At 72.6% G+C, this 223,039-nt stretch carries 212 protein-coding genes, 6 tRNA genes, 2 pseudogenes and 4 riboswitches (2 of these 224 only partly in view); of the genes and pseudogenes, 112 read left to right on the plus strand and 108 right to left on the minus strand.

Features of this window, described 5'->3' with window-relative positions:
• The 9 genes from ACF3NS_RS06300 to ACF3NS_RS06340 all read right to left on the minus strand — a co-directional run.
• Positions 1-185, minus strand: partial view of a VWA domain-containing protein gene (locus ACF3NS_RS06300; RefSeq protein WP_392468627.1) — the 5' portion only. Its footprint begins 724 nt before the window's first position; 185 of the gene's 909 nt are visible here — the first part of the coding sequence; the start codon lies at positions 183-185; its stop codon lies beyond the left edge, outside the window.
• Positions 186-274: 89 nt separating this feature from the next.
• On the minus strand, positions 275-964 hold the full coding sequence (locus tag ACF3NS_RS06305; protein ID WP_392468629.1) for a hypothetical protein: 690 nt from the start codon (positions 962-964) through the stop codon (positions 275-277).
• A 149-nt stretch (positions 965-1,113) separates the two neighbouring features.
• Positions 1,114-1,884, minus strand: coding sequence for a carbon-nitrogen hydrolase family protein (locus ACF3NS_RS06310; RefSeq protein WP_392468631.1), 771 nt, complete (start codon positions 1,882-1,884; stop codon positions 1,114-1,116).
• The gene (locus ACF3NS_RS06315) at positions 1,881-2,408 is read right to left on the minus strand and encodes an O-acetyl-ADP-ribose deacetylase (RefSeq protein WP_154593739.1); all 528 of its coding nucleotides are present in this window, start codon (positions 2,406-2,408) and stop codon (positions 1,881-1,883) included. Before ACF3NS_RS06315 ends, ACF3NS_RS06310 begins: the two co-directional genes overlap by 4 nt.
• A gap of 162 nt (positions 2,409-2,570) precedes the next feature.
• Entirely contained in the window at positions 2,571-4,067 is a 1,497-nt protein-coding gene (gene cls / locus ACF3NS_RS06320; RefSeq protein ID WP_392468633.1) for a cardiolipin synthase, read from the minus strand.
• A gap of 84 nt (positions 4,068-4,151) precedes the next feature.
• Entirely contained in the window at positions 4,152-4,463 is a 312-nt protein-coding gene (locus ACF3NS_RS06325) for a DUF3349 domain-containing protein (protein ID WP_288798636.1), read from the minus strand.
• A gap of 41 nt (positions 4,464-4,504) precedes the next feature.
• Positions 4,505-4,900 carry a DUF3349 domain-containing protein gene (locus ACF3NS_RS06330; RefSeq protein WP_392468637.1) on the minus strand — a complete coding sequence of 132 codons (396 nt, stop codon included), beginning with the start codon at positions 4,898-4,900 and terminating at the stop codon, positions 4,505-4,507.
• A 5-nt stretch (positions 4,901-4,905) separates the two neighbouring features.
• On the minus strand, positions 4,906-5,211 hold the full coding sequence (locus tag ACF3NS_RS06335) for a hypothetical protein (protein ID WP_154593735.1): 306 nt from the start codon (positions 5,209-5,211) through the stop codon (positions 4,906-4,908).
• Between the two features lie 13 nt (positions 5,212-5,224).
• On the minus strand, positions 5,225-6,472 hold the full coding sequence (locus ACF3NS_RS06340; RefSeq protein WP_154593734.1) for an inorganic phosphate transporter: 1,248 nt from the start codon (positions 6,470-6,472) through the stop codon (positions 5,225-5,227).
• 309 nt (positions 6,473-6,781) lie between these two features.
• Between ACF3NS_RS06340 and clpB the strand changes: the two genes are divergently transcribed.
• On the plus strand, positions 6,782-9,346 hold the full coding sequence (clpB, locus tag ACF3NS_RS06345) for an ATP-dependent chaperone ClpB (protein ID WP_392468640.1): 2,565 nt from the start codon (positions 6,782-6,784) through the stop codon (positions 9,344-9,346).
• A gap of 174 nt (positions 9,347-9,520) precedes the next feature.
• Here clpB and bioD read toward each other — a convergent pair whose 3' ends face one another.
• The 6 genes from bioD to thiM all read right to left on the minus strand — a co-directional run bounded on the left by bioD (position 9,521) and on the right by thiM (position 13,749).
• Entirely contained in the window at positions 9,521-10,228 is a 708-nt protein-coding gene (gene bioD, locus ACF3NS_RS06350) for a dethiobiotin synthase (RefSeq protein WP_154593732.1), read from the minus strand.
• 156 nt (positions 10,229-10,384) lie between these two features.
• Positions 10,385-10,543, minus strand: coding sequence for a hypothetical protein (locus ACF3NS_RS06355; RefSeq protein WP_392468643.1), 159 nt, complete (start codon positions 10,541-10,543; stop codon positions 10,385-10,387).
• Positions 10,544-10,707: 164 nt separating this feature from the next.
• Positions 10,708-11,355: a thiaminase II gene (tenA, locus tag ACF3NS_RS06360; RefSeq protein ID WP_154593731.1), complete on the minus strand. Its 648-nt coding sequence runs from the start codon at positions 11,353-11,355 to the stop codon at positions 10,708-10,710.
• Positions 11,352-12,191, minus strand: a complete 840-nt coding sequence (gene thiD / locus ACF3NS_RS06365; RefSeq protein WP_392468646.1) for a bifunctional hydroxymethylpyrimidine kinase/phosphomethylpyrimidine kinase — start codon at positions 12,189-12,191, stop codon at positions 11,352-11,354. Before thiD ends, tenA begins: the two co-directional genes overlap by 4 nt.
• On the minus strand, positions 12,188-12,928 hold the full coding sequence (gene thiE / locus ACF3NS_RS06370) for a thiamine phosphate synthase (RefSeq protein WP_288798944.1): 741 nt from the start codon (positions 12,926-12,928) through the stop codon (positions 12,188-12,190). The genes thiD and thiE overlap by 4 nt, the downstream gene beginning before the upstream one ends.
• A complete protein-coding gene (thiM, locus tag ACF3NS_RS06375; protein ID WP_392468650.1) occupies positions 12,925-13,749 on the minus strand; it encodes a hydroxyethylthiazole kinase in 825 nt (274 codons plus the stop codon). Before thiM ends, thiE begins: the two co-directional genes overlap by 4 nt.
• Positions 13,739-13,837: riboswitch (TPP riboswitch) on the minus strand. (Overlaps the previous gene by 11 nt.)
• 275 nt (positions 13,838-14,112) lie before the next feature.
• On the opposite strand from thiM, the gene ACF3NS_RS06380 reads away from it, so the two are divergent.
• Positions 14,113-14,457 carry a hypothetical protein gene (locus ACF3NS_RS06380; RefSeq protein WP_392468653.1) on the plus strand — a complete coding sequence of 115 codons (345 nt, stop codon included), beginning with the start codon at positions 14,113-14,115 and terminating at the stop codon, positions 14,455-14,457.
• Here the strand turns inward: ACF3NS_RS06380 and ACF3NS_RS06385 are convergent.
• Positions 14,454-15,248 carry an exodeoxyribonuclease III gene (locus tag ACF3NS_RS06385; protein WP_288798941.1) on the minus strand — a complete coding sequence of 265 codons (795 nt, stop codon included), beginning with the start codon at positions 15,246-15,248 and terminating at the stop codon, positions 14,454-14,456. The two genes, ACF3NS_RS06380 and ACF3NS_RS06385, sit on opposite strands and share 4 nt — an antisense overlap.
• A 48-nt stretch (positions 15,249-15,296) precedes the next feature.
• On the opposite strand from ACF3NS_RS06385, the gene ACF3NS_RS06390 reads away from it, so the two are divergent.
• The 3 genes from ACF3NS_RS06390 (at position 15,297) to ACF3NS_RS06400 (ending at position 17,692) form a co-directional block, all read left to right on the plus strand.
• A complete protein-coding gene (locus ACF3NS_RS06390; protein ID WP_392468655.1) occupies positions 15,297-16,073 on the plus strand; it encodes an SDR family NAD(P)-dependent oxidoreductase in 777 nt (258 codons plus the stop codon).
• A gap of 37 nt (positions 16,074-16,110) precedes the next feature.
• Positions 16,111-16,680 carry an orotate phosphoribosyltransferase gene (gene pyrE, locus ACF3NS_RS06395; RefSeq protein ID WP_154593725.1) on the plus strand — a complete coding sequence of 190 codons (570 nt, stop codon included), beginning with the start codon at positions 16,111-16,113 and terminating at the stop codon, positions 16,678-16,680.
• Positions 16,681-16,810: 130 nt separating this feature from the next.
• The gene (locus ACF3NS_RS06400) at positions 16,811-17,692 is read left to right on the plus strand and encodes a LemA family protein (RefSeq protein ID WP_392468659.1); all 882 of its coding nucleotides are present in this window, start codon (positions 16,811-16,813) and stop codon (positions 17,690-17,692) included.
• A 101-nt stretch (positions 17,693-17,793) separates the two neighbouring features.
• Here ACF3NS_RS06400 and ACF3NS_RS06405 read toward each other — a convergent pair whose 3' ends face one another.
• Positions 17,794-18,459 (minus strand): DedA family protein, encoded by a 666-nt coding sequence (locus ACF3NS_RS06405; protein ID WP_154593948.1) that lies wholly within the window; start codon positions 18,457-18,459, stop codon positions 17,794-17,796.
• A gap of 122 nt (positions 18,460-18,581) precedes the next feature.
• Between ACF3NS_RS06405 and ACF3NS_RS06410 the strand changes: the two genes are divergently transcribed.
• The 5 genes from ACF3NS_RS06410 (at position 18,582) to ACF3NS_RS06430 (ending at position 23,793) form a co-directional block, all read left to right on the plus strand.
• Positions 18,582-19,367 carry a TrmH family RNA methyltransferase gene (locus ACF3NS_RS06410; protein WP_392468661.1) on the plus strand — a complete coding sequence of 262 codons (786 nt, stop codon included), beginning with the start codon at positions 18,582-18,584 and terminating at the stop codon, positions 19,365-19,367.
• A 308-nt stretch (positions 19,368-19,675) separates the two neighbouring features.
• Positions 19,676-20,704 carry a class II fructose-bisphosphate aldolase gene (fbaA, locus tag ACF3NS_RS06415; RefSeq protein WP_154593724.1) on the plus strand — a complete coding sequence of 343 codons (1,029 nt, stop codon included), beginning with the start codon at positions 19,676-19,678 and terminating at the stop codon, positions 20,702-20,704.
• Between the two features lie 12 nt (positions 20,705-20,716).
• Complete coding sequence (locus ACF3NS_RS06420) at positions 20,717-21,139, plus strand: DUF3151 domain-containing protein (RefSeq protein ID WP_154593723.1); 423 nt, start codon at positions 20,717-20,719, stop codon at positions 21,137-21,139.
• Between the two features lie 284 nt (positions 21,140-21,423).
• On the plus strand, positions 21,424-22,422 hold the full coding sequence (locus ACF3NS_RS06425) for a helix-turn-helix domain-containing protein (RefSeq protein WP_154593722.1): 999 nt from the start codon (positions 21,424-21,426) through the stop codon (positions 22,420-22,422).
• Between the two features lie 78 nt (positions 22,423-22,500).
• A complete protein-coding gene (locus ACF3NS_RS06430) occupies positions 22,501-23,793 on the plus strand; it encodes an adenylosuccinate synthase (RefSeq protein WP_154593721.1) in 1,293 nt (430 codons plus the stop codon).
• A gap of 12 nt (positions 23,794-23,805) precedes the next feature.
• Here the strand turns inward: ACF3NS_RS06430 and ACF3NS_RS06435 are convergent, their stop codons facing one another.
• Complete coding sequence (locus ACF3NS_RS06435; protein ID WP_154593720.1) at positions 23,806-24,138, minus strand: chorismate mutase; 333 nt, start codon at positions 24,136-24,138, stop codon at positions 23,806-23,808.
• A 45-nt stretch (positions 24,139-24,183) separates the two neighbouring features.
• A complete protein-coding gene (locus tag ACF3NS_RS06440) occupies positions 24,184-26,418 on the minus strand; it encodes a HelD family protein (RefSeq protein ID WP_392468665.1) in 2,235 nt (744 codons plus the stop codon).
• 145 nt (positions 26,419-26,563) lie between these two features.
• Here ACF3NS_RS06440 and purD point away from each other — a divergent pair, with 145 nt between their 5' ends.
• The 4 genes from purD to purL all read left to right on the plus strand — a co-directional run bounded on the left by purD (position 26,564) and on the right by purL (position 33,280).
• Positions 26,564-27,844 carry a phosphoribosylamine--glycine ligase gene (gene purD / locus ACF3NS_RS06445; RefSeq protein WP_392468667.1) on the plus strand — a complete coding sequence of 427 codons (1,281 nt, stop codon included), beginning with the start codon at positions 26,564-26,566 and terminating at the stop codon, positions 27,842-27,844.
• A gap of 46 nt (positions 27,845-27,890) precedes the next feature.
• On the plus strand, positions 27,891-28,799 hold the full coding sequence (locus ACF3NS_RS06450) for a phosphoribosylaminoimidazolesuccinocarboxamide synthase (RefSeq protein ID WP_392468669.1): 909 nt from the start codon (positions 27,891-27,893) through the stop codon (positions 28,797-28,799).
• Positions 28,800-28,900: 101 nt separating this feature from the next.
• The gene (locus ACF3NS_RS06455) at positions 28,901-29,326 is read left to right on the plus strand and encodes a hypothetical protein (RefSeq protein WP_392468671.1); all 426 of its coding nucleotides are present in this window, start codon (positions 28,901-28,903) and stop codon (positions 29,324-29,326) included.
• 54 nt (positions 29,327-29,380) lie between these two features.
• Complete coding sequence (purL, locus tag ACF3NS_RS06460) at positions 29,381-33,280, plus strand: phosphoribosylformylglycinamidine synthase (RefSeq protein WP_392468674.1); 3,900 nt, start codon at positions 29,381-29,383, stop codon at positions 33,278-33,280.
• 122 nt (positions 33,281-33,402) lie between these two features.
• Here purL and ACF3NS_RS06465 read toward each other — a convergent pair whose 3' ends face one another.
• Together ACF3NS_RS06465 and ACF3NS_RS06470 are read right to left on the minus strand one after the other, a co-directional pair.
• Positions 33,403-34,257, minus strand: a complete 855-nt coding sequence (locus tag ACF3NS_RS06465; RefSeq protein WP_392468676.1) for a spermidine synthase — start codon at positions 34,255-34,257, stop codon at positions 33,403-33,405.
• A gap of 19 nt (positions 34,258-34,276) precedes the next feature.
• Entirely contained in the window at positions 34,277-35,323 is a 1,047-nt protein-coding gene (locus tag ACF3NS_RS06470; protein ID WP_154593716.1) for a zinc-dependent alcohol dehydrogenase family protein, read from the minus strand.
• Between the two features lie 14 nt (positions 35,324-35,337).
• Here ACF3NS_RS06470 and ACF3NS_RS06475 point away from each other — a divergent pair, with 14 nt between their 5' ends.
• From ACF3NS_RS06475 to purM, 6 genes are all read left to right on the plus strand, one after another.
• Positions 35,338-35,712 (plus strand): sterol carrier family protein, encoded by a 375-nt coding sequence (locus ACF3NS_RS06475; RefSeq protein ID WP_288799751.1) that lies wholly within the window; start codon positions 35,338-35,340, stop codon positions 35,710-35,712.
• On the plus strand, positions 35,709-36,581 hold the full coding sequence (locus tag ACF3NS_RS06480; RefSeq protein WP_392468680.1) for an LLM class flavin-dependent oxidoreductase: 873 nt from the start codon (positions 35,709-35,711) through the stop codon (positions 36,579-36,581). Before ACF3NS_RS06475 ends, ACF3NS_RS06480 begins: the two co-directional genes overlap by 4 nt.
• Before the next feature lie 96 nt (positions 36,582-36,677).
• Positions 36,678-37,715, plus strand: coding sequence for a hypothetical protein (locus ACF3NS_RS06485; RefSeq protein WP_289033629.1), 1,038 nt, complete (start codon positions 36,678-36,680; stop codon positions 37,713-37,715).
• 9 nt (positions 37,716-37,724) lie between these two features.
• Positions 37,725-38,027, plus strand: coding sequence for a hypothetical protein (locus tag ACF3NS_RS06490; RefSeq protein WP_154593712.1), 303 nt, complete (start codon positions 37,725-37,727; stop codon positions 38,025-38,027).
• Between the two features lie 39 nt (positions 38,028-38,066).
• Entirely contained in the window at positions 38,067-39,539 is a 1,473-nt protein-coding gene (purF, locus tag ACF3NS_RS06495) for an amidophosphoribosyltransferase (protein WP_288799757.1), read from the plus strand.
• A gap of 41 nt (positions 39,540-39,580) precedes the next feature.
• A complete protein-coding gene (gene purM, locus ACF3NS_RS06500; protein WP_311966602.1) occupies positions 39,581-40,693 on the plus strand; it encodes a phosphoribosylformylglycinamidine cyclo-ligase in 1,113 nt (370 codons plus the stop codon).
• Between the two features lie 185 nt (positions 40,694-40,878).
• Here purM and ACF3NS_RS06505 read toward each other — a convergent pair whose 3' ends face one another.
• Positions 40,879-41,076, minus strand: a complete 198-nt coding sequence (locus ACF3NS_RS06505) for a DUF3073 domain-containing protein (protein ID WP_154593710.1) — start codon at positions 41,074-41,076, stop codon at positions 40,879-40,881.
• A gap of 422 nt (positions 41,077-41,498) precedes the next feature.
• Here ACF3NS_RS06505 and ACF3NS_RS06510 point away from each other — a divergent pair, with 422 nt between their 5' ends.
• The 4 genes from ACF3NS_RS06510 (at position 41,499) to ACF3NS_RS06525 (ending at position 44,864) form a co-directional block, all read left to right on the plus strand.
• Positions 41,499-41,714 (plus strand): BldC family transcriptional regulator, encoded by a 216-nt coding sequence (locus ACF3NS_RS06510; protein ID WP_154593709.1) that lies wholly within the window; start codon positions 41,499-41,501, stop codon positions 41,712-41,714.
• 75 nt (positions 41,715-41,789) lie between these two features.
• Entirely contained in the window at positions 41,790-42,461 is a 672-nt protein-coding gene (locus ACF3NS_RS06515; protein WP_288797930.1) for a SatD family protein, read from the plus strand.
• Positions 42,462-42,469: 8 nt separating this feature from the next.
• Positions 42,470-43,243, plus strand: coding sequence for a hypothetical protein (locus ACF3NS_RS06520; RefSeq protein ID WP_154593708.1), 774 nt, complete (start codon positions 42,470-42,472; stop codon positions 43,241-43,243).
• 58 nt (positions 43,244-43,301) lie between these two features.
• Positions 43,302-44,864: a protein kinase gene (locus ACF3NS_RS06525; protein WP_288797932.1), complete on the plus strand. Its 1,563-nt coding sequence runs from the start codon at positions 43,302-43,304 to the stop codon at positions 44,862-44,864.
• A 61-nt stretch (positions 44,865-44,925) separates the two neighbouring features.
• Here the strand turns inward: ACF3NS_RS06525 and ACF3NS_RS06530 are convergent.
• From ACF3NS_RS06530 to ACF3NS_RS06545, 4 genes are all read right to left on the minus strand, one after another.
• Positions 44,926-45,002 (minus strand) — tRNA-Phe (locus ACF3NS_RS06530).
• 46 nt (positions 45,003-45,048) lie between these two features.
• A tRNA-Asp gene (locus ACF3NS_RS06535) sits at positions 45,049-45,125 on the minus strand.
• Between the two features lie 77 nt (positions 45,126-45,202).
• Positions 45,203-45,275, minus strand: a tRNA-Glu gene (locus ACF3NS_RS06540).
• A gap of 115 nt (positions 45,276-45,390) precedes the next feature.
• Complete coding sequence (locus ACF3NS_RS06545; protein WP_392468685.1) at positions 45,391-46,494, minus strand: PHP domain-containing protein; 1,104 nt, start codon at positions 46,492-46,494, stop codon at positions 45,391-45,393.
• Between the two features lie 65 nt (positions 46,495-46,559).
• On the opposite strand from ACF3NS_RS06545, the gene ACF3NS_RS06550 reads away from it, so the two are divergent.
• The 6 genes from ACF3NS_RS06550 (at position 46,560) to ACF3NS_RS06575 (ending at position 53,109) form a co-directional block, all read left to right on the plus strand.
• On the plus strand, positions 46,560-47,933 hold the full coding sequence (locus ACF3NS_RS06550) for an L-serine ammonia-lyase (protein ID WP_154593705.1): 1,374 nt from the start codon (positions 46,560-46,562) through the stop codon (positions 47,931-47,933).
• Between the two features lie 37 nt (positions 47,934-47,970).
• Complete coding sequence (gene mgrA, locus ACF3NS_RS06555) at positions 47,971-49,011, plus strand: L-glyceraldehyde 3-phosphate reductase (RefSeq protein ID WP_392468688.1); 1,041 nt, start codon at positions 47,971-47,973, stop codon at positions 49,009-49,011.
• A 316-nt stretch (positions 49,012-49,327) separates the two neighbouring features.
• Positions 49,328-50,182, plus strand: a complete 855-nt coding sequence (locus ACF3NS_RS06560; RefSeq protein ID WP_154593703.1) for a sugar phosphate nucleotidyltransferase — start codon at positions 49,328-49,330, stop codon at positions 50,180-50,182.
• A 10-nt stretch (positions 50,183-50,192) separates the two neighbouring features.
• Complete coding sequence (locus ACF3NS_RS06565) at positions 50,193-51,233, plus strand: NAD(P)-dependent oxidoreductase (protein WP_288797936.1); 1,041 nt, start codon at positions 50,193-50,195, stop codon at positions 51,231-51,233.
• Entirely contained in the window at positions 51,233-51,829 is a 597-nt protein-coding gene (gene rfbC / locus ACF3NS_RS06570) for a dTDP-4-dehydrorhamnose 3,5-epimerase (protein ID WP_392468691.1), read from the plus strand. The genes ACF3NS_RS06565 and rfbC overlap by 1 nt, the downstream gene beginning before the upstream one ends.
• Positions 51,826-53,109, plus strand: coding sequence for an NAD(P)H-dependent oxidoreductase (locus ACF3NS_RS06575; RefSeq protein ID WP_154593700.1), 1,284 nt, complete (start codon positions 51,826-51,828; stop codon positions 53,107-53,109). The genes rfbC and ACF3NS_RS06575 overlap by 4 nt, the downstream gene beginning before the upstream one ends.
• Positions 53,110-53,193: 84 nt before the next feature.
• Here ACF3NS_RS06575 and ACF3NS_RS06580 read toward each other — a convergent pair whose 3' ends face one another.
• The gene (locus ACF3NS_RS06580; protein ID WP_392468692.1) at positions 53,194-53,814 is read right to left on the minus strand and encodes a hypothetical protein; all 621 of its coding nucleotides are present in this window, start codon (positions 53,812-53,814) and stop codon (positions 53,194-53,196) included.
• Between the two features lie 154 nt (positions 53,815-53,968).
• Between ACF3NS_RS06580 and ACF3NS_RS06585 the strand changes: the two genes are divergently transcribed.
• Positions 53,969-54,151 (plus strand): hypothetical protein, encoded by a 183-nt coding sequence (locus ACF3NS_RS06585; RefSeq protein WP_154593698.1) that lies wholly within the window; start codon positions 53,969-53,971, stop codon positions 54,149-54,151.
• A gap of 5 nt (positions 54,152-54,156) precedes the next feature.
• Here the strand turns inward: ACF3NS_RS06585 and ACF3NS_RS06590 are convergent, their stop codons facing one another.
• A complete protein-coding gene (locus tag ACF3NS_RS06590) occupies positions 54,157-54,450 on the minus strand; it encodes a hypothetical protein (RefSeq protein WP_288797942.1) in 294 nt (97 codons plus the stop codon).
• 59 nt (positions 54,451-54,509) lie between these two features.
• Between ACF3NS_RS06590 and ACF3NS_RS06595 the strand changes: the two genes are divergently transcribed.
• A complete protein-coding gene (locus ACF3NS_RS06595; protein ID WP_392468695.1) occupies positions 54,510-55,193 on the plus strand; it encodes a hypothetical protein in 684 nt (227 codons plus the stop codon).
• A gap of 3 nt (positions 55,194-55,196) precedes the next feature.
• On the opposite strand, the gene ACF3NS_RS06600 is transcribed toward ACF3NS_RS06595, so the two are convergent.
• Positions 55,197-55,589, minus strand: a complete 393-nt coding sequence (locus ACF3NS_RS06600; protein WP_392468697.1) for a DUF952 domain-containing protein — start codon at positions 55,587-55,589, stop codon at positions 55,197-55,199.
• A 26-nt stretch (positions 55,590-55,615) separates the two neighbouring features.
• Between ACF3NS_RS06600 and ACF3NS_RS06605 the strand changes: the two genes are divergently transcribed.
• Genes ACF3NS_RS06605 through ribA form a run of 3 tightly spaced genes read left to right on the plus strand, consistent with a single transcriptional unit; the run spans position 55,616 to position 57,849 of the window.
• Complete coding sequence (locus tag ACF3NS_RS06605) at positions 55,616-55,819, plus strand: hypothetical protein (protein WP_392468699.1); 204 nt, start codon at positions 55,616-55,618, stop codon at positions 55,817-55,819.
• Between the two features lie 9 nt (positions 55,820-55,828).
• Positions 55,829-56,497: an HAD family hydrolase gene (locus ACF3NS_RS06610; RefSeq protein ID WP_154593694.1), complete on the plus strand. Its 669-nt coding sequence runs from the start codon at positions 55,829-55,831 to the stop codon at positions 56,495-56,497.
• A complete protein-coding gene (gene ribA, locus ACF3NS_RS06615) occupies positions 56,491-57,849 on the plus strand; it encodes a GTP cyclohydrolase II (RefSeq protein WP_288797948.1) in 1,359 nt (452 codons plus the stop codon). The genes ACF3NS_RS06610 and ribA overlap by 7 nt, the downstream gene beginning before the upstream one ends.
• Here ribA and ACF3NS_RS06620 read toward each other — a convergent pair.
• From ACF3NS_RS06620 to ACF3NS_RS06640, 5 genes are all read right to left on the minus strand, one after another.
• A complete protein-coding gene (locus tag ACF3NS_RS06620) occupies positions 57,789-58,859 on the minus strand; it encodes a glycosyltransferase family 4 protein (RefSeq protein ID WP_392468702.1) in 1,071 nt (356 codons plus the stop codon). The two genes, ribA and ACF3NS_RS06620, sit on opposite strands and share 61 nt — an antisense overlap.
• Positions 58,856-59,239, minus strand: a complete 384-nt coding sequence (locus ACF3NS_RS06625; RefSeq protein WP_154593692.1) for a 6-carboxytetrahydropterin synthase — start codon at positions 59,237-59,239, stop codon at positions 58,856-58,858. The genes ACF3NS_RS06620 and ACF3NS_RS06625 overlap by 4 nt, the downstream gene beginning before the upstream one ends.
• A 2-nt stretch (positions 59,240-59,241) precedes the next feature.
• Complete coding sequence (locus ACF3NS_RS06630) at positions 59,242-60,144, minus strand: zinc-binding alcohol dehydrogenase (protein ID WP_288797951.1); 903 nt, start codon at positions 60,142-60,144, stop codon at positions 59,242-59,244.
• 141 nt (positions 60,145-60,285) lie between these two features.
• Positions 60,286-60,359 (minus strand) — tRNA-Lys (locus tag ACF3NS_RS06635).
• A gap of 76 nt (positions 60,360-60,435) precedes the next feature.
• A complete protein-coding gene (locus tag ACF3NS_RS06640) occupies positions 60,436-61,140 on the minus strand; it encodes a GAF and ANTAR domain-containing protein (protein ID WP_154593690.1) in 705 nt (234 codons plus the stop codon).
• 212 nt (positions 61,141-61,352) lie between these two features.
• Here ACF3NS_RS06640 and ACF3NS_RS06645 point away from each other — a divergent pair, with 212 nt between their 5' ends.
• Positions 61,353-62,222, plus strand: coding sequence for an SDR family oxidoreductase (locus ACF3NS_RS06645; RefSeq protein ID WP_392468705.1), 870 nt, complete (start codon positions 61,353-61,355; stop codon positions 62,220-62,222).
• A gap of 52 nt (positions 62,223-62,274) precedes the next feature.
• Here ACF3NS_RS06645 and ACF3NS_RS06650 read toward each other — a convergent pair whose 3' ends face one another.
• The gene (locus ACF3NS_RS06650; RefSeq protein WP_288797954.1) at positions 62,275-62,778 is read right to left on the minus strand and encodes a MarR family winged helix-turn-helix transcriptional regulator; all 504 of its coding nucleotides are present in this window, start codon (positions 62,776-62,778) and stop codon (positions 62,275-62,277) included.
• A gap of 109 nt (positions 62,779-62,887) precedes the next feature.
• Here ACF3NS_RS06650 and ACF3NS_RS06655 point away from each other — a divergent pair, with 109 nt between their 5' ends.
• Genes ACF3NS_RS06655 through ACF3NS_RS06675 form a run of 5 tightly spaced genes read left to right on the plus strand, consistent with a single transcriptional unit; the run spans position 62,888 to position 66,774 of the window.
• Entirely contained in the window at positions 62,888-64,387 is a 1,500-nt protein-coding gene (locus ACF3NS_RS06655; RefSeq protein ID WP_392468707.1) for a phytoene desaturase family protein, read from the plus strand.
• Positions 64,384-65,274: a phytoene/squalene synthase family protein gene (locus ACF3NS_RS06660; protein ID WP_154593686.1), complete on the plus strand. Its 891-nt coding sequence runs from the start codon at positions 64,384-64,386 to the stop codon at positions 65,272-65,274. Before ACF3NS_RS06655 ends, ACF3NS_RS06660 begins: the two co-directional genes overlap by 4 nt.
• Complete coding sequence (locus ACF3NS_RS06665; protein WP_288797958.1) at positions 65,271-65,600, plus strand: lycopene cyclase domain-containing protein; 330 nt, start codon at positions 65,271-65,273, stop codon at positions 65,598-65,600. The genes ACF3NS_RS06660 and ACF3NS_RS06665 overlap by 4 nt, the downstream gene beginning before the upstream one ends.
• Complete coding sequence (locus tag ACF3NS_RS06670; protein ID WP_392468710.1) at positions 65,597-65,914, plus strand: lycopene cyclase domain-containing protein; 318 nt, start codon at positions 65,597-65,599, stop codon at positions 65,912-65,914. Before ACF3NS_RS06665 ends, ACF3NS_RS06670 begins: the two co-directional genes overlap by 4 nt.
• Positions 65,911-66,774, plus strand: coding sequence for a prenyltransferase (locus tag ACF3NS_RS06675; protein ID WP_392468712.1), 864 nt, complete (start codon positions 65,911-65,913; stop codon positions 66,772-66,774). The genes ACF3NS_RS06670 and ACF3NS_RS06675 overlap by 4 nt, the downstream gene beginning before the upstream one ends.
• Here the strand turns inward: ACF3NS_RS06675 and ACF3NS_RS06680 are convergent.
• Entirely contained in the window at positions 66,713-67,321 is a 609-nt protein-coding gene (locus ACF3NS_RS06680; protein WP_392468714.1) for a hypothetical protein, read from the minus strand. The genes ACF3NS_RS06675 and ACF3NS_RS06680 overlap by 62 nt on opposite strands.
• A complete protein-coding gene (gene idi / locus ACF3NS_RS06685) occupies positions 67,318-68,706 on the minus strand; it encodes an isopentenyl-diphosphate Delta-isomerase (RefSeq protein ID WP_353956149.1) in 1,389 nt (462 codons plus the stop codon). Before idi ends, ACF3NS_RS06680 begins: the two co-directional genes overlap by 4 nt.
• 30 nt (positions 68,707-68,736) lie before the next feature.
• On the opposite strand from idi, the gene ACF3NS_RS06690 reads away from it, so the two are divergent.
• Positions 68,737-69,453, plus strand: coding sequence for a CPBP family intramembrane glutamic endopeptidase (locus ACF3NS_RS06690; protein ID WP_154593682.1), 717 nt, complete (start codon positions 68,737-68,739; stop codon positions 69,451-69,453).
• A 12-nt stretch (positions 69,454-69,465) separates the two neighbouring features.
• Positions 69,466-70,905: a tryptophan-rich sensory protein gene (locus ACF3NS_RS06695; RefSeq protein WP_392469088.1), complete on the plus strand. Its 1,440-nt coding sequence runs from the start codon at positions 69,466-69,468 to the stop codon at positions 70,903-70,905.
• A 36-nt stretch (positions 70,906-70,941) separates the two neighbouring features.
• Here the strand turns inward: ACF3NS_RS06695 and ACF3NS_RS06700 are convergent, their stop codons facing one another.
• The 13 genes from ACF3NS_RS06700 to ACF3NS_RS06760 form a co-directional block, all read right to left on the minus strand.
• Entirely contained in the window at positions 70,942-72,297 is a 1,356-nt protein-coding gene (locus ACF3NS_RS06700) for a deoxyribodipyrimidine photo-lyase (protein ID WP_311966599.1), read from the minus strand.
• A gap of 40 nt (positions 72,298-72,337) precedes the next feature.
• Positions 72,338-72,568 carry a hypothetical protein gene (locus tag ACF3NS_RS06705; RefSeq protein WP_154593680.1) on the minus strand — a complete coding sequence of 77 codons (231 nt, stop codon included), beginning with the start codon at positions 72,566-72,568 and terminating at the stop codon, positions 72,338-72,340.
• 49 nt (positions 72,569-72,617) lie between these two features.
• Positions 72,618-73,097 carry a pyridoxamine 5'-phosphate oxidase family protein gene (locus tag ACF3NS_RS06710; protein WP_154593679.1) on the minus strand — a complete coding sequence of 160 codons (480 nt, stop codon included), beginning with the start codon at positions 73,095-73,097 and terminating at the stop codon, positions 72,618-72,620.
• Positions 73,094-73,801, minus strand: a complete 708-nt coding sequence (locus tag ACF3NS_RS06715) for a phosphodiesterase (RefSeq protein ID WP_288799680.1) — start codon at positions 73,799-73,801, stop codon at positions 73,094-73,096. Before ACF3NS_RS06715 ends, ACF3NS_RS06710 begins: the two co-directional genes overlap by 4 nt.
• Positions 73,798-75,336 carry an ATP-dependent DNA ligase gene (locus ACF3NS_RS06720; protein ID WP_392468718.1) on the minus strand — a complete coding sequence of 513 codons (1,539 nt, stop codon included), beginning with the start codon at positions 75,334-75,336 and terminating at the stop codon, positions 73,798-73,800. Before ACF3NS_RS06720 ends, ACF3NS_RS06715 begins: the two co-directional genes overlap by 4 nt.
• Entirely contained in the window at positions 75,333-76,334 is a 1,002-nt protein-coding gene (locus tag ACF3NS_RS06725; RefSeq protein ID WP_392468720.1) for an SDR family NAD(P)-dependent oxidoreductase, read from the minus strand. Before ACF3NS_RS06725 ends, ACF3NS_RS06720 begins: the two co-directional genes overlap by 4 nt.
• A gap of 370 nt (positions 76,335-76,704) precedes the next feature.
• Positions 76,705-77,442, minus strand: a complete 738-nt coding sequence (locus ACF3NS_RS06730) for a glycosyltransferase (protein WP_392468722.1) — start codon at positions 77,440-77,442, stop codon at positions 76,705-76,707.
• A complete protein-coding gene (locus tag ACF3NS_RS06735) occupies positions 77,426-78,415 on the minus strand; it encodes a hypothetical protein (RefSeq protein ID WP_392468724.1) in 990 nt (329 codons plus the stop codon). The genes ACF3NS_RS06730 and ACF3NS_RS06735 overlap by 17 nt, the downstream gene beginning before the upstream one ends.
• Positions 78,412-79,059, minus strand: a complete 648-nt coding sequence (locus ACF3NS_RS06740) for a bifunctional 2-polyprenyl-6-hydroxyphenol methylase/3-demethylubiquinol 3-O-methyltransferase UbiG (RefSeq protein ID WP_195849203.1) — start codon at positions 79,057-79,059, stop codon at positions 78,412-78,414. The genes ACF3NS_RS06735 and ACF3NS_RS06740 overlap by 4 nt, the downstream gene beginning before the upstream one ends.
• Complete coding sequence (locus ACF3NS_RS06745; RefSeq protein WP_392468727.1) at positions 79,056-79,904, minus strand: glycosyltransferase family 2 protein; 849 nt, start codon at positions 79,902-79,904, stop codon at positions 79,056-79,058. The genes ACF3NS_RS06740 and ACF3NS_RS06745 overlap by 4 nt, the downstream gene beginning before the upstream one ends.
• Positions 79,905-79,915: 11 nt before the next feature.
• On the minus strand, positions 79,916-80,968 hold the full coding sequence (locus ACF3NS_RS06750) for a hypothetical protein (protein ID WP_392468729.1): 1,053 nt from the start codon (positions 80,966-80,968) through the stop codon (positions 79,916-79,918).
• Positions 80,965-82,110, minus strand: a complete 1,146-nt coding sequence (locus ACF3NS_RS06755; protein ID WP_392468730.1) for a glycosyltransferase family 4 protein — start codon at positions 82,108-82,110, stop codon at positions 80,965-80,967. The genes ACF3NS_RS06750 and ACF3NS_RS06755 overlap by 4 nt, the downstream gene beginning before the upstream one ends.
• Positions 82,107-83,426, minus strand: coding sequence for a glycosyltransferase (locus tag ACF3NS_RS06760; RefSeq protein WP_392468732.1), 1,320 nt, complete (start codon positions 83,424-83,426; stop codon positions 82,107-82,109). Before ACF3NS_RS06760 ends, ACF3NS_RS06755 begins: the two co-directional genes overlap by 4 nt.
• Before the next feature lie 89 nt (positions 83,427-83,515).
• On the opposite strand from ACF3NS_RS06760, the gene ACF3NS_RS06765 reads away from it, so the two are divergent.
• The gene (locus ACF3NS_RS06765; protein ID WP_392468735.1) at positions 83,516-84,457 is read left to right on the plus strand and encodes a WcbI family polysaccharide biosynthesis putative acetyltransferase; all 942 of its coding nucleotides are present in this window, start codon (positions 83,516-83,518) and stop codon (positions 84,455-84,457) included.
• A gap of 4 nt (positions 84,458-84,461) precedes the next feature.
• Positions 84,462-86,840 (plus strand): glycosyltransferase, encoded by a 2,379-nt coding sequence (locus tag ACF3NS_RS06770; RefSeq protein WP_392468738.1) that lies wholly within the window; start codon positions 84,462-84,464, stop codon positions 86,838-86,840.
• A 64-nt stretch (positions 86,841-86,904) separates the two neighbouring features.
• Here the strand turns inward: ACF3NS_RS06770 and ACF3NS_RS06775 are convergent, their stop codons facing one another.
• Positions 86,905-89,079, minus strand: a complete 2,175-nt coding sequence (locus ACF3NS_RS06775; RefSeq protein ID WP_392468740.1) for a catalase — start codon at positions 89,077-89,079, stop codon at positions 86,905-86,907.
• A 254-nt stretch (positions 89,080-89,333) separates the two neighbouring features.
• Here ACF3NS_RS06775 and ACF3NS_RS06780 point away from each other — a divergent pair, with 254 nt between their 5' ends.
• Together ACF3NS_RS06780 and ilvA are read left to right on the plus strand one after the other, a co-directional pair.
• Positions 89,334-90,524: a zinc-dependent alcohol dehydrogenase gene (locus tag ACF3NS_RS06780; RefSeq protein WP_392468742.1), complete on the plus strand. Its 1,191-nt coding sequence runs from the start codon at positions 89,334-89,336 to the stop codon at positions 90,522-90,524.
• 281 nt (positions 90,525-90,805) lie between these two features.
• On the plus strand, positions 90,806-92,092 hold the full coding sequence (gene ilvA, locus ACF3NS_RS06785) for a threonine ammonia-lyase IlvA (protein ID WP_392468745.1): 1,287 nt from the start codon (positions 90,806-90,808) through the stop codon (positions 92,090-92,092).
• A 218-nt stretch (positions 92,093-92,310) separates the two neighbouring features.
• On the opposite strand, the gene ACF3NS_RS06790 is transcribed toward ilvA, so the two are convergent.
• Positions 92,311-93,273 (minus strand): L-lactate dehydrogenase, encoded by a 963-nt coding sequence (locus ACF3NS_RS06790; protein ID WP_392468746.1) that lies wholly within the window; start codon positions 93,271-93,273, stop codon positions 92,311-92,313.
• A gap of 169 nt (positions 93,274-93,442) precedes the next feature.
• On the opposite strand from ACF3NS_RS06790, the gene ACF3NS_RS06795 reads away from it, so the two are divergent.
• The 4 genes from ACF3NS_RS06795 to ACF3NS_RS06810 all read left to right on the plus strand — a co-directional run bounded on the left by ACF3NS_RS06795 (position 93,443) and on the right by ACF3NS_RS06810 (position 101,043).
• The gene (locus tag ACF3NS_RS06795; RefSeq protein WP_392469091.1) at positions 93,443-96,046 is read left to right on the plus strand and encodes a DEAD/DEAH box helicase; all 2,604 of its coding nucleotides are present in this window, start codon (positions 93,443-93,445) and stop codon (positions 96,044-96,046) included.
• A gap of 136 nt (positions 96,047-96,182) precedes the next feature.
• Positions 96,183-98,552: a malto-oligosyltrehalose synthase gene (gene treY / locus ACF3NS_RS06800; RefSeq protein ID WP_392468749.1), complete on the plus strand. Its 2,370-nt coding sequence runs from the start codon at positions 96,183-96,185 to the stop codon at positions 98,550-98,552.
• A gap of 122 nt (positions 98,553-98,674) precedes the next feature.
• On the plus strand, positions 98,675-100,417 hold the full coding sequence (gene treZ, locus ACF3NS_RS06805; RefSeq protein ID WP_311966391.1) for a malto-oligosyltrehalose trehalohydrolase: 1,743 nt from the start codon (positions 98,675-98,677) through the stop codon (positions 100,415-100,417).
• Positions 100,414-101,043 carry a hypothetical protein gene (locus tag ACF3NS_RS06810; protein ID WP_154592364.1) on the plus strand — a complete coding sequence of 210 codons (630 nt, stop codon included), beginning with the start codon at positions 100,414-100,416 and terminating at the stop codon, positions 101,041-101,043. The genes treZ and ACF3NS_RS06810 overlap by 4 nt, the downstream gene beginning before the upstream one ends.
• 249 nt (positions 101,044-101,292) lie before the next feature.
• Here ACF3NS_RS06810 and ACF3NS_RS06815 read toward each other — a convergent pair whose 3' ends face one another.
• The 9 genes from ACF3NS_RS06815 to ACF3NS_RS06855 form a co-directional block, all read right to left on the minus strand.
• Positions 101,293-102,639 (minus strand): GntP family permease, encoded by a 1,347-nt coding sequence (locus tag ACF3NS_RS06815; protein ID WP_392468752.1) that lies wholly within the window; start codon positions 102,637-102,639, stop codon positions 101,293-101,295.
• Positions 102,640-102,783: 144 nt separating this feature from the next.
• Positions 102,784-103,068: a DUF6349 family protein gene (locus ACF3NS_RS06820; protein ID WP_392468753.1), complete on the minus strand. Its 285-nt coding sequence runs from the start codon at positions 103,066-103,068 to the stop codon at positions 102,784-102,786.
• 232 nt (positions 103,069-103,300) lie between these two features.
• Positions 103,301-104,077, minus strand: a complete 777-nt coding sequence (pstB, locus tag ACF3NS_RS06825; protein ID WP_154592363.1) for a phosphate ABC transporter ATP-binding protein PstB — start codon at positions 104,075-104,077, stop codon at positions 103,301-103,303.
• A gap of 27 nt (positions 104,078-104,104) precedes the next feature.
• Entirely contained in the window at positions 104,105-105,004 is a 900-nt protein-coding gene (pstA, locus tag ACF3NS_RS06830; RefSeq protein ID WP_392468755.1) for a phosphate ABC transporter permease PstA, read from the minus strand.
• Positions 105,001-106,005, minus strand: a complete 1,005-nt coding sequence (pstC, locus tag ACF3NS_RS06835; protein WP_288799554.1) for a phosphate ABC transporter permease subunit PstC — start codon at positions 106,003-106,005, stop codon at positions 105,001-105,003. The genes pstA and pstC overlap by 4 nt, the downstream gene beginning before the upstream one ends.
• A gap of 115 nt (positions 106,006-106,120) precedes the next feature.
• Positions 106,121-107,263: a phosphate ABC transporter substrate-binding protein PstS gene (gene pstS, locus ACF3NS_RS06840; protein WP_392468757.1), complete on the minus strand. Its 1,143-nt coding sequence runs from the start codon at positions 107,261-107,263 to the stop codon at positions 106,121-106,123.
• 245 nt (positions 107,264-107,508) lie between these two features.
• Complete coding sequence (locus tag ACF3NS_RS06845) at positions 107,509-108,513, minus strand: NUDIX domain-containing protein (protein ID WP_392468758.1); 1,005 nt, start codon at positions 108,511-108,513, stop codon at positions 107,509-107,511.
• A gap of 44 nt (positions 108,514-108,557) precedes the next feature.
• Positions 108,558-111,773: an RNA degradosome polyphosphate kinase gene (locus ACF3NS_RS06850; protein ID WP_392468759.1), complete on the minus strand. Its 3,216-nt coding sequence runs from the start codon at positions 111,771-111,773 to the stop codon at positions 108,558-108,560.
• 24 nt (positions 111,774-111,797) lie between these two features.
• Positions 111,798-112,559: a DNA-binding response regulator gene (locus ACF3NS_RS06855; RefSeq protein WP_392468761.1), complete on the minus strand. Its 762-nt coding sequence runs from the start codon at positions 112,557-112,559 to the stop codon at positions 111,798-111,800.
• A gap of 84 nt (positions 112,560-112,643) precedes the next feature.
• On the opposite strand from ACF3NS_RS06855, the gene ACF3NS_RS06860 reads away from it, so the two are divergent.
• The 11 genes from ACF3NS_RS06860 (at position 112,644) to ACF3NS_RS06910 (ending at position 120,040) form a co-directional block, all read left to right on the plus strand.
• Entirely contained in the window at positions 112,644-112,934 is a 291-nt protein-coding gene (locus ACF3NS_RS06860) for a MoaD/ThiS family protein (protein WP_154592358.1), read from the plus strand.
• Positions 112,935-112,949: 15 nt separating this feature from the next.
• A complete protein-coding gene (locus tag ACF3NS_RS06865) occupies positions 112,950-113,873 on the plus strand; it encodes a hypothetical protein (RefSeq protein WP_392468763.1) in 924 nt (307 codons plus the stop codon).
• Between the two features lie 107 nt (positions 113,874-113,980).
• Positions 113,981-114,484: an FABP family protein gene (locus ACF3NS_RS06870; protein ID WP_392468765.1), complete on the plus strand. Its 504-nt coding sequence runs from the start codon at positions 113,981-113,983 to the stop codon at positions 114,482-114,484.
• On the plus strand, positions 114,481-115,041 hold the full coding sequence (locus tag ACF3NS_RS06875) for a Fur family transcriptional regulator (protein ID WP_392468767.1): 561 nt from the start codon (positions 114,481-114,483) through the stop codon (positions 115,039-115,041). Before ACF3NS_RS06870 ends, ACF3NS_RS06875 begins: the two co-directional genes overlap by 4 nt.
• Positions 115,013-116,056: a YgfZ/GcvT domain-containing protein gene (locus tag ACF3NS_RS06880; RefSeq protein WP_392468769.1), complete on the plus strand. Its 1,044-nt coding sequence runs from the start codon at positions 115,013-115,015 to the stop codon at positions 116,054-116,056. Before ACF3NS_RS06875 ends, ACF3NS_RS06880 begins: the two co-directional genes overlap by 29 nt.
• Before the next feature lie 46 nt (positions 116,057-116,102).
• A complete protein-coding gene (locus tag ACF3NS_RS06885; protein ID WP_392468772.1) occupies positions 116,103-116,927 on the plus strand; it encodes a 3-keto-5-aminohexanoate cleavage protein in 825 nt (274 codons plus the stop codon).
• 53 nt (positions 116,928-116,980) lie between these two features.
• Entirely contained in the window at positions 116,981-117,481 is a 501-nt protein-coding gene (locus ACF3NS_RS06890) for a helix-turn-helix domain-containing protein (RefSeq protein ID WP_392468774.1), read from the plus strand.
• A complete protein-coding gene (locus tag ACF3NS_RS06895; protein WP_392468776.1) occupies positions 117,478-118,416 on the plus strand; it encodes a hypothetical protein in 939 nt (312 codons plus the stop codon). Before ACF3NS_RS06890 ends, ACF3NS_RS06895 begins: the two co-directional genes overlap by 4 nt.
• Positions 118,417-118,467: 51 nt before the next feature.
• The gene (gene dtd / locus ACF3NS_RS06900) at positions 118,468-118,893 is read left to right on the plus strand and encodes a D-aminoacyl-tRNA deacylase (RefSeq protein WP_392468779.1); all 426 of its coding nucleotides are present in this window, start codon (positions 118,468-118,470) and stop codon (positions 118,891-118,893) included.
• A 17-nt stretch (positions 118,894-118,910) separates the two neighbouring features.
• Complete coding sequence (locus ACF3NS_RS06905; protein ID WP_392468781.1) at positions 118,911-119,228, plus strand: DUF2516 family protein; 318 nt, start codon at positions 118,911-118,913, stop codon at positions 119,226-119,228.
• Positions 119,222-120,040 (plus strand): alpha/beta fold hydrolase, encoded by an 819-nt coding sequence (locus ACF3NS_RS06910; RefSeq protein WP_392468783.1) that lies wholly within the window; start codon positions 119,222-119,224, stop codon positions 120,038-120,040. Before ACF3NS_RS06905 ends, ACF3NS_RS06910 begins: the two co-directional genes overlap by 7 nt.
• Positions 120,041-120,073: 33 nt before the next feature.
• Here ACF3NS_RS06910 and ACF3NS_RS06915 read toward each other — a convergent pair whose 3' ends face one another.
• The gene (locus ACF3NS_RS06915; protein WP_392468785.1) at positions 120,074-121,267 is read right to left on the minus strand and encodes an MFS transporter; all 1,194 of its coding nucleotides are present in this window, start codon (positions 121,265-121,267) and stop codon (positions 120,074-120,076) included.
• Between the two features lie 93 nt (positions 121,268-121,360).
• Here ACF3NS_RS06915 and ACF3NS_RS06920 point away from each other — a divergent pair, with 93 nt between their 5' ends.
• The gene (locus ACF3NS_RS06920) at positions 121,361-122,440 is read left to right on the plus strand and encodes a LacI family DNA-binding transcriptional regulator (protein ID WP_392468788.1); all 1,080 of its coding nucleotides are present in this window, start codon (positions 121,361-121,363) and stop codon (positions 122,438-122,440) included.
• A gap of 60 nt (positions 122,441-122,500) precedes the next feature.
• Here the strand turns inward: ACF3NS_RS06920 and ACF3NS_RS06925 are convergent, their stop codons facing one another.
• Complete coding sequence (locus ACF3NS_RS06925) at positions 122,501-123,301, minus strand: class I SAM-dependent methyltransferase (protein ID WP_288798558.1); 801 nt, start codon at positions 123,299-123,301, stop codon at positions 122,501-122,503.
• Between the two features lie 149 nt (positions 123,302-123,450).
• On the opposite strand from ACF3NS_RS06925, the gene mshA reads away from it, so the two are divergent.
• The 3 genes from mshA to ACF3NS_RS06940 are packed head-to-tail and all read left to right on the plus strand — an operon-like array spanning position 123,451 to position 126,023.
• Positions 123,451-124,701 (plus strand): D-inositol-3-phosphate glycosyltransferase, encoded by a 1,251-nt coding sequence (gene mshA / locus ACF3NS_RS06930; RefSeq protein WP_392468791.1) that lies wholly within the window; start codon positions 123,451-123,453, stop codon positions 124,699-124,701.
• Positions 124,698-125,270, plus strand: a complete 573-nt coding sequence (locus ACF3NS_RS06935; protein WP_392468793.1) for a YbjN domain-containing protein — start codon at positions 124,698-124,700, stop codon at positions 125,268-125,270. The genes mshA and ACF3NS_RS06935 overlap by 4 nt, the downstream gene beginning before the upstream one ends.
• A gap of 9 nt (positions 125,271-125,279) precedes the next feature.
• On the plus strand, positions 125,280-126,023 hold the full coding sequence (locus ACF3NS_RS06940) for a phosphoglyceromutase (protein ID WP_392468794.1): 744 nt from the start codon (positions 125,280-125,282) through the stop codon (positions 126,021-126,023).
• 89 nt (positions 126,024-126,112) lie between these two features.
• Here the strand turns inward: ACF3NS_RS06940 and phoU are convergent, their stop codons facing one another.
• Entirely contained in the window at positions 126,113-126,799 is a 687-nt protein-coding gene (gene phoU / locus ACF3NS_RS06945; protein WP_392468796.1) for a phosphate signaling complex protein PhoU, read from the minus strand.
• Positions 126,800-127,062: 263 nt separating this feature from the next.
• Between phoU and ACF3NS_RS06950 the strand changes: the two genes are divergently transcribed.
• The gene (locus ACF3NS_RS06950; protein ID WP_288798562.1) at positions 127,063-128,235 is read left to right on the plus strand and encodes a cell wall metabolism sensor histidine kinase WalK; all 1,173 of its coding nucleotides are present in this window, start codon (positions 127,063-127,065) and stop codon (positions 128,233-128,235) included.
• 45 nt (positions 128,236-128,280) lie between these two features.
• Positions 128,281-128,961 (plus strand): response regulator transcription factor, encoded by a 681-nt coding sequence (locus ACF3NS_RS06955; protein WP_154592344.1) that lies wholly within the window; start codon positions 128,281-128,283, stop codon positions 128,959-128,961.
• A 61-nt stretch (positions 128,962-129,022) separates the two neighbouring features.
• Here ACF3NS_RS06955 and ACF3NS_RS06960 read toward each other — a convergent pair whose 3' ends face one another.
• Positions 129,023-129,589 (minus strand): hypothetical protein, encoded by a 567-nt coding sequence (locus tag ACF3NS_RS06960; RefSeq protein ID WP_392468800.1) that lies wholly within the window; start codon positions 129,587-129,589, stop codon positions 129,023-129,025.
• 241 nt (positions 129,590-129,830) lie between these two features.
• Here ACF3NS_RS06960 and ACF3NS_RS06965 point away from each other — a divergent pair, with 241 nt between their 5' ends.
• The 3 genes from ACF3NS_RS06965 (at position 129,831) to ispF (ending at position 131,679) form a co-directional block, all read left to right on the plus strand.
• Positions 129,831-130,313, plus strand: coding sequence for a CarD family transcriptional regulator (locus ACF3NS_RS06965; RefSeq protein ID WP_019286970.1), 483 nt, complete (start codon positions 129,831-129,833; stop codon positions 130,311-130,313).
• Positions 130,314-130,390: 77 nt separating this feature from the next.
• Entirely contained in the window at positions 130,391-131,194 is an 804-nt protein-coding gene (locus ACF3NS_RS06970) for an IspD/TarI family cytidylyltransferase (RefSeq protein ID WP_311966385.1), read from the plus strand.
• Positions 131,191-131,679, plus strand: coding sequence for a 2-C-methyl-D-erythritol 2,4-cyclodiphosphate synthase (gene ispF / locus ACF3NS_RS06975; RefSeq protein ID WP_154592342.1), 489 nt, complete (start codon positions 131,191-131,193; stop codon positions 131,677-131,679). Before ACF3NS_RS06970 ends, ispF begins: the two co-directional genes overlap by 4 nt.
• 249 nt (positions 131,680-131,928) lie before the next feature.
• Here ispF and ACF3NS_RS06980 read toward each other — a convergent pair whose 3' ends face one another.
• The gene (locus ACF3NS_RS06980) at positions 131,929-133,131 is read right to left on the minus strand and encodes a serine hydrolase domain-containing protein (RefSeq protein WP_392468803.1); all 1,203 of its coding nucleotides are present in this window, start codon (positions 133,129-133,131) and stop codon (positions 131,929-131,931) included.
• A gap of 162 nt (positions 133,132-133,293) precedes the next feature.
• Between ACF3NS_RS06980 and ACF3NS_RS06985 the strand changes: the two genes are divergently transcribed.
• Entirely contained in the window at positions 133,294-134,262 is a 969-nt protein-coding gene (locus ACF3NS_RS06985) for an alpha/beta hydrolase (RefSeq protein ID WP_392468806.1), read from the plus strand.
• Between the two features lie 32 nt (positions 134,263-134,294).
• Positions 134,295-135,389: a helix-turn-helix domain-containing protein gene (locus ACF3NS_RS06990; protein WP_392468808.1), complete on the plus strand. Its 1,095-nt coding sequence runs from the start codon at positions 134,295-134,297 to the stop codon at positions 135,387-135,389.
• Here the strand turns inward: ACF3NS_RS06990 and ACF3NS_RS06995 are convergent.
• A complete protein-coding gene (locus tag ACF3NS_RS06995; RefSeq protein WP_392468810.1) occupies positions 135,368-135,583 on the minus strand; it encodes a TRIC cation channel family protein in 216 nt (71 codons plus the stop codon). The two genes, ACF3NS_RS06990 and ACF3NS_RS06995, sit on opposite strands and share 22 nt — an antisense overlap.
• Positions 135,584-135,756: 173 nt before the next feature.
• Here ACF3NS_RS06995 and cysS point away from each other — a divergent pair, with 173 nt between their 5' ends.
• Together cysS and rlmB are read left to right on the plus strand one after the other, a co-directional pair.
• On the plus strand, positions 135,757-137,229 hold the full coding sequence (cysS, locus tag ACF3NS_RS07000) for a cysteine--tRNA ligase (RefSeq protein WP_392468812.1): 1,473 nt from the start codon (positions 135,757-135,759) through the stop codon (positions 137,227-137,229).
• Between the two features lie 4 nt (positions 137,230-137,233).
• Positions 137,234-138,238, plus strand: a complete 1,005-nt coding sequence (gene rlmB / locus ACF3NS_RS07005; protein WP_392468815.1) for a 23S rRNA (guanosine(2251)-2'-O)-methyltransferase RlmB — start codon at positions 137,234-137,236, stop codon at positions 138,236-138,238.
• Between the two features lie 104 nt (positions 138,239-138,342).
• Here the strand turns inward: rlmB and ACF3NS_RS07010 are convergent, their stop codons facing one another.
• The 3 genes from ACF3NS_RS07010 to ACF3NS_RS07020 all read right to left on the minus strand — a co-directional run bounded on the left by ACF3NS_RS07010 (position 138,343) and on the right by ACF3NS_RS07020 (position 141,598).
• Positions 138,343-138,999, minus strand: coding sequence for an RDD family protein (locus tag ACF3NS_RS07010; RefSeq protein ID WP_195849094.1), 657 nt, complete (start codon positions 138,997-138,999; stop codon positions 138,343-138,345).
• Positions 139,000-139,093: 94 nt separating this feature from the next.
• The gene (locus ACF3NS_RS07015; protein WP_154592338.1) at positions 139,094-140,341 is read right to left on the minus strand and encodes a DUF4032 domain-containing protein; all 1,248 of its coding nucleotides are present in this window, start codon (positions 140,339-140,341) and stop codon (positions 139,094-139,096) included.
• A gap of 183 nt (positions 140,342-140,524) precedes the next feature.
• Positions 140,525-141,598 (minus strand): ABC transporter ATP-binding protein, encoded by a 1,074-nt coding sequence (locus ACF3NS_RS07020; RefSeq protein ID WP_154592337.1) that lies wholly within the window; start codon positions 141,596-141,598, stop codon positions 140,525-140,527.
• Between the two features lie 302 nt (positions 141,599-141,900).
• On the opposite strand from ACF3NS_RS07020, the gene ACF3NS_RS07025 reads away from it, so the two are divergent.
• From ACF3NS_RS07025 to ACF3NS_RS07045, 5 genes are all read left to right on the plus strand, one after another.
• Entirely contained in the window at positions 141,901-143,241 is a 1,341-nt protein-coding gene (locus ACF3NS_RS07025; protein WP_154592336.1) for a maltose ABC transporter substrate-binding protein, read from the plus strand.
• Between the two features lie 95 nt (positions 143,242-143,336).
• Positions 143,337-144,881 (plus strand): ABC transporter permease subunit, encoded by a 1,545-nt coding sequence (locus tag ACF3NS_RS07030; protein ID WP_392468817.1) that lies wholly within the window; start codon positions 143,337-143,339, stop codon positions 144,879-144,881.
• Complete coding sequence (locus tag ACF3NS_RS07035; protein ID WP_392468818.1) at positions 144,881-145,840, plus strand: sugar ABC transporter permease; 960 nt, start codon at positions 144,881-144,883, stop codon at positions 145,838-145,840. The genes ACF3NS_RS07030 and ACF3NS_RS07035 overlap by 1 nt, the downstream gene beginning before the upstream one ends.
• Positions 145,837-147,726, plus strand: coding sequence for a glycoside hydrolase family 13 protein (locus ACF3NS_RS07040; RefSeq protein WP_392468819.1), 1,890 nt, complete (start codon positions 145,837-145,839; stop codon positions 147,724-147,726). Before ACF3NS_RS07035 ends, ACF3NS_RS07040 begins: the two co-directional genes overlap by 4 nt.
• A gap of 53 nt (positions 147,727-147,779) precedes the next feature.
• Positions 147,780-148,847, plus strand: coding sequence for a LacI family DNA-binding transcriptional regulator (locus ACF3NS_RS07045; RefSeq protein ID WP_392468821.1), 1,068 nt, complete (start codon positions 147,780-147,782; stop codon positions 148,845-148,847).
• Between the two features lie 64 nt (positions 148,848-148,911).
• Here ACF3NS_RS07045 and otsB read toward each other — a convergent pair whose 3' ends face one another.
• Together otsB and ACF3NS_RS07055 are read right to left on the minus strand one after the other, a co-directional pair.
• Entirely contained in the window at positions 148,912-149,694 is a 783-nt protein-coding gene (gene otsB, locus ACF3NS_RS07050) for a trehalose-phosphatase (RefSeq protein ID WP_392468823.1), read from the minus strand.
• Positions 149,694-151,172 carry a trehalose-6-phosphate synthase gene (locus tag ACF3NS_RS07055; protein WP_392468826.1) on the minus strand — a complete coding sequence of 493 codons (1,479 nt, stop codon included), beginning with the start codon at positions 151,170-151,172 and terminating at the stop codon, positions 149,694-149,696. Before ACF3NS_RS07055 ends, otsB begins: the two co-directional genes overlap by 1 nt.
• 180 nt (positions 151,173-151,352) lie before the next feature.
• On the opposite strand from ACF3NS_RS07055, the gene ACF3NS_RS07060 reads away from it, so the two are divergent.
• From ACF3NS_RS07060 to ACF3NS_RS07080, 5 genes are all read left to right on the plus strand, one after another.
• Entirely contained in the window at positions 151,353-151,781 is a 429-nt protein-coding gene (locus ACF3NS_RS07060; protein WP_154592330.1) for a CBS domain-containing protein, read from the plus strand.
• A gap of 98 nt (positions 151,782-151,879) precedes the next feature.
• Positions 151,880-153,646 carry a protein kinase gene (locus tag ACF3NS_RS07065; RefSeq protein WP_392468829.1) on the plus strand — a complete coding sequence of 589 codons (1,767 nt, stop codon included), beginning with the start codon at positions 151,880-151,882 and terminating at the stop codon, positions 153,644-153,646.
• A 261-nt stretch (positions 153,647-153,907) separates the two neighbouring features.
• A riboswitch (cyclic di-AMP (ydaO/yuaA leader) is annotated at positions 153,908-154,097 on the plus strand.
• A gap of 2 nt (positions 154,098-154,099) precedes the next feature.
• Positions 154,100-154,888 (plus strand): transglycosylase family protein, encoded by a 789-nt coding sequence (locus ACF3NS_RS07070; RefSeq protein ID WP_392468832.1) that lies wholly within the window; start codon positions 154,100-154,102, stop codon positions 154,886-154,888.
• A gap of 433 nt (positions 154,889-155,321) precedes the next feature.
• A riboswitch (cyclic di-AMP (ydaO/yuaA leader) is annotated at positions 155,322-155,460 on the plus strand.
• 9 nt (positions 155,461-155,469) lie between these two features.
• The gene (locus ACF3NS_RS07075; RefSeq protein WP_392468834.1) at positions 155,470-156,024 is read left to right on the plus strand and encodes a transglycosylase family protein; all 555 of its coding nucleotides are present in this window, start codon (positions 155,470-155,472) and stop codon (positions 156,022-156,024) included.
• Between the two features lie 264 nt (positions 156,025-156,288).
• Positions 156,289-156,361: transfer RNA gene (locus ACF3NS_RS07080), tRNA-Thr, on the plus strand.
• 28 nt (positions 156,362-156,389) lie between these two features.
• Here the strand turns inward: ACF3NS_RS07080 and ACF3NS_RS07085 are convergent.
• The 3 genes and pseudogenes from ACF3NS_RS07085 to ACF3NS_RS07095 all read right to left on the minus strand — a co-directional run.
• A pseudogene (locus tag ACF3NS_RS07085) lies at positions 156,390-156,752 on the minus strand (transposase); the annotation flags it as partial.
• 114 nt (positions 156,753-156,866) lie between these two features.
• The gene (locus ACF3NS_RS07090) at positions 156,867-157,322 is read right to left on the minus strand and encodes a GNAT family N-acetyltransferase (protein ID WP_392468836.1); all 456 of its coding nucleotides are present in this window, start codon (positions 157,320-157,322) and stop codon (positions 156,867-156,869) included.
• A gap of 555 nt (positions 157,323-157,877) precedes the next feature.
• On the minus strand, positions 157,878-158,816 hold the full coding sequence (locus ACF3NS_RS07095) for an aminoglycoside phosphotransferase family protein (RefSeq protein WP_392468838.1): 939 nt from the start codon (positions 158,814-158,816) through the stop codon (positions 157,878-157,880).
• Positions 158,817-158,946: 130 nt separating this feature from the next.
• On the opposite strand from ACF3NS_RS07095, the gene ACF3NS_RS07100 reads away from it, so the two are divergent.
• Positions 158,947-159,522, plus strand: a complete 576-nt coding sequence (locus ACF3NS_RS07100; protein ID WP_392468840.1) for a nucleotidyltransferase family protein — start codon at positions 158,947-158,949, stop codon at positions 159,520-159,522.
• A 29-nt stretch (positions 159,523-159,551) separates the two neighbouring features.
• Positions 159,552-160,682, plus strand: a complete 1,131-nt coding sequence (locus ACF3NS_RS07105) for an FGGY-family carbohydrate kinase (RefSeq protein ID WP_392468843.1) — start codon at positions 159,552-159,554, stop codon at positions 160,680-160,682.
• An 18-nt stretch (positions 160,683-160,700) separates the two neighbouring features.
• Here the strand turns inward: ACF3NS_RS07105 and ACF3NS_RS07110 are convergent, their stop codons facing one another.
• The 5 genes from ACF3NS_RS07110 to ACF3NS_RS07130 all read right to left on the minus strand — a co-directional run bounded on the left by ACF3NS_RS07110 (position 160,701) and on the right by ACF3NS_RS07130 (position 165,246).
• Positions 160,701-162,482 (minus strand): ABC transporter ATP-binding protein, encoded by a 1,782-nt coding sequence (locus ACF3NS_RS07110; RefSeq protein WP_392469094.1) that lies wholly within the window; start codon positions 162,480-162,482, stop codon positions 160,701-160,703.
• Positions 162,483-162,658: 176 nt separating this feature from the next.
• On the minus strand, positions 162,659-163,069 hold the full coding sequence (locus tag ACF3NS_RS07115; protein ID WP_392468845.1) for a hypothetical protein: 411 nt from the start codon (positions 163,067-163,069) through the stop codon (positions 162,659-162,661).
• 121 nt (positions 163,070-163,190) lie between these two features.
• Positions 163,191-163,697 (minus strand): YbaK/EbsC family protein, encoded by a 507-nt coding sequence (locus ACF3NS_RS07120; protein ID WP_392468848.1) that lies wholly within the window; start codon positions 163,695-163,697, stop codon positions 163,191-163,193.
• A gap of 79 nt (positions 163,698-163,776) precedes the next feature.
• Positions 163,777-164,241, minus strand: a complete 465-nt coding sequence (locus ACF3NS_RS07125) for a DoxX family protein (RefSeq protein WP_392468849.1) — start codon at positions 164,239-164,241, stop codon at positions 163,777-163,779.
• 30 nt (positions 164,242-164,271) lie between these two features.
• Positions 164,272-165,246, minus strand: a complete 975-nt coding sequence (locus ACF3NS_RS07130; protein ID WP_154592322.1) for a PLP-dependent cysteine synthase family protein — start codon at positions 165,244-165,246, stop codon at positions 164,272-164,274.
• 91 nt (positions 165,247-165,337) lie between these two features.
• Between ACF3NS_RS07130 and fgd the strand changes: the two genes are divergently transcribed.
• Positions 165,338-166,399, plus strand: coding sequence for a glucose-6-phosphate dehydrogenase (coenzyme-F420) (fgd, locus tag ACF3NS_RS07135; protein WP_154592321.1), 1,062 nt, complete (start codon positions 165,338-165,340; stop codon positions 166,397-166,399).
• 179 nt (positions 166,400-166,578) lie between these two features.
• Here fgd and ACF3NS_RS07140 read toward each other — a convergent pair whose 3' ends face one another.
• The 9 genes from ACF3NS_RS07140 to ACF3NS_RS07180 form a co-directional block, all read right to left on the minus strand.
• On the minus strand, positions 166,579-167,196 hold the full coding sequence (locus ACF3NS_RS07140) for a thiamine phosphate synthase (RefSeq protein ID WP_154592320.1): 618 nt from the start codon (positions 167,194-167,196) through the stop codon (positions 166,579-166,581).
• Complete coding sequence (locus tag ACF3NS_RS07145; protein ID WP_154592319.1) at positions 167,196-168,005, minus strand: thiazole synthase; 810 nt, start codon at positions 168,003-168,005, stop codon at positions 167,196-167,198. The genes ACF3NS_RS07140 and ACF3NS_RS07145 overlap by 1 nt, the downstream gene beginning before the upstream one ends.
• Positions 168,006-168,011: 6 nt before the next feature.
• On the minus strand, positions 168,012-168,212 hold the full coding sequence (gene thiS, locus ACF3NS_RS07150) for a sulfur carrier protein ThiS (RefSeq protein WP_154592318.1): 201 nt from the start codon (positions 168,210-168,212) through the stop codon (positions 168,012-168,014).
• Positions 168,213-168,221: 9 nt separating this feature from the next.
• Entirely contained in the window at positions 168,222-169,451 is a 1,230-nt protein-coding gene (thiO, locus tag ACF3NS_RS07155) for a glycine oxidase ThiO (RefSeq protein ID WP_392468854.1), read from the minus strand.
• Positions 169,452-169,602: 151 nt separating this feature from the next.
• Positions 169,603-170,367 carry an SDR family NAD(P)-dependent oxidoreductase gene (locus ACF3NS_RS07160; protein WP_392468856.1) on the minus strand — a complete coding sequence of 255 codons (765 nt, stop codon included), beginning with the start codon at positions 170,365-170,367 and terminating at the stop codon, positions 169,603-169,605.
• A gap of 75 nt (positions 170,368-170,442) precedes the next feature.
• Positions 170,443-171,594, minus strand: a complete 1,152-nt coding sequence (locus ACF3NS_RS07165) for an acyl-CoA dehydrogenase family protein (RefSeq protein WP_392468858.1) — start codon at positions 171,592-171,594, stop codon at positions 170,443-170,445.
• Between the two features lie 74 nt (positions 171,595-171,668).
• Positions 171,669-172,685, minus strand: coding sequence for an LLM class F420-dependent oxidoreductase (locus ACF3NS_RS07170; RefSeq protein WP_392468862.1), 1,017 nt, complete (start codon positions 172,683-172,685; stop codon positions 171,669-171,671).
• 174 nt (positions 172,686-172,859) lie between these two features.
• Positions 172,860-173,696, minus strand: coding sequence for an SGNH/GDSL hydrolase family protein (locus ACF3NS_RS07175; protein ID WP_392468863.1), 837 nt, complete (start codon positions 173,694-173,696; stop codon positions 172,860-172,862).
• Positions 173,693-174,373, minus strand: coding sequence for a uracil-DNA glycosylase (locus ACF3NS_RS07180; RefSeq protein ID WP_288798861.1), 681 nt, complete (start codon positions 174,371-174,373; stop codon positions 173,693-173,695). The genes ACF3NS_RS07175 and ACF3NS_RS07180 overlap by 4 nt, the downstream gene beginning before the upstream one ends.
• Positions 174,374-174,647: 274 nt before the next feature.
• Between ACF3NS_RS07180 and ACF3NS_RS07185 the strand changes: the two genes are divergently transcribed.
• The 7 genes and pseudogenes from ACF3NS_RS07185 (at position 174,648) to ACF3NS_RS07215 (ending at position 183,456) form a co-directional block, all read left to right on the plus strand.
• Complete coding sequence (locus tag ACF3NS_RS07185) at positions 174,648-175,484, plus strand: ABC transporter ATP-binding protein (protein WP_392468866.1); 837 nt, start codon at positions 174,648-174,650, stop codon at positions 175,482-175,484.
• Between the two features lie 3 nt (positions 175,485-175,487).
• A complete protein-coding gene (locus ACF3NS_RS07190; protein ID WP_392468868.1) occupies positions 175,488-178,037 on the plus strand; it encodes an ABC transporter permease in 2,550 nt (849 codons plus the stop codon).
• 73 nt (positions 178,038-178,110) lie between these two features.
• On the plus strand, positions 178,111-178,404 hold the full coding sequence (locus tag ACF3NS_RS07195) for a DUF3263 domain-containing protein (protein WP_154592311.1): 294 nt from the start codon (positions 178,111-178,113) through the stop codon (positions 178,402-178,404).
• 93 nt (positions 178,405-178,497) lie between these two features.
• Entirely contained in the window at positions 178,498-179,559 is a 1,062-nt protein-coding gene (locus ACF3NS_RS07200) for a P1 family peptidase (protein ID WP_392468871.1), read from the plus strand.
• 51 nt (positions 179,560-179,610) lie between these two features.
• Positions 179,611-180,048, plus strand: a complete 438-nt coding sequence (locus ACF3NS_RS07205) for a hypothetical protein (protein WP_019284358.1) — start codon at positions 179,611-179,613, stop codon at positions 180,046-180,048.
• Between the two features lie 467 nt (positions 180,049-180,515).
• Positions 180,516-182,140: pseudogene (gene groL, locus ACF3NS_RS07210) on the plus strand (chaperonin GroEL).
• Positions 182,141-182,613: 473 nt separating this feature from the next.
• On the plus strand, positions 182,614-183,456 hold the full coding sequence (locus tag ACF3NS_RS07215; protein ID WP_392469096.1) for an EamA family transporter: 843 nt from the start codon (positions 182,614-182,616) through the stop codon (positions 183,454-183,456).
• 92 nt (positions 183,457-183,548) lie between these two features.
• On the opposite strand, the gene ACF3NS_RS07220 is transcribed toward ACF3NS_RS07215, so the two are convergent.
• Positions 183,549-183,839 (minus strand): WXG100 family type VII secretion target, encoded by a 291-nt coding sequence (locus tag ACF3NS_RS07220; protein WP_392468874.1) that lies wholly within the window; start codon positions 183,837-183,839, stop codon positions 183,549-183,551.
• 155 nt (positions 183,840-183,994) lie between these two features.
• Between ACF3NS_RS07220 and ACF3NS_RS07225 the strand changes: the two genes are divergently transcribed.
• Positions 183,995-184,768 carry a DUF4031 domain-containing protein gene (locus tag ACF3NS_RS07225; protein ID WP_392468876.1) on the plus strand — a complete coding sequence of 258 codons (774 nt, stop codon included), beginning with the start codon at positions 183,995-183,997 and terminating at the stop codon, positions 184,766-184,768.
• 213 nt (positions 184,769-184,981) lie between these two features.
• Here ACF3NS_RS07225 and ACF3NS_RS07230 read toward each other — a convergent pair whose 3' ends face one another.
• The 5 genes from ACF3NS_RS07230 to ACF3NS_RS07250 all read right to left on the minus strand — a co-directional run bounded on the left by ACF3NS_RS07230 (position 184,982) and on the right by ACF3NS_RS07250 (position 191,483).
• A complete protein-coding gene (locus ACF3NS_RS07230) occupies positions 184,982-185,629 on the minus strand; it encodes a hypothetical protein (protein WP_230082625.1) in 648 nt (215 codons plus the stop codon).
• A gap of 4 nt (positions 185,630-185,633) precedes the next feature.
• A complete protein-coding gene (locus ACF3NS_RS07235; RefSeq protein ID WP_392468879.1) occupies positions 185,634-187,706 on the minus strand; it encodes a HelD family protein in 2,073 nt (690 codons plus the stop codon).
• A 67-nt stretch (positions 187,707-187,773) separates the two neighbouring features.
• Positions 187,774-189,213, minus strand: coding sequence for a S1C family serine protease (locus tag ACF3NS_RS07240; protein WP_392468882.1), 1,440 nt, complete (start codon positions 189,211-189,213; stop codon positions 187,774-187,776).
• A gap of 45 nt (positions 189,214-189,258) precedes the next feature.
• On the minus strand, positions 189,259-190,782 hold the full coding sequence (locus ACF3NS_RS07245; RefSeq protein WP_288799288.1) for a cell wall metabolism sensor histidine kinase WalK: 1,524 nt from the start codon (positions 190,780-190,782) through the stop codon (positions 189,259-189,261).
• On the minus strand, positions 190,779-191,483 hold the full coding sequence (locus tag ACF3NS_RS07250) for a response regulator transcription factor (protein WP_288799287.1): 705 nt from the start codon (positions 191,481-191,483) through the stop codon (positions 190,779-190,781). The genes ACF3NS_RS07245 and ACF3NS_RS07250 overlap by 4 nt, the downstream gene beginning before the upstream one ends.
• 381 nt (positions 191,484-191,864) lie before the next feature.
• Between ACF3NS_RS07250 and ACF3NS_RS07255 the strand changes: the two genes are divergently transcribed.
• On the plus strand, positions 191,865-192,791 hold the full coding sequence (locus ACF3NS_RS07255; RefSeq protein ID WP_154592303.1) for a hypothetical protein: 927 nt from the start codon (positions 191,865-191,867) through the stop codon (positions 192,789-192,791).
• A 123-nt stretch (positions 192,792-192,914) separates the two neighbouring features.
• Here ACF3NS_RS07255 and ACF3NS_RS07260 read toward each other — a convergent pair whose 3' ends face one another.
• On the minus strand, positions 192,915-194,552 hold the full coding sequence (locus ACF3NS_RS07260; protein WP_392468884.1) for a DNA repair helicase XPB: 1,638 nt from the start codon (positions 194,550-194,552) through the stop codon (positions 192,915-192,917).
• The gene (locus ACF3NS_RS07265) at positions 194,552-195,055 is read right to left on the minus strand and encodes a hypothetical protein (protein ID WP_392468887.1); all 504 of its coding nucleotides are present in this window, start codon (positions 195,053-195,055) and stop codon (positions 194,552-194,554) included. Before ACF3NS_RS07265 ends, ACF3NS_RS07260 begins: the two co-directional genes overlap by 1 nt.
• Positions 195,056-195,187: 132 nt before the next feature.
• Between ACF3NS_RS07265 and ACF3NS_RS07270 the strand changes: the two genes are divergently transcribed.
• On the plus strand, positions 195,188-196,120 hold the full coding sequence (locus ACF3NS_RS07270) for a hydroxymethylglutaryl-CoA lyase (protein WP_392468890.1): 933 nt from the start codon (positions 195,188-195,190) through the stop codon (positions 196,118-196,120).
• Between the two features lie 91 nt (positions 196,121-196,211).
• Here ACF3NS_RS07270 and ACF3NS_RS07275 read toward each other — a convergent pair whose 3' ends face one another.
• Positions 196,212-197,657, minus strand: coding sequence for a carboxyl transferase domain-containing protein (locus ACF3NS_RS07275; protein ID WP_392468892.1), 1,446 nt, complete (start codon positions 197,655-197,657; stop codon positions 196,212-196,214).
• Positions 197,658-197,706: 49 nt separating this feature from the next.
• Positions 197,707-199,761, minus strand: a complete 2,055-nt coding sequence (locus ACF3NS_RS07280) for a helicase-associated domain-containing protein (RefSeq protein ID WP_392468895.1) — start codon at positions 199,759-199,761, stop codon at positions 197,707-197,709.
• 175 nt (positions 199,762-199,936) lie between these two features.
• Between ACF3NS_RS07280 and ACF3NS_RS07285 the strand changes: the two genes are divergently transcribed.
• The 4 genes from ACF3NS_RS07285 to ACF3NS_RS07300 all read left to right on the plus strand — a co-directional run bounded on the left by ACF3NS_RS07285 (position 199,937) and on the right by ACF3NS_RS07300 (position 204,092).
• Positions 199,937-201,595: an AMP-binding protein gene (locus ACF3NS_RS07285; protein ID WP_392468898.1), complete on the plus strand. Its 1,659-nt coding sequence runs from the start codon at positions 199,937-199,939 to the stop codon at positions 201,593-201,595.
• 10 nt (positions 201,596-201,605) lie between these two features.
• Entirely contained in the window at positions 201,606-202,544 is a 939-nt protein-coding gene (locus ACF3NS_RS07290; RefSeq protein WP_392468900.1) for an aldose 1-epimerase family protein, read from the plus strand.
• Between the two features lie 105 nt (positions 202,545-202,649).
• Complete coding sequence (locus ACF3NS_RS07295; protein ID WP_288799737.1) at positions 202,650-203,048, plus strand: cold-shock protein; 399 nt, start codon at positions 202,650-202,652, stop codon at positions 203,046-203,048.
• Positions 203,049-203,051: 3 nt separating this feature from the next.
• Positions 203,052-204,092, plus strand: coding sequence for a DUF3027 domain-containing protein (locus tag ACF3NS_RS07300; protein WP_392468901.1), 1,041 nt, complete (start codon positions 203,052-203,054; stop codon positions 204,090-204,092).
• Positions 204,093-204,249: 157 nt separating this feature from the next.
• Here the strand turns inward: ACF3NS_RS07300 and ACF3NS_RS07305 are convergent, their stop codons facing one another.
• Positions 204,250-204,492 carry a DUF2530 domain-containing protein gene (locus ACF3NS_RS07305; protein WP_288800186.1) on the minus strand — a complete coding sequence of 81 codons (243 nt, stop codon included), beginning with the start codon at positions 204,490-204,492 and terminating at the stop codon, positions 204,250-204,252.
• A 224-nt stretch (positions 204,493-204,716) separates the two neighbouring features.
• Between ACF3NS_RS07305 and ACF3NS_RS07310 the strand changes: the two genes are divergently transcribed.
• The 4 genes from ACF3NS_RS07310 (at position 204,717) to ACF3NS_RS07325 (ending at position 208,799) form a co-directional block, all read left to right on the plus strand.
• Positions 204,717-206,213 (plus strand): NCS2 family permease, encoded by a 1,497-nt coding sequence (locus tag ACF3NS_RS07310; RefSeq protein WP_392468904.1) that lies wholly within the window; start codon positions 204,717-204,719, stop codon positions 206,211-206,213.
• A gap of 79 nt (positions 206,214-206,292) precedes the next feature.
• Complete coding sequence (gene deoC / locus ACF3NS_RS07315) at positions 206,293-206,946, plus strand: deoxyribose-phosphate aldolase (RefSeq protein ID WP_154592293.1); 654 nt, start codon at positions 206,293-206,295, stop codon at positions 206,944-206,946.
• Positions 206,947-207,045: 99 nt separating this feature from the next.
• Positions 207,046-207,504 carry a MarR family winged helix-turn-helix transcriptional regulator gene (locus ACF3NS_RS07320; protein WP_289032721.1) on the plus strand — a complete coding sequence of 153 codons (459 nt, stop codon included), beginning with the start codon at positions 207,046-207,048 and terminating at the stop codon, positions 207,502-207,504.
• On the plus strand, positions 207,501-208,799 hold the full coding sequence (locus tag ACF3NS_RS07325; RefSeq protein WP_392468908.1) for an MFS transporter: 1,299 nt from the start codon (positions 207,501-207,503) through the stop codon (positions 208,797-208,799). The genes ACF3NS_RS07320 and ACF3NS_RS07325 overlap by 4 nt, the downstream gene beginning before the upstream one ends.
• A 102-nt stretch (positions 208,800-208,901) precedes the next feature.
• Here ACF3NS_RS07325 and serC read toward each other — a convergent pair whose 3' ends face one another.
• From serC to ACF3NS_RS07340, 3 genes are all read right to left on the minus strand, one after another.
• A complete protein-coding gene (serC, locus tag ACF3NS_RS07330; protein ID WP_392468910.1) occupies positions 208,902-210,023 on the minus strand; it encodes a phosphoserine transaminase in 1,122 nt (373 codons plus the stop codon).
• Positions 210,024-210,170: 147 nt separating this feature from the next.
• Positions 210,171-211,244 carry a citrate synthase 2 gene (locus tag ACF3NS_RS07335; RefSeq protein ID WP_392468913.1) on the minus strand — a complete coding sequence of 358 codons (1,074 nt, stop codon included), beginning with the start codon at positions 211,242-211,244 and terminating at the stop codon, positions 210,171-210,173.
• A 7-nt stretch (positions 211,245-211,251) separates the two neighbouring features.
• Complete coding sequence (locus ACF3NS_RS07340) at positions 211,252-211,626, minus strand: hypothetical protein (protein ID WP_392468916.1); 375 nt, start codon at positions 211,624-211,626, stop codon at positions 211,252-211,254.
• Positions 211,627-211,674: 48 nt separating this feature from the next.
• On the opposite strand from ACF3NS_RS07340, the gene ACF3NS_RS07345 reads away from it, so the two are divergent.
• The 4 genes from ACF3NS_RS07345 to ACF3NS_RS07360 all read left to right on the plus strand — a co-directional run bounded on the left by ACF3NS_RS07345 (position 211,675) and on the right by ACF3NS_RS07360 (position 215,197).
• The gene (locus ACF3NS_RS07345) at positions 211,675-212,394 is read left to right on the plus strand and encodes a pyridoxal 5'-phosphate synthase (RefSeq protein ID WP_392468917.1); all 720 of its coding nucleotides are present in this window, start codon (positions 211,675-211,677) and stop codon (positions 212,392-212,394) included.
• Between the two features lie 98 nt (positions 212,395-212,492).
• Complete coding sequence (locus tag ACF3NS_RS07350) at positions 212,493-213,215, plus strand: metal-dependent transcriptional regulator (protein WP_392468919.1); 723 nt, start codon at positions 212,493-212,495, stop codon at positions 213,213-213,215.
• Positions 213,216-213,394: 179 nt separating this feature from the next.
• Positions 213,395-213,542: riboswitch (cyclic di-AMP (ydaO/yuaA leader) on the plus strand.
• Positions 213,543-214,376 (plus strand): NlpC/P60 family protein, encoded by an 834-nt coding sequence (locus ACF3NS_RS07355; RefSeq protein WP_311966378.1) that lies wholly within the window; start codon positions 213,543-213,545, stop codon positions 214,374-214,376.
• A gap of 482 nt (positions 214,377-214,858) precedes the next feature.
• The gene (locus ACF3NS_RS07360; RefSeq protein WP_392468921.1) at positions 214,859-215,197 is read left to right on the plus strand and encodes a tyrosine-type recombinase/integrase; all 339 of its coding nucleotides are present in this window, start codon (positions 214,859-214,861) and stop codon (positions 215,195-215,197) included.
• A 17-nt stretch (positions 215,198-215,214) separates the two neighbouring features.
• On the opposite strand, the gene ACF3NS_RS07365 is transcribed toward ACF3NS_RS07360, so the two are convergent.
• Positions 215,215-215,287: transfer RNA gene (locus ACF3NS_RS07365), tRNA-Arg, on the minus strand.
• Positions 215,288-215,618: 331 nt separating this feature from the next.
• On the opposite strand from ACF3NS_RS07365, the gene ACF3NS_RS07370 reads away from it, so the two are divergent.
• Positions 215,619-219,242: a DUF4011 domain-containing protein gene (locus ACF3NS_RS07370; protein WP_392468923.1), complete on the plus strand. Its 3,624-nt coding sequence runs from the start codon at positions 215,619-215,621 to the stop codon at positions 219,240-219,242.
• Between the two features lie 301 nt (positions 219,243-219,543).
• On the opposite strand, the gene mscL is transcribed toward ACF3NS_RS07370, so the two are convergent.
• The 4 genes from mscL to ACF3NS_RS07390 all read right to left on the minus strand — a co-directional run bounded on the left by mscL (position 219,544) and on the right by ACF3NS_RS07390 (position 222,917).
• Positions 219,544-219,906, minus strand: a complete 363-nt coding sequence (gene mscL / locus ACF3NS_RS07375; protein WP_019284302.1) for a large conductance mechanosensitive channel protein MscL — start codon at positions 219,904-219,906, stop codon at positions 219,544-219,546.
• 151 nt (positions 219,907-220,057) lie between these two features.
• Positions 220,058-220,765, minus strand: coding sequence for an SAF domain-containing protein (locus ACF3NS_RS07380; protein WP_392468925.1), 708 nt, complete (start codon positions 220,763-220,765; stop codon positions 220,058-220,060).
• Positions 220,766-220,932: 167 nt separating this feature from the next.
• Positions 220,933-221,271, minus strand: a complete 339-nt coding sequence (locus ACF3NS_RS07385) for an FmdB family zinc ribbon protein (RefSeq protein ID WP_392468927.1) — start codon at positions 221,269-221,271, stop codon at positions 220,933-220,935.
• A gap of 68 nt (positions 221,272-221,339) precedes the next feature.
• Positions 221,340-222,917: a potassium/proton antiporter gene (locus ACF3NS_RS07390; RefSeq protein WP_392468929.1), complete on the minus strand. Its 1,578-nt coding sequence runs from the start codon at positions 222,915-222,917 to the stop codon at positions 221,340-221,342.
• Between the two features lie 79 nt (positions 222,918-222,996).
• Here ACF3NS_RS07390 and ACF3NS_RS07395 point away from each other — a divergent pair, with 79 nt between their 5' ends.
• Positions 222,997-223,039, plus strand: the start of a protein-coding gene (locus ACF3NS_RS07395; RefSeq protein WP_392468932.1) for a penicillin acylase family protein. The gene runs 2,555 nt beyond the window's last position; only the first 43 of its 2,598 coding nucleotides appear in the window; it begins with the start codon at positions 222,997-222,999; its stop codon lies beyond the right edge, outside the window.

Consider the following 223,039-nt stretch of genomic DNA (forward strand, 5'->3'; position numbering starts at 1 on the left):
ACGCCCTGAAGGTCCGGGCCCTCGGACGCGCCGATCCGGAAGCCCGCCCTGCGCAGGGCATCGACGGACTGGGCGTCCGCGAGGGCGTCGCGCAGCTTGGCGACAGAGTCGTCCGACGGCGCGTTGGCGCCGGCGACCGTCACGACCCGGTAGTCCAGCTGGGGGGTGGCGTCGCTGGGTGTCATCGCCCGGAGCGGAGTCTTGGGGTTGGTCTGGTTGAGGTGCGCGAGCTGCTGCTCGGAGGTGGGGAAGGCCGGCGCGGCGACCGCTTGCGTCAGGGCCTGGCGCCGCAGGCTTCCTCGTCGGTCGTGCTGCGGGACAGGGTGAGCAGCAGGCCCTGCAGGGCCCGGGTGTCCTGCGGCGAGGAGGCGACGGCCTGCTTGGCGCCGAGCAGCGCCAGCAGGGACGAGGTGCTGCGCTCGGGGCTCGCGACCTTGAGCGGCACGGCGTTCTGGGAGATGAGCTGGGACCAGGTGAGCGGCCCGGGGCGGGCCGCGCTGGCGGCGGCTCGAGGTATGGCGAACACGACCGGCGACGTCGCGACGACCGGCCCCAGGTCGAGTTTGGTGCTGGGCGCCGCGGACGTGACGCGCTCGGCCCACAGGGTGGAGTCGGGGATCCACACCTGCGTGCGGTCGTCGGCCCCGCTCATGAGGGCGGACGCGGTCACCGACGAGCTCTGCACGTCCACGGTGTAGTCGATGCAGTCGTCGCCGCGGGTCTCCTCCCGCTGGACCACCTGACCGAGGACGGGCGCGAGGTCCTCGGTGGTGGTGATGCGCATGGGCGTGACCGAGGAGCAGGCGGACAGGCCGGTCCGCGGCGACGTCGAGCCAGCCGCGTCATTGCCCCGGGAGTCGTCGTCGACCAGCGCCGCGACGCCCGCGATGCCGACGACGGCAGCGAGGGGGAGCGCGAGGACCGCGGCCTTGGGGATGGTGCGAGGGGCAGAGTGGCGTCCCATGGCCGCAATGTAGCGGAGGGGAGAGGCGACGCCCGGGTTGTGAGGGCTCCGTCACCTGGGTGAAAACCCGTGCGCCGTAACCAAATACTGTGAGTGGCCGACAAAGAGGAATCCGTCACCGTCAGTGACCCGCCGGTCGGTTCGCGACGCTAGAGGATCGGCACCTGGGCGCGGGTGCGCTCCACCAGGTCGAGGTCGAGGTCGGCCACCAGCAGGTCGGGTGCCCCGCCGAGCCTGGCCCGCACCGCGCCCGTCGGGTCCACGACCGCGCTGCGCCCGATCCCGAGCGGCTTGCGGATCGAGTCGGGGCGCCAGGCCTGCCCCGCGGCGACCAGCCAGGCCTGGGAGTCGTGGGCCCGGGCCGCCGTGAGCAGGTCCCACTGCTGCGCCTTGCCCGGGCCGTCGCCCCAGGACGCGGTGAGCGCCACGACCTCCACGCCCGCGCGGCCGAGCTCGGTGAACTGGTCGGGGAAGCGCACGTCGAAGCAGGTCGCCAGACCCACGCGGACCCCGTCCACGTCGACGCTGACGTAGTCGGACCCCGGGGCCACCGTCTCGGACTCCGTCGTGGTGTAGGCGTCGAACAGGTGCACCTTGCGGTAGGTGGCCTCCGCGTGCGGACCCGTGAGCAGCAGGGTGTTGTGGACCCGCCCGTCGTCGGCGGGCTCGAACATCCCTGCCACGACGGTGATCTCGTGCAGACGGGCCGCCTCGCGCAGGGCCTCGGCGAACGGCCCGTCGAGGGGCTCGGCGTGGGGACCCACCGGCACCGCGAAGGTCACCATGGTCGCCTCGGGGAGGACCACCAGCCGGGCACCGGCCTCCGCCGCCTCGGCCACCAGGCGGCAGGCCTGCTCGAGGTTGTGCTGCACGTCGTCGGTGCTGGCGAGCTGGCCGGCCGCGACGCGCCAGCGCCTCACGACGCCGCCAGCCCGGCGAACGCGGCCTCGAAGGCGACGCACGACGTGGGGTCGTAGGGCACGAAACGCACCAGGTCGATGCCGTCCCTGGGGTGGGCCGCGACCGTGCCGAGGGCGATGCGTGCGACGTCGGCGACCTTCCATCCGTAGGCGCCGGCGCTGACCGCCGGGAAGGCGATGGTGCGGACGCCGAGCTGCTGCGCGACGTCCAGCGCGCGGGTGTAGCAGGAGGCCAGGAGCCGAGGATCGATCTGCCCCTCGTGCCTGTTGGGCCCGACCGTGTGGATGACATAGCGGCACGGCAGGTCACCCGCACCGGTGGCGACGGCATCGCCGACGGGCAGCCCCTCGGGGTAGTCGGTGGCCCGCAGGTGGCGGCACTCCTCCCGCAGGGTCGGCCCCGCGGCGCGGTGGATCGCCCCGTCCACGCCACCACCCCCCATGAGGGAGGAGTTCGCGGCGTTGACGATCGCGTCGACGGCCTGGGTGGTGATGTCGCCCTGGACGATCTCGATGCCAGCCATGCCGCCCAGCCTACGACGCGGGCCGTGCGCCGGCCCTGGAACCACCCGGCCCGCCGGGTGCCGTGACGGCAGTCGCCAGGGCGTTCGTCGCCGTCGTCTGGCACCGGCCTTCGCGCACCAGGCCGTATGCCGGGGAGGGCCGGCGCCCCGGCATGCGGCTGGTCACATGAGCGCGGAGGCGAGCCGGCAGAACCCGTCCGCCACCTGCTCGTGCCAGGGCCGGCGCTTCCACTCGGTGAGCTCCAGCCGGCGCGAGCGGGACCGTAGCTGGTCCTCGAACGCCTCCAGGTCCTCGGCGAACTCGCGACCCTCGACGAGGGCGGACACCTCCAGGTTGAGGGTGAACGACCTCATGTCCAGGTTGGACGACCCGATCACCGAGGTCTGGCCGTCCACGGTGAGGGTCTTGGCGTGCAGGACATAGGGCTGGGGATACATCCAGATCACGACGCCGGCGCCGAGGAGGATCTCGTAGTAGGACCGCTGGGCGTGGTGCACCAGGAACTGGTCCCCCTGCTCGGACACGAACAGCTCCACCTCGAGGCCCTGCTGGGCGGCCGTGGTGACGGCCATCAGCAGCGACTCGTCCGGCACGAAGTAGGGGCTGATCATCCGCACCGACCGCAAGGCGTTGTAGATGAGGGAGTTGAAGAGCTTGAGGTTGTTCTCGGCGTCGAAGCCCGGGCCGCTCGGCACGCACTGGGCGTAGAGGTCGCCGGTGACCCGGGCCTGCGGGAGGCCCTGCGCCGCGCCGACGTCGAGGAGCTCGTCCGTCTCGGAGTACCAGTCCGTGCGGAAGACGGCGTCCAGCTCGAGGACCACCGGGCCGGTGAAGCGCGCCATGATGTCGATCCACTCGCGCCCCAGGCGGCGGTTGCGCCGCTTGCCGTAGCGCGCGTCGATGAGGTTCTGCGAGCCGATGTAGCCCGCGACGCCGTCGATGATGAGCAGCTTGCGGTGGTTGCGCAGGTCGGGTCGCAGGATCTCGCGCTTGAACGGGGTGAACGGCAGCATGCGCGCCCACTGCGCGCCTATGGCGTCGAGCCGCTTGATGGTCCGGCGGTAGCCGGGAATCCGCAGGGACGCGAGGTGGTCGAACAGGACGCGCACCTCCACGCCGCGGGCGACGGCTCGTTCGAGGGCGTCGAAGACCGGGGCGGTGGTCCGGTCCAGGCTCAGGATGTAGAACTCCGCGTGGACGTACTCGCGGGCCAGGTCGATCTCCTCGGCCATCATGGCCAGCGAGCGGACGTAGTCCGTCTCGACGGTGGCGTCCGACCCCGCGACCATCGGCATGGCCCCGAGCCGGCGGTTCATGCGGGCGACGGGCTCGAGCCAGGGGGGCGCGGAGTCCGGCCCCTGCGTATCCATGTCGGCCGTCCGCTGCAGGATCACCTCCGACACCCGGCGCTGCTTGTTGCGGCGACGGCGCGGCAGCTTGGGCGACCCGATCACGATGAACGCGATCAGGCCGAGGAAGGGGATGAAGAAGATCGCGAGGAGCCAGGCGACGGCGCTGGACGGGCGCCGGTTGTTGGAGACCACGGAGGCCGCCACGACGCGGAACGCGAGGTCGAGCAGGATCAGCAGCTCGACGCCCACGTTGCCCCAGGTCGGGGGCCAGTCGAACCACCCGAACCAGCCGAACCACCAGTCCATGCTCACCTCCTCCCGGCGCGCGGCCACCTCCTGTGCCGAGTCTGGCACGCGTGGTGGCGGGAGGTGGGGGACGGCCTCAGCGCGTCACGGCTCGCGGTGGTGACGGGCCTCGTCGAGGTCGACGGGCCAGCCGCCCTCGCGCAGGCGCTCCCCGACGCGGGTCATCTCCTCGTCGGTGGGCAGGTCGTCGGTGACCTTGATGATGCCGACGCCGACGTCGACCTTGTCCGCGGGCACCAGCCCGCTGCGGACCAGCTCCTGCCCGAGCTCGTCCACTTCCTCGTCGGTGAGGCGACGGCGCAGGAGGGCGAGCAGGGGCTGGTAGTCGGTGTCGGGAACGCCGTTGGGGTAGCCGGCGCGCAGCCAGTTGAGCGTGCGCTCGATGAAGGAGTTCATGGACCTGGTCCTCGGGGCTCGGAGGGACCTCCAGTATGACTTCAGGCGCCGCTCGGGGTGGGGTTGTCGGCATCCCTCGTCGCCGCCTCGTCCGGGCTGGTGACATCGCCGGCGGAGGCCGCCGGCTCGACGGGCGCGGACGCCGTCGCCAGCGGCCACCCGCCGGCGGCCAGACGCCCGGCGACCCGGGCGACGTCCTCCTCGGAGGGCCTCTCCAGGGCCGAGCGGCGGATCTGGTCCGCGATCTGATCGCGGCTGATCTCGTCCTCCGGCACCCCGCGCGAGCGGCGCAGGGCGACCGCGATCTCGGTGACCTCGGTCTCGGTGAGGTCGCGGTGCAGGATGCCGTAGAGGGCGACGTAGTCGCTCTGCGGCACCCCGTGGGGGTAGCCGCCGCGCAGCCAGGTCAGCAGACGGGCGAAGGGGTTGTCCGTCATGGCCGTCAGTGCTTGTCGACGATGGTCGGGTAGACGTGCTCGAAGCTGACGGCCTTGCCGAAGCCCGACGCCACGATGATCGTGATGCCGAGCAGGATGGCCGCCGCCACCAGAGCGAAGCACAGGATGCCGATGACGCGCCCCGCCGGGTGCGGGCGGGCCGTGCTGTCGATCTCGGCGGATCCCCCGACACCGTAGGCCATGGACCTGATGCCCAGGGCGAACAGCGCGGGCAGGCCGGCGCCGAGGACGAGACCGACGGCGAGGACCTTCCAGGCCGCGTCGATCAGGAGGGTGAGGTTCTGGGTCATCTGGGCAGTCCTCTCAGCGGCCGGACCGCGACGAGGCGGCCATGGCGTCGGCGGTCTCGGCGGGGACCCCCGAGGCGTCCCAGTCGTCGTTGACGTTGTTGTGGTCGACCGGGGCCTGGCGAGAGCGGTGGTACATGTAGCCGGACAGCAGGCACAGGACCGCAAAGATCGTGATGACCCCGGCCAGCCCGCCGACCGTGTGGCCGACGAACCACATGACGGCACCAACCAGCGCAGCGGCGGGCAGCGTGATGAACCAGGCCGCGACCATACGGGCGGCGACGCCCCAGCGGACCTCGGCGCCCTTCTTGCCGATGCCGGTGCCGAGGATCGAGCCCGTGGCGACGTGGGTCGTCGACAGCGCGAAGCCGAGGTGGCTGGAGGTGAGGATGACGGCGGCCGAGGCGGACTCGGCGGCCATGCCCTGCGGGGAGGCGATCTCGACCAGGCCCTTGCCGAGCGTGCGGATGATCCGCCAGCCGCCGAGGTAGGTGCCGAGGGCGATGGCCAGGGCGCACGAGAGCTTGACCCAGAACGGCACGGAGTGGGTGTCGGTGTGGGAGCCGTAGGCGATGAGGGCGAGGGTGATGACACCCATCGTCTTCTGCGCGTCGTTGGTGCCGTGGGCCAGGGAGACCAGCGAGGCGGAGCCGATCTGGCCCCAGCGGAAGCCGGACTCCTTCCACCGCTCGTTGACGCCCTCGGTGATCTTGTAGATCAGCCAGGTGCCGGCCGCGGCGACGACGGCGGCGATCACGGGCGACAGGAGCGCGGGCATGATCACCTTGCCGAGGACGCCGTCCAGCTTGCTGCCGTCGCCGTTCCACTTGACGCCGGCCCAGCCGATGCCGGCGATCGTCGACCCGATCAGGCCGCCGAAGAGCGCGTGCGACGAGCTGGACGGCAGGCCGAGGAGCCAGGTCAGGAGGTTCCAGACGATGCCGCCGATGAGTCCGGCCAGCACGATCAGCAGGAGCGCCTGGCCGTGGTCGGACACGAGTGACGTGATCGGGGAGCCGTCCTTGTTCTGGATCTTGATGACGGCGTTGGTGACGGTGAGGGCGACCTCCACGCTGAGGAAGGCGCCGATGAGGTTGAGCAGGCCCGAGAGGGCGACCGCGGTCTTGGGCTTGAGGGCGCCGGTCGCGATGGACGTCGCCATCGCGTTGCCGGTGTCGTGGAAGCCGTTGGTGAAGTCGAAGGCGAGGGCCGTCACGACCACCAGCACGAGGAGGATGAGGGATACGTCCACGACAACCATTGTGAGGTGCGCGCGAGGGGTGGGGAACGCCGACGATGGATCTCCGTCACCGCGTCGCCGACTGTTAACCCGGGCGTCGTCCGTCGTTGCCCCCAAAGGGACGATTGGTGATGGACCGGTCACGGAAAGCATCTCTGGGAGGTGATCCAGTGTGGTGCATCTCACAGCTGTGAACGTTCATGATGGGGTCGGGCCCAGGTCGACCACGTGGGTTGAGCGGAATAGACTCAACTTTGCTGAGGTTGATATCTGTGAGGCCGGGCCGTCCGGCATACATGCTGTCTATCTCACCACCCGAGGAGTCGCCCCATGGAGCTGACCACCAAGTCGGCCGAGGCCGTCAACGCGGCCGTGCACGACGCCACCGCAGCGCACCACGCGCAGGTGGAGCCCGCCCACCTCCTGCTCGCCCTGCTGGGCCAGCAGGAGACGACCACCGCGCCGCTGATCTCCGCGTCCGGCGCAGACCCCCAGGAGGTGGGCCGGGCCGCCGCCCAGGCGCTCGCCGGCCTGCCGACCGTGTCCGGGTCCACCAGCACACCCGGTGCCTCGCAGGCCACCGCGTCCGTCCTGCAGCAGGCCGGTAACGCCGCCGCCGCGATGGGGGACACCTACATCTCGACCGACCACCTGCTCGCCGCGCTGGCACGCGCGGGCCGGTTCGGCCTCGACCCGGACGCCATCGAGGCGCAGATCCCGCAGGTCCGCGGCGGCCGCAAGGTCACGTCCGCGACCCCCGAGGGCACCTTCGAGGCGCTCGACAAGTACGGCACCGACCTCACCGCGATCGCGCGTGACGGCAAGCTCGACCCGGTCATCGGCCGCGACTCCGAGATCCGCCGCGTGGTGCAGGTGCTGTCCCGCCGCACCAAGAACAACCCCGTCCTCATCGGCGAGCCCGGCGTCGGCAAGACCGCCGTCGTCGAGGGCCTGGCCCAGCGGATCGTGGCGGGCGACGTGCCCGAGAGCCTGCGCGGCAAGCGGCTGATCTCCTTGGACCTCGGGGCCATGGTCGCCGGCGCGAAGTACCGCGGCGAGTTCGAGGAGCGCCTCAAGGCCGTCCTGGACGAGATCCGCTCCGCCGAGGGCGAGGTCGTCACGTTCATCGACGAGATCCACACCATCGTGGGCGCGGGTGCGTCCGGCGACTCCTCCATGGACGCCGGCAACATGCTGAAGCCCCTCCTGGCCCGTGGCGAGCTGCGCCTGATCGGCGCGACCACCCTGGACGAGTACCGCGAGAACATCGAGAAGGACTCGGCCCTGGAGCGTCGCTTCCAGCAGGTCTTCGTCGGGGAGCCCTCCGTCGAGGACACCATCGCCATCCTGCGCGGCCTCAAGGAGCGCTACGAGGCGCACCACAAGGTCGCCATCGCCGACTCCGCCCTCGTCGCCGCCGCCAGCCTGTCCGACCGCTACATCACCGGCCGGCAGCTGCCCGACAAGGCCATCGACCTCGTCGACGAGGCCGCGTCCCGGCTGCGCATGGAGATCGACTCCTCCCCGGTCGAGATCGACGAGCTGCGCCGTCAGGTCGACCGGCTGCGCATGGAGGAGCTGCACCTCGCCAAGGAGTCCGACGAGGCGTCGCGCGAGCGGCTCGACCGCCTGCAGCGCGAGATCGCGGACCGCAGCGAGGAGCTCGACGCCCTGACCGCGCGGTGGGAGGCCGAGAAGGCCGGCCTCAACAAGGTCGGTGACCTCAAGGCCCGCCTCGACGAGGCCCGTTCGCGGGCCGAGGTGCTCGTGCGCGAGGGACGTCTCGACGAGGCCGCGCCGATCATGTATGGCGAGATCCCCGCCCTCCAGCGCGAGGTCGAGGCCGCCCAGGCCGCCGAGTCCGAGGCCGCGTCCTCCGCGCCCGCCGTCGGCGCGCCGATGGTCCAGGAGCAGGTCGACGCCGACGCCATCGCCGACGTCATCTCCGCCTGGACCGGCATCCCCGCCGGGCGCCTGCTCGAGGGTGAGACCGACAAGCTCCTGCACATGGAGGAGGTCATCGGACGCCGCCTGATCGGTCAGACCGCCGCCGTCCAGGCCGTCTCCGACGCGGTGCGGCGCTCGCGGGCCGGGGTCGCCGACCCCAATCGCCCGACCGGGTCCTTCCTCTTCCTCGGGCCCACCGGTGTGGGCAAGACCGAGCTCGCCAAGTCGCTCGCGGACTTCCTCTTCGACGACGAGCGCGCCATGGTGCGGATCGACATGTCGGAGTACTCCGAGCGGCACTCCGTCGCCCGGCTGGTCGGCGCCCCTCCCGGCTACGTCGGCTACGAGGAGGGCGGGCAGCTCACGGAGGCCGTCCGGCGTCGCCCCTACAGCGTCGTCCTGCTCGACGAGGTCGAGAAGGCCCACCCGGAGACCTTCGACATCCTGCTGCAGGTCCTCGACGACGGTCGGCTGACCGACGGCCAGGGCCGGACGGTGGACTTCCGCAACGTGATCCTGGTGATGACCTCCAACCTCGGCTCGCAGTTCCTCGTCGACCCGACGATGGACGACGCCGCCAAGCGCGATGCGGTCATGCAGACGGTCCGCTCGGCGTTCAAGCCGGAGTTCCTCAACCGCCTGGACGAGACCGTCATCTTCGACCCGCTGTCGATGGACGAGCTCGGCCACATCGTCGGCCTGCAGGTCGACGAGATGGCGCGTCGCCTCTCCGACCGCCGGATCACCCTCGAGGTGACCGACGCGGCCCGCGAGTGGCTCGCGCTCACCGGCTATGACCCGGCGTACGGCGCCCGACCGCTGCGCCGGCTCGTGCAGCGCGAGATCGGCGACCGGCTGGCCAAGGCTCTGCTGGCGGGGGAGATCCGCGACGGCCAGACCGTCGTGGTCGACCGCGACGGTGACGCCGACGCGCTGACCCTGCGCTGACGTCTCGCACTGGACAGGCCCCGGACCCCCGGTCCGGGGCCTGTCGGCGCGCGGCGGTGGCGCTGCTGGCGGGCACTCGTGGCGAGGGGCGCTGACGGTGGGTGAGGGTCCTGGCGGATGGGCGTCGTGGAACGGCACCCTCGAGCCACCGCTGCGTGGCGGCCCCTGGGGAGCTCAAAAGATCGGCAGCCAGGCGCCCGCCCGGTCCTGGAAGGTCTGGGGATCCCACGACCCCGCGCCCTCGGGGATGCGACCGAGGAGAGGGGCACCGGTCACCTCGGGGAGGTCCTCGAGGTTGAACGTCATCGCCAGGTCGGGGTCCTCGGGCCATGACCCGATGACGAAGCCCAGGCAGTCCAGGCCTCGCAGCTGCAGCGCCTCGGCCGTCAGGGCCGAGTGGTTGAGCGTGCCGAGGCCGGCGGCGGCCACCACGACGACGCCCACCCGCAGGCCGAGCTCCTGCACGGACAGGGCGAGGTCGGCGAGGGTGCCGCCCGCGAGGTCGAGCCGCACGAGCAGCCCACCGGTGCCCTCGACCAGGACGAGGTCGACGTCCTCGCGCCGCGCCACCTGGGCGGCCTGCGAGGCCAGCACGGGCACGGGCGGGATCGAGACCCCGGCCCGACGCGCGGCGGCGTCCGGCGCGAGCGGATCGGGCAGCCGCACCAGCTCGTGGGTCTGGACGTCCCCGGCCAGCTGGCGCACCTGCGCGAGGTCTCCGTCCTCGCCTGGACCGACGCCCGTCTGGCAGGGCTTGACCACGGCGACGCGCAGCCCCTGGTCGCGGAAGCCGACGGCGAGGGCGGCGGTCGCGACGGTCTTGCCGACGTCGGGGCCCGTGCCCGTGACGACGATGACGGGTGCGGTGGTCTCGGTGCTCATGTCCCCAGCCTCTCAGCCGTGGACCAGGGCGGGGGGACTCCACCAGGGCGCGCGTGATGGTGGCGACGTCGGCGTCGGTGCACGCGTACGGCGGCATCGTGTAGGCGAGGTCGCGGAACGGCCGCACCCACAAACCCCGGTCGAGGGCCGCGCGGGTCACCTCGGCCACCCGGACGGGCTCGTCCAGCTGTATGACGCCCACCCGCGGGCCTCGAGCAGGTCCCACGAGGCGAGGGCGATCGCGCAGGCCAGGGGGTTGCCCATGAACGTCGGCCCGTGCATCAGCGTTCGTGGGGCCGAGTCCTTGACTGCCACCGAGTGCGTCGAGCTCGTCCGGCTCTCCCGGGTGAGCGTTCGTCGTCATCTCGAGCACCTCGCAGACTCCGGCCAGGCGACGGTCGCACTCCGCTACGGCTCGACAGGCAGACCGGAGCGGCGATACACCTGGGCTCTCTGAGCGTCCTTCCCGCAGCCTCGACTCAGACCGGCCAGGTCTCCCGGCGCCAGGCGGCGTCCCAGAACATCCACTCGTAGCGCGCCGCCGTGGAGTACGCCTCGTGCATCCGCTGCACGGTGGAGTCGTCAGCGCCCTCGGCGCAGCGGTCCACGATCGCCTTGGCCCGCTCCACCGAGGCGGCGAACTCCGCGTCGGAGTACATCCCGATCCAGTCGCCGTAGGCGTGCCCGTCGAGCGCCCCGGCCTGCCGCAGCAGGTGGTCGCCCACGTCCTGGTAGATCCAGAAGCAGGGGAGCACGCCGGCCGCGGCCACGGCATACGAACCCTGGGTGGTGAGCGAGGCGAGATAGGACGTGTAGGCCAGGCACGTGGGGGAGCGGCGCGCCGCGGCGAGGTCGGCGACGTGGGCGCCGTGCAGCTCCCGCTCGACGACGACGGTGGTGCGCGCGGACTCGGCCCAGAAGAGCATCTCGTCCGGGTCGGTCGCCTGGCTCGCGAGCGCGGCCAGCACCCGGCCGTAGTCCGCGAGGTAGAGCGCGTCCTGGGCCATGTAGTAGGTGAAGCGCTCGCGGTCGAGGGTCCCGTCGGCCAGCCCCTGCACGAAGGGCAGCTCGTCGATGGCGGTCCGGACGCCCGCCGTGCGGGTCCAGGCGTCGGTGGTGAAGGTCATGCTCGGCTCCAGACGTCGTGGAAGTGGTGGACCGGTCCGTGCCCGTGGCCGACGTGCAGCTCGTCGGCGTGGCGCAACGCCTCGGTGAGCCAGGACTTGGCGTCCCGGCAGGTCGTCTCCCAGTCGGGGCGGCGGGGGCGCAGCGCCGCCAGGGCGGAGGACAGCGTGCAGCCGGTGCCGTGGGTGTGCCGGGTCGGCACCCGCTCGGCCGTGATCAGCACGTGACCGTGGGTGTTGGCGAGGACGTCGGTGGCCTGCTCGGTGCCGGTGTGGTGACCGCCCTTGACGTAGGCGCGGCGCGCCCCGGCGGTGACGAGGGCCCGCGCCTGCTCGACCATCTCGTCGACGGTGGTCGCCGGCTCGGCGTCCAGGAGCACCGCGGCCTCGGGCAGGTTGGGGGTGATGATGCTCGCGAGTGGCACGAGCTCGCGGACGGCGGCGACGGCGGACTCGTCGAGCAGCCGGTCCCCGCTGGTGGCCACCATGACGGGGTCGAGGACGATCGGCAGCTCGTCGTCCTCCTCGGCCCTCAGCCGCCCCAGCACGCGACCGACCGCCCGGGTGACGTCCGCGTCGGCGAGCATGCCGATCTTGACGGCGTCGGGGGTGATGTCGCCGAGCAGGGTCTCCAGCTGCTGCGTCACGAAGTCGGCGGGCACCGCGTGCACCCCCGTCACGCCCTGGGTGGACTGGGCGGTCAGGGCGGTGATGACGCACATGCCGTAGGCGCCGAGCGCGCTGAAGGTCTTGAGGTCGGCCTGGATCCCGGCGCCCCCGGAGGGGTCGCTCCCGGCGATGGACAGGGCCGTGGGGGGCGGGCTGGGGGGCGTGGTCATCGGGCCTCCTCGTCGGTCGGCTCGGGCGGGTCGGTCGGCTCGGTCGGCTCGGTCGTATGCCGTTCCGCCGCCTCCCGCCACCGGGCCAGCAGCGTAGCCGCAGCCTCGCGGGGGTCGGGCGCGGCGCAGATGGCGCTGACCACCGCGGCGCCGTCGACGCCGGTGGCGGGCAGCTGGTGGATGCGGTCGATGCCGATCCCGCCGATGGCCACCGTCGGCCACGGGCTCGCCGCGACGAGGGCGGCGATGCCCTCTGGCCCCGCGGGCGTGGCGGCGTCGGGCTTGGTGCTCTGCTCCCACACCGGCCCCAGCCCGAGGTAGTCCAGCGTGCCCGCGGGCAGGGACCGGGCTGCCTCCACGTGGGCGAGGGTCTGGCAGGACAGGCCGAGGACCTTGTCGGGGCCGAGGAGCGCGCGGGCTCGCTCGGGCGGCAGGTCGCCCTGGCCGACGTGGGCTCCCGCGGCGCCTGCCGCCTCGACGAGGTCGACGCGGTCGTTGATGACGACGGGGACGCCGGTGCCCTCGAGCGCCCGGACGACCGATCGGGTCAGGCGCAGGATGCGCTCGTCGTCGGCGTCCGGATCACGGACCTGCACGAGCGTCGCGCCGCCGTCGACGGCAGCGCGGGCGACCCGCCCGACCTCGTCGTCGCCGCCGCACAGGGTGGTGTCGGTGACGAGGTAGAGCGTGAGGTCGAGGTCCCGACCGTCGAGCGCGGCGCGCAGGGGTCCCGTCATGACAGCACCAGGGCGCCGGCCAGCTCGTCCGGGGTGACCAGGCTCAGCTCGTCGAGCAGCCCCACGGCGAAGCTGCCGGGGCCGCGCGACGCCCGGGCCGCTCGCTCGGCCGCCACCGTCAGCAGGGCGGTGGCGCTCGTGGCGGCGAGCAGGGCGTCGTCGCACCCGGCCGCGAAGCCCGCCATCAGGGCACCGAGGGCGCAGCCCACGCCGGTGACCTTGGTCATCACGGGGTCACCGTTGTGCACTCGGACCAGGCGCTCGCCGTCCGTGAGGTGGTCGACGGCGCCGCTGACCGCGACGACGGTGCCGCGGGAGGTGGCGAGCTCGCGGGCGCGGTCCAGCACCTCCTCGGGCGAGTCGGCGCTGTCGACCCCGCGGCCACCGAGCCCGCCCAGCAGCCCAGCGATCTCGGAGGCGTTGCCGCGCACGATCGTCGGTGGGTGCACGTCCATGAGCGAGACCGCGACCTCGGTGCGCCAGGCCAGGCCCCCGGCGGCGACCGGGTCGAGGACCCAGGGCTTGCCGGCGGCCTGCGCGCCCGTGACGGCGGCCCGCATGCCGACGGTCGTGTCGTCGTACGGCGTACCGGTGTTGACCAGCACGCCGCCCGCGACCCGGGCGAAGGCCTCGGCCTCGTGCGGGTTGTCCACCATGGCGGGGGCGGCGCCCGCGGCCAGCAGGACGTTGGCCGTCCACTGAGCCACGACGATGTTGGTGAGGCTCTGGACCAGAGGCGTGGTGTCCCTGAGCCGGGCGAGCGCCTCGCCCACCTGGTCGGGGGTGACTGCGGTCACCGGGTCCACGGATGCGTCCGTCATACGACGTCCCTTCGCTAGCACGACCTAGATCAGGTGCGACGAGTGTGATCTCAGCCCGGCCGACGGCCAGGCACCCCGCGTCTGCCTGCACCCTAACGGACCGCGCAAGCGGGGTGATCGCGGGACCCGTCCCGAGGTTGTCCACAGCCCTCGCCGCGGGCACGTGGATCCGCGTCGTCGTCCACAGGACGCCGGGAGGGGGTGGTGGGCGCGGGTGGCCGGTGGCGACGATCGCCGCATGGACATCACACCCAGCACGCACACCCCCGGCACCACCGCCGACGTCCCGCTCAGGCTCGACGAGCTGCTCGACGGTCACTCGATTCGCGGATCGCCCGCCTTCGGCGGGCGATCCGCGAGACCATGCCCCCTCCCGGACCGCGCGAGCACGACGTCGCGGTCCTCGTCGGGGACCTCAACGGGCACCTCGTCGCCCCGATGTACTTCCGCGACCTGCCGTGGCCCGGCGACCCCGCCCGCATGCACGTGCTCCTCGACGCCGTCGCCGAGGTGGTCGGCGAGCACGGATCGGTCGTCGTGCTCCTCGTGCGCCCCGGACCGGCGCACGCCACCGCGGCCGACCGCACGTGGCAGGAGGTGGCGCAGCGCTGCTGGCAGGCCGGGGGCGTGCTCGACCTGGGGTGCTACGCCGCGGCGTGGAGCTGCTCCCGAGGCTGGAGGTGGTGGCCTGAGGCTCCCGGTGCCTAGGCGTCGAGGTCGACGATGACGGGGGCATGGTCGCTGGCGCCCTTGCCCTTGCGCTCCTCGCGGTCGATGGAGGCGCCGGTGACGCGCCGCGCCAGCGCGGGGCTGGCCAGGCAGAAGTCGATGCGCATGCCCTGCTTCTTGGGGAAGCGCAGCTGGGTGTAGTCCCAGTAGGTGTAGGTGCGGGGCTCGGAGGTGTAGGGCCGGACCACGTCGGCGAAGCCCGCGTCCACCACGGCCGCAAAGGCATCGCGCTCCGGCCCCGAGACGTGCGTCTTGCCCTCGAAGAAGGCCATGTCCCAGACGTCCTCGTCCTGCGGGGCGACGTTCCAGTCACCCATGAGCGCGACCTGGGCCGCCGGGTCCTCGGCCAGCCAGCGCTCGCCGTCCGCCCGGAGCCGGGCGAGCCAGTCGAGCTTGTAGGCGTAGTGGGCGTGCCCGACCTCGCGCCCGTTGGGGACGTAGAGCGACCAGACGCGGACCCCGTCGCAGGTCGCCCCGAGCGCGCGTGCCTCGGCGACCGCGTCCGGCTCCCCGTAGGTCGGCATCTGCTCGAAGCCGACCTGCACGTCGGCGAGCCCGACGCGGGAGGCGATGGCGACGCCGTTCCACTGGTTGAGGCCGTGGTGGGCCACCTCGTAGCCCCCCTGCTCGAACGGCAGCATCGGGAACTGCGCGTCCTTGCACTTGGTCTCCTGCATGGCCAGCACGTCCACGTCGTGGCGCTCGAGGAAGGCGACGACGCGGTCGACGCGGGTCCGGATGCTGTTGACGTTCCAGGTTGCGATGCGCACCTCGCCAACCTACCGGAGCCGTCGGACCGAGCCCCTACGCTGTCGTCCATGGCAACCGCACTCGTCACCGGCGCGTCCGCCGGCATCGGCCTGGCCTTCGTCCGTGAGCTGGCCTGCCGCGGCCACGACCTCGTCCTGGTGGCCCGCAACCATGACCGGCTGCAGGAGGTCGCCGATGACCTGCGCGACCTGCACGGGACGCGCTGCGAGGTGCTGGTCGCCGACGTCGCCGAGCGCGACCAGCTGCAGCGTGTGGCCGATCGCGTCGCCGACCGGGAGCGTCCCGTGGACCTCGTGGTCAACAACGCCGGCTACGGCCTGCGGACCGACTTCCTGCGCACCCCGATCGACCAGGAGGAGCACCACCTGATGATCCACACCCGCGCGGTGCTCGTCGTGTCGCAGGCGGCGGCGCTGGCGATGCGCGAGCGGGGGCGCGGGGCGATCGTCAACGTCTCGTCGGTGGCGTCGTTCGTGCAGATGGGGACCTACTCCGCCGCCAAGGCGTGGTGCACGACGTTCACCGAGGGTCTCGCCAACGAGCTGCAGGGCACGGGGGTCACCGCCACGGCGCTCTGCCCGGGCTTCACCCGCACGGAGTTCCACCAGCGGGCCGCCATGAACATGTCGCACCTGCCCGACGTCGCGTGGCTCGACGCCGACCGGCTCGTGCAGGACTGCCTGGACGACGTCGCACGAGGTCGTGCGGTGAGCGTGCCCGGCGGCGTCTACAAGACGCTCGTGGGCCTCGTCCAGGTGGCGCCGCGAGGCCTCGTCCGGCGCGTGAGCGGGGGCCTCGCCTCGGGGCGGCGCACCGCCCGCTGAGGGCGCTGCCCGCGAGCCGCAACTACGCTGGGGCCCCATGAACCCCGCGCCCACGAACCCCGCCGACGCCCGCGCCCGCCTGCTCGAGATCATCAAGGACAAGGCCGTCGTGCACGGCCGCGTCACCCTCTCCTCCGGCACGGAGGCCGACTACTACGTCGACCTGCGGCGCATCACCCTCGACGGCGAGGCGGCCCCGCTGGTCGGGATCGTGATGCGGGACCTCACCAGGGACCTCGCGTATGACGCGGTGGGTGGTCTCACGCTCGGGGCCGACCCCGTCGCCACGTCGATGCTGCACGCCTCGGCCGCTGCGGGCGAGCGTCTCGACGCGTTCGTCGTCCGCAAGGCCGGCAAGGCGCACGGCCTGCAGCAGCGCATCGAGGGACCGTCCGTCCGGGGCCGCCGGGTGCTGGTGGTCGAGGACACCACGACCACCGGCGGGTCGCCGCTCGACGCCGTGGCCGCCGCCCGCGAGGACGGCGCCGAGGTCGTCGCGGTCGCCACGATCGCCGACCGGGCGACGGGCGCCGGGGAGCGCATCCAGGACGAGGCGGGCGTGCCCTACCTCCACGTCTACTCCCTCGAGGAGCTCGGCCTGGCCTGACCGGTCCGGCAGCACACCCGCCGCCCGCCCCGAGGGAACGTCCGGGGCGGGCGGGTCGTCATACGGGCAACCGCCGTGACCGTCCGACTAGGCTGGTCACGACCTCAGTCCCGCTCTGGAGGGAGCCGACGTGACACCCGTCCTCATCACGCTGATCGTCCTGCTCGTCATCATCGCCCTGATCGTCATGTGGCTCGTCGGCATGCACAACAGCCTCATCGGGCTGCGCAACCGTACGCAGGAGTCCTGGCGGCAGATCGACGTCGAGCTCAAGCGGCGGCACGACCTGATCCCCAACCTCGTCGAGACCGTCAAGGGCTTCGCGACGCACGAGCGCGGCACGCTCGACGACGTGATGCGGGCGCGGTCCGCGGCCGTCAGCGCCGGCGGCAGCCCCGCTGAGACCGCCGCCGCCGAGCAGCAGCTCACCGGCGCCGTGGGGCGCCTGATGGCCGTCGCCGAGGCCTACCCGCAGCTCCAGGCCAACTCGAGCTTCCTGGCCCTGCAGCAGGAGCTCGCCTCCACCGAGGACCGCATCGCGTCCGGTCGCCGCTACTACAACGCGACGGTGCGCGAGCTCAACACCAAGGTCGAGTCCTTCCCGAGCAACATGATCGCCAAGCAGTTCGGGATCCACCAGGAGCAGTACTTCGAGGCCGAGGCGCAGGCCCGCAGCACCCCGCAGGTCAACTTCGACACGGGGTCGCCGCGCACCTACGAGTCCGCTCCCGAGCCCCAGCAGGGCGGCCCCTCGCAAGGGCCGACCCCCGTCGCCCCGGCCCAGCCCGCCACCCCGGCTCCTGCCCCCGGCCAGGCCGGCTCCGGCCAGCCGGGTCTCGGCCAGCCCGGCACCGCGGAGGGCGCGCACGCCCCGGCCGGCGGCCTGCCCCCCGGTGCCGCCGACAACGCCCAGGGCGCCGGTCGCCAGGGCGGCGTCGCCGACGTCAACCCGCACCAGGAGGGCGGCGCGCTGAGCTGGCCGTCCACCCAGCCGGACAAGCCCCAGCAGTAGGCGACGGCAACAGGTCCCCAGCACGCAAGACGCCCACCCCGATCCTCGGGGTGGGCGTCCTGCGTGGTGCTCAGCTGCTGTGCTGAGCCGGGCGGCGAGACTCAGGCCTCGTGGTGGGTGCTGCCCGCGCCGGGGGTGGGGTCGACGGTGGCGCGGGCTCGGCGGCGCCGGTGCATCCACCACTCGAAGACCATGGGGAGCATCGAGATGGCGACGATCAGCAGGATCGCGGCCTCGAGGTTGTCGTGCACCGCGGGGATGGCGCCGAGGAAGTAGCCGAGCAGGGTCACACCGCACGCCCACAGCACCGCGCCCACGGCCGACCAGGTGAAGAACCGGCGGCGGTCCATCTGGCCCACGCCCGCCACGACGGTGATGAAGGTCCGCACGATCGGCACGAACCGGCCGATCACCAGCGCCTTGTTGCCGTACTGGTCGAAGAAGGCGATGGTCTGGTCGAAGTACTTCTTCTTGAGCAGACGCCCGTCCCGGTGGTAGAGCGGGGTGCCGATGGCCCGACCGATCTCGTAGCCCACGACGTTGCCCGCGAACGCCGCGACCGACAGCAGCAGCAGGGCCAGGCCGAGGCTGATGTCCACGTCGCCGCGCTTGATGAACATGCCGATGGCGAAGAGCAGCGAGTCACCCGGCAGGATCGGGAACAGCAGGCCGCACTCGACGAAGACGATCGCCATGGACAGCCAGAAGAAGGCGTTGCCGTAGTGGTCGAGCAGGTACTGCGGGTCCATCCAGCTCAGGGAGGACATCAGGTGGGGGGTGATCACGCCGACCAGGGTACGGGGGATTCCTGTCCACCCGCTGTCGCACCGCTGAGGCGGTGGCGGGCGGTGGTGCAGGACCCACCTCGTATGCCGGTAGCCTGCCGCGCGTGGGCGAGCAGGCATCCGGCGGAGGAGCCGCGACGACGAGGGAGGTCCCTGGCGCGACGGTCGGTGTCGGGCCGTGGCCGGGGCCGTGGCCCACGCGGGCGGACGGGTCGCCGGACCCGCGCTACGACCCGACCCTGCTGCGGGAGGGTGACCGCCGCAACGTCGAGGACCGGTTCCGCTACCTGACGATGGAGGCGATCGTGGCCGCGCTCGACGAGACGCGGCACGAGCTCCACGTCGCCGTCGAGAACTGGGAGCACGACCTCAACATCGGGTCCGTGATCCGCACGGCCAATGCGTTCAACGTCGCGGCCTTCCACGTTGTGGGCCGCCGCCGCTGGAACCGCCGCGGGGCGATGGTCACCGACCGCTACCAGCACGAGATCCACCACCCCGACGTGGCGGACCTGGTGGGCTGGTGCCGCGCGCAGGAGGGTGACGAGGTGCCGGGCGGGCGCCCCGGCATACGGCCGGGGGCGGGTCCGGGGCAGGGCGGAGGTATGCCGCTGATCGCGGTGGACAACGTGCCGGGGAGCGTGCCGCTGGAGACCTTCGAGCTGCCGCGGCGGTGCGTGCTGGCGTTCGGCCAGGAGGGGCCGGGGCTCACGCGCGAGCTGCTGGACGCGGCGGACGCGGTCGTGCACATCACGCAGTTCGGGTCGACGCGGTCGATCAACGCCGGGGCCGCGGCCGCGATCGCGATGCACGCGTGGGTCCGGCGGCACGCGTTCGGACCTACCGGGGGTAGGGGCATCAGCCTGGCGGACGAAGGCCGGTTGATGTGACTGCCGGGGGTAGGGGCATCAGCCTGGCGGACGAAGGCCGGTCGATGTGACTACCGGGGGTAGGTACGGATACCCATGTGCGAGCCCGTGGGGTGCTCCTAGCCTGGTCGTGCGCGATGCACCAGGGGGGAGGTGCATCGCGCACCATCGTCCCGGCCCTCGCCGGCGTCCAGCCCGTGGCCTTTCGCGCCCACCAGCTGGACCCCTGCGGGGGCCGGTCGCCGTCCTGGGCCTGGTGATGGAAGGATGGGAACGTGCCTCCGGCCGTGCGCCGGTCACCGACAGCCCAACCGAAGGAGAACTCGCACATGCCCATCGCAACCCCTGAGGTCTACCGCGACATGCTCGACCGCGCGAAGGCTGGCTCCTTCGCGTACCCGGCCATCAACGTCACCTCCTCCCAGACCGCGACGGCCGCGATCCGCGGTTTCGCCGAGGCTGGCAGCGACGGCATCATCCAGGTGTCGACCGGCGGCGCGGAGTACCTCTCCGGCTCGACCATCAAGGACATGGTGACCGGGTCCCTGGCCCTCGCCGCGTACGCCACCGAGGTCGCCAAGAACTACGACGTCAACATCGCCCTGCACACCGACCACTGCCCCGAGAACAAGCTGGACGGGTTCGTCCGGCCGCTCCTCGAGGCGTCCAGGGCCAACTACGACAAGTACGGCGTCCCGATCTTCCAGTCCCACATGTGGGACGGCTCGGCGGTGCCGCTCGACCGCAACCTCGAGATCGCCCAGGAGCTGCTGGAGATCTGCAACAAGCTCGACGTGGTCCTCGAGGTCGAGATCGGTGTCGTCGGCGGCGAGGAGGACGGTGTCGCCAACGAGATCAACGAGCAGCTGTACACCACCACCGACGACGCGCTGAAGACTGTCGAGGCCCTCGGCCTCGGCGACAAGGGCCGCTACATGGCCGCCCTCACCTTCGGCAACGTGCACGGCGTCTACAAGCCCGGCAACGTCAAGCTGCGCCCCGAGATCCTCAAGCAGTGCCAGGACGCGATCGTCGCCAAGTACGGCAGCGACAAGGGCGACAAGCCGCTCGACCTCGTCTTCCACGGCGGCTCGGGCTCGCTGCCGCAGGAGATCTCCGACGCGGTCGACTACGGCGTCATCAAGATGAACGTCGACACCGACACGCAGTACGCCTTCACCCGCCCGGTCGCCGACTGGATGCTCAAGAACTACGACGGCGTCCTCAAGATCGACGGCGAGGTCGGCAACAAGAAGCAGTACGACCCTCGTGCGTGGGGCAAGGAGGCGGAGGCCGGCATGGCCCGCCGCGTCGTCGAGGCCTGCGAGAACCTCCGTTCCGCCGGCACCCACCAGTGAGTCGAGGACGACATGACTGAGCGCCCCAACCTGCTGGGGCCCGAGCCGACGCGGCTGCCGGTGGACCCGGCGGCCGCGTCGCTCGCGTCCGGGCAGGACGCCACGGCCGTCGCGGCGGCCAACCCCACCTCGTCGCTGGCCTGGGCCACCCTCGCCGAGTCCGCGCTGCAGGGCGGCCGCCCGGTCGAGGCCTATGCCTATGCCCGCACGGGATACCACCGCGGGCTCGACGCGTTGCGGCGCGCCGGGTGGCGTGGCCAGGGCGAGGTGCCCTGGGAGCACGAGCCCAACCGCGGATTCCTCTGTGCCGTCGCGGCGCTCGCCTACGCGGCCGACGCCATCGGTGAGGAGGACGAGCGGGAGCGCTGCGCCCAGCTGCTGCGCGACTCCTCCATGGAGGCCGCCCGTCAGATGGGCCTGGTCCCGCCGGCCTGACCGGCCCCGCCCGGCGGGGGTCGCCATGCCCGACCCTCCCCGGACATGGGTGGTGCCGGGGCATCCCCTGCCCCGGCACCCGTTTCCCCCTGTGAGGCTGGCGCCGCCATCAAGCGCGTGGCCTCGTTCGGCGGACGAGAGCGATGTGGTGCTCAGTCACATCGCATGTTCCTCGTTCGCGTTGTCCCCAGTATGTCGCAACGGAACGTGCCCGGGTGTCGCTTTTTGGCCAATGGCACTAACCTGCCAGGGATGATCTGTAACACCCCCTCTGAGCAGGTGCGATGACGTCTTTCCTCAGTTCCTTGGACATCGACCGCGATGCCGAGCGACTCTACCGGCGGGTGCTCCGCAGCGCCCCCGTCAGCGTTGACGAGCTCGCCGCCAGGCTCGGCTGGTCGGAGGACGCGGTGCGCTCGGCCGCGGTGCACCTGATCGACCGAGGCCTGGTCAGCGAGAACCCCGACGGGACCCTGGACGCCGACGACCCGCGGGCGGCGATCGGCAGGCTGGTGGAGTCCGGGCTGCATGACGTGCGCCGACGCCAGGGCAACCTCGAGCGCACCCGCAACGCCATCGCTCACTTCGCGGTCGACCACGCCGGCGTGCGGGCGGGGGTGCGCCGCCCCACCTGGGAGGTCGTGCCGTCGGACCTCATGACGGGGGTCGTGCTGGAGGGCATCCAGACCACCTCGGGCGTGATCCGGTCCTCCGCCATCAGCGCCGAGTGGAGCCCGGACGGCATCGAGCAGGTCCTCGACCTGTCGCGGCGCACGATCGAGTCCGGCCGGTCGATGCGCTCGCTGTACCCCATGGCCGCCATCGCGTCGGCCTCCTCCCGGATGTGGATGGCTCGGTTCGCCAAGGTGGGGGAGGAGCAACGCCTGGTGCGCGAGCCCCTCAGCGAGTTCGTCGTCTTCGGCGATGACCTGGTGCTCGCCACCACGGACTGGGGCAGTCTCGAGGCCGACTACGTCAAGGTGCGCGACCCCATGCTGGTCGCGGCCTTCCAGCGGCTCTTCGACCTGGCCTGGGAGGCGGGGCAACCCCCGCCGGACGCCGCGGCCGACGACGGGGACACGCGCCGGCTGCTGACCCTGCTCGCGGCCGGGCACAAGGACGAGGTGATCGCCCGCCACCTGGGGGTCTCGCTGCGGACCGTGCGCCGGCGGGTGGCGCTGCTCATGGACGAGGCGGGCGTCGAGACGCGGTTCCAGCTGGGCATGGCGGTGGCCCGGCGTGCGGCCGGCAGCGGCGGCATACCGGGTCGGCAGCGCCCCTGATCAGGCCCGTCCCGTAAACTCGGGGGGCACGGGCGCCTGTCTCGTGCGCACTGACGCAGGGAAGGGCGAATATCTGACATGCCAGGCATCGTGCTGGTCGGGGCGCAGTGGGGCGACGAGGGCAAGGGCAAGGCGACGGACCTGCTCGGCCCCGACATCGACTACGTCGTGAAGTTCAACGGCGGCAACAACGCCGGCCACACGGTGGTGATCGACGGCGAGAAGTACGCCCTGCACCTGCTGCCCTCCGGCATCCTCACCCCCGGGGTCACGCCGGTCATCGGCAACGGCGTGGTCGTGGACCTGTCGGTGCTCATGGAGGAGCTCGACGGTCTCGACGCCCGCGGCATCGACACCTCCCGGCTGCGGATCAGCGCCAACGCCCACGTCATCGCGTCCTACAACACGACGATGGACAAGGTCGGTGAGCGCTTCCTCGGCAAGCGCAAGATCGGCACGACCGGCCGCGGCATCGGCCCCACCTACGCCGACAAGATGAACCGCGTGGGCATCCGCGTCCAGGACCTCTTCGACGAGTCGATCCTGCGGCAGAAGGTCGAGGCCGCCCTGGTCTCCAAGAACCAGGTCCTCACCAAGCTCTACAACCGCCGGGCCATCGAGGCCGAGGAGGTCGTGCAGGAGCTCCTGTCGTATGTCGACCGCCTGCGTCCCATGGTCGCGGACACGTCGTTGGAGATCTCCGAGGCGCTCGACGCCGGCAAGGTCGTGCTGTGCGAGGCGGGGCAGGCGACGCTGCTCGACGTCGACCACGGGACCTATCCCTACGTCACGTCCTCCAACGCCACGGCGGGTGGGGCGTGCACCGGCGCCGGGATCCCGCCCACCCGCGTCGACCGGGTCATCGCGATCCTCAAGGCGTTCACCACGCGCGTGGGGGAGGGGCCCTTCCCGACCGAGCTGCACGACGAGGTGGGGGACCGGCTGCGCGAGATCGGCCACGAGTTCGGGACGACGACGGGCCGCCCGCGGCGCATCGGCTGGCTGGACGTGGTGATCGGCCGCTACGCGACGCGCATCAACGGGGTCACGGACTTCGTCATCACCAAGCTCGACAACCTCGACACCTTCGAGCAGATCCCGGTCTGCGTGGCCTACGAGATCAACGGCGAGCGGGTCGAGGAGATGCCGGTGTCGCAGAGCGACTTCCACCACGCCACGCCGGTCTACGAGGTGCTACCGGGCTGGCAGGAGGACATCACCGGCTGCCGCACCTTCGACGAGCTGCCCGACAACGCCCGCCGCTACGTCGAGTTCGTCGAGCAGCAGATCGGCGCGCGGGTCTCGGTGATCGGCGTCGGGCCGGGCCGCGACGAGGTGATCGTGCGGCACGACATGCTCGGCCGCGACTGACGGCACGGCGCCTCAGCCGTCGGCGTGCTCGCGCTCGCGGATCCGCTCGTGGTGGTGGATCACCTCGTCGATGACGAAGCGCAGGAACTTCTCGCTGAACTCGGGGTCGAGCTGGGCGGCCTCGGCGAGGCGCCGGAGCCGGGCGATCTGCCGCTCCTCGCGCTGCGGGTCGGCCGGGGGCAGCTCGGCGGTCGCCTTGTACTCCCCGACCTTCTGCGTGACCTTGAACCGCTCGGCCAGCATGTGGATCAGGGCGGCGTCGATGTTGTCGATGCTCTGGCGGTAGGCCGCCAGGACCGGGTCGTCGCCGGCGGCCTCGGTCGACCGGTGGTCCTGCTCGCTCATGGGGCCCGAGTCTGTCCTGTCCCCTCGCGAGCGGGTAGGTCCGTCTCAGCGTGTGTCGGGTCGGCGTGCGTCAGGACGGACCACCGTCATGCGGTGGGCTGCGCGCGTCAGCACGACATACAGGGTCCGTATGCCGCCCGCGGTCTCGGCCACGATCGCGTCCGGGTCGACGACCACCGTCGCGTCGTACTCCAGGCCCTTGGTGGACAGCGGGTCGATGGCGACCACCCGGTCGCCGAGCGGCCCCAGGGCCGGCCGCAGCGCGTCCCAGGACGCCGGCAGGATGACGGTCACCAGGCCGTCGACCTCGTGCAGCAGCTCGCCGGCCGCCGCGACGACGCGCTCGGCGAGCTCGGCGCGGGGGACGGTCAGGTCCAGGGGGTCGACGCCGGTCTCGCGGACGGCCTGCGGGATGTCGGCGTCGGGCACCGCCGCCCGGATGACGCGCGAGGCGTAGTCGAAGATCTCGGCGGCGTTGCGGTAGTTGGTCGTCATGTGGAAGCGCGCGGGCTCCTTGCCGCCCCAGGCCTCGTCGCGGGCGGCGGCCGCCTCGACCGGGTCCGGCCAGGAGGCCTGGGCCGCGTCGCCGACCACGGTCCAGGACCCCCACCGGCCGCGTCGGCCGAGGGAGCGCCACTGCATGGGCGAGACGTCCTGGGCCTCGTCGACGAGGACGTGGGCGTACTCGTCGACCTCGCCGATCCGCCCGGCCAGCAGGCGCTCTCGGGCCGTGGCGGGGGTGAGCTCGGCGCGCGGCTCGACGGCGGCGAGGCGCTGCCGACCGACGGTGACCTCCTGGACGCCGTGCCGCTCGGTCGCGTCCAGCTCCTCGATCTCGTAGAAGCCGCGCTCCTCCTGCTCGAGCTCGACGAGCGGCCCGAGCCGGGCCGCCAGGTCGTCGACCAGCGCGACGTCGGCGACCGACCAGGTGCCGGTCCGCAGGGCGACCTCGAGGGAGGCGACGACCTCGGCCTGCTCGGCGTCCGAGAGGATGCCCCGCGCGTGCCGGGCGAGGACCTCGGGGTCGGCGAGCCACAGCAGCACCTCGCGGGGGTCGAGCGGCCGCCACCACTCGCGCAGGAAGGCGTCGACCTCGAGGTGGTCGTCGTAGGCGTCGAAGAACTCCTCGCGGTCCCCGCCGTGCACGGTGCCCCAGGCGGCCTCGCCGAGCGCCTCCCCGGCGGCGTCCCAGGAGCCGTTGCGGCGCTGGCGGCGCAGGACCTGGCGGCGGACGCGGTCGAGCGCGCCGGCGTCGAGACGCACCGGGTGACCGGCGATCATGGCACGAAACTCCTTGGGCGCCAACGGGTCTCGTCCGCGGACCGCGCGGGACAGGACCGAGCGCATGCGCATCGACCCCTTGACGGCCGCCGCGGCGGGTGCGTCGACCCGGTCGGTCGAGATGCCGTCGACGAGGTCGCCGAGGGCCCGCAGCGACACCGAGTCCTCGCCCAGCGAGGGCAGCACCCGCTCGATGTAGGCCGTGTAGGCGGCGCTCGGCCCCACCACGAGCACCCCGCCGCTCTCGAAGCGACGACGGTCGGAGTAGAGGAGGTAGGCCGCGCGGTGCAGCGCGACGACGGTCTTGCCGGTGCCGGGACCGCCCGTGATCTCGGTGACGCCCGAGGCCTTGGCGCGGATCGCCTCGTCCTGGTGCTGCTGGATGGTCGCGACGATGTCCCGCATGCGGGCCCCGCGCGAGCGGGTGAGGGCGGCCATGAGCGCGCCGTCACCGATCACGACGATGTCCTCGGGCGCCTCGGGGACCAACAGGTCGTCCTCCACGCCGACGACCCGCGGTCCGCGGCACCGCAGCACCCGACGGCGCAGGACGTCGAGGGGCTCGACAGGGGTGGAGCGGTAGAAGGGGGCGGCGGCCGGCGCGCGCCAGTCGATGACGAGCGGCTCGTAGTCCTCGTCCCGCACGCCCAGCCGACCGACGTAGCGCACCTCGCGCCCCTCCCCGGGGCCCGGCGGGTGGTCGAGGTCGAGCCGGCCGAAGACCAGGCCCTCGTGCTGGCTGTCGAGGGAGGCCCGGCGGCGAGCCGCGTTGAACATCAGGGCGTCCCGCTCGAAGAGCGCGGACGCCTCCTCGTCGCGGACGTCCCCGACGCGGTCGGTGCGGCCCCGGCTCAGGCCCTCGGCCTCCAGCAGGCGGGCGCGCACGGACGCCCGCTCGAGCTCGGCGTAGACGCGGTCCACGTGCTCCTGCTCGACGGCCAGCTCGGCACGCAGGGCGTCCTCCGCCGCGGTGGCGGGGGTCTGCTCGGCATCCGTCACGTGTGCTCTCACCTGCTGGTCTCGCGTCGGGGCGGGTCGCGGGGCGCGACCACGCAACCATCCACTCTAGTCGCGTCGACCAGCGCGTGCGCGGCACTCGCGCCACCTGGGGGAGGCGGACGGAGGACCAACTAGGGTTGGGCGCGTGAAGGTACTCGTCATCGGCACCGGTGCCCGTGAGCACGCCATCGTCCACGCGCTGACCCGGGACCCCACCGTCGAGGCGGTCGTCGCCGCGCCCGGCAACCCGGGCATCGACCAGGTGGCGCTGTGCCGCGACCTGCCCGGCGGCATCACCGACGGGGCCGCGATCGCCGACCTCGCCGAGGAGCTGGGCGCCGACCTGGTCGTGGTGGGGCCCGAGGCGCCGCTCGTGGCGGGGGTGGCGGACGTGGTGCGGGAGCGCGGCATCGCGTGCTTCGGACCCTCCGCCGAGGCGGCCCGGCTGGAGGGCTCCAAGGCCTTCGCCAAGGAGGTCATGGCGGCTGCGGGCGTCCCCACCGCGATGGCCCATGTGTGCAGCACCGTCGACGAGGTGGCGGCTGCGATCGACGGTGTCGGGGCGCCCTACGTGGTCAAGGACGACGGGCTCGCGGCGGGCAAGGGCGTCGTGGTCACCGACGACCGGGCGGCCGCCCTCCGGCACGCGCAGGACTGCCTGGACAAGCCGGGCGGTCAGGTGCTCGTGGAGGAGTTCCTCGACGGCCCCGAGGTCTCGCTCTTCTGCCTCTGCGACGGCACGACCGTCGTCCCGCTCGCCCCGGCCCAGGACTTCAAGCGGGTGGGCGACGGCGACAGCGGCCCCAACACCGGTGGGATGGGCGCCTACTCGCCCCTCGCCTGGGCTCCCACCGGGCTGGTCGACGAGGTGCTCGCGCGGGTCGCGCAGCCGACGATCGACGAGATGGCGCGCCGGGGCACGCCCTTCGTCGGCGTGCTGTACGTCGGGCTGGCCCTCACCGCGCGCGGACTGCGGGTCGTGGAGTTCAACGCCCGGTTCGGCGACCCCGAGACGCAGGTCGTGCTGGCCCGCCTGGACGCCCCCCTCGGCGCGCTGCTGCGGGCTGCCGCCATCGGGCAGCTCGACGAACAGCCCGTCCTGCGCTGGCGCGACGAGCACGCCGTCACCGTCGTGATCGCCTCCGAGGGCTATCCGGCGGCGCCGGTCACCGGCGGCCCCATCAGCGGCGTCGAGGAGGTCGGCACCGGACCCGAGGCCTATGTCCTGCATGCCGGCACCCGCCTCGACGACGAGGGCCTGCTCGTCTCCGCCGGTGGCCGCGTGCTGTCCGTCGTGGCCCTCGGGGCCGACCTCGCGCAGGCCCGCAAGCGGGCGTACGCCGCCGTCGACCGGATCGACCTGCCCGGCTCGCACCACCGCACCGACATCGCCCTCGCCGCCCAGCGCGGCGAGGTCGTCGTCTGACACCCGCACGCCCGACCACCTGTCCGACCCCCACGAGAGGCCTGTTGTGGCACCCACGCTCGCGCTCCCCGGCTACACGCACGTCTACTCCGGCAAGGTGCGTGACCTCTACGCGCCGATCGACCCGGCCACGGGCGAGGCGCGCCCCGACCAGCTGCTGCTGGTGGCGAGCGACCGACTGTCGGCCTACGACCACGTGCTCGAGACGCCCATCCCCGACAAGGGTGCGGTCCTCACCCAGCTGAGCCTGTGGTGGTTCGACCAGCTTGCCGACCTCGTGCCCCACCACGTCGTCTCGACCGACGTGCCGGCCGCCGTGGCCGGGCGTGCGGTGTTGTGCGAGCGGCTCGAGATGCTCCCGGTGGAGTGCATCGGGCGCGCCTACCTCACGGGAGGCGGGCTCGACGACTACCGCAGCACCGGCGGCGTGTGCGGCGTCCCCCTCCCCGAGGGGCTGCAGGACGGGTCCGCCCTGCCCGAGCCGATCTTCACCCCCACGACCAAGGCGCCCGTCGGCGAGCACGACCTGCCCATGACGGTGGCCGAGGTCGAGGCCGAGATCGGCGCCGACCTCACGGCCCGCGTCAGCGACCTGACCCGGCGGATCCTGGCCCGGGGCAACGCGATCGCCGAGGACCGTGGCATCCTCATCGCCGACACCAAGGTCGAGTTCGGCGTGCGCCGCAGCGAGGGCGCCGAGCCCCAGCTGGTCCTCGCGGACGAGGTCCTCACCCCCGACTCCTCCCGGTTCTGGCCCGCCGCGACCTGGCAGCCGGGCGCCCGGCAGGAGTCCTACGACAAGCAGTACGTCCGCGACTGGCTCACCTCGACCGCGTCCGGCTGGGACAAGGACTCCGGCGACGCGCCGCCCCCGCTGCCGCAGGAGGTCGTCGAGCGCACCCGCGCCAAGTACGTCGAGGCCTTCGAGGCCCTGACCGGCCGTCGATTCGCCTGACCGACTCGCCTCGGAGCGGTATGCCGGGGGCGCCGGGACGGCATACGAGGCCGGTCGATATCCTGGGCGCACCCGTCCGCCGGACCCAGGAGGCTCTCGACATGGGACGCATCGTCGTCAACATCATGCCCACCGCCGACGCCCCGGACGCCGAGGGGCACGAGGCGCTGCCGCGGGCGGTTGAGCTGGGCTACGGCGAGTTCACGCGCATCCGTCAGGGCCGGCGCTTCGTCCTCAGCGCGCCCGGCGAGGTGACCGAGGAGCTGCTCGCCCGCGCCCGTGCCCTCGGTGACGCGCTCGCCCCCGAGCACCACGAGGTCGCCGGGGTCCACGCGGAGGGCGCGACCATCACGGTGGGGGACTACGACGACGACTGGGACGCCTACGACGCCGGGATCGGCGCCGTCGCCCCCATCCCCGAGGGTGCGGGGCGGCGCGAGGTGCGCCGCACGGCCCACTACGACGTCGACCTGGCCCGCGTCACGGACACCTCCAGCACCGGCGTCTACACCGGTGAGGACGACTGACCGGGAGCCGGTAGCCTAAAGGGCGCTCGACCGTCGCGCCCCGAGGAGCCCTCCATGTCGTCGCCCGCCCACGTCCTCTCCGTCGTCGAGGGGGGTCGGGCGCTCTCCGACTTCCGGGCAGCGGCGCTGCTGGACCGGGTCCGCGCAGTCGTGCCGCAGGTCACGGGGATCGACGCGCGCCACGTCCACTGGGTCGCGAGCGCGCAGGAGCTGACGCCGCAGGCGCGGGCCACCCTCGAGAGCCTGCTGACCTACGGCGAGCCGTGGACGGGGAGCAGTGACGGGACGCTGGTCGTCGTCGCGCCGCGGCTCGGCACCGTCTCCCCCTGGGCGTCCAAGGCCACCGACATCGCGCACAGCTGCGGGCTGGACCTGCACCGCGTCGAGCGGGTCGTCGAGTACCTCCTGCACGGGCCCGCCCTCGACGACGAGCAGTGGGCCGCCGCGGCCGCGGTGCTGCACGACCGGATGACCGAGACTGTCCTGATGCGCCGCGAGGACGCCGCGCTGCTCGCGACCGAGCGCGAGGCCGAGCCGCTGGAGCACGTGGACGTGCTGGGGGCGGGGCGCGGTGCGCTCGAGGCTGCCAACCTCAGCCTCGGGCTCGCTCTGTCCGACGACGAGATCGACTACCTGGTCGAGGCGTTCACCGGGCTGGAGCGCAATCCCACCGACGTCGAGCTGATGATGTTCGCCCAGGCCAACTCCGAGCACTGCCGCCACAAGATCTTCAACGCCGACGTCGTCATCGACGGCGAGCCGCAGGCGCGGTCGATGTTCGCGATGATCCGGCACACCGAGCAGGTCAACGGCCAGGGCACCGTCATCGCCTACAAGGACAACGCGTCGGTGATGGAGGGTGGCCGCCGCACGCGCTGGATGCCGGAGCAGCAGGACGGGCCGGGGCGGTACGCAGCCTACGAGGACGAGGTCCACGTCCTGATGAAGGTCGAGACCCACAACCACCCCACCGCCATCTCACCCTTCCCGGGGGCGGCGACCGGTGCGGGCGGCGAGATCCGCGACGAGGGCGCCACCGGGCGCGGGTCGGCGCCCAAGGCCGGGCTGTCCGGCTTCGCGGTCAGCAATCTGCACCTCCCGGGCACCTCCGAGCCGTGGGAGCAGTCGCCGTACGGCGCCCCCGGCCACCTCGCGAGCCCGCTGCAGATCATGGTGGAGGGGCCGATCGGGGCTGCGGCGTTCAACAACGAGTTCGGGCGGCCGGCGCTGGGCGGCTTCTTCCGCGTCTACGAGCAGACCGTCGACGGGGTCCGCCGCGGCTACCACAAGCCGATCATGAGCGCCGGTGGCCTCGGCACGATCTCGGCCTCGCAGACCGACAAGGTGACCTTTGCCCCGGGGACGCTGCTGGTGCAGCTCGGTGGTCCCGGGATGCGGATCGGCATGGGTGGCGGCGCGGCGTCCTCGCTGGCCGCCGGCGCCAACGCGGCCGAGCTCGACTTCGACTCCGTGCAGCGCGGCAACCCTGAGATCGAGCGGCGCGCGCAGGAGGTCATCACCCACTGCTGGGCGCTCGGCGAGGACAACCCGATCCTCGCCATCCACGACGTGGGCGCGGGCGGGCTGTCCAACGCCTTCCCGGAGCTCGTGGACGGCGCCGGGCTCGGTGCGCGGTTCGACCTCACGGCGGTGCCGCTGGAGGAGACCGGTCTCGCGCCCAAGGAGATCTGGTGCAACGAGAGCCAGGAGCGCTACGTCTTGGCCATCGCGCCGTCGTCGCTCGGCCTGCTGGCGTCGCTCGCCGACCGAGAGCGCTGCCCCTGGGCGGTCGTGGGCGTCGCCACGGATGACGGGCAGCTGCGGCTCACCGACGACCGGCTTGGTGACGACGTCGCGCAGCCGCTCGAGGACCGGGCCATCGACCTGCCCATGGAGGTGCTGCTCGGCAAGCCCCCGCGCATGACCCGCGACGTCACCCGCGTCGCGCGACAGGGGGACTCCTTCGACGCGGCCGGTGTGGATCTGCGGCGGGCGGCATACGACGTCCTGCGCCACCCCTCCGTGGCGAGCAAGAGGTTCCTGATCACCATCGGCGACCGCACGGTCGGCGGCCTCACCCACCGCGACCAGATGGTCGGGCCCTGGCAGGTGCCGGTGGCCGACGTGGCGGTGACGCTCGGCGACCTCGTGGGCTTCGCGGGCGAGGCCATGGCAACGGGGGAGCGCATGCCGCTCGCCGCCGTCGACGCTCCCGCCTCGGGCCGTATGGCGGTGGCCGAGGCCATCACCAACCTGCTTGCCGCCCCGGTGGAGCTGTCGCGGGTCAAGCTGTCCTGCAACTGGATGGCCGCGTGCGGCGAGGAGGGCGAGGACGCCGCGCTCTACGACACCGTGTCCGCCGTCGCGATGGAGCTGTGCCCCGCGCTCGGGATCGGTGTGCCCGTCGGCAAGGACTCGCTGTCGATGCGGACCCGGTGGAGCTCGGGCCCGGAGGCCGGGGGCACCGATAAGCAGGTGACCTCGCCGGTCTCGCTGGTGGTGACCGCCTTCGCGTCCCTCGAGGACGTGCGCGGCACCCTCACGCCGCAGCTCGCCGGCGGTGGGTCGCTCGTCGTGCTCGTCGATCTCGGCGCCGGCCGTGACCGGCTCGGTGGCTCGATGCTCGCTCAGGTGCACGGCGCCTTCGGCCAGGAGGTGCCGGACCTCGACGACCCGGCGCGCCTCGTCTCGTTGGCGGCCGCGGTCGGAGCCCTGCGCTCGCGCGGCCTGGTCAGCGCCTACCACGACCGCTCGGACGGTGGCCTGTGGGCGGCGGTGTGCGAGATGGCCTTCGCCGGCGCGACGGGGCTCGAGCTCGCCGTCGACTCCGTCCCCGGCCTGTTCGCCGAGGAGCTCGGCGCCCTGCTCGAGTGCGCCGAGGAGGACCTCGACGCCGTGCTGCGCGTGCTCGCCGACCACGGGCTCGCCGACCTGGTGTCGGTCGTCGCCCGCACCACCGACGACCGGCGCGTGCGCGTGCGGGTCGGCGAGGAGGACGTGCTCGACGAGGACCTGCGCGACCTGGCGCAGGTCTGGGACGAGGTGTCCTGGCGTATCGCCCGCCTGCGCGACAACCCCGGCTGCGCCGACGAGGAGCACGCGGCGTTCGGCGCGGAGGCGTCCGGTCTGGTGGTCGCCCCCACCTTCGACCCCGGCGAGGACGTGGCGGCGCCATACCTCTCGCGCGGAGCGCGACCCCGGCTGGCGGTGCTGCGCGAGCAGGGGGTCAACTCGCACGTCGAGACCTCGTTCGCGTTCGACCGCGCCGGGTTCGACACCTACGACGTGCACATGACCGACCTGCAGTCGGGGCGCGCGCACCTGTCCGACTTCGTGGGCCTGGTCGCGGCGGGCGGCTTCTCGTACGGCGACACCCTGGGTGCCGGTGCGGGCTGGGCGCGGTCGGTGCTGTTCGACCCGCGCCTGACCGACCAGTTCCGCGCGTTCTTCGAGCGGGGCGACACGATCGGGCTGGGCATCTGCAACGGCTGCCAGATGTTCGGCGAGCTGGCCGAGCTGATCCCCGGGGCGCAGGCCTGGCCCCGCTGGACGCGCAACCGCAGCGAGCAGTACGAAGCCCGCCTCTCGCAGGTCGAGGTGCTCGACAGCCCATCGATCTTCTTCGCCGGGATGGCCGGGTCCCGCCTGCCGATCGCGGTGGCGCACGGCGAGGGTCGCGCGGACTTCTCCCGGCACGGGTCGCCGACGGACGTGGTGCCGGCGATGCGCTACCTGGACGGGTCCGGCGCGCCGGCCGAGACCTACCCGGCCAACCCCAACGGGTCGCCCGGGGGGCTGACCGCCGTGACGACGCCGGACGGGCGGTTCACCGCGATGATGCCGCACCCCGAGCGGGTGCAGCGCAACATCCAGCTGTCGTGGACCGACGGCCCGGTCGACGAGCCGAGCCCCTGGCTGCGGATGTTCCGCAACGCCCGGAGCCACCTCGGCTGACCGCGAACCGGTATGGCGGACGGGCCGGTACGGGACCAACTCGCAGCCGCGGACCGTCGAGGCCATGCTGCGCCTGCTCGACGTGCGGTTCGTGCCGTTGCGGTGAGGTCGCCCCGAAGCCGTCAGCGCAGGCGCCAGCGTCCGAGGTCCGGAGGCCGCGGGGACGAGGCGGCGTCGGGGTCCGCGGCGGCGAGCGCGTCGGTGAGCGCACGCGCCGACCGGGCGCGGCGGGCCAGCTCGGCACCGGACCGCATGCCCGTGGGGAACGGTGACCGGGCCACGTGGCGGCGCAGCTCGACCAGGTCCAGGTCGGCGGTCGAGCCCGCCGCCACCAGCACCGAGTTGCCGAAGCGACGGCCCTTGAGCACGTCGTGCGTCGCCAGCACCGCCTGGGTGCTCAGCCCCGCCTCGACCGCCCCGGCCGCCACCGCCGCGACGTAGCGCCCCGCCGGCTCGTCGGCCAGGTTGAGCATCACCACCCCGTCCGGCCGCAGCACGCGCCGCACGTCGGCCAGGAACTCCACCGTGCCGAGCTCCGGGGGGACCCGGCCGTCGGCATACGCGTCCACGACCACGACGTCCGCGGAGCCGTCCCGCAGGGCCGCCACCCCGCAGCGGCCGTCCACGGGCCGCACCCTGATCCGGTGCCGCCGGGGCAGCGGCAGCTCGCGCCGCACGACCTCGGTCAGCTCGGCGTCGGGCTCGAGGACGATCTGAGGCGACCCCGGCCGCGTCGCCTCGACGTAGCGCGCCAGCGACAGACCCGCCCCGCCGACGTGCGTCACGGCGAGCGGCCCAGGCGGCCCCGGCGACAGGGAGTCCAGGACGCACGCGAGGTGCTGGACGTACTCGAACGCCAGGATGGTCGGGTCGTCGAGGTCGACGAAGGACTGCGGGTGGCCGTCGCGCATCACCGTCGCGGCGCGCCCGGCGGCTCGCCCCTCGACCCAGTCGATCCGTATGCCGTTGTCGCTCACCGCTGCTCGCAGGTCGCCGTCACGGCGTGAGCATGACCTTGATCGCGCGGCGCTCGTCCATCGCGCGGTAGCCCTCGGCGACGTCGTCGAGCGGCAGCGTCAGGTCGAAGACCGCGCCCGGGGCGATCTGCCCGGCGAGCACGGAGGAGACGAGGTGGGGGAGGTAGCGCCGCACCGGGGCCATGCCGCCGGCCAGGGAGATGTTCTTGCGGAACATCCGCTCGACGGGGAGCTCGACGCCGTGCGGCACCCCGACGAAGCCCACGCGTCCGCCGGGACGCGCCGCGGCGAAGGCCTGCTCCATCGAGCCGCCGGTGCCGACGCACTCCAGGACGCTGTGGGCACCGAGGCCCCCGGTGAGCTCGCGCACCCGCTCCGCGCCCTCCTCGCCACGCTCCTCGACGACGTCGGTCGCCCCGAACTCCCGGGCGATGGCCTGCCGAGACGCGTGGCGGGACATGGCGATGATGCGCTCGGCGCCGAGCTCGCGGGCGGCCAGCACCCCGCACAGACCGACGGCGCCGTCGCCCACGACCACCGCCGTGTGGCCCTCGCGGACGTCGGCGGAGACCGCGGCGTGCCACCCGGTGGCCATGACGTCGGACAGCGTGAGCAGCGACGGCAGCAGGTCGTCGGACGGCATCTCGGGGGTGGCGACGAGGGTGCCGTCGGCGAGCGGGACGCGGAGGTACTCCGCCTGGCAGCCACCCACGGGCAGGCCGGCGCGGTCCTTGGCGCCGTAGAACCCACCGTGCAGGCAGGCGCTGTGCACCCCGGCCTGGCAGATCTCACAGGTGTTGTCGGAGTACGTGAACCCGCCGATGACGAACTGGCCGGGCGCGACGTTCTTGACCTCCTCGCCGACCTCCTCCACGACGCCGACGTACTCGTGACCGATCGGGTGGGGCTCGTCGGTGGGGTTCTCCCCGCGGTAGGGCCACAGGTCTGACCCGCAGATGCAGGACCGGACGACCCGGACCACGGCGTCGGTGGGGGTCAGGACCGATGGGGCGGGGGCCTCCTCGAGACGGATGTCACGGGCCGCATGGATCATCGTTGCGCGCATGCCACCATCGTGACATGCCGACCCGTCGCCGCATCCCCGCCGACCAGGGCGCCGAGGCGCTCGCCGCCTGGCAGGCTGATCCCGCAGCGCCGCGCCAGACGGTGGCCACGGCCGTGCGATACACGCTGGAGGAGCTCGGCGCGCGATACCCCGGGCGCTCCCTGGAGGTGCGCGTCCCGCCATACGGCGCGGTGCAGGCGGTCGAGGGTCCGGTGCACACCCGCGGCACCCCGCCGAGCACGGTCGAGACCGATGCGACCACCTGGCTGCAGCTGGCGACCGGGGCCCTGACCTGGACGGACGCCGTCTCGGGCGGCCGGGTCCGCGCGAGCGGCCAGCGCTCCGACCTCACCTCGCTGCTCCCGCTCGTGCCCGAGGAGCCCGTATGACGCCGCGCATCGGCCTGACCATCCTGCCCGAGCTGCGCTGGCGCGAGGCAGAGCCCCGCTGGCGGGCGGCCGAGGACCTGGGCTTCGACCACCTGTGGACCTACGACCACCTCACCTGGGGCGGCCTGCCGGACTCCCCGTGGTACGGCACGGTCTCGACCCTGACGGCCGCCGCCCTGGTCACCCGGTACGTCGGGATCGGCACCTTCGTGGCGTCCCCCAACTTCCGCCACCCCGCGGCGTTCGTGCGCGACGTGCAGGCGCTGCAGGACATGAGCGACGGCCGGCTGCTGCTCGGGCTCGGGACGGGCGGCGACCTGGACTCGCGCGTCCTCGGGGGGCCCGAGCTGAGCGTCCGTCAGCGGGTCGACCGGTTCGAGGAGTTCGCCCGCTTGCTCGACCGGCTGCTGCGCGAGGACCACGTGGACCACCACGGCACCTACTTCGCCTGCCGGGACGCCCGCACGCTCCCCGTGGCGGCCACGCGACCCACTGTCGTGATGGCGGCCAACGGGCCGCGCTCGCAGCGGCTCGCGGTCGCCCTCGGCGACGCCTGGGTGACGACGGGCACGCACGGCGACGACCGTGAGGCCTGGTGGCGCAGCCTGGCCGGGCTGTCGGCCCGGATGGACGACCTCGACCCGCCCGAGGGCTTCCGCCGCTACGTCCACGTCGACCCCACCTGCGGCTTCTCCCTGTCGTCCGCCGACCACTTCGAGGACGTGGTGGGGCGGGTGGCCGCGCTGGGCTTCACCGACGCGATCACCCACTGGCCCCGCCCGGACGGCCCCTACGCCGGGGACCCCGCCGTCCTCGAGGAGGTCGCGGCTCGCCTGCTGACGCCGCGGGGCGGGTCCGGCGGGCGCTGACGCGGTCCCCGTGCACGGGCGTTCACGGTCCGTCACGGTTCGACTAGGGTGGCCCGGAGGCGACCCGGACGGGTGCCGGGCTGGGGGAGGACGACCATGGCGACGTCGCGGTTCTGCTACGTCCTGATGTGCCACACCGACGCGGCGGCCATCGTGCGGCTGGTGCGTCGGGTCCACGAGCTGAGTCCGGAGGCGGCGATCGTGGTGCGCCACAGCGTGCCCGACCTCGTTGCTCCCGAGGCGATCGCGGCCTTCGGGGCCACCGTGCACCGCAGCGCGATCGACATCGTCTGGGGCGACTGGTCGATGACCCGGGCCGCCCTCGAGGTGCTCGACCACGCCCGGCGCACGGTCGAGGCGGACCACTACGTCCTGCTGTCCGGCCAGGACTACCCGATCCGCGGCCTCGCCGCCTGGGAGGACGAGGTCCGACGCTGCGGCGTGGACGCCCTGGTCGACGTCTACCCGCCGATGACGGACGACTGGTACTACCGCTGGTGGACGGTCGACCCGCCCCACGTGGGGCCGGTGCTGGCCCGCCGCGCCGTCAAGCTCGCGTGGCGCCTGGTGGCGCGCCGCTGCCGCCCCGCCGTCATGTTCTACCGCGGCCGACGCGACCCCCGCTGGATCCTCGGCGTGCGCCGTCCCGAGCTGCTGCGCGGCGAGGCGCCGGTCGTGGTCCTCAAGGGGAGCCTGTGGCTCACGCTGTCCGGGCGCGCCGTGGACAGCCTCCTGCGGCGCCATCGCGAGGACCGTCGCACGCTGGACTTCTTCCGGTCCGTGCGCATCCCCGACGAGTCCTACGTCCAGTCCCTGCTGCTGGCCGACGCGAGCCTGCGGATCATGGACTGCCCGACGACCTTCGCCCGGTTCCGCTACGACGAGTGGAGCCCCACCTGGGTCGACCTGGACGAGCTCGCCCTGGCGGCCCGGACGCCGGCCGCCTTCGTCCGCAAGCTGCCGGAGGGGGTCGACGCGGCGGTGCTCGCCGAGGCCGACGTCCTGGCGTCGCGCCCAGCCGACGCGGTGCCGCCGATCCGGGACGCCGTGCCGGGCCAGACCAAGCTGACCGGGGCCGAGGTCGCGCCCGGCGTGCCGTCGGTGGCGACCGGGCTGCCCGTCCCGCGCGGCTAGACTGCGCCGGTGAGCGACCACCCCGGCACCAGCAAGGGCTCCGCGCCCGGCCCCCGCCCCGCCACCTCACCGAGGCCCCGCGGGCGCCGGCCGATCTTCTCCCGGTTCATCGTGGTGGGCGCGGTGCTCGGCTTCGTCGTCGCCACGGGGGTGGCGCTGCTGCTGCGTCCCGACCCCTCCGCGGTGAGCAGCGCGAGCCAGACGGCGACCTACGGGCTCGGCCGGGTGATGATGTTCTTCGGCGTCCTCGGGGGCGGGCTCGGGGCCCTGCTCGGTGCCCTGGTCGCGGTGCTGCTCGATCGCCGGAGCTGAGGCGACCGCGCGACCGCGGCGCTGTGGGACACTGGCACCGTGGCACGAGGTGACGGTCGACTCAATCACGACATCCTGCCCGGCGAGACCGGGCCGCAGGACGCCTGCGGGGTCTTCGGCGTCTGGGCACCGGGCGAGGAGGTCGGCAAGCTCACCTACTACGGTCTCTATGCCCTGCAGCACCGCGGGCAGGAGTCGGCCGGGATCGCGACGTCCGACGGCGAGCGTGTCCTCGTCTACAAGGACATGGGCCTGGTGTCGCAGGTCTTCGACGAGACCTCGCTCGGCTCCCTCACCGGCCACCTGGCCATCGGGCACACCCGTTACTCCACCACCGGCGCGAGCAAGTGGGAGAACGCCCAGCCCACGCTGGGCGGCACCGCGCACCACACGATCGCTCTCGCCCACAACGGCAACCTGATCAACACCTCCGAGCTGCGCGGCCTGCTGTCCGCGCGTCACGTCGACGGGTTCGGCACGGCGGGCGGGGAGCTGCGTCGTGGCAACACGACGGACACCGCCATCGTCACCTCCCTGCTGGGCAGCCGGGCCGAGGACGTCTCTCTCGAGGAGGCGGCGATGGAGCAGCTGCCGTTGGTCAAGGGCGCCTTCTGCTTCGTCTTCATGGACGAGCACACGCTGTATGCCGCGCGAGACCCGCAGGGCGTCCGCCCGCTGGTGATCGGGCGGCTGGAGCGGGGCTGGGTCGTGGCCTCCGAGACGGCGGCCCTCGACATCGTCGGCGCCAGCTATGTCCGCGAGGTCGAGCCGGGGGAGCTGGTCGTCGTGGACGAGCAGGGCCTGCGCACCCGCCGGTTCGCCGAGCCCGAGCCCAAGGGCTGCGTCTTCGAGTACGTCTACCTCGCCCGACCCGACACGACCATCGCCGGTCGCGGCGTCTACGAGGCGCGGGTCGCGATGGGACGCGAGCTGGCCCGCCAGCACCCGGTCGAGGCGGACATGGTCATGCCGTCCCCCGAGTCGGGCACCCCGGCGGCGATCGGCTACGCCGAGGAGTCGGGGATCCCCTACGGCCAGGGCCTGGTCAAGAACGCCTACGTCGGGCGTACCTTCATCGCTCCCTCGCAGACCATCCGCCAGCTCGGCATCCGCCTCAAGCTCAACCCGCTGCGCGACGTCATCAAGGGCAAGCGGCTGGTCGTCGTCGACGACTCGATCGTGCGGGGCAACACGCAGCGGGCCCTCGTGCGCATGCTGCGCGAGGCCGGTGCCGCGGAGGTCCACGTCCGGATCTCCTCGCCCCCGGTGCGCTGGCCCTGCTTCTACGGCATCGACTTCGCGAGCCGCGCCGAGCTGATCGCCACGGGCATCGACATCGAGGGCGTCCGGCGTTCGGTGGGCGCGGACAGCCTGGGCTACATCAGCGAGGACGGGATGATCGCCGCGACCCACCAGCCGCGCGAGCGTCTGTGCACCGCCTGCTTCTCGGGCCAGTACCCCCTCGGGGTCCCGGACGACCAGGCCGTCGTCCTCGACCCCGCCCACGCGTGACCCGCCTGACCCCCCTGCACACCCGCGACGAAAGGCCCCTCGTGAGCGAGCCCATCACCTACGCGTCGGCAGGGGTCGACGTGGAGGCCGGCGACAAGGCCGTCGAGCTGATGAAGGCGTCGGTCCGCCGCGCCACCCGCCCCGAGGTGCTGGGCGGGCTCGGCGGCTTCGCGGGGATGTTCGACGCCTCGGCGCTGGCCGGGATGCGCCGTCCGGTCCTGGCCACGTCGACCGACGGCGTCGGCACCAAGGTCGCGGTCGCTCAGGCCGTGGACCAGCACGACACCATCGGCTTCGACCTGGTCGGCATGGTCGTGGACGACATCGTCGTGTGCGGGGCCGAGCCGCTCTTCATGACGGACTACATCGCGACCGGCAAGGTCGTGCCCGAGCGTATCGCCGCCATCGTGTCGGGCATCGCGGCTGCCTGCGAGCAGGCGGGCGTGGCCCTCGTCGGCGGCGAGACCGCCGAGCACCCGGGACTGCTGGACCCGGACGAGTACGACTGCGCGGGTGCCGCCACGGGCGTCGTCGAGCACGACGACGTCCTCGGGCCCCATCTCGTGCGGGCCGGCGACGTCGTGCTGGGGCTGGCCTCGTCAGGGCTGCACTCCAACGGCTACTCGCTCGTCCGTCGCGTCTTCGCCCACGCCTCCTGGGACTACGACCGAGAGGTCCCCGAGCTGGGCGGCACCCTGGGCCGCGCCCTGCTGACGCCGACGAGGGTCTACGCCCGGGACCTGCTCGCCCTGATCCGTGCCGACGGCGTCGACGTCCACGCCCTCAGCCATGTCACCGGAGGGGGGCTCGCGGCCAACCTCGCCCGGGTCCTCCCGCAAGGGGTGCTCGCCACCGTGGACCGCGCGACGTGGACGCCGCCGCCGATCTTCGGCCTGGTCCAGGCGCTGGGCCGCGTGCCGCAGCCGGACCTCGAGCGCACCCTCAACATGGGTGTGGGATTCGTGGCCGTGGTGCCCGAGGACGCCGTCGACCGCGCGCTGGCCGTGTGCGCCGAGCGAGACCTGCCGGCCTGGGTGATGGGGCGCGTGAGCGACGCCGCCGACGCTGCCGTGGACCCAGCCCACGAGGTCGTGCGCGGCGCCAAGGGCGTCGACGGGGGAGCGGTCCAGCTGGTCGGCGCCCACCGGGCCTGAGACCGGCCCTGCCTGGGGCGGTCCTCAGGGGCTCCAGGGATGCGCGAACGGGGAGGGTGTCACCTGCTGGTGACACCCTCCCCGTTCGGTGTCCGGTATGCCGACCCGCCCGTCACGAGTCGGGTGGTGCGACCACCTGGTGCCGACGAGACGCCGGCCCCCGGCTGCGAGCCGGGGACGCGCCGTCAGCGCCCACCGGCCGCCCACCGGTCGTAGTCGTCGTAGCCGTCGTCGTCGTCGGGCTCCCGGCGTTGGTCGCCGGGGTCCCGTTGCGTGGATGCGTGCAGTTCTCGCTCAAGAGCACTCAGGTCGGTGTCGGGAGAGAAGTACTTCAGCTCCCGGGCAACCTTGGTCTGCTTGGCTTTGGCCCGGCCGCGCCCCATGGCGTGACCCCCTCGCGCGTCTGCCGGAGTGGCATCGCTGGCTGCGTCTGGTGCCGTAGCGGGCGGAGCGACCCCGGGAATCTCGTGTCTTCGTGAAGGACACGGTACATGCTGGGAGGCCCATCTGTGGAGTCGAGCGTCGAGGCGTGCCCACGGGCAGTTACGTCAGGTGATGTCGGAGGTGGCCGGGTTCGCGTTGATTCGGGTCGTCATGCACCCACACGGGCGTAGAAGATTGCTCACAACCTGCATATGTCACGATACGTAGTAATCTATCAGCGACGTTGAGCCCCTTTCTGCCCGTATCGACTACTCAGAGTTACTGCCGCGACGACATCGGCCCTGTGAGTGGGTCGGCGGGCGTGTCCCGGGGCGTCGGAGCACGGGGGAAGGCCTCCCGTCGAGAAGCGGGGAGATCACACATGCCACATCGTGAGCAGGACAGCGAGAAGTTGTTGACGCCGGCCGAGGTCGCCGAGCTCTTTCGGGTCGACCCCAAGACCGTCACCCGGTGGGCCAAGGCGGGCAAGCTCAACTCCATCCGCACGCTCGGTGGGCACCGGCGCTACCGCGAGAGCGAGATCCGCCAGCTCCTCGACGGCGTGGGCGACAACGCCCGCATGAGTCAGCCGCTCTGACGACGGCCACTGATATCACGTCTGATATCAGTTATAGGCTGATGGTCTCGAGGTCATGAGCTATCCTCTGATGCCGTGAGCTCCTCCGGGTCCGCGCAACCCGTGCGCTACGCCCTGCTGGGCGACGTCGTCGAGTCCCGGCGCGCCGCGAGCCGTCGCGCCCTGCATGAGCGGCTCGGTGCCGCCCTGCGCCGGGTCGACGAGACGGTGCCCGCCCTCGAGCCGCTCACCACCACGGTCAGCGACGAGTTCCAGGGGGTTTACCCCGACGTCGGGTCCGCCGTCCTGGCGTCGCTGCTGGTGCGCCTCCACACGCTCCCCGACGTCGACGTCAGGTGCGGCATCGGGAGAGGGCTGGTCCAGGTGATCGACCGCGACCACGTCCCTCCGCTGCAGGACGGCAGCGCCTGGTGGGCCGCGCGCGAGGCGGTCGAGGAGGCGGAGCGCCGGGCCGCGACGGCGGCCACGCGGTCCTGTCGCACGTGGTACGTCGAGGACCCGGACCGCCCGTCCGGCGCCGCCGGTGTGGTCCTGGCCACGCTGGTCCTGCGCGACGATCTCGTGGGTCGGCTGGACGCCCGCCCGCTGAGGGTGCTCCTGGGGGTCATGTCAGACCTCACGCAGACCATGGTGGCCGAGCAGGAGGGGATCACGCAGTCTGCCGTCTCCCAGCTGGTGGCCAGAGAGGGTCTCGCGGCTGTCAGGGAGGCGCACGCGATCCTCGCCCCCTCGGCTCGTGACACCTGAGGAGCACCATGACCTATCTCGCCGTGTGGCTGCTGGCGCTGGGCGTCGGCGACCTGGTGCGCCCCGGCGCGGAGCTCGGGGGGCGACGACCATGGTGGTTGCCCGCCCTGGTCTCCGTGCCCGTGGCGGTCCTCGCGTGGCCGCTGCTCGGGCAGCGCGGCGGCTGGCACCTGGTCGCGCTCCTCGGGATCGTGCTCCTGCTGGTCGTGTGGGCACGGTCGTCGGCGGGGGCCGTGAGCAGCGCCCTGCGGACGCGCTACGACCCCGACCGCACCCTCGTGGCGGCGGCCCGACGGCACCGGCTCGTGGCCGGTGGCTGCCTCGTGGTGGGGCTCACGGTGCTGTTCGCCCTGGCCGGCGTGGACGCGGGCGCCGGCGGGCCCCTCGCCCGCTGGTGGGGCTCGCTCGGGCTACCCCGGCTCGCCCCGGTGCCGCTGGACCGCGCGCTGATGGTCCTCGCCGTGATGGTGGCCCAGGTCGGCACCGGCAACGTCGTGGTGCGCCTGGTCCTCGACGCGGCGGGTGCGCACAGCCAGCCGGGGGTCCTGCGCGGGGGGCGCTGGCTCGGCCCGATGGAGCGCGTCTTCGTCGTCGGCCTCGCCCTCGCCGGTCAGGCGACCGCGGCCTCGGTCGTCATCGCGGCCAAGGGGATCCTGCGCTTCCCCGAGCTGCAGGACCAGCGAGGACCGGGGCAGCGGATCGACGTCGTGACCGAGTACTTCCTCCTCGGCAGCTTCACCTCGTGGTTGGTGGCGCTCGGGTGCTCGCTGCTGGCGCTGTGACCGGGCGCGCCGGGCCGGTCACGGCCCGTGTCCCGGGCCATGCGTGACAATGGCGTCCATGAGTGGAGACCTCGTCCTCGCCAACCGCTACCGCCTCGAGCGCCAGATCGGCCGGGGCGGGATGGGTCAGGTCTGGTCGGCCGTCGACACCCGGCTGCAGCGCCGGGTGGCCGTCAAGACGGTCGACCTCGCGGCGACGGGCGACGAGGTGGCTGCCGAGCGATTTCAGCAGGAGGCGCACGCGACGGCTGCCCTGTCCCACCCCAACATCGTCACGATCTTCGACAACGGGGTGGACGGCCACACGGCCTATCTCGTCATGGAGCTGCTCAGCGGGCCCAGCCTCGACGAGCTGGTCCGCGAGCAGGGTCCGCTGGCGGTGGACCGGGCCCTCGCCTACACCCAGGAGGTGGCCTCGGCCCTCGGGGCCGCGCACCGAGCGGGGGTCGTGCACCGGGACGTCAAGCCCAGCAACCTCATGCTCGACGAGCGGGGCACGCTCAAGATGGTGGACTTCGGGATCGCGCGCCTCGACCAGGCCCGCACCAGCCAGCTGACGGCGACCGCGACGGTCATCGGCAGCGCGCCATACCTGTCTCCCGAGCAGGCCACCGGGGGCACGGCGACCGCGCAGAGCGACCTGTACTCCCTCGGCTGCGTGCTGATGACCCTGCTGACCGGCGAGCCGCCGTTCGAGGGTGAGCACCCCTTGTCGATCCTCCACCACCACCTGAGCACGCCGCCGCCGCTGCCGTCCGAGCGACGCCCCGGGGTGCCGCGGGCGGTCGACGACCTCGTGGCCCAGCTGCTGGCCAAGTCGCCGCAGGACCGGCCGGCCAGCGCCGCCGACGTGGCGGCCCGGACCGCTGCGATCCGTCGCGGCGCCGCACCGTCCACCACCGTGCTGCCCGTCGCGGGCGCCCCGGCTGCCGCCACCACCGTGCTGCCACCCGTGGACCGGGGCCCGCAGGCCCCGCCCCACACAGCGACGCAGGCGACGGCCTACCGCGACGATCACGACCGTCCCCGCCCCCGCGGCACCGGGGCGCTGTGGGTGATGCTGCTCCTGCTGGCCGCCACCGTCGGGGCCCTGTGGTGGTTCGGGCTGCGCGGCTCCGGGCCGTCGACCGACCAGCCCAGGACCCCGACCACCACGGCCACCAGCACCTCCGCGCGCACCACCGCGCCGAGGACGTCCTCGACCCCGCCCGCGACCGTGACCGCGACCGCCACGGCAACCCCGTCGCCCACCGGGTCGCCGTCGTCGACCTCCGCGCCGACCCCCACGGAGACGACCAGCCCCACCGAGCAGCCGACGGCAACCCAGGGGCCGAGCGACCCGGCACCGACGTGGTCCACGTCGGCCCAGGCCGCGTCCACGCTCGACGGGGTCGTGCAGCAGGCCCAGCTGTCGGGGTCCTCCGGCAAGGACGCCTCCAAGAGCCTGCGCTCGCTCGACAAGGCGATTCGTCAGGAGGACGCCTCCGGGGCGCGCCAAGCGCTGGGGGAGCTGACCGGGTCGGTCCGCAGTGGCGTCGAGGACGGGTCCGTCTCGAGCGACACGGCACAGACCATCAGCTCGGCCGCCGATGCCGTCGCCAGCGCACTGCCGACGGCCTGAGCCTGCCGAGGGAGGGCGCAGGCAGCACGACGAAGCCGCATCCCGTGGGGATGCGGCTTGCTGGTGGCCAGGGGCGGGGTCGAACCGCCGACCTTCCGATTTTCAGTCGGACGCTCGTACCAACTGAGCTACCTGGCCTCGCGACGTCCTCCTGATGTCGCGAAGTCTCCCCCGAAGGAGAGACTGGCGACCCCGACCGGGCTCGAACCGGCGACCTCCGCCGTGACAGGGCGGCGCGCTAACCAACTGCGCTACGGGGCCAATGGTGAGGAGTGACTACCTCAAGCACTCCGACGACCTCGCTGGCCGTGACCAGCTAGTCCATCGTACATGCTCTGTATCCCCAACGGGATTCGAACCCGTGCTACCGCCGTGAAAGGGCGGGGTCCTAGGCCGCTAGACGATGGGGACCCGAATCTCTCGGGCCCTCTGCCGCTAGCGCTCTAGTAGCTCGAGCCCGTCGAGGACTCCGAAAGCATAGGGGACGCCGACGCGGAACGCCTAATCGGGTGGGAGCCGGTCGGCGTCAGCGCCGAGCGGCCCACTCCAGCAGCCGCTCCCACGGCCAGGTCGTGACGATCCGCTCGGCCGGCACCCCGAGGTGCCAGGCTCGCTCGGCCCCCAGCTGCTGGAAGTCCAGCTGCCCCGGGGCGTGCGCGTCCGTGTCGATGGCGAACAGGCACCCGAGCTCCAGGGCAAGCGTGACCAGGTCGTCCGGCGGGTCCTGCCGCTCCGGCCGGGAGTTGATCTCGACCGCCACCTCGTGAGCCGCGCACGCCTCGAAGACGGCGCGGGCGTCGAAGGTGGACTGCGGCCGCCGGCCGCGGCCCCCGGTGACGAGCCGCCCGGTGCAGTGGCCGAGCACGTTGGTGCGGGGGTTGCCGACGGCGGCGACCATCCGACGGGTCATCGCGGCGCTCTCCATCTTGAGCTTGGAGTGCACCGAGGCGACGACCACGTCGAGCTCCTCGAGCAGGTCGGGCTCCTGGTCGAGCGACCCGTCGTCGAGGATGTCGACCTCGATCCCCGACAGCAGCCGGAAGCCGTCCGGCACGATGCGGTTGACGCCGGCGACGACCTGCAGCTGGGTGCGCAGGCGCTCCGGCGACAGCCCGTTGGCGACCTTGAGCCGGGGGGAGTGGTCCGTCAGCACCTGGTACTCCCGGCCGAGCTCGACCGCGGTCATCACCATCTCGTCGATCGGCGAGCCGCCGTCGGACCAGTCGGAGTGGCTGTGCAGGTCGCCACGCTGGAGGGCGGCCAGGTCCAGCCCGTCGCGGGCCAGCGGTGCCGACTCGCGCTCCTCCAGCTGGACGAGGTAGGCCGGCTCCTCGCCGCGGAGCACCGCCTGGGCGATCGCCTCGCTGCCCTTGCCGATGCCGGGCAGGTCCTGCAGCGTGCCGGCCGAAGCCCGGGCCGCCAGCTCCTCGTCCCCGAGGGCCCCCAGGGTGGCGGCGGCGCCCCGGAAGGCCTTGATGCGATAGCTGGACTCCAGGGCCCGCTCGAGCAGGAAGGAGATGCGGCGCAGGGCCAGGACGACCCCGGCGGCGTCGCGGGTCAGGGTGTCGGCGATCGGCTCCCCGGAGGCGGAGCCATGGCGCTGCGGGCCGGTGGCGGCGGGCTTCGGCATACGGCCATCGTCGCACCGCGGCACGTGGCTTGGTCGACGTGGCGCGCGTCACCTACGGTCGGGGCATGGCACTGAGCGTCTTCGACCTCTTCTCGATCGGCATCGGGCCGTCGAGCTCGCACACGGTGGGGCCCATGCGGGCGGCGCTGATGTTCGCCCGGTCGTTGGCGGCGGACGGGCAGCTCGACCGGGTCACCCGCCTGCGCGTCGAGCTCTACGGCTCGCTCGGGGCGACGGGCCATGGCCACGGCAGCGACAAGGCGGTCCTGCTCGGCCTGTCCGGCGAGGCCCCCGAGCTCGTCGACCCGCGCGCGGTCGCGGGCCGGCTCGCGCAGATGCGCGCCTCGCGGCGGCTGTCGCTGCTCGGTCGGCACGAGATCGACTTCGACGAGGCCACGGACCTCGTGATGCACCGGACGCGGTCCCTGCCCGGGCACTCCAACGGCATGACCTGCGAGGCAGTCGTGGAGGGCCTGGACGAGCCGGTGCGGCGCACCTTCTACTCCGTGGGGGGCGGCTTCGTGGTCGTCGAGGACGGGTCCGGGGGGCACCGGGTCGTCGAGGACGAGACGCCGGTGGAGCACGAGTTCCGCACGGGCGACGAGCTGCTGGCCATCTGCGAGGCGACGGGCCGCTCCATCGCGCAGGTCATGCTCGACAACGAGCGGGCCTGGCGCACCGAGGCCGAGGTCCGGGCCGGCCTGCTCGAGATCTGGCGCGTCATGCAGGAGTGCGTGGACAACGGCATCACGACCGAGGGCGTGCTCCCCGGCGGCCTGCGTGTCCGTCGGCGCGCCCCCGAGCTCGCGCTGCGCCTCGCGCTGGAGGAGGGCAACGTCGACCCGCTGAGGGGGCTCGACTGGATCACCCTCTACGCCCTCGCCGTCAACGAGGAGAACGCCGCCGGAGGTCGCGTGGTCACCGCGCCGACCAACGGCGCCGCGGGGATCATCCCGGCGGTCCTGCACTACTACGTGCGCTTCGTGCCGGGGGCGGACGACCTGGGAGTGGTGCGCTTCCTGCTCACGGCGGCGGCCATCGGCATGATCATCAAGGAGGGCGCCTCGATCTCCGGCGCCGAGGTCGGCTGCCAGGGAGAGGTCGGCTCCGCCTGCGCGATGGCCGCGGCCGGCATGGCGGCGGTCCTCGGTGGCACCCCGGGCCAGGTCGAGAACGCCGCGGAGATCGGGATGGAGCACAACCTCGGTCTCACCTGCGACCCGGTCGGGGGGCTGGTCCAGATCCCCTGCATCGAGCGCAACGCGGTCGCGGCGGTCAAGGCGGTCACGGCGGCCCGCACCGCCCTGCGCGGCGACGGGTCGCACATCGTCTCGCTCGACAAGGTGGTCAAGACCATGCGCGAGACCGGGGCCGACATGAAGGTGAAGTACAAGGAGACCGCGCGCGGCGGCCTTGCGGTCAACGTCATCGAGTGCTGACCCTCCCTCGGGCTGCCGAGTGCGCTTTGATGCTCGTATGACGAACGCCTACCGCCCCGCCGAGGACCGCTACGACGGCGACATGATCTATCGACGGTGCGGGAGCAGCGGCCTGCGGCTCCCCGTCATCTCCCTGGGCCTGTGGCAGAACTTCGGCACGGACCGCCCCCGCGAGACCCAGCGGGCCATCCTGCGACGCGCCTTCGACCGAGGGGTCACGCACTTCGACCTGGCCAACAACTACGGGCCGCCCTACGGCCAGGCCGAGATCCACATGGGGGAGTACCTCCGCGACGACTTCGCGGGGCTTCGCGACGAGCTCGTCATCTCGTCCAAGGCCGGCTACGACATGTGGCCCGGCCCCTACGGGCAGGGAGGCGGGGCACGCAAGTACGTCCTCGCGAGCCTCGACCAGTCCCTGCAACGGCTCGGTCTGGACTACGTCGACATCTTCTACAGCCACCGTTTCGACCCGGAGACGCCGGTCGAGGAGACGATGATGGCGCTGGACCACGCCGTGCGCGCGGGCAAGGCGCTCTACGTCGGGATCTCGTCATACTCCGCCGCCAAGACCAGGGAGGCCGCCGAGATCGCCAGGGACCTCGGGACCCCGCTGCTCATCCACCAGCCGTCCTACTCCATGCTCAACCGGTGGATCGAGGAGGAGCTGCTCGACGAGCTGGAAAGGCAGGGTATGGGCTGTATTGCGTTCACCGCCTTGGCCCAAGGTCTGCTCACTCAGCGTTACCTGGAGGGGGTGCCCGAGGGCAGTCGAGCGGCCCGCCCCGGGTCGAGCCTGTCCGCCGACCACCTCTCCGAGCAGACGCTGCGGCACGTGCGCGCGCTCGCGGGCGTCGCCGAGCGCCGGGGGACGACGCTGTCGCAGCTGGCACTGGCCTGGGTGCTGCGCGACCCGCGCATGACGTCCACGCTGGTCGGAGCCTCGAGCGTCGAGCAGCTCGACCAGAACCTCGACGCCCTCCAGCACCTCGACCTCACCGCCGAGGAGCTCCGGGAGATCGATCAGGACGCGGTCGAGGCCGGCATCAACCTGTGGGCCCGATCCTCACAAGCGTGACGTCCGCGGACGTCTCAGGGCATCTCGGGCGTCACTCAGCGAGGTCGATCACTACGCTCCGCGCACACATTGACGCATCCTCGTGAGAAAACCCGGCTCGCTCGTCAGGTCTCCGGGGAGGCACCTAGAGTCATGAGTGGCCGTGATCTCCCCGAGATCTCCAAGGGGGGCACCGCCGCACTCCGTGCGGGCGGGCTCGGGGATCGGGGGAGAGGCGTGACCGTCCCGACGTCGGGACGTCCCTCGTCGGTGGGGCACGGCCGGTCCGGGCGCCGGAAGGTGCCGGACTTTCTCGTCCGAGAAGGAAGCAGAGCACATGACCGTCGACCATGCACAGCCAGCAGCCGGAGCGGGGGACGCTCCCGTGGACGTCTCCCAGATCCCCGTCGTCATCCTCTGCGGTGGCCAGGGCACCCGCATCCGCGAGGCCAGCGAGAAGCTCCCCAAGCCGATGATCGCGATCGGCGACAAGCCCATCGTGTGGCACATCATGAAGACCTACTACGAGCACGGCTTCCGCAGGTTCGTGCTGTGCCTGGGCTACAAGTCCGACGTCATCAAGAGCTACTTCCTCGACCGCAAGCGCCTCTCCGCCGACGTCGTCCTGCGTCCGGGCCAGGAGCCGGAGTTCCTCGGGGGCGACAAGACCGAGGAGGACTGGGAGATCACCCTGGTCGAGACCGGACTGGACGCCGGCACCGGCGGCCGCGTCAAGCTGGTCGCCAAGTACCTCGACGCGCCCTGGTTCATGCTCACCTACGGCGACGGCATCGGTGACGTCGACATCACCGCCGAGGTCAACCACGCCGTGCGCATGGACAAGATGGCCTGCGTCACCGGTGTCCACCCGGCCTCCCGCTACGGCGAGATGCACGTGGACGACAAGGGCGAGATGGTCGTCGAGTTCAACGAGAAGCCGACCCTGGCCACGGGCTGGGTCAGCGGCGGATTCTTCATGATGAAGCGCGAGTTCGTCGACACCTACCTGGCCGACATCGCCGACGAGGACATGATGGAGAAGAAGCCGCTCCAGCAGGTCTCCCGCGACGGCGAGCTCGCGGTCTACGAGCACGAGGGCTTCTGGATGGGCATGGACACCTTCCGCGACTGGAAGGAGCTCAACGGGCTCTGGGACGACGACAAGGCTCCCTGGAAGATCTGGAAGGACTGAGGACATCCACATGAAGGTTCTGGTTACTGGTACCGAGGGCTACCTCGGCTGTCTCGTCGCCGCGGAGCTGATCCGCGACGGCCACGACGTCACCGGCGTCGACACGGGCTTCTACGCCCAGGGCTGGCTCTACAACGGCGTCGACCTCGGCGCCAAGACCCTGCGCAAGGACATCCGCAACCTCACGGTCGAGGACGTCCGCGGCCACGACGCCATCGTGCACATGGCCGAACTGTCCAACGACCCGCTCGGCGCGCTGATCCCCAACGTCACCTACGACGTCAACCACAAGGGCTCGGTCAAGCTCGCCGAGCTGGCCAAGCAGGCCGGCGTCCCGCGGTTCGTCTACATGTCCAGCTGCTCCGTGTACGGCGTGGCCGACGGCGTGGTCGACGAGCAGTCCCAGGTCAACCCGCAGACCGCGTATGCCGAGTGCAAGGCGATGGTCGAGCGGGACGTGCTGCCGATGGGCGACGACAACTTCTCGCCCACCTTCATGCGCAACGCGACGGCGTACGGCGCCTCCCCGCGCATGCGATTCGACATCGTGCTCAACAACCTGTCGGGCCTGGCCTACACCACCAAGAAGATCGCGATGACCTCCGACGGCACCCCGTGGCGCCCGCTGGTCCACGCCCTGGACATCGCCAAGTCGATCCGCTGCGCCATCAACGCGCCGCGCGAGGCCGTGCACCAGCAGATCTTCAACGTCGGCAAGACCGAGCACAACTGGCGGGTCCGCGAGATCGCCGAGATCGTCGGCGCGGCCTTCCCCGGCTGCGAGGTCACCTTCGGCGACAACGCCGGTGACAACCGCTCCTACAAGGTCAACTTCGACAAGATCGCGTCCCAGCTGCCGGGTTACGCGAGCGACTGGGACGCCGAGCGTGGCGCCCAGCAGCTGGCCGAGGTCTTCACGACCATCGACCTGGACGAGGCTACCTTCACCGGCCGCGGCCACACCCGCCTCAAGCAGCTCGAGTACCTGATGCGCACCAAGCAGATCGACGACCAGATGTTCTGGACCAAGCCGGCGGGGAGCATCCTCTGATGGAGTTCCGCACCTTCGACATCGAGGGCCCGGCCCTGGTCGACCTCAAGCTCCTGCAGGACGACCGCGGCTTCTTCGCCCGCACCTTCTGCACCCAGGAGTTCGAGGACGCCGGCCTGACCCCGGCCGTGATCCAGTGCAACATGTCCTACAACTACAAGGCCGGCACGATCCGGGGCCTGCACCAGCAGATCGACCCGGCCCCCGAGGCCAAGCTGGTCCGCTGCATCCGCGGCCGCATCATCGACGTGATCGTCGACATGCGTCCGGACAGCCCGACCTACCTGCAGCACGTCAAGGTGGAGCTCACCGCCGACAACCGGCAGGCGCTCTACGTGCCGGAGTACTTCGCGCACGGCTACCTGACGCTGGAGGACGACTGCGAGGTGACCTACCAGGTGTCCCACGCCTACACGCCGAACACCGAGCGGGGCTTCCGCTACGACGACCCGGCCTTCGGCATCGACTGGGGTCGCGAGATCGCGGTCATCAGCGACAAGGACGCGGCCTGGCCGCTCTTCGCCGACCGCGACGACGTCGAGAAGCCCGCGCCCCTGCCCGCGCCGCGCCAGGCGCAGCTCAAGGAGGACGCATGATCATCGTCGACACCGCCCTGGCCGAGCGCGAGGCCGAGGGCAACCCGATCCGGGTGGCCCTGGTGGGCGCGGGCTTCATGGGCCGCGGCTTCGTCAACCAGGTCACGAACTCCGTTCCCGGGATGGTCGTCGCCGCCATCGTCAACCGCACCCAGGCCAACGCCGAGCGGGCCTACTCCGAGGCGGGCGTCACCGACTGGGAGGTCGTCGATTCGGCCGAGGCGCTCGACGCCGCGGTCAAGGCCGGCAAGGCCGTCATCACCAGCGACCACCAGGCCGTCACGGAGTCCGGCTCCATCGACGCCATCGTCGAGGCGACCGGCGCGGTCGAGTACGGCGCGCACGTTGTCGCCGACGCGATCGAGGGCGGCAAGCACGTCGTGCTGCTCAACGCCGAGGTCGACGGCACCGTCGGCTACGCGCTCAAGCAGCGGGCGCTCGCCAAGGGCGTCATCATCACGGGCTGCGACGGCGACCAGCCGGGTGTCCAGATGAACCTCTACCGCTTCGTGAAGTCCATCGGGCTGACGCCGCTGGTCATGGGCAACATCAAGGGCCTGCAGGACGAGTACCGCAACCCGACCACGCAGGAGGGGTTCGCCAAGCAATGGGGCCAGGACCCCTACATGGTCACGAGCTTCGCGGACGGCACCAAGGTGTCCTTCGAGCAGGCCCTCGTGGCCAACGCGACGGGCATGACCGTCGAGAAGCGCGGGCTCAAGGGCGCCGACCACCGCGAGCACATCGACGCCGCGACCAGGCTCTACGACGTGGAGCAGCTCAAGGAGCTCGGCGGCGTCGTGGACTACGTCGTGGGCGCGCAGCCCGGACCGGGCGTCTACTGCTTCGCGACGCACGACGACCCCAAGCAGCAGCACTACCTCAAGCTCTACAAGCTCGGGGACGGGCCGCTCTACTCGTTCTACACGCCCTACCACCTGTGCCACTTCGAGGTGCCGCTGACGGTGGCCCGCGCGGTGCTCTTCGGGGACTACGCGATCACCCCCGCCGGCAAGCCCACCGTCGAGGTCATCACCGTGGCCAAGCGGGACCTCCCGGCCGGGCACACGCTCGACGGGCTGGGCGGCTACGACACCTACGGCCAGTGCGAGGCCGCGGGTGTCACCGCCGCCGAGGATCTGCTGCCGATGGGCGTCGCCGAGGGCTGTGTGCTCACGCGCGACGTCAAGAAGGACGAGTACCTCACCTACGCCGACGTCGAGCTGCCCGAAGGGCGCCTCGTCGACGCGCTGCGGCAGGAGCAGGCCGGGCTGGCCTGACCATCTGCGCCCGTATGCCGCGAGCCCGCCGCCTGACCCCACCCCAACGGGGCGAGGCGGCGGGCTCCGGCATACGGCCGCGCGTCAGGCGATGAACTCCCGCACCGCGGCGGCGACCTCGTCGTCGAGGCCGGCCAGCAGCTCGTCGTGCGAGCTGACGAGGTAGCTGCGAGGGCCCTCCCAGTCGGCGGCCAGGACGTGGTGGCTGTCGAACCAGAAGTGGTGCGAGGCCGACTCGTCGACGAACAACGTGACCGTGCCGAGCTCCTGCTCGGCCCGGCCGGGCAGCTGGACCGTCTCGGGGTTGCCGACGCTGAGGTGGGCGCTGCGCGGGGCGTCCTGCGGGGTGGACTCGTCCAGGACGTGGAACTCCTCGTCGGTGTGCGAGCCGGCGAGCATCTGCTCGAGCACCACGGTCTGGGCGCTGCTGGGGATCGTGTCCGCCGGGATCTCGTGCGCGGTCCCGTCCACGTCGATGGTCGTGGCATCGGTGCGCCGCGTCGACGTGGACCCCTCCGGGGTGCTGAGCGAGCAGGACGTCCAGTCCCGGACGTCACCGCGGTGCGTGAGCGTGTGGTCGGTGCGCCGCAGCCGGGGTCCGTCGCGGTAGACGAGGAGGCTGCGCAGCTGGGTGGGGGTGAGGCGCCGCACGAGGGCGCCGACCTTGCGTCCCCCCACGTGGAAGCTCTCCATCGAGATGTCCATGCCGCGACCGTAACCGAGGGTGACAGGTGGCCCAACCGGTGCCCGCATGTCGGTCGGGCGCAGGGCGCGGCAGGGACACGGAGGGGGGTCGGTGCGCTGCATCCTCGGCGAGGTGCGAGGATGACCTGCACCAACCAGTGACGAGGAGGTCACCATGGACGAGCGTCGCCTCAAGGTCTTGGACGCCGTGGTCCGGGCGTGGACCGAGAACGGCAGCAACCCGGACTACACCGCCCGGCAGCAAGAGAGCGTCCGCGCGGCGATGCCGACCCTGGCCCAGGCCCTGGACGAGCTGGTGATGGAGCTCAAGAACGGCCATCGGGGCTCACAGGGGTGAGCCCTTTACTGGGGACGACCGCGGCGCGTCCTCAGGAACCACGCGCCGAGCGCCACGAACAACGCGACGACCACGCCGAAGAGCACGTACCCGAAGCTCAGGTCCCCCTGCTCGCCCTTGGTGACCGGTCGCTCGGTGGAGCTGCTCGGCGTGGGCGTGGACGTGTCGGCTGCCAACGCCGCCACGACGTGCCGCGGGGAGGCGTCAGCGGAGGCCGCGGCGGGGAGGGCGCCGAGGGGGACGACGGCGGCGGCCAGGGCGGTGACGGTCGCGCGTCGCAGCCAGGTGCGGGAGGACATGTGCATCTCCTTGGGCTCGGAGGTGGGTGCTGTCGCGCATACCCAGGGGGCCGCGGCTCATGCCGTCGTTGAGCCCTGGGGACGAGGTGGGCGGCGCGCTCGTCGTCCTGGACCGGGGCGAGGGCGTCAACGGCGAGCTGGTCCTGCGGACCGACGGGACCGACCTCGAGGTCATCGCCAACGGCGTCTTCCTCATGGACACGCGCGTCACAGTCTCGGAGCGACTGATGGTGTCCGCCACGCTGGCCCGGGTGCGGCGAGGTGCACGGCTGCTGATCGGTGGGCTGGGGGTCGGGTCGTCGGTGGTGCAGGCCCTCGAGTCGGGGGCGGGGCGGATCGACGTCGTCGAGGTCGAGCCGCTCGTGGTGCGGTGGTGGGAGAGATACTTCCGGGCCCGCTGGGGGCTCTCTGGACCTGACCTGGAGCGGCTGCGGGTCATCCGGGGGGACGTGGGGCAGCACCTCGCAACGACCCAGGAGAGCTATGACGCCATCGTGCTCGACACGGACAACGGTCCCGAGTGGCTGGTGCACGAGCGCAACGCTGCGCTGTATGCCGACCCGGCCCTGCTCGTGGCGGCCCGCAGTCTGGCGCCGGGTGGGCTCTGCGCCTACTGGTCCGCGTGGCCGTCCGAGCCCTTCGAGTCACGGCTGCGACAGGTGTACACCGAGGTGGAGCGCGTGGACGTCCACCGCGGCGACGTGGCACCGGACGTGCTCTATCTGTGCGGCGATCCCCGTTGACGGTCAGCGGCTCGGGGCGAGCCGCAGCTCCCCGTCCTCGAACCACGCCGGCATCACCGCGATGACGGCCTCGGGCGGCAGGGCGCCATACAGGTGCGGGTAGGTCTGGTCCCCGACCTGCTCGAGCCTGAGATGGCTGCGGCCGAGCAGGGCGGGCTCGATGACCAGCACCACCAGCGGGCCGGGGACGTCCTGGTAGAACCGCCGTGCCGTCCGCGGGAGCTGCTCCGGCGAGGAGCAGTGGAGGAAGCCCTCCTGCTCGAGCGTCCGGCCGTGGGTGGAGGTGGTGTAGGCGCCGGCGGCGAGACCCTCCTCCCAGGCCGCGAGCGTGGTGAGGTGTCCGACGATGTCGGCGCTCTGGGGCTTGCCGGCGTTGCGGCGAGGGCGGCGGGTCATGCGTCCACCTCATCACACAGCGGGTCTTGCCCGACGAGCGGCAAGGGGGTGCGTCGGTGGAGCGGTGGCGGTGGCGGTGGCGGTGGAGCATCCGAGGCAGCCAGCTGCTCGACCGCAAGCTGCACGACGTCGCCGTGGACGTGGAGGACACCGGCGGGCTGCCCGAGGGTGGCTGGCAGCCGGAGCGGCCGCGGGGCGACAAGCCGACACCGGCCAGGGTGAGCAACTAAGGTCTGTGGATGCCTTCCGCGACCCTGCTGATCGACCTCGACGGCCCGTTGACCAAGCTCTTTCCGGACCCCGCTCACCTGGTGCTCGCCGAGGAGATCGCGGGCGTCCTGGCCACGCGCACGGGCTGCCGGCTCGAGGCGGCGGTCGACCACGTGCAGGTGCTCCGCTCGGTGCGCGAGCTGGCGCCGGAGCTGCTGCCCGAGCTGGAGCGTCGGGCTACCGCGGCCGAGGTCCGCGCCGCCCGGCAGGCCCTCCCGGCCCCCGGCGCGGTCGCCTTTCTGCACGGGGCCCACGACGAGGGGTATGCCGTCGCCGTCGTCTCCAACAACGCCGACGAGGCGGTCCGGGCCGCCCTCCAGCAGTGCGGCGTCCTGTCTCTCGTCGACCACGTGGCGGCCCGCCACGGTGCCGACGTGGATCGGCTCAAGCCGGAGCCTGCGCTGCTCCTGGACGCGATGGCGGTCCTCGGGTCGGCAACGGACCGCACCGCGTTCTACGGCGATAGTGTGAGCGACATGGTTGCGGCGTCCAGGGCGGGTGTGCGAGGCATCGGGGTGAGCAGCGACCCACGGCGACGTGCGGAGCTGGTGGCGGCCGGGGCGGTGGCTGTCGTGCCCCACCTCGGGGATCCCGGCGAGCACCTGCCGGTGCCGGCCCGGACGGAGGCGGCATGGTGACCGCGTCGCCGACGCCAGGCACCGGCGAGGTCGTCGAGCGCGTGGTGGAGACGGTCTTGCCCACGCGGCACGGCACCTTCCGCATGGTCGGCTACCTCGGGTATGACGGCACCGAGCACGTCGCGCTGAGCGTCGGGGTGCACGACGACGCCGTCCCGGACGTCCCGCCCCTGGTGCGGCTGCACTCGGAGTGCCTCACCGGCGACGGGCTCGGCTCGTGGCGCTGCGACTGCGGGGTGCAGCTCGACGCCGCGCTCGCGCGCATCGCCGGCGAGGGTCTCGGGGTCCTGGTCTACGTCCGCGGCCACGAGGGCCGGGGGATCGGGCTGCTCGAGAAGCTCAAGGCCTATCGGCTGCAGGACGCCGGGGTCGACACGGTCGATGCCAACCTGGCGCTCGGGCACCCCAGCGACGCCCGTGACTATGGCCAGGCGGCTGCGATCCTGGCTGACCTCGGCCTGCCGCGGATCCGGCTCATGAGCTCCAACCCCGGCAAGGAGGAGGCGCTCGCCGCGCTCGGCATCCAGGTGGTCGAGCGGACCGGCATGTTCGTCCCCGAGCCCCCGGACAGCGTCTTCTACCTGCACACCAAGCGGGCCCGGATGCGGCACGACGCCCCTCCCGAGGCGTCGGTGTGGCAGGAGCTGCTCGACGGGCGCGTGCCGGTCTCCGCATCGTCCAGCGAGGACCTTCAGCTGGTGGAGCGCTACGGCCCGCTCGTCGCGCAGCCGACGGCGGTGGTCGCGCAGATGGCGCAGAGCCTGGACGGCTTCATCGCCACCCGGTCCGGCGACGGCGCGGGCCTGTCCGGCGCCGCGGACCACGAGCACCTGCACCGGCTGCGGGCTCTGGTCGACGCCGTGGTCGTCGGCGCCGGCACCGTCGTGGCCGACGACCCGCAGCTGACCGTGCGAGAGGTGAGCGGCCCCCACCCGACGCGGGTCGTCCTCGACCCCCATGCCCGGGTGCCGCACGACGCCACCGTCCTCGTGGAGGCCACCTCGCCGACGCTGTGGCTCGTGGGTCCGGACGCGCAGGTGCCCGGGGTCGCCGACCACGTGACCGTGCTGCGGCTGCCGACGACGGACTTCGCGCCGGCCGAGGTGGTGGCGACCTTGCGGGCGCGTGGCCTCGGGCGGGTACTCGTCGAGGGGGGCGGGCGCACCGTGTCACGGTTCGCCGACGCGGGGGAGCTCGACCGGCTCTACGTCACCACGGTGCCCGTCCTGCTCGGCGACGGTGTGCCAGGGCTGCGGGTGCAACCAGCGTCCCAGATCGGCGACGCCCCTCGTCACCCCTCGCGCAGGTTCGTGCTGGGCGACGACGTCTGCACGGAGCTGGTCCTGCGCTGACCGCACGCTGCGGCGATGGTGCGGGCGGTGTCGTCCCACCGCGGCAGCCGCCCTCGGGCGACCTCGGCGGCGGCGCGCCATCGTGCGCGGGTCGTGCTGTCCTGCACGAAGGTACGCAGCGCTACGGTCAGCTCCTGCGGGTCGTCCGTGGCCACGGCAGCCCCCGGCAGGTCCTGCGGGTCCGACCCGCCCGCGGCCAGGGCCTCCTCGGCGCCGGTGCCCCGCCCGACCAGCGCCGGCAGCCCGCGCGCCAGCCCCTCGGTGACGGTCAGGCCGTAGGTCTCGGTGGTCGCGACGCTGACCACGAGGTGAGCCTCGGCGAGGAGCGCGGCGACCCCGGCGGCGTCGGTGCCGGGGTGGACCTGCGCCCGTGAACCCAGCGGCCGGAGGGACTCGGCGAGCCGATCGGCATACGGCTGATCGAGCACCGGACCCACGAACCGCACGCACAGCCCCAGGTCCCCGGAGGCGAGCAGCGCCTCGGCCGTCAGCAGCTGGTTCTTGAGCGGCCCGATCGCCCCGACCTGCACGATGACCGGCACCCGGTGCGGCTCGGAGAGCGGAGCCGGGGCCACGCCCGGCACGGCCACGACCGCCCCCGCCACCCCGTAGCGACGCTCCAGGTCCGCGGCCGCCCACCGGCTCGGCACTACGACCCCCTGGCTCGTGCGCAGCGCGGTGGCCTCGAGCCCGGCCAGCCGCTCGCGGTCGTCGTCGGTCAGGCCCGAGTCCGCGGGTCGCGGCAGGTGGACGAGCAGCACCACCGCGTGCCCGTCCTCGGCCGCCTCGGCCAGGACGTCCGGGTGCTCGGAGCCGACGAGCCCGTCCACGAGCGTCACGGGGTGCCGGCGCAGCGCCACCGCGAGCGTGTCGGGCGGGGTCGGGTGCGGCACGGCGATCGGGTGCACCGGGGGTCCCTCGAGCGGCCAGGCCAGCACCACCTGCTCGTCATACGTCGAGCCCCCGGAGGGTCGCCCGAGGTCCGGTATGACGAACCCGACCGAGGTCACGCCGACAGGTCGATGCGGTAGCTCGCCCAGGCGTCGGCGTGTTCGCGCAGCAGCACCTGCACGGCGTGCAGGCCGGTCAGGTCCATCGTGGCGGTGAGCCGCTCGGCGATGTGCTGCGCCATGCGTTCGGTGGTCGTCAGGATGCCGGCGAGCTCCTCGACGTCGTCGAGGTTGCGGTAGTCGAGCGGCGCGAGGATCGCCCGCAGCTGCTCGGTGGCGGCCCCGATGTCGACGACCACGTTGTGCTCGTCCAGCTCGCGCCGCTCGAAGGTCGCCTCGACGACGTAGGTGACGCCGTGGAGCTGCTGGGCAGGCCCGAAGAAGGGGTCGGGGAGGCTGTGGGCGCACATGAACCTGCTGCCGACGGTGACGCTGAACACGGTTACTCCTGCTGGTCGGGGGACGGGTCGGGATAGGTGACGAGCTGGCACACGGCGTCGCGCCGGCCGTCGGCGAGCTCGACCATGGTGGCCGGCAGGTCGGCGAGGTCGACGGCGGGGGAGAGGAGCTCGTCGAACGCGTCGTCGGCGAGCGCGGCCAGGGCGACGGCGAGCCGGTCGGCGTAGCCGCGGCGGGCGCTGCGGGCGGGGCTGACCCGGGACACCTGGCTCGCCCGCACCGACAGCCGCTTGGCGTGGAAGGCCCCGCCGAGGGGGACCTCGGGGGTGCGGGTGCCGTACCACGACATCTCGACCACCTCGCCCTCGACGCCGAGCAGGTCGAGGCAGGTGGTGAGGCCGGCGGAGGTCGCTGACGTGTGAAAGGTGAGGTCGCAGTCGACCACTGCCTGGTCCGGCTCCACGGCCGTCAGGCCGAGCGTGCGGACCTGCTCGCGGCGCGACGCGGACGTCTCCACGACCTCGAGGTGCTGCAACGGATGGCGGCGCAACAGCAGGGCCACGGCGAGCCCGACCATGCCGGCCCCCACCACGGCGACGCGGTCCCCGATGCGCGGGGCGGCGTCCCACAGGGCGTTGACGGCGGTCTCGACCGTGCCGGCGAGCACGGCGCGGTGCGTGGGCACGTCGTCGGGGACGGGCACGACGGCGGCGGCGGGGACGACATACCGGTCCTGGTGGGGATAGAGGCAGAACACCCTCCGGCCCTGCAGCTCCGCGGGGCCGGCCTCGACGACCCCCACGTTGAGGTAGCCGTACTTGACCGGGCCCGGTAGGTCCCCCACCTGGTAAGGCGCCCGCATCAGCGGCGCGATCTCGGGCGGCACCTGGTGCCGGTGCACGAGCAGCTCCGTGCCGCGGCTGACCCCCGAGGCGAGGGTGCGCACGAGGACCTCGTCGTTGCCGAGCGGGGGGAGCAGCTCGGTGCGCAGCTCGCCCGTGCCGGGCCCGGTGGTCCAGTAGGCGAGGGCCGAGCCGGGGCGGTCGGTCGAGTCGATGACGAGCCTCCTCGGGTGGGGGGTGCGGGGTAGGCCCCGTGGGGCTCGAACCCACGACCCGCGGATTAAAAGTCCGCTGCTCTGACCAGCTGAGCTAGAGGCCCGTGCACCGCCACCCGGCGGAGGTGGTGGTCGGCGCGAGGGGCCAGTCTAGCGCTGGCGAGCGGATCGTCGTGCCCGTCAGCGGCGGGCCTGCTGGGTCTGGCCGCGGACGATCTCCTCGGCGACCAGCGAGAGCTTCATGTTGAGGTCCTGGCTGGTCTTGCGCAGCACCTGGAAGGCCTCGTCGTCGTCGACCTTGCGCGCCGCCATGATCAGGCCGACCGCCTTGCCGATGGCGCGGGAGTTGTCGAGGGCACGGGTCAGGTTGGCGGCCTCGCCGCGGGCGCGCACCGTCATGATCGCGACGGAGGCGAGGGAGGCCATGATGGCGGCCTGGTCGACGGAGCGCTGGGTCAGTGCCCCGGGCTGGTCGGCGAACAGGTCCAGGGCTCCCACCTTGGTCCCGTCGATGAGCAGCCGGCAGCCGATCATGCCGCGCACGGGGGTGTCGGCCAGGACCCGCGCGGCGAGCCCGGGCCAGGCGGTGGGGGTGGTGAGGTCGGGGTCGAACTGCACCGCCTCGTCGACGATGGCGTCGAGGCAGGGCCCGTCGCCGATGCTCAGCTCCAGCTCGTCGATGCCTCGCGCGACGGCGTCGGTGGCGGCGGCGCTGGTGAGGCGCTCGCGGTCGCGCAGCAGGATCGCCGCGCGGTCGCACCCGTCGACGAGCTCGACGGTGGCGTGGACGATGGCGTCGTAGACCGCCTGGGTGGTGGCCCCGGAGTAGACGATCTCGTTGAGCCGCGCGAAGACCTGGGAGGCCTCAGGTGGCAGCGGGTTCATGCACTTGCTCCTCGTTCGATCCTCCGCGCCATGCTACTCGCGGCGTCCGCTGATCCGCGCCGTCTCAAGGGGTAGGCCTCCCCGCGGCCGGGTAGGTGGGTGTCGTGTGGGGCGAACCGGCCTACGAAGCAGCACCGGTCGGCGCTCACGCGGTTCAGCCACGAGCCGCGGCCCCACACCTCCCCTCCCCCCGCAACCCACCGAGGACGACGATGACGACGAGCACCAGCGCCCCTGACCTGTCCGCCATCCCCAAGCAGAAGCAGGCATGGCCCGGCTCCGAGGTCGACCTGCAGCCGTCCCCCGACCACGGCGAGTCGTCGTGGGTGGGGCGGGACCGCCTGACCGGCAAGCGGATCCTCATCACCGGCGGAGACTCGGGGATCGGCCGCGCCACGGCGGTCGTCGCCGCCAAGGAGGGCGCGAGCGTCGTGGTCACGCATCTGCCGCAGGAGGCCGAGGACGCCAGGGCGACGCAGGCCGCGGTGCAGGAGGCCGGCGGCACCTGCGAGCTGATCGAGGCGGACCTGCGGACGTATGACGAGAACCAGCGCGTGGCGCGGGCCGCCGTCTCGGCCCTGGGCGGGCTGGACGTGCTGATCGCCAACGCCGCCTACCAGATGACTCACGAGCGCATCGAGGACTTCCCGCCGGAGCAGATCGAGCGGACCTTCGCGACCAACGTGTTCGGGCCGTTCTGGCTGGTGCAGGAGCTGGCGGAGGAGCTGCGCGGCGGCTCGATCATCATCACCACGAGCGTCCAGGCCTACAGCCCGTCGGACAACCTGCTCGACTACGCCGGCACCAAGGCCGCGCTCAACAACATGGTCGTCAACCTGGCCGGTCAGCTGGGCGAGCGCGGCATCCGGGTCAACGCCGTCGCGCCGGGCCCGATCTGGACCCCGCTGATCCCGGCGACCATGCCGGAGGAGAAGGTCGAGGGCTTCGGCTCCGACACGCCGCTCGGCCGGGCCGGGCACCCGGTGGAGGTCGCCGCAGCCTATGTCTTCCTGGCGTCCGACGAGGCGAGCTATGTCTCCGGGACGGTGCTCGGGGTGACGGGCGGCAAGCCCGTCTTCTGATCCGCCCCCTGCTCCCCGTCCTCCCCGTCCTCCCCGCCGGAGGCGGACGCGCTCACGGCCGGTGGCCGAGCTCCCGCTCGGCGCCGGCAGTGGCGTCCCGCAGCCGGTCCAGGACCTCGGCGACCAGGTCCAGCTGCTCGGGGGAGTAGTCCTCCAGCACCTGGCCGAAGCCCTCGGTCATAGGCTCGAACAGGTGGCTGCTGTCCTGGAAGGTCTGGTCGGTGGGGACGAGCAGCACCCGCCGGCCGTCGTCACCCGCGCGGGTGCGCTGCACGTGCCCGGCGCGCTCCATGCGGCGCAGCATGGCGCTGACCGCGGCGGGGGAAAGGCCCAACGCGCGCCCGAGGTCGCCGGCACCCATGGGCTCGCCCCGCTCGGCTGCGCGCCGCACCACGGCGACCGCGTGCAGGTCCGAGGCGTGGTGGCCGGTCCGGCGGGACACGGCCGCGACGTAGGAGTTGACCTGCAGGCCCAGCCGCCGGACGGCGTCCCCGACCTCGCGCACGAGGTGGCTCGCCGGCTGCGGATCCGGTGCGGGCTGGCGTCGGTTGACCATGGCAAATTTCGATGGTGGAATAACCCAGCCGTCGAAAGAACCTTTCGTGACGAGGGCGTGGTCTGCAGGGGCAGGCGGCCCGATCCTACTTCCCAGGAGGTCGGACCGTATGCCGGATCCGCAGACCGATGTCATCGTCGTCGGGGCCGGGCTGGCCGGGCTGGCGGCGGCGTGCCACCTGCGAGGACGCGGTCACCAGGTGACCCTGGTCGAGCGTGACGCCGGTCCGGGAGGACGCGCGGGGCGGTCCCGCCGCGCCGGCTACACCTTCGACACCGGGCCGACGGTGATGACCATGCCGGACCTGCTCGACGCTGCGCTGCGGGCGGTCGGCACCAGCGTGGCCGACAGCGTACCGATGCGGGTCCTCGACCCGGCCTACCGCGCGACCTTCCACGACGGCAGCACGATCCACGTGCGCCACGGCCAGGAGGCGATGCGCGACGAGATCCGCCGGACGTGCGGGAGCGTGGACGCCGCCGCCTACGACGGCTTCGTGGCGTGGCTGCGCGAGCTCTACGCGGTGGAGATGCCGCACTTCATCGACCGCAACTTCGACTCCGTGGCGGACATGCTGTCCGAGCCGCGCGCCGTGGCGCGGCTGCTGCGGCTCGGGCCGCTGCGGCGGCTCGGGCCGCTGATCCGCGACCGCTTCCAGGACCCGCGGCTGCACCGCCTGTTCACCTTCCAGGCCATGTATGCCGGGCTGCCGCCCGAGTCGGCGCTCGCCATCTACGCCGTCATCACCTACATGGACACCGTCGAGGGGGTCCACTTCCCCGAGGGGGGCATGGGCGCCATACCGGTCGCCATGGCCGCCGCCGCCGAGCGCGCCGGCGTGCAGGTGAGGTACGACGCGGAGGTGACCCGGCTGCTGCGCACCGTCACCGGCGCGGTCAGCGGCGTGGAGCTCGCCGACGGCGAGCGCCTCCACGCGCCCGTCGTCGTCTGCACGCTGGACCTGCCGGTGGCCTACGAGCGGCTGCTGCCCGACCTGCGACCGCCGCGCGCGGTGCGGCACGGCACCTACTCGCCCTCGGCGGTGGTGTGGCACGTCGGGACGCGCTCGCCGGTGCCGGAGCACGTCGCTCATCACAACATCCACTTCGGCGAGCAGTGGAACGCCGCCTTCGACGCCCTGCTGCGCCGCAAGCAGCTCATGCCCGACCCCTCGCGCCTGGTGACCGTCCCGTCCGTCACCGAGCCGTCGCTGGCCGCGCCGGGCGGCTCCACCCTCTACGTCCTCGAGCCCGTGCCCAACCTCGACGGCGGCCAGGACTGGGATCACATGGCCGGGCCGATGCGCGAGGGCCTGCACGGCTTCCTCGAGACGCACGGCTACCCGACCGACGTGGTCGCGGAGGAGCTGTGGACCCCGGCGGACTGGCAGCGGATCGGCCACGCCCACGGCACCCCCTTCGCGCTCGCGCACACCGTCGCCCAGACCGGCCCGCTGCGTCCGTCCAACCTCGAGAAGCGTGTCCCGGGGCTGATCTTCGCCGGGTCGAGCACGATCCCCGGCGTCGGTGTGCCGATGGTCCTGGTCAGCGGCAAGCTCGCGGCCGACCGCGTGGACGCCCTTGCCGCGGCGGGCAGCAGGGCCCGATGAGCGGGCCCGGCCCGCTGGAGCGCGAGGGCTACCGGCGCTGCGCCGCGATCACCCGCCGCCACGGCACCACCTACTACTGGGGCGTCGCGCTGCTGCCGGCCGAGCGCCGCCGGCACGTCCACGCCGTCTACGCCCTGTGCCGGGCCGCCGACGACATCGTCGACGAGCCGGGGGCGACCACGCCCTCGCAGGTCCGGGACACCGAGCGGCGGCTCGCAGCCTTCCGGCATACGGTCCTGCAGGCGGTCGACGGTGCCCCGGTGGACGACCCCGTGCTCGCCGCCGTCGTCCGCACGCTGCGCAGCTGCGCGCTCGACCAGGCCGTCCTCGACCGCTTCTTCGGCGCCATGGCGGCCGACCTGACGACGACGCGCTACGAGACCTGGGAGGACCTGCTCGGCTACATGGACGGGTCCGCGGCGGTGATCGGGGAGATGATGCTGCCCGTGCTGCGACCCACGACCCCCGACGCCCTCGGGCCGGCCCGCGCGCTCGGGCTGGCCTTCCAGCTGACCAACTTCATCCGTGACGTGGCCGAGGACCTGGACCGGGGCCGCGTCTACCTCCCGCAGGCCGACCTACGGGCCCACGGCGCCGACCCGGCGCTGCGGCGCGTGACCCCGCAGTGGCGCACCTTCCTCGCCGAGCAGATCGAGCGCAACCGCGCGTTGTATGCCGAGGCCGACCGGGGCATCCCCCTGCTCCCCGGCGCCTCGGCGCGCTGCGTGGCGACGGCCCGGCTGCTCTACTCCCAGATCCTGGACCGCATCGAGGCCGCCGACCACGACGTCTTCAGCTCCCGGATCCGGGTGCCCACCCCGGTGAAGGCGGCGACCGCGGCCCGGGCCCTGGTGCGGCTGCCCGCCCCGGCCGCGGTGTCGGCGTGACGGGGTTCGCTTACCTCGCCGCGCTGCTGCTGTCGCTCGGCGGGGTCGCGGCCATCGACCGACGCTGGCGCCTCTTCGTGTGGGACCGGCCGCGGGCGGCGCTCGTGGTGCTGGCGGTCGGGCTCGGCTACTTCGTCGTGTGGGACCTCGCCGGCATCGCGCTCGGGCTCTTCCACCGCGGGGACACGCCCTGGATGACCGGCCTGCAGGTGGCGCCGGAGCTCCCCGTCGAGGAGCTGTTCTTCCTCGTGCTGCTGTGCTGGTCGACGATGTGCCTGTGGTGCGGCGGGCGTCGGTGGGCCCGGCACCAAGGGGAGGCGCGATGACCTTCACCCTGGTCAACGCGGTGATGCTGGGTGCCGCGGCGCTCGGGGCGTGGCTGGCGCTACGGGGCGTCCCGGCGGGTCGCCGCGGTCCGTGGCTGCGGCCTATGCTGCTGATGCTCGCCGGGCTGGCCGCGCTGACGGTCGTCTTCGACAACCTCATGATCGCCGCCGACCTGTTCGACTACGGCGACCAGCACCGCAGCGGGGTCCAGCTCGGGCTCGCGCCCATCGAGGACCTCGCCTACCCGCTGGGCGCCGCCATACTGCTCCCTGCGCTGTGGGTCCGTCTGCGAGACAAGGGGACTCGCCGATGACCGCGCTGGGCCGGCTCGTCGCGTCGTCGCGGCCGCTGAGCTGGGTCAACACCGCCTACCCCTTCGGCGCGGCCTACCTGCTGACCGCCGGGCGGCTCGACCTGCGCGCGGTCGTCGGGATCGTCTTCTTCCTCGTGCCCTACAACCTGCTCATGTATGGCGTGAACGACGTCTTCGACTACGAGTCCGACCTGCGCAACCCCCGCAAGGGCGGCGTGGAGGGCATCGTGCTGGACCGGTCGCTGCACCGGGTCACGCTGTGGGCCGCGGTGCTGCTGCCGGTGCCGTTCGTGCTGTGGCTGCTGGCGCACGGGTCGCTCGCTGCCGGGGTCGTGCTCGCGGTGTCGGTGGCCGCGGTCGTGGCCTACTCGGCGCCGGGGCTGCGCTTCAAGGAGCGGGCGTTCGTCGACTCGGCGACGTCGAGCACGCACTTCGTGTCGCCCGCGGTCTACGGCGTGGTGCTCGCGGGGGTGGCGCTGCCCTGGCAGGGATGGGTCGCGCTGCTCGCGTACTTCCTGTGGGGGATGGCGAGCCACGCCTTCGGGGCCGTGCAGGACGTGACCGCCGACCGTGCCGCGGGGATCGGGTCGGTCGCCACCGTCATCGGGGCGCGCGCGACCGTGCGGCTCAGCTGCGGACTGTATGCCGCCGCCGGGCTGCTGCTCGCCACGACCGGCACGTGGGGCCTGCTCGCCGCGCTGCTCGTGCTGCCCTACCTGTGGATGGCCTGGCCCTATCGGTCGCTGAGCGACGCGCAGGCGCCGCGCGCCAACGGCGGGTGGCGCAGGTTCTTGTGGATCAACTACGCCGTGGGCTTCCTGCTGACGCAGCTGCTGATCGCCCGCTGGCTGCTGGGCTGACCCGCGTCGCGACCGGGGCGGCCACCAGCGCCCCGGCGCCGTCGGCGACGAGGTCGGACAGGGAGTCGGCAAACGTGACGTGGATCGCGGGGTCCAGCCAGAGGTGCCCGGCCAGCTCGCCGAGCTCCCAGACGACGCCGAGGGCCAGCACCGACAGGGTGGTCGTGGCCACGCGGCGGCGGCGCTCAGCAGCCGCGAGCGGGGCACCCCGGGTCGGCGCCTGCGACAGGAGACGCAGCACCAGCAGGGCCAGCGCGGCCCCCGAGCCTGCGTGCGCGACGAGGTCCAGCCACCGGACGCGGTCATAGCTGCCGTCGGCGGCCCACCATGCCGAGAGCGCGAGCACGACCTGGCAGGCGAGGTCGTGCCGACGCGGCAGGTCGAGGAACCGCGCCGCCATCGCCCCGCCGAGGGCCAGGAACATCGCCGCGGCTGCGGGGGCGCCGTAGACCACCCACACCAGCGGCACCAGGGCCGCGACGAGGAGGCGCGCCACGTCGGGCCAGCGCCACCGCCCCTGCCGGACCAGCCAGTCGTGGCGCGTCACGGATGCCGGGCGGCCGGCGGCAGCGTCGTGAGGTCGCCGGTGGGCCACTGGCGCGGGTCGTCGGGCAGGTCGGCGAGCTCGGCGACCTGGTCGGCGCACCACGGGGAGACGGTGATCGAGCCGCCCAGGACGCCGTCGCGCAGCTCGGGCCAGGGCACCCACCAGGCGTCGTCGACCTCGGTCGGGTCGGGGGACAGGGCCTCGGCCGCGCCGTCCTGCTCCGCGACGTGCACCGGGCACAGCTCGTGCTCGACGATCCCGGCCATCTGCGCGCGGTAGGCGAAACTCGGCAGGACCACCCGGACCCGGTCGACGGCCAGACCGAGCTCGTCGGCCGCCCGCCGCACGACGGCGTGGGTCAGGTCCTCACCGGGCGCGGGGTGGCCGCACACCGAGTTGGTCACGACCCCGGGAAAGGTCGCCTTGTCCCGGGCCCGTCGGGTGACCAGCACCCGGCCGCGGTCGTCGACGACGTAGCAGGAGAAGGCCAGGTGCAGCGGGGTGCTCTCGTGGTGGACGGCGCGCTTGGGGGCGGTGCCGATGGCGTGGCCGGCCGGGTCCAGCAGGACCACCTGCTCGGCAGCGGCCGCGTCGGGCACGGGCACCGGCGTCGGCAGGCCGGGGCCGATCGGGACACGGAGCCGGTCCACCCAGCGCAGGCCGGGCGACCCCCCGCTCGCCCAGCCGCGGCGCAGGGTGCGCATCGCCATCCGGACGCGCCGCGCGGCTTGGCCTGGGGAGTGGAACATCCGGCCCGCGACCCCGACCCGCAACCGGGGGTCGAGGGTGACGCGAGCCCGCGGACCGAGCGCCAGGCTCAGGTCGAGATCGTCGTGCAGCCCCGGGTCGTCGCGCGTCACGAGATGCCGCACGCGCTCCCAGGCACTGCGCCGCAGCGCCATGTTGGACCCCCACAGCGGTATGCCGGCCAGGGCCGCCCCCGTCGCGGCGAAGGTCCCGGCGAGGTAGGCCGCGGTGGCCAGGGGCGCGAGGCGCGGGGGCAGGTCGTAGAACGACCCCGGCCCCGTCAGGCCCTCCAGGCGGTCGTCGTCCGCGAACCGGCGGGCGATCCGGGCGACCCAGTCGCGCGGCAGGCGCGAGTCGGCGTCGCAACGGGCGATGACGTCGCCCGTCGCGCTGTCGTAGCCCCGGGCCGCTGCCGCGGGCACCCCCACCACGGGTTCGGCGACCACGCGGGCGCCATACGACCGGGCGAGGGCGGCGGAGCCGTCGGAGCTGGCGTTGTCGACGACGATCACCTCCCACGGGGCGACGCTCTGCCGGGCGAGGTCCGACAGGCAGCGGCGCAGGAGCTCGGCGTCGTCACGGACGGGCACGACCACGGACACGCGGGGCTGCGAGATGGCGTCGCGCGATCGTTCCATGGACGAAAGGTATCCCGATAGAGTGAGGCCATGGAGCACTGGCGCGAGGCCTTCGCGCGACACCAGCGGGCCGAGCGCACAGCCGCTGACGCCGAGCCCCCTGCCGCGCGGACGCGCCGTCGGGCGGTCGCCGCCGTCACCGTCGTGGTCGGGGCCGCCGTCCTGGCCTGGGCCCTGCGGATCCGACCCGGCGACGAGCTCTTCTACCCCGCCACCCTGGGCCTGGCCGCCGTCTGGCTCGTCGGGGCACTGGCTGCCGGGCGACCCCTGCGGGCCACCGAGGAGCTCGGACGACCTCGGGCGCCGCGGCTCGTGCTGGTGGGCCTCGGCGTCGGGCTCGTGCTGCTCGTCGTCTTTCTCCTCGGGGCCGGGATCGTGGCCCAGGTGCCCGCCCTCAGCGCCCCGGTCGAGCAGCTGCTCGCGCACGCCCGCTGGGGCTCGCTGCCCGTGGTCGTGGCCATCACCGCGCTCAACGGCGTGGTCGAGGAGCTGTTCTACCGCGGGGCGCTCTACGACGCCTTCGGCGGCCGGGGTGCGGTGGTGGGCAGCACCGTGGTCTACACCGTCGTCACAGCGCTGGCCGGCATACCCCTGCTCGCGCTCGCCGGGCTCCTCGTCGGACTCGCCGTCGCCGCCCTGCGCCGCCTGACGCACGGGGTCCTCGCCCCGGTCGTCGCTCACCTGACCTGGTCGATCGGCATGCTCCTGCTGCTCGGCCCCACCCTCGAGCTCCTGGAGATGTCATGACCGCTGCCGACCCTGCTCCTCACCCCCGAGACCCGGCTCGGGCTCGTCACCGGCGCCACCGGCTACGTCGGCGGCGAGGTCGTCGGGGCGCTCGTCGAGCGAGGGTGGCGGGTGCGCGTCCTGTCGCGCAGCGCCGACAAGGTCCGCCAGGCCGAGTGGGGCGACGCCGTGGTCGACGGGGTGGCGGGACCGGGGCAGGTGGAGGTCGTCGAGGGCGACGCGTCCTCGCCCGAGGACCTCGCGACGGCGCTGCGCGACGTGGACGTCGCGTGGTACCTCCTGCACTCGATGGGGGACGGCGACGACTTCCAGGACGAGGAGCGGTCGATGGCCGAGGCGTTCGCCACCGCGGCGCGCGAGGCCGCGGTGTCGCGGATCGTCTACCTCGGCGGCCTGCACCCCGAGGGCGAGGAGCTGTCCGAGCACCTCGCCTCCCGCGTCGAGGTCGGCGAGATCCTGCTCGGCTCGGGCGTGCCGACCGCCGCGCTGCAGGCCGGGGTCGTGCTGGGGGACGGGTCCCAGTCCTTCGTGATGCTGCGGCACCTGGCCGAGCGGCTGCCCGGGGCCATCGCGCCCGGCTGGCTGCGCAACGAGATCGCCCCCATCGCCGTCGACGACGCGTTGCACTACCTCGTGGCGGCGGCGGACCTGGCGCCCGACGTCAACCGGACCTTCGACATCGCCGGGCCGGACGTCGTCAGCTATGCCGACATGATGAAGCGCTATGCCCGGGCCCTCGGCCTCGGGCCGCGCGTCGTGCTGACCGCCCCCGTGACGACCCCGCAGGCCGCCGCGCGCTGGATCGGGCTCGTGACGCCCGTGGACCACGAGCTGGCCAAGCCGCTCGTCGGGTCGCTGCTGCACGACACCGTCGCCTCCGAGCACGACCTCGCCGACCTGGTGGGCGAGCCAGCTGGTGGTGCAACGGGGTTCGAGGAGGCCGTGCGCCGTGCGGCCCGCGGGTCGGACACCCGGCGCTGGCGCCGCACCCTGGCGTGGACGGGCGCCGCCGTGACCGCCACCGCGGTCGTGGGCTCGCTGGTGACCGACCCCACCAGCCGGTGGTACCGCCGGCTGTCGAAGCCCTCCTGGCAGCCCCCGTCGTGGGCCTTTCCCGTGGCCTGGACCGCGCTGTATGCCGACATCGCCCTCGTCTCCGCCCTGTCGATCGCGGACCTGCAGGAGACCAGTCGCGAGGACGAGGCTCGCGCGTATGCCGCGGCCCTCGGCACCAACCTGGTGCTCAACGCCGGCTGGAGCGCGCTGTTCTTCGGCGCCAAGCAGCTGCGGCTGTCGACGGTCGAGGCGGTGGCGCTGGCGGCGAGCTCGGCCGACCTCGTGCGCCGCGCCGCCAGGGTCAGCCCCGAGAAGGGGGTGGCGCTGGCGCCATACGCCGCCTGGACGACGTTCGCCGCGGCACTGACCGCCGAGATCACGCGCCGCAACGCCTAGCCACGCCCGTCCGCCTGGCCCGTGGCCGCGGCGTCGTCAGACGCGCCGGGTCTGCTCGTAGCGGCGCAGCGCCTCGCGGCGCTCCTCGGCGTGGTCCACGACCGGCTCGGGGTAGCCGTGCGCGTAGCCGTCTGCGACCCTCCACGGCTCGTGCACCGCCTTGCCGGCGACGTGGGCCAGCTCGGGGACGTAGCGGCGGACGTAGTCACCCTGCGGGTCCCAGCGCTTGCCCTGCTCGACGGGGTTGAACACGCGGAAGTAGGGGGCGGCGTCGGTGCCCGTGCCCGCCGCCCACTGCCAGCCGTGGTTGTTGGAGGCCAGGTCACCGTCGACGAGCAGGTCCAGGAAGTGGCGGGCGCCGTGCGGCCACCAGATGTGCAGGTCCTTGACCAGGAAGGACGCCGTCACCATGCGGAGCCGGTTGTGCATCCAGCCCTCTCGTGCGAGCTGGCGCATCCCGGCGTCCACCATGGGATAGCCGGTCCGGCCCTGCCGCCAGGCGTCCAGGAGCCCGGCGGCGTCCTCGTCGGTGGCGGGGTCGGCATACGGCATCGACGCGAGCTCTCGGCGCAGGTCGCCCCAGGCCGAGTCGGGACGATGCCACAGCACGTCGGCGTAGAACTCGCGCCAGCACAGCTCGTTGACATAGCGCTGCGCCGAGTCTCCTTGCGCCGCAGGGTGTCTCGCCAGGTCATGCAGGAGCGTGCGCGGATGGATGGCGCCGTGCTTGAGGTGCATCGACATCCGCGAGGTGCCGTCCAGGTCGGGCCGATCGCGGTCCTCGCCGTAGGTCTCGAGCGGTCCGTCGAGGAAGTCCGCCCAGGCGGCCCGCGCCGCGTCCTCGCCGACCGGGTGAAGCGGCTCGACGTCCGGGAGGGATTCGGAGTCCACCCCGCCGTGCCAGCGCAGGTCCGACGGGACGGGGGCGGGGGCCGGCCAGCCGTGGTCGCGCCACGCCCGCGAGAACGGCGTGAACACCTTGTAGGGCGTGCCCGAGCCGGTCGTGAGGGTGCCGGGGCCCACGGCATACGGGCATCCCGTGGCGACCAGCTCCACGTCGGCCGACCCCAGGACTGCCCGCACCCGGTCGTCCCGCCGCCGGCCGTAGGGCGTGGCCTCGGCCGACACGTGCACCCGGCGAGCACCCACCTCGGCGGCGACGGCGGGGACGACCTCGTCGGGGCAGCCACGCCGGACCACGAGCGCGCCATCGGTGGCGTCCTGCAGCGCTCGCACCGCCCCGAGGTAGGCGTCGCGCCGCGGCTCCCCGGCCCGGTCGAGGGCAGGGTCGACCACGACCAGGGGCAGCACGGCACCGTCCTCGGCCGCGGCCATGAGGGCCGGGTGGTCGTGCAGCCGCAGGTCGCGGCGCAGCCACAGCACGCTGGTCACGGGGTGGCTCCTCTCCCTCCTTGGGGCGATCCGTCCGCGGTCAGGACGGGTCGACCGAGCCGGGGTCGGCCTTGCCGTCCTCGTGGATCTGCTCGGCAAGCCGGTCGACGTCGCCCTCGGCCACGTCCACGCCCGCCTCGTCGAAGCCCTCACGCAGCTCCTGCGCCACGGTCTGCTCCTCGGCGCCCTCCTGCCAGGACTCGACCCGCTCCACGACGTTGTCCACGGCCTCTTCCTTGGCCGCCTGGACCTCGTTGGGGTTGTCGCTCATCATCGCTCTCCTTCGTCTCTTGCATTCTTCGCTTGCGGGGTGGGGTGGATCAGAGGTCGACGGTCTCGTTGTCGCCCTCGACGCGCTTGCCGGTGACGGCGGACTTGACCAGGTTGACGAGCTGGACGACCTTGCCGCCGCCCGGCGCGTCCCAGTACTCCGCCGTGTCGCCGGTGACCTCGATCAGGATGTTGTCGGGGTTGTCCGGGCCGCCCTCCATCCAGGCGCCGGTGAACGTGCCCCACAGCTCCTCGAGCTTGGCGCGGTCGTCGACGACCCGGGCCGTGCCGGACAGCGACACCCACGAGCCGTCGCCGGCATACGCCAGGTTGACCTGCGGGTTGGCCTGCAGGTCACGGACCTTCTCGGTGTCGCGCTCGGCGATGAACCACACGGTGCCCGTGAAGTCCACGTCCTGCGTCGCCATCGGTCGGGACACCAGGCGGCCGGTCGCGTCGGCCTGCGTCATCATCGCGATGCGGGTGCTCTTGATGATCTCGGCGACCTTGTCGTGCTGCTCGTCGGTCATGGTGCTCTCCTCTTCCTCGGTGGTGGTGCTGGTGTGGTCAGGTGCTGGGCCGCCTGGTAGGCCGGGCGCCGCAGCACCCGCACCCAGGTCGGTGGGCGCAGCCCGGCGAGCGGCCGGTCCACCGGCGCGAACCGCAGCGGACGGTCCTCGCCCCACGGCCCGTCGAGCTCGAGCCGGCCGACCCGGTGCCAGCGGTCGTGGGTGCCCGACCAGGACAGGTCGTATGCCGACCGGCCCGCCGGGTCGAGCCGCAGCCACACGGCGCCGCGGGGGCCGAGCTGGGGCAGGAGCGTGGTGAGCGGGCCGCCGTCCTCGCGCAGGTGCGGCCTGAGCAGCCACCGGCTGAGCCCGCCGGTGCCGGTGGACGCGAGGAGGAGGTCGGCGGGGCCGCCGTCGTCGGCCGCCCCCTCGATGCGCACGGCGACGCCCATCACGTCGGGCCCGTGGTGGGCGAGCGACATGGCTCGCGAGCGGCGCACCGTGCAGCGGTGGTGGTCGGGGTGGTCGAGCAACGGCACGCCGGACGCCGGTGCGTCGGCCGTCACGGTGAGCGTGCCCGTCGCGACGCGCCCGAAGGCGTGCAGCGGCTTGTCGCGCCGTGCCACCGCCACCGCGCCCAGTCCCGCGGCGAGGCCCAGCCCGCCGGCGGCCGAGCCGACCAGCCGCAGCACCTGGAGCGCGCTCGGCGAGGGCCGGGCGGTCATGACGAGCCTCGCTGGTGCAGGGCGCGGACGGCGTCGACGGTGTCGGCCTCGGCGGCGGTCTTGTCGTCGCGGTAGCGCAGCACCCGGGCGAACCGCAGTGCCATCCCCGCCGGGTAGCGCCGGGAGGTCTGCACCCCGTCGACCGCGATCTCGACGACCTGCTCGGGCCGCACATGCACGACGTGGCCCTGGCGCGAGGTCTCCAGCGCCAGGAACCGCTGGGTCTGCCAGGCGAGCGTCTCGTCGGTCATGCCCTTGAAGGTCTTGCCGAGCATGACGAACCCGCCGGTGCCGGGGTCCCGCGCGCCGAGGTGGATGTTGCTGAGCAGCCCGGAGCGGCGCCCGCTGCCCCACTCGACGGCGAGGACGACCAGGTCGAAGGTGTGGCGCGGCTTGACCTTGATCCATCCGCTGCCACGGCGGCCAGCCGCGTACCGGGTCTCGGGGTCCTTGACCACGACACCCTCGTGGCCGCCGGCGACCAGGTCGGCGAAGAAGGCGGTCGCCTCCTCGCCGTCGCCGGTGAGCAGGGAGGGGACGAGGTGGTCGGGGGCGATGCGCCGCAGGGTGGCGTCGCGCTCGTGCTGCGGCTCGTCGACGAGGTCGGCACCGTCGAGGTGCAGCACGTCGAACAGGTAGGTGGTGAGCGGCGTCTCGGCCCGTAGCCGCGCGACGTCGCCGGAGGAGGCGGTGCGGGCGCCCGTGACCTGGAAGGGGTGGGGGCGGCCGTCGGGGCGCAGCGCGATCGCCTCGCCGTCGAGCACGACCCGCCGGACCTCGAGCGCGCCCACGACCTCGACCACCTCGGGCACGCGGCTCGTGATGTCGTCCAGGCTGCGGGTGTAGACGCGGACGTCGTCGCCGTCGCGGTGGACCTGGATGCGGATGCCGTCGAGCTTGCACTGGACGATCCGCTCGCCCCCGGTCTCGTCGAAGGCCTCGGCGACGCTCGGCGCCGACCCGGCGAGCATGGGCCGCACCGGGCGACCGACCTCGAGACCGATCGCCTCGACGGCCGAGGCGCCACCGGTCGCCGCGGCCTCGGCGACGGGTCCCAGGTGCCCGGCCATCATCGCGCCCCGGCGGATCAATGCCTCGGGGAGGTCGTATGCCGCAGCGACCGCCGCCACGAGGGACCCGTCCTGCGCGCCGTGCCGCAGCTCGCCGACGAGCAGCGCCCGCAGGAACTCCTGCTCGTCGGCGGTCGCGGTCTCGAGCAGGGTGGCCAGGGCCTGGGCGCGCGCGGCCGCGGACCCGGTGCCGGACAGGCCGGCCAGCGCGGTGGCGGCGCGGTCGACGTCCTGCACGGTGAGCGTGGCCTCGGCCGCCGGGGCAGGTGGTGCGCCGATGGCGCGGTAGCCGACTCCCACGCGGCCCTGCGGCAGGACACCCGCGAGGTGCGCGGCCACTATGCCCACCTCGTCGGCGTCGGCGCGGCGCAGCACCTCGGCGAGCAGGGTGGTCTTGGCCGTGCGGGACCTCGTCGCGGCCACGGCGTGCGAGGCGGCGACCAGGTCGGCGTACGGCAGGGTCATGCGCGGTGGTGCTCGTTGTTGCGGCGGGCCGCGCGCGTGCCGAGCGTGGTGAGGACCTCGACCACGGGGTTGCCGAGGCGGCGGCGCGCCTCGTGGCCGGTGATCGTCTCGCCGTCGCCCGTGCCCGAGGGGAGGAGGCGGGACATGAGACCGAGCGCGCGGACCGTGGTGGAGGGCAGGAGCCCGGCGACGCGCGCGCCGACCTTGCTCAGCGGGGAGAGCAGGGCGACAGGGTCGCCGGCGAGGGTCGCGTCGACCATCTGCGCGGCGGCGCGCTCGGCGCTCATGGACACCAGCGGCAGGGAGGCGCCGGGCGCGAACCAGGCGTACTCCTTGGCCTGGTCCCCGACGAACTGCGCCTGCAGGTGTGAGCCCGTGCGCATGAGGCCGGGGACGATCGCGGTCGCGGTGACACCGGTCCCCGCCAGCTCGGCGTGCAGCCCCTCGGCGAAGCCGACCGCCCCGAACTTGGCCGTGCTGTAGGGCAGCAGGTGCGGGACGCTGATCTTGCCGCCGATCGAGGTGACGATGCCGATGCGGCCCCGACGGCGGGCGCGCATGGCCGGGAGCACGGCCAGCGACAGGTTGATCGGGCCCCAGAGCATCACGTCCACGGCCTGCTCGAAGTGGCGGCGCTCGGTCGCCTCGAGCGGCCCGACCTGGATGATGCCGGCGACGTGGATGGCCACCGTGATCGGGCCGACCTCCCGCTCGACCTCGGCGACCATCTGCTCGACACGCTCGTGGTCGGTGACGTCGCAGACATAGGTGTGCGCGTCGACGCCCTCGGCGGTCAGCTGCGCGCGGGCGTCGTCGAGCTCGGCCTGGGCGCGGGCGCAGATCGCGACGCGGAAGCCGCGACGCCCCAGCTCGTGGGCCACCAGCAGGCCGAGGCCGCGCGAGGCACCGGCCACGAGGGCGACAGGCTGCTGCGGCTCGGAGAGGTCGCCTGCGGTGTCGGTCGTCGGGGTCGTGACGGTCTGGGCTGCGCTGCTCATGTTCCGCCGCATACCCTTCCACGCTCGAACAAACCCCCGACCTGCCCCCGGTAGTCACATCGACCGGCCTTCGCACACCAGGCGGATCGGACGAAGGCCGGTCGACGTGGCCGGAGCCTGGTCGATCTGGGGCCGGCCGGGCACCTGGTCGTATGCCGCCCGCCCCGTCGTCCCGTGCCGCCGCCATGGGCGGCGGCGTGCGTCTCGGCCGGCGCCGCCCGTCTGCCCCTGCGGCCGGCGTCTCGGCCGGCGCTCTGCGTCTCGGGCGCCGCTGCCTGCCTGGGGTTGCAGCACAAGACGGGAGATGCGGGGGCAGACGGGGGATGGTCGTCCAGACGCAGGGTGGACGCCGAGACGAGGGCGAGCGGGATCAGGGGCGGGTGAGCTGCTGCAGCAGCTGGCCCAGGCCTTCGCGGGCGCGGCCGGGCATGCGCCCCGACGTGCGCACCACCGACGCCCGGGTGCTGGTGACGGGCCACCCGGCAGCGGCGAGCGCCGTGAGGAGCGCGGTCTCTTCGCCGTGCGCGACGCAGGGGAAGCCCCCGACCGCGAGGTAGGCATCGAGGCGGACGGCCAGGTTGGCGGCATACGCGTGCTCGTGGGTGTCGGGGCCGGTGAGGCCCCCCCGGACGATGGCGTCGTAGGCCGCCCGCGCCTCGGGGGTGGCCCGCCAGTCGACCAGCTCGACCAGCCCGGCGACCGCCACGGCCGACCGCGCGGAGGCGGCGTCGAGCAGCGAGGCCACCCACCCGGCGGGCACGACGGAGTCCGCGTCCGTGCTCAGCAACCAGGTGCTGCACGGGTCGGGGGACCAGCGGTCGAGCGCCGCGCGGACGGCCCGGTCGCGGACCCCTCCCACCGTGGCGGAGGTGTCGTCCTCGACGACGAGCCCGGACAGGGGACCGCCGGGCCGGAGCGTGGCCCGGGCCATCCTCGCGGTGCCGTCGGTGCACCGGTGCGCGTTGACGACGACCTCGGCGCGACCGCCCCACCGCTCCAGCGCCGCGGCCACGGCGGTCAGGCAGGCGGGGAGGCGGCGCTCCTCGTCGTGGGCGGGCACGACGACGAGCAGGCGGGGCGGGGCGTCCGGCTCAGCGGGGGAGGGCACCGAGGTAGCCCTGGTCGGCGTCGGCGTGCTGCTGCGCGACGTAGAGCTCCAGGTCGGCGAGCGCCTGCGCCAGCTCGGCGTCGAAGGCCATCCCGGCGGGTCCGGCGAGGGTCCGACACTCCTCCAGGACGGCGCGGGTCGCCCGGGCCACGCCGGCACGGACCTCGGTCGACAGCTCCTGGCCGCGCCCACCCGCGCCCCTGGCCGGTGCGGCGGGGGCGCTCTCGCTCGCCTCCAGGGATCGTCCGGCGGCGTCGAGCAGCGCTGCGGCGCAGGCGAGCTCGGTGCGGATGCGGCCCCACCGGGCGGTCCGGGCGGGGGCTGGCGGGGCGCCCGCCGTCACCCGCGCGGTGAGGTCGACGACGCGCGCGGCGCCCCCGGCCCACACGGCAGCGACCCCGACCCCGCCGGGGAAGAACCCGGGGCGGCCGAGGTAGAAGCCCTCGGCCCCGACCTGCGCGTCCGCAGTCGCCGGCACCCCCACGACGGGCACGGTCAGGGAGCGCGAGTCGGCCATCGCGGGCGTCCGCCACGAGTCCTCGTCGCCCCGCCAGCCGCCGACGTCGAGGTCGAGCAGGACCGACCGCTCCTCGTCGAGCCACACCGGCAGCAGTGCCCGCTCGATGATCCCCACGCCCGAGGCGAACCGCAGCGTCCCGTCGAGCACCCAGCCGCCGTCCACCGGGGTCGCGCGCACACCGGTGGCGTGCGAGCGCGAGGCCCAGACGCCGTATGTCGCTCCACCGTGCGGCCCGCGTCCCGCCTGGGCCAGGATCCGCACGGCGTCGACGTGGCCCTCGGCGAGGCGCCCGAGGGGGATCGAGGTGCGGCCGACCGCGAGCAGGGCGCTCAACAGCTCCGGCCAGGCGAGGGCGGCCCAGTCGTGCGACGCGACCAGCGCTGCCAGGGTGGCGTCGGGCAGCGCGGCGGGGAAGGGCGCCAGCGTGCAGAGCGGCGCGTCGGCGGTGGTCACGTTCTCTCCTCGGTGTCGGGCGAGGCCTGGGCGGCCTTGGCGGACTCCGGCCGGACCCAGTGCCCGGTGACGAAGTCGGCGTCCTCGTGCCGCACGCGCCGCTGCCACCCGGCGGCGGCGAGGCGGGCGTCGAGCTCGGCGGTGACCTGCGCTCCCGACAGGTGGGCGTCGTGCGGATGGTGGCGCCAGTGCACAGCAACGACCTCCGGGGCGGGACCGGGCTCCGGGTCAGCGGCGGCGGCGAGGACGACGTCGTAGCTCGCCTGCCGGGAGGCCTCGTCGAGGTAGTAGAGGACCTCCGACGCGACGATCAGGTCGAAGGACGCCGCGGGCACGGCGAGACGCGGCAGCGCGCTGACGGAGACATCGGCGCCCTTGTCCTGCAACAGGTCGCGGGTCAGCTCGACGGCGGTGGGGGCGGCGTCGGTGGCGCTGACCCGGCCGCAGCGGTCGGTGAGGGCGAGCGCGAGATCGCCTGTGCCGCAAGCGATGTCCCAGGCCGCGCGGTAGTGCTCACGGGTGAGGGAGGCGAGGACGACCTGGATCTTTCGGCGTTCGTACCAGCTGGTGCGCACGCGGAAGGGGTCCGGGTCGGCGCGATAGCGCTCCTCGAAGTCCGTTGCGTGCCAGTCCTGCCAGGTCACCGTGCCATCTCCTCGGGGATGGCGGCGGGGACACCGGGAGGGACACCGGCGGGGGTGGTGCGGCGCCAGGCGGTGCCGTCGTAGGTCACGAGCCCCCGCTCCGCGAAGGCCCGCAGCCAGCCCTCCATGGGCCACTCGCCCCAGCGGCGGTGGTAGGTCGCCGCGTTGCGCAGGATGTCGTCGAGGTGCTCGACGGGCGGGCTCGAGACGGGGTGGTGCTGGTGGTAGGCGTGGGCCCCGCCGACCCACACGAGCTCGACGGCCTCGCGTGAAGCGACCATGCCGAGGTCGGTGTCCTCGCCGCCGTAGCCGTCGTAGTCGGTGCAGAAGCCGCCGAGCCGCCGCCACGTGGCGGGGGTGCACGCGAACGACAGCGACCAGAACAGCCGGTGGTCGCCGCCCCGCTCGAGCCGACCGTCCCGCGGGGCCGGGCGCGCGGGGTGCGGGGAGGTCCACCGCTGGAGCTCGCCGGGGGCCGGCGACCCCGCCTCGGCCGGCAGATAGGTGACCGGCCCGCAGAGGAGCGCGTGCTCGAGCCTGCCGGCGGCGCGGGTGTACGCATCGATCAGGCCCCGCCCGGGCAGGCAGTCCACGTCGAGCAGCACGACGAGGTCGGCGCCGAGCTCCAGGGCCTGCTCGACCCCGGTGTTGCGGGCCAGGGCGAGCGGTAGGTGCCCGGGCGCGGCCGGCACCTCGACCACGTGCACGCCGGGCACCGCGCCCACCACCCCGGCGACCTGCGGGTCTCCCATGGCGACGACGACGTGCTCGGGGGGTGAGGGCAGGGCGGCCAGGTGGGCCCGCTGCGCGGCCAGGTGCGTATGACGCCCCGCGGCGATCGTCACGACGACCACCCTCATGGCGCGTCCACCGTGCGGGTGGCCCCCTCGGCCCTCTCGACCCCCTTGACACCCTCGGCCGCCGCCTCGACGGCGCGGGCGGCTCGCACGGCGGCGCCGTCGGTGCGCCACCGCTCCCAGGCGGGGTCGAGCGCCATCGCCTCGTCCAGCACGCCGGCCCAGTCGCTCGGCCACGTCTCGCGGACGACGGCGAGCCCGTGCTGCAGGAGCACGCCCGCGGTGGCGCGCTGCTCGTCGAATGGTCGGTCCTCGGCGATCACGACGGCCCGGCGGCCCGCCGCGGCGACGTCGGCCACGGAGTTCTGCCCGGCGGCGATGACGGCGACGTCCGTGGACGTGATCAGGGGCAGGACGTCGGCATACCACCGCCCAAGGGGCCCTGCGACGGTCCACGCCCAGCCGGGGGTGGCCGCGCGGGCCTCGTCCAGGTCGGCGGGGGACAGGCGGCTGCCGCCGGCACCGCCGAGCAGGAGCACCTTTCGCGCTCCGGTGCCGGGCGGGCCGGAGGGAGCGACGGGCGAGTCGTCGTCGGGGGCGGGGAGCGGGCGGCCCGCGTGCCGGGAGATGCCCCCGGCATACGTGACCTTGTGGGCCCGTCGACGCAGGTAGGCGGGTTGGTAGAGCTCACCCGGCCACGGCGCGACGATCCCCTGCGCCAGGTCATGCCCCAGCTCGTGCGGGGCGTCGTCGCGGTCGCCGGGCATGGCCATCACGACCACGGGGATCCCCAGCGTCCGCACGAGCACGGTGACCTCGACCGACACGTCCACGACCACCAGGCGGGGGCGCGCGCGGCGCACCCATGCGGCGATGGTCGCGAGGCGGTCGGTGTGGCCGCGGTTGCCGACGGGGGCGTAGTGCAGCCGGCCCCCGGGGCTCGCGTCGATGGCGCCCTCGACGTCGTCGCGCGGGAGCTCGACCCAGTCGGCGGCCCAGTCCTCGCGGGGCAGGGTGGAGAGCACGGTGACCTCGTCGTCCAGGTGGGCGGTGATCGACCGCGCCCGGTGCAGGTGACCGCGTCCGTGGTGGTGGACGTACCAGCCGATCATGCGCCCACCTGCAGGCGACGGACCACCTCACGGGGCGCGTTGCGCCCGCGCGGGCCGGGAGCGTCACCGCGCGCCAGCTCGCGATACAGGTCGAGGTACTCCCTCACCATGCGCTCCACGGACAGGGCGGAGCGAGCGTGCTCGCGCACGACGGCGCGGTCCAGCGTCACCACCCGCGGCAGCGCCGCGGCGAGGGCCTCCACGTCCTGGGGCTCCACGAGGGCACCGCACTCGGGGCCGGCCACGACCTCGGGGATGCCGCCTCGACGAAAGGCCGCGACGGGCGTGCCGCACGCCAGCGACTCGGCCACCACGAGCCCGAAGGGCTCGTCCCAGCACGGCGTCACCAGCGCGGCTGCGCTCGACCCCACGAGGGTGGCGAGGTCGTTGTGGGCCAGGTGCCCGACGTACTGCACGTCGGGGCCGAGGCGGGGCGCGATCTCGCGTGCGAAGTACTCGCGGTCGCTGAGGGGGCCGGCCACCCGCAGGCGCATGCCGGCCAGGCGGGCCGCGTCGATCGCCAGGTGCGGGCACTTCTCGGGGACGAGCCGCCCCGACCACACCAGCCAGTCACCCCCCTCCCCGAGCGGCCACTCGTCGAGGTCGACGCCGTTGTGCACGACGGTGGGTCGCTGGGGCAGCACCGACCACGCGTCCGCGGTGTAGCCGCTGACGGCGGCGAACGTGCTGCCGTCCTGGGGGTCGGCGAGCATGACGGCGGACTCGAGCCAGGGCGTCGGCGGGGTGTGCAGCGTCGTCAGCATGGGCGCGGGCAGGGCGCTGGCCATGGCCACCGGCAGGTGGTGCAGCGAGTGGTTGTGCACGACGTCGACGTGGCCGTACCTCCCTTCGGCCAGGGCGAGCATGACGCGAAGGTAGGCGTGGTGCTCGGCCATGAACTCCGGCGCCGGCATGGACACGTCGCCCGCGGCGGCCGGGGAGGCCCGCCACGGCCGCCGGGGAAAGGCCAGCCCCGGCTCGACGCCGTCCGACCCCTCCGCCGCCGCGAGGACGACCTCGTGCCCCAGGTCTCGCAGCCGTCGCACCAGGTGCCACACGTGCGCCTCGAGCCCGCCCGCGAACGGCTCGCGGATGCGGTGGCGGTGCGGGGCGATGACGACGACGCGCAGGCGGGGCTTCACCAGCCACCCACGACGACGCGGGTGGCCCCGACGGGCACGCGGGTGGATCCGGCGAGAACTCTGAGTGCGGCGGCGGGCGACCGCACCCCCTCGCCGACCGTCTCGCTGAGCGTGCCGACACGGTGCTCGACGTGCTCTCGCCGGCCGGTGCGCTGATCGGGGAGCTGGTCGGCGGCGGCCTTTGCGGCCCGCCCCGGACGGCAGACGCGGTCGTAGACCTCCTCGTGCTGCTGCCTGGCGCGGTCGTCGGACTGAGCCCGATGGGCCAGCCTCTGCGTGGCGTCGCCCCAGGGCACCCGCCACGGCTCGCCCCCGGCGTGCGTCCGGTCCTCGACGAGGCCCCGCAAGGCCGTCCCGACGGTGCCGGGGTCGTGGAACTCGGCGTGGAAGCCCACGTCGTCGTGCTGCTCCGCGTAGTGCCCCACCGCCGGCGACAGGCACGAGGCACCGAGGTCCCAGCACAGCTCCAGCCAGCCGGAGTGCGTGCCGTGGGCGTAGGGGAGGACGACCACGTCCGTCGCGGCGATCCAGGCGGCCAGCGCGTCGTCGTCGAGCCGGGGGCGGATCCGCAGCTCGACGCACGGGGTGGCCGAGGCCAGCGTCTCGACGGCCGCGAGGACGTCCAGCCGCCGGGGGTCGTCGCTGCCCAGCACCTCGTCGTTGACGGTGACGGCCAGGGAGCCCCCGAGCTCCCCCACGGCGGCGGCCAGCGGCGCCAGCCAGGAGGTGGGGTCGACGTTGGCTCGTACGGCTCCGAGGGGGACGCCCACCCGCAGCCCCCGGTGGCGGTTGCGGCGGGCGGTGTCGGAGCGGTGGACCCAGGAGTCGTCCGCGATCTGGGGGTGCGGCAGGACGATCGCCTCCCGACCCCAACGCTCACGGATGACGGCGGCCACGCCTGGCGTGAGCGTGATGACCTCGTCCGCCGCGGGCACGAGCACGCCGAGCGCGTCGAGGTGGGCCTGCTGGTCGGTCAGGTGCGGGTTGGCCAGGTCGTGCACGGTCACGACCAGCGGTATGCCGACCCGCCGCAGCTCCTGGGCCCACAGCGTCAGCTGCGCGCAGCTGTAGGACTCGAAGCCGAAGTGCACGTGCACCACGTCAACCTCGTCGGCGTGCGCGACGAGCCATACGGGGTCGAGCACCATCGGGGGCCACCACACCCCGTCACCGGCCCTCCGACCGGGGGGCGGGGGGTCCTGTAGGCGCACCGCCCGCGCCTCGGTCGCGCCCACCTCGCCGATCGCGCCGACGGCGGGGGGCAGCAGGCGGTCGACATACGGGTGTGCGCTGGGGACGCTCGCGACACGGATCACAGGACACACCTCGGCCTTCGTCGGATCACGCGGTCGGGACCTACGGTCTCAAGGCTCCACGCTTCGGCTGACGTGCGTACGGTTACCCCATGAACAGCGCTTCCATTCGTCCCCGGGTGGACGAAGGCGACGGCCGGGTACGCCACTACGGGCAGTTCTACGGGATCGATCCCCTGCCCGAGGGGGACGGCCCGCTGGTCGTCGTCCTCGGCAACTGCCAGGCCGAGGCGGTGCGCGTCCTGCTCGACGCCGCGCCGTCCCGCAGCGTGCGGTCCGTGCGCGTCCCACCGGTCTTCGAGATGACCGAGGACGACGTCGCCCACCTCGGTCTGCTGCTGGCGCGCACCGACGTCCTCGTCGGGCAGCCGATCAAGGACGACTACCGCGGTATGCCGCTCGGCACCGCCCAGGTCGCGCAGGCGCTGGCGCCCGGGGCCCGGGTCGTGCGGATCCCCGTCTGCTTCTACGCCGGGCTCTATCCCTGGCAGGTGCTGGTGCGCACCCCCGAGAGCGGCGACCCGCCGGCCGTGCCCTACCACGACCTGCGGACCGTGCTCGAGGCCGCCGACGGCACCCGACCGCCCGACCGCCTGGACGCCGACGGCATCCGTGAGATCGCGCGCGCTTCCGTCGAGGAGCTGCGCCGACGCGAGGACGCCGCGGGCACCTTGCGGGTCTCCGACGTCCTGGCGGGGGCGGGCGCCGACGCCTGCCACGTCGTCAACCACCCCGGCAACACCGTGCTCGTCGCCCTGGTTCGCCGGGTGCAGGCCTACCTGGGCCTCGACGCCGACGCCGAGGACCCCGGTCGGACCCTCCTGTCCGAGCTGTTCGCCCCGCTCGACGCGCGGGTGGTCGACGCCCTCGGACTCGACGCCGAGGCGCGAACCCACTGGGTGCGTCGCGGGGAGCAGGTGCCCGACGACGAGGTCCGCGAGACCCAGCTGGCCTGGCTGGCCGAGCACCCCGACATCGTCCGGCTCACCCTGGAGCGCCACGCCGGCACCGCCCGGCTGCTGGGCCTCCGGTGAGCCGGTGAGCCGACCGGCCGCGGTGCCTCGCGCCCCCGCGCAGCCCGTCCACCTGGTCCTCGGGCCGCCCGAGCACGGGGTGACCCGCTGCGCGCTCGAGCTGCACGACACCCCCGCCCTGCGCGAGCAGCCGGTCGTGCGCCTCCTGGACGGCGTCACCGCAGACCTGGCGTCCGCCCTCGTCGCCGAGGGGCACGAGCCCGGCACCCCCGTCCACGTGCACGTCACCGACCGCCTCCTCGGCCGGTCCGCGCCCGAGGCAGCCGCCCGTCTGGCGCCCCTCGCCCGGCGGTGGCCGCTGACCGTGACCCTGCACGACCTGCCGCAGCCCTCGGACGGGGCGGGGGCCCACGAGCGGCGCGCCCGGGCCTACGCCGAGATCGTCGCCGCCTCGCGGGGCGTGGTCGTGAGCAGCCACCACGAGGCGGCGCTGCTCGACGACGCCCTGCGCCTCGCGGGGCGTCCTGGTCTCGTGACGGCGCGCCCGAGGGCCGTCATACCGCTCCCCGTCGACCCACCGGCCGCGCCGGCTCCCTCCGACACGCCCGACACGCCCGCCACGCCCGCCACGGGCCGCGAGGTCGGGATCCTCGGCTTCCTCTATCCGGGCAAGGGCCACGAGGAGGCGCTCGAGGCGCTGGCCGCCCAGCCCGCCGACGTCGGGCTCGTCTGCCTCGGACGCCCGTCGCCCGGCCACGAGGACCTGGTCGAGTCGCTGGAGGCGAGGGCAGCCGAGCTCGGGCGCCCTTGCCGGGTCACGGGATTCGTGCCCGACCAGGACCTCCTCGACGCGTTGCGGGCGGTGGCGGTCCCCGTCGCGCCGCACCGGCACCTGTCCGCCTCAGGGTCGATCAACACGTGGCTGGCGGCCGGCCGGCGCCCTCTCGTGCCACGGTCGCGGTACGTCGAGGAGCTCGAGGTGCGCTGCCCCGGGGCCCTGCTCGTCTACGACGACCTCGACGCCGCCGTCGGGCAGGCGCTCGAGGACCCGGCGGTCACCTGGCTGGGACCCGAGGTCGTCCTCGGCCCCGGCCGCGACGACGCCGCCCAGGCGTATGCCGCCACGCTCGCCGACTGGTCGACGCGCCCCGAGACGAGCGTGATCATCCCCTACCACGACGACCAGCGCGGGCTCGACCTGCTGCTCGACGCCCTGGCCCGGCAGACCCTGCCGCCCGGCTCCTTCGAGGTGATCGTGGCCGACGACGGCTCGCCGCAGCCACCGGTGCTCCGCGAGCAGCCGTATGCCGTGCGCCTCCTGCGTCAGCCCGACGCCGGGTTCCGGGCCTCCGCGGCCCGGCACCTCGGGGCGACCGCCTCGACCGGGCGCGTCCTGGGCTTCCTGGACGGGGACACGCTGCCGACGCCGGACTACCTGGCCCGGCTCGTGGGGGCGGTGACGACGGGGGAGGGGCCGTGCGGGACGCTGGCGGTCGGGCGTCGCCGGCACGCCGACCTGTCCGGCGTGCCGGCGCCCGAGGTCCTCGCCTGGCTGGCCGACGTCGCCGACGGGGCCGACGGGGCCGACGGGGCCGACGCCGATCATCCCGGCGCCGTCCCCAGGGTGCTGCCTGAGCCGGGGTGGCTCCGCGAGGCCTACGCCGCGACGGACGACCTGCGCGACGCGGACGACCGGTCCTACCGCTTCGTGATCAGCGCGGTCATGGCCCTGCCGCGCGAGCTCTACGACGCGGCAGGGGGATTCGACCCGGGTTTCGTGGGCTACGGCGGCGAGGACTGGGACCTGGCGCACCGCTGCTGGCTCGCGGGCGCCGCCCTGCGGCACGTCCCCGAGGCCGTGGCCTGGCACGACGGCGCCGACTTCGCGGGCCGCGACGACGAGGACCACCGTCGCGTCAAGGACCTCGAGACGTTGCGCCTCGCCCGCGTCCTCACCGACCCGCTCGCGCGCGACCCGCGTCTGGTCTGGCCCTACCCTCGCGTGGTGGTGCGCCTGCACGTGGGGGACGCCGGTCCCGGCGCCGTGGCCGGCTGCGTCGCCGGGCTGCTGGACGGCGCGGACGCGGGGGTCTGGCTGGGGGACGTCGACGCCGCGCTCGTGCAGGACCTGCTCGGCGACCCGCGCGTCCACCTGGGCGAGCCCTCGGGGGAGGTCCTGCGCCGCTGCCGCGAGCAGGTCGACGTGGCCGCTCCCGTGCTGCTGGCCGGGAGCCTCACCGAGCTCGTCGACCGCGGGCCGGTCCGCACCGAGCTCGTCATCGTCCGCCGCACCCGGGACCTCGCCCGCCACCGCGCGCGTCCCCGCTCGCAGACCGGCGCCGGCGGCGATGACGGCATCCCTGCGATGTCGTCGGCCGCGGTCGGCATACGGCCGGTCACCGACCCACCGCCCCTGGAAGCCGCGTGGGGCGGCTGGGCCTGAGCCCGGCCGCCCCACGGGACGTGCATCCTGCGTCAGTCGCGACCGCCGGACGGTCGAGCCGCCGTCACTTCGCCACGGTGGGGTAGCGGTCCCAGACGCGGTGCAGCGTCAGGAGCTCGGCCACCTGGTCGATGATCGCGGCGCCGTCGGCCACCACGACCCCCTTGGCGTCGGCGGGCAGACCCGCCGAGGTGATCGCCTCCGCGGAGACCGCGCCGATCGCCTTGCAGTGGCGGAAGGCCTCGCCGAGCATCAGCGCGATGCGCGGGTCGGTCTGGGTGCCCAGGGCGGACTGGTCGCCGTTGCGGGCGTCGTACGACGGGACGGCGTCCGGCGCCGGGGCGATCTGCCCGGCGAGGACGATGGCGTCGAACTCCACCGACCGGGCGGTGGCAAAGGTCTTGTCGACCTCGACCGACCCGACCTGGCCGCCGTGCGGGCCGACGACGAAGGGCACCATCGAGGCCTTCTCCACGGCCTTGACCAGGGCCGTGACCGTGGCGTCGTCGCTCAGCTCGTCGCACACGATCCCGACCTTGCGCCCGTCGACGGGGAACGGCTTGCCGACCTGGGACAGGGCGGGGCTGGGCTCCACGTCGGCGACCTTCTCCGTGGCCTCGGGCGCCGGCAGGCCGAGGCCCTTGGCGACCGCGGCGCACAGGTCGGCGTCGATGTTGGCCAGGCACTGCAGCTGGCGCTCCCGGACGACCGGCACCGTGCACTTGCCGAGCTCGAAGGTGTAGGCCGAGACGATGTGGTCCTTCTCGACCGGCGTCATCGAGCGGTAGAACATCCGGGCCTGGGAGTAGTGGTCCGCGAACGACGCCGGGACCGCCCGGACCTTCTGCGAGGCCGCGACGACGGCGGGGTGGTCCACGAAGCCGCCCTGCTCGGCGGGCGCGGGGAAGGGATTGCCCGCGCCGAGGGAGTTGGGGCGGTAGGGCGCGACGCCCGCGTGGACGGCGTGCTGGTGGAATCCGTCCCGCTGGTTGTCGTTGACGTCGACGTGCGGGCGGTTGATCGGCAGCTGCTGGAAGTTCGGGCCGCCGAGGCGCGTGATCTGCGTGTCCACGTAGGAGAACAGGCGGGCCTGCAGGAGGGCGTCGTTGACGACGTCGATGCCCGGCACCAGGTGACCGGGGTTGAACATGACCTGCTCGACCTCGGCGAAGAAGTTCGTCGGGTTGGCGTCCAGGGTCAGCAGGCCGACCGGCTGCACGGGGGCGAGCTCCTCGGGGACCAGCTTGGTGGGGTCGAGCAGGTCGATGCCGGAGAACATCTGGTCCTCGGTGTCGTCGAAGACCTGGACGCCCAGCTCCCACTGCGGGAGGTGACCGCCCTCGATGGCGCCGTACAGGTCGCGGCGCTGGAAGTCGGGGTCGCCGCCCATGATGAGCTGCGCCTCCTCCCAGAGGGTGGAGTGGACGCCGGCCTTGGGCTTCCAGTGCCACTTGACCAGCTTGGTCGCGCCCGCCTCGTCGATGACGCGGAAGGTGTGGACGCCGAAGCCCTCCATCGTGCGCAGGGACAGCGGCAGCCCCCGGTCGGACATGTTCCACAGCGTGTGGTGCTGGGCCTCGGTGTGCAGCGACACGAAGTCCCAGAAGGTGTCGTGGGCGCTCGCGGCCTGCGGGATCTCACGGTCCGGCTCGGGCTTGGCCGCGTGGACGACGTCGGGGAACTTGATGCCGTCCTGGATGAAGAAGACGGGGATGTTGTTGCCGACGAGGTCGAAGTTGCCCTCGGAGGTGTAGAACTTCACGGCGAAGCCGCGGGTGTCGCGCGGGGTGTCCGCAGAGCCCCGCGAGCCGAGGACCGTGGAGAAGCGCAGGAAGACCGGCGTCTCGACGCCCTTCTTGAGGAAGGCCGCGCGGGTGATGCTCTCGGCGGAGCCGTAGGCCGTGAAGGTGCCGTGCGCGCCGGTCCCGCGGGCGTGGACCACCCGCTCCGGGATGCGCTCGTGGTCGAAGTGCGTGATCTTCTCCCGCAGGTGGTGGTCCTGCAGGAGCGTCGGGCCCCGGTCGCCCGCGCGCAGCGAGTGGTCCGTGTCGGGGACCCGCCGACCCACGGCGGTGGTCAGGTAGTCGCCCTGCTGGGCGCGGGCGTTGGGGTCCTTGCCGGCCTCGGCGCCGGTGGCCGTCCGCATCTCGGGGGCGCGCGTGTCGGGCGTGGGGGGCAGCGGGCCGCGGGGGTCCGTGGGCTCCTCCAGGGGCGGCGTGTAAGAAGCGTCGTGCGACATCGGTCCTCCTTGACGGTCGCCTCCGGGGGACGGGGCGACGTGGTGTGACATGCCTGGCCGGGAGTGCACGCGTCTTGGCGTCCGGCTGTGTCCTCTCGTACCCGTCGGGGGCGGGGCTATCCCCGCAGGGCTGTCTGCGGCGGGTCGCCCGGTGACAACGGTCCCCAGGGTTTGCAGCCGATCCGCCGCGGGTACGTCACCGGGGAGGGCCTCGGCACACCGTCGCTCGGCCCGTGAGCGGAAGGACCACCATCGTGAAGGCATTGACCTGGCAGGGCGTCGAGAAGGTCGCGGTCGAGGAGGTGCCCGACCCCCGGATCGAGCAGCCCACCGACGCCATCGTCCGCGTCACGTCCACCGCCATCTGCGGCTCGGACCTTCACCTCTACCGCGTGCTGGCGCCCTTCCTCCAGCGCGGTGACGTGCTCGGGCACGAGTTCATGGGGATCGTCGAGGAGGTCGGCTCCCAGGCTGGGTCGCTCAGGGCGGGCGACCGGGTCGTCGTGCCGTTCAACATCTCCTGCGGCCACTGCTTCATGTGCTCGATCGGCAAGCAGTCCCAGTGCGAGACCACCCAGGTCAAGGACCAGGACAAGGGAGCGGCGCTGTTCGGCTTCACGAGCATGTATGGCGCCGTCCCCGGCGGCCAGGCGGAGTACGTCCGGGTCCCGCAGGCCCAGTACGGCCCGGTCGTCGTGCCCGAGGAGGGCAGCGACGAGCGCTATCTCTACCTGTCCGACATCCTTCCCACGGCGTGGCAGGCCGCGAAGTACGCCGACGTCGAGCCGGGCTCGACCGTCGCGGTCTACGGCCTCGGCCCGGTCGGCCAGCTCGCCACCCGCAGCGCCCTGCAGCTCGGCGCCGGCCGCGTGATCGGCGTCGACCGGGTGGACGAGCGGCTGGCGATGGCGCGCGGCTTCGGCGTCGAGACCGTCGACATGCGCGAGGTGGACGACCCCGCCGAGGCCATCCGCGAGATGACCGGCGGCCGGGGCGCCGACTCGGTCATCGAGGCCGTCGGCATGGAGGCGCACGGCTCCCCGGCCGGCAAGACCGCCTTCGACGTCGTGCCGCGGCTGCCCAAGGCGCTGGCCAAGCCGATGATCGAGACGGTGGGCTTCGACCAGCTCGCGGCGCTGCACGGCAGTTTCGAGGCGGTGCGGCGAGGCGGCACGGTCTCGGTCGTCGGGGTGTATGGCGGGGCGGCCGACCCCATGCCGATGTTGACGATGTTCGACAAGAACCTCACGATCCGGATGGGCCAGTGCAACGTCCGCCGGTGGACCGACGAGCTGCTCGAGCTCGTCCGTCAGGACGGGGACGTGTTCGGCACCGAGACGCTCGCGACCCACCGACTGTCGCTGGACGAGGCGCCCGGCGCCTACGAGACCTTCCAGAAGAAGCAGGACGGCTGCATCAAGGTGGTCCTCAAGCCCGGCGCCTGAGGGCTGACCCGGACGCACGTCGAGGCGGTGCTGACGACCCCCAAGTCCGTCAGCACCGCCTCGCGGTGCGTGTGAGCCTCCCCCTCGTCCGCTCACACACCTTGCAGACGTAGCGTCGGTCGCAGAGGTTGCCCAAAGCCAAGGGCTTTCTCGCTCATTCCCCCAGGTGGCCTACCTGCCCGCGCGAGGCGTTATCCAAGCGTGACAGCGTGGGGGAGGCGGAGGTTCCGGCATACGGGATGATGGTCCGCCTGACGAGAGGCGCGCGCCATGGTGAGCCCATGACCACCGCGCTGCCCGTCGTCTCCGCCGCGGCCGTCGAGGCAGCGGCCGCACGGCTCGCGGGCGTCGTCCGGACCACAGCCCTGCAGCGCAACGAGCGCCTGAGCGAGCGCACCGGTGCCCAGGTCTGGCTCAAGCGCGAGGACCTGCAGCCCGTCCGGTCCTACAAGCTGCGCGGGGCCTACAACCTGATCGCGCAGCTGGACGCCGGACAACGGGCCGCCGGGGTCATCTGCGCCAGCGCAGGCAACCACGGGCAGGGCGTCGCCTTCGCGTGCCGCCGGCTCGGCATCCGGGCCAGGATCTTCGTCCCCAGCACCACGCCCCGGCAGAAGCGCGACCGCATGCTCGCCCTCGGCGGCGACGCGGTGGAGCTGGTGGTGACGGGGGACACCTACGACGAGGCGGCGGGCGCCGCGGCCGTCGAGGCCACGGTCACCGGGGCGACGCTGGTGCCGGCGTTCGACGACCCGCGGACCCTCGTCGGGCAGGGCACCGTCGCGCCCGAGATCGTCGCCCAGCTGGGGCGCGCCCCCGACCTGCTGGTCGTCCCGGTGGGGGGCGGCGGCATGCTCGCGGGGTGCCTGACCTGGATGGCCGAGCATGCGCCGTCGACCCGCGTCGTCGGCGCCGAGCCCGCGGGCGCGGCCTGCCTGGCCGCGGCCCTGTCGGCCGGCGAGCCGGTCGCCCTGCCGGCCATCGACTCCTTCGTCGACGGGGCGGCGGTGCGGCGTGCCGGCGACGTCACCTACCCGATCGCCCGGGACGCCGTCGCGGCCGGGCTGGCCGAGCTCGTGCAGGTCCCCGAGGGCAAGATCTGTACCGAGATGCTCGACCTCTACCAGATCGACGGGATCATCGCCGAGCCCGCCGGGGCCCTCGCGGCGGCGGCGCTGGGTGGCGGTGACCGCGAGGAGATCGTCCAGGTCGAGGCGGGCGCCTCGGTGGTCGTGATCCTGTCGGGCGGCAACAACGACGTCTCGCGCTACAGCGAGATCGTGGAGCGCTCCCTGGTGTACGAGGGCCGCAAGCACTACTTCCTGGTGAACTTCCCGCAGGAGCCGGGCGCCCTGCGGCGCTTCCTCGACGAGGTGCTCGGGCCCGACGACGACATCGCGCTGTTCGAGTACGTCAAGCGCTCCAACCGCGAGATCGGTCCTGCGCTGGTGGGCATCGAGCTCGGACGGCCGTCGGACATCGGCGGGCTGCTGCAACGCCTGGAGGAGAGCCCGATCCGGGTGGAGCGTGTCGACCCCGACAGCCCCTTCTACCGCTTCCTCGTCTGACCTACCGGGGGTAGGGGCATCGACTGGGCTTCGTCCCCCAGGCTGATGATTCCGCCGGGGGTAGGGGCATCGGCCGGGCTTCGTCCCCCAAGCTGATGATCCGGCCGGGCTCGTATGCCGGACCGCGCGCCCTCACGCCGACCACCGCCAGGCGGCGGGCGCTCCCGGCATACCGCTCGGCCCGTCATCGCCCTGGCGGCCAACCCTGCAGGCGGGCGCTACCCGAGAGAGTTCGCGAGGGCGTCGACGCGCTCGCGGAAGCCTTGCAGCGTCGCCACGCTCGCGTCGAACGCTGCCTGCTCGGTCTCGTCGAGATCCAGCTCGACCACGTGCCTGGCCCCGCCGCGACTGAGGATCGTGGGGACGCCGATGCAGACGTCCTCGTGGCCGTACTCGCCGCGCAGGAGGGTGCTCACGGGGAGCGTCGACTTCTCGTTCTTGAGGATGGCGCGCGTGATCCGGGCCAGCGACATCCCGATGCCATAGCTCGTCGAGCCCTTGGCGTCGATGATCTGATAGGCCGCGTCGCGGGTGCGCTGGAAGATCGCGTCGAGCTGGTCGCGCAGCCCCGGGTCGGCGGCGATGCGCCTGCTGATCGAGCGGCCGGCCACCGACGCCGCGCTCCAGGCGGGCAGCTCGGAGTCGCCGTGCTCGCCGATGATCAGGGCGTGCACGTTGGACGTGCTGACCTCGAAGAACTCGCCGAGGTGGTAGCGCAGTCGCGCGGTGTCCAAGGTGGTGCCCGACCCGATCACCTGCTCCGCCGGCAGCCCGCTGAACCTCCAGGTGGCGTAGGTCAGCACGTCGACCGGGTTGGTGGCGACGAGGTAGATCCCGTCGAAGCCGGACGCCTGCACGCGCTGCACGATCTCGCGAAAGATCCGCAGGTTGATGTCGGCGATGTCGAGCCGCGTCTCGCCGGGCTTCTGGGCGGCACCGGCGCAGATCACGACCATCGCGGCGTCCTGGCAGTCGGCATAGCTGCCGAAGCTGACCTGCACCGGGCTCGGGGCCCAGGCCTCGCCGTGGTTGAGGTCGAGCACGTCGGCGCGGGACTTGGCCTCGTTGAGGTCGATGAGGACGAGCTCCTCGCAGATCCCCTGGTTGACGAGGGCATAGGCATAGGCCATGCCGACGGCGCCGGTGCCGACGAGGACGATCTTGTTGGGGACGTACTTCATCGCGGGGCTCCCGGGTCGAGGTCGGTGCGACCTCAGCCTAGGGCGGATGGTCAGTGGTCGCGCAGCCTGCTCGGTGCCCCGCCTGCTCGAGATCGTGCCCTGCCCGCCGTATGCCGGGGCGCCCGCGGGTGGGGGTCGCACCCGAACGATCTGGGACGATGGGTCCACGATGACGCTCACCGACCTGCTCCCACCCCCCGCCGACCGCACCGCCGACGACTACGACGCGGACGCGGTCTACTCGACCTTCGTCGACTGGACCCTGGAGCGGGGGATCACGCTGTACCCCGCGCAGGACGAGGCGCTGCTGGAGCTGGCCACGGGGGCCAACGTCATCCTCGCGACGCCGACGGGGTCGGGGAAGTCCATGGTGGCGCTGGGCGCCCACCTCATGGCGATGGCCCAGGGCGTCCGCACCTACTACACGGCGCCGATCAAGGCCCTGGTGAGCGAGAAGTTCTTCGCCCTGTGCGACGCCTTCGGCGCCGAGAACGTCGGCATGATGACCGGCGACGCCGCGGTCAACTCGCAGGCCCCCATCATCTGTTGCACCGCCGAGGTGCTCGCCAACATCGCTCTGCGCCAAGGGGATCGGGCCGACATCGGCCAGGTCGTCATGGACGAGTTCCACTTCTACAGCGAGCCCGACCGCGGGTGGGCCTGGCAGGTGCCGCTGCTCACGCTGCCGCAGGCGCAGTTCCTGCTGATGAGCGCGACGCTCGGCGACACGTCCTTCTTCGAGGAGGACCTGGCCCGCCGGACCGGCCGCGACACCGCCGTCGTCTCGAGCGCCACGCGGCCGATCCCGTTGTCCTACCAGTGGGCCCTGACGCCGGTGCACGAGACGATCGAGGACCTGCTGCTGGCCAAGGAGGCACCGGTCTACGTCGTGCACTTCACGCAGGCGGCGGCCCTCGAGCGGGCCCAGGCGCTCATGTCGGTCAACATGTGCACCAAGGAGGAGAAGCAGGCGATCGCGGCCGAGATCAAGGGTTTTCGCTTCGCGAAGGGTTTCGGCGCGACGCTGCAGCGGCTGGTCCGCCACGGCATCGGCGTGCACCACGCCGGCATGCTCCCCAAGTACCGCCGCCTCGTGGAGACCTTGGCGCAGCAAGGACTCCTCAAGGTCATCTGCGGCACCGACACGCTCGGCGTCGGGATCAATGTCCCCATCCGCACGGTGCTCATGACGGGCCTGACCAAGTTCGACGGCTCCCGCCAGCGCCTGCTCAAGGCGCGCGAGTTCCACCAGATCGCCGGGCGGGCCGGGCGTGCGGGCTACGACACGGCGGGCACCGTGGTCGTCCAGGCGCCGGACCACGTGATCGACAACCACCGCGCGCTGCTCAAGGCCGGCGACGACCCCAAGAAGCAGCGAAAGGTGCAGCGCAAGAAGGCACCTGAGGGGCAGGTCAGCTGGACCGAGGACCAGTTCGAGCGGATCCGCGCGGCCGAGCCGGAGGCCCTCCAGTCCCGCATGCAGGTCACGCACTCCATGCTGCTCAACGTGATTCAGCGTGACGGCGACCCCTTCCCCGTCATACGAGATCTGCTGCGGGACAACCACGAGGACCCGAGGCGGCGAGCTCGCCTGCAGCGCAGGGCGATCGAGATCTATCGCTCGCTGCGCGACGCCGGCGTGGTGGCGCAGCTGGAAGAGCCCGACGAGACCGGTCGGCAGGTGGTCCTCACCGACGACCTGCAGCGCGGGTTCGCCCTCAACCAGCCGCTGTCGACCTTCGCGCTGGCCGCCTTCGAGCTGCTGGACCCCGAGAGCCCGACCTACGCCCTGGACGTCCTGTCGATCATCGAGGCCACCCTCGACGACCCTCGCGGCGTGCTCATGGCACAGCAGTTCAAGGCGCGCGGCGAGGCCGTCGCCGAGATGAAGATGGACGGCATCGAGTACGACGAGCGGATGGAGCTGCTCGAGGAGGTCACCTGGCCCAAGCCGCTCGAGGAGCTGCTGCTGGCCGCCCTCGAGACCTACCGCAGGTCCCACCCGTGGATCAGCGAGGACGACCTGTCGCCCAAGGCCGTCGTCCGCGACCTCTACGAGCGCGCCATGACCTTCGGGGAGTTCGTCGCGTTCTACAACCTCGCCCGCGGCGAGGGGATGGTGCTGCGCTACCTCTCCGACGCCTACAAGGCGCTGCGCCAGACCGTGCCCGCGAGCTATCGCACGACCGAGCTGGAGGACCTGATCGAGTGGCTCGGCGAGGTCGTGCGCCAGACCGACTCCTCGCTGCTGGAGGAGTGGGAGCAGCTCACCAGCGGTGAGGACGAGCCGCTGTCACAGGCCGCGCTCGACGCCCTGTCGACGCCTCTGCCCGGCGGCGCGCGGCCGCTGTCCGCCAACGAGCGAGCGCTGCGAGTCATGGTGCGCACCGCAATGTTCCGCAAGGTCGAGCTCGTCGCGCTGCGCCGCTGGAACGACCTCGCGGAGCTCGACGCGGCCGCCTTCGCCGTCGCCAAGCAGGCGCGCGCCGACGCCGACCTCGACCCCGTTGACGTGGAGCCGATGGACGCCGAGCTCTGGCAGGAGGCGATCGAGGACCTGTATGCCGAGTACGACACGATCGGCACGGGGCCGGACGCCCGTGGCCCGGCCCTGCTGATCGTGACCAGGGAGCCGGGGCGCTGGCTCGTCGACCAGATCCTCGACGACCCCGAGGGCGATCACGACTGGCGGATCCAGGCCGAGGTCGACCTCGACGCGACCGACGAGGCCGGCGAGCTCGTGCTGATCACCACCAACCTCGACAAGACCTGACCCTGCGCGGGTGCCGGCGGGCGCGGATGCGGCGGGCGCCACCTCGCCATACGGGGTGGTTGTTTGAAAGACTGAGTGGCCGCACCGTCGCGGACGACCACCCCACCCAGCCACCCCCGAGGATGTGCGCACCTCCATGACCGTGACGGCGACCTACCGCCTGCAGATGCACCACGAGTTCACGTTCGACGACGCCGCGGCGCGCGTCCCCTACCTCGCGGACCTCGGCATCTCCCACCTCTATCTGTCGCCGATCCTGCGAGCGGTCACGGGCAGCCAGCACGGCTACGACGTGCAGGACCACTCCGAGCTGAGCCAGGACCTCGGTGGTCTCGAGGGCTTCGAGCGGCTCGCTGCCGCGGCGCACGAGCACGGCCTCGGCATCGTCGTCGACGTCGTCCCCAACCACATGGCGCTCGTCGCCCCGGAACACCTCAACCGGCCGCTGTGGCAGGTCCTCAAGGACGGGCGGGACGCCACGACCGCGCACTGGTTCGACATCGACTGGAAGTCCGGCGGCGGCCGCCTCGGCCTGCCCATCCTCGGGGACACCCTGGTCAACACGTTGCAGGCCGGCGACATCACCGTCGACGAGCTCGACGGTGAGCCGGTCATCCGCTACTTCGAGCACGTCTTCCCGATCGCGGTCGGCACGGAGAGCAACGACGTGGAGGCCGTGCTCGCGCGCCAGCACTACCAGCTCGCGTCCTGGCGGCAAAAGGAGTCGATCCTCAACTATCGCCGCTTCTTCGACGTGGACGAGCTCATCGCCGTGCGGGTGGAGGAGGACGACGTCTTCGACGAGACGCACCGCCTGCTGCTCGACCTCAACCACCGCGGCCTGATCGACGGCTTCCGCATCGACCACCCGGACGGCCTCGCCGACCCCGCGGGCTACCTCGACCGGCTGCGCACCCAGTCGCGCGAGGACACGATCATCTGGGTGGAAAAGATCTTGGAGGGCCACGAGCGTCTCCCGCGCGACTGGGCGTGCGACGGCACCACCGGCTACGACGCGATGCTCGCGGTCCAGACCGCGCTGGTCGACCCCGCCTCCGAGCCCGAGCTGACCGCCCAGTGGGAGGCCTGCGGCGGCCGCATCGACGTCGAGCGTGACGTCACCAAGGCCAAGCGCCAGGTCGTCGAGGAGCTCCTCGGGCCCGAGGTCGAGCGCCTCGTGCGCCGCGCCCGCGAGGCCCTGCCCGACGCCGACGCGACCCGTCTGCAGCTCGCCGTGGTCGAGCTGCTCGTCGCTGGCGAGGTCTACCGCGCCTACATCCAGCCCGACCAGCGCCTCTCGCCCCTGGCTCGTCGTCGCCTGCAGGAGGCGTATGACGGAGCCGTGGCCGCCCGCCCCGACCTCGAGCCGGAGCTCGCGCAGCTGCATGAGCTGGCCACGGCCGAGGAGGCCGACGCCAACGCCGTCGACTTCGCGGTGCGGCTGCAGCAGACGTGGGGGCCGGTGATGGCCAAGGGGATCGAGGACACCACCTTCTATCGCTGGCACCGCCTCATCGCCCTCAACGAGGTCGGCGGCGACCCGGGGGCGCTCGAGACCGCCTCGCCCGCCGCCCTGCACGAGTGGGCGCTGCACCAGCGGCGCTACTGGCCCCGCGGCATGACGACGCTGTCCACGCACGACACCAAGCGCAGCGAGGACACCCGCGCGTTCATCCTCGCCATCGCGGGCGACCCCGTGGCCTGGAAAGAGCTGTCGATGCGCTTCCGCTCGGCGGCCACCGAGCTCGGCATCGACAAGCCCACCGCGCACCTGATCTGGCAGACCATCGCGGGCGTCGGCCTCATCGACCCGGAGCGGCTCCACGGCTACCTGCTCAAGGCGGTCCGCGAGGCCAAGCAGCACACCGCGTGGGTCGACGGCGACGAGGCCTACGAGGCGCGGGTGCTGGAGTTCGCGGACAAGGCCCTGCAGGCGGGCGAGCGCCACGACGCGCTCGTCTCGCTGTGGGGCAGCCACGCCGAGCCCATCCGGGCGCTCGTGCTCGGCGCCAAGCTGCTGCAGCTGACGATGCCCGGCGTCCCGGACGTCTACCAGGGCTGCGAGACCGTCAACCAGTCCCTGGTGGACCCCGACAACCGCCGCCCGGTCGACTACGACGGCCTGCAGCACAGCCTGGCCCGTCTGGACGCGGGCGAGCCGGCGGACAGCCTCGCCGCCGAGAAGCTCCTCGTCTCCTCGGCCGCGCTGCGGCTTCGCCGGGAGCGACCCGAGGCCTTCGACGTCGCCGGGCTCTATGTCCCCCTGACCACGACGACCGAGCACGCCATCGGCTTCATCCGCGCCGCCTCGGTCGCCACGGTCGTGACGCGGGCCCCGCACCGACTGGCCCGCGAGGGTGGTTTCGGTGACGCCCGGGTCGTGCTGCCGACGGGCACCTGGACCGACCGGTTGACCGGGCGGCAGGTGCAGGTGCCGGCGACGGGCGAGGTGCTGGTCGCCGACGTCCTGACCGAGCGCCCCGTCGCCCTGCTCGTCCGTGCGTGAGCCCACCTGACCTCCCCGTCGTACCCGCCTCACCCGCCTCATCCGCCTCACCCGCCTCATCCGCCTCACCCGCCTCACCCGCCTCATCCGCCTCACCCGCCTCACCCCCGAAAGGCACGATCGTGACGACATACACGCTCTGGGCCCCCGCCGCCACCGACCTGGTCGAGGTGGCCGTCGAGGACCAGCGTCTGCCCATGTCCAGGGTCGAGGGCGGCTGGTGGCACCTCGAGACGGACGCGGTCGCGGCCGACGCGCCCTACGCCTTCTGCCTCGACGGCGGCGAACCGCGCCCCGACCCGCGCGGCCGACGCCTGGTCGACGGGCCCCACGGCCTGACCACCCCCTACGACCCCGCGACCTTCGCCTGGACCGACCAGGGCTGGGCGGGTCAGACGCTCGAGGGCTCGGTGATCTACGAGCTGCACGTCGGCACGTTCACGCCCGAGGGCACCTTCGACGCCGCGATCGAGCGCCTCGACCACCTGGTCGACCTGGGTGTCACCACGGTCGAGCTGATGCCCGTCGCGGCCTTCCCCGGCGTGCACAACTGGGGCTACGACGGGGTGGCGCTGTTCGCCGTGCACGAGCCGTATGGCGGGCCGGCGGGCCTGCAGCGCTTCGTCGACGCGGCGCACGGCAAGGGTCTGGCCGTGGCGCTGGACGTCGTCTACAACCACTTCGGGCCGGACGGCAACTACCTGCGCGAGTTCGGGCCGTACTTCACCGAGGCGCATCACACCCCCTGGGGCGCCGCCGTCAACCTCGACGGGCCCGGCAGCGACGAGGTGCGCCGCTACCTGCTCGACAACGTCGTCACCTGGCTGCGCGACTTCCACCTCGACGCGCTGCGGCTGGATGCCGTGCACGCCCTGATCGACGACCGCGCCCTGCCCATCCTCGAGGAGATGTCCCGCGAGGTCGACGCCCTCGCCGCCGAGGTCGGGCGCCCGCTCACCCTGATCGCCGAGGACGACCGCAACGACGCCCGCACCACGACCCCGCGCGGTGAGGGCGCCGTGGCGGCGGGCCTCGGCATCCACGGTCAGTGGACCGACGACATCCACCACGCCCTGCACGTGGCCATCACCGGCGAGACCGACGGCTACTACGCCGACTTCGCGTCACCGGATGCGCTGCCCAAGGTGTTCACCGGCGCCTTCTACCACGACGGTGGCTACTCGAGCTTCCGCGGGCGCGCGCACGGGCGGCCCATCGACCGCGCGACGGTGCCGGGCTGGCGCTTCGTGGCCTCCCTGCAGACGCACGACCAGGTCGGCAACCGCGCGGTGGGGGACCGGCTCTCGGCGAGCGTCGACCCGGCCCGCCTCGCCGCCGGCGCCGCGCTGCTGCTGACCTCGCCGTTCACACCGATGCTGTTCATGGGCGAGGAGTGGGCCGCCGGAACGCCCTGGCAGTACTTCACCGATCACCAGGACCAGACGCTCGTCGAGGCCATCCGGGCGGGCCGCGCCGCCGAGTTCGCCTCGCACGGCTGGGGCGCGGACGAGGTCCCCGACCCGCAGGCCGCCGGCACCGTGGAGGCCTCGCGCCTGGACTGGGACGAGCCCACGCAGGGCGTCCACGCCCGCATGCTCGCGTGGTACCGCACGCTCCTGCGCCTGCGCCGCGAGGTCCCCGACCTGCGTGACTCCGCCATGGACCAGGTGTCCCTGGACTGGGACCCCGACGCCCGCACGGCCGTCCTGCACCGCGGAGACCACCGGGTGGTCGCCCACCTCGGGGACGGCCCGCTCGACGTCTCGCTGGACGGGGGGCAGGTCGTGGCGTCGTGGGACGACGCCGGGACGGGCGAGGAGGTCCGCCTCGACGGCCCGGGCGCCCTCGTGATCGGTCCCCGATGACCGACCGTCGCACCCCGCCTCGCCGCCCGGCGTTCTACTCGCCGGAGGCGATGGAGGCCTACGGCGGGCAGCTGCCCGACCCCGCCGTCGTCTCCGAGGTGGCGCACGAGACGGCGCAGGTGCTCGTGCACACCGGGCGCGCGTCGGAGGACCCGCAGGTCACGGCCCGCCTGGTCACCCTGGTCGAGGACATCGGCCTGAGCACCCTGGCCGAGCTGTGGGCGCAGCTCCCGGCGCGGTCCCTGCCCGGTGCGCTGTGGCGGCTCTACGCCTTGCGCGAGTGGGTGCGCCGCGACCCCGAGGGGGCCGCTGCCGACTACCAGGCCGGTATGCCGCACGCCGTCGTCCTGCACGCCGTGGCGGGCGCGGCCGAGCCGCCCGGGCCCGACGAGATCCGGTCGCTGGCGGACGCCATCCTGACGGGCGTCTACGACGGGGAGCTGGACGTCGCCCTGGAGCGCGCCGGCGCCTTCTGTCGGGTCGTCGCCTCCGGGCGGGCCCACCGCAGCGATGCGGTCGCCGTCACCTCGCCGGCGGAGTGGCTGCGATCGGCGGGGACGATCCTCGCCACGGGGGAGGACCTCGAGTCGTGCGCCCGCCTGTGGCGCGGGGGCGACCTGACCTGACCCGCCGTCCCCCGCCCCCCACCACGCCCCATCCCGGATCGTGAGGGTGTGGTCCAACTTTGTTGCATCAGAGCCTCACCATCCGGGGGCGTTACAATGGTGGGGCGCCGGGCCGCGGTAGCCCCGGGTCCCAAATTCAGCCGCTACGAGCGGCCGCGTGCCGAGAGGCGCTCCCGGTCCGGCGCCCTCACCTCTCGGGCTGACCCGGGGTCGACCGAGGCAGGCCGGCGGCCCGTGGCACCCACCGTGTCAGGCGATGACGGCGGCCGCCATCGTCAGCGGCAGCGACACGATCGACGCGATGGTCGTCACGGTGGTCATCGTCTTGAGGCTTCCCTGCGTCGAGAGACCCAGCAGCGACTTGAACATCCAGAAGAAGTTGCTGTTGACCTGCAGCGCGAACAACGACCCCGAGGCGATGGCGAGCCCGACCACCACCGGCGCCACCTGGATCGACCCGAGGATCGGAGCCACGATGCCGGCCGCCGTGATGGCGGCCACGGACACCGAGCCGATCGCCAGGTGCAGCACCGCCGCGATGACCCAGGCCAGCAGGATGCTGAGGACGATGGGGGCGGAGTGGTTGACCGAGAACAACCCTCCGAGCACCTTGGCCAGACCGGTCGCCTTGATGACCGCGCCGAGCGACCCGCCGATGCCGGTGACCAGGAGGATCTCACCGGTGGTGTGCAGGCCGTCCGCGAAGGCGTCGTTGGTGGCCGCCGTCCCGATGAACCGCCGCGCCATGACATAGGCGCCTACCAGGCCGAGAAAGAGCGCGACGTTGGCGTCCCCGATGAAGGCGATCAGGTCGTTGGAGAAGTCCAGCAGCTCGGCGAACGCACCGAAGGCGATCATCAGCAGCGGCACGACGATCGGCAGCAGGGACAGCAGCAGGGAGGGGCGCCGCTCGGCCGGGACCTGCTCGTCGGCCTGCTCGGACTCCACGAGCGCCTCGGACTGCTCCTCGTCGCGCTCCGCCTTCCACCAGCCCATCGCCAGCAGCCGACCGAACAACCACACCGTGACCAGGGCGGTCAGGGGGCCGATCACGATGCCGTACAGCAGGTAGGTGCCAAGGGGGACCTTGAGCAGACCGGCGACGGAGATCGCCGCCAGCCCCGGGATCACGAAGACATAGCCGCAGAAGATGCCGGTGCCGAGCGCGCCCGCGAGGAACGGCAGCCCCCTCGTGCCGACGAACGGCGCCGAGGAGCGGGCCACGGGTGCCGCGAGGACCACATGCACGTCGACGTAGATGGAGGGAAAGATCGTCGCCAGCGCCATGGCCAGGGCGTAGGGGAGGCGGCCCGGCGGCACCAGTCGGACCAGGGCCTCGACCATCGTCTTGAACGCCCCCATCGCGTGGAGCAGGGCGCCCATGAGCACACCGAAGCCGATGAGCAGACCGATCTTGGCCATGATGTCGCCGAAGCCGCCGGTGATGGCGTCCACCGCCTTGCCGAAGCCGATCCCGCTCGCCAGCCCGAGGTAGAGCGAGGCGAGCACCAGCGAGATGATCGGGTCCACCTTGAACCTGATGATCAGCAGGATCACCAGAACGATGGCGGTGGTCGTGTGCAGGACGATCAGCATGGTCAGCCCCCTTGCTGCGGCGCGTCCTCACGAGGATGGCACTCTTCCCGCGCCTCGGCGCGTCGGGTGGTTCGCACCGAGCCCGTATGTCGAAGGCCGCCACCCACACGCGTGGGTGACGGCCTTCGACATACGAGCAGGTGATCAGGCGGTCTCCTCGAAGGCCCCCGCAGGGAACAGGCTGCGCAGCTGCGTTTCGTCGCCGCACCCCGTCAGGGCGTGGAGCTCGGCGTCCTTGCGGGCACTGCCCCGCGAGCGGCGACCGGGGCCGTGCCAGCGGCACTCCAGGCACTCGCCGCGGCAGAAGCTGCCGTCCTCGACGACGTGCCAGGTCGGCTCGTGAGAGGGGTTCCGGGGCTCGGTCTCGATCATCGGCACGGAGGTCGCGGCTGCTTCGCGACGTGATGCCCAACGCGCAGTGAGGCTCATGACATCAGGATGCCCTAGCTAACCTCCGGTAGCCAAGATCAGACCAGAGATCGCTGCCGCGACCTGACCCATTGCCGCCCAACCATTCCGGACGGTGACGAGGGGGGGCAGATGCCCCCGACCGCGCGCGTGTCCTCGCGGGCCTGTCACTCACCCGTGCTGGATCGGGTTCGTTCCGCGGCCTGCTGGGGTCCTCGCTCGTTCCTCGCTCGTGTCCTCGCAGCCCTGTCACTCACCCGAAGCGGCCGGAGATGTAGTCCTCCGTCGCCCGCTCCTTGGGGTTGTTGAAGATCCTGGTCGTGTCGTCGATCTCGATCAGGCGGCCCGGCTTGCCCTGCGCCTCGAGGTTGAAGAAGGCCGTCCGGTCCGCCACGCGCGCCGCCTGCTGCATGTTGTGGGTCACGATCACGATGGTGTACTTCGGCTTCAGCTCGGTGATGAGGTCCTCGATCGCGAGCGTCGAGATCGGGTCGAGGGCCGAGCAGGGCTCGTCCATCAGCAGGACCTGCGGCTCGACCGCGATCGCGCGAGCGATGCACAGGCGCTGCTGCTGGCCACCGGACAGGCCGGCGCCGGGCTTGTCGAGGCGGTCCTTGACCTCGTTCCAGAGGTTCGCGCCCCGCAGCGACTTCTCCACCACCTCGTCGACGCGCTTCTTGTCCTTGATCCCGTTGAGCCGCAGCCCGGCCGCGACGTTGTCGCGGATCGTCATGGTGGGGAAGGGGTTCGGGCGCTGAAAGACCATGCCCACGGAGCGGCGCACGCCCACCGGGTCGACGCCGGGGGCGTACAGGTCCTGGCCGTCGAGGAGCACCTTGCCCTCCACGCGGCCACCGGGGATCACCTCGTGCATGCGGTTGAGCGTGCGCAGGACGGTGGACTTCCCGCACCCCGACGACCCGATGAACGCCGTGCAGGACCGCGGCTCGATGGTCAAGGTCACGTCCTGCACCGCGTGGAACTTGCTGTAGTAGATGTTGACGTTCTCGACGTCGATGCGCTTGGCCATGTCAGTTCGTTCGCTTTCTGGGGTGGGTCAGCTCTTGACCGCGCCGAAGCGCGCGATGACGCGGCCCAGCAGGTTGAGCAGGAGGACGAGGAGGATGAGGGTGAGGGCTGCGGCCCACACGCGGTCGTGGGCGGCGTCCAGGGTGAGGAACTGACGCTCCTCGTTGATCATCGTGGGCAGCGTGGCCATGTTGCCGCCGAACAGGTCCCAGTGGATGTTCTTGGTGTAGGGGCCGAGGATCAGCAGGGGGGCCGTCTCACCCATCACCCGGGCCAGGCCGAGCAGGACGCCGGTGACGATGCCGGACAGCGCGGTGGGGAGCACCACCGAGGCGATGGTCTTCCACTTCGGCACGCCCAGCGCGTATGCCGCCTCCCGGAGCTCGTTCGGGACGAGCTTGAGCATCTCCTCGGTGGAGCGCACGATCGTCGGGATCATGAGCAGCACCAGCGACAGGGACACCGCGAACCCGACGCGGTTGAAGCCCATCACCGTCACCCACAGGGCGTAGACGAACAGGGCGGCCACGATGGACGGCACCCCGGTCAGGATGTCGACCATGAAGCTGACGGCGCGGGCCAGCCTGCCCCGGCCGTACTCCACGAGGTAGATCGCGGTGAAGATGCCGATCGGGACCGAGATCGCCGCGGTGACCAGACCCTGCAGCAGGGTGCCCATGATGGCGTGGTAGGCGCCGCCGCCCTCTCGGCGCACCGAGATGCCGCGCTGGGAGTTGGTCCACCAGGTGCTGGAGAGCAGGTTGTCGAGGCCGTTGGACAGGACCTCGTAGAGGATCCAGGCGAGCGGGGCCAGGGCGACCAGGAAGGCCAGCCACATGATGACCCGAGCCAGCTGGTCCTTGGCCTTGCGGCCCCCGGAGGCATTGTCGATGCTGGTCGACTCGTTGGCGGTGACGGCGGTGCTCATTCGGTGAAGGCCTTCCGACGCTCGATCACGACGCGCGCGATCGCGTTCACGACGAACGTGAGGATGAACAGGACCAGACCCGCCGCGATGAAGGCGCCGGCCTTCTGCGGGGAGTCGAACTCCGAGGCGTTGTTGGCGATGCGTGACGCGAAGGTCTCGCCGCCGTTGAAGATCGACGGGTCGAACGGGGTCCCCGCCGCGAGCGTGCTCAGGATCATCATGACGGCGACGGTCTCGCCGAGCGCGCGTCCGAGCGCCAGCATCGCGGCGGAGATGACGCCGGGCTTGCCGTAGGGGAGCACGGCCGTCTTGATCATCTCCCACTTGGTGGCGCCCAGCGCGAGCGCGCCCTCCTTGTGGGGGGACGGCGTCTGGGCGAAGACCTCGCGCGACAGCGAGGTGACGATCGGCAGGATCATGATCGCGAGCACGAGGCTGATCACGAAGATCGTGGCCGTGATGCTGGTCTCGCCGAAGAGCGGGAACCACCCGAGCCACTGCTGCAGCCATTGCTGGAGCGGGTCGATGAAGGGCGTGAACTGGGCAACGCCCCACAGGCCGTAGACGATCGAGGGCACAGCCGCGAGCAGGTCGATGAGCTGCGCGGCCGGCTTGCGGAGCCAGGCCGGGGCGTACTGGGTGATGAACAGGGCGACGCACACACCGAGAGGCACGGCGATGGCCATGGCCAGGATCGAGCTGACGACGGTCGTCCACAGCAGGTCCGCGATGCCGAAGCGGGGGTGGTCACCCGAGACGCTCCACTCGCGCGACGTGAGGAAGTTGGCCTGGTTCTTGGCGAGGGCCGGGATGGCCTGCCAGAGCAAGAAGACCCCGACCAGGGTGACCAGGGCGATGACGAGGATGCCCGCGCCGGTGGCGAGGCCACCGAAGAGCCGGTCGCCGAGGCGCCCGGTCGAGGCCTGGTCGCCCAGCAGGGGCGGACGACCCTGGTCGTCTGGCGTGGAGTCGACGGCGGAGACGCCGGTCACGGAGGACACGAGTGCTACCTAACTGTCCGGGGTGAGACGAGGGGGAGCCGGCCGGGACGGGGTCCTGGACAGGCGGAGAGCCGGGCGGCCCAGGGACGTCCCTGGACCACCCGGCTCCGTCGGATCACTGGAGGGCGTCGATGGCGGTCGAGACCTTGCCCTGCACCTCGGTGGGCAGGGGGGCGAAGCCGATCTCCTCGAAGGACTTCTGCACGTCGGCAGAGGCCATGTGCTTGAGGAAGGCCTTGACGTTCTCGCCCTTCTCGGCGTCGGCGTTCTTGGAGCAGACGATCTCGTAGGTCACCAGGACGATCGGGTAGGCCCCGGCCTCCTTGGTGGCGTAGTCGAGCTTGAGCGCGAGGTTGTTGCCCTCGCCGGCGACCTTGGCGGCGGCCACGGCCTTGCCCGCAGACTCACCGGTGAGCTCCACGGCGCCCGCGCCGGTGTCGACCTTGGCGATGCCCAGCTTGTTGTCCTTGGCGTAGGACCACTCGGCGTAGGTGATGCCGCCCTCGGTGGAGGCGACTGCGCCGGCGACGCCGGCCGACTTCTCCTTGCCCTCGCCCTTGCCGGTCCACTTCTTGCCGGGCTCGGCGGTCCACTTGGACGGGGCGGCGGCCTGGAGGTACTTGGTGAAGTTCTCGGTGGTGCCCGACTCGTCCGACCGGAAGAAGACCTTGATGTCCTTGTCCGGGAGCGAGGCGCCGGAGTTGAGCTTGGCGATCGCCGGGTCGTTCCACTTCGTGATCTTGCCGTTGAAGATGTCGGCCATCACGTCGGCGTTGAGGACGAGGCCGTCGACGCCCTTGAGGTTGTAGCCGACCGCGATGGGGCCGGTGACCATGGGGAGGTTCCAGGCGGGGGACGCGCAGGCCTTGTCGGCCTCGGTCTGCTCGATCTTGCCGTCCTTCTCCTTGGTCTTGAGCGCCGAGTCGGAGCCGGCGAAGTCGGCCTGCTTGGCGATGAACTGCTTGATGCCGGCGCCGGAGCCCGTCGCGTTGTAGTTGACGGTCGTGCCCGAGCACTTCTCCTGGTAGCTGTTGGCGGCCTCCTCGAAGGCGGCCTTCTGGGCGGAGGAGCCCTCCGCGTTGAGGGTGCCCTTGCCGCAGTCGGCGTCGCCACCGGCGGCGGACGAGGATGCGCCGGACGAGGACGCACCGGACGAGGACGCACCGGACGACGAGTTGTTGTCGGAACCGCACGCGGTCAGGGCGAGGGCGCCAGCCAGGGCGATCGTCGACAGACCGGCAAGACGCTGAGTCTTCACGTTAGAAGTACCTTCCACAGCAGGAGATGTGACCAGGCGCAGGTGCGCCGTCGATGTCAAGGTAGGGACGCAGGGTGACCAGGTGGCTGGCCGACGATGAACGTCACGTGAACGCCGGACGTCCACCGGGCCGCCGTGGCGGCCCAGCCCCCGCTCGTGCCCCCGGATGAGCTAAGGGAGGCGCCGCCAGCTCGACGCTCGCTGTGACGATGTCGTGGTGGGGCACCGTCGGCCCCGGTGGCGCCTCAGGGCAGGTGCCGCTCCACGGCGACGATCCGGGCAGCCTCGCCGGTGCCGGTGACGTGGCAGACGAGCAGCTCGCCCTTGGCCATGCCGAGGTCCGCCGCCTCGAGCAGGGTGCTCACGACCGCCTCCCCCTCGGGCTGGTCGACCGAGCCCAGGACCGACAGCTCCTCCAGCAGCAGCGGCAGCACCGGGCCGTGCGAGCACAGGGCGGCGGGCACGCCGCGCTGCAGGGCCTTGAGCAGGTGCTTGACCGCGCGGTCCGGGTCCTCGACGAAGGCCTCCTCGGTGAGCCCCTCCTTGCGCTTGAGCTCGAGACCCGCGGAGCTCGCGTATGGCGCCAGCGTGTCCACGCACCGTGTCGAGGACGAGGTCACCAACCGCGTCACGCCGAAGGCCGCCAGCATCGGGACGATCGCCTGCGCGCGGCCCTCGCCCCGTGCGTCCAGCGGTCGCAGCCGGTCGTCCTCGCGCCACCGGTTGCGGGGCCGGGCCTTGGCGTGGCGCACGAGGACCAGCGGCCAGGTCGTGAGGGCGCCCTGGCCGGCATACCGCACGACCGCGCGCAGCTGCTCACGGTCGCGGGCGTAGTCCAGCCGGGCCATCGCGTCCGATACGGGCAACCAGGCGACCTCGTCGATCTCGTTGAGCAGGTCGCCGGAGCCGCCGACGACCTCGGCGGTCCAGTAGCGGACCTGCTTGCGGGCGACCTCGCCCCTGCGGTCGACGAAGGAGTAGGACGACGGCGGGAGGGGCCGGCCGAGCCGCACCTGCAGGCCGGTCTCCTCCTCGACCTCGCGGACGGCGGCCGAGGGCCAGTCCTCGCCCGCGTCGAGCTTGCCCTTGGCCCAGGCCCAGTCGTCGTAGGCGGGGCGGTGCACCATCGCGACCTCGAGCGTGCCTCGACGTCGTCGCCAGGGGACCGCACCCGCGGCCGCGATGATCGGGGCGTCGGCGCCCACGCCCCCACCCGCTCCCGCACCCGCTCCCGGGGCCTGGACTGTCATCGCGCTCCTCGTCGGTCCTGTCTGCTGGTCGGGCCGGGTCGCCGTCAGACCCGGGTGCGCTTGCGCCGCTGCTTGAGGTGCATCTCGATCAGCGCCGCCTGGTGGTCGAGCAGCGGCTGACCGTCGGCGTCCCGGTGGTGGCGCACCCAGCGGTCGTCCTGCAGGTGCCAGCTCGAGGTCGTGTCGGCCATGCCCTGCTCCATGAGCTCCTCGAGCTGCTTGACGTGCTCGGGCCGGGTGATCCGCACCAGCGACTCGACGCGCCGGTCGAGGTTGCGGTGCATCATGTCGGCGCTGCCGATGTAGACGGCGGGGTCGCCGTCGTTGCCGAAGACGAAGATCCGCGAGTGCTCCAGGAACCGCCCGAGGATCGAGCGGACGCGGATGGTGTCGGACAGCCCGGGCACGCCGGGCCGCAGCGCGCAGATCCCCCGGACGAGGACGTCGACCTGCACGCCGGCCTGCGACGCGCGGTAGAGGGCGTCGATGATGGCCTCGTCGACGATGGAGTTGGCCTTGATGGCCACGCGGGCGGGACGCCCGGCGCGGGCCAGCTCCGCCTCGTGCTCGATGAGCTCGAGGAGGCCGGACCGCAGCGAGCGTGGCGCCACGAGCAGGCGCTTGAACTTGCTGCGCGGGGCCCAGCCGGAGAGCTGGTTGAACAGGCGCGTGAGGTCCTCGCCGACCTGGGCGTCGCAGGTCAGCACGCCGAGGTCCTCGTAGAGGCGGGCCGTCTTGGGGTTGTAGTTGCCGGTCCCGACGTGGCAGTAGCGGCGCAGGCCGTCGGGCTCCTGCCGCACGACGAGCGACAGCTTGGCGTGGGTCTTGAGCCCCACGATGCCGTAGACGACGTGGACGCCGTAGTGCTCGAGACGGCGGGCCCAGGCGATGTTGTTGGACTCGTCGAAGCGGGCCTTGATCTCCACTACCGCGACGACCTGCTTGCCGGCCTCGGCGGCCGCGATGAGGGCGTCGATGATCGGGGAGTCGCCCGAGGTGCGGTAGAGCGTCTGCTTGATCGCGAGCACCTTGGGGTCGGCGGCCGCCTGCTCGAGGAATGCCTGCACCGAGGTGCTGAAGGAGTTGTAGGGGTGGTGGAGCAGGATGTCCTTGCGCCGGATCGCGCCGAACACGTCGCTGGCCTCGGAGCGCTCGCGCGGTGCCAGGTCCGGGTGGGTGCGGGCGCGGAACGCCGGGTAGTGCAGGGACGTGCGCTGCAGGTCGGCGACGGTGTTGAGGCTGCGCAGGTCGAGCGGGTTGGGCAGGCGGTAGACCTCGTGCTGCTCGACGCCGAGCTCGCGGACCAGGAGCTCCAGGACGTGCGCGTCCATTCCCTCCTCCACCTCGAGGCGCACCGGAGGCCCGAAGCGGCGACGGGTCAGCTCCTTCTCGAGGGCCTTGAGGAGGTTCTCGGCGTCGTCCTCCTCGACCTCCAGGTCCTCGTTGCGGGTGACGCGGAACAGGAAGTGCTGCTGGACCTGCATGCCGGGAAAGAGCAGGTCCAGGTGCGCGGCGATGATGTCCTCGAGCGGCACGAAGCGCACGTGGTAGAGGTCGACCTCGCCCGACGCGGACACCTGGTGCAGGCGCGGGAGCAGGTCCGGGACCTTGATGCGCGCGAAGTGCTCGGCCTGCGTGCGGGGGTTGGTCAGCGTGACGGCGAGGTTGAGGGAGAGACCGGAGATGTAGGGGAAGGGGTGCGCCGGGTCGACGGCCAGCGGCGTGAGGACGGGAAAGATCTCGCTGCGGTAGACCGCGGACAGGTGGGTCTGCTCGTCGGCCGTCAGCTCGTGCCACCGCACGATCCGGATGCCGTTGCTCTCGAGCGCGGGCTCGACCTGGTCCCGGAGCAGGCCGTGGGCCCGCAGCATCAGCTCGTGCGCGACCCGGCTGATCTCGTCCTGGAGCTCGTCGGGCTCCAGCCCGGACGCCGACCGGATGGCCAGCCCGGTCGCGATGCGGCGCTTGAGGCCGGCGACGCGCACCATGAAGAACTCGTCGAGGTTGCTGGCAAAGATCGCGAGGAAGCGCGCCCGCTCGAGCAGCGGCACGTCGGGGTCGGCGGCGAGCTGCAGCACGCGCTCGTTGAACTGCAGCCAGGACAGCTCGCGGTCCAGGAATCGGTCGTCGGGCAGCTCGTCGGTGGGCTCCTGGGCGTCGGCGGCCACGCGCACGAACCTGCCGTCGGAGGACCGCGGGCGGGCCGCCGTCGTGCGGTTGGGGTCCGCGGCCGGGGCGGGGTCGGGGGAGGGCTCGGGTGGGCTGGCCGGGCTGGACGGGCTGGCGGGGGAGGCCTGCGCCGCCTCGGCGGTGGTGGTCGAAGCGGTCACGTCGTCAGCCTGCATGGCGACATCGTCGCACTCCCCAGACGGACGGCGCGAGTACTGCACGTCCGTGGACACCGTGGTGAAACCCTGACGGGTGTACGTCGCCATGGCCGGGGCGTTGTCGGCCTCGACGTAGAGGACGACCCGCTCGAGGCCGCGGTCGCGCAGGTGGTCCAGCCCCAGCCGGGTGACCAGGGCGCCGAGCCCACGGCCCTGGTATGCCGGGTCCACCCCCACGACGTAGACCTCCCCGGTGCCCGGGCCGGCGTCCTCGGGGTCGACCTTGGTCCAGTGGAAGGCCGCGAGCCTCGGGTGCTCGCCCGCGACGTCCTCCACGAGGATCAGCCCTTCGGGCTCGAACCACCGGCTCGCCATGCGCTCCTGCAGCCCGGTCAGGTCCAGCGAGCCCTGCTCGGGGTGGTGGGCGAAGGCCGCGGCGTTGACCGCCAGCACCGCCGCCTCGTCACCGGGGCGGTAGGTGCGGACGGCGAACCCGTCGGGCACGGCGACCGGCGAGCGCTCGTCGTCGCGGGGCTCGAGCGGGCGGCCCAGCTTGCGCAGGTCACGCGTCGCGGCGAGGCCTCGCGATCGCAGCAGCGCCCGGGCCGCCGGGAGGTCGCCGTGCGCCCAGACCTGCACGTCGCGGCCGTCCTCGGGGAGCACGGCGTCGAGCAGCTCCCCGCCGACGCCGCGGCCGCGTGCGGCGGGGGCGACCACCAGCTCGAGGGCGTGCGGCGGGCCCCCGGCATACCCCACGACCTCCCCATCGGCCAGGGCGAGGACGTGGTGACCGGGTCGCGTCAGGTCGAGGCGGGCCTGCTCGGACAGCGGGCCGACGCCGTCCGTCTGCGTCGCCGCGCCGACGACCTCCGCGACGGCCTGGACCTCGTGGGGGGACAGCTCGGTGCGGGATTCGACGCTCATGGGGCACATTGCACCACGGACCGCTGACCGGTCTCAGTCGGTGCGCGACCTCGAGGAGGCCCCCGCGTCGGTCGGTGCCGGGCCGGTCGCCGGGGCCTGCGCAGCGGCGGGGGCGGGGGCGGGGGCACGGACCTCGTCGAACCGGTAGCCCACGTTGCGGACCGTGCCGATGACCGCGTCGTGCTCGGGGCCGAGCTTGGCCCGCAGGCGGCGGACGTGGACGTCGACGGTGCGGGTGCCGCCGAAGAAGTCGTAGCCCCACACCTCCTGCAGCAGCTGGGCGCGCGTGAAGACCCGCCCCGGGTGCTGCGCGAGGTGCTTGAGCAGCTCGAACTCCTTGTAGGTCAGGTCGAGCACCCGCTCGCCGAGGCGGGCGGTGTAGGCGGCCTCGTCGATGGTGAGGGCGCCGGAGGTGATGGCACGGTCGGCGGGCTCGGCGAGGTCGGTGCGCCGGCTGGACACCAGCCTCAGGCGGGCCTCCAGCTCGGCCGGCCCGGTCGTGTCCAGCAGGATGTCGTCGAGGCCCCACTCGGCGTTGACGGCCACGAGACCACCCTCGGTCAGCACCGCGAGCAGCGGGGCCTCGATGCCCGTGGCCCGCAGGACGCGGCACAGCGACTTGGCCACGGCCAGCTCGCGCCGGGCATCGACGAGGACGGCGTCGGCGCGGGGGGCGTCGATCAGGGCCGCGGCCTCGGCGGGCAGCACCCGCACGTGGTGGGGCAGCAGGCCGAGCGCAGGCAGGACCTCCGCGCTCGCGGCGAGGGCGTTGGTGAGCAGGAGCAGCTGGGCCATCGACCGTCAGCGTAGGCGGTGGGGTCCGCGCGGCGGCGGATGCGACCATGGGTCGAGAAGACGTCGACCTATGGAGGGACCGCGATGGATCAGCCGACCGACCGCCCCACGCCCGCGCAGGGGGTCGCCCTGCAGGAGGTCCAGGTGCGCCTGCGCTACTGGGCCGGGGCGCGGGCCGCGGCGGGGGTCGAGGAGGACGTGGTGAGCGCGTCGTCGGTGAGCCAGGCGTTGGCCGCCGCGGCCCTCCTGCGGCCGGCCCTGGTGCCCGTCCTGCCCGCCTGCAGCGTGCTCGTGGACGGTCGGACCGTGCCGCGTGACGCGTCGCTCGCGGGGGCCACGCTCGTCGAGGTGCTTCCGCCCTTCGCCGGCGGGTGATGCGAGGATGCTGACGTGCCCGGACCCGAGCCCTCGACCCATCGCCCTGCCGACGGCAGCGACGCGGAGCGGATGACCGACGGCCCGAGGGGCAGACGGTCGTATGCGGGGGCGGTCCGGCAGGACCTGGCGCAGCGTGCCCGCCGCCGCCTCGAGATCGTCCGCCCCACGACGGTCCGCCAGCTGCCGCCGCGCACGCCCGTGACGCTGACGGTGGTCACCTACGCCACCCTGCTCGTGGTGGCCGTCGCGGCGAGGGGGGCGGCGACCGGCGTCACGGTGATAGCCGTGGCCCTGGCCTCCGCCGTCGTCGCCGTCGGCTGGACGCGCCTCGTGGGGCTGCCCAGCCGCCGCGGCACCCTCATCACGGTCAGCCTGTCGGCCGTGCTGCTCCTGGCCTCCGTGGTCCTGCCGGACGACGGGGGGTCGCTGCGCTGGGTGCCGGCCGCGCTCGCCGTCGGGGTCGTCGTGGCCTTCTTGCACCAGCTCGTGCGCCGCGACGGGCGTCCCCGCGTGGTGGTGAGCCTGTCCGGCACCCTCCTGGCCCTCGGCATCCTCGCGGCCGGGGTCACCTGGGTGGCGCTGCCGTCGATGGCCGGCGGCCGCGACGCCGCCGTCGCGGCCTGGGCGGCCCTGGCGGTCGCCGCCGCCGCGGAGTGGCTGTGCCACCGGGCGCGCTGGTTCACCGCGCTGGCACCGACGGCGCTGCTGGCGGGGGCCGTCGCGGGCGGGCTCGTCGGAGCCCTCGTCGAGGCGTCCGTGCCGTGGTGCGCCCTGCTCGGCCTGGCGTGCTCCGCCGCGAGCCTGGCCCTGCGCGTCGTCCTGTCGCCCCTTCCCGCCCTGGTGACCCTGCGCGCGCAGGCGGTGAGCGGCGTCGCCTCCGTCCTGGTCGTCGGTCCGCTCGTCGAGACCGCGGCCCGCCACCTGCTGGCCTCCTGAGCCGCCGCCGGGACCCGTCGCCGCCCGACGGCGGCAGAGACGGCGGCAGAGACGGTGGCAGCGACGGTGGCAGAGGAGGCGGCAGAGACGGCGGTAGAGTCATCGTCGTGCCTTTCGAGATCCCCACCGACCTGCCCTCCGAGCTGCTGCCCCTCGCCTGGATGATCGGGCGGTGGGAGGGCGTCGGCCTGTTCTCCTACCCGACGATCGAGGACGGCCGCTTCGGTCAGGAGCTCGAGATCCGTCATGACGGGCGCCCCTTCCTGGAGTGGCACTCGCACACCTGGGAGATCGACGACCAGGGGCACAAGGTCCGCCCCCGCGCCACCGAGCTCGGTTTCCTGCGTCCGGTGGGTGAGGAGTCCAAGGAGTGCGAGCTGCTCCTGGCGCACAGCTCGGGCATCGTGGAGATGTACTACGGCACCGTCGAGCCCGCCCGCCTCATCATGAAGACCGACGGCGTCATGCGGTCGCCGCACGCCAAGGACTACTCCGCCGGGTCCCGGATGTACGGCTACGTCAACGGCGAGCTCTTCTGGGCGATGGACATGGCGGCGGAGGGCCACCCGCTGCAGACCCACCTGTCGGCCCAGCTCAAGAGGGTCTCTTGACCCCGTCCCCGCATGACCCAGTCGACCCCGCCGACCCGGCCGACCCCGCCGTCGGCACCGGCACGTCCGGCAGCACGGAGCCGGACGTCGACGCGATCTTTCGCAACCACGGCCTGCGCGTCACGTCGCAGCGCCGGCGCGTCCTCGCCGCGATCGGCCGGCTGCAGCACACGACGCCGGACCAGCTGTCGCGCGAGGTCGACGCCGACGGCGGGGACGCCCTGCCCCTGTCGACGATCTACCGCAACCTCGACACGCTCACGGAGCTGGGCGTCGTGGCAGCGACCCGGCTGACCGAGGGCGCCCCGACATACCACCTCGTCCAGCACGCCACGCACCTCCACCTCGTGTGCAACAGGTGCGGGGCCATCACCGAGGCGCCGCTCGCGGTGGCCGACGAGCTGGCCGAGGCGGTCTACGACCGCGACGGCTTCGTGGCCGACCTGCGGCACCTGCCTGTGCACGGCTGGTGCGCGCGTTGCGCACCGGGCCGCACCGAGATTCCCGACCGGGGAGGACCCGAGGACCATGACCACACCCACCAGCACCGGGCCTGACGCCTACCGCTCCCCGCTGCTCGACCGCCCCGGTGCCGTCGCGGGGGACCGCGAGGACGCTGGCGTGCCGGCCCACCACGGGGACCCCTTGCGCGAGCAGCGGCTGCTCGTCGAGGGGCTCGCGGCGGTGGACCTGTCCCACCGCGGCGTCGTGACGGTCACCGGACCCGACCGGCTCACCTGGCTGCACTCCATCACCACCCAGCACGTCGCCGCGCTGGCCCCGCGCACCTCGGTCGAGGACCTGGTCCTCAGTCCCAAGGGGCATGTCGAGCACGCCCTGCACGTGGTCGACGACGGCGAGACCACGTGGATCACGGTCGAGCCCGGCATCGCCCCGGCCCTGGTCGCCTGGCTGCGGTCGATGCAGTTCATGCTGAGGGTGCAGGTCGACGACGTCACCGACGACCACGCCGTGGTCGGCGAGCCCATCCGCAGCGAGGGTGCCGAGGGCGAGCCGCCGACCTGGTGCGACCCCTGGCCGCTGATGGGGCCGGACACCGCGCCGTACGGCCCGGTCGACGGCCACCCCGGCGAGCAGCGCGCCTGGCGCGAGGTGATCGTGCCCCGGGGGGAGCTCGTGGCACGTATGTCGGACCGCCCGCTCGCGGGGACCTGGGCCGTCGAGGCGCTGCGCGTCGCGGCGTGGCGACCACGGCTCGGCTTCGAGACCGACCACCGCACGATCGCCCACGAGCTCGACTGGCTGCGCACCGCCGTGCACCTGCACAAGGGCTGCTACCGCGGGCAGGAGACGGTGGCGCGGGTGCACAACCTCGGCCGACCGCCACGTCGCCTCGCGTTCGTGCACCTGGACGGCTCGGGGCACGTGCTCCCCGAGCGGGACGCCCCCGTCGAGGTCGACGGCCGCCCCGTCGGACGGCTGACCTCCGTGGCACGGCACCACGAGGACGGGCCCATCGGCCTGGTGGTCCTCAAGCGGAGTACCCCGACCGAGGCTGACCTCACCATCTCCGGCATCAGCGCGTCTCAGCAGGAGATCGTGCCGCGCTGACCGCCCTGGACCGCAAGATCCTACGGGCGTATGCCACGATGGGGGCATGTCAACGTCGACGCTCATCACCGTGGCCACCACCGGGGCCGAGTCCAGCAAGGCCGACGTCCCGACCCTGCCGACCACCCTGGACGAGCTGGTCGAGACGGCCCGTCGGTGCGAGGCGGCGGGGGCGCGGCTGATCCATGTGCACGTCCGGGACGAGCGGCACGAGCCGACGCTCGACCTGGGTCGCCTGACCGAGACGGTGGCCGCCCTGCGCGAGGCCACGGACCTGGTCGTGCAGCTGTCGACCGGGGGCGCCATCACCGACTCCTTCGAGTCACGCCTCGCCGTCCTCGACGCCCGACCCGACTCCTGCTCGCTGACCTGCGGCACCACCAACTTCGGCGACGGCATGTTCCTCAACCCCCATCCCTTCATGCGCGACCTCTACGTCAAGGCGCAGGAGCTCGGGGTGGTCCCGGAGTTCGAGCTGTTCGACCTCGGGCACGTCCACGCGCTGCGCCGGTTGATCGACGAGTGCGGGCTGCCCCACGGCGGCGCGGTCCACTGCGACTTCGTGCTGGGCGTGCCCGGGGCCGCCCCGGCCACCCCCCAGGCCCTCCTCGCGGGCGTGGCGGCACTGCCCCCCGAGACGACCTCGTGGTCCGCCACGGGCATCGGGCGCGGGCACCTGCCCGTCCTGGCGACGGCGCTCGCGGCCGGGGGCCACCTGCGGGTCGGGATGGAGGACAACCTGCTGCTCGCGCGCGGGGTCAAGGTCGACCACAACGTCCAGCTCGTGGAGCGCGCCGCCCGCATGGCCGAGCTGATGCAGCGACCCGCCATGACGGCGGACGAGGCGCGCGCCCTGCTGCGCGTGACCTGACTCACTGCTTGCTGGAGTTGCCTCGCGCTTGCAACTGCAAGCATACTGACGTCATGGCACGGCTACCCGTCTCGCGGATCCACGTCACGGATCTCGGTGCCTACCTGCGTGAGCAGCGGGAGGCGGCCCAGCTCAGCCTCCGCCAGCTGTCCGAGCTCGCCGGGGTGAGCAACCCCTACCTCTCCCAGATCGAGCGCGGCCTGCGCCACCCCTCTGCGGAGATCCTCAACGCCCTCGCCAAGGGGCTCCAGATCTCGGCGGAGTCGTTGTACGTCCGGGCCGGGTTCCTCGACGGAGGCGCCGCCGCGGAGGACGACGGCCCCGCCACCGGCCGCCGCCCCGGGACCCCCTCGGTCGTCGAGGCCATCACGGCCGACCCGTCGCTGAGCGCGCGCCAGCGCCGCACCCTCGTCGACCTCTACCGCCAGCTCGCCGAGGCCTCCGGGGAGGCCGGCCCGGGCGGGGTCGATGACGCCGACGCCGCCGACCAGCCGTCCGCCACCCCACCAGCCAGAGCCCACGCCACGACCCGACGCACGAGGAGCACCCGATGAGCCCGTCCCGCAAGAAGCCCGCAGCAGCACCGGTCTACGCCGCCGTCGGAGCCGCCGACCTGGCGATCGAGCAGCTCAAGAAGACGCTGGCCCAGGTCGAGGCCCTGGCCGACCAGGTGCGCAAGGACCTGGAGGACCGCGTCGCCAAGGCCGGGGCGGACGCCCAGGAGGCCGCCGCCCGCGCCGGCAGGGCCGCCCACGACGCCCCGGAGCAGGCCCTCAACCAGGGGCTGACCGTGGCCGGCCTGGCCTCGCACGCGTACGACGAGATGGCCCGCCGCGGCCGTCGCGTCGTCGGTCAGGGTGTCCAGGACATCCGCGAGGACCGGCGTGTCAAGGAGGCCGCGGCGCGGGCCGGGTCCACCGTCAAGGTGGCCACCGAGACGGCCGCCACGGTCATGGGCTACGCAGACAAGGCGATGGGCCGCAAGGACAGCGCCGCCGTCACCGTCAAGGGCACGGTCGTCGAGGGCGAGCAGCCCGAGACCGCCCCCGCCAAGAACGTCCGCGCTGCCGCCGCGGCCGCCGCGGCCGGCAAGGACAAGGAGGCGCCCGCGACCCCGCGCCGGCGCACGACGCGTCGGGCCACGACCGTCAAGGACGTCACCCCGGACGACGTGGCGGAGGCCACGGCCACGTCGGCGACCTCGTCGACCGGCTCGCCCAAGGCGTCCCCCAAGCCCGCCTCGAGGCGCCCCTCCCGCGCCTCGGTGACCACCAAGGCGGCCGTCGGCGAGGCCGGCACGGGCACGACGTCCGCCCGCACGTCGCCCTCCACGACGGCGCGCAAGGCCTCGACGCGTCCCTCCCGCAAGGCCGCCGACCCCGTCGCGGCGTCCTCGGGCAACGCCGCCGCCACCGAGACCGCACCGGCCACGGGCACGACGACCTCCGCGCCGGTGCAGGCGTCCGTCGACGAGGCCGCCCAGGCCTGACGTCGCGTCGCCGGCATCCCCGACCCCACCCCACCTCGAGGAGTCCCCTGCGTGCGTGCCGTCGTCTCCCGCGTGACCGCCGCCAGCGTCGTCGTCGAGGGCGAGGTCGTCGGCCAGATCACCGAGCCGGGTCTGCTCGTCCTGCTGGGCATGACCCACGACGACGGGCCCGACCAGGTCGCCGCCATGGCGCGCAAGCTCACCGAGCTGCGGATCCTGCGCGACGAGCGGTCGGTCCTCGAGGTGGGGGCGCCGGTGCTGATGGTCAGCCAGTTCACCCTGTACGCCGACCTGCGCAAGGGCAGGCGACCGTCCTGGAGCGCGGCGGCGCCGGGGTCCGTGGCGGAGCCCGTCTTCGACCAGGTGGTGGACGCCGTGCGGGCCACCGGCGTTGCCGTCGAGACCGGCAGCTTCGGCGCCATGATGGACGTCGCGTCCGTCAACGACGGCCCGTTCACGGTGATCGTGGACGTCTGAGCCGTAGGCTCTGTCACGTGGACCAGCTGACCTTCTCCTTCCAGGCCCTGGTGGCCACCCTGCTGCAGCTCGCGGCCGTCGTCGCAGGCGTGGTGGGGTGCATCCAGGTCGCGACCACGCGTCCCGACGCGTTCCCGGCCGCGAGCAAGCTCTCCAAGGGGGCCTGGTTGGCGATCCTGGTGGTGTCGACGCTGGTCGCCGGGGCCTTCGGCGTGCTGCACCTGCTCGGCCTGGTCGCCGCGGTCGCCGTCATCGTCTACTGGGTCGACGTCCGTCCCGCCCTGCAGCGGGTCCAGGGCCGGGGACGCCAGGACGGACCCTACGGCCCGTGGTGACCCCCGTCGGCCGCCTGGAGCAGGTGGCCGGCCCAGCCGGTCCGCTCGACCTGCTGACCGTGGGTCGGGGGCAGCCCTCGACGATCTTCGCGCACGGCGCCGGCTCCTCCATCGAGACGACGCGGCCCTTCGCTTCGGGGGTGCGCGGGGCGCGCACCTTCTTCCACTTCCGGGGGCACGGCCGGTCCGTCGTGCCCGACCTGCCCTGGTCGTATGCCGACCTGGCCGTCGAGCTGCGGACCGTCGCCGACCACGTGGGTGCCACGCGCGCCCTGGGGGTCAGCCTGGGCGCGGGTGCCTTGCTGAGGCTGCTGTGCGAGGACCCCGGCCGCTTCGAGCGGGTGGTGCTCGTGCTGCCCGCCGGTCTCGACCGGGCACGTCGCGGCCCGGGCGTCGACGAGCTGCAGCGGCTGGGTCGCCGCATCGCCGAGGGGGACCGCGCGGCGGCCGTGGAGCTCTACCGCGGTGACGGCGGGGCGGGGTCGACGGCGCGGGGCGATGCCGCTGACGCGTGGGCGGAGCAGATGGCCGACCAGGTGGTCGCGGGCCACCTCAGCGCGGTCGGGATCGGCCGGGCGCTGACGACCCTCCCCGGCCAGGTGCCCGTCCCGGACGTGTCCTTGCTGGGGCACGTGCGCGTCCCGGTGCTCGTGCTGGGCCAGGAGGAGGACGTCATCCACCCGGCCTCGGTCGCCCGACGGCTGGGCGAGGTGCTGCCGGCGGCGGAGGTGGAGGTGCTGCCACCGGGCGGGCTGCTCTGGGCGCACCGCAGCCGGGTGCGCACCCTCGTCAGCACCTTCCTCGACGCGTGATCGTCCTGGCCGCGGCGAGACAGCGGGCCGCGGTCAGGCGCGCTGCTCGCGCGTGGCGGGCGCCAGCAGCAGGGCGATGACGGCCAGCCCACCGACCAGCAGCAGCGAGTGCAGGACGCCGACGTGGTTGCCGAGGAATCCCAGGAACGGCGGCCCTGCCAGGAACGCGAGGTAGCCGATGGTCGAGACGACGCTCACCCGCACCGCGGCCCGACGAGGGTCGTCGCTGGCGGCCGACATACCGACCGGGAAGCCGAGGCTCGCACCGATGCCCCAGACGGCGGCGCCGACGTAGGCGAGGACGGGACCGCCGAAGACGACCAGCAGGGAGCCGATCGCGGCCAGCACGAACAGCACTCGCAGCACCGGCACGCGGCCGTAGCGGTCCAGCGCCGAGGTGCCGATCAGGCGGCCGACCGTCATGGCGGTGAGGAAGGTCGCGAAGCCGAGGATCCCGGCCCACTGCGGCAGGTGGTAGCCCTCGACGAGCGCGACGGACACCCAGTCGTTGGCGGTGCCCTCGGTCATGGCGGCGACCAGCACGACGACGCCGATGAGCAGGGTGCGGGGCTCGCGCCAGGCGGAGCGGCTCTGCGGGCCTGCGTGCTCCTCGGCGGCGTCGGGGTCGGACGCCTCGACGTCGCGGGGGAGGAAGCCGCGGACGGCGAGCCAGCCGAGCACGGGCCACAGCAGCGCCACGCCGGTGAGGTGGGCCCAGACCGGCACGTGCGCCCAGGCGAGGCCGGCTGCCACGAGCGCCATGACGACCGTCCCCCCGCTGAAGGCCGCGTGGAACCACGGCATGATCGCGCGTCCGAGGTGCTGCTCGACCGCGGCGCCCTCGATGTTCATCGAGACGTCCCACGTGCCGATGCCGAGGCCGACGAGGAAGAGTCCGGCGCCGGCGACGAGCGGGGAGTGGGTGACGTCGGTGCCCACGCCGAGGATCACCAGGCCGACGCAGAACGCGGCAAGTCCGGACAGGACGGTGCGCATCGCCCCGACGCGGGCCGTGATGCTGCCGGCGGCGGGCAGGCCGAGCAGCGAGCCCGCCGACACGCACATCAGCAGCGCCCCGAGCTGGGCGGGCTCGAGCCCGAGGGAGGTCTTGATGGAGGGGATCCGCGACGCCCACGTGGCGTAGCCCATGCCGTTGACGGCGAACACCGCCACCACGGCCCACACGGCCTGCCGGACGCGGTCGGGTGACAGGGTCGTGGTGGTCATCGCGGGGTCCTCCGGGATCGCTCGGGGTTTGGTGTGTCGTCGCCGCGGCGTTGTCGAATCGATTCGATCGAATCGATTCGATAGTATGTCGACATGGGACGTCAAGGTCAATCCACCACGCGGATGCCGCACCGCAGACCCACCCTGCGCGAGGTCGCCGACGAGGCAGGCGTCTCGATCTCGACTGCCTCCCTGGTCTACAGCGGCAAGCAGGGCGTGTCGCCCGCGACCGCCGAGCGGGTGCGGGCGGCCGCCGAGACCCTGGGGTATGCCGGGCCTGACCCACTCGCCTCGTCGCTGCGTCACGGGCGGTCCGGCGTGGTCGGGGTGCACGTCGAGGGTGCGCTCGGCTATGCCTTCCAGGACCCCTACGCCGTCTCCGTCCTCGACGGGCTCGGGCAGGTCCTCGACGAGCTCGGGATGGGCATGCTGCTCGTGCCGGAGCCCCCCGGTGGGGCGGAGCACGCGGCCCGGCTGGTGGCCGGACAGGCCCTCGACGCCCTCGTCTTCGCCCTGTGCGGCCCGACCACGTCGGCGCTGGTCGACCAGGTGGCGGCCCGCGGGATCCCGATGCTCGGCACCGGCGCCCCCGTCGACGAGCGCGTCGTGCAGCTGCGGATCGACGACCGGGCCGCGACCGGCGAGCTCGTGGACCACCTGCGCGGCCTCGGTCACGAGCGGATCGCCATGCTGGCCATGCCCCTCGGCCCCGGGGCACCGGCGGGGCCGGTCACCGTCGCCGACGTCGACGCGGCCGCCTACCCGGACGCGCGGGACCGGGCGCTCGCGTTCGTCGACCGGCTGGGCCCGGACCTCCCGATGGTGCAGTCGGCCGGCCTGTCCATCGACGGCGGTGCGCAGGCCGCCGCCCTGCTGCTCGACGCGGTCCCCCGACCCACGGCGGTGGTGGCTCAGTCCGACCTGCTGGCGGCGGGGGTGATCCGGGCCGCCACCGACCGCGGGCTGTCGGTGCCCGACGACCTCAGCGTCGTGGGGTTCGACGGCATCGAGCTGCCGTGGTTCGAGGGGAGGCTGACGACGGTCGAGCAGGACGGGCGGGGCAAGGGGCGTCGGCTCGGCGACATGCTCCGGCGGCTGCTCGACGGCGAGGTGGTGCCCGACGAGGAGCACCCGACGCGCCTGCGTCTCGGCACCACGACCTGCCCGAGGTAGCCACGTCGGACCGCCCTGGTCTCTCAGGCGACCATGACGACCCGAGGCGGGGTGTCGAGGTCAGGCGGACCCGGTCGGGGCGACCGCGGACCAGGCCACGGTCAGCTCGCCCAGCCGCCACCTGGCGGGCCCGTCGAGCACCGGCCACCCCGCGTCACGCAGCCCACGTGCCACCGCCACGAACCGTTGCCGCGCGCCATAGCTCGCCAGCGGCGCCTGCCGCGCCCACTCCATGTCGACCGCGCAGAGCCAGTCGTGCACCCGCTCGCCGGGGACGTTGCGGTGGATCAGCGACTTGGGCAGGCGCTCGGCCACGACGCCCGGCCGGGCCAGCCCCCGCAGGTGCCACGAGCAGGTCAGCGACAGCGGGCCCGTGCGGTCGAGGGCGACCCAGGACGCGAGCCGCCCGATCTCGTCGCACGTCCCGTCCACCAGCAGGCCGTCGGGCGCGAGGCGCGAGCACAGCCGCGCCCAGGCCGCCGGGACCTCCTCCTCGGAGTACTGCCGCAGCACGTTGAACGCCCGCACCACGGTGGCGGACTCACCGTCCAGAGGAACCTCGAACCCGCCCAGGCGGAAGCGCAGCCCCGGCCTCTCGAGAGGTCGCCCCAGCTCCACCCGGGACGGCTCGATCTCGATGCCCACGACACGCACGTCCGGTCGCACGGTCGCCAGGCGCGCGTGCAGCTCGACCGCGGTGACGGGGGAGGCGCCATACCCGAGGTCCACCGCGATCGGCGACGACTCGGCTGATCGCAGCCGCCAGGCCTGCGGGCCTGCGAGCCAGCGGTCGCAGCGGCGCAGCCGGTTGGGGTTGGTCGTCCCGCGCGTCACGGTGCCGATGGGGGAGGTGCGGGCCACCGGCCCAGCCTAGGTCGCGCACCGTGCCCTGGGCCTCCCCGGGCGCCGAGGCGCACGGGGAATGCCGCCCGGCACGTGCCGGTTGTCGCGAGCAGGGCCGCCGAGGTCGCCCTCTGCACCCACGACCCGTCGTCACCCACGGAGGTCCCATGCCCGGGCTGCACCGCGTCGCCATGCTGAGCGTCCACACGTCCCCGCTCGCCACGCCCGGCCGGGGTGACGCCGGCGGCATGAACGTCTACGTCGCCGAGACCGCCCGCCGGCTCGCCCGACGGGGCATCGAGGTCGACGTGTTCACCCGCGCCACATCCGGTCGGCAGGCCCCGACGGTGCCGCTCGACGACGGCGTCACGGTCCGGCACGTGACGGCCGGCCCCTTCGAGGGCCTCGGCAAGATGGACCTCCCGGGCCAGCTGTGCGCCTTCGCGGCCGGGGTGATGCGCACCGAGGCGATGAGCCCGGAGGGGCACTACGACCTGGTCCACTCGCACTACTGGCTCTCCGGCCAGGTCGGCTGGCTGGCCGCCGACCGCTGGCAGGTGCCTCTCGTCCACTCCATGCACACGATGGCCAAGGTCAAGAATCTCCAGCTGGCGCAAGGGGACTCGCCCGAGCCTGCCGGCCGGGAGATCGGCGAGGAGCAGGTGGTCGCCGCGGCGGACCACCTGGTCGCCAACACCGACATCGAGCGCGGCGAGCTGATCGAGCTGTATGCCGCCCCGCCCGACCGCGTGGCCGTCGTCCCCCCAGGCGTGGACCTCGAGGTCTTCCACCCCGGTGACCAGGGCGAGGCACGTGCTCGGCTGGAGCTGCCCGCCGACGTGGTGCTGCTGCTCTTCGTCGGACGGATCCAGCCGCTCAAGGCCCCCGACGTCCTGGTCCGCGCCGCCGCGGAGCTGCTCGCCCGCCGCCCCGAGCTGCGGCCACGGCTGCGGGTCGCCGTCCTCGGGGGTGACAGCGGGGGCGGGTACGGCGACCCGGACTTCCTGCGACGCCTGGCCGCCGAGCTGGGCGTCGGCGACCAGATGATCTGGCACCAGCAGAGCACCCGCACCGAGCTCGCCGACTGGTTCCGGGCGGCCGACGTGGTGGCCGTCCCGTCCTACAACGAGTCCTTCGGCCTGGTGGCCGTCGAGGCGCTGGCATGCGGAGCGCCCGTGGCCGCCACGCGCGTCGGTGGCCTGCCGACGGCGGTGGGGGAGGCCGGCGTGCTCGTCGGCGGTCACGACCCTCGTGCCTGGGCCGACGCCGTCGCGTCCCTGCTCGACCACGGCGACCTCCCCGGCCTACGGGCCCGCGCCGCCCGGCACGCCGAGGCGTTCTCCTGGGAGGCGACCACGGACCGGCTGGTCGGCGTCTACCAGGACGTCCTTGCCCGACGCCGTAGCCTGGCCTCGTGACCGACGACGCGCACCCGACCCACACCGACCGGACCAGCACCGAGGCGGTCCTCGCCGCGGTCGAGGCCTTCGTCAGCGAGCAGGGCCTCGACTGGGAGCGGGGAGCGCGCGAGGGTGAGGTCGTGGTCACCCTGCCCGGCGAGCACAAGCTCAAGACCGTGCTGTCGCTGCTGGTGCGCGAGCGCGGCCTGTCCGGCAACGCGTTCGTGATCCGCAACGCCGACGAGGCCCACGAGCGGTTCTACCGCGCCCTGCTGCGACGCAACCTGCGCATGGCGGGCGTGGCCTACGCCATCGACGCCTCGGGCGACGTGTACGTCACCTCGCACGTCCCGCTCGCGGGGGTCGACGAGGCCTACCTCGACCAGCTGCTCGGCACGGTCCTCGAGGCGGCGGACGAGCCCTTCGACGAGCTGCTGCAGATCGGTTTCCTCACCTCGATGCGCAAGGAGTGGGCGTGGCGGGTGTCGCGGGGCGAGTCCACCCGCAACCTTGACGCCTTCCGCCACATCCTGGACACCGGTCCGCAGGACGAGGCACCGGGTGAGGGGCGGGGGCACGAGGGATAGGGTCGCACCATGACCTACACCCTCATCCTGCTTCGCCACGGCGAGAGCGAGTGGAACGCCAAGAACCTCTTCACCGGCTGGGTCGACGTGCAGCTGTCCGACAAGGGCCGGGCCGAGGCCGCGGCTGGCGGGCGCCAGCTCAAGGACGCGGGCCTGCTGCCGGAGATCGTGCACACGTCGCTGCTGCGACGGGCGATCAGCACGGCCAACGCCGCCCTCGACGAGTGCGACCGGCACTGGATCCCGGTCAAGCGGTCCTGGCGCCTCAACGAGCGTCACTACGGCGACCTGCAGGGCAAGGACAAGAAGCAGACCAAGGAGCAGTACGGCGAGGAGCAGTTCATGCTGTGGCGCCGCTCCTACGGCACCCCGCCGCCGGAGATCGCCGACGACAACGAGTTCAGCCAGGCCGGGGACCCGCGCTACGCCGACCTCGGCGACGCGATGCCCAAGACCGAGTGCCTCAAGGACGTCGTCGCCCGGATGATCCCCTACTGGGAGTCCGACATCGTCCCGGACCTCAAGGACGGCAAGACCGTGCTGGTCGCGGCCCACGGCAACTCGCTGCGCGCCCTGGTCAAGCACCTCGACGGGATCAGCGACGACGACATCGCCGGCCTCAACATCCCGACCGGCATGCCGCTCGTCTACCGCCTGGACGACTCGCTCGCGCCGACCGTGGCCGGTGGTGAGTACCTCGACCCGGAGGCCGCCAAGGCGGCCGCGGAGGCCGTGGCCAACCAGGGCAAGTGACCTGCTGACCGCTCAGGCCGTATGCCGCGAGAGGCCCGCCCCCGTCCGGGGTGCGGGCCTCTCGCCGTGCCGGCGGGCGCTCGGTCGGCTCAGTCGTCGTCGCCCGGGTCGATGCCGGGGATCTCGGCGCCGTCCTGCGCCCACTCGCCGGTGACGAGGTAGATGACGCGACGCGACACCGACACCGCGTGGTCGGCGAACCGCTCGTAGTAGCGCCCGACGAGGGTCACGTCCACGGCGGCCTGGATCCCGGCGTCCCAGTGGCCACCGAGCAGGTGCTCGAACACCTGGCGGTGCAGGGCGTCCATCTCGTCGTCCTGCGTCTCCAGCGCAACGGCGGCCGAGACGTCCTTGCCGGCGATGATCGAGCCGGCCTGGGCGACGATCTTCTCCGCGGCGTGGCCCATCTCCGTGATGGTGGCGCGCAGGGTGGGCGGGATGGCGGAGTCGGGGTAGCGCAGCCGGGCGACCTTGGCGATGTGTCGGGCGAGGTCGCCCATCCGCTCGAGGTCGGCGCTCATGCGCATGGCGGTGACGACCATGCGCAGGTCGGTGGCGACGGGCTGCTGACGGGCGAGCAGGTCGATCGCGGTGTCGTCGAGCTCGCGGCGCATCCGGTCGATGGCCTCGTCCGCCTCGATGACGGACTCGGCGAGGGTGAGGTCGGCGTCGAGGAGGGCGGTGGTGGCCCGGCTCACCGCCGAGCCGGTGAGGCGGGACATCTCGACGAGCTTGTCTGAGATCTGGTCGAGCTCCTCATGGAACGCGTCGCGCATGGATTCCTCTCACAGCGGTGCAGGACGTCGGCAGTCGAGGTCGGCTGCCCAACGAGATCGTAGGTGCAGGCGCGCAGGTGTGTCCCAGGTTCACGCCTCGGCGAGCGTCCCAGGGCTGCGTTAACGAGCCAAGGACCACGGATGAACACTTGGCGATCACGCGGCGTGATCATCGCGCCGGTGTGCGTGCCGGCCCGGGCGGCGGCCATGCTGACCTGCGAGGCGCGCATCCGGCCCCCGTGGAGGCTGCGTATCCTCGTCGCGTGGATCTCCCGGTGACCTTCGGCGCTGTCGCGGTGGTCGCTGCCCTCGCCGGGTCCACCATGACCGCCGGGTGGTCCGCCCGACTCCGCCGCCGCGACCGCAAGGGACAGGATCTCGTGACCATGAGCCTGGACGCGCCTGAGCTGCAGCCGGGTGTCGAGGACGTCCTCGCCGTTCTCCGCTCCATCGGCATCGTCCTCGACGACTCCGACGCGGTGGTCCGCTCGACGCAAGCCGCCGTGCAGCACGGGCTGGTCCGCGAGGGCGAGCTGGTGCACCGCGACCTCGTCGAGCTGGCTCGCGAGGTGCGGCGCTCGGGCGAGATCCGCGAGACCGAGCTGGACCTGCCCAGGGGACCGCTGGGCCGCGGGCGGATGGTCGCCCACGTCCGGGCCGCACGGCTGTCCACGGGGCATGTCCTGCTGCTCGTCGACGACCGCACGCACGCCAACCGAGTGGACGAGGTCCGGCGGGACTTCGTCGCCAACGTCTCGCACGAGCTCAAGACACCGGTCGGGGGCCTGGTGCTGCTGGCGGAGGCGGTGCAGGATGCCGCCGACGACCCCGAGGCGGTGCACCGCTTCGCCGGCCGGATGAAGGTCGAGTCCGAGCGCCTCACCCGCCTCGTCAAGGAGATCGTCGACCTGTCCCGCCTGCAGGTCGCCGACACCCTGACCGAGCCGGTGCCCGTGGACGTGGCCGGGGCGGCGGCCGACGCGGCGGACCGGTGCCGGCTCGTGGCGGAGGGCAAGGGGGTCGAGATCACCGTCACGACGGGGGATCGGGCCGTCGTCTACGGCGACCGGGAGCTCTTGACCACGGCGATCCGCAACCTGGTCGACAACGCCGTGGCCTACTCCGACGACGGCGCGCCCGTGCGCGTCACCGTGGAGCGCGTGGACGACCTGGTCCAGGTGGTCGTCAGCGACCTCGGCGCGGGCATCCCGCAGGACGAGCAGGACCGGGTCTTCGAGCGCTTCTACCGCGTGGACCCGGCGCGGTCGCGGTCCACCGGTGGCACCGGCCTCGGCCTGTCCATCGTCAAGCACGTCGTGGCCAACCACGGCGGCGAGGTGCGGCTGTGGAGCCAGACGGGGCAGGGGTCGACGTTCACCCTGTCCTTCCCCGCCGCCGCGCTGACCGACCTGGGCGAGCATCAGCCGCGCCCCTAGCATCGAGCACGACCGGAGGTCTCCGGACGAGGAAAGGTAGTGAGTATGACGCGCATCCTGGTGGTCGAGGACGAGGAGTCCATCTCGGACCCGTTGTCCTACCTGCTGCGCAAGGAGGGCTATGACGTGGCGCTGGCCGCGACCGGTCCGGACGCGCTGGCGGAGTTCGACCGGTCGAGCACCGACCTCGTGCTGCTGGACCTCATGCTCCCCGGCCTGTCCGGGGTCGACGTGTGCCGCTCGATCCGGCAACGGTCGTCGGTGCCGATCATCATGCTCACCGCCAAGGACAGTGAGATCGACAAGGTGGTGGGCCTCGAGATCGGCGCGGACGACTACGTCACCAAGCCCTACTCCAGCCGAGAGCTGCTCGCCCGCATCAAGGCGGTGCTGCGGCGCATGAGCGAGCCGGACGACCTGGTGCCGGCGAGCCTCGAGGTCGGTCCGGTCCGCATGGACGTGGAGCGGCACACGGTCTCGGTCAACGGCGAGCCGACGGCCCTGCCCCTCAAGGAGTTCGAGCTGCTCGAGCTGCTGCTGCGCAACGCCGGGCGGGTGCTGACCCGCATGCAGCTCATCGACCGCGTCTGGGGCAGCGACTACGTGGGGGACACCAAGACGCTCGACGTCCACGTCAAGCGTCTGCGCGCCAAGATCGAGCCCGACCCCGGGGCGCCCGTGCACATCGTCACGGTCCGGGGGCTGGGCTACAAGTTCGAGGTCTGAGGGTCGTCCACGGGCTGGGTCGTCGCCACGCGGCCCGTGGACGACTCGGTATGCCGGACCGTCAGCCCTGCGTCGTGGTGGCCGTCGGCGACGCGGTGGCGGCAGGCGTGCTCGGTGCGGGCGCCGTGGGCGTCACGGTCGCGTAGTAGCCCGTCGGGGGCAGCACGGGGACGAGGGGGTTCTGCATGCCGGTGGTGGACGTGCCGACCTGCAGGTTGACCATGGCGCCGGGCTTGGCCGGGACGCTGGGGAGGGTGACCTGCTGCGACGCGAGGTTGAGCGCCTGGCCGGGGTCGACGGTCGCGGTGACCGGGGCACCGGACTCCCCGAGGGCGAAGGACACCTGGGCGGGCTGGGTGCCCTGGTTGACGAGCAGGCCGTTGACGGCTCCGGCCTTGCCCTCGCCTGAGCTGACGACCAGCAGGTCGCGGACCTTGACCTGGCCGAGGTCCACCTCGATGCCGTCGGCGGGCGCGTAGCCGACGTCCGTCTGCTGGGGGGACGTCTTGTTGCACGCGGTCAGGCTCGCAGCGACCAGGGCCACGGTGCCGAGGGTGAGGGTGGCGCGGCGGACCCGGGCGGCACGGGCCGTCGGGGTCGCGGGGCGGTGGGCGTCGTCACGGGTCACGGCGACACCATATCGCCTCATCAGACCCCCCGCCCGGCCCACGCGCGTCGGGTCCGTGATCGGTCCGCTCGTCCGCGCCCGCGTCGTCGGCGCATAGCGCGGCGCCGGCCATTCGTCAAGACCCTGTTGAACGATCCCGACTTGTGGCGCGTGGGCCCTGACCTGCACAAATGCCCGGCCCTGGGCTTTATCCGAGCGCTTTTGCGTGATATGGTGGCTGTCGCGAAAGGGGCTTGACTACATGGCGTTCAAGGTCGGAGAAACCGTCGTCTACCCGCATCACGGGGCGGCGCTCATCGAGGAGATCAACACCCGGACGATCAAGGGTGTCGACAAGATCTACCTGAAGCTCAAGGTGTCCCAGGGTGACCTGACGATCGAGGTCCCCGCCGAGAACTGCGACCTCGTCGGCGTGCGTGACGTCGTCGGGCAGGAGGGCCTGGACCACGTGTTCGAGGTCCTGCGGGCCACGTGCGCGGAGGAGCCGACCAACTGGTCCCGCCGCTACAAGGCCAACCTGGAGAAGCTCGCGTCGGGTGACGTCAACAAGGTCGCCGAGGTCGTGCGCGACCTGTGGCGACGCGACAAGGACCGCGGCCTGTCCGCCGGTGAGAAGCGCATGCTGGCCAAGGCGCGTCAGATCCTGGTGTCCGAGCTCGCGCTCGCTGAAAAGACCGACGAGGAGAAGGCCGAGTCGATCCTCGACGAGGTCCTCGCCTCCTGAGGCGCTCCACCCCAACCACGTCCGGAGGCCCCCACCGCTGCCCGCGGTGGGGGCCTCGCCGCGTCTAGAGTGACCTCGTGAGCGTCGCCGTCATCATCGTCGCCGCCGGCTCGGGCAGCCGGCTGGGCGCCGGCCTGCCCAAGGCCCTGGTCGAGGTGGGCGGGGGCACCCTGCTGGAGCACAGCCTCCGCACCGCCCTCCAGGTGACGGGCCTCGAGCAGGTCGCCGTCGTGGCTCCCACGAGCCACCTCGAGACGGTCACCGAGCTCGTCCACGGGGTCCGCGCGGGCTGCGTCGTGCACGTGGTCGCGGGCGGCGCCGACCGCACCGCCTCGGTCGCGGCGGGCCTTGCTGCCCTCGTCGACGGGCTGGGCGACGACACCACCGAACCCAGAGACGACAGCGACACCAGCGACCCCAGCGAGTCGACCGACGCCGACCCCCAGGCAGACCTGGTCGAGCCGCAGGTGGTGCTGGTCCACGACGCGGCGCGCTGCTTCACCCCGCTCGAGGTGTACGAACGGGTGGCCGACGCGGTGCGTGAGGGCTGGGTGGCCGTGGTGCCAGGCCTGCCGGTCGTCGACACGGTCAAGGTGGTCGACGAGCGCGGGGTCGTGCACTCCACCCCGCCGCGGGCGCGGCTTCGTGCCGTGCAGACCCCTCAGGGCTTCGTGCGGTCCGAGCTCGAGGCGGCCCACGCCAGCGGCATCTCCGCCACCGACGACGCCGCCCTGCTCGAGCAGCTCGGTCACCAGGTGCTCGTCGTCGAGGGAGACCCCTCGGCGTTCAAGGTGACCACGCCTGCGGACCTCGTCCGCGCGCAGCGGCATACGGCCTCGCTGTCCACCACCCCCGACCTCGACCCGGAGGCCATCGCATGAACCCCGTCGTCCCTCGCGTGGGCATCGGCACCGACGTCCACGCCTTCGCGGCGCCGGGGTCGGGGCGCGAGCTGTGGCTGGCGGGACTGCTGTGGGAGGGCGAGGTCGGGCTCGAGGGGCACTCGGACGCCGACGTCGTGGCGCACGCGGCGTGCAACGCGGTGCTCTCTGCGGCGGGGCTCGGGGATCTCGGGCAGCACTTCGGGACCGGTCGGCCGCAGTGGGCAGGGGCGAGCGGGGTCACGCTGCTCACCGAGTCCTGCCGGATCGTGCGCGAGGCGGGGTTCGAGATCGGCAACGTCGCCGTGCAAGTTGTCGGCACCCGCCCCAAGGTCGGTTGGCGACGGTCCGAGGCCGAGGCGCTGCTGAGCGAGGTGGTGGGTGCACCGGTCTCGCTCGGCGGCGCCACGACCGACGGGCTCGGCTTCCCGGGGCGCGAGGAGGGCATCATCGGAATCGCCACCGCCCTCGTCTACCCGAGGTAGGCAGGCGCAGGTGGGTCAGTGGCGGCCGCGGCCTGGCCGGCCCTTGCCCTCCTCGATCGCGTTGCCCAGGTTGTTGACCATGCCGTCCCGGGTGCCGATTACCGGGAGGCCGAAGCTGTCCTCGATCGTCGCCATGATCGAGGTGGTGTCGTAGACGGTGGGCGCTCGCAGACAACCTGCGACGCACGCGGATGCCAAGACGACCGATCGACCGACGGTGGTCGACCGGTCGCCCGGGCGCCAGAACGTTCAGCTCTTGGTAAACGCTTGGTAGGCAGCGGTTTCGAAGTCGATGTACCCGGTGAACGAGGGACCGTCGCCAAACGGGAAGATCTGTGTCGCCCAGAAGCCTCCGAACCCGTTGTCGCGGTCGATCCAGTAGAAGAGGTTGGCCAAGCCGGCCCAGCCGATGGCGCCGGCGGGTCGTCCGGTCGGGAACGGCTCCTCGGTGTACTGGAAGCTGTACGACCACGTCTTCTTCAGGCCGGGGAAGAACTCGCCGTCGTTCGAGAGCCACTTGATGACGCCCGGCAGCATCTTGACCTGGAGGTTGTCGGGAAGCTGGTTGGTGAAGCCGAGGTCGACAGACGCCGGCGACAGCACCTGCTCGCCGGAGGCGCTGCGTCCCTCGTTGAGCCACATGCGGATGAACTTCAGATAGTCGGGCACGGTCGAGAACAGACCGTGCCCGCCGAAGTCGACCTCGGGCGTGGGGGGGACCGCGAAGTCGCTCGGGTTGAGCGTGCCGTCGTCCTCGCGCTGGTGGTGCCGAACCTGTCGCGAGAGCATCTCCTCGGTCGGCGCGAAGGCTGAGGACGTCATGCCGAGAGGCGCGAAAATGCGCTCCTGGAACACCTCGCCGAGGCGCTTGCCGGTGATGCCTTCGACCACCTGGCCGGCCCAGTCGATGCTGCTTCCGTACTCCCACTGGGTGCCAGGGTCGAACAGCAGCGGAGAGTTCAACGCGGCGCGCGTCGCGGTGGCCACGCTCGGCTGGCCGTGCTCCTCGGCGAGGCGGTTGTAGGTCTCGTTGAAGAAGTCGTACCCGAACCCCGCGGTGTGCGTCAGCAGGTGGTGGGTGGTGAGGTCGCTGGCCGGCGGACGCAGGATCGGCTGACCGTCCGCGTCGAAGCCGTCGATCACCTTGACGTCGGCGAGGGCGGGCGCGTACTCCTTCGCGGGCGCCTGCAGGTCGAGGTCGCCCGACTCCACCAGCTGGAGGCAGGCGGTTGCCGTGATCGCCTTCGTCGTCGACCAGATGTTGAAGGACGTGTCGGTCGTCATCGCGGCGTCGGACGACAGGTCGCGCACGCCGGACGCGCCGAGGTAGATGTCCTTGTCCCGATCGGTGATACCGGCGACGACGCCTGGCACTCGTCCTTCCCCGGAATTCGGGCCCTGCGAAGCGCGCTGGACGACGGCGTCGACCGCGGCAGTCAGGTTTTCGCTCACTGATCTTCCTCTCGTTCGGTGAAGCTCAACCCTCACGTGGATGTGATGCAGACCACAACCGACGCGGCGTCGCAGATCGACGAGCCCACCCCGCCAGATGGCGGGTGTGCGGTGCGAGCACCGCCATAGACTTCGAGGACTCGTCGGCGCAAAGGAGCTCTCATGACGGTGAACGCGGTGCCGCGGCCCGGCTTCGACGCTGAGCTACGCGCCGGATTGGCGGTCGTGGGTGGCATGTTCCCGCCGACCATCACCCCGGAACTCATCGACTTCATGCGGGTCTCGTACGCGTCTCCGCCGATGACCGACCTGTTCCGGCAGCATCGTATTGACGTCACGGACGTCGTCCTGCCCGGCTACCAGGGCGCCGACCTCACGGCCGCCGTTCTCCGACCGCGCGACGCACAGGGGCCGCGTCCGACGGTGCTCTACGCGCACTCCGGTGGGTTGATGTTCGGCGACAAGTTCAGCGGTCTCGACCTCGTGCTCGACTGGGTCAGCGATCTGGGCGCGACCGTCATCACGGTCGACTACCGGCTCGCGCCGGAGTTTCCCGACCCGTACCCGTGGGAGGACATGTACGCAGCCCTGGAATGGGTTGCCGCCGAGGCGGGAGATCTGGGCGTACGTCGCGATCGCATTCTCGTCGCCGGCGCCAGTGCGGGTGGCGGACTCGCGGCCGGCATCGCCCTTGCCGCACGTGACCGCGGTGGCCCGCGTCCCTGCGGCCAACTGCTCGACTACCCGATGCTCGACGACCGACTGATCACCGCCTCGACCGGACAGTTCGACGGCATCGGCGTATGGGACCGGGTAAGCAATCAAACCGCGTGGCAGGCGATGCTCGGCGATCGCCGCGGTGGCGACGACGTGTCGCCATATGCCGCACCGGCCCGGGCGGGCGACCTCAGCGCACTGCCGCCGGCGTTCATCGACGTCGGCGCCGCCGAGATCTTCCGCGACGAGGCCATCGACTACGCCGGACGCATCTGGGCGGCAGGGGGCGATGCCGAACTGCACGTGTGGTCGGGCGCCTTCCACGCTTGCGACATCTTCGCGCCGCACACCAGCGTGGGGCGTTCGATGATCCGCACCCGCAACGCCTGGGTGGAGAAGATCCTTGCCGACTGATCGGCCGACCCGACCTCGCCAGGAGCACTGAGATGCAAGAACTCCTCGGACGCATCGCGCGCCTCGACCCCAACTCGAGCCTCGGCCTGCGAGTCATCGCCTGCTTCGACGAGCTCATCGTGGGCAACGTCAACACCCGAGCACTGCTGGCCGCGGCGGCCTCGCTGGCCGGATGCACGGCCGGGTTTCGTGAGAGCAGGTCGCAGGCCGGCATGCGGGTGTCGCCGCGGGGCGAGATCGACCGGTCGCAGGCGCCCAGGCCGCGCGATGATCTGGTCGCCCGGGCGGGAGACGACATGCTCGTCTGGCTCGAGCGGGACGAAGCGCCGTTGGCCAACGATGCGATCATCCTCGAACGGCTCGCGCTCGCCGTGCGCATCAGACACGGACGCGGTCAGCGCGAGATCGACAACCGTCGCCACCTCGGCGTGCTGACCGAGCGCACCAGCAGTGTCGAGGAACGGCTCGTCGCCGCCGGGGCGCTCGGAGTGGTGGCCGCGCGCCGCTACCGCATCGTCGCCGCGCCACTGTTCGCTGTCTGGGAGGGTCGGCCATCCGGGCCCGAGGACGTGATCGGCACCCGCTTCGGTCCGATCCATGTCGTCGTCGTCCCGGAGATCTTCGAGCCGTTCCGGGCCGCGCCGGGCGGCATCGGGATCGCCACGTCCGTGCGCGGGCTCGACCGGTCGTTCCGCAGCGCGCTGGTCGCGCTGCGGCTGTGTGATCCGCCGCGTGAGCCGATGGTCGTGGCCGACGACTACGGCGGCCTGATCGAACTGTTGGCTGACGCTGACGACGACGCCCAGCATGATCACGCCGATAGTCTCACCCTTGTAGCGCAACAGCATCCGTGGGCATTGGAGACCGTCGAGGCGCTGGTGACGACGCAGACGGTCCGGGAAGCGGCCCGTGAGCTGAACATCCACCACAGCACACTGCAAGCCCGCTGCGACACGCTAAGGACCGGCCTCGGCTTCGATCCGTTGCAGGGTTTCGGCCGCACCCGTCTTGGCACAGCCTTCCTCATGCACCGACTCAGTCGGTCGACTGTGCTCGACCTGCCCGCCCCGGCCGCCACGACGGGGGTGAGTAGATCCGCTTTGGTTCAGGAGGATTGGCGCGGGTAGCGGCGTTTGATCGCCCGCACTCCGACTCGGGCCGACTCGCCGGGAAGCGTCCAGCCTCTCGCCTTGGCGATGAGCACCATCGGCGCACCCACGACGATCAAGTACCACGTATCGGTGAGCGCGACCGGCGGGCCGCCCTGCAACAGCGTGTCTCGGATCATTCCGCCGCCGAGCTCGGAAAGGATTACCAGCACAGCGAATCCGACCGAGTCGAGACGTTCATGGAAAGAACTGCGGTACCGGCGTCCCCTCAGCGGCTCGCCACGGGCGTCGGGTAACGGTGGGCGACCCCATGGTGGACGTCTGTTCACGTCCCTGTGGCCCGGAAGTCGGGGGGCCCTCCCGCCCCGCCGGTAGCATGGTGCGGGTGAGTCTCCACATCTACGACACCGCCACCCGCGAGCTGCGCGAGTTCCACCCCCTGCACCAGGGCAAGGTCGGCATCTACATCTGTGGGCTCACGACCCAGGGCGCCCCGCACATCGGACACGTGCGGTTCGCGGTGGCCTTCGACGTCCTGCGGCGGTGGCTGACCGCGGGCCACGGCTACGACGTCACCCTGGTGCGCAACGTCACCGACATCGACGACAAGATCCTGCGCAAGTCTGCCGAGAACGACGCCGAGTGGTGGGCCTGGTCCTATGACCACGAGCGCCAGACCTCGGCGGCGCTGGACCTGCTCGGCGTGCTGCCCGCGACCTACGAGCCGCGCGCGACCGGTCACATCCCCGAGATGGTCACGCTCATGGACACGCTCGTCGACAGGGGGCACGCCTACGCCGCGCCCGACGGCAGCGGTGACGTCTACTTCGACGTGCGGTCCTTCCCGGCCTACGGCGCCCTCACCCGCCAGTCCATCGACGACATGGAGGCCGCCGAGGACGCCGACCCGCGGGGCAAGCGCGACCCGCGCGACTTCGCCCTGTGGAAGGGGTGGAAGGCCGACGAGCCCGCCACCGCGAGCTGGCCGACCCCCTACGGCGTCGGCCGTCCCGGCTGGCACCTCGAGTGCTCCGCCATGGCGCGCAAGTACCTCGGCGACGAGTTCGACATCCATGGCGGGGGCGTCGACCTGCGCTTCCCGCACCATGAGAACGAGCAGGCCCAGTCGCACGCGGCCGGGCTCGGGTTCGCGCGCTACTGGATGCACAACGCCTGGGTGACCGTCCAGGGCGAAAAGATGAGCAAGTCGCTCGGCAACTCCCTGATCGTCACCGAGATCGCCCGCCGGACGAGGCCGATCGCGCTGCGCTACTACCTCGGAGCGGCGCACTACCGCTCCACCATCGAGTTCCACGAGGGCTCGCTGGCGGAGGCCGAGGCGGCGGTCGAGCGCATCGAGGGCTTCCTGCGTCGTGCGGTAGAGCACGGTATGCCGGACGCGCCGGCCGAGCCGTTCCCGGCCGAGTTCCGCGCGGCGATGGACGACGACCTCGGAGTCTCCGGGGCCCTGGCCGTTGTCCACGACACCGTCAGGGCGGGCAACACGGCGCTCGACGACGGGGACCGCGAGCAGGCCCGGGCACTCGCGGCACAGGTCATGGCGATGACCGACGTGCTCGGCGTCAACCCCCTCGACCCGCGCTGGGACGCCGGCGGCGGCGAGGGGGACGTGGCGCGCTCCGCCCTGGACGTGCTCGTCCAGGCGCAGCTCGACCGTCGCGCCACGGCCCGCAAGGAGCGGGACTTCGCCACGGCGGACGCCATCCGCGACGACCTGGCGGCCGCCGGGATCCTCGTCGAGGACTCGCCCTCCGGGGCGCGCTGGAGCCTCGCCCGCCCCACCTCCGAGCGCACGCCCGATGCGGGCGACGCGCGCACCACCGACACCGAGGACTGATCCCATGCCCGGCAACTCCCGGCGTCGCGGCGCGATGCGCAAGGGCGCCTCCCGCAAGGGCGCCACCGTGGGCAGCGGCGGCCAGCGTCGGCGCTCGCTCGAGGGCAAGGGCCCGACGCCCAAGGCCGAGGAGCGCCCCAACCACAAGGCCTACAAGCAGGCCCAGCGCGCCGCCAAGGCAGGCACGTCTGGGGCGCGCCCCGACGGGGCCGGCCGTGGCGCCGGCGGCCGAGGCTCAGGCGGCCACGGCGGGCGCCGCACCCGCACCAGCACCGAGATCGTCGCGGGCCGCAACTCGGTCCTCGAGGCACTGCGGGCCGAGATCCCGGCCAGCACGATCTACGTCGCCAGCCGGATCGACTCCGACGACCGGGTGCGCGAGGCGCTCAAGATCGCGGCCGAGCGCAGCATCCCCATGCTCGAGACGCCGCGTGGGGAGCTGGACCGCCTCACCGACGGCGCCGTGCACCAGGGGCTGGCCTTGCAGATCCCTCCCTATGACTACCGCCACCCCGGCGAGCTCGTCGACCCGCAGTCGCCCGGCATCCCGCTCGTGGTGGCGCTGGACGGCATCACCGACCCCCGCAACCTCGGGGCCATCATCCGCTCGGTCGGAGCCTTCGGCGGCCACGGCGTCGTCGTCCCCGAGCGGCGCAGCGTCGGCATGACCGCCTCCGCGTGGAAGACCTCGGCGGGGGCTGCCTCCCGCGTCCCCGTCGCCCAGGCGACGAACCTCACCCGCACCCTGCAGGACTATCGCAAGCAGGGTTATTTCGTCATCGGGCTGGACATGGACGGGGACGTCGAGCTGCCCCAGCTGGACCTCGCGGACCAGCCGCTCGTCGTGGTCGTCGGGTCCGAGGGCAAAGGGTTGTCCCGCCTCGTCGGGGAGACCTGCGACCAGATCGTGTCGATCCCCATGGCGTCCGGCAACGAGTCGCTCAACGCCGGGATCGCCTGCGGCGTCACGCTCTACGAGATCGCTCGCCAGCGCGCCGCCACTAGCTGACCTGCCCCCGGCCGTCACATCAGCCGGCCTTCGTCCCCCAGGCGGATGTGACGGAGGCCGGCTGATCCGCGTGTGCTCCGCTCCTGGCTGCGGCCGTGGACCGGCTACTGCTGCTGTCGCGGCTCGACCGTGGTGACGACGGTCCCGCACAGCTTGTCGGCGAAGGTCTGGCGGCGATCGTCCCACAGGGGCCACAGGTAGCCGAGGTGGAGCGGCAGGCTGTCGAGGTAGTGCGCCAGGTCGCGCACGAAGGCCATGCCCGTGCCGATCGGTCGGCCGGTGCGCTCGGACACGAGCCACAGACCCATGACCTTCTTGCCCCAGGACTGACCGCGCCCGCCCCGCACCCAGCGGTTCCAGATCTGGATCGCCAGGGCCACCACCCAGCCCGCGCCCATGAGCAGCAGGCCCGTCGTGAGCCTGCCCTGGTCGCCGCCGGTCGTGACGACCACCCCCGTCGTGGGGTCCACGGTCGAGGTGCCCGTCCCGCTGCCCACCACCCCGAGCCCGATCATCACCAGGGCGAGGCCGGGCAGCGAGAGCAGGTTGTCGAGCAGGGAGGCGAGCACGCGCGAGCCCCAGGTCGCCGGCTCGAGCCTCTCGACGGTCCCAACGCCCCGCCCGTATGCCGGGACCTGCCCGTAGGCCGGGACCTGCCCGTAGGGCGATGCCTGCGGCGTCGTGGCGCCGTAGGGCGTCGAGCCCGACGGCGTCGATCCGGCGGGCGGTCCGGCGTACGGGTTGGTGCTGTTGTCGGTCATGGTGACTCCTCGTGATGGCCTGACGCGAAGCATAGGACCGTCCGTGCGCAGCCTCGGGGTGATGGGCGAAGTCGTGACCACGTCGTGTGACGCATCACTCCTCGCGGCTGGCCACCACCGGCATCTCGACCGTGTCGACGCCGACGACGGTCTCCTCGACGGGCTTGGTCGGCAGGATGGTGAGGATGTAGTCCGCCATCGCCTGCCCGATCGGCACGTCGTGCCCGTGGCGCTCGGAGAGGTACCACCGGTGCTCGAGCAGCTCGTGGAAGAGCTCGGCGGGCTCGAGCTTGCCGCGCAGGTCGGCGGGGATGGCGCGGGTGATGGGCAGAAAGATCTCGTTGAGCCAGCGCGTGGCGGTGATGGCCTCGTCCTCGCCCTGCACGTCGAGCGCGGCGCGATACGTGTCCAGGTCGTTGAGCAGGCGACGGGCCTGGTTCTCCTCGACGTCAAGGCCGGTCAGGCGCAGGAGCCGGCGGCTGTGGTGGCCGGCGTCGACGACCTTGGGCTGGATGCGCAGGGTGGTCCCGTCGACGTCGGTGGACATGGCCAGCTCGTCCACGTCGAAGCCGAGCTGGTTGAGGCGGCGGATGCGCTCGTCGACCCGCCACCGCTCGCCGACGTTGTAGCTCTCGACCCCGGTCAACTCGTGCCACAGCTGGGTGTAGCGGGCCATGATCTGGTTGGAGATCTCGACCGGGTCGTTGCCCTCGGGGAGCAGGCCACCGGCCTCGAGGTCCATCAGCTCACCGGCGATGTTGACGCGGGCGATGTCCAGGTCGTGCTCGCGCTGGCCGTCGGACAGCCGGTCGCGCAGCTCACCGGTCTCGGCGTCCACGACGTAGGCCGCGAACGCCCCCGCGTCGCGCCGGAACAGCGTGTTGGACAGCGACACGTCACCCCACCAGAAGCCCTGCAGGTGGAGCCGCACCAGCAGCACGGCCAGGGCGTCGATGAGGCGGGTCGCGGTGTCGGGCCGCAGCGTCTGGCTGAACAACGCGCGGAACGGCAGGGAGTACTGCAGGTGGTGCGTGAGCAGGCAGGAGTCCAGCGGCTCGCCGTCGGCCCCCACGCGCCCGCTCACCACGCCGTAGGGCCGCACGCACGGGATCGCGAGCCGGTTGAGCGCGCGCAGCATGTGGTACTCGCGGAAGGCGATCTCGTCCTTGATCTCCTTGATCGCGATGACGCCCTCGGGCACGCGCACGAACCGCACGATGTGCCGGGAGATGCCGCGGGGGAGCGCGGCCAGCCGCTCCTCCGGCCAGTCCTCCAGGGGGGTGGCCCACGGCAGGTCCAGCAGGGCGGGGTCCGGGCGGACCGCGGTGATCTCGAGCGCCATCTCCCCATCGTCTCAGAACCCCTGCGCCCAACGGTGGATGCCCGGTCTTGGCGGGCGAGACGAGCCTCGCCGCGGAGCCGTGCCGTGGCGGTGGGGTATGACGAAGCGGCGGTCACCCCACGTGGGGGTGACCGCCGCTGTCGTCGGTGATCCGCCGAGACCGGCCGACCGGCCTGAGGCAGGTCAGTCGTTGAGGCGGAGGCCGGAGTCGCTGTCGAACAGGTGGATGTGGTCCGCCTTGGGGGCGAAGAAGACCTGCTCGCCCTTCATCGGGGGACGGCGGCCGTCGACGCGCGCGATGATCTGGCCGGAGCCGTGGGCGTCGTCGGTGGAGCCGTAGACGTAGGCGTCGGCGCCGAGCTCCTCGACGACGTCGACCGTGACGGGCAGGCCCTCGCTCGACAGCTCGAGGTCCTCGGGACGGACGCCCATGATCACCTTGCGGCCGGCGTCGTTGAGGGCGTCGCGCGGGACCGGCGTCGTGTGGTGGCCGAGCCGGACGCCGCCGTCGGTGACCGGCACCTCCATGATGTTCATGGCGGGCGAGCCGATGAAGCCGGCGACGAAGACGTTGTCCGGGTGGTCGTACATGCGGCGCGGGGAGTCGCACTGCTGCAGGATGCCGTCCTTGAGGACCGCGACGCGGTCACCCATCGTCATGGCCTCGACCTGGTCGTGGGTGACGTAGACGGTGGTGACGCCGAGGCGACGCTGCAGCGACGCGATCTGCGTGCGGGTCTGGACGCGGAGCTTGGCGTCGAGGTTGGACAGCGGCTCGTCCATGAGGAAGACCTGGGGGTTGCGGACGATCGCGCGGCCCATGGCGACGCGCTGACGCTGACCACCCGAGAGAGCCTTGGGCTTGCGCTCGAGGTACTGCTCGAGGTCGAGGATCTTGGCGGCCTCCTCGACGCGCTTGCGGATCTCGCCCTTGTCGACGCCGGCGATCTTGAGCGCGAAGCCCATGTTGTCGGCGACGCTCATGTGGGGGTAGAGCGCGTAGTTCTGGAAGACCATGGCCACGTCGCGGTCCTTGGGGGACAGGTTGGTGACGTCGCGGTCACCGATCCAGATCTTGCCGCCGTTGACCTCCTCGAGGCCGGCGAGCATGCGCAGCGAGGTGGACTTGCCGCAGCCGGACGGGCCGACGAGGACGAGGAACTCGCCGTCCTCGATGTCGATGTTGAGCCGGTCCACGCTGGGCTTGTCGTTGCCCGGGTAGAGGCGGGTTGCGTTGTCGTACTTGACCGTTGCCATGGTCTGCCTTTCCTTCACCGGCAGGAACGTGCCGGACGATCCGTCGTAAAGGTGGTCCTGGTGCCGATAGGCTCCAGGAGGCGATCCGGCGTTGCCGATGAGCTGGCGGACGTCGTTGTCGCTCCGGCCAGTATGCAACATGTTGCAACGCTGTCGACCGATACCTCGCCGAGGCCGGGGCGCTGCAACGGTTGAGGAACGTGCAAGCGCCCAGAGTTTGCAACTTCTTGCAAAGTTGGAGGGCATGCTGCAAAATCTTGCCAACGCGCAGTCCGCGTGAGACCAACATCAAGGGAGATGACATGCACAAGCGTGCATTCGGGCCCGTCGCCGTCGTCGGTGCCTCTGCTCTGCTCATGACCGCCTGCGGCGGTGGTGGCGCGACCACCACGTCGTCCAGCACCACGTCAGCTGGTTCCGCCTCTGCCTCTGCCTCGTCCAGCGCCGGTGCCACCGCTGCCGCGCCGACCACGATGAGCACCAAGGACGCGGCGCGCGACGCCAACGCCGACCTGGTGATCTGGTCTGACGCCGACCGTGCGCCCGCCGTCACCAAGTACGCCCAGGCCTTCGGCGAGGAGAACGGCATCAAGGTCGCCGTCCAGATCGCCACCGAGACCCGCACGCAGTTCAAGGACGCCACCAAGGTCGGCAAGGGCCCGGACGTCGTCGTCGGCGCCCACGACTGGGCTGGCGAGCTCGTCCAGAACGGCACCGTGAGCCCGATCCAGCTCGACCAGGCCACGCAGGAGAAGTTCCTGCCCGAGGCCATGGCGGGCACCAAGTTCAACAACCAGATCTACGGCGTCCCCTACGCCATCGAGAACATCGGTCTGCTGCGCAACACCGCCCTCGCGCCCGACGCGCCCAAGACGATGGACGAGCTCGTCGCCAAGGGTCAGGAGCTGGTCAAGGCCGGCAAGGCGACGCAGCCCCTCATCCAGTTCGTCGGCAAGAAGGGCAACGCCTACTACTCCTACCCCTACCTGTCGGCCTTCGAGGGCGGCGGCATCTTTGGCAAGGGCGCCAACGGCGACTACGACCCCAAGCAGGTCCTGGTCAACAGTGCCGGCTCCGTCAAGGGTGGCGAGGTCCTCGCCAAGCTGGGCCAGCAGAAGGTCCTGTCGACCAACGTCGACGACACCAACATGGACCAGCTGTTCGACACCGGCAAGGTGCCCTTCATGATCACCGGCCCCTGGTCGGTCGCCCCCGCCAAGAAGGCCGGCATCAAGTACGCGATCTCCAACCTGCCGTCGCTCGAGGGCGGCAGCGAGATGAAGCCCTTCACCGGCGTCCAGATGTTCTACGTCTCCTCCAAGGCCAAGAACGCCCAGATGGCGCAGGAGTTCGTGACGAACTACGTGCCGCGCAAGGACGTGCAGCTGGCGCTGTTCGAGGCGGGGCAGCGTCCGCCGGCCCTCAAGGAGGCCTACGACGAGGTCTCCGCGGCCAACCCGGACATCAAGGCGTGGTTCGAGGCCGGCAAGAACGGCTCTCCGATGCCCAACATCCCCGCCATGAACGCCGTGTGGGAGCCCTTCGGACTCGCCACGGCCGACATCATCTCCGGCAAGGCTCAGCCGAAGGCTCGCCTGGACGCCGCTGCCAAGGAGATCGCCACCAACATCGCCAAGGGCTGACCGAGTCCCGCATGACAGGTATGCCGGCTCGCGCCCCGCGAGCCGGCATACCTGCACCACCCCCGCTACAACGACGTACTGGTTAGGACCCTCCTATGTCTCGGACCTCGGCCCCCGCGCTGGTCCTGAAGTGGGGTGGCATCGCCCTGGCGATGGCGCTCGTCTTCTGGATCGCGACGCGCATGTCGGCCCAGGGCATGTGGCTCGGCGTGAGCACGGTGGCCTTCGTCGGCCTGTGCATCCTCGCGGTCTACGCGACCCGCCGCGCGGTGCCCATGAAGTACCTGCTGCCCGGATTCCTGTGCCTGCTCGCGCTGCAGATCTGGCCCATCATCTTCACGATCATGGTGTCCTTCACCAACTACGGGGACGGACACCTCGGCACCAAGGACGAGGCGGTCAAGCAGATCGTCGCCAACTCGGTCCAGGTGGTGCCCGGCTCGACCCGATACAAGGCCAGCGTGGCGGTGAAGGAGGGCACGGACCCGGCGACGGGCGCCCTGTCCCTCCTGCTGACCGACCCCCAGGGCAAGAGCTTCGTCGGCGACGCGAACGGACTGACGGACCTGGCCGACGCCGACGTCGAGAAGTCGGCGCTGGGCAGGATCACCAAGGCCGGGGGCTACACCGTGCTCACGGGCAAGCAGGCCAACGCGCGCTCCAAGGACCTCGGCCAGCTCGCCGTGCCCAGCAAGGACGGCAGCGGGATCAAGATGCAGGGTCTCTCGGCGGCCTACGAGGGCCGGGCGACGATCACCTACGACGCCGCCTCCGACACGCTGACGGACACCAAGAGCAAGCTCACCTACAAGCCCCAGGACAGCAAGTACGTCGCGACCGACGGCTCCGGCCAGTCGTTCTCGCAGGGCTGGCAGGAGAACGTCGGCACCAAGAACTACGCCACGATCTTCAGCGACTCCACGATGCGGTCCGGGTTCCTCAAGATGTTCGTCTGGAACGTCGTCTTCGCGGCGGGCACGGTCATCTCGACGTTCATCCTCGGGATGCTGATCGCCCTGCTGTTCAACTCGCCCAACCTCAAGGGCAAGGCGGTCTACCGCACCCTGCTGATCCTGCCGTACGCGATCCCGGTTTTCGTGACCGCGCTGCTGTGGCGGGGCATGTTCAACCAGGACTACGGGCTCATCAACACCCTGACCGGCCTCGACGTCGACTGGCTGGGTAACGGGTTCTGGGCCAAGGTCGCCATCCTGATCACCAACCTGTGGTTGGGCTTCCCCTACATGTTCCTGCTGTGCACCGGTGCGCTGCAGTCGATCCCGAGCGATGTCAAGGAGGCGGCCAAGATCGACGGAGCCGGGTCCTTCCAGACGCTCACGCGGATCACCATGCCGCTGCTGATGGTCGCCGTGGGACCACTGCTCATCGCGTCGTACGGCTTCAACTTCAACAACTTCACCCTCATCTACCTGCTCACCGAGGGCGGGCCGTTCGAGGGTGGCAGCGCAGGCATGGGCAGCACCGATCTGCTCGTGACCTACGCCTACCGCCTGGCATTCTCGGGCGCGGCCCCCAACTTCGGGCTCGCGTCCGCCGTGGCCGTGGTCATCTTCGCGCTCGTGGCGATCCAGGCACTGCCTGGGTTCCGCGCCACCAAGTCCCTGGAAGAGGTGCAGTGATGAGCCAGCTGAACCCCGGAACCAACAGCGCGGCCGGCGTCGGAGACGTCCGTGGGCCGGTCGCGACCACTCTCCCTGCGGAGGAGCAGCAGCTGACCAAGCCGCGGTCCGGCGGTGCCGAGGGCGGGTCCCAGTGGTGGCGGCACGTGCTCGGCGTCCTCGCCCTCGCCTGGGCGTTGTTCCCGATCCTGTTCCTCGTCTCCGCGGCCCTCAACCCCTCGGGCCAGCTGGCCTCCTCCGACCTGATCCCGCGTCACTTCTCGTTGGAGAACTTCACGGCCCTCGGCCAGGACCCGAGCCGCCCCTACTGGAGCTGGTTCAAGAACTCGGTCGTGATCTGCGTCGTGGGTGCGTTCCTGTGCACCTTCATCTCGGCGTGCGCGTCCTACGCCTTCTCGCGGATGCGCTTCCGCGGGCGTCGGGAGGGCATGCTCGCGCTGCTGCTCCTGCAGCTGTTCCCGGCCACCCTCGGTCTGGTCGCGATGTACATCACCTTCGCCAAGATCTCCGACGTGATGCCGGAGTTCGGGCTCAACACCTCGTGGGGCCTGATCCTGGCCTACCTCGGCGGGGCGATGGGCAACGTGTGGCTCCTCAAGGGGTACTTCGACACGGTCCCCAAGGAGATGGACGAGGCGGCGATCGTGGACGGCGCGAGCCACGCTCGCGTGTTCTTCACGATGATCCTCCGGCTGGCGATGCCGATCCTCGTGACGGTGTTCATGATCACCTTCGTCGGGCTCTTCGGCGAGTTCATGCTCGCCAGCGTCTTTCTCACGGACGTGGACAACCAGACCCTCGCGGTCGGGCTCCGCGCCCTGTCCAAGGGCAGGGACGCCAACGAGAAGTTCGGGTTCTTCGCCGCCGGCTCCCTGCTGTGCTCGCTCCCGGTGATGGTGTTGTACGCGCTCTTCCAGAAGCAGCTCGTCGGTGGTCTCACCCAGGGCTCGGTGAAGTGACCGGCACCCTCCCGGACAACCCGGTCGTGGTGGGGCTGCTCGACCAGCCCCACCACGACGGCTCCCCGTCGTACGTGTCGACCCAGGCTCCGACGCTGGGGCAGACCGTCCAGGTCCGCCTCCGCGTGCCGAGGGGGCCCGGCGCGCCCAGCTCCGTCACGGCGGTGCACGTGCGAACCACCCCGGACGCCGAGGTCCACTACGCCGAGGCCGCTCTCGTGCGGGAGGACGAGCACGAGGACTGGTGGCAGGCCGACGTGGTCGTGCACAACCCCGTCACGGGGTACCGCTTCCTGCTCTCCGGTGGGCCCGCAGCCTACCGGTGGCTCAACGGGACCGGGCTGCACGACCGGGACGTCCCGGATGCCGCCGACTTCCGCCTGGTCGCCTCCGACGCCCCACCGCCGCCATGGGCGCTGGACGCCGTCGTCTACCAGGTCTTTCCGGACCGTTTCGCGCGGTCGGCCGCGGCCGACGAGCGACCGGCGCCGCCGTGGGCGATCCCGGCCGCCTGGGACGAGCCGGTGACGCGGGACCGCCGCGTCATCGGTGACCAGCTCTACGGCGGGGACCTCGACGGCATACGTGAGCACCTGGACCACCTCGAGCGGCTCGGGGCGGACGTCCTCTACCTGACCCCGTTCTTCCCGGGGCGGTCCAACCACCGGTACGACGCCGACACCTTCGACAGGGTGGACCCCTTGCTCGGTGGCGACGAGGCCTTGGCGCGGCTGACCGACGAGGCCCATCGGCGAGGTCTCAAGGTGGTCGGCGACTTCACGACCAACCACACCGGCGCCCGGCACGAGTGGTTCGAGACGGCCGTGGCGAGGCCCGACTCGCCGGAGCGCGGCTTCTACCTGTGGGACGAGGACGGCGGCTACGTCTCCTGGCTCGGTGTCCCCTCGTTGCCCAAGCTCAACTACGACTGCGAGGAGCTGTGGGACCGCGTGCTCACCTCCGAGACGGGCGTCGTGCGGCGCTGGCTGGCCGAGCCCCACGCCCTGGACGGGTGGCGGGTCGACGTCGCCAACATGACCGGCCGGCACGGCGCCCAGGACCACAACCGCGCCGTGGCCCGCGAGATGCGCCGCGTCATGGACGAGGTAGCACCAGGATCACTGCTGGTCGGCGAGCACACCCACGACTTCAGCACCGACATCCGTGGGGACGGCTGGCACGGTGCGATGAACTACGCAGGGTTCACGAGGCCTGCGTGGACCTGGTTGCGGGACAAGGGATTCGCTCCCAAGTTCCTCGGATCCCCGCTCAGGGTGCCCCGACTCGGGGGCGAGGCCTTCCTCGAGACGGTGGAGGACTTCATGGCCCAGTCCCCGTGGAGCGTCCGCGCCCACTCCTTCACCCTGCTGGGCAGCCACGACACCACGCGCGTCCGGACCCTGGTCGGGGACGACCCGCGGCTCGTGGTTGCCGGGGCGGGCCTGCTCCTGACGATGCCCGGCATCCCGATGATCACCTACGGCGACGAGGTCGGGATGCAGGGGGACTCCGGCGAGGATGGTCGACGTCCGATGCCGTGGGACGAGTCCCGCTGGGACACTACGATCTTCGAGGCCTACCGCGCGCTGGTGCGCGCACGCCGTGACAACGTCGCGCTGCGACGCGGTGGCCTGCGGTGGGTGCACGCCGACGACGACTCCTTGACCTACCTGCGTGAGCACCCTGACCAGACGGCACTCGTGCACGTCGCCAGGAGCGCGCACGCGCCGATCCGGATCTCGACGCGGCACCTTCGCGGCGTCGAGTCGGCGGTGTCGGCATACGGACCAGGCCTGGACCGGCAGGAGGACGCGATCAGACTCTCGGCGGACGGTGCCGGCGCGTCGGTGTGGGTGTGGCCAGGGGCGCCCCGGGCCCCCTGGTGAGCCCGCCCGGCAGCATCAGCACCCCATCCCGGACCGTCGTCGAAGGAGATCACATGCGACCACCACGCCTGGTGGACATCGCGGCTCACGCCAAGGTGAGCGAGGCGACGGTCAGCCGTGTCCTCAACAACAAGCCGAACGTCGCGGAAGCCACGCGGCAGTCGGTCCTCACGGCGCTGGACGTGCTCGGCTACGAGCGGCCGCTGCAGCTGCGGCGCAAGACCGCGGGGCTGGTCGGGCTGATCGTCCCCGAGCTCGACAACCCGATCTTTCCCGTGCTCGCGCAGATCATCGAGTCCGCGCTCGCGGTGCACGGCTACACCCCCGTCCTGTGCACGCAGACACCGGGCGGGATGCACGAGGACGACTACACCGACATGCTGCTCGACCGCGGCGTCGCCGGGATGATCGTGGTGAGCGGTCAGCACGCCGACACGACGACGAGCCCCGACCGCTACCAACGGCTGCGCGACGCGGGGCTGCCCCTCGTCCTGGTCAACGGCTACTACCCGGGGATCGACGCGCCGTTCCTGTCCAACGACGACGTGGCGTCCATGGAGCTGTCGCTGACGCACCTGATCCAGCTGGGGCACACCGAGATCGGCCTCGCCGTGGGCCCGGAGCGGTACGTCCCGGTGATCCGCAAGATCGAGGGCTACCGGGCGGTGATGGCGCGTCAGCTGGGGCGCACCGACGTCGACTCCCTCATCGAGACCACGTTGTTCAGCGTCGAGGGCGGCGCGTCCGCGGCGACCCGGCTGATCGGCAAGGGCTGCACGGCGATCGTGTGCGGCTCGGACCTGATGGCGCTGGGGGCGATCCGCGCGGCGCGGGCCCGGGGGCTGCGCGTGCCCGAGGACGTGTCGGTGATCGGCTACGACGACTCCGCGCTCATGGCGTTCACCAACCCGCCGCTCACCACCGTGCACCAGGCCGTGGTCGCGATGGGGGAGGCGGCCGTGCGGTCCCTGCTCGACGAGATCTCCGGCAACCCCGTGCCGCGCACGGAGTACCTCTTTCAGCCCGAGCTCGTGGTCCGCGCCTCCACCGCTCCGGCGCCCGCGGCGGCCGGGGGCGCGTCCGGGGGCCGTCGAGCCGCCCACCCGTCACCAGGATCGTGAGGGTCTGTTCCAAGGATGGTGGAGGACACCCGCACGACCTTTGGGGAGGGGGTGTGGGGACTGTTCAGGCCGTATGCCGGGCCCGCGCCGCGACCAACGCCTCCAAGACCTCGGCGGCCTCCTCGGGGGAGGCCACGCGGTGCCGGGCCGCGGTGTCGCCCTCGCCGACCTTGACCGTCAGGTCGTCCTCGCCGAGCCGGGCGAAGGCCCGCTCGTCCGTGACGTCGTCCCCGGCGTAGTAGACCGCGTCAGCGCCGCACCACGCCGCGAGATCGACCAGCGCAGAACCCTTGTCGCTGTCCACGACCGACAGCTCCACCACGCACTTGCCCGGCATGACGTGGGCCTTGGAGTGCTGGGCCGCCATGGCCACCGTGGCGGCGGTGGCCGCGTCGGCGACGGCCTGGTCGACGCCGCGCGTGTGCAGGACCACGGCTGCCGGCTTGCGCTCGACGCGCGTGCCGGGGTGGGCCTCGACGATGGCGGACAGAGACTCGTCGAGGGAGCGCAGGTCGAGGCGCTGCGCCTCGCTCAGGCCCTCGGCGCCGGCCTCGGGTCGTGAGGTCTGCGCGCCGTGGCTCCCGACCAGGACCACCCGCTCGTCGTGGCCGACGTCGGCGAGGCCGGTCAGGGAGCCGAGCGTCTCGAGGTCCCGCCCGGACACGGCGGCCACGGTGGTTCCCGGCATACGGGACAGTGCGCGCAGCGCCTCGATCGTGCCGGGGAGGGGTCGCGCCGCCATGGGGTCCTCCACCAACGGCGACAGGACGCCGTCGAAGTCCGTCGCCACGACGATCGTTGCGCGCGAGGCGATCTCGTCGATCGCCGACCGCAGTGCGTCGTCCATCAGGCCTCCTGCTCCGACCGGCGCTCGGCGTCGCGCGTGGTCTGCTGCCCCTGGCGCGACGGCTTGTCGGGTGCGGCCTCCAGCGCGTCGAGGAAGGCCTGGGCCCAGTGCTGCACGTCGTGGCGACGGACCCGGCGGCGCAGGGCCCGCATGCGCCGCGAGCGCTCCTGGGGGGAGGCGTTGATGGCGTCCATGATCGTGCGCTTGAGGCCGATGATGTCGTGCGGGTTGACCATGAAGGCTTCCCTCAGCTCCTCGGCGGCGCCGGTGAACTCCGACAGCAGCAGCGCCCCGCCGTTGTCGTGGCGGCACGCGATGTACTCCTTGGCCACGAGGTTCATGCCGTCGCGCAGCGGCGTCACGACCATGACGTCGGCGGCGAGGAAGAGCGCGGCGAGCTCCTCGCGCCCGTAGCCCTGGTGGAGGTACTCCATGGCGGGGGAGCCGATGGCCGAGTAGTTGCCGTTGATCCGTCCCACCGCACCCTCGACGTGCTCGCGCAGGTCGATGTAGGCGTCGATGCGCTCGCGGCTCGGCGTCGCGATCTGGATGAAGGTCGTGTCGGCGCCGTCGAGCGAGCCGTCCTTGAGCAGCTCCTCGTAGGCCTTCAGCCGGTGCCGGATCCCCTTGGTGTAGTCGAGCCGGTCGATGCCGAGAAGCAGCGCGCTGGGGTTGCCCAGGGACTCGCGAATCTCCTTGGCGCGCTTCTTGACCTCGGGCCGACGGGACAGCTCGTCCATGCTCGCGAAGTCCACCGAGATCGGCACGGCGGCGGCGCGGACGTCGTGCCCGCCGGTGGCCTTGCCGACGTGGATGACGTCGCCCTTGACCGTCATACCGAGGTATCTGCGGCAGGCCCGCAGGAAGTTCTCGGCGTCGCCGGGCCGCTGGAAGCCGAGGAAGTCCGCCCCCAGCAGCCCCTCGAGGATCCCCTGGCGCCACGGGAGCTGGCCGAAGAGCTCGACCGGGGGGAAGGGGATGTGGTCGAACCAGCCTATCCGCAGGTCGGGCCGCAGCTGCCGCAGGAAGGCCGGCACGAGCTGCAGCTGGTAGTCGTGCACCCACACGGTCGCGCCCTGCTCGGCGACCTCGGCGAGGGTCCTCGCGAAGCGCTCGTTGACCTCGCGGTACTGGTTCCACCACTTGCGGTGGAACTGGGCGGGCACGATCACGTCGTGGTAGATCGGCCACAGCGTGTCGTTGCAGAATCCCTCGTAGTAGCCCTCGATCTCGTCCTCGGACAGGGGGACGGGGTGCAGGCGCATGCCGGCCTCGTCGAACGGCTCCGGCGCCTCGCCGGGCTCTCCGGCCCAGCCCACCCACACCCCGTCGCGGCCGCTCATCACGGACTCCATCGCCGTGACCAGACCTCCCGGGCTGCGGTGCCACTCGACCTGTCCGTCCTCGCCGACCACCCGGTCCACGGGGAGGCGGTTGGCGGCGATGACGAAGTCGTACCGTACGGCGGTGTCCGCCATGGTGCGATCAGCTCCTCTGGTGTCGCCCTGGTCGTCGCGGTGCGCCTGGGCATCCTGACGTCCGGGCCGGTGTCGTATGACGGGCCGACGGGCCCGCCGGTCCTGCACGTACCCGGCGCACTGCCACTCTAGGCGGGGGCACCTCTGGCGCGCGCGGGGGCGGGGGCCTAGGGTCTCGACATGAAGATCTCCGACGTGGTCAGGTCCAAGGGCTCCGACGTCGTCACCGTGCGACCGGAGGCCACCGTCGGTGAGCTCCTCAGCGTGCTCGCCGACCACAACATCGGCGCGGTCGTCGTGAGCAACGACGGCTCGAGCGTCGCCGGCATCGTCAGCGAGCGGGACGTGGTGCGGCACCTCGGCCGGTCCGGGGCCGCGGTCCTGGAGGAGCCGGTCTCCACGATCATGACCGTCGAGGTGCACACCTGCTCCTTCGGCGACGAGATCGAGGACCTCGCCGGGTCCATGACCGAGCGGCGCATCCGACACGTCCCGGTCCTCGAGGACGGTCGCCTCGCGGCCATCGTGACCATCGGCGACGTGGTCAAGCACCGCATCAGCCAGCTGCAGGACGAGCGCGACCACCTGGTCGGCTACATCAACCAGTAGCCGGCACGCGCCGGCCCGGCCGGCAGTGGCCGGATCGTCACCCTCCGGGCGGCGGTGGTCCCAGCGACGTCCCACGGCGAGCACGTACCGTGGAGGGCATGAGCACGTCGTCGACCACGCCGCCCGCCGGGCTGCCCGCGGCCTACGACACCCTCGGCCCCTATCGCCTGGCCGGTCTGCTGGGGGAGGGGGGGATGGGTGTCGTCTATCTCGGCCTGGACCGTGCGGGCCGAGCCGTGGCGATCAAGGCGCTGCGCCCGCACATCGCCGGTGACCCGGACGCCCGGGCCCGGCTGGCGCGCGAGGTCGCGACCCTGGAGCGTGTCCAGCACCCCCGCGTCGCGGCGGTGCTCGACGCCGACCCCGAGGGGGAGCGGCCCTACATGGTGACGCGCTACGCGCCGGGCCCGCCGCTGGACGACTACGTCACGACCCACGGTCCGTTCCGCGGCGAGGCGCTGCTGCGCCTGGCGCGCGGGCTGCACGATGCCCTGGGCGCCATCCACGCCGCGGGCGTGGTGCACCGCGACCTCAAGCCCGGCAACGTCCTGGTCGTCGACGACGACCCGGTCGTCATCGACTTCGGCATCGCGCACGTCGCCGACGACGTGCGCCTCACCAGCACCGGGCTCGTCATGGGGACGCCGGGCTACCTGTCCCCGGAGGTCCTCTCGGGAGCGCCGGTCACCGAGGCCACGGACTGGTGGGGCTGGGCGTCCACCCTCGCGTATGCCGCCACCGGCGCCCCGCCGTTCGGTCGCGGGCGGGTCGACGTCATCCTCGACCGCGTGCGATCCGGGCAGCACGACCTCACCGGGGTGGACGCTCGCATGCGCCCGCTGCTGGCCGCCGCGCTCGCGCCCGACCCCGCCCAGCGGCCCTCGGCGGGCACGGTGCTCGCGGCGCTCGAGCAGCTCGCCCACGGCGAGGCCCCGCACCTGGCGACCGGTCCGAGCGGGCGCACCGAGGTTCTCCCCGCCGTCACGCAGTCGATCGCTCCACCCACCGAGCCCCTCGCCGCCCGGACGGAGCTCGTCGGGCAGCAGCGTCCCCGCCAGGGATCGACACGGGTCATGCCCGCGATCCCGTCGGGTGGCGGCGCGAGTGCTGCCGGGGCCGCGCCCTACGCGCGGATCCGTCCCCACGCCTCCTCCGTCCCTCCCGCTGCCGCGGCGACGCCGCCTGGCGCCGGGGGACCGGCATACGGCGTGGAGCCCCGCAGGGACGAGCAGCCGGTGGGGCCGGTCGGAGACCCCCGCGTCGGCAAGCCGGCCCGCACGGCCCAGCTGATCGGCCTCACCGGGGCCGTCGCCGCGCTCGCCGCGACGTGGCCGATGATCGCCGTCGGCGTGGCCCTCGGCTGGTCGGTCCTCGCCCGCACGGTCGACCGCTCGGTCACGGCGACCGTGCTGCGACGCCACGAGGCGGGCGGGGCGCGTGGCACCGACCTGGCGGTGGCGGTGGCGCGCAGCCCCTTCCAGCTGCTGGCCGCGACGGTGAGCACGATCGCCACGGGGCTGCTGGGCCTGCTGGTGACCGTGGCCGTGATGTTCGCGGTGTCCCTCGGCAGCTCCCTGCTCGGCGTCCGCCAGGCGCCCACCGGGGCCGTCCCCATCGCTGTCGGCGCGCTCGTCGGGTGCTGGACCTGCTGGTGGGGTGCGGGCGGCATCTCGCTGCGGCGTGGCTCGCGGATGCTGATGCGCGGCCTGACGCCGGGCCAGCTCACCCGAGAGGTCGTGACGGCCCTGCTCGTGGCCCTGGTCCTGGGGCTGGGGCTGTGGGCGCTGCTGCGGCACGGCGTGCCGGTGTGGTGGCCGCTGCAGCAGGACCCGGTGACGGGACGCACCCTCGGCTGGCAGTTCTGAGGCCCTGGTCGCCGCGGGACGTCCAGGTGAGGTGGAGGAGCGCCGCCGTCGATCCACCAGGTGAGGGTTAAACACGCCGGGGCGGGGGGCTCGGTTTGGGATCGGGCCAAGGACCTGCCTATGGTCGTCGAGCGCCGTCGGCCCACGTCCCCCTGGGGCTGGTCGAGGTGTGTCACGGGGGGTCTCCCCCCGTCTCGGGGCACAACTGGATAGACCCGAATTCACATGCAGGACATGCCCGCTGCGCCGAGCAGCACCCGACGGGCATCGTCGCCGGACACCACCTCTCGTCCGGGTCCTGGGGTGCTGGTGGAGGACCCACTCACGACTCGCGAGAGCGGCTCGTGGCGGTCTGCGCGAGCAGGCCTTGGGGTGAAGCCGCGTCTGCGGCCGGACACCTGACCGTCCGAACCCGACAGCTCACTTCACAGGCGTCGTCAGGAAAGGATCTCTGTGCGCTACGCACCTCGTCACGCCATCTCCTCGACCCGTCGCACCGCCCGCTGGGCCACGACGGGCCTCGCCACCGCGGCCCTCACCGTCGGCGGCGGCATCGCCGCCACCGGCACCGCCCACGCCGACGACAGCGTGTGGGACCGCGTCGCCGCCTGCGAGTCCGGCGGCAACTGGTCGATCAGCACCGGCAACGGCTACCACGGTGGCCTGCAGTTCGCGCCGAGCACCTGGCGCGCCTATGGCGGCAGCGGCTCGGCGGCCGGCGCCTCCAAGTCCGAGCAGATCCGGGTCGCCAAGCGCGTCCTGGCCGGCCAGGGCCCCGGCGCCTGGCCCGTCTGCTCCCGCAAGGCGGGTCTGACCCGCGGCAGCGGCGGTGCCGACAGCGGCTCGGCCACCCAGGCTCGTGCCTCTCGCTCCACCGAGCGCAAGGCCGTGTCGTCCTCCGAGCCGCGCAGCACCAAGCGCTCCACCTCCACCAAGGTTGCGGAGCAGACCGCGCCGAAGCGTGCGACCAAGCGCGCCTCCTCGCAGACCTCCGTGTCGTCCTACCCCGGTGCCGGCGCGTTCGTGCTGGGCCACCGGGACCCCGCGGTCACCCTGCTCGGCAAGCGTCTGCAGGCGCACGGCTTCGGCAGCTTCTACAAGGTCGGTGCCGGCCCGACGTTCACCTCGGCCGACAAGGCCGCCGTCGCCGCCTTCCAGAAGTCCCTCGGTTGGACCGGCTCCGACGTGAGCGGCTACCCCGGCCCGGTCACCTGGGCCAAGCTCATGGCGCCCGCCAGCTGAACCACGCCTCTCTGAGCACCGGCTCACGTGTGGGGGTCGACCCGGAACGGGTCGGCCCCCACACGGCTGTCCGCGTCCGAACGTGTGGGTTCTGACGCGAAACGACACGCTGCCGGGCGCGACGTGAGGTATCCCACAAATCCGTACGGTACGTAGCGGAAACATCGGGACAACTCCCTCCGGAGTGGGCTGTCCCGGCGGCCCTTCGTCACTGAGAGCAACCTTGTTGGCAGCCTGAGCCGAACCTGTGGTTTGTCTCAAACCGATAACGGGCCCTAGAGTCTCCTCCGACGTCGCCGCTGCCCCCCGTGGGCCGGCGGCTTGTCGCGGAGAGACACTCTCCGCCTCGGGCACAACTCCATACCCCCGAAATTTCAGCAGCGCATGCCCCCTACGCCGAGCGTCATCCAGAGGGCACCCCCGCCGGACACACTTGGTCCGGGCGCAGGATGACAGTGGAGGACCCACTTCGACCCGCCCCGCGGGTCTTGGGGTGAAGCCGCAGTAGCGGCCGGGCACCTGACCGCCCGAACCCGACAGCTCACTTCACAGGCGTCGTCAGGAGAGGAACTCCCCCCACCATGCGTTACACCCCCCGTCATTCGGCCGCGCCCAAGCGCGCCTCCAAGCGCATCGCCACCGTCGGTCTGACGACCGCTGCCCTGGCGCTCGGTGGCGGTTTCGCCACCGCCGGCACCGCCAACGCCGCCTCTGTCGGCACCTGGGACCGCGTCGCGGCCTGCGAGTCCGGCGGCAACTGGTCCATCGCCACCGGCAACGGCTTCTACGGCGGTCTGCAGTTCACCCGCTCCACGTGGCTCGGCTACGGTGGCGGCGCCTACGCCCCCACCGCCAACCGCGCCTCCAAGGCCCAGCAGATCGCCATCGCCGAGCGCGTCCTCGCCGGCCAGGGCCCGGGTGCCTGGCCCGTCTGCTCCCGCCGCGCCGGCCTGACCCGCGGTGGCGCCGCCGCTCCGGCCTCCCGCTCCACGGTCCGCAAGGCCGTGAAGAAGAAGGTCGTCAAGAAGCGCGTCGTCAAGAAGAAGCGCTATGTCTCCAAGAAGCGCTACGTCCTCAAGAAGCGCTACACCCGCTCGGGCAAGCGCTACTACGTGCGCGTCTACGTCCGCCGCTGATCGCGGGGCGTCGCGCACGCCCTGCCCCAGCTCGTGACATCGAGGGCCGGCATCATCTCTGAGGGGGATGCCGGCCCTCAGTCATGCCCGCGCACGCTCGCGTGCACCGCTGTCTCGCCCGTCTCACGTGGCAGGGCGAGACATCCTCGCCGCGGTGTGCAGCCGCCCCGGCCCGAGTCCGTTTAGGGCCCGCCACGCGTCGCCGACTAGGATCGGACGGCATGTATGACGGAGCCCGCCGCACGGCCGCGCCCCCGTCATCCCGCTGGAGTGGCGCAATCGGTAGCGCACCTGTCTTGTAAACAGGTGGTTGAGGGTTCGAGTCCCTTCTCCAGCTCTGTGACCTGCAGGTCCAGGCCGTGTCAACGGCGGTCGGCGTGTTCGCGGATGAAGTCCACGATCACCGGGAAGGCCGGTCGAGCTCGGCACCGAAGAAGGCCGCCGCGGCCTTCAGAATCGAGTTCGCGCGCTTGAGCTCGGCGTTCTCCCGCTGCAACCGGCGGACCTCGGCCGATTCCTCGCTCGTGGCCCCTGGCCGGGCGCCCGCGTCGACCTGTGCCTGGCGGACCCACCTGCGGACCGTCTCCGGGGTGCCGACCCCGAGCAGCTCCGCAACCCCGGTCATCGCCGCCCACTGCCACTCACGCTCCCCGACGTTCTCAGCGACCATGCCGGACCGCCCGTTCCTTCAACTCAGACGGGTACCGCCTGTGCCTGTCTCCTGGCATGACTCCAACCTTCCCAAGGTTCGAAGTCTCCGGACACTCCGGGCGGTTCATGACGAACCGCGCCGTGAACCGCTGACGACCAACTTCACGTCATGCCGATTTGCGGATGTGCGATCACGGCCGCTTGAGGTCTGATACGTCGCCGAAGCCGGAGAAGCCCGCGGATCGGTACGTCGCGAGGGCAGCGGGGTTGGAGCCTTCGGCGACGACGACTACCGACGAGGCGCCGCGCTCTTGGAGTGCTCGCGCCCCCGCCAACGTGATGGCCACTCCGTAGCCCTTGCCGTGGTGGCTCCGGTGGACGCCCATCGGCTCCACCAGGCCCGGTCGTCCGGGCCCAGCGCTCCACACTCTCGTGACGGCGACCGGTGCGTCGTCACCGTCGTGGGCGATCAGGCTGTGCGCGCGGTCGGCGAAGGGTCCAGTCATCATCTGTGCCCAGCGTGCCGCGAACCGAGCCTTGTCGTCGCCCTTGTAGGGAGTGCCCTTGAAGGAGGACCAGTGGACGCTGGTCCAGTCCTCGGCCGCCTCGGGCCCGACCTCGGACACCCGCAGGCCAGTCTCGTCCAAGCGAGAGAGGTCCGTTGGGGTGGTCAAGCGCAGTGACATGGGCGTCCCCGGCTCGTCATCCACCCATCCTGCCTCTTCAAGGGCCGTCCGCAGGGCGGTAGCGCCTCGCGCCTCGACAATGGCATCCCCGCGAACAAACAGGTCCGCCGCGTGGGACGCGAGGTCATTCGCGATGCATTCAGCCACCCCGATATCGTCGGCGTGGGCTGGGTCCACAGCCAATCGGAGCACATCCGACCCGTCGAGCATTCGCACGGCCAGGGGCACCCCGATCGCTTCCAGACCCGCAGGTCGTGGGCCATCTGGGCGGCCCCGACTGAGGAGTGCCAGCCGAGGTTGCCCGGGTGCAGGTGCCCCGACCACGGGTCGGCCTGCCACCGGCTCAGGGTCCGGGCAATGCCCGCCAGTTGGTCGGGCCACGGGGTGACGAGCTCGAGTTCCATGATCGTCATCCAAGGGCGAACGAGAGACCAATAGCAACCACTTTTGCCAGAGTCACTCGCGCGCCCTCATGCCGCGCTTCGCGCTGCTCGGTGAACGAGTGCTTGAGTCTTGTCAGGGTGCTGCCAGGTCGACGCCGACCTCGGCGGCGATGGAGCGCACCAGCCGGGTCAGGCGTGCCGCACGACCGGGCATGGTGTCGCGGTAGTTGAGGAGGGTGAGCAGGCCGGGTCCCACAAAGGCATATGCACGGGCGCGCAGCCAGGTGGCCTCGTCGGCGCGCGTGGCCTGGCGGAGTATCTCTCGTGCCGGAGCATCGAACAGGTTCCACGCGTAGAGCAGATCCGCCGCTCGATCGCCCACGCCGAGGGAGCCGAAGTCGATGACCCCGGCAAGGTGTCCATCAGGGCGTGTCAGAAGGTTCTCGTCGGACAGGTCCGTGTGCACGAGGCACAGCGGAGTGGTGCGGGCTGGCACGTCTCGCACTCGCCGCCATGCCTCGCGCACCGCGGCTGGGTCGAAGATGTCGGCCAACCCGTCGGCGACTTTCTCTGCCCACGCGTCGGTTTGCTCGGTGACGGGGTCGTCGCACCGGTAACCCCAGCGCTGTGGACCGGCAGAGACACCGGAGACGTCCACCCCGTGAAGCTCGGTGCAGAAAGCCGCCAAATCGGTGGCGAGAACCTGCTGGGCAACCGGTCCGAGGTCACCGGGTCGGTCGCCCTCAAGCCACGTCACGATCGCCCATGGAAGCGCGAACGTTGCGGATGGCTCGCCCCTCAGCACCAGCTCTGGCGTGGGCGTCGTCGTTGCGGCCGCTATCCGTGGAAGCCAGGCCACTTCCGTTTCGAGGTCAGCGCTGTATCCGCGCGATCGGGGTAGCCGAACTGCCATGGTGTCACCCAAACGGAAGACCCAGTTGCTGCTGCCTGCACTATTGCTCACGGAGATCGGAAGGCCAGCGAAGGACGGGGCCTGCTCCCGCACCAACCCGGCTACCAGCTCGACGGCAGGTGCGACCTCCCCACCGCTGCTCTTGTCGGTCAACAACATGGAGGAACGCTCTCACGCAGCCGCCGGGACGTCGATCAGATTTTCTCGAACAGAGCGCGCCGACGACGTTCGCATCTGCCGCGGCGCGTGCGTCACGACTGCCGTATCTGCGAGGCTCACCTTCGTGACTATGAAGGACAGCGAGAGTCTGAACGGCCGGCTGTTGCGGGCGGTGCTGGCGGATTCGGTGTGTCGAACGATCCTCGATCGGATGCCTGAACTCGCCCTGCCGGAGTGGTGGCTGACGGCTGGCGCGATCTTCCAGAACGTGTGGAACGACGTCGAGGGCCACCCTGCGGGCTACGGCGTCAAGGATTACGACGTGTTCTACTTCGACACCGACCTGAGCTGGGAAGCAGAGGACGCCGTCATCCGACGAGCGGCTGAGCTGTTTGGTGGCCTTGGAGCGAAGATCGAGCTCCGCAATGAGGCCCGAGTCCACCTCTGGTACGAGGAAAAGTTCGGGACGCCTGCGTCGCCGTTTCGTAGCGCGACCGATGCCATCGACGCGTTCGCGGCGACCACGTGTTCTGTCGGCGTCACCCGCGACCGGGACCGTTGGCGTATCCACGCGCCGTTCAGCCTCCACGACACCTTCGGAATGCACATGAGGCCCAACCGCAGGCTGGCTCCGCGCCATGTCTACGAGACGAAGGTGGCACAGTACCGAGAGCGATGGCCCTCTCTGGCCGCCGACCCCTGGTAGGAGTGCGTCGACGCGCGCGCTCATCGCACGTGCCCCAGGTCGCCCACCTCACCACGCTTTCGGGCTACGTGCACCACCGCCTGACCGGCCGACGGGTGCTCGGGATCGGCGACGCCAGCGGGATGTTCCCGATCCTCGACGGCGACTACGACGCGGACCGGTTGGCCGCCTACGACGGGCTGCTCGCCGAGCACGGCCTGACCGGCTCGCTGCGCGACCTGCTGCCCACCGTGCTCACCGCCGGTGCCGACGCCGGCATCCTGACCGAGGACGGCGCGAGGCTGCTCGACCCCACCGGCCGGCTGCAGCCAGGCGCCCCGCTCTGCCCGCCCGAGGGGGACGCCGGCACCGGCATGGTCGCCACCAACGCCATCACCCCGCGCACCGGCAACGTCAGCGCCGGCACCAGCATCTTCGCCATGGTCGTGCTCGAGGAGCCGCTCGCGGCCGCCCACCCCGAGATCGACGTGGTGACCACTCCCGTCGGTGACCCGGTCGCGATGGTGCACTGCAACAACGGCGCCAGCGAGATCGACGCCTGGGCAGGGGTGTTCGGCGAGCTGGCGCGCGCGGTGGGGTCGCCCGCCGGGGCCGCCGAGATCTTCTCCGCGCTGTTCACCGCCACCGCCTCGGCCGCCCCCGACGCCGGCGGGGTCACCGCCTACAACTACCTCGCCGGCGAACCCATCACCCGGGTCGAGGACGGGCGCCCGCTGGTGGTGCGCACCCCCGACAGCGCGCTCACCCTGGGCAACCTGGTGCGAGCCCAGCTGTACGGCGTCTTCGCCAACCTCCGCCTGGGCATGGACGTGCTGGCGCGAGAAGGGGTCCGGATCGACGGGTTGCTCGCCCACGGCGGCCTCTTCACCACCCCCGGGGTGGCCCAGTCCGCGCTCGCGGCCGCGCTGCAGGTGCCCGTCACCGTCGGCCAGTCCGCCGCCGAGGGCGGCGCATGGGGGATGGCACTGCTCGCCGACCACCGGGTGCGCGGCCAGGGGCGCCCGCTCGCCGAGCACCTCGCGCAGGAGGTCTTCGTCGGCGCCGAGACGAGCACCGTCGAGCCCGACCCGGTGCTGGTCGCCGGCTACGACCGCTACCTGCAGCGCTTCGTCGCCGGGCTGCCGGCGGTGCGGGCGGCCGCCGGGCTCGGTGCCAGCTGATGGCCGACGCCCCGCCGGTCAGCGCTCGGCGTACGCGTTCAGGTAGGAGTCCTCGCCGCGGCGTTGCATGGCGAGCAGCTCGGCATACACCCCACCAGAGGTGGCCAGCTGGGCAGGCGAGCCGATCTCGTCGACCCGACCGTCCTTGATCGTCACGATCCGGTCGACGCCCGCGATGGTGGACAGCCGGTGGGCGATGATCAGCGAGGTGCGTCCCGCCATGAGCTGCACGAGGCCCTCCTGCACGGCGCGCTCCGAGCGGGTGTCGAGCGCGCTGGTGGCCTCGTCGAGGACCAGCACGGAGGCGTCCTTGAGCATGGCGCGAGCGACGGAGATGCGCTGCTTCTGGCCACCGGAGAGCTTGAGGCCGCGCTCGCCGATCATGGCGTCGAACTCGCCGTCCAGCTTGCCGATGAAGACGCTTGCGTTGGCGCGCTCGGCCGCCAGCGCGACCTCGTGCTGGGACGCGGTGGGGTGGCCGTAGCGGATGTTCTCGCCGACGGTGTCGGAGAAGAGCGACGGGTCCTGGAAGACCAGGGAGATCCGACGGCGCAGCTCGTCGTGGGGGAGCGTGGCGATGTCGACGCCGTCGAGGCGGATCTGCCCGCCGCGCAGCGGATAGAGGCCTAGCAGCAGGTTGACCAGGGTGGTCTTGCCGCCGCCGGACTCGCTGACCAGGGCGACCCGCTCACCGGGCCGTATGTCGAAGGTGACGTCACGCAGCACGTCGGGACCGTCGCCGTAGCCGAAACGCACGTCCTCGAACTCCAGCACCGGGGCGCCCTCGGGACGGGAGGGCAGCGCCGGCATCTCCTGCACGTGCTCGACCTCGGTCGCCGCCATGACGCGGAAGTAGTCGCGCGACCCCGCCACTGCGCGCTGCGAGGCGTCGAGGACCCAGCTCATCATCTCGACGGGCATGCGGGCCATCGCGATCAGCTGGATCAGCAGCACCATCTGGCCGACGGAGAAGCCGCCGTCCAGGGTCCGCCAGAAGATGAGGAGGTACATCGCCGCGAAGGCCAGGTTGAGGACGCCGCGACGGATCACGTCCATCGTGTGCCAGTGCCGCGACTGCTCCTTGGTGGTGCTGTCGGTGCGCATGAAGTGGTCGGTGAAGGTGTCGAGCTCGTGCCGCTCGCGGGTGAAGGACCGCACCACCCGGATCTGCCCCACGACCTCGGCGAACCGGCCGCCCGCCGTGTCGACGTGATGGTTCTTGTCGGCCTCGAGCCGCTGCCACGTGCGGGACGTGAGCCCCGTGAGCCAGACATAGGTCGGGAAGACGACGGCCAGCAGCACCGCCAGCGGCCAGTAGTAGATCGCGCTGATCAAGAGCACCGCCGCCGTCTGGATCAGCATGGTGAAGAAGGTGTTGGCGAGCGACTTCGCGAAGTTGGAGACCTCGGTGATCGAGCGGTTGAGCCGCGACACGATCGTGCCGGTCATCTCGTCGTCGAACCAGCTCTGCGGCAGCCGCAGCAGCTTGTCGAGGTAGCGCGTCGACAAGATCGCGCGGATCCGGTTGCTGAGGACGTCGCCGGTGTAGCCGCCGAGGTTGGAGACCACCGTGCTGACCAGCTCCGCCGCGAGGATCGCCAGCGTGAGCAGCCCCAGCGTCGGGAAGGCGGCGGTGCCCCGCCCGCTGCGGACCGCGTCGACGATGGTGTCGGTGGCCCGCCCGACGAGGAACGGCGTCGCCAGCCCCGCGCTCGCGGTGACGATCGCGCAGGCCGCCACCCCCAGGTAGTAGGGACGCAGCTCGGCGGTGAACCGGATGATCCGGGCGAGGGAGGCCACGATGCCCTCCTCGCGCGCCTGCTCGGCCGGCGCGTCGCCGGCGATGGTGGTGCGCGCGGCGGCGCTGACGCTGGTGCTCAACGGGCTCCCTCGGTGACGGTGCTCATGCGTCCACGAGACGACATCAAGCGGACGTGAGGTCAACACCGGCGGCGGCGGGACTCTTCCCGTCGCGGTCAGCAGAGGTCCAGCAGGGCCTCGGCATAGGCGCACTCGAGGTCGCCGTTGGTCGTATGCCGTTCCCGCTGCCCGTCGTTGGTGAGGACACGCCATACGGGCCCTTGCTCAGCGAGTCCCGGCTCCCGGTGCACCGACCGCAGCCGGTCACCCAGCAGCGCGCGCAGCTGGTCCTCGCGCGGCAGCCACACCGTCTGGTCGAGCCCGACCGAGTCCAGCGCCCACTCCGTCGTCCCGTTGAAGCCGAGCACGGACTGGTCCGCGTAGTGGTGCAGCTCGATCGTCAGGTCGCTGATCCAGTAGGTCTGGTCGGCGAGCGTGTCGACATCGATCGCGAACCGGTCGCCCGGCTGCGGCTCCCACAGCACGCCCGCGGCCGCGAGGCGGCGGGCGAGGTCCAGCGTCAGCATCTGCCCATCCTGCCTCACCGCGCGCGCGGACGTCGGACGAGTGCGAGGCTCGGGCATGGAGCTTCCGGAGCTCGTGGACGACTGGAGGAGCCTGCGCCCAGGCCGGGCGGTGCACGCCGCGTCAGTCGTTGGCGACCTGCACGACCTCGCCGCCCGTGATGCGGACGAGCTCGTCGAAGGTGAGGGGGAACAACGTGTCCGGCGTCCCGCCGGCGGCCCACAGCTGCTCGTGCTGCCGCAGCGCCTCGTCCACGACCGTCTGCAGAGGAGCGGGGTGCCCCACCGGCGCCACGCCACCGATGACCTGCCCGGTGGCGTAACGCACCTCGTCGGCGGAGGCCATGTGCACCTCGACCACGCCGAGCGCGCGCTCCAGCACCTCGAAGTCCACCCGATGCGCGCCGCTCGTCATCGCCAGGATCGGCGCGCCGTCGGCCATGATCACCAGCGAGTTGGCGATGGCGCCGACCTCGCAGCCGACCAGCTCGGCGGCGTCCTTCGCCGTCCGCGCGGGCGTGGCCAGCACCCGCACCCGGCCGTCGACGCCGGCCTCGTCGAGGGCGGCCTGCACGTCCTGCGCGCGGCGCGGGAGGTCGGAGGAGGAGGTGGCGTCGGGCGCAGTCGTCATACGCCCCAGCCCATCACGACAGGCGGTATGCCGCCAACCCCCGCCGCCACCCGCGATCCGGCGCATGGGCCGGCTGCGTTCAGGAGCGGCGACCGCGGCGGCGGGGTCGGCCGTGGGGTGCCGAGAGAGCCTGGTCGAGCGACAGGTCCCCGGGGCTGGTGAGCGCCAGCAGCAGCGCCGCGACCCCGATGGCTGCCACGAGCTCCCACCCGCAGTTGTCGACGAGCACGCCGTGGCCTCGGTGCACGAAGGCGTAGGCGCCCGCCATCAGCAGGGCCACGAGCGAGCCCGCCACCCAGGTGAACAGGCCCAGCAGGATGCAGATCCCCCCCACGAACTCGATGGTCGCGGCGACGATCGCGGCGAGCGTCGGCACGGGCACCCCGGACCGGGCCATCTGCGCCACGACCCCGTCGATCCCGATGATCGTGAGCTTCTGCCACCCGTGGGCGATCAGCACGAGCCCGAGGAGGATCCGGCACCCCAGCAGCAGGACCGCTCGCACGGGATTGTCGGAGAAGGGGGTCTGGTGGAGCGAGGCCATGCGGGCCAGCCTACGGCGCCTGCGGCGCGCTCAAGGCTCGACCCAGACACCCTCGTCCCACGCCCGCTCGAACGTCGGGACCCACCGGTCGACGTCGAGTCCCTTGCGCGACAACCAGTCTCGCGAGTAGTAGCTGTCGGCGTAGCGACCGCCGCCGTCGCACAGCAGCGTCACGACGGACCCGTGCTCGCCGCGAGCCCGCATCTCGCACACCAGCTTCAGCGCGCCAAAGAGGTTGGTGCCGGTCGATCCGCCGGCGAACAACCCTGTGCGAGAACGCAGCACGTGGATCCCGGCGATCGAGAAGGCGGAGTTCTCGGGGTCCGTGACGCACAGGCGGGTCAGGTGGCCGCCATACCGCAGGTGTCGGCCGATGGTCGCGGAGGTGCCGCCGGTCCCGGCTGCGGTGACGATCCAGGCGGGGGCGGGGTGGGGCTCGAGCCGCAGCTGGTCGAAGATGGACTCCGCGATGTTGTTGTTGCCCCGCCAGTCGGTCGCGCGCTCGGCATACGTGAACTGGTCCATGTAGTGGCCGCCGAGCCGCCTGGCGAGCTCGACCGCCGTCGGATACAGCGTCGCGGGGTCGTCGATGAACTCGCACCGCCCGCCGTTGCGCTCGATGAGGTCGATCTTGGTCTGGCTGGTGCTGCGCGGCATGACCGCGATGAACTCCAGCCCCAGCAGCCGCGCGAACCACGCCTCGCTGACGGCCGTGGAGCCGCTCGACGCCTCGATGATCGGGGTGTCCGGGCCCACCCACCCGTTGCACAGGGCGTAGAGGAACAGCGACCGTGCGAGTCGGTGCTTGAGCGAGCCGGAGGGATGGGTGGACTCGTCCTTGAGGTAGAGCTCGATGCCCCAGGCCTGCGGCAGCTGCACGGGCAGCAGGTGCGTGTCGGCGGAGCGGTTGGCGTCGGCCTGGACCGCGCGGATCGCCCGGGCGACCCAGGCCCGCCGCCCGGGGTCGCTGCGATCGACGTCACGGGCCGTGGCCGACAGGGTCATGGCCCGAGCCTAGCCCGCGGCCCTAGGGTGGACCGTCCCGGGTCGACGGCGTCGCCGGACGACTCCGAGCCCCCGACCAAGGAGACGAACCATGACGTTGCGCATCGGGTACAAGGCGTCCTCGGAGCAGTTCGCGCCGCGCGAGCTCGCGGACTATGCCGTGCTGGCCGAGGAGCTCGGTCTCGACAGCGCGTTCATCGCGGACCACTTCCAGCCCTGGCGGCACCTCGGCGGGCATGCCCCGTCGAGCATCCCGTGGCTCGCGCACGTCGCGGCCCGCACCGAGCGGATCATGCTCGGCACCTCGGTGATGACCCCGACCTTCCGCTACAACCCGGCGATGGTGGCGCAGTCGTTCGCGACGCTGGCGTGCCTGCACCCCGGCCGGCTGGTGCTCGGCGTCGGCACGGGCGAGGCGCTCAACGAGATCGCCGTCGGCTCGGTCCACGGGGACTGGCCGGAGTTCAAGGAGCGCTTCGCCCGCCTCCGGGAGGCCGTCGAGCTCATGCGCCGCCTGTGGACCGAGGAGCGCGTGACCCACGAGGGTGACTACTACCGGACGACGGACGCGACGGTCTACGACCGGCCGGAGTCTCCCGTGCCCGTCTACGTCGCTGCCGGGGGGCCGATGGTCGCGCGGTATGCCGGCCGTAAGGGCGACGGCTTCATCTGCACCTCCGGCAAGGGGCGCGAGCTGTATGCCGACCAGCTCGTCCCCGCCGTCGTCGAAGGTGCGGGCAAGGCGGGGCGCGACCCCTCGAGCATCGACCGGATGATCGAGATCAAGCTGTCCTACGACCCGGATCCAGCTGCGGCGCTGGAGAACTGCCGGTTCTGGGCGCCGCTGTCCCTCACCGCCGAGCAGAAGCACTCGTTGCACGACCCGGCCGAGATGGAGGCCGCCGCCGACGCGCTGCCCATCGAGCAGGTGGCCCGGCGCTGGATCGTGGCGTCGACGCCGGAGGAGGTCGTGGACCAGGTCAGGTCCTACACCGACCTCGGCTTCGACCACCTGGTCCTGCACGGGCCGGGTCACGACCAGGAGCGCTACCTGCGGTCGCTGGCGGAGCAGGTGCTGCCGGCGTTGCGCGAGCTGGAGCCCGCTCCGCTGCCCGAGCCGCCGTCGCAGGCCCCCGCCGGCGACGCCAGGTGAGCTGGGAGCTCAGCGTGGGTCGTCAGGCTGCCCGCGATCAGCCCTGCGTCGGCGCTGCTGCCCGGGGTGCTCGGCTCGCCTCCGCCGCATCCCGCGAGGACGATCGTGAGGGCCGTCAGGGGCGCCGCCTGGACCGGCTTCATCGCCCCAGGGCAGCCGGGTCCCGGGGCCGGGCGGGCTCAGTCGAGCGCCGCGAGCAGCTCTCGTATGACGCGGCCGGGGTCGCCCGCGCGCATCACGTCGCCCATGAGGGCTACCCCGTGCGCGCCGGCGGCGACGGCCTCGGCGGCGTTGCTCGGCGAGATGCCTGCCAGGGCAAGGACCTTCGTGTCGCCGAGGGCCACGGCGTCGAGCGCGCGCCGTAGTCCTGCGGGTCCGAGCGCGGGGCCGTACCCCGGCTTGGAGGTGGTGTCGGCAAACGGCGAGAGCGTGACGTAGTCGCAGCCCTGCTCCGCCGCGGCGCGCAGCTCGGCCGCGTCGTGCGTCGAGCGCCCCACCAGCGGGGCGTGCGGCGGGACGGGATCGCTGCGGCGCAGGTGCACGCCGTCGGCCACGGCACGCCACGGCGCGGCGACCGGAAGGGGAGCCGCCACGACGAGCCGGCCACCCACGGGCCGCAGCACCCCCGCGAGCGAGGTGGCGAGGGCGAGCCGGCGGTCGTCGGGCAGGTCCCGCTCGCGCAGGCACACCCACCGCGCCCCGGCGTCGACGCACCGCCCGACCTGCTCGACCAAGGAGCGACCGGGCGGCAGCTGCGAGCGGTCCGTGAGGACCAGCAGGGGCAGCGGCGAGGGCATCAGTCGATGCGGCCTTGCGTGGGAGAGGACGCGAGGGCGTGCCGGCGGACGGGGATGCGGCCGGCACCGTGGGCGAGCCGCCCCGCGATGGTCGCGTGCCGGATCGCGGCGGCCATCGCGGCCGGGCGCTCCGAGCGGGTGACCGCCGAGGCGACGAGCACGGCGTCGCAGCCGAGCTCCATGGCGAGGGCGGCGTCCGAGGCGGTGCCGAGGCCGGCGTCCAGGACGACGGGCACGGAGACGGCCTCGCGGATCAGCTCGATGTTGTGGGGGTTGCGGATGCCGAGGCCCGAGCCGATGGGGGACCCGAGCGGCATGACGGCCGCGCAGCCGAGGTCGGCGAGCCGGCGCGCCACCACGGGGTCGTCCGTGGTGTAGGGCAGCACGGTGAAGCCGTCGTCCACCAGCTGCTCGCACGCGTCGAGGAGCTCGACGGCGTCGGGCAGCAGGGTGCGGTCGTCGGCGATGACCTCGACCTTGATCAGGTCGGTGCCGAGGGCCTCCCGGGCCAGCTGGGCGGTGAGCACGGCCTCGCGCGCCGTGTAGCACCCGGCCGTGTTGGGCAGCAGCCGACACCCGAGGCGACGCAGCAGGCCGAGCGTGTCGTCCTGCCCCGAGGTCGAGATGCGGCGCATCGCCACGGTCACGAGGCTGGGCCGGGCGGCGACGATCGCGGCCTCGAGGTCGGCGATGCGCCGCGAGCCACCCGTGCCGAGGAACAGCCGCGAGGACAGCTCGTGACCTCCGAGGACGAGCGGGTCATCCTGCCGTATGTCGCTCGCAACGGCGTGAGGAGTGGTGGTGGTCATGGCGATTCAACCTCCCTGCATGGCGGTGACGATCTCGACCTGGGCGCCGTCGTCGAGCGTGCGGCCCTGCCACCGGCCGCGGGCCACGACGGCGTGGTCGACGGCAACGGCGATGCCGTCGGGCGTCAGCCCGAGCTCCGCGACGAGTCCGGCGACGTCGAGACCCTCTGCGAGAGAACGGGTCTCACCGTTGATGGTGATCTGCATGGCGTGTCCTCACTGTGGTGTCGGTGGGCTGAGTGGGAGCGGGGTGGGGGTGTAGCGGGTGGCTGCGAAGGGGGCCGCCTCGGCGACGTCGGTGGTGCCGTCGAGGACCAGCTCGGTCACCAGGTCGGCGGTGACGGGGGCGAGCAGCATGCCGTGGCGGAAGTGTCCGGTCGCCACGACGAGGCCGGGCGTGCCCACCCGCCCGAGCAGCGGCCCGTTGTCCGGGGTGCCGGGCCGCAGCCGGGCGACGGCGTCGACGAGCGTCAGCTCGCCCACCTCCGGCAGCAGCGTCGTGGCGGCGCGGAGCAGCTCGAGCAGACCGCGCCCGGTGACCTGGGTGTCGCCGAGCTCCTCGGACGTCGCGCCGATCACGAGCTCCCCGGTCGCCCGGGGGATGAGATAGACGTGGTCGCCGTGCACCGTCCCCCGGACCGTGTGCCCGAGCAGGCCGCGCGCCCCCGACATGCGCAGGATCTGGCCCTTGACCGGGCGCAGGGGCAGGTGCACCAGCTCGGCCACGCCGGGCACGCCCCCGCTGTCGACGCCTGACGCGAGCACCACGGTGTCGCACCGGGACTCGAGGGGCGGGCCGTGGTCGCAGGAGGTCACCCCGACGACCCGACCGTCCTCGAGGACCAGCCCACCGCGCCGCGGGACCAGCTCGACCCCCGCGCGGGCGGACGCGGCCAGCAGCCCCTGGACCACGAACCGGTTGTCGACCCACAGGTCGCTCTCGACCAGCAGCGCGGTGCGCGCCCCGGGGGCCAGGGCCGGCGCCACCCAGCGGAGCTCGCGCGACGAGAGTCGTTGGTAGGGCAGGGAGTAGCGCTCCAGCAGGTCGGCTGTCCGCCATACCTCCCGGGCATCGTCCAGGTCCATCCCCACGTGCAGGGCACCCTCGGTGTGCAGGTCGGGCGAGATGTCGGAGCCGGCCTCGAGGCGCGCGGCAAAGTCCGGCCAGCGGGCGTGCGACGCCAGGGCCAGGGCGAGCAGGTCCTCCTCCTCGTAGGTCGCCTCGCTCACCGGCGCCAGCATGCCGCCGGCGGCATGCGACGCGCCCTGGCCGGGGGAGGGGTCCCACAGCTCGACGTCGGCGCCGCGACGAGCCAGGGACCAGGCGCAGGCGAGGCCGACGACACCCCCGCCGAGGACGACGACCCTGGGGCCCGGTGAGGACATCTGCGCTCCGATCTCCCTGACCCGCATGACCGGGCCGGTGCGGCGGTCGAGACCAGACATCAGGTCTCCTCTCAGCCCGGTGCTCCGGGCTCCCGCGAGGACCTCAACATCCTAGGCCGTGGTCGCACCCGCGCGGGAGACGGCACCACCGGGTCGCGCCACCGGGCCGCACCACCGGTCGTGGCCGGTCGGGCGCCCCAAGGAGGTGGAGTCAGCGCGGCGGCATGCGCAGCGCGCCGTCCAGGCGGATCACCTCTCCGTTGAGCATGGGGTTGGCGACGATGTGCTCGGTCAGGGCCGCGAACTCCTCCGGGCGACCGAGGCGCGAGGGGTGCGGGACCATGGCGCCCAGGCTGGCCCGGGTCTCCTCCGGCATGCCGGCCATCATGGGCGTCTCCATGATGCCGGGGGCGATGGTCATCACCCGGATGCCCTTGTCCGCGAGGTCGCGGGCGGCCGACAGGGTGAGGCCGACGATGCCGGCCTTGGAGGAGGCGTAGGCCGCCTGACCGACCTGCCCGTCGTAGGCCGCGATCGACGCGGTGCTGATGATGACGCCGCGGTCCCCGTCGACCGGCTCGTTGGAGGCCATCGCCGCCGCCGCGAGGCGCATGACGTTGAAGGTGCCGACGAGGTTGATGTCGATGACCGCCTTGAACGTCTCGAGGGGGAGTGGGCCCTTGCGGCCCACCACGCGGCCCGGTGTGGCGACGCCGGCGCACGACACGGCGACCCGCAGCTCCCCGAGCCCGGCCGCGGCCTCCACCGCCGCCTGCACCTGGGCCTCGTCGCGGACGTCGGCGACGCAGAAGCGCGCCCGGTCGCCCAGCTGGGCCGCCACCTCGGCGCCGCGCGAGGACTCGAGGTCGACGATGACGACGGCCGCCCCGGCGGCGTGCAGGGCGCGGGTGGTGGCCTCCCCGAGGCCGGAGCCGCCGCCGGTGACGAGGGCGACGGTCTGGTCGGTGATCTTCAAGAGTTGTCCTGTCCTTGTGGGAGATTGGCGAAGGGATGGGCGAGCGTGCCGCGTGCCGCGGCAGCGGGGTGAGGGTCAGCCGCGCAGCAGCGCCCGGGAGATGACCAGGCGCTGGATCTGGTTGGTCCCCTCGAAGATCTGGGTGACCTTGGCCTCGCGCAGGTATCGCTCGACCGGGAAGTCCATGGTGTAGCCGGCGCCGCCGAGCACCTGCACCGCGTCGGTCGTGACCTGCATGGCCGCGTCCGTGGCGGTCAGCTTGGCCACCGACGCCTGCTTGCCGACCTCACGCCCGGCGTCCTTCATCCGGGCAGCCAGCAGATAGGTCGCGCGCGCCTGCTGCACGTGGGCCTCCATGTCGGCGAGCAGGAAGGCCAGGCCCTGGAACTCGCCGATCGTGCGGCCGAACTGCACCCGCTCCCTGGCGTAGCGCACGGCCACGTCCAGGGCTGCCTGGGCCAGGCCCGTGGCGCACGCCGCGATGCCCAGACGCCCCGCGTCGAGGGCGGCCAGCGCGATCGGCATACCCTGTCCCTCCGCGCCGATGCGGCGGCCCTCGTCGACCTCGACCCCCTCGTAGTAGACCTGACGGACCGTGTCGCAGTCCAGGCCCATCTTGCGCTCGGGCTCGGCGAAGCCCAGGCCCGGCGCGTCACCCGGCACGACGAAGCAGGAGATGCCCCTGGAGCCCTCGTCGCTCGTGCGGGCGAAGGTCGTGTAGAAGTCGGCGTGGCCGGCGTGCGAGATCCACGCCTTGGTGCCGCGGAGGGTGTAGGGACCCGAGTCCCCTTGTCGGGTGGCCCTGGTCGTCATCGATGCGACGTCGGACCCCGCCTGCGGCTCGGAGAGGCAGTAGGCCCCGAGCTGCTCACCCGAGAGCATCCCGGTCAGCAGGTCACGCTGCTGCTCCTCGGTGCCATAGGTCGCGACCGGGAAGCAGGTGAGCGAGTGCACCGACACGCCCACGGCCACCGACATCCAGGCGTACGCGATCTCCTCGACGACCTGCAGGTAGACCTCGTAGGGCTGGCCGCCACCGCCCAGCTCCTCGGGGTAGGCGAGGGTGAGCAGTCCCGACCTCCCCAGCAGCCTGAAGACCTCGCGGGGGAACTCGTGGGCGGCCTCCATGGCGTCGACCTGGGGGGCGAGCTTGTCGCGGCAGATCTCGCGGGTGAGGTCGATGAGGTCCTGGGACTCGTCGTTGGGCATCAGGCGCTCGGCTGGCATGCCCCGAGGATAGGACTTGACGTCGCGGAAGGCGCAGGGCCGGGAGAGCCGCCGCGACGAGGCGGCGACGTGACCTACAGCACGATCTCGGCGATCTGCCGCACGGTGCGGGCGCTGCCGTGGACGACCATCGTCGTCACCAGCGACTCCTCCCAGGCGGCCAGCTCGTCCTTGATCTTGGCGACCGGGCCGACGAGGGCGACGCGCGACACCATCTCGGTCGACACGGCGGTCACGGCCTCCTCCTTGCGGCCGGCGAGGTAGAGCTCCTGGATGCGCTCGCACTCCGCCTCGAAGCCCAGCCGCGCCACGGCCTCGTAGTGGAAGTTGGCCCCCTTGGCGCCCATCCCGCCGACGTACAGCGCGATGTGCGGACGCAGCCGGTCGGCCGCCCGCTCGACGTCCTCGTCGACCACCACCTGCACGGGCAGCGCGACCTCGAAGTCGGCGGGGCGCTCACCACGCGCCGCGAAGCCCTCGTCGAGGCACCGGCGGTAGAACGAGTCCTCGTAGGGGGAGTAGAACAGCGGCAGCCAGCCGTCGGCGATCTCGGCGGTGAGCGCGACGTTCTTGGGGCCCTCGGCCGCGATCAGGATCGGGATGGTCTCGCGGACGGGGTGCAGCGTGGACTTGAGGGGCTTGCCGAGACCGGTGCCGCCCTCGATCGGCACCTGGTAGTGGCGGCCGGTGTGCTGCACCACGTCCCGACGCATGGCGGCGCGCAGGATCTCGACATACTCCCTGGTCCGGGCGAGGGGCTGCCGGTAGGGCTGGCCGTACCACCCCTCGACGACCTGCGGGCCGCTGGCGCCGATCCCGAGGGCGAACCGGCCGCCGGAGAGGTGGTCCATGGTCATCGCGGCCATGGCGGTGGCGGCGGGGGTGCGCGCCGACATCTGCATGACGGCGGTGCCCAGGGTGAGGCGCGTGGTGCGGGCGCCGAGCCAGGCGAGGGGGGTGAGGGCGTCGGACCCGTAGGCCTCGGACGTCCAGACGGAGTCGAACCCGCACTCCTCGGCGGCCGTGACCGCCTCCTCGACCCCCTCGGGCTTGCCCGCGCCCCAGTAGCCCAGTCCCAGTCCCAGCTTCATCGCCTGCTCCTCACCGTTGGATTACCGGCCAGTATGCCGGTGGGGTGCCGGCAGGACCAGGACGAGGCCGTATGACGAACCCCACCGCCGTCACGGCGCCCGCCCTCCCCCTCGCCGAGCGGTCAGTTGTGGGCGGGGTGGGGTGTCGGGAGGTGACCAGCCGGCGGGGTGGGGTCAGTGACGGGCGGGGGCGAACGCGCGGTGCGGGTCGACCACCTGGAGCGTGGGGTACTTGGGGGAGCGGCCGTCACCCGACGAGCGGCCCGTGAGGCGGCGCTGGACCCAGGGCCCGACGTAGGTGCGGGCCCACTCGACGTTGCCTCGCAGCGCCTCCGAGCGAGCGGGGGCCGTCATGGGCGGCAGCGGCGTGCGCCAGTCGGCGAGCTCGGGCGGGAAGCCGAGGGACTGGAAGGCCTCGGCGGCCACCCGCTCGTGACCGTCCGGCGTCATGTGGATGCGGTCCTCGGACCACATGCGCCAGTCCGTGAGCGGTGTCAGGGCCCACTGGTTGAGCAGGTAGCACTCGTGGCGCTGCGCGATGGCGACGATGTGCGCGATGTACGTCGCGACCCGGCCGCGGGTGAGGCCCACGAGCGGCGCCTCCTTGGGGTCGGTCGGCGTGGCCATGAGCACGTCTGCCCCGGTCTCGCGGATGCGCGCCACGGCGGCCTCGAGCCGGGACGCCAGCGCGTCGATGTCGGCGCGGGGACGCAGGATGTCGTTGCCCCCGCCCACGATCGACACCAGGTCGGGCTGCAGCGCGAGCGCGTCGTCGACCTGGCGGGTCACGATGTCGTCGAGCAGCCGCCCCCGGATCGCGAGGTTGGCGTAGCGCATCTCGCGGCCGTCCTTGGCGGCCACGACGGCCAGCATCGACGCGAGGCGGTCGGCCCAACCGGCATACGCGTCACCCCCGGGAGAGGCCAGGTCCGGGTCGTTCATCCCCTCGGTGAAGGAGTCGCCGACGGCGACGTAGCGGCTCCAGGACCTCGGGTCACGAGCGATGCTCACGGGAGCCTCCAGTCGATGGGTTCGCCACCCTGCTCCTGCAGGGCGGCGTTGGCGCGGCTGAACGGTCGCGAGCCGAAGAACCCGGCGTGCGCGGACAGCGGTGAGGGGTGGGCGGACTCGATGCATGGTATGCCGGGAAGGTGGGGCGCCAGGTTGCGGGCGTCGCGACCCCACAGGATGGCGACCAGCGGTCCGCCTCGATCGACGAGCGCCGTGATCGCCTGCGCGGTGACGGCCTCCCAGCCCTTGCCGCGGTGGCTCGCGGGCTTGCCGGGCTGCACGGTCAGCACGCGGTTGAGCAGCAGCACGCCGTGCTCGGACCAGGGCGTGAGGTCCCCCGAGCTGGGCTGCGGCACACCGAGATCGGTCGTCAGCTCAGAATAGATGTTGACGAGCGAGCGCGGGATCGGGCGCACGTCCGGCGCCACCGAGAAGGACAGGCCGACGGCGTGCCCCGGCGTGGGATAGGGGTCCTGCCCGACGATCAGGACCCGCACGTCCGGCAGCGGCTGCTCGAACGCCCGCAGCACGTGGGCACCGGCAGGCAGGTAGGGGCGCCCCGCCGCGACCTCCGCCCGCAGGAAGTCCCCCATGGCCCGGACCTGGTCCGCCACCGGCTCCAGGGCAGCGGCCCACGTGGGGTGGACGATCGCGGACAGCGGCTGGGGCGGGCTCACGGCGACCACCCTAGACGCCGGCCCGCCCCCTCAGGCGTCGCTCAGGGTGCGGCCAGGGGTTTCCCCTGGGCCTGACGCGGCGTGAGGCCGCTAGCGTCGGGAGCAGCAGCGCTCGGCCTCCCGGTCGGGCGCCACCGGACCCGCGCAAGCGGGCACTCAGCGGAGGGGGACACCACAGATGGGACTGTTCAGCACGCAGCGGCCACGTCACGCGCGCCGTCAGGCGGAACCGCCAGCCGAGAGGGCGGAGCCGGCGGCCGAGACGGTGGAGACCGTGGGGCCGGCGGCCGAGACGGCGGGACGGCAGGAGGCCGGCGCGTCGGCATACGAGCCGGAGGTGGTCCAGGGCGAGGTCGCGGCCTCGACGCGTGGGCTCGCCAAGGTCTACGGCCACGGAGACGCCCGGGTCGTCGCGCTAGGCGGGGTCGACATCGCCTTCGAGAAGGGGCGGTTCACGGCCGTCATGGGGCCCTCGGGATCCGGCAAGTCCACGCTCATGCACTGCGCGGCCGGGCTCGACGCCCCCACGGCCGGGCAGGTGTTCGTCGGCGACACCGAGATCGGCGCGCTCAAGGACCGCCAGCTCACCGAGCTGCGGCGCGACCGCATCGGGTTCGTCTTCCAGGCCTTCAACCTCATCCCGACCCTGACCGCGGAGGAGAACATCCTGCTGCCGCTGTCGATCGCCGGACGCAAGCCCGACCCCGCGTGGTACGACACCGTCATCGACACCGTCGGCCTGCGAGACCGGCTGCAGCACAAGCCATCCGAGCTGTCCGGAGGCCAGCAGCAGCGCGTCGCGTGCGCCCGCGCCCTGGTCAGCAAGCCGCAGATCATCTTTGCCGACGAGCCGACCGGCAACCTCGACTCCCGCTCCGGGGCCGAGATCCTGGGCTTCTTGCGGCGCAGCGTCGACGAGTTCGGCCAGACCATCGTGATGGTCACCCACGACCCCGTCGCCGCCGCCTACTGCGACCGGGTGGTCTTCCTCGCCGACGGACAGATCGTCAGCGAGCTGCTCAGCCCCGGCCGAGAGGCGGTGCTGGAGACCATGTCCCACCTCGACGAGATGGCCCGCGCCCGCCGCGAGTCCCTGCCGAGCGGGGTCTGAGCCATGCTGCGCGCATCGTGGAAGTCCTTGCTGGGGCGCAAGCTCCGGCTCCTCATGAGCGCCCTGGCGATCGTGCTCGGGGTGTCCTTCGTCGCCGGCTCGCTCGTCTTCACCGACATGCTGCAGCAGACCTTCAACGGCATCATGAACGGCACCGTCGCAGACGTGAACGTCCAGCAGCGGGCCGGCGACCAGGAGGTCATGAGCGGCCAGAGCCGCGGCACGATCACCCAGGAGCAGGTCGAGGCCATCGGCCGGGTCGACGGGGTGCAGTCGGCCATCGGGGTCGTGACCGTGCCCGACGCCTTCCTGATCGGCAAGAACGGCAAGGTGATCGGTGGCCAGGGCGCCCCCGCGATCGGTGGCAACGTCGTCGACGCGCCGGCCTACGGCGGGCAGCCGGGCATGGTCATCAAGTCCGGCCGTATGCCGTCCGGGGCCGGGGAGGTCGCCATCGATCCCACGTCGCTGTCGCGCTCCGGCTACCAGCTCGGCGACACCATCACGATCGCCAGCTCGGGCGCCAAGCCGTCCATGCCGGTCCGGATCGTCGGCACGGTGCTGTGGGGTGCCAAGGAGTCCACCGGTGGGGCGACCTACGCGATGGTCGACGCCAGGACCGCCCAGACCCAGTGGATGGGCGGCAAGGACGCCTGGCAGATGGCCTGGGTGACGGCCAGGCCCGGCCAGGACGTCGACGCGCTGGCCGAGCGGGTGGCCGCGGTGGCGCCGGCGGGCTTCGAGACCGTGACGGGGTCGACCCTCGCCAAGCGCAACGAGGACTCCGCCGCGTCGTCGCTCGGCTTCATCTCGACCTTCCTGCTCGTCTTCGCGTTCATCGCCCTCGTGGTCGGGTCCTTCCTCATCGTCAACACCTTCTCGATCCTGGTCGCGCAGCGCTCGCGCGAGCTCGCGCTGCTGCGGGCCATGGGCGCCAGCCGGCCGCAGGTGCGGCGGTCGGTGCTCTTCGAGGCCTTCGTGGTCGGCCTGGTCGGGTCCACCCTCGGCCTGGTCCTCGGGCTGGGCGTGGCGATGGCGATCGCGGCGATGTTCGCCGCCGTGGGGCTGGACATGGGCTCGGTGCGGCCACGGCTGACGCCGGCGCCGGTCCTCTCGGCGTATGGCGTCGGGCTGCTCGTCACGATGCTCGCCGCCTACGCCCCGGCGCGGAAGGCCTCGAGCGTGCCTCCTGTCGCTGCGATGACCGGCGACGCGATGACCGGCAAGTCCGACCTCGGGCGCCGGATCGTCCTTGGCTCGGTCATGACCGGGGTCGGGGTCGGCGCCCTGCTCGCCGGGCTCTTCTGGGACGGTGCGCCGCAACGCCTCTGGTGGATCGGCGCCGGGGCGCTGCTCACCCTGCTCGGCGTCGCCTTCATCTCCCCGATCCTCGGCAAGCCGGTCCTGTGGGCGCTCGGACGCCTCTACCGGGCGGTCTACGGCCAGGTCGGCGCGCTCGCAGAGCAGAACGCCGTGCGCAACCCCCGCCGCACCGCCGCCACCGCGTCCGCGTTGATGATCGGGCTGACCCTGGTGACGACGATGGCCGTGCTCGGCCAGTCCGCCAAGACGAGCACCCGCGACGGCATCGAGGAGGCGCTGCGCGGGGACTACCTCTACTCCAACCCGACCTTCCAGCCGTTCTCGCCCACGATCGCGGACCAGGCTGCCAAGGTCGAGGGGGTCGCCGGGGTGCACCGTTACCGCATGGTGCGGGCTCAGCTCGCCGGCGCCCCCGAGACCGTGGGGGCCATCGGGGAGAAGGACTTCGACAGGATCCTCGCCGGGACCGTCGTGGCCGGGTCCCTCGCCGACTTCGGCGACGGCACGATGATCGTGGACCGCAAGACCGCGACCGACAAGGGCTGGCGGGTCGGCCAACGCGTGGACTACACCCTCGGCGACACGCCGCTGCCCCTCACCGTCGTCGCGCTGTCCTCGCACCCCGACGGCGCCGGCGGGGGCGTGGTGACCACGCTCGGGACGCTGACCAGGGCGGGCGTGCCACCCGTCGACAGCCAGGTGACCGTCGACCTCGCCCCGGGCACCGACAAGGCCGCGGCGCGCGCCAGGCTGGAGGCGGTCGTCAAGGACTTGCCGATGGTGACCCTGCAGGACCAGCAGGAGTTCGCGGACGCCCAGGCCAAGAGCATCGACCAGCTGCTGCTGATGATCTACGGCCTGCTCCTGCTGGCGATCATCATCGCCGTGCTCGGCATCATCAACACGCTCGCGCTGTCGGTGATCGAGCGGACCCGTGAGATCGGGCTGCTGCGCGCCATCGGTCTGGGGCGCGGCCAGCTGCGCCGGATGATGCGCCTGGAGTCCGTGGCGATCGCCCTGCTCGGCTCCGTGCTCGGGCTCGGCATGGGCCTCGTCTTCGGCTACGCCCTCATCCGGGCGCTCGAGGGCGACGGCCTGCACCTGCACGTGCCGTGGCTGCAGCTCGTCGCCTTCCTCGTGGTGGCGGGCGTCGTGGGTGTGCTCGCCGCGCTGTGGCCCGCCCACCGCGCCGCCCGCATGGACGTGCTGCGGGCGATCCAGACCGAGTGACCGGGGACCATGTGGGTGACCGGGGTGGCGGCACGAATGACACGCGTGTGATTCGGCCGCTACCCTGGTGGTCATGAGCGCCGCCCTGCACCCCACGTCGGCCGAGCGTCCCGTCGCCTCCCTGAGCGACCGGGAGCGCGAGATCCTCGCCTTCGAGCGGCAGTGGTGGAAGTACGACGGCGCCAAGGAGCAGTGCGTCAAGGAGCTGTTCGACATGAGCGCGACGCGCTACTACCAGGTGCTCAACGCGCTGATCGACACGCAGGCGGCATTGGAGCACGACCCCATGCTCGTCAAGCGGTTGCGGCGCCTGCGCGCCCAGCGACAGCGCGCGAGGTCAGCACGCCGGCTCGGCGTCCAGCTCTGACCCCCACGGACCCGTAGGCCCCCGTCCTCCCACAGGACGGGGGCCATCGGCATCCCTGGGCCGTGCCGCGGGCGCGGGGGTAGATTCGCCGCCATGCGCACCGGACCCACCAACACCCTCGTCGACGTCGCCGGGTTCCGGGTCGGTCACGCGACCCGGGACGAGCCGGGCTGGCTGACCGGGACCACCGTCGTGCTCCCGCCGGACGGCGGCTGCGTCGCCGGAGTGGACGTGCGCGGCGCGGCCCCCGGCACCCGTGAGACCGACCTGCTCGACCCCCGCAACCTCGTGGACCGCGTCAACGCCGTGGTGCTCTCCGGCGGTTCCGCCCTGGGTCTGGCCTCGGTCGACGGCGTCGCGCAGGGCCTGCTCGAGGACGGCATCGGGTGGCCCATGGGTGCGCCCGGGCAGGTCGTCCCGATCGTGCCCGCGGCCGTGGTCTTCGACCTGGGGCGGGGCGGCGACTGGCGTCACCACCCCGGGTTCCGGGACGGCCAGGCGGCGTATGCCGACGCGCGCGACTCGGGCGCCCGGCCGGTGCCGCTGGGCGCCGTCGGCGGCGGGACGGGGGCCAAGGTCGGCGGCTTCAAGGGCGGCGTGGGCTCGGCGTCCTGCGTGCTCGACGACGGTGTCACGGTGGCCGCCCTGTGCGTGGTCAACGCCATCGGGTCCGCGGTGGACGAGACCACCGGCGAGCTGTGGGGCGCCCGTCACGAGCTCGACGACGAGCTCGCCGGCCTGATGCCGCCGTCGGCGCAGGAGGTCGCCGCCGCGCGCACCGTCGCCGCCGGCCTGCCCGAGCGGTTCGCGGGGATGCCGGGCATGGCGACGACCATCGGCGTGGTCGCCACGGACGCGCGGCTCAGCAAGGCGCAGTGCCACAAGATGGCGGGCGTGGCCCACGACGGGCTGGCGCGGGCGCTCAAGCCGGTGCACACCTACTTCGACGGGGACACCCTCTTCGCTCTCGCCTCGGGCGGGCACGAGCGCGAGCTCTCCCTGCCGGAGCTGGCCCTCGTCCAGGAGGCGGGAGCGGACTGTGTGACGCGTGCCGTGATGCATGCCGTGCTCGCGGCCGACTCGGTCGACCGCAGGGCAGACGGCGGCGCGGCCTGGCGCTCCTACCGCGCGGCCTTCCCCTCGGCATACGGCTGACCGACCGAGGGACTGACCGGCCCGGCCGCCCGAGTCTGGGAGAGTGGTCGTATGACGGAGCAGTGGGACACGCCGGACAAGCTAGCCGCCATGCGCGACGCCACCGAGGCCACCGTGCCCGGGTGGCGTCGGCCGGCCCTGTGGGCGGTGGGGATCAGCGCGGCCTCGTCGGAGCCGGAGTGGGAGTTCCCGTGCGTCAACCGCGGCGCGGGCTACCTGCCCGCGGTGGTGCTCGGCCGGCTGGTGCGGCACAGCCGGACGACCGAGACGCTGCCGGTGTCGGCGGAGGTGCTGCGCCGGGCCGTCGACGACCTGTCGCCGGCCGAGGCCTGCACCTCGGTCGACCACCCCAACCTCGTGGCGTGGCGGTGGCTGCTGGGCGAGATCGAGTCCAACCCCGCGCGGGACCTGGTCGTGGTCTACGTCGACGACCTGGACGACCCCGTGAGCAGCGAGGCCGACGGCGAGCTGAGGGCCGCGGCCTCCTGACGACCGGCCTGACGGGACCCGAGCGGCCCGGCGACGCAGTCTCGCTGGGCCCGGTCGGCGTCATGGAAGCGATTTCTTCAGACGCGGAGAGTAACGCTCGTCATACTTGATGCAGCGGACGCGCCGGGCGCGCGAGCCCTGGCGCGCCTACGACCCCGGTGCCCCTTGCGCAGGGCTTCTGGTATGCCCGCCCGGCAGGCGCCGAGCGGCTCGAGGGCCTGCGCGAGCTCGCGTCGTGGGGATCCTTCATGGGCGCCGGAGGCGTCCGGCATACGGCACCGTCGCCATTTGCACTCGGGTGTGCCGAGTGCTAATCATGTACTTAGCACTCTCGTATCGAGAGTGATAAGTCCTGGCCGTGTGCCGAGGCCTGCGCCGCGAGGTGACCTGAACCTCGCCGGGGTGGGTCGTCCGTCGCGGGCGTCATGCGGCCGACACATCCGTTTCGCGTGGGAGGAACCCCCCGAATGGCCAAGCTGATTGCCTTCGACGAAGAGGCCCGCCGCGGTCTCGAGCGTGGCATGAACACCCTTGCCGACGCCGTCCGCGTCACCCTGGGCCCCAAGGGCCGCAACGTCGTGCTGGAGAAGAAGTGGGGAGCCCCCACCATCACCAACGACGGCGTGTCCATCGCCAAGGAGATCGAGCTCGAGGACCCGTACGAGAAGATCGGGGCCGAGCTCGTCAAGGAGGTCGCCAAGAAGACCGACGACGTCGCCGGTGACGGCACCACCACCGCCACCGTCCTCGCGCAGGCCATGGTCAAGGAGGGCCTGCGCAACGTCGCGGCCGGCTCCAACCCCATGGCGCTCAAGCGCGGCATCGAGGCCGCCGTCAAGGCCGTCTCCGCCGAGCTGCTCGACATGGCCAAGGACATCGAGACCAAGGAGCAGATCGCCTCCACCGCCTCGATCTCCGCCGCTGACCCCCAGATCGGCGAGCTCATCGCCGAGGCCATGGACAAGGTCGGCAAGGAAGGTGTCATCACCGTCGAGGAGTCCAACACCTTCGGCCTCGAGCTCGAGCTCACCGAGGGCATGCGCTTCGACAAGGGCTACATCGCGCCCTACTTCGTCACCGACACCGAGCGCATGGAGGTCGTCCTCGAGGACCCCTACATCCTCATCGTCAACTCCAAGATCTCGGCGATCAAGGACGTCCTGCCGCTGCTGGAGAAGGTCATGCAGTCCGGCAAGCCGCTCGCGATCATCGCCGAGGACGTCGAGGGCGAGGCCCTGTCCACGCTGATCGTCAACAAGATCCGCGGCACCTTCAAGTCCGTCGCCGTCAAGGCCCCGGGCTTCGGTGACCGTCGCAAGGCCATGCTCGGCGACATCGCCATCCTCACCGGTGGCCAGGTCATCTCCGAGGAGGTCGGCCTCAAGCTCGACACCACCGAGCTCGACATGCTCGGCCGTGCGCGCAAGGTCGTGGTCACCAAGGACGAGACGACCATCGTCGAGGGCGCGGGCGATGCCGACCAGATCGCCGGTCGCGTGGGCCAGATCCGTTCCGAGATCGAGCGCAGCGACTCCGACTACGACCGCGAGAAGCTGCAGGAGCGCCTCGCCAAGCTCGCCGGCGGCGTCGCCGTCATCAAGGCGGGCGCGGCCACCGAGGTCGAGCTCAAGGAGCGCAAGCACCGCATCGAGGACGCCGTGCGCAACGCCAAGGCGGCCGTCGAGGAGGGCATCGTCGCCGGTGGTGGCGTGGCCCTGCTGCAGGCCACCGACGCTGCCTTCGGCACGCTCTCGCTGGAGGGCGAGGAGGCCGTGGGTGCCAACATCGTCCGCGTGGCCGCCGAGGCTCCGCTCAAGCAGATCGCCGTCAACGCCGGCCTCGAGGGGGGCGTCGTGGCGGAGAAGGTCCGCAACCTCACCCCGGGCGAGGGCCTGAACGCTGCCTCGGGCGAGTACGTCGACATGATCAAGGCCGGCATCATCGACCCGGCCAAGGTCACCCGCTCCGCCCTGGAGAACGCCGCCTCGATCGCGGCGCTGTTCCTCACCACCGAGGCCGTCATCGCCGACAAGCCGGAGAAGGCTGCGCGGCTGCGCCGGGCGGCGACGACATGGGTGGCATGGGCTTCTGACGAAGGACGTGTGCGAAGGTTGGGCCCGAGCTTGCGAGGACCCGGCCGTAGCGGAGTTCGAGGAAGAAGCCCAAAGGGCTCAGCTCTGACGCAGAAGACGAGGGGCGGCTCACCGATCGCGGTGGGCCGCCCCTCGCGTGCGCAACGGCTGCCCGTAGGGGTGGGTGGGCACCAGTGGGTGTCTTGCCGCCACGGATCTCGCCGGGGAGGAGGTCGGGTGTGCAGCAGCCGTGCACGCTCGGGGGCGGGACCGGCGACCGGGCCGTATGCCGCGGCCGGTGGGTACGTGAGCGAGGTCATGCCGTCCGATCCGTGGGTGGACGTGCGCGCCGGTGGCCGGTCGGGGGAGAGTCGTGGTCGGACCACACCCACGACGCTGCAGGAGCCACGGCATGATGCCCCGCAAGGACACCTTCCTCGCCTGCGCGGTGATCCTCATCTGGGGCGTCAACTTCGTGGCGGCGAAGTATGGGATGGAGGCGATCCCGCCGCTGCTGTTCGCGGCGCTGAGGTTCATGCTGGTCGCCTTCCCCGCGGTGCTGTTCGTGCGTCCTCCGGGCAACGGGTGGCGGACGGTGCTGGCGTGCGGGGCGACGATGTCGGCGGGGCAGTTCGCGTTGCTCTACACGGCGATGAACCTCGGCATGCCGGCGGGCCTGGCGTCGTTGGTGCTGCAGATCCAGACGGTGTTCACGGTGGGCATCGCGGCCCTGGTGCTGCGGGAGCTGCCGACGCGCTGGCAGGTGGCGGGCATCGCCATCGGCGTCGCCGGCATGGTGGTGGTGGGCTGGGAGTTCATGGCGGCAGCGCCGGTGCTGCCGTTCCTGATGACGATCGCGGCCGCGGCGTCGTGGGGGATGGGCAACGTTCTCACCCGGCGCCGGCCGCCGCGGGACGGCTTCTCCCTGGTGGTCTGGTCGGCGCTCGTGGCGCCGTTGCCGCTGCTCGGCCTGTCCCTCTGGCTGGAGGGCTGGGAGCGTGACCTGCACGCGCTGACGCACCTGACCACGACGTCGGTGCTGGGGCTGGCGTTCGTCACCTATGGCGCCTCGATGGCGGGCTACGGCCTGTGGAATCTGCTGCTGTCCCGTCACGCGGCATCGACGGTGTCGCCGTGGTCGATGTTCGTGCCGGTCATCGGCACCGTCGCCGCGTACTTCTACAACGGCGAGACCCCCACGGTCGTCGGCCTCGTGGGGGCGGTGGTCATCATCCTCGGAGTGCTGATGGCCCTGGGCGTCCTCGGCCCGCGCCGCCGGCCCCGCCCGGACGTGCCGGACCGCGAGCACCCGCCTGCGGAGCCGGCAGGCCTGTGACGGGAGAAGGCCGCGGCAGGGCTGGGGGACCCCCTGCCGCGACCCTCCCGACCCGGGCGGGCGAGCCCATGGCCCGCCCGGGAGCTCGTGGGTCAGCGGAACATCGCGGTGTTGGCCTGCTCGGTGTCGGCATACTGCACCCCGGCCTGCTGGAGCAGCCGGTTGATCGACTCCAGCGACTCGCGGACCTGCGACTGGGTGCCGCGCCACTGCGCAATGACGCCCTGGAAGCCGGCGGACGCGCTGCCCTGCCAGGCGTCCTGCAGGGCGCTGAGGCGGCCCATCATGGCCCCGACCTGCGTCTCGATCTCCGCGGAGATCTGGCCGATGTCGGCCGAGGCCGCGGAGATGCGCTCGGTGTCGACGGTGAAGGTTGCGCTCATGGTCCTGGTCCTTTGCTCGAGTCCGACCCTGGTGGCCCGGTCCGTCAGGTGCTCCCCGATCGGCTAGGACCAACTCTGCACGGCTCGCCGCGTGACCCCGTCCGCTCGTCCACAGGCGGGGTCGGTTAGCCTGACCGCATGGGGACGGTGACCGCGTGACGCTCTATGTCGACGCTCCGCAGTGGCCCGCGCACGGTCGACACTTCGCGCACCTCATCTCCGACCACTCCTACGCCGAGCTGCACGCGTTCGCCGCGCAGGTCGGGCTGCCCCCGCGGTCCTACGACGGGGACCACTACGACGTCCCGCAGGAACGGCACGCCGAGGTCGTCGCGGCGGGTGCCCGACTGGTCGACGGGCGCGAGCTGGTCCGGCTGCTCCACACCACCGGCCTGCGCTTCCGCAAGCGCAAGGGGGAGCGCCCGATGGGTCGCTACGTGGACGTCGTCCCGACCGTCGCCGGGCGGCACCATCTGGATGTCGTCGTCTCCCACCAGGAGCCCCCCGAGCCGACGACCACCGCGGCGGCGACCTTCGTCTTCGACCGGGCCGACCGCCTGTTGATGGTGCACAGCCGCGCCCGAGGGGGATGGGAGGCCCCCGCTGGCGCCCGCGAGCCCGGCGAGAGCCCGCGCGCGGGCGCCGTCCGCGAGGTCCGCGAGGAGACCGGTCTGGTGCTCGACGAGGCGCTGCTGCGGCCGATCGGCTACGAGCGGATCACCCAGAGCCGGCCGTCGCCCCGGTGGCCCCACCTCCCGCACTGCCACGTCGCGATCTACGCCGCGGACCTCGACGTGGACGGGCCCTCGCTGACGCCCTACCGCACCGAGGTCCACGACGCGGTCTGGGTGCCGCTCGACGAGGTCCGCGAGCGCTGCTCGCCGCAGTTCTGGTGGCCGGTGCTCGACTGGTTCCTGCAGCACCGCTGACGCGCTCTGGAGGAACCAGCCGGGCAGCGTCCGACCGGACGGCAGCTCAGACGAGCGCCCAGGCCACCGCGACAGTCCCGAGCCCACCAGGCTGCCGATGGTCGACAGGACGGTCCAGGCCCTGAGCCCATCCGCCACGCTGAGCCCGACCAACGAGCTGCGGGGCATACGGTCCTCTCTCCCCGGTGCGACCAGGTCAGGATGGGTCGTCGCTCATGCCAGCCGGGCCAGCTCGTGCTCGACGTTGGCGCGGGCGGCGGCCTCCCAGGCCGTGCGGGCGCGCGTCGTGGCATAGATCTGCGGGCGGTCCAGCAGGGCCGCGAGGATCCGGGAGCGACCGGCCCGGTAGGCCTCGTCCGGGACCGAGGAGTACTCGGCTCGCACCTGGCGGCAGTACTCGTCGAAGCGGTCCGCCGGCGCCCCGAGGATCCACAGGTCGGCGTCGAGGAAGGCGCCGTGCACGGGGTCGCCCGCCACCTCGTGGTCGGTGGTCGCCTGGACCAGCGACGCGACCAGCTCGATCAGGTCCACGTCGGCGTCCAGCTCGTCGAGCAGCTCGACGGCGAGCGCCGCGCTGGCCTGCTCGTTGGCACCCGGCTCGGCGGGGACGTCGTAGACCGCGTCGTGCAGCCACGCCGCCACGCGGCAGGCCAGCAGCTGGGGTGGCGTGAGGGCGTCGTCGGCAGCGAGGCGCCCGAGGACCGCGAGCATCTCGGCCAGATGGTGGATGCCGTGGTAGACGCGGTGCGGCTCGCGCCAGAGGTCGACGAGCCGGGTGGCCGCCCGCTCGAGGAGGACCGCGTCGGCGCGGGGGGCGAGAGCCTGCAGGTCCGCCTGGCAGGCGGCAACGAGGTCGTCCATGCGGTCAGCCTCTCACCCGGTGATCGGCTGGGGGGACCTGCACGGCCAGCGGATCCGGGAGCGGTCGGGCGTGAATCACGCTGAGCCCGGAGACGGCTCGCGTCAGCACGACGTAGAGCCGCCGCAGACCGGTCCGCTCGTCGGGCTCCGCCTCCGCGATGGCGGCCGGCTCGACGACCACCACGCGGTCGAACTCCAGGCCCTTGGCGACGGTCGCGGGCACCACGTCGACCTGGTGTTCGACGTCGCCGTGGTCCACGCCCAGTACGCCGTGCTCGACCCCGACCCCGAGCAGCGCCTGCGAGACCGCGGCCACGCTCCCGTCAGCGACGATCACGCCGATCGAGCCGGGCTGCCGGGCGAGGTGGGCGACCCGGGCCGCCGCGGTCGACCAGAGCGAGTCCGCCTGCACCGCAACGATGTCCAGGTCACCGGTGTTGTCGCGCACGGACTGCGGAGCCGCGAGGCCTGGCGCCATGACGGGGAGCAGGCGGGCGGCATACTCGATCACGGCCGCGGGCACCCGGAAGCCGCGGCGCAGCTCGGTCACCTGGCCCTCGGGCTTGCCGAGGTGGCGCAGCGACTCCTCCCACGAGCCCGTGGCCCACGGCGTCGTGCCCTGCGCGATGTCCCCGAGGACCGTCGCGGCGCCGGTCGAGCACCGCCGGCCCACGGCGCGCAGCTGCATCGGTGACAGGTCCTGCGCCTCGTCGAGCATGACGTGCCCGAGGCTGGGCGTGCGGGACAGCAGGTCGGCGAGCTCGTCGAGGAGGACGGCGTCGGCCAGGGTCCAGCGGGCGGCCCCCAGCGTGCGAGGAGCCTTGTCCCACAGCAGTTCTGCCTGCTCCGCAGGGGAGAGTATGCCGTCCGCCGCCGTCTCCAGCGCCGCCGGGTCGGACCACAGCCGGTGCAGGACGGTTGCGGGGTCGAGACGGGGCCACAGGGCGTCGGCATACCGCCGGACGGGGGTGGACCGGGCGACGGCGTCCTGCACCCGGTCGTCGGGAGAATCGCCCGCGGCCTCCATCTGCACCAGCACCGCGTGGGCGAGGCGCTGCGGCAGCATCTGCCGGGCGGCGTCGTAGCGGACGTCGCGGGCCAGGAGCTCCTCGACGATCTCGCGCACCTCGTAGCCCGGGACGCGCCAGCGGCGAGCGCCCCGGGGGACGACCAGCGCGTCCTCGGGGGCCTGGACGGCCGAGCGGACGGCGCGGCGCAGGACCTCCGCGAGGCGGGCGTCGCCCTTGAGGGTCCCGCGACCGGCGGGGTCGGTCGCGCGGACCCGGACGCCCTCGCCGACCAGGCCCTCGATGGTGGTGTGCCGGACCTGCACCTCGCCCAGGGCCGGCAGGACCGCGCCGATGTGCTTGAGGAAGGACGCGTTGGGCCCGATGACCAGGACGCCCTGGCGGGTGAGGCGGTCGCGGTAGGCATAGAGCAGCCACGCCGCGCGATGCAGCCCCACGGCCGTCTTGCCGGTCCCCGGCGCCCCCTGGATGCAGACGGTCGTGCTGTCGTCGACCCGCACCAGCAGGTCCTGCTCGGGCTGGATCGTGGCCACGATGTCGCGCATCGGACCGACCCGAGGACGCTCGATCTCACGGGCCAGGATCTGCGAGCTCGCCTGCTGCTCGGCGCGATCCGTGAGGTGCTCGTCCTCGAGGGCGGTGATGCGGCCACGGTCCAGGCCGAACCTGCGGCGCAGCACCACGCCCATGGGGTCGGTCCGCGAGGCGCGGTAGAACGCCGTCGACGCAGGGGCCCTCCAGTCGATGACCAGAGGGTCCCCGGCGTCGTCGGTGACGTGCCGGCGGCCGACATACCACTGCTCGTCGTGGTGGTCCCCGTCCAGGTCGAGCCGACCGAAGAACAGCGCGGTCGTGGGGTCGTCCTCGAGGGAGCGGGCACGGCGCCAGAGCGTGCGCGCGAGGTGCTCGGCCGCGATCGGGTCGCTGCCCTGCACGTCGACGGCGAGGGTGCGCTCCCGCATCGCGGCGAGCGCGGTGCGGGAGCGGTCGAGGTAGGCCTGCTCGCAGGCCAGCTCACCGGTGGGGTGCTCGTCGGTGGGCGAGGGCATGACGGCAGCACCTTCCGGGTGGCGTGGGGGGGACCCGCCACCCTAGCCCAGGGCTACGAGGGGTCGGTCACTGGGACGACTTCTGGGCGAAGGTGATCTGCACGTCGTGGCGCTCGCCGTCGCGCAGGTAGGTCACCTTGGCCGTGTCCCCGACCGTCCGCTCGCGCACCTGGGCGACCAGCGCGAGCGACCCCGTCACCGGCTCGTCGTCGATGGCGATGATCGCGTCCTGGGCGCGCAGACCGGCCTTGTCGGCGGGGGAGCCCGAGACGACGTTGGCGATGACGGCGGCCACGCGCTGCCCGTCCCCGTCCTTGACCATGGCGGGCTTGGACGAGACCCCCATGAAGGGGTGCTGCGCCCGTCCTGTCTTGATCAGCTGGTCGGTGATCGAGTTGACCTCGTTGACCGGGATCGCGAAGCCGATGCCGATCGAGCCCGCCTGCCCGCCCGACGACGACCCCATCGAGGCGATCGAGGAGTTGATGCCGATCAGCTGGCCGTCCGCGTTGACCAGCGCGCCACCCGAGTTGCCCGGGTTGATGGGCGCGGAGGTCTGGATCGCGTTGGTGACCACCGGGTCCGCGGCCTGCTGCCCGAACAACCCGCCGTCCTGCTGATCCTGCGAGGAGCGGTCGGTCGACACGGGGCGGTTGAGGGCGCTGACGATGCCGGTGGTGACGGTGCCGGACAGGCCGAGGGGGTTGCCGACGGCCATGACCGGATCGCCCACGGTGAGCTGGTCGGAGTTGCCGATCGCGATGGGCTTGAGGTCCTTGACGTCGCCCTGCAGCTTGATGACGGCCAGGTCGGTCGACGGGTCGAGACCCACGATCTTGGCCTGGAACGCGCGCTGGTCGTCGAGCGTCACGACGATCTGGGCGCCCGACCCGCTGTCGCCCACGACGTGGTTGTTGGTGACGATGTGGCCCTGCTCGTCGAGGATCACCCCCGAGCCCTCGCCGCCGCTGCTGCCGCTCTGCACGGAGATCGACACGACGCTGGGGGAGACGGCCTGGGCCGTGGCCTTCCAGTCGGGGGCGTTGCTGGCGCCCTGGTCGAGCGGCGCCTGGGTGTTGCGGGCCGGGTTGGCGCTGGGCGTGGTCCGGGAGACGCTCGACGTCTGCTGGCCCCGGTCGCCCGCGAACAACGCGTAGGTCCCGCCGCTCGCCAGCGCGGCCGCGGCCACGGCCGCCGTCGGCACCTGCCACCAGCCGGCGCGGCGACGCCGTGGGCTCACCGGCGCGGATCCACCCACCGGGCCGTATGCCGGTCCGCTGCCTCCCGGGCCGCCGCCACCCGGGCCGTGGCCCTGCTGGCTGGGCTGGCCGGGTGCGGCGTAGGGGTTGGGCGCGCCGGGCTGGACGACGCGGGGGATCTCCTGGGTGGAGCTGTGGCGGGGGATCTCCTGCGTGTGTTGCGGGTCGACGCGTGGGTCGACGACTGGGTCCCTGTGGGGGTTGTCCTGCAGGGGGGGCTGCGAACCGGGCTGGTGCTGGTCGTTCATCGTGACTCCTCGGGGGCCTGAGGTCTCGAAGGGTGGTCCATCGACCTAGGCCGATGCTGGTGGGTCGCTGTGGGGCTGCTGTGGGTCGGTGGGCAGGCGGACCCGGAAGGTCGCTCCGCCACCGGGGGTGGGGACGATCGTGACATCCCCGTGGTGCGCGCCGGTGATGGCGGCCACGATGGCGAGTCCGAGCCCGGTGCCGCCGGGGTGGCTCGTGCGGCCACGGGAGGGGTCGTTGCGGAAGAACCGCTCGAACACCTTGGCCGACAGCTCGGGGTCGATGCCGGGACCGTGGTCGCGGATCTCGATGGTGGTCCAGGCGTCGCCGTCGTCCCCCCGACCCTGGCCCACGGCCAGCTCGATCGGGGTGCCGGCGGGCGTGTGGTTGATGGCGTTGCCGACGAGGTTGGTGACCAGCTGGCGCAGCTTGGACTCGTCGCCGCGCACGGGGTTGGCGTCGATGGGCCCGTGCAGGCCGAGCATCGTGATGTCGCGGTCCGGGGCGAGGGCGCGGGCGTCCTGGGCGGCGTCGGCGAGGACCACCGTCAGGTCGACCGAGGTGAACTCCATGGGTCGTTGCTCGTCGAGGCGGGCGAGCGACAGGAGGTCCTCCACCAGGGCTCCCATGCGCGTCGACTCGTCCTCGATCCGCTGGAACACCTGTCGCACGTGCTCCGGCTGGGTCACCGCCCCCTGGCGGTAGAGCTCGGCATACCCCCGGACGGCGGCAAGCGGTGTCCGCAGCTCGTGCGAGGCGTCGGCCACGAACTGCCGCATCCGGGTCTCGCTGGCCTCGACGTGCTGGAAGGACCGCTCGATGTGGCTGAGCATGACGTTGAGGGAGTCCGAGAGGCTGCCGACCTCGTCGTCCGCGGAGCGGGCCGGCACGCGCCTCGTCAGGTCTCCGCCGGCGATGGCCTTGGCGGTGTCCTCGATCTGACGCAGCGGGCGGAAGGCGCGGCGGATCGCGAACCAGCCGGCGACCATCAACGCCGTCACCGCCGCCAGCCCGATGAGCAGCGAGAAGAGCATGACCTGGCTGGTGGTCTTCTCCACGCCGCGCATCGACACGGCGACGGCGTAGGTGCCCGAGTCGCCGTCGAGCTTGTCCGCGACCACCCGCCAGCGCTGGAGCCCGTCCCTGGACCGCACCTCGAAGATCTGGTGGGTCCGGACCTCGGGGGCGTCCATCTCGAGGCGGGGGATGTCCGGGTGCTCGTCCTCCGTCTGCGGCTGGAACACGATCTGCCTGCTGGATCCTCTGGGAAAGAAGACGACCGCGTAGCTGGTCGGGAAGTTGTCGAGCTCCTGCTCGGTGGCGATCGCGTCGAGCGCGCTCGCGCTGAGGGGCCCGGCGCTGAGTCGCAGCTCCTGGTCGGTGCGCTGGACCAGCTGGCGCTCGAGGAGCCACGTGGTGGCGCTCGTCGTCAACGTCAGGGCACCGGCCATCAGCACGACGAGGATCAGCACCAGCCGGTGGGTCAGCGGCATGCGCTGCAGCCAGCGGTGGACCGAGACGCCCACCGCCGACCCGCGCACCCGCGACATCCGACCGGCCAGGCGACTCACGAGATCTCGGGAGGCAGCCGCAGGACGTAGCCCACGCCGCGCTTGGTGTGGATCAGCGGCGGCTCGATGGAGTCGACCTTGCGACGCAGGTAGGAGATGTAGGACTCGACGATGCCGGCCTCGCCGCGGAAGTCGTAGTCCCAGACGTGGTCGAGGATCTGCGCCTTGGACAGCACCCGGTTGGGGTTGAGGATCAGGTAGCGCAGCAGCTTGAACTCGGTCGGGGAGCAGTCGATGACCTTGCCCGCGCGACGGACCTCGTGCGAGTCCTCGTTGAGCTCGAGGTCGTGGAAGCGGATCGTCCCGTCCTCGGGCTCGTCCTGGCGCGTGCGGCGCAGGACGGCGCGGATGCGGGCCACGACCTCCTCCAGGCTGAACGGCTTGGTGATGTAGTCGTCGCCGCCGATCGTGAGGCCCTTGACGCGGTCATCGACCGCGTCGCGCGCCGTGAGGAAGACGATGGGGACGTGGCGGCCGGCCTCGCGCAGCTTGGTCGTGACGGTGAAGCCGCTCATGTCAGGCAGCATCACGTCCAGGACGACCAGGTCGGGCTCGTGCTCCTCGGCGAGGACCAGGGCGGCCCCGCCGTCACCGGCGGTGAACACCTCGAACCCCGCGAATCGCAGGCTGGTCGCGAGGAGCTCGCGGATGTTGGGCTGGTCCTCGACGACCAGGAGTCTGGCTTCGGGCGTAGTGGTCACGGGGTGGAGTCTGACCCCTGCCGCTGGAGGTTTCCTGGGAGACTGCTGGATCAGCAGGCCGTATGTCGCCCGCCCCGGCGTCTGGCGGCGTGGCGCCGACGGCGAGGGGTCGCAAAGATGGGCGACACGCCGTGGGCTGCGACATTCGCGCCCCCTCGCCGCGGCTGGCAGTGCCGCGCGGGCGGCGAGGGGTCGCAAAGGTGGGCGACACGCCGTGGGCTGCGACATTCGCGCCCCCTCGCGCGGCCGGGTCAGGCGTCCAGCCGCCTGGCAGCGTCATACGGCGTGGTTGTCCACAGGCCGACGCGTCCCCGCCGGCGCCGTCCACAGGCGCGCACCAACGGCTGTCCGCGATGTGACGACGAGCGCATGCTGCCCGTCATGGACGAGCTGCCACGGCACCTGACGTCCGGCGAGGCCCGCCGCCGAGGCATCACGCGCGCGACGCTCACGGCGTCGGGGCTCGTGCGGACCCATCACGGCCTGTGGGCGGCCGACGTTCCTCACTCGCTGACGGAGGCGATCACCCACGTAGCCAGGGTGATTCGCGGCCGCTGGGCATTGTGTGGCTGGTCGGCCGTGGAGCTGCTGGGGCTCCCCGAGCGCTCCTCTTGGCAGCCCGGCGACCCGGTGCATGTCTGCGTGCCCACCGCTCGGCGGGTCCGGCGTGACGGAGTCGTGTCGCACAAAGGTCTCGAGCGCCGCAGGGTCGTGGACGTCGGCGGGATCCCGGTGGTCGCGGGCATCTGGGCCGTCGCGGACGTGCTCACGGACCCGCTCGTCACGCATGACGACCTGGTGCGGCTGTGCGACGGCTACCTGCACCTCGGCGGCCCGGCCGACTCCTTGCTGGCGCTGGCCTCCCTCGACCGCCGAGGGGTGAGGCAGCTGCGGGCGGCCCTGCACGACGTCAGGCGCGGCGCCGAGTCGCCGCGCGAGACCGACCTGCGCGTCCTGCTGACCAGGGCAGGGCTGCCGGAGCCCGAGCAGCAGGTCCGGCTGGTGGGCGCGGATGGTGCGACGGTGTGCCGGTTCGACCTCTACTGGGAGGAGTTCGCCCTGGGAGGCGAGTTCGACGGAGACGGGCACCGCACGGAGCGTCGACGCTGGCGCGGCGACCGGCGGACCGACAGGCAGGCCCTGCTGCTCGGGCACCGGCGGCTGCGCGTGACGTCGGACGACCTGGAGCCGGGCCGGCTGCACGAGACGGTGGAGGACTTCCGGACGTCGATGGTGCCGGTGAGCATGCCGCCACGGGGTCGGCTGGTGCGGACGGTCGACTCGTCGCCGCTGGACCTGCCGTGGTGACGGCTGGAGGCGCCGCGCGGGCGGCGAGGGGTCGCAAAGGCGCGCGACATGCCGTGGGTTGTGACATTCGCGCCCCCTCGGCGCGCCTGGCGGCGCCGGGAGTAGGGCGACGGGCAAGGCGAGTCAGCCGAGGTCGGCGGCGTCGACGATCGTGTAGGCGTAGCCCTGCTCCGCGAGGAAGCGCTGGCGGTGGGCCGCGAAGTCGGCGTCGACCGTGTCGCGCGTGACGACGGTGTAGAAGTGGGCCGTGCGTCCGTCGGCCTTGGGACGCAGCAGCCGACCGAGCCGCTGGGCCTCCTCCTGGCGCGACCCGAAGGTCCCCGACACCTGGATCGCCACGCTCGCCTCGGGCAGGTCGATCGAGAAGTTCGCGACCTTGGACACGACCAGCAGCGAGAGCTCCCCGGCGCGGAAGGCGTCGAACAGCCGCTGACGCTCCCTGACGGTCGTCGAGCCCGTGATGACGGGGGCATCCAGCCGTGCGGCGAGCGCCTCGAGCTGGTCGAGGTACTGCCCGATGACCAGTGTCGGCTCGCCGGCGTGCCGCGCCACCAGCCGCGACACCACCTCGTCCTTGGCCTGCGCGCACGAGGAGAGGCGATAGCGCTCCTCGGGCTCGGCGATGGCATACGCCATGCGGTCGGCGTCGGGCATGGACACCCGCACCTCCACGCAGTCGGCCGGGGCGATCCAGCCCTGCGCCTCGATGTCCTTCCACGGGGCGTCGTAGCGCTTGGGCCCGATGAGCGAGAAGACGTCGGACTCGCGGCCGTCCTCGCGCACCAGGGTCGCGGTCAGCCCCAGCCGGCGGCGCGCCTGCAGGTCCGCCGTCATGCGAAAGATGGGGGCCGGCAGGAGGTGCACCTCGTCATACAGGATCAGCCCCCAGTCGCGGGCGTCGAGCAGCTCGAGGTGGGGGAAGGTGCCCTTGCGCCGGGTCGTGAGGACCTGGTAGGTCGCGATGGTCACCGGGCGGATCTCCTTGCGGGCGCCGGAGTACTCGCCGATCTCGTCCTCGGTCAGGGAGGTGCGGCGGACGAGCTCGTCGCGCCACTGCCGCGCCGAGACCGTGTTGGTGACCAGGATCAGCGTCGTGGCTCGGGCGCGCGCCATGGCGCCGGCCCCGACGAGCGTCTTGCCCGCCCCGCACGGCAGCACGACGACGCCGGACCCCCCGTCCCAGAAGCCGTCGATCGCCTGCTGCTGGTAGGGGCGCAAGGCCCAGTCGCGCTCGTCCAGGTCGATCGGGTGCGCCTCGCCGTCGACATAGCCCGCGAGGTCCTCGGCGGGCCAGCCGACCTTGAGCAGCTCCTGCTTGAGGTGGCCCCGCTCCGAGGGGTGGACCACCACGGCGTCATCGCTGAGCGTCTCCCCGAGGAGCGGGCGGATCCGCTTGTGCCGCAAAACTTCCGCGAGGACGGCGAGGTCGGTCGTCCGCATCACCAGGCCGTGCCCGGGGTCCTTGACCAGCGTCAGCCGGCCGTAGCGGTCCATCGTGTCGGCGACGTCGACGAGCAGAGCCTGGGGGACGGCATACCGGCTGTGGGTGAGCAGGGCGTCGACCACCTGCTCGGCGTCGTGACCGGCCGCGCGGGCGTTCCACAGACCGAGGGGCGTGACGCGATAGGTGTGCACGTGCTCAGGGGCGCGCTCCAGCTCGGCGAACGGCGCGATCGCCCGCCGGGCCGCTTCGGCGCCGGGGTGGTCGACCTCGAGCAGCAGGGTCTTGTCGCTCTGGACGATGAGGGGGCCGTCAGGCATCAGACGGCGACCGGGGTGGACGTCAGGGTCGGGACCGGCGAGGGCGTCATGGTCGGCAGGTCCGCCTGCTCCATGAACCACAGGAAGCCGGCCACCCCGGCGATCAGCAGGACGACGCCCAGGACCACGTTGAGCACGAGGACGATCCACGCGACGGCGGCGAGGCGGCCGGCGCGGCGCGGATCGCTGCGGTGCTGGACGATCCCGACGATGCCGAGGACCGCGCTGGGCAGGCCGACGATGAACGCCGTCGACAGGGCCGCCAGCACGCTGACCACCGTCACGACGATGGCGTTGACCGGGGCGCCGGGGGAGGGAGCGCCGTATGGCGGCTGCCCGTAGGCCGGCTGCCCGTAGGCCGACTGTCCATATGGCGGCTGGCCGTAGGACGGCTGGCCCTGGGTCTGGGAGTACCCAGGACGGCCGTAGCCGGGCTGAGCGGGGTGACCACCCTCGGCATACGAGCGAGGTGTGGGGTCGTCGGCGGGCGGCTGGCTGCTCATCGGTGCTCCTCGGGTCGGTCGTGACGTCAACCCCACGCGGTGCTGGTTGCTTCCCAGCAGGCTAGCGGGGTGGGGCAGGATGGGACTCGACGCCGTCGACGAGGACCGCCGCCGCCGACACCGAGGAGCGAGATGCGCCAGCCCCAGCACGAGCCGATGACCGGTGCGCCGGACCGGGTGACGATCTACGAGGTGGGCGCGCGCGACGGCTTGCAGAACGAGAAGTCGATCGTGCCCGTGGAGGTCAAGGCGGAGTTCGTGAGGCGGATGCTCGCCGCGGGCCTCGAGACGGTTGAGATCACGAGCTTCGTGTCGCCGCGGTGGGTGCCGCAGCTGGCCGACGCCGCCGACCTCGTGACCGCGCTCGGCGCTGACGCGCTCGGGACCCAGCGGCCCGTGCTGGTGCCCAACGAGCGGGGGCTGGACCGGGCGGTGGAGCTGGGGGTCTCCTCCGTCGCCATCTTCGGGTCCGCCACCGAGACCTTCGCCGCCAAGAACCTCAACTCCACGGTGCTGGACCAGTTCACGATGTTCGAGCCCGTGGCCAAGCGCGCCAAGGACGAGGGGCTGTGGCTGCGGGCCTACGTGTCGATGTGCTTCGGCGACCCCTGGGAGGGCGACGTGCCCATCGACCAGGTCGCCGACGTGTGCGCGCGGATGATGGACCTCGGCGCGGACCAGCTCTCGCTGGGCGACACCATCGGCGTGGCGACGCCCGGCCACGTGGGTCGGCTGCTGGCGGCGCTGGCCGAGCGGGGGATCGGCGCGGACCGGGTGGCCGTGCACTTCCACGACACCTACGGCCAGGCGCTCGCGAACTCGCTCGAGGCGATCCGGCTCGGGGTGCGCACCATCGACGCCTCGGCGGGGGGGCTGGGCGGCTGCCCCTATGCCAGGTCCGCGACCGGCAACCTCGCCACCGAGGACCTGGTGTGGGCGCTGCACGGGATGGGCGTGTCGACCGGCGTGGACCTCGAGGCGCTGGTCGCCACGTCCGTGTGGATGGCAGAGCAGCTCGGCCGGCCGTCGCCGTCACGCGTCGTCAAGGCGCTGTCGGGGGGCTGACCTCAGCCCTGCCGTGCCCGCCGTGGCGCCTCTCGACGAGGGGAATGGGGTGGGCGGGGTTGGTCGGAGTGGGCGAAGCGTCCGGGTGGGGCTAGCCCTGGGCGCGGAGCTCGGCGACCAGGGCAGCGGCCATGTCCTGACAGAACCCTCGAGGGTCCTCGTCGGCCGGGACCCGCTCGGGCACGACCCGGTGGGCGATCCCGGCCGCGACGAGCTGGGGCGCCGAGATGCGCTGGCGCTCGGTCATCTCGGGGGCGTGGTCGGGGGTGCCGTGGACGATCACCGAGGCACCCTCCGGCGGCAACGGGGACAACCACCCGTGCTGCGCCACGACGACGCGACGTGCGGGGAGCATCGCGAGCGCCCCGCCGCCGCATCCCTGCCCGAGCAGCAGCGCCACGCTCGGCACCGTGAGCTGGGTCATCTCCGCGATGCACCGGGCGATCTCACCCGCGAGCGCACCCTCCTCGGCGGTGACCGACAGGTCGGCGCCGGGGGTGTCGATGACCGAGACGAGGGGCAGCCCGAGCTCCTCGGCGAGGCGCATGCCGCGGCGGGCCGAGCGCAGGGCCGCCGGGCCCATGGACTGGCGGGCCTGGTTGCGGCGGTCCTGGCCCACGAGCACGCACGGGTCGCCGTCAAAGGACGCCAGGGCGAGCATGAGCCCTGCGTCGTGCTGACCCTCGCCCGTCCCGGAGAGGGGCAGGACCTCGTCCGCGGCATACCGGAGCAGCTCTCGCACGCCGGGACGACGAGGCGAGCGGGTGATCTCGACGGAGGTCCAGGCGTGGCCCGGGTCGGCGGGCGGCTCCCAGCGCGGGGCCGGTGGGGCGGGCAGGGTGCCCTGCCCGTCACGGCGGTGGGGGTGCAGCAGGCGCAGCACCCGTGCCGCGACGGTCGCGAGGTCCTCCGACGGGACGACCGCGTCGATGACGCCCTTGTCGACGAGGTTCTCGGCGAGCTGCACGCCCGTGGGGAAGGGCTGGCCGTTGAGCGCCTCGTAGACCTTGGGACCGAGGAAGCCCACCAGCGCGCCGGGTTCGGCGACGGTCACGTGGCCCAGGGACCCCCATGAGGCAAACACGCCACCGGTCGTGGGGTGCCGCAGGTAGACGAGGTAGGGCAGGGCGGCCGCCTTGTGGTCCACGATGGCGCGGGAGATCGTCACCATCTCGACGAAGGCGGGCGTGCCCTCCTGCATGCGGGTGCCCCCCGAGGCGGGCGCGGCGATCAGGGGCAGCCCCTCGGCGGTGGCCCGCCGCACCGCCGCCGTGATCCGCGCCGCGGTGGCCGCGCCGATCGAGCCGCCGAGGAAGCGGAACTCGCCGACGACGACGGCGACGGGCAACCCGTCGATCAGGCCCCGGCCGGTGAGCACGGCCTCGTCCACCCCGCTGCGCTCGGCGGCCGCGTCGAGCTCGGCGGCGTACTCGGGGGAGACGCCGTCCCGGTCGGGCGGCGTGTCCCAAGAGACGAAGCTGCCGGGCTCGAGGACGAGGCCGATCAGCTCACGGGCGCCGGGTCGCTGCGGCGTCATGGGAACTCCTTGGTCGGCGGGTGGCCACGCGATCGTGACGATAGTCAGGTCAGGCCTGCGAGACGCCGGTGATGCGGTGCAGCGTGAGGATCCTCTCGACGTTGCTCGTCCCCGCGGTGCCGTAGACCCGTCCGCCCTCCACGCGGCGGGGGTGGAACAGCAGCGTCGTCGCCACCCCGTCCGGGCCGGCGTGGCTGAGCCGCACGGGGTGGCGGTCGGCGACGGCCTCGCGCAGGACGCCGAGGACCACCGCCGGGTCCGTGCCGCCCGCCGCGTCCTCGTCGACCCGCCCGTCGGCCCTCCCGTCGACCCCCGCCTGCCCTGCGCGCAGCAGGGCGACCAGGTTCTCGGCATACGGCCGGTCGACGACGCTGGTGAGCGTGGGTGGGGAGGTGTGCCGCCGAGCAGGCGCGCGATGCGTGGAGCCGCGCGGCACGGCCACCACCCCGTCGGCGGTCTCCGCGACGGGCGCGAGGCCACGCTCGCGCAGGGTGGTGAGCAGCACGTCGCCGCCGACCGGGCTGACGAGCACCGTCGGGGCGATGCGCCGCAGACCGAGCAGGCCGAGGGCAGGGTCGGCGAGGATCGCGTCCAGGGTGACCGGGTCCTCGCTGCGGACGTATGACGACGCCGCCGCCACCCGGAGCCGGCCGTGGCGCCGGGTGGCGTCGTTGACGAGGTAGGTCAGGGGCTGCGGCACGGGCGTCGCGCTGGCTTCGGCGAGGGCGTCGAGGAGCTGCTCGGCGGTCCACCCGGCGTCGAGGGCGCGCAGGATCGAGCTCTCGGTGAAGCGGTGCACGGTGGCGCCGCCGCGGGACTCGACGTCCGCCGCGAGGCGCAGGAGCCGCGCCAGCTCGCCCTCGACCCGGCCGGGCGCGACCGCGGTGAGGTCGGCCTGCAGCAGGATCTCCTCGACGGGGGCGGGCAGGTGCGGGTGCATCGCCTCGGTCGCGGAGGTGAGGTCCGGCGGGGTGGAGGCGACCAGGCTGCGCCCGGCGCTGCCGAGGGCCCCCCGGCCGGTCAGGCCCAGCCACTCCGCCTCGCGGACGACGGCGGCGACGACCCGGTCCAGGTCGGCCACCCGGCGCAGCGGCCGGCGCCAGCGGAGACGCGCGACGAGCCCGTCGACGGTCGGGGCGGACCAGGGCGGCAGCTCGGCGAGATCGGCGAGGACGTCAGCCCGGAGCGCTCGCACGGGGGGCCAGTGCGCGTCCGGGGAGAGGGCGTTGATCGACGAACCTCCGCGCTCCGCGGGCGAACCCACGAGGTGCGGCGCCCGGCTCGACCGCAGCCACGCGTCCGCGAGGGCGGCCCAGCGCGCGGGCGGCTCCTGCTTCAGCCAGTCGTCGTAGCCCTCTGTCGGCGCCCACACCGGGTCGAGCCCGCCGTCGTCGGCGAGCAGCCCGGCGGCGTGCGCCACCTCCACGAGGAACGCCGCATGATCCACCGGCACGTCCAGGGACGACGCCAGGGCGCGCAGGTCACGCACGGCCAGGCCTCGCGTCCGCAGGACCCGCGGCGGGCGCTCGCCCCACTGCGTCGCCGTCTCGTCGACGAGACCCAGGAGCTCGCCGGCCGCGCCGCCGGCGACCTGGTCCACCAGGGCGGCCGGGCGGGGCGTGAGGGCGACCTGCGGGGGGTGCAGGGCCACGTCCTCGAGCAGCCGCCCGCCGCCCAGCATCGAGTCCGACGGCCCGGGGCCTGCGGGGCGGGGCCCGAGCAGCTCCGCCACGGTGCGGGCGACGCTGATGCGGTCGGTGGATCGCCATACGAGAGCGAGGGACTCGAGACGACACAGGATGTCGAGCAGGTCCTGGGAGCCACGGTCGGTCCCCAGCCGGGAGGCCGCCCGGTCGACGTCGGCCGGTGTCCCGGTCGCGAGCAGCGCCTCGAGGACCTGCAGGTGTGCGGTGTCCAGGCGCTCGAGCGCGCGCTGGATCGAGGCGCGGGTCCCGGAGCGGGCGGCGAGGGCGGTGATGTCCGTCGGCGCCGGGCGGGCGAGGTCGGGCCGGGCCACGAGCAGGGCGACGAGCTCGTCGTCCGAACGGCCGCGCAGGGCATCGGCGAGGCTGCGGGCGCGTGGCGCGTCGGGGCGGGGGGTCACCGTCCAACGTTAAGACCTGCCGGGGGCGGGGCCATCGACCTGGGGGACGAGGGCCGGTCGATGCCCTCGCCGGGGGCGGGGCGGCCACGTGAGGGAGGACCGCTGGTGGCGCGGACCGCACCGTTTGGCGCGCCATCCCTTGCCGCCGTCCGCGGGGGACACGAGACTGCGAGCCATGACGGCAACGACGCTCTCGTACACCTCCGGCACCTCCGACACCCCGCTGCTCGGGGAGACCATCGGCGACAACCTCGAGCGCACGGTGGCGCGCTTCGGGGACCGGCTGGCGCTCGTGGACGTGCAGAGCGGACGGCGCTGGACGTATGCCGAGCTCGACGCCGCCGTGGACGAGGTCGCCAAGGGCCTGGTCGCCGCGGGGCTCGAGCGCGGGGACCGGGTGGGCATCTGGTCGCCGAGCTGCCCGGAGTGGACGATCGTGCAGTACGCCACCGCCAAGGCGGGCGTCGTGCTGGTCAACATCAACCCCGCCTACCGCGCCCACGAGCTCGAGTACGTCGTCAAGCAGTCCGGCATGCGCATGGTCGTGAGCGCGGTGTCCTACAAGACCTCGATGTACCAGCAGATGCTCGAGTCGATCCGCCACGACTGCCCGGACCTCGAGCAGGTCGCCTACCTCGGCGAGGAGTCCTGGGAGCGGCTGCCCGCGTCGGGCGCCGCGGTGAGCGACGAGGACCTCGACGCGCGGATGGCGCAGCTGTCCGCCGACGACCCGATCAACATCCAGTACACCTCGGGGACCACCGGCTTCCCCAAGGGCGCGACGCTCTCGCACCACAACATCCTCAACAACGGCTACTTCGTCGGCGAGATGATCCGCTACACCGAGCAGGACGTCGTCTGCATCCCGGTGCCCTTCTACCACTGCTTCGGCATGGTGATGGGCAACCTCGCGTGCACCTCGCACGGCGCCGCCATGGTCATCCCCGCCCCGACCTTCGACCCGGTGGCGACGCTGGAGGCGGTGTCCCAGGAGGGCTGCACCAGCCTCTACGGCGTGCCGACGATGTTCATCGCCGAGCTCGGGCTGGCGGACTTCGACCGCTACGACCTGTCGACGCTGCGCACGGGGATCATGGCCGGCTCGCCGTGCCCGGTCGAGGTGATGAAGAAGGTCATCGACCGGATGAACATGGCCGAGGTGGCCATCAACTACGGCATGACCGAGACCTCGCCGGTGTCGACGTCGACGCGCACCGAGGACGACCTGCGCCGCCGCACCGAGACCGTCGGGAGGGTCATGCCGCACCTGGAGGTCAAGATCGTGGACCCGGCCACCGGCCTCACCGTCCCCCGAGGGCAGACCGGCGAGCTGTGCACCCGTGGCTACTCGGTGATGCTGGGCTACTGGGGCCAGCCGGACAAGACCGCCGAGGCCATCGACGCGGGCCGGTGGATGCACACGGGTGACCTGGCGACGATGGACGAGGACGGCTACTGCGCGATCGTCGGACGGATCAAGGACATGGTGATCCGCGGCGGGGAGAACGTCTATCCGCGCGAGATCGAGGAGTTCCTCTACACCCACCCCGACATCGCGGACGTCCAGGTGATCGGGGTCCCCGACAAGAAGTTCGGCGAGGAGCTCATGGCGTGGATCATCATGCGCGAGGGGGCGACGGCGCTGACCGTGGACGGCGTCCGGGAGTTCTGCACCGGACAGCTCGCGCACTACAAGATCCCCCGCTACGTGCACATCACCGACAGCTTCCCGATGACGGTCACGGGCAAGATCCGCAAGGTCGAGATGCGCGACCGGGCCGGCGAGCTCATCGACCAGGGGGTGACCGGCGACGTCCGGGGCGTCCTCGCCTAGGGTGGCGGGCATGAGCGAGCAGGTGCTGCCGAGCGGCGCGCAGTGGACCATCCGGCACGGCGACCTCGAGGCGGTGGTCACCGAGGTCGGAGCGACCCTGCGGTCGTGCACGTATGCCGGACGCCCGCTGGTCGCCGGGTCGCCGCAGGACGCGCCGGCCCTGCACGCGCGGGGCACCGTGCTGATCCCGTGGGTCAACCGGATCCGCGACGGGCGATACACGGTCGACGGCGTGGAGCGGCAGCTGGCCCTCACCGAGCCCGCCCGCCACAACGCCCTGCACGGCCTGGTGCAGTGGCTGCCGTGGGCGCCGGTGCACGTGGCGGACGACCGGGTGACCCTGGGTGCCCGCCTGCACCCGCAGCAGGGCTGGGACTGGACCCTGGACCTGCTGATGGGCTACCGCGTGGGCGACGACGGCCTCACGGTCACCCCCACCGTCACCAACCTCGCCAGCACGGCGGCGCCGCTCGGCGTCGGGGCCCACCCCTACCTGACGGTGGGGGAGGACCGGGTGGACGACCTCGAGATCCGGTGCCCCGCTGCGTCATACGTCGCCGTCGACCCCGAGCGTCTCCTGCTCGTCGGTGACACCGTCGCCGACAGCCTGCGGCCCGTCGACGGCACGCCCCAGGACCTGCGCGAGGCGACCGTGGGCGACCGGGAGCTCGACACCGCCATGACGGGCCTGGCCGCGGACGACGACGGGCGCTGGCGCATCACCCTCTCCCACAGGGGCCGCAGCACCACGCTGTGGGCCGACGCGCAGGCCTATCCCTGGACGCAGGTCTACACCGGTCACGACCTCCCCGAGGGCTACGCCCGCACGAGCGGCCTGGCGGTCGAGCCGCTGACCTCGGCGCCCGAGGCCTTCAGGACCGGTGAGGACGTCCTGCGCCTGGACCCGGGTCGCTCCTGGTCGGCCTCATGGGGCCTCACCCCCTGGTGAACCGTTAGCCTGGTGGGCAGGGCACGTGCTCACCAGGATGCACGCGCCCCGACGCCGACCCCGCACACGGGCCGGCCAACGACGAGATCGACACGAGGTGGACCAGTGCCAACGGGCAAGGTCAAGTGGTACGACACGGACAAGGGCTTCGGCTTCCTGGCCGACGACGAGGGGGGCGACGTCTTCGTCCACGCCAACGCCCTGCCCGAGGGGACGACCGCGCTCAAGCCTGGCACCCGCGTGGAGTTCGGGGTCATGGACGGGCGGCGGGGGGCGCAGGCCCTGTCGGTCACGGTCCTGGACCAGGCACCCTCGGTGGCGCGCAAGCTCCACGACAAGAAGCGCAAGCCGGCCGACGAGATGGTCGGCATCGTCGAGGACACCATCAGGCTGCTCGACGGGGCGTCCATGCAGCTGCGCAAGGGGCGCTACCCCGACGCGGCCGGTTCCGCCAGGCTCGCGGCCGCCCTGCGGGCGATCGCCGACACCTTCGACGGGAGCTGACCGATGGCCACCATCAAGCCCGACCCGACGCTGACCGCGGCGGTCGACCTCGCGCGTTCCGCCGCCGAGAGCATCGCCGAGGCCGGGGCCGTGGGCGACCACCTGGCCGTCGTGATGGAGGGCGAGCGGGTGGCGACGCACCAGTTTGCGTGCCTGTCGGCGGGATACCCCGACTGGCGGTGGTCCGTGACGGTCACCCGGGTCGCCCGCTCCAAGCACGTCACCGTCTCCGAGACCCACCTGCTCCCGAGCGAGACGAGCATCGTCTCTCCGCCCTGGGTGCCGTATGCCGAGCGCATCGCCCCCGGCGACCTCGGTCCCGGAGACATCAACCCCTATGTCGAGCAGGACCCCAACCTCGAGGCCGGCTTCGAGGCGACGGGGGACGAGGACGTCGACCAGATGGCGCAGTGGGAGCTGGGCCTCGGACGCAAGCGCGTGCTGTCGGCGGAGGGGCGCGAGGACGCAGCCCAGCGCTGGTACGACGGCGACAACGGCCCCACCGCCGAGGTCGCCGTCAAGGCTCCGGAGCGCTGCTCGTCGTGCGGGTACTTCCTGCCGATGGCCGGTGCCCTGCGCCGGTCCTTCGGGGTGTGCGCCAACGCCTGGTCCCCCTCGGACGGCCGCGTCGTCACCCTCGACCACGGCTGCGGCGCGCACAGCGAGGTCGACCTGCCTGCCCACGACCCCCGCCCGCTCGACCCGCCCGTGGTGGACGACCTGGCGGTGGACCTCGAGGTGGCGCACACCTCCGAGGTGACGGTGGCCGAGGCCCCGGGCGACGCGCCCACCGCCGAGGTGACGGTGGCTGAGATGACGGTGGCCGAGGCCCCGGAGGAGGCGCCGACCGCCGAGGTGACGGACGAGGCGTCCACCGCCCAGCCCGAGCCCGAGCCCGTGACCGAGGCCACGCCACCTGCCCCTCGTCGCGGCCGGCGCGGCTCGCGTCGTGCCGGCGCCCCCGCGGGCCCGGCGACGCCACGCACCGACCCGGCGACCGACGCGGCCGCCCAGCGGGTGGCCGAGCTCGTCGGCGACGCCTGAGCCGACCGCGCCCTGCGGTCCGCGCGCAACCAGCTGCTGCACTCCTGACCGCGTCCGTACGACGGGGTGTTGCGCCACAACGGAACTCGCGAGCCCCCAGCAGGGCGCGCTGCAGATGTGCAGCAGTTGTGCACGCTCCCGGACGACCCTCGGGCCGTCAGGCGCCCTTGTCGGCGCCACGCCCGCTGCGGACGTACGCCAGCCCCAGCACGCCGAGCGCGATCCCCGTCACGCATGCCCACGGCCACCAGGCGCGGGAGTCGAGGTGCAGGTCCGGGACGATCAGGACGACCAGGAGGGCGGCGACCCACAGCCAGGTGCCGAGCGCCACGACCCGGTCGGTGCGCACCCGCATCAGCGGCACTGTCGTCGGGTCGATGGGGCGGCGCTGCTCGGTCACGCCTCCAGGCTAGTGCCCGGGCCAGTAGCTCCCGCCCGGCGCGCGCAGGACGACCTCGGGCTCCACGGCGGCTCCTTGCCCGTGAGTGACTCGGGGGCACTGTGGGGTCGCGGCCCTGCCGGCGCAAGGCCTGGCCGGCGTGCGTCACCCGGGTACCGCCGCCGGGCGGTCACCTGGTGGCGCCGGCGCGGGCGGCATACGGCACGCCGGTAGGATCCGGGGACATGACGCAGGCCCCCTCCCGCACCCCTCGCAACGCGCCGCCCTCAGGCGGGCTCGACCGCTACTTCCGCATCACCGAGCGTGGTTCGTCGATCGGCCAGGAGGTGCGGGGCGGGATCGTCACGTTCTTCACGATGGCCTACATCGTCGTGCTCAACCCGCTCATCATCGGTACCGTCCCGGACTCGACCGGCGGCTTCCTCGGCGGGGGAGACCCGGACCGCGCGCGCATGCTCGTGGCCGCCGGCACCGCGCTGGTCGCCGGGCTCATGACGATCCTCATGGGTGTCGTCGCCAACTTCCCGCTGGCCCTCGCGACGGGGCTGGGGCTCAACGCCTTCCTGGCGTACGGCGTGGCCCAGATGCCGCAGATGACCTGGGCCGACGCGATGGGTCTGATCGTCCTCGAGGGCATCATCATCCTCGTGCTCGTGCTGACGGGCTTCCGCAAGGCGGTGTTCCACGCGATCCCCGCGCAGCTCAAGACCGCCATCTCGGTCGGCATCGGCCTGTTCATCACCCTGATCGGTCTGATCGACGCGGGCTTCGTGCGCAAGCCGAGCGGCCCCACCCCGGTCGAGCTGGGCATCGGCGGCTTCCTCAACGGGTGGCCGCTGCTGACCTTCGTCGTCGGGCTGTTCCTGATCGTCGCGCTCATGGTCAACCACGTGAAGGGCGCCATCCTCTACGGCATCGCCGGCGCGACGGTGCTCGCGATCGTCCTGGAGGCGGTGCTGCACATCGGCTCCCAGACCGGGCCCGGCGGCAAGGTCGTCAACCCCACCGGCTGGGGCCTCAACGTCCCGACCCTGCCCAAGAACCCCTTCGCCGTCCCCGACTTCGCGCTGCTCGGCCACTTCAACCTGCTCGGGTCGTTCAGCAAGATCGGGTTCGTCTCGGCGGCGCTGCTGGTCTTCACCCTGCTGCTCGCAGACTTCTTCGACACGATGGGGACGATGGTCGCCATCGGCGGCGAGGCCGGCCTGCTCGACGAGGAGGGCAACCCGCCCGGGTCGCAGCGCATCCTGGTCGTGGACTCCGTCGCCGCCATCGCGGGCGGGATGGGGTCGGTCAGCTCCAACACCTCCTACATCGAGTCCGCGGCCGGGGTGGGGGAGGGCGCCCGCACCGGGCTGGCCTCGGTGGTCACGGGTGTGATGTTCCTGCTGGCGACCTTCCTGTCCCCGCTGGTCGCGGTCGTCCCCTACGAGGCCGCGACGCCGGCGCTGATCGTCGTCGGCTTCCTGATGATGCAGCAGGTCACCGGGATCGACTGGGACGACATGGAGATCGCCATCCCGGCCTTCCTGACCATCGTCCTGATGCCCTTCTCCTACTCCATCTCGGTCGGCATCGGCGCGGGCTTCGTCGCCTACGTCGTCGTCAAGATCGCCCGCCGCAAGGCTCGCGAGGTCCACCCGCTGCTGTGGATCGTCGCCGCGCTGTTCGTCCTCTACTTCTGCATCACCCCCGTCAAGTCGGCCCTCGGCGTGCAGTAGCCGCGGGGCGGCGCACGGCCCCCCCGCTCGGCCACTGGTGGCCCCCGGCGGGGGGAGGCTCTCCACTAGGCTGAGTCGTATGACGCAGCTGACTCGCTCCCAGGTCGCGCAGATGGTGGACCACACCCTGCTCAAGCCCGAGGCCACGCACGAGGACGTCCGCGAGCTCGTGGCGGACGGCGAGCGGCTGGGGGTGTTCTCTGTGTGCGTCTCGCCGTCGATGCTGCCGCTGTCGACCACCGTCGCGGTGGCCGTGGTGTGCGGCTTCCCGAGCGGCAAGCACACCTCGGCCGTCAAGGCCGCGGAGGCCGCCGAGTCCGTGCGCCTCGGCGCCGCCGAGGTCGACATGGTCATCGACGTGGGCGCAGCCGTGGCAGGGGACTTCGAGGCGGTCGAGCGCGACATCGCCGCCGTCCGCGAGGCGACCCGCGGCGCCCTGCTCAAGGTCATCATCGAGTCCGCAGCCCTGACCGACGAGCAGATCGTCGGCACGTGCCAGGCGGCCGAGGCGGCGGGGGGCGACTTCGTCAAGACCTCGTCCGGCTTCCACCCGAGCGGCGGGGCGTCGGCGCACGCGGTCCGGCTCATGCGCGAGACCGTCGGTGACCGGCTGGGCGTCAAGGCGTCCGGCGGCATCCGCACGGCCGAGGCGGCCCGCGAGATGATCGAGGCGGGGGCCTCGCGCCTCGGCCTGTCCGGCACCGAGGCCGTGCTCGACGGCTTCCCCGCCTAGCCGACTCAGCCGGCTCAGCCGGCTCAGCCGTCATCCGGGCCGGGAATCAACGGCGATGGATCATCGTTAGCCAAGGTAATGAACTAGGCTAAGGAAACGATGACCCAGGACACGCTCACCGATCACTCGCCCGACCCCACCGAGGCCGACGACCTCGCCCACCTCGCCACCGACCTGCGCCTCGCCTGCCAGCGCATCAGCCGGCGCATCCGCTACGAGGGCACCCATGACATCGCGCCCCACCAGGCCAGCGTGCTCTTTCGGCTCGAGACCCCGCGCACCCCAGGGGAGCTCGCCGAGATCGAGCGCGTCAGCGCCCCCAGCATGACCCGCACCCTCGGGTGCCTCGTCGACGCCGGACTGGTGCGTCGTGAGCCCCACCCGACGGACGGGCGCCAGGTGCTCGTGTCGCTCACGCCCGAGGGCGAGGGGCTGGCCAGGGCGATCCGGAGGCGCCGCGACTCGTGGATGGCCGGCCGCCTCGAGGGGCTGACCCCCGAGCAGCGCGCAGTCCTCGCCGAGGCCGCCCCGCTGCTGCTGGAGGTGGCCGCCCGATGAGCACCACCTTCGCCTCGCTGCGCGTCCCCAACTACCGCACCTACTTCCTCGGCGGCCTCGTCTCCAACGTCGGCACCTGGATGGGCCGGGTCGCGCAGGACTGGCTGGTCCTGACCCAGCTGACCGACCACTCGGCGTCGGCGCTCGGCGTCGTGACCGGCCTGCAGTTCGCGCCGGTCGTGCTCCTCGCCCCCTGGGCCGGAGCCGCCGCCGATCGCTTCCCCAAGCGGACCATCCTGCTGTGGACCCAGGCCGCCCTCGGCCTCACTGCGGCCCTCACCTGGCTCCTCGTCGTGACCGGCACCGCGCAGCTATGGATGATCTACCTCCTCGCGCTCGCCCAGGGCGCCGCCGCGGCGCTCGACAACCCCACCCGGCAGGCCTTCGCGTCCGAGCTGGTCGGCCCCGACCTGATCGGCAACGCCGTCGGGCTCAACAGCGCCTCGTTCAACGCCGCCCGCCTGCTCGGACCGGCCGTGGCCGGCGTCGTCATCGGCGCCTGGGGCACCGGACCGGCCTTCGGCGTCAACGCCCTGTCCTTCGCGGCGGTCATCCTCAGCCTGACCCGGCTGCGCGTCTCCGACCTCCACCCGGCGCCCTTGCGACGCGGCGGAGGCGCCATACGGGAGGGGCTCGGCTATGTCCGGCGACGGCCGGACATCATGCTGCTCATGTTCATCGTGTTCATGCTCGGCACCTTCGGCATGAACTTCCAGCTCACGATGGCGCTCATGGCCACCACCGTGTTCGGTCGCGGCGCCGAGGAGTACGGCTTGCTGGGCTCGATCATGGCCATCGGGTCGCTGTCGGCGGCCCTGCTGTCGGCCCGCCGGGCTCAGCCGCGGCTGCGGGTGCTGCTGCTCGCGCTCGGCGGCTTCACCCTCGCCAGCGCCGCGGCGGCCTCTGCGCCGTCGTATGCCGCCTTCGCCCTCCTGCTGATCCCCTGCGGGCTGACCGCGCTCACCGTCATGACGACCGCCAACGCCTCGGTGCAGCTGTCCGTCGACCCTGAGATGCGGGGGCGCGTGATGGCCCTCTACATGGCGATCTTCATGGGCGGGACGCCGCTCGGTGCGCCCTTCATCGGCTGGGTCGGCGACACCTTCGGTGCCCGCTGGACGATCGGCGTCGGCGCCGTGGCCACCGGGATCGCGTGCCTCGCGGCCGTGGCCTACATCATGGTGTCGGACGGCGTGCGGTTGCGGCGCCGCCCCGGCAGCCGCAGGCTCGAGGTCGTGCACCCCGAGCAGCTCGAGCCCCACGACCACGACCTGGCAGAGGTGGTGACCCGATGACCCCGCGCGTGCGTCGCGCGGCGACGCTGATCGTGATCGCCGTGTGCCTGGCCCTCGCGGCCTACGGCTCGCTGGTCCGCTGAGCGGCTCCGCCGACCCCGGTCAGAGACGCTCGACGACGTGCTCGATCGCCCGCGTGAGGATCTCGACGTCGTCCGGCTCGACCGCCGGGAACATCGCGATCCGCAGCTGGTTGCGCCCGAGCTTGCGGTAGGGGTCGGTGTCGACGATCCCGTTGGCGCGCAGCACCGCTGACACGCGGGCGGCGTCGACGGTCTCGTCCAGGTCGATGGTGCCGACGACCTGCGAACGGGCGGCCGGGTCCGCCACGAACGGCGTCGCCCACGGCGTGCGCTCGGCCCACGCGTAGAGCCGCGAGGAGCTGTCGGCAGTGCGTCCCGCGGCCCACGGCAGGCCGCCCTGCGCGAGGAACCACCGGACCTGCTCCTCCATCATGGCGATGGTCGCGAGGGCGGGGGTGTTGTAGGTCTGGTCCTTGCGCGAGCTCTCGATCGCGGTCGTCAGCGACAGCGAGGCGGGGACCCACCGGTCGGTGGTGGCCAGCTCGTGCGCCCGCTCGACCGCGCGGGGGGACAGCACCGCCACCCACAGCCCACCGTCCGAGCCGAAGGACTTCTGCGGGGCGAAGTAGTAGACGTCGGCCTGGGACAGGTCCACCGGGAGGCCGCCCGCGCCGGAGGTGGCGTCGACCAGCACGAGGGCGTCCTCGTCGGCGCCCGCCACCCTCTCGACGGGCAGCATCACGCCGGTGGAGGTCTCGTTGTGGGGCCAGGCATAGGCGTCGACGCCCGCCTCGGCCACCGCCGCGGTCCGGGTCCCGGGCGCGGACTCGCGCACCGACGGCTCGGCCAGGTGCGGCGCCTCCCGCGTGACCTGCGCGAACTTGCTGGAGAACTCGCCGACCACGACGTGCTGCGCCCGCTCGCGCACCAGGCCGCCCGCGGCGACGTCCCAGAACGCCGTCGACCCGCCGTTGCCCAGCACGACCTCGTAGCCCTCGGGCAGCGCGAACAGGTCCGCCAGCCCCCGGCGCAGCGAGCCCACGACGTCACGGACGGGCGCTTGGCGGTGCGAGGTGCCGAGCCACGTGGTGGCGCCGGTGACGAGGCGCTGCACCTGGGCCTGGCGCACCTTGCTGGGGCCGGAGCCGAAGCGCCCGTCGGAGGGGAGCAGGTCGGGAGGCAGCAGGATCTCGGTGGTCACCCGGGCATCCTCCCAGCCGTATGCCGCGGCCGCGGGCGGGCCGCCGAGATCCGGACGGCGCCGTCAGGCCGGTCCGCCCTGGATGGGGACGTTCGTGCCCGCCCACCGAGCACGAACGTCCCCACTGTCGCGGTGGCGGGGCACGGGTCAGGCGGGGTCACCGGTGTCGACCTCGGCGAGGCGTCGTGGGGGCGGTCCGACATACCGCGCCGTGGGCCGGATCATGCGGCGGGCCCGCTGCTGCTCCAGGATGTGGGCGGACCAGCCGGCCGTGCGGCCGCACACGAACATCGGGGTGACGATGGTCGCGGGGACCTCGGCGAAGTCGAGCAGGACCGCGGCCCAGAACTCGACGTTGGTCGCGATGACCCGGTCGGGGTTGCGCGCGGCGAGGGCGGCGAGAGCGGTGGTCTCGAGCTCGCACGCGGCGGCGTAGTGCGGGGCGCCGAGGCGCCGGCAGGCCGCCTTGAGCACGTCGGCGCGCGGGTCGATGCCGCGATAGACGCTGTGGCCGAAGCCCATCATGCGTCCGCCCTCGGCCAGCACCGACCGGACCACGCGCTCGGCGGGCTCCCCGGACTCGACGTCCTCGAGCATCCACAGGACGCGGCGGGGGGCGCCACCGTGCAGGGGACCGCTCATCGCGCCGACGGCTCCGGACAGGCAGGCCGCGGCGTCGGCGCCCGTGGAGGCGATGACGCGTGCGGTGAGCGCCGAGGGGTTGAGGCCGTGCTCGGCCACGGTGACCCAGTAGCTGTCGATCGCCGCGACGTGCCGCGGGTCGGGGTCGCCGCGCCACCGGATCAGGAAGCGCTCGGCGATGGACCGGCCGCGGTCGACCTCGCGCTGGGGCACGGCGGGCAGGTCCTCGCCGCGCGCGGACTGCGCGATGAAGGACATCGCCATCACCGAGGCCCGGGCGAGGTCCTCGCGGGCCTGGGCCGCGTCGATGTCGAGCAGCGGGCGGAAGCCCCACACGGGCGCGAGCTGGGCCAGGGCGCTCTGGACGTCCACGCGCACGTCGCCCGTGCGCACCGGCAGGGGGAACGGCTCGGCGGGCGGCAGCCCGGGGTGCAGCGCCTCGTCGACGAGCAGCCCCCACACCTGCTCGAACGGCACGTGACCGACGAGCTCGCGCAGGTCGATGCCGCGGTAGCGCAGGATGCCGCCCTCCCGGTCGGCCTCCGCGATCTCGGTCACGACGTCGGCTGTGCCGGACACCTCGCGATCACCCGCCCGTGCGCCGGACCCTCGGCGCGAGGCGACGCCGGGGCGCGGGCCGGACGCGCTTGTCGAGGTCGTAGCCCTCGATCAGCGCCTGCAGCGTCTTCTTCCTGCTCGCCGGGTGCGATGCCACCGGGGTGTCGCCGTTGAACACGACGAACAGTCGCTGGTCCCCGTCGAAGACCGTGAGCACCGAGCCGTCGACGAGATGGTGGGCGTGCTCGAGGGCGCGCCGGCGGGCGTTGCTGCGGGCCACCTGCCGCTCGGCCAGCTCGCGCGCGGGCTCCTTGCCGTGCTTGACCGCCTCGTAGACGATCGGGCCGTACTTGACGCCGAGCTTGACCAGGTTGTTGACGGCGCCGACCTTGCCTCGTGCCATGGCGGACCTCCTCAGGACGCGGTGACCGGGTCAGCCTAGTCTCGGGGTATGACGGACAAGGACGTGCCCGACGCGCGCGGCGCCGGGGTGCAGGGCATCACCCGCGTCGACTACGTGGGGGAGGGGCTCGATGAGGCGACCCTCGAGGACAGCCCCTGGTCGCTGGCGTCGACCTGGCTGGCGGAGGCGGTGGCGCACGATGCGTCGAGCGGGGGCCGCACCGAGCCCGACTGCCTCGACCTCGCCACGGTCGACGCGGACGGCGTCCCCGACGTGCGGCCGGTCCTGATGAAGTTCTTCACGCCGGCAGGCCCCGGCTTCATCACCGACAGCGGCTCCACCAAGGCGCGCCAGATCGCGGTCCGCCCGCACGTGGCGGCGACGCTGCGCTGGTCTGCGCTCTACCGGGTGATCCGGTTCCGGGGGCTCGCGGTGCCGCTCGGCGGCGAGGAGCTCGAGGGCTACTGGCGCACCCGGCCGTGGGGCTCGCAGGTCAGCGCCTGGGCCTCCGAGCAGTCCGCCCCGGTCGGCGGCCGGGAGGAGCTGAGACGCCGGCATGCCGAGCAGGCCGCCCGGTTCACCCGGGACGGGCAGGAGGCGCAGATCCCCATGCCGCCGTCCTTCTGCGGGTGGCGGATCGCCTGCGACCACATCGAGTTCTGGGCGGGGCAGCCCTCGCGCCTGCACGACCGCATCGCCTACGGCAGGGTGGGGGAGGGCGACCTCGACGACGCCGCGTCCTGGCGGCGTCACCGCAAGATGCCCTGATCTGTCCGGACGCGCCCGTCTGGCCCGCGTGCGGCGGGCCGAGCCGTGGCGTGCGCGGCGCAAAGGACTTACACAGGCGCCCGTGGCAGGCTTGTCCCGTGACTGACCTGATCGACACGACCGAGATGTACCTCCGCACGATCTACGAGCTGGAGGAGGAGGGCGTCAAGCCGTTGCGCGCCCGCATCGCCGAGCGCCTCGGTCACGCCGGGCCCACGGTCTCGCAGACGGTCGCCCGCATGGAGCGGGACGGTCTCCTGCACGTCGCGGGCAGCCGCGAGATCGAGCTGTCCCCCGACGGCCGCCTGCGGGCGATGCGCGTGATGCGCAAGCACCGCCTTGCCGAGCGCCTGCTCCTCGACGTCATCGGCCTGGAGTGGGAGCACGTCCACGACGAGGCGTGCCGCTGGGAGCACGTCATGAGCGAGCGGGTGGAGCGCAAGATCCTGGCCCTCATCGGGGACGACCACGTCTCGCCGTACGGCAACCCCATCCCCGGGCTGGACGAGCTGGGGTCGGTCGGGACCGACGGCAAGGACCCCGGGCTCCTCCCGCTGCACTCCGTCGTGGGTGGTTCCCCGGATGGTTCCGTGACCTCGGTCACAGTCACCGTCCGTCGCATCGGTGAGCCGGTCCAGGTCGACCACGAGGCGCTGGGGCTCCTGACGGCGGCCGGTGCGCTGCCGGGCGGCCGCGTCCGGGTCACCTCCGAGGGCGACCGGGTGATCGTCGTTGGCGTGAGCTCCACGGACTCGCAAGGCGTTTCGCTCCCACTTGATGTCGCGAGCCATGTCTTCGTGGACACCGTGACGTCCGACTGAGAGTGGTTGTCGCACGCATGTGTGTCTGGTGCGGGCGCTAGCAGCCCTACACCGTCGCCGCGTCCGTGATTCATCTGGCTGTGATCTGAACGTGACAATCCCGGGGGTGTCCGTTACCTTCTTTCACGGCCCCTCTCCCCCTGGAGGGGCTGCAGCAGGAGACGCCGAGTCCTGTCACTTCTGCTGTTCTGCTTACTTCCGCTGACAGGAGCGGGGGACCCACCTTGGCGCGCAAGCGTCCCGGGGTGAAGCCACTCACGTGGCCGGGCGTCACACCTTTCCGCCCGAACCCGACAGCTAACTTCGTAGGCGTTCGAGAGGTCAATTGTGTCCATTCGCACCCCCGGTCGGCACCGCGCTGCCGACGTCACGTCCGCCAGTCTCCTGATCAAGGCCGCCAAGCACGCCGCCGCCCCGGCCACCAAGGTCGCGGGTGTGGTTGCCGCCTCCGGTGGCATGGTCATCGCCGCGTCGATGCCTGCCACGGCTGCCCCGACCGCTGCCGCTGCTCCGGTCAGCGTCGCTGCCCCCTCCGTCGCCGCCGTCGGCCAGCTCGGCCGCGTCTCGCTCGCCGGGGTCAAGAAGTCCAAGCTCAAGAAGGTCCGCGGCACCGTCACCAAGCGCACCGCCGTCAAGCGCAAGAAGGCCACGGTCAAGCGCAAGCGCTACACCACCAAGCGCAAGTACACCCGCACCTCGCGCACCTACCGTCGCACCGCGGTGCGACGCGTCAACCGCACCTACACCCGCGCCTCCCGCACCGCCGTGCGCCGCACCGTCGCGCGCAAGGTCGTCAAGAAGGCCGCGAACCCAGCTCCCCGCGCCGTCGCCGGCGGTGGCGTGCTCCGCACCGCCGCGAGCCTGTCCGGCATCTACTACCGCTACGGCGGCACCACCAGGGCCGGCTTCGACTGCTCGGGCTTCACGAGCTATGTCTTCCGCGCCAACGGCAAGTCCATCCCGCGCACCGCTGCCGCTCAGCAGCGCGCGACCCGTCGCGTGTCCTCCCCGCAGCCCGGCGACCTCGTGTTCTTCGGCTCCCCGGCCTTCCACGTGGGCATCTACGCCGGCGGCGGCATGATGTACGACTCGCCGCGCACCGGCCGCACCACGGGCCTGCACAAGATCTGGAGCAAGAACGTGAGCTACGGCCGCGCCTGATCGGTCGAGCCCTCTCGAGCAGCACGACGAAGCCCCCTCCGCCTCGGAGGGGGCTTCGTCGTGCTGCTCGCCGATCCCCCCTGTCGGCGCCGGAGGCGCCGGGCACGCTGCGTCCCCCCGGCGCAGCGTGCCCGGCCCCTGCCGTGTAGTCACCAGTCTGCCGGGCCAGGCGCGGGCGCGCATCAACCTTTGGTCGGGATACGCCTACGACCCAGGTCGTAGGCTCCGGCGACCTCTCTGGGGACGAGCGCTGCTCCGGCCGGCCGGGCTCGAGGCCTTGTCGGCCATGACCGCGGCCAGGGTGGTCCGGGGCCGTCCGTGCCCGACGCGTGTGACCCTGCCTTTGCCCGGGACCGGGGAGCCCCATGATCGGCCGGCCGTTGCCGTCACAGAGCTGGTGGACCTTGGTCGACAGGCCCCCGCGGGAACGACCGACCGCGTGATCGTCAGGCTCGACGAGCAGATTCTTGTGATTCGCGCCCATGGGTGGTCCGCTGCGCCTCAACAACTGGCGGCGGCGGGTCTTCGACCCTGCCCTCGACTGGGCGGGCCTGACCGACCTCACCCCGCACGACCTCAGGCACACGGCGGCCTCGCTGGCGATCGCGGCCGGGGCCAACGTCAGGGCGGTGCAGCAGATGCTCGGGCACGCCTCGGCGGCCATGACCCTGGACGTCTACGCCGGGTTGTTCCCTGACGACCTCGATGCGGTCGGACGGGCTCTCGACGGGCTGGCCCTGCGCACTGGTGTGCCACAACATGCCACAGTGCCGTCCCAGGCCCTCGATGTGCTAACGATCGACCCTAGAAAAGGGCTCTGAACTGCGGTGATGTGCTGTGCCCCCGAATGGATTCGAACCATCGACACCCGCTTTAGGAGAGCGGTGCTCTATCCCCTGAGCTACGAGGGCGGGGGTGGCGGCAGCGCCGGCCACGGGCACCTATCTTGTCATGGCCGCGGGCGGGGCGCGGACAGCGTCCGGGGTGGTTCGTCATACGACGCCGCCCGAGGGGTATTGATCGAGCCAGCGGAGGTGGCCCCGGGGCGGACACGGAGGGTGAGATCGAGAAGGGTGTGATGTGTCAAGAGGGCGAACTTCGGCCCTGGTTACTCGCCAGTCTTGACCTTTGGCGTCTCATTGCTGATCATTCAACTAGCGGGGCGCATGATTCTCTCCCCCTGCATCATGCGCACCGCCACCATCTTCGGACCACACGCCGCCGCCTCGTTATCCTTGGCCGGTGACCTCAGCACCGCCCGCCGCCACCCCGCCCGCCGACGTGCCGGACCCGGTGGCCGCGGCCGTCGCCCGCTGGCGTCGCGAGCTCGTCGAGGCGGGCGGACCCAACTCCCTGCTGTGGCGCCCCGCGGACCAGCGCGGCCGGCTCGAGCTGACCCACGCTCACCCGGCCGGGCTGGCGATCTTTCTCTCGGGGCGCGACGCCAAGCTGTCCGACCTGCACCGCGAGCCACGGGCGCTGGCCGAGGCCGTCGTGGCGGCACGCCGCCTGCGCGCGACCGCCGAGGACCTGTGGGAGCAGCGGGGACTCGCCACCTGCTTCCTGGCTGCCGGTATGGCGACCTGGCAGACCTCCGGCGGGGCCGGGCGAGTGCCCAGCGCCCCCGTCTTCCTGCGTCCGTGCGAGCTGCGCCCCCGCGACCTGGCCCAGACCGACTTCGACCTGGTGGTCAGCCGCACCGTCGAGCTCAACCCGGCGCTGGTCGAGCTGGTCCGGGCCGAGCTGGGGGTGGAGCTCGACGGGCGTGGGCTGGCCGAGTCCTCCTGGGGGCGCAACGGGTTCGACCCCGAACCGGCCTATCGCGAGCTGCTCCGTCGGTGCTCGGGACTACCCGGCTTCACCATCGAGCGGCGTCTCGGGGTCGCGCTCCTTCCCTACGCCAAGCTCGGGATGGTCGCCGACCTCGCCGGGACGACGGTGGCCGAGCACGCGGTGGTGCGGGCCCTCGCCGGTGACCCCGCCGCGCTGCGTCCACCGACCGGCGAGCCCGCGGCCGGAGTGTCCCTGCCGCTGGTCCTGCCGGTCGACGAGCACCAGCGGGCGGCCCTGGAGGCCATCGGCGCGGGCGACGACGTCGTGGTGCAGGGTGCACCCGGCACCGGGATGACCCAGGTCGTCGCCGCTGCCGTCGCCGGGCTGGCCGGTCAGGGCCGAAGCGTCCTGCTCGTGTCGCACGCCCGGTCCGCGATCACGGCCGTGCAGGAACGTCTCGCGCAGGCGGGGCTCGACCTCGTCGTCGAGGCGCACGACGGACCCGACCTGCGGCACGAGCACGAGCCGCTCACGGCCGCGACGCCGGCCGAGCCCGTGCAGGCGACGGCCGCGACGACCCGCGACCACCACGCCGTCACCGAGCGGCTGCAGGGACACCTCGTCGCCCTCCACCAGGCCCGACACCCGTGGGGCGTCAGCGCGTTCCAGGCGCAGGGGGCCATGGTCGAGCTGAGCCAGGTCGATCCGCCGCCGCGATCTCGCGTCCGGCTCGCCGGCGACGACCTCGCCCACCTCACCCCGCAGCGGCTCGACGTCGCCACCCGTGAGCTGGTGCAGGTCGCCGAGGACGGCGCGTGGCTCACGCATCAGGGCGCCGACCCGTGGCGCGCGGCTCGCATCACCACCCCCGCCGAGGCGGACGCCGCCCTCGCCGCGTGCGAACGGCTCGACGGCGACCGCGGCCTCACCCGCCTGACCAGCCTGGTCGACGCCCTGTGCCGCGAAGTCGGTCTGCCGCGCGCGAGCTCGGTGCGGGGCCTGGGCCAGGACCTGGACCTCGTGTCGGGCGTGCGCGCGACCCTCGACGCGTTCGTCCCGGAGGTCTTCGACGCGCCGCTGCCGGAGATGCTGGCGGCCACGTCCACGGCATACCGCACGGAGCACGACACCGGCGTCGGCCCGTGGCGTCGTCAGGGCCTGCGGCGCGACGCCCGGCGGCTGGTGCGCCCCGGTCCCGGGCCGACCGACCTGCACGACGCGCTCGCGACGGCCCACGACCAGGTCACCCGGTGGCGCGAGCGGGCGGGCGCCGCGAGCCGTCCCACCGTCCCGCACGGGATCGACGAGGCCCGCGCCGCGCACCGCGCCGTGGTCGCCGACCTGGAGGCGCTCGAGCCGGTCCTCGCGACAACCGTCGACGGCGCCGGGTTGCTGGACCTGCCCGTCGAGACGGCTCTCGCCCGCGTGCGCGAGCTCCTGCGCGGACGGCGACGCCTCGCCGTGCTGCCGCTGGTGACCACGACGCTGGACGGGCTGCGGGCCCAGGGGCTGGGGCCGCTCGTCGAGGACCTGGCGGCCCGCCGCGTCCCCGCCGCGCAGGTGGCCTCTGAGGTGCGTCACGTGTGGTGGAGCTCCGTCCTCGACGAGGTGCGCCGCACGGACCCGCACTACGGAGCGCACGACGGCACCGCCCTCGACGCCGACGCCGCGGGGCTGCGCCGGCTCGACGCCCTGGCCCTTCGCGAACGCGCCGCCGCCGTCGCCACCGCGGTCGGGGACGCCCGCCCCTGCTGGGCGACCAGCCCGCACGAGGTCGCGTCCCTCCTGCCCGTCGGCGTCGCCGTGGACACCGTGATCGTGCTCGAGGCGTCCCAGCTGTCCGTGGCGCAGGCCGTGTCGGCCCTCAGTCGTGGTCGGCAGGTCGTTGTCTGCGGGGATCAGCACCAGCTGCCCCCCGGCGACGTGAGCGTGACCGTGCCCGATCCGGCCCGCCGCGACGACGACGTGCAGGCCGACCAGCGGGCGACCTCTGTGCTCTCGTCCCTCGCCGAGATCCTGCCGGTGCACACCCTCGCGACCGCCCACCGCGGCGTCGACGACCGCGTCGCGCTGGCCGTCGACCGCCGGCTGCACGGCCAGGACCCCGTGGTCGTGCCGCTCGCGTCCACCGCGCCCCGGGTGCAGCTCGAGCTGGTGGACCAGGACCGTATGCCGCAGCCGCCGCGTGGCGAGGCCCCCGTCACGACCGCGGCCGAGGTGGACCGCGTCGTGCGGCTCGTGGTGGCGCACGCCCGCAGCACCCCCGAGCGCTCGCTCGGTGTCGTCACCTTCGATCCCGCGCACGCGGACGCCATCACGGCGGGGCTGCGCCAGCAGTTGGCGAGCCTCGACCTGACCGACGCGTCGCGCAGGTTCTTTGCCGGGTCGGCGCGAGAGCCCTTGTGGATCAAGCCTGTCGACCAGGTGCAGGGCCGGACCCGGGACGACGTGATCGTCGCGGTCGGCTACGCGCTCGACGAGGCCGGACAGGCGGGGCACCGGTTCGGCGCCCTGGCGCTGGGGGCGGGGGAGCGGCGGGCCGCCCTCGCGGTGACGCGGGCCCGGCAGCGGCTCGTCCTCGTGTCCTCCGTGACGGCCGAGCAGCTGCGGCAGGTGGGGGCGGGAAGCGCCGGCGTGGAGCTGCTCGCCGAGGTGCTGCAGCTGGCCGGGATGCCGGCGGGGCCCGTCCCCTCGCTGGGCGGCCTGAGCGATCCCGTCACCCGTGAGCTCGCCGGCCGGCTGCGGCAGGCCGGACTTGCGGTGACCGAGCGCGCGGGCCGCGGCGCGGGTGCCGTCGAGCTGGCCGTGCGCGACCCCCGCGCCGTGCGTGGTGTCGCCCTGGCGGTGGAGTCGGACGGTGTGGACTACGCCCGCGGTGGCGGGCCGGTCGACCGCGACGTCCTGCGGCCGGAGCTCCTGCGCCGGGCCGGGTGGGAGCCGCTGCGCGTGTGGACCGCCGACGTGTTCACCGCCCCGGAGCGCGTCGTCGCCCGGATCGTCGACGCGGCCCACGGACGCTGGGACGACGGCTCGGAGGCTCGTGATGCCCGGGCGAAGGCTCGTGACGCGGGCTCGGACGAGGCCCGACGGTGACGCGCCGGCACCGTCGGGTGGACGCCCCCGGCACGGGGTCTGCGGCGAGGGCGCCCCTGGGCGAGGCCGAGCCCCGCCTCCCGCCGGCCACGCAGGAGAACCCGCCCCCCTCCACCGCAGCGCGGCGCCGCTCCGACGCGCCTCGCGAGGACGCCCATGACCGGTGGCTGCGGGAGCAGCGTCCCCCGCACTGGGAGTAGGACCCCGGGGTCCGGTCCGCGTCAACCTGCTCCTGCTCGTCTGCGCGGACGACGAAGGGCCCCGCCAGCACGGCGGGGCCCTTCGTGACGTGCGGGGAGGGTCAGCGACGACGCAGCTCGTCGCGGATCTCCATGAGGATGGAGGCCTCCTCGGAGGGAGCATCGGTCTCCTCCACGCCGGCCTTGCGACGGGCGGCGATGGCGTTCATCGGGGCGACGACCATGAAGTAGATGGCCGCGGCGATGATCAGGAAGCTGATGAGGGCCGTGAGGAACGCGCCGACCGGGACGCCGCCCGGGTTGAAGGAGTTGAAGTTGGGCTGGCCGCCCAGCTTGCCGATGAGGTTCATCAGGATCGCGACGAAGCTGTCGATGACCTTGCCGAAGGCGGCACCGATGACGACGGCGACCGCGAGGTCGACGACGTTGCCGCGCATGAGGAAGTCCTTGAAGCCCTTGAGCATGACTGTTCTCTCTCTGTCCTGGGGAGATGTGGAGCGAGCCCGCTCAGGGGCTCGGGCGGCGACTGCGCCGCATGCCCCACCGTATGACGCTGAGTTACACGAGGACGATACTTAATCGTTCCGCGGTCCCCAAAAAGTTGACGCGAAGTGCTTACTGGGAACCCGCCGTGAGCATCAGGTGAAGGGGCTCGTCCTCGGGCCCGGCTCCGTGGCCTGCGTGCAGAGCCCTGGACTGAGATGCATTGAGGGACACCAGGACCGTGCGTCCGGAGGCGCCGGCGGCGCCTCCCGGCAGCCCCACCCCGGCGGACTCACCCACCGGGGTCTGCAGCACCACGGCGGCGGGGGCGACGAGGCGGGCACCGGCCCACACCTGGACCCGGTCGCCCGCGCGCACGAGGTCCGCCACCACGGGCTCGACGGAGGGCACGGCGAGCGCCACGGACCCCTCGGGCAGGCCCGCGAGCCGGGCGGCTCCGGTCACCGCACGGGGCGTCAGCGGGTCGCCGGTGGCCACTGGCCCGGCCAGGCGGCGCCCCACGAGGGCCTCGGCGTCCGGCCAGGTGGTGGGGGCGTCCGACCCGGGCCACCGACGGATGACGAGGTCCTCCGCGTCGAGCACGTGCCCCGCGGGCAGGTCGCGGGCGGCGCTCACCACGCGCGTGCCTGCTGGAGGAGGGGCCGGGAACGCCAGGCGCAGCGCCCCGGTCACGGCGAGCCCCAGACAGAGGGCGGCCAGGACGCGGCGGGCGAGGCGCACGTGCCAGGACACACGGCGGCTGCGCAGGCGTGCGCGCCACGACCGGCGTAGCGGTGCGGGGCGCCCGGCTCGGTCGCCACGGCGGGGGAGGGCAGTCATGCCGCGAGGCTAAGGAGCGGACCTGCGACGCGGGAGGGCTCGGCGGCCGCCTGTGGACAGAGCGAACCACGACGCGACGAGCTGTGGACGACACGCCGCGACCGGCGCGTCCTCGGGCGCGCGAGGGGTGGGCCGGCGACATACGAGCCGGTCGGCGCCCTCGACGGTCAGCTGGCGGCGGCCGAGCTGGTCGAGGTGCTGGAGCTGCTGGACGAGGTCCCGGACCCGCTCGCGGACCCGTTGGAGCCGGACGAGGCGCTGGTGCCGGAGGTGCTCGAGGAGGACTCGCTCGGGGAGGCCGAGGTGCTCTTGGTCGCCTTGGCGTCCTTGCCGCGCGAGTCCGTGCGGTAGAAGCCGGAGCCCTTGAAGACGACGCCGACGCTGTTGTAGACCTTGCGCAGCAGCCCCTCGCAGCGCGGGCACACGGTGAGCGCGTCGTCGCTGAACGACTGCACGATGTCGAAGGCCTCGCCGCAGTCGGCGCAGCGGTAGGAGTAGGTGGGCACGGTGCCTCCGGAAGGAACGAGCGGGTGAGGGACGCCGGCGGCCGAGGCCGACCTGGGCGTTCGACCGCTCAGTCTAGCGAGCCGTCGCGCCGTCGCTGACCGCGTTCGCGGACCGTGCGGGACACGGGCGGGCGCTTCCCCGGCTCGAGCCAACCGGCCAGGCGGCCCTGCTGGGACACCGCGTGGAGCCGCTCCTCGGCCGCGTCCCGCAGCTCCGAGGGCACCACGACCATCAGCGAGTCACCTCGCCGCAGCACGGTCGAGCGCTCGGGCACGAACGACCGCTGGCCGCGCAGCACGAGGGCGACGTTGGCGCCCTTGGGCAGGCGCAGCTCGTAGACCTCGACCCCGGCCATGCGGGACTCCTCGCCGATCTGCACCTCGACCACCTCGGTGTTGAGTCGTTCGAGCGGGGTGGACTCCAGCTGCAGGTCCATCGTCGCGCCCGCGTCGATGACGCCGAGCCGCCGGGCGACATACGGCATGGTCGGCCCCTGCACGATGGTGAAGATCACGACGAGCATGAACACGAGGTCGAACAACCAGGCGAGCGACGACGCGCCGCTGGTCTCTGGGACCGTGGCGAGGACGACGGGGACGGCGCCGCGCAGCCCCGCCCACGACAGGAAGGCCTGCTCGCGCCACCCGATCCCGAACGGCGTGGCGGAGACCACCACCGACAGCGGCCGGGCGACCAGGAGCAGCACCAACCCCATCACGACCGCCGGGACGATCCACCGGCCGAGCTCGGAGGGGGAGGCCAGCAGGCCCAGCAGGACGAACAGGCCGATCTGGGCCAGCCAGCCCATCGCGGTGGCGAAACCCCTGGTGGCGGCCTTGTGCGGCAGGGAGCTGTTGCCGACGACGAGCGCGGCGACGTAGACGGCGAGGAAGCCGCTGCCGTGGGCATAGGTCGCGACGCAGTAGGCCATCGTCGGCACCGCCATCACGCCGATCGAGAACAGCGCGGACGAGGTGTCGGCGTAGCGGCGCAACAGCTTGGTCCCGAGCCAGCCCACTGCGATGCCGAGCAGCGCGCCCACGACCAGCTCGTAGACCGCGAGCCCGGCGAGGAAGAGGGGACCGGCGTCGGAGTCCCCGGCGGCGACGGAGGCCAGGGCGGTGACCAGGATCACGACCGGGGCGTCGTTGAAGCCGGACTCCGCCTCGAGCAGGCTGGTCAGCCTGCGGGGGAGGGGCACGCTGCGCAGCACGGAGAAGACGGCGGCGGCGTCCGTGGAGCTGAGCACCGCGCCGACCAGCAGGGCCGACACCCAGTCGAGGTGGAGCACGAACCTCGCAGCGACGCCGACCACGCCGACGGACACGATCACGCCGACGGTCGAGAGCAGAGCGGCCGGGGCCACCGAGGGTCTGATGTGCCTCCACGAGGTCGACAGCCCGCCCTCGGCGAGGATCAGCACGAGCGCGATGTAGCCGAGGGCCTGCGTCAGCCGGCCACCGTCGAACTGGATGCCGAGCCCGGACTCCCCGAGCCCGACCCCGATGAGGAGGTACAGCAGCAGCGAGGGCAGGCCCGACCGGGTGCTGATGCGGACCGCCACCACGGCGAGCAGGAGGACGGCGGACCCGAGCAGGAGGACGGAGCGCAGGTCCTCGATCCCGAAGTCCGCGCCGGTGTCCATGGGGCCCATCCTCTCGTATGCCGCACCCGCCCCCGCGTCGTCCGCCGGCCTGTCGGTGCCGTGGCCTAGTCTCGCTCACGTGTCCCGCGCCGCTCTGATCGCCCGACGGACGACCGTCTCGG

The organism is Arsenicicoccus cauae (assembly GCF_043162025.1).
Taxonomy (GTDB): Bacteria; Actinomycetota; Actinomycetes; order Actinomycetales; family Dermatophilaceae; genus Arsenicicoccus; species Arsenicicoccus cauae.

Bases quoted from the DNA above. Each gene is read 5' to 3' on its own strand.
- ACF3NS_RS06505 (WP_154593710.1), bottom strand. From the start codon at position 41,076: ATGGGGCGCGGCCGGGCCAAAGCCAAGCAGACCAAGGTTGCCCGGGAG.
- ACF3NS_RS06880 (WP_392468769.1), top strand. From the start codon at position 115,013: ATGACCACACCCACCAGCACCGGGCCTGACGCCTACCGCTCCCCGCTG.
- ACF3NS_RS06790 (WP_392468746.1), bottom strand. From the start codon at position 93,273: ATGAAGTACGTCCCCAACAAGATCGTCCTCGTCGGCACCGGCGCCGTC.
- mshA (WP_392468791.1), top strand. From the start codon at position 123,451: ATGCCCGGGCTGCACCGCGTCGCCATGCTGAGCGTCCACACGTCCCCG.
- otsB (WP_392468823.1), bottom strand. From the start codon at position 149,694: ATGGACGACGCACTGCGGTCGGCGATCGACGAGATCGCCTCGCGCGCA.
- ACF3NS_RS06845 (WP_392468758.1), bottom strand. From the start codon at position 108,513: ATGACAGTCCAGGCCCCGGGAGCGGGTGCGGGAGCGGGTGGGGGCGTG.
- ACF3NS_RS07145 (WP_154592319.1), bottom strand. From the start codon at position 168,005: ATGACCACCACCACTCCTCACGCCGTTGCGAGCGACATACGGCAGGAT.
- ACF3NS_RS06305 (WP_392468629.1), bottom strand. From the start codon at position 964: ATGGGACGCCACTCTGCCCCTCGCACCATCCCCAAGGCCGCGGTCCTC.
- ACF3NS_RS06850 (WP_392468759.1), bottom strand. From the start codon at position 111,773: ATGTGCCCCATGAGCGTCGAATCCCGCACCGAGCTGTCCCCCCACGAG.
- ispF (WP_154592342.1), top strand. From the start codon at position 131,191: ATGAACCCCGTCGTCCCTCGCGTGGGCATCGGCACCGACGTCCACGCC.
- ACF3NS_RS07045 (WP_392468821.1), top strand. From the start codon at position 147,780: ATGCGACCACCACGCCTGGTGGACATCGCGGCTCACGCCAAGGTGAGC.
- ACF3NS_RS06580 (WP_392468692.1), bottom strand. From the start codon at position 53,814: ATGGACATCTCGATGGAGAGCTTCCACGTGGGGGGACGCAAGGTCGGC.
- ACF3NS_RS07215 (WP_392469096.1), top strand. From the start codon at position 182,614: ATGGAGGCGATCCCGCCGCTGCTGTTCGCGGCGCTGAGGTTCATGCTG.
- ilvA (WP_392468745.1), top strand. From the start codon at position 90,806: ATGACCACCGCGCTGCCCGTCGTCTCCGCCGCGGCCGTCGAGGCAGCG.
- ACF3NS_RS07190 (WP_392468868.1), top strand. From the start codon at position 175,488: ATGCTGCGCGCATCGTGGAAGTCCTTGCTGGGGCGCAAGCTCCGGCTC.
- cls (WP_392468633.1), bottom strand. From the start codon at position 4,067: ATGGACTGGTGGTTCGGCTGGTTCGGGTGGTTCGACTGGCCCCCGACC.
- ACF3NS_RS07115 (WP_392468845.1), bottom strand. From the start codon at position 163,069: ATGCTGACGCTGGACCTCGCCCGCCGCCTCGCGGCCGCGGGCGTGCTG.
- ACF3NS_RS06965 (WP_019286970.1), top strand. From the start codon at position 129,831: ATGGCGTTCAAGGTCGGAGAAACCGTCGTCTACCCGCATCACGGGGCG.
- ACF3NS_RS07240 (WP_392468882.1), bottom strand. From the start codon at position 189,213: ATGAACGACCAGCACCAGCCCGGTTCGCAGCCCCCCCTGCAGGACAAC.
- ACF3NS_RS06330 (WP_392468637.1), bottom strand. From the start codon at position 4,900: ATGACGGACAACCCCTTCGCCCGTCTGCTGACCTGGCTGCGCGGCGGC.
- thiE (WP_288798944.1), bottom strand. From the start codon at position 12,928: ATGACGGGACCCCTGCGCGCCGCGCTCGACGGTCGGGACCTCGACCTC.
- thiD (WP_392468646.1), bottom strand. From the start codon at position 12,191: ATGACCACGCCCCCCAGCCCGCCCCCCACGGCCCTGTCCATCGCCGGG.
- ACF3NS_RS07120 (WP_392468848.1), bottom strand. From the start codon at position 163,697: ATGACGACTGCGCCCGACGCCACCTCCTCCTCCGACCTCCCGCGCCGC.
- ACF3NS_RS07140 (WP_154592320.1), bottom strand. From the start codon at position 167,196: ATGCCCTCGCCGCTGCCCCTGCTGGTCCTCACGGACCGCTCGCAGCTG.
- ACF3NS_RS06775 (WP_392468740.1), bottom strand. From the start codon at position 89,079: ATGTCGCACGACGCTTCTTACACGCCGCCCCTGGAGGAGCCCACGGAC.
- ACF3NS_RS07345 (WP_392468917.1), top strand. From the start codon at position 211,675: ATGACGGACAAGGACGTGCCCGACGCGCGCGGCGCCGGGGTGCAGGGC.
- ACF3NS_RS06890 (WP_392468774.1), top strand. From the start codon at position 116,981: ATGGCACGGCTACCCGTCTCGCGGATCCACGTCACGGATCTCGGTGCC.
- ACF3NS_RS07255 (WP_154592303.1), top strand. From the start codon at position 191,865: ATGGACGAGCTGCCACGGCACCTGACGTCCGGCGAGGCCCGCCGCCGA.
- ACF3NS_RS06885 (WP_392468772.1), top strand. From the start codon at position 116,103: ATGTCAACGTCGACGCTCATCACCGTGGCCACCACCGGGGCCGAGTCC.
- ACF3NS_RS06715 (WP_288799680.1), bottom strand. From the start codon at position 73,801: ATGACCGCCCGGCCCTCGCCGAGCGCGCTCCAGGTGCTGCGGCTGGTC.
- ACF3NS_RS07265 (WP_392468887.1), bottom strand. From the start codon at position 195,055: ATGAGCAGCCAGCCGCCCGCCGACGACCCCACACCTCGCTCGTATGCC.
- pstA (WP_392468755.1), bottom strand. From the start codon at position 105,004: ATGAGCACCGCCGTCACCGCCAACGAGTCGACCAGCATCGACAATGCC.
- ACF3NS_RS06815 (WP_392468752.1), bottom strand. From the start codon at position 102,639: ATGCTGATCGTCCTGCACACGACCACCGCCATCGTTCTGGTGATCCTG.
- ACF3NS_RS06325 (WP_288798636.1), bottom strand. From the start codon at position 4,463: ATGAACTCCTTCATCGAGCGCACGCTCAACTGGCTGCGCGCCGGCTAC.
- clpB (WP_392468640.1), top strand. From the start codon at position 6,782: ATGGAGCTGACCACCAAGTCGGCCGAGGCCGTCAACGCGGCCGTGCAC.
- ACF3NS_RS07055 (WP_392468826.1), bottom strand. From the start codon at position 151,172: ATGGCGGACACCGCCGTACGGTACGACTTCGTCATCGCCGCCAACCGC.
- pyrE (WP_154593725.1), top strand. From the start codon at position 16,111: ATGAACCCCGCGCCCACGAACCCCGCCGACGCCCGCGCCCGCCTGCTC.
- ACF3NS_RS06990 (WP_392468808.1), top strand. From the start codon at position 134,295: ATGCAAGAACTCCTCGGACGCATCGCGCGCCTCGACCCCAACTCGAGC.
- ACF3NS_RS07275 (WP_392468892.1), bottom strand. From the start codon at position 197,657: ATGACGCCGCAGCGACCCGGCGCCCGTGAGCTGATCGGCCTCGTCCTC.
- ACF3NS_RS06750 (WP_392468729.1), bottom strand. From the start codon at position 80,968: ATGATCGGCTGGTACGTCCACCACCACGGACGCGGTCACCTGCACCGG.
- ACF3NS_RS06575 (WP_154593700.1), top strand. From the start codon at position 51,826: ATGATCATCGTCGACACCGCCCTGGCCGAGCGCGAGGCCGAGGGCAAC.
- ACF3NS_RS07010 (WP_195849094.1), bottom strand. From the start codon at position 138,999: ATGACCGACAACAGCACCAACCCGTACGCCGGACCGCCCGCCGGATCG.
- ACF3NS_RS06420 (WP_154593723.1), top strand. From the start codon at position 20,717: ATGACTGAGCGCCCCAACCTGCTGGGGCCCGAGCCGACGCGGCTGCCG.
- ACF3NS_RS06525 (WP_288797932.1), top strand. From the start codon at position 43,302: ATGAGTGGAGACCTCGTCCTCGCCAACCGCTACCGCCTCGAGCGCCAG.
- ACF3NS_RS06860 (WP_154592358.1), top strand. From the start codon at position 112,644: ATGGATCAGCCGACCGACCGCCCCACGCCCGCGCAGGGGGTCGCCCTG.
- ACF3NS_RS06475 (WP_288799751.1), top strand. From the start codon at position 35,338: ATGCCGACCCGTCGCCGCATCCCCGCCGACCAGGGCGCCGAGGCGCTC.
- ACF3NS_RS07360 (WP_392468921.1), top strand. From the start codon at position 214,859: ATGGGTGGTCCGCTGCGCCTCAACAACTGGCGGCGGCGGGTCTTCGAC.
- ACF3NS_RS07380 (WP_392468925.1), bottom strand. From the start codon at position 220,765: ATGACTGCCCTCCCCCGCCGTGGCGACCGAGCCGGGCGCCCCGCACCG.
- ACF3NS_RS06940 (WP_392468794.1), top strand. From the start codon at position 125,280: ATGACCTACACCCTCATCCTGCTTCGCCACGGCGAGAGCGAGTGGAAC.
- ACF3NS_RS07325 (WP_392468908.1), top strand. From the start codon at position 207,501: ATGAGCACCACCTTCGCCTCGCTGCGCGTCCCCAACTACCGCACCTAC.
- phoU (WP_392468796.1), bottom strand. From the start codon at position 126,799: ATGCGCGACGCGTTCCATGAGGAGCTCGACCAGATCTCAGACAAGCTC.
- ACF3NS_RS06650 (WP_288797954.1), bottom strand. From the start codon at position 62,778: ATGGTCAACCGACGCCAGCCCGCACCGGATCCGCAGCCGGCGAGCCAC.
- ACF3NS_RS06985 (WP_392468806.1), top strand. From the start codon at position 133,294: ATGACGGTGAACGCGGTGCCGCGGCCCGGCTTCGACGCTGAGCTACGC.
- ACF3NS_RS06725 (WP_392468720.1), bottom strand. From the start codon at position 76,334: ATGAGCAGCGCAGCCCAGACCGTCACGACCCCGACGACCGACACCGCA.
- ACF3NS_RS07060 (WP_154592330.1), top strand. From the start codon at position 151,353: ATGAAGATCTCCGACGTGGTCAGGTCCAAGGGCTCCGACGTCGTCACC.
- ACF3NS_RS06485 (WP_289033629.1), top strand. From the start codon at position 36,678: ATGGCGACGTCGCGGTTCTGCTACGTCCTGATGTGCCACACCGACGCG.
- ACF3NS_RS06435 (WP_154593720.1), bottom strand. From the start codon at position 24,138: ATGAGCGAGCAGGACCACCGGTCGACCGAGGCCGCCGGCGACGACCCG.
- deoC (WP_154592293.1), top strand. From the start codon at position 206,293: ATGACGCAGCTGACTCGCTCCCAGGTCGCGCAGATGGTGGACCACACC.
- ACF3NS_RS06315 (WP_154593739.1), bottom strand. From the start codon at position 2,408: ATGGCTGGCATCGAGATCGTCCAGGGCGACATCACCACCCAGGCCGTC.
- ACF3NS_RS07095 (WP_392468838.1), bottom strand. From the start codon at position 158,816: ATGTTGTTGACCGACAAGAGCAGCGGTGGGGAGGTCGCACCTGCCGTC.
- ACF3NS_RS06425 (WP_154593722.1), top strand. From the start codon at position 21,424: ATGACGTCTTTCCTCAGTTCCTTGGACATCGACCGCGATGCCGAGCGA.
- ACF3NS_RS06480 (WP_392468680.1), top strand. From the start codon at position 35,709: ATGACGCCGCGCATCGGCCTGACCATCCTGCCCGAGCTGCGCTGGCGC.
- ACF3NS_RS06520 (WP_154593708.1), top strand. From the start codon at position 42,470: ATGACCTATCTCGCCGTGTGGCTGCTGGCGCTGGGCGTCGGCGACCTG.
- ACF3NS_RS07285 (WP_392468898.1), top strand. From the start codon at position 199,937: ATGACGGCAACGACGCTCTCGTACACCTCCGGCACCTCCGACACCCCG.
- tenA (WP_154593731.1), bottom strand. From the start codon at position 11,355: ATGACCTTCACCACCGACGCCTGGACCCGCACGGCGGGCGTCCGGACC.
- ACF3NS_RS07075 (WP_392468834.1), top strand. From the start codon at position 155,470: ATGCGTTACACCCCCCGTCATTCGGCCGCGCCCAAGCGCGCCTCCAAG.
- ACF3NS_RS06660 (WP_154593686.1), top strand. From the start codon at position 64,384: ATGAGCGGGCCCGGCCCGCTGGAGCGCGAGGGCTACCGGCGCTGCGCC.
- ACF3NS_RS06335 (WP_154593735.1), bottom strand. From the start codon at position 5,211: ATGACCCAGAACCTCACCCTCCTGATCGACGCGGCCTGGAAGGTCCTC.
- ACF3NS_RS07130 (WP_154592322.1), bottom strand. From the start codon at position 165,246: ATGACCCTGTCGGCCACGGCCCGTGACGTCGATCGCAGCGACCCCGGG.
- thiM (WP_392468650.1), bottom strand. From the start codon at position 13,749: ATGACGGACGCATCCGTGGACCCGGTGACCGCAGTCACCCCCGACCAG.
- ACF3NS_RS06705 (WP_154593680.1), bottom strand. From the start codon at position 72,568: ATGAGCGACAACCCCAACGAGGTCCAGGCGGCCAAGGAAGAGGCCGTG.
- ACF3NS_RS06510 (WP_154593709.1), top strand. From the start codon at position 41,499: ATGCCACATCGTGAGCAGGACAGCGAGAAGTTGTTGACGCCGGCCGAG.
- thiS (WP_154592318.1), bottom strand. From the start codon at position 168,212: ATGCAGATCACCATCAACGGTGAGACCCGTTCTCTCGCAGAGGGTCTC.
- bioD (WP_154593732.1), bottom strand. From the start codon at position 10,228: ATGAGCACCGAGACCACCGCACCCGTCATCGTCGTCACGGGCACGGGC.
- ACF3NS_RS07100 (WP_392468840.1), top strand. From the start codon at position 158,947: ATGAAGGACAGCGAGAGTCTGAACGGCCGGCTGTTGCGGGCGGTGCTG.
- ACF3NS_RS06565 (WP_288797936.1), top strand. From the start codon at position 50,193: ATGAAGGTTCTGGTTACTGGTACCGAGGGCTACCTCGGCTGTCTCGTC.
- ACF3NS_RS07205 (WP_019284358.1), top strand. From the start codon at position 179,611: ATGACGGAGCAGTGGGACACGCCGGACAAGCTAGCCGCCATGCGCGAC.
- mgrA (WP_392468688.1), top strand. From the start codon at position 47,971: ATGACGAACGCCTACCGCCCCGCCGAGGACCGCTACGACGGCGACATG.
- pstB (WP_154592363.1), bottom strand. From the start codon at position 104,077: ATGGCCAAGCGCATCGACGTCGAGAACGTCAACATCTACTACAGCAAG.
- mscL (WP_019284302.1), bottom strand. From the start codon at position 219,906: ATGCTCAAGGGCTTCAAGGACTTCCTCATGCGCGGCAACGTCGTCGAC.
- ACF3NS_RS06710 (WP_154593679.1), bottom strand. From the start codon at position 73,097: ATGACCGACGAGCAGCACGACAAGGTCGCCGAGATCATCAAGAGCACC.
- ACF3NS_RS06810 (WP_154592364.1), top strand. From the start codon at position 100,414: ATGACCGACCGTCGCACCCCGCCTCGCCGCCCGGCGTTCTACTCGCCG.
- ACF3NS_RS07310 (WP_392468904.1), top strand. From the start codon at position 204,717: ATGACGCAGGCCCCCTCCCGCACCCCTCGCAACGCGCCGCCCTCAGGC.
- rlmB (WP_392468815.1), top strand. From the start codon at position 137,234: ATGCCCGGCAACTCCCGGCGTCGCGGCGCGATGCGCAAGGGCGCCTCC.
- ACF3NS_RS07030 (WP_392468817.1), top strand. From the start codon at position 143,337: ATGTCTCGGACCTCGGCCCCCGCGCTGGTCCTGAAGTGGGGTGGCATC.
- ACF3NS_RS06955 (WP_154592344.1), top strand. From the start codon at position 128,281: ATGACGCGCATCCTGGTGGTCGAGGACGAGGAGTCCATCTCGGACCCG.
- ACF3NS_RS07200 (WP_392468871.1), top strand. From the start codon at position 178,498: ATGCGCACCGGACCCACCAACACCCTCGTCGACGTCGCCGGGTTCCGG.
- ACF3NS_RS07290 (WP_392468900.1), top strand. From the start codon at position 201,606: ATGAGCGAGCAGGTGCTGCCGAGCGGCGCGCAGTGGACCATCCGGCAC.
- ACF3NS_RS06405 (WP_154593948.1), bottom strand. From the start codon at position 18,459: ATGTCCTCCCTGAGCTGGATGGACCCGCAGTACCTGCTCGACCACTAC.
- ACF3NS_RS07320 (WP_289032721.1), top strand. From the start codon at position 207,046: ATGACCCAGGACACGCTCACCGATCACTCGCCCGACCCCACCGAGGCC.
- ACF3NS_RS07270 (WP_392468890.1), top strand. From the start codon at position 195,188: ATGCGCCAGCCCCAGCACGAGCCGATGACCGGTGCGCCGGACCGGGTG.
- rfbC (WP_392468691.1), top strand. From the start codon at position 51,233: ATGGAGTTCCGCACCTTCGACATCGAGGGCCCGGCCCTGGTCGACCTC.
- ACF3NS_RS07230 (WP_230082625.1), bottom strand. From the start codon at position 185,629: ATGGACGACCTCGTTGCCGCCTGCCAGGCGGACCTGCAGGCTCTCGCC.
- purL (WP_392468674.1), top strand. From the start codon at position 29,381: ATGTCGTCGCCCGCCCACGTCCTCTCCGTCGTCGAGGGGGGTCGGGCG.
- ACF3NS_RS07015 (WP_154592338.1), bottom strand. From the start codon at position 140,341: ATGGCGCTCGAGATCACCGCGGTCCGCCCGGACCCCGCCCTGCTGGAC.
- ACF3NS_RS06470 (WP_154593716.1), bottom strand. From the start codon at position 35,323: ATGCGCGCAACGATGATCCATGCGGCCCGTGACATCCGTCTCGAGGAG.
- ACF3NS_RS06550 (WP_154593705.1), top strand. From the start codon at position 46,560: ATGGCACTGAGCGTCTTCGACCTCTTCTCGATCGGCATCGGGCCGTCG.
- ACF3NS_RS06340 (WP_154593734.1), bottom strand. From the start codon at position 6,472: ATGGTTGTCGTGGACGTATCCCTCATCCTCCTCGTGCTGGTGGTCGTG.
- ACF3NS_RS06610 (WP_154593694.1), top strand. From the start codon at position 55,829: ATGCCTTCCGCGACCCTGCTGATCGACCTCGACGGCCCGTTGACCAAG.
- ACF3NS_RS07235 (WP_392468879.1), bottom strand. From the start codon at position 187,706: ATGCCCTCGCCCACCGACGAGCACCCCACCGGTGAGCTGGCCTGCGAG.
- fbaA (WP_154593724.1), top strand. From the start codon at position 19,676: ATGCCCATCGCAACCCCTGAGGTCTACCGCGACATGCTCGACCGCGCG.
- ACF3NS_RS06855 (WP_392468761.1), bottom strand. From the start codon at position 112,559: ATGGCCCAGCTGCTCCTGCTCACCAACGCCCTCGCCGCGAGCGCGGAG.
- ACF3NS_RS07035 (WP_392468818.1), top strand. From the start codon at position 144,881: ATGAGCCAGCTGAACCCCGGAACCAACAGCGCGGCCGGCGTCGGAGAC.
- ACF3NS_RS06655 (WP_392468707.1), top strand. From the start codon at position 62,888: ATGCCGGATCCGCAGACCGATGTCATCGTCGTCGGGGCCGGGCTGGCC.
- ACF3NS_RS07220 (WP_392468874.1), bottom strand. From the start codon at position 183,839: ATGAGCGCAACCTTCACCGTCGACACCGAGCGCATCTCCGCGGCCTCG.
- ACF3NS_RS06430 (WP_154593721.1), top strand. From the start codon at position 22,501: ATGCCAGGCATCGTGCTGGTCGGGGCGCAGTGGGGCGACGAGGGCAAG.
- ACF3NS_RS06585 (WP_154593698.1), top strand. From the start codon at position 53,969: ATGGACGAGCGTCGCCTCAAGGTCTTGGACGCCGTGGTCCGGGCGTGG.
- fgd (WP_154592321.1), top strand. From the start codon at position 165,338: ATGACGTTGCGCATCGGGTACAAGGCGTCCTCGGAGCAGTTCGCGCCG.
- ACF3NS_RS06640 (WP_154593690.1), bottom strand. From the start codon at position 61,140: ATGAACCCGCTGCCACCTGAGGCCTCCCAGGTCTTCGCGCGGCTCAAC.
- ACF3NS_RS07390 (WP_392468929.1), bottom strand. From the start codon at position 222,917: ATGGACACCGGCGCGGACTTCGGGATCGAGGACCTGCGCTCCGTCCTC.
- treY (WP_392468749.1), top strand. From the start codon at position 96,183: ATGACCGTGACGGCGACCTACCGCCTGCAGATGCACCACGAGTTCACG.
- ACF3NS_RS06720 (WP_392468718.1), bottom strand. From the start codon at position 75,336: ATGACCCTGCCGTACGCCGACCTGGTCGCCGCCTCGCACGCCGTGGCC.
- ACF3NS_RS07170 (WP_392468862.1), bottom strand. From the start codon at position 172,685: ATGAAGCTGGGACTGGGACTGGGCTACTGGGGCGCGGGCAAGCCCGAG.
- ACF3NS_RS07260 (WP_392468884.1), bottom strand. From the start codon at position 194,552: ATGCCTGACGGCCCCCTCATCGTCCAGAGCGACAAGACCCTGCTGCTC.
- ACF3NS_RS06560 (WP_154593703.1), top strand. From the start codon at position 49,328: ATGACCGTCGACCATGCACAGCCAGCAGCCGGAGCGGGGGACGCTCCC.
- ACF3NS_RS06795 (WP_392469091.1), top strand. From the start codon at position 93,443: ATGACGCTCACCGACCTGCTCCCACCCCCCGCCGACCGCACCGCCGAC.
- ribA (WP_288797948.1), top strand. From the start codon at position 56,491: ATGGTGACCGCGTCGCCGACGCCAGGCACCGGCGAGGTCGTCGAGCGC.
- ACF3NS_RS06390 (WP_392468655.1), top strand. From the start codon at position 15,297: ATGGCAACCGCACTCGTCACCGGCGCGTCCGCCGGCATCGGCCTGGCC.
- ACF3NS_RS07340 (WP_392468916.1), bottom strand. From the start codon at position 211,626: ATGGCACGAGGCAAGGTCGGCGCCGTCAACAACCTGGTCAAGCTCGGC.
- ACF3NS_RS06545 (WP_392468685.1), bottom strand. From the start codon at position 46,494: ATGCCGAAGCCCGCCGCCACCGGCCCGCAGCGCCATGGCTCCGCCTCC.
- ACF3NS_RS06670 (WP_392468710.1), top strand. From the start codon at position 65,597: ATGACCTTCACCCTGGTCAACGCGGTGATGCTGGGTGCCGCGGCGCTC.
- ACF3NS_RS06595 (WP_392468695.1), top strand. From the start codon at position 54,510: ATGCCGTCGTTGAGCCCTGGGGACGAGGTGGGCGGCGCGCTCGTCGTC.
- ACF3NS_RS06920 (WP_392468788.1), top strand. From the start codon at position 121,361: ATGGGACGTCAAGGTCAATCCACCACGCGGATGCCGCACCGCAGACCC.
- ACF3NS_RS06455 (WP_392468671.1), top strand. From the start codon at position 28,901: ATGGGACGCATCGTCGTCAACATCATGCCCACCGCCGACGCCCCGGAC.
- ACF3NS_RS07195 (WP_154592311.1), top strand. From the start codon at position 178,111: ATGAGCGCCGCCCTGCACCCCACGTCGGCCGAGCGTCCCGTCGCCTCC.
- ACF3NS_RS06675 (WP_392468712.1), top strand. From the start codon at position 65,911: ATGACCGCGCTGGGCCGGCTCGTCGCGTCGTCGCGGCCGCTGAGCTGG.
- ACF3NS_RS06590 (WP_288797942.1), bottom strand. From the start codon at position 54,450: ATGTCCTCCCGCACCTGGCTGCGACGCGCGACCGTCACCGCCCTGGCC.
- ACF3NS_RS06820 (WP_392468753.1), bottom strand. From the start codon at position 103,068: ATGAGCCTCACTGCGCGTTGGGCATCACGTCGCGAAGCAGCCGCGACC.
- idi (WP_353956149.1), bottom strand. From the start codon at position 68,706: ATGGAACGATCGCGCGACGCCATCTCGCAGCCCCGCGTGTCCGTGGTC.
- ACF3NS_RS07020 (WP_154592337.1), bottom strand. From the start codon at position 141,598: ATGGCAACGGTCAAGTACGACAACGCAACCCGCCTCTACCCGGGCAAC.
- ACF3NS_RS06600 (WP_392468697.1), bottom strand. From the start codon at position 55,589: ATGACCCGCCGCCCTCGCCGCAACGCCGGCAAGCCCCAGAGCGCCGAC.
- ACF3NS_RS06690 (WP_154593682.1), top strand. From the start codon at position 68,737: ATGGAGCACTGGCGCGAGGCCTTCGCGCGACACCAGCGGGCCGAGCGC.
- ACF3NS_RS06765 (WP_392468735.1), top strand. From the start codon at position 83,516: ATGAACAGCGCTTCCATTCGTCCCCGGGTGGACGAAGGCGACGGCCGG.
- ACF3NS_RS06895 (WP_392468776.1), top strand. From the start codon at position 117,478: ATGAGCCCGTCCCGCAAGAAGCCCGCAGCAGCACCGGTCTACGCCGCC.
- ACF3NS_RS06645 (WP_392468705.1), top strand. From the start codon at position 61,353: ATGACGACGAGCACCAGCGCCCCTGACCTGTCCGCCATCCCCAAGCAG.
- ACF3NS_RS07125 (WP_392468849.1), bottom strand. From the start codon at position 164,241: ATGGCCTCGCTCCACCAGACCCCCTTCTCCGACAATCCCGTGCGAGCG.
- ACF3NS_RS06915 (WP_392468785.1), bottom strand. From the start codon at position 121,267: ATGACCACCACGACCCTGTCACCCGACCGCGTCCGGCAGGCCGTGTGG.
- ACF3NS_RS07065 (WP_392468829.1), top strand. From the start codon at position 151,880: ATGAGCACGTCGTCGACCACGCCGCCCGCCGGGCTGCCCGCGGCCTAC.
- thiO (WP_392468854.1), bottom strand. From the start codon at position 169,451: ATGTCTGGTCTCGACCGCCGCACCGGCCCGGTCATGCGGGTCAGGGAG.
- ACF3NS_RS07165 (WP_392468858.1), bottom strand. From the start codon at position 171,594: ATGCCAGCCGAGCGCCTGATGCCCAACGACGAGTCCCAGGACCTCATC.
- ACF3NS_RS07300 (WP_392468901.1), top strand. From the start codon at position 203,052: ATGGCCACCATCAAGCCCGACCCGACGCTGACCGCGGCGGTCGACCTC.
- ACF3NS_RS06380 (WP_392468653.1), top strand. From the start codon at position 14,113: ATGCCCCCTCCCGGACCGCGCGAGCACGACGTCGCGGTCCTCGTCGGG.
- ACF3NS_RS07025 (WP_154592336.1), top strand. From the start codon at position 141,901: ATGCACAAGCGTGCATTCGGGCCCGTCGCCGTCGTCGGTGCCTCTGCT.